Below are 230,686 nucleotides of genomic sequence, written 5' to 3' on the forward strand. Positions count from 1 at the left end.
TGGTGGTGTGCGCCAACGGAATCGGGACGCCCAGACTGCTGTTGCTGTCGGCCGACGAGTCGCATCCCGACGGTCTGGCCAACTCTTCCGGGCAGGTGGGCCGCAACCTGATGCTGCACCCCAATTGTGGCTCGATGGGTTTCTACGACGAGAACTTGGAAAGCTGGCGGGGTCCGGCCGGCCAGCTGATCCATTCGATGCAGTTCTACGACACCGATCTGTCGCGTGGCTTCGTTCGTGGGGCGAAGCTGCACGCGTTGCCGACACCTGGGCCGCTCAATGCGATCGTCGAACATCGTGGGCTCGACTTCGACGAGGTGTGGGGGCCGGCGATCCATGATGTGGCCCGCGCCGCCAACAACGGGATCCTGTGGGCGGCGAACGTGGAAGACCTACCCGAAGAACACAATCGGGTGACTCTGTCGACCGACCTGATCGACAGCGATGGGTTGCCTGCGCCGAAGATCGAGTACCGGGTCAGCGAAAACACCCGCAAGATCCTCCAATTCACCGTCGACCGGATGGTGGAGCTGCACCAGGCCGCCGGGGCCCGGCGGATCTTCACCAAGGAGTTGTGGATCGACCAGCCGGGTCATCTGCTCGGCACCGCCCGCATGGGTAGCGATCCGGCGACATCGGTCGTCGATTCCTATGGCCGGGCCCACGACGTCGGCAATCTCTACATTGCCGACGGCAGCATCTTCGTCACTTCCGGTTCGGCGAATCCCACCTGCACGATCACGGCTCTCGCGTTGCGGGTGGGCAAACAGCTCGTCGAGGACCTCAATGCTGGAAAGGCCGCACGATGACCAATATCTCGCCGCTCGAGTCGCTGCGGTCGAATACGCCGCGGCCGTCGGTACCGCCGCGCCGCCTGCTCCCGCCGCGCCCGCTGGATCCGCAGCAGTGGGAGGGGCTGCTGCGCATCGCGGACTGCCTGATTCCCGCCGTCGGTCCGAATCCGGTTGCCAGTGAGGCGGAGGACTACGGCCGATACCTGGAACTCGCCTTGGCCGCGCGGGCGGATGCCTTCGACACGATCGTTCGAGTCATCGACGAGCTGGCCGGGGTGGCGGACGAGGAGTTGCGCGCGGCGTTGAAACAGCTGTGGGCACAGGACAGCGCTGCCTTCGATCCGGTGTCGAATGTCGTGGCCGGCGCCTATTTCATGACGCCGCAGGTGAAGGCGCTGATCGGTTATCCGGGGCAGCACCGTGATCCGGCGGGCCTGGAAGAAGCGGCCGACGAGTTGGAGTCCGGGATTCTCGACCCAGTGCTGGAACGCGGCCATTTCTACGTGCCGACGGACGGTGGCTAGTAGGGCGCACGGTTTTTGCTCTATTGTCGACAACAGAACCTTCGACAGGTAGCGGCGTGCGATCGGCCACGGCGGGCACGCCGCCGAAGTCAGGCGTCAGAAAGGACAGCACATGACTGTCGCCCCGAACCGTACGCAGCGGGCAAGTTCCGCCGCGGACGACGAGGTCACATTCGGCAAAATCGAGCAGCGAACCACTCCCGGCGCGGTCGCGGATGTGCTGCGCAGCGCGATCCTCGCTGGCAAACTCGCGCCGGGCAGCCAACTCCGAGAGGCGCATCTGGCAGCGGATCTAGGTGTCAGTCGGGCGCCGTTGCGCGAGGCCTTCGCCATCCTGACCGATGAAGGCTTGGTGGAAAAGGTCGCCTATCGTGGCGCCTTCGTGGCGCAGGTGAGCCCCCGCGAGGTCGAGGAGATGGCCAACATCCGGCGGCGGCTCGAGCCGTACGCGGTCGAACTGGCGCTGCCCAAACTCCACGGGCCGGGCCGATCGAAGGCGTTGCGCGCGCTACAGGAGATGGCCCGCGCCGCCGACAACGGTGATCTCAGTGAGAGCGTGCGCGCGCATATGCGCTTTCACCGGGTGTTCTACGAACTGTCGGGCAACGGACTGTTGCTCGATCTGTGGCGCGGCTGGGAAGCGCAACTGCAGATGTTCCTGTCGGTGGACCACCGGTCCTTCGCTGATCTGCACGATGTCGTCGCCGAGCACGAACGGCTGATGTCGATCATCGACACCGGAGACCTGGCGGCCATCACCCGGGAGATCGATCGCCATGTGCACGGTGTGATATCCGATGCCGACGCCGGGCGTACTGGTACGGCGGATGCGTGAGTACAGCGACTTCCTCGGCGGCCAGTCGCCTTACGACAATCTGGAGGCTCACGACCTGCAGATGCTGGCCCGCCTGGTGGATGTCCAGTACTTCACCGCGGGCTCGGTGATCGTCGAGGCCGGCGGTGCCGCTCTCGACCGTTTCTATGTGGTCCGGACCGGCGAGGTCGAGGTGATGGACCGTGGCCGGGTGATCGATGTGCTCGGCCCCGGGGAAACCTTCGGCCATATTTCGGTGCTGTCCGGGCTCGCTCCGCCGCTATCGGTACGTGCCTCGGAAGATACGCTGTGTTATCGGCTTCCCGATCCGCGGCCGACGTTGCAGCATCCCGATCGGCTGCGGTTCCGCCACTACGGCACCGTCGTCACGCGCGAGCGCCTGGCGCGCTCGGGTCTGGTCGATCAGTCGGTCCGGGCGGCGCGGGAACAGATGCGCCCGGTCGTATGGCTGCCCATCGATGCGACGATCGCGGAGGCCGCCGACATCATCACTGCGGCCGGACAGTCCTGTGCCCTGCTTCGGCGTGGCGGCGAGTACGGCATCGTCACCGACAACGACTTCCGAAACGCTTGGGGGAGTGGAGGTCTCGACGCGCACACGCCGGTCGAGAAGATCACCTCCTTCCCCGCCACCACCGTCGGCGCGGACACGCTGGTGGCGGACGCTTTCCTGACGATGGTGGAGTCGGGACTGCATCATTTGGTGGTGGCCGGTCAGGGGGAGCGGCCGATCGGAATTCTGCGGGTGGTGGACCTGGCCTCCGCCGAGGTGCGCAATCCCCTGGTGATCCGTCGTGCCATCGATTCCGCGACCACCATCGATGAACTCGCCGCCGCGGCGGCGCTGCTGAAACCGACTTGGGTGGAGTTGTGCGATACCGGTGTATCGGTGATGCATGTGGCAGGGCTGCTGTCGGCGGTGATCGATGCCCTATTGCAGAAGATCATCGCGCTCACCGAGATCGGCGACGATCTCGTGCCCCACGCGACGTCTTGGCTGGTGCTGGGATCGGTGGCGCGGCGCGAGCCGTTGCCGCTCTCGGATGTCGATACCGGGCTGGTCTGGGAAGACCTGCCCGATCAGCCGTCACCGTTCGGCCGGTTGCATCACTGGGCCGACAACATCCTGAGCAATATGGAGCGCTGTGGTCTGGCGCGTTGCGCGGACGGCGCCAACGCGACCAACCCCGCGTTCGCGAAGTCGCTGCCGGACTGGGTCAGCACCGCCACCTCATGGATCACGACCCCCACCCAGGAGAACGCGCTGCTGCTGTCGTCCATGATCGCCGACAGCAGGCCGTTGACCAATCTTTCTGTGGGACGGGCGGTTTCGGACGCGATGCTCGGCACCGCGCGCGGCCGCGACTATCTGGCGGCGCTGCTGCGATACACGATCGCGCGCCGGCCACCGGTGGGTTTCGTGCGCAACTTCGTCGTCGAGCACTCCGGAGCGAATCGCGGCCACCTGGATCTGAAGGCCGGTGGGCTGACGCCGATCGCGTCGCTGGGGCGGTGGATCGCCATCGTCACCGGTGACGATCGCGGATCGACGGTCACCCGCCTGCGCCGGGGCGCCGACGCCAATCTGCTGACCGCCGACGAATGCGAAACTCTCGTACGCGCATTCGAATACCTCTACGAACTCATTTTGCGCAACGAGATCGAGGCCATCCGCCAGGGCATTCGCCCGACGACGTGGGTGGCGCCCGGCCACCTCGATACCCTGACCCGCCGCTACCTGCGGGAGGCATTCCGGTCGGTGGCGGAGGTGCAGAACCGCCTCGACAGCGAATGGGTCTCGCGACTGTCATGATCGGTTCGTTCGGCCGCCGTCGCGCCGATCCGCTCGCCTGTTCGGTCGATGCGGCGGAGTACCTGGTCATCGACCTCGAGACCACCGGCCCCCACCCCGCCCTCGACAGCATCGTCTCCTACGGTGTGGTCCCCATCCGCGAGGGCGTAGTCCTGTCGTCGCAGGGGGAATACGGCCTCGTCCGTCCCGGCACCGCGATGGCAGCTCCGTCCATCGCCATCCATACGCTTCGGCCCTGCGATCTGCTGGCCGCGCCACCCGAAGGTGAAGCCGTGCACCGGCTGGATCGGCTGCTCTCGGGGCGCGTGCTGGTCGCCCACTCAGCGTGGTTCGAATGCGACCTGCTGAAGCCGGCCTTCCGGCGCAGCGGGCTCGCGTTCGCGCCCCCGGTCATCGATACCGCCGCTATGGCGCGTGCCGCCGGACTGGCTCCCGCCGGACACCACGGTGAGCCCGGTCTGGAGTGGCTGTGTGATTCGCTGGGAGTTCCGGTTACCGACCGGCACCACGCACTCGGTGATGCGGTGACCGCCGCGCAACTGTTCGTTGTCTTGGCAGCCCGGCTGACCGGACTCGGATATACGACCGCGCGGTCGCTGGTCGAGCTCACTGCCGCGGAGCGGCATCTCGGCCTCCGATGACCGGAAATTAACTTTGCCGAAACACATTGTGATCGCAGACACGGCGAGTTAGTATTATTGTCGACAAACGACAGTAGACTAACTCCGATCACGGACCGACGTCGCTGTTATCTTCCAGCCGCGTTCGCGGCTACATATCGGTAACCCGGCCCAGCGAGCCGAGGAACCACGCTAAATCAGGCAAGCGAGGCCGTACATGTCAACAATTCCTGAGCAACCCGATCTGTCGACCGATTCGCCGGACCGGACCGGGAGCTTCGATCGGGGTGCGGTCGATGCCGATACGGCACACCTGGAGAAGCTCGGCTACAAGCAGGAACTCAATCGCACGCTGGGACTGTTCTCGTCGTTCGGGGTGCAGTTCACCTCGATCGCGATCGCGTCCAGCGTCTTCACCACACTGATCGTCGGATTCGGATTCTTCGGACCAGCGTCGTTCTGGTCGTTTCTGGTCGGCGGCGGGCTGCAGGTTCTCACGGTGGGGCTGGCGGTGGCGCAACTGGTCTCCGCGTATCCGCTTGCCGGTGGCGTCTATCAGATCACCGGACGAATCACCGGCAAGCCGTGGCTGGCCTGGCAGACCGGGTGGTGGTTACTCATCGCCCATACCGTCGCCGTGACGGCGGTCGCGGTGAGTATCGCCCCCTTCGTCGCGGGTTGGTTCGGCGTGTCCTTCACCGAGCAGAGCGACGCGCTGCCTTGGGCGATCGGGTTGATCGTGCTCGGCACGCTCATCAATCTTGCCGGGGTCAAGGTCGCCGCCATCTGCAACAACGTCGGCGTCGCAGCCGAGGTGCTGTGCGTGGTGGCTCTGATCGTCGTACTGCTGGTGGTCAAACACCCGACCCAGCCGTTGTCGTTCCTCAGCGACTCCGGCGGGACGGTGAACTCCGGACACTGGTTCGTACCGTTCCTGTTCGCCATGATCCTTCCCGCTTACCTGATTTCCTCGTTCGATGCCACCGGCAACGCCTCCGAGGAGACCAAGGGCGCGGCGCTCAAGGCCCCGATGGCATCGGTGCTGGCGAACATCTCCTCCTACATCGTCGGAATTTTCATGATCGCGTTGATCGTGCTGGCGATTCAGGATCTGCCCGCCGTGATGGCCAGTGATACGCCGGTCAAGCTGATCCTCGACACTGCCGTGGGTACGGCATTCGCGAACGTCTTCGAGGCCGTCGCTATCGTCGCGCTCTTCGCCGCTCTGGTCATGTTGCAGCTCACCGGCATTCGGGTGCTGTGGGCGCAGGCCCGTGACGGCCAGATTCCCGGTGCGCACTGGCTGCGCAAGGTAAGTGCACAGCGCATTCCGTTCAATGCGGCGCTCACCATTCTCGCGCTTTCGGTGGTCTTCGCCCTGTGGTCGTCGCTGCTGTCCGTGCTCACCGCGATGACGGCGCTGGCCTGGGGTCTGGCCTACGGCGTCGTCGTGACCGTCGGCGCCTACGCGGTACTGCGCCGCAAGCTGCCGCAACACCCCTGGCACTACGGGCGGGTGAGTCCGATCATCTTCATCCTGTCCATCGCATGGTCGGTGGTGCTGTGCGCGCTGCTGATCAAGTCCGATCCGGTCCATGTCGGCCTGGGAATGCTGGCGGTAATCGTCGCGGGCGGCGTCATCTATCGCGCCATCCCCGCGAACAGGCGGGGCAAGTCCATCGACACCAACCAAGGACATCTGTGAGGACGATCCTCACCTCATCGAAGGGAAATTCCGACTCATGGCAGTGACTACGCCTCCGCGCGAAATCAACAACCTGATCGGCGGTGTGCTGGTGCCCGGATCGGGCGAGGCGATTCGTGAGGTACGTGATCCGTCGACCGGCACCGTCGTAGCGCATTTCACCGAGTCGACCCGCGAGGACGCGTACCAGGCGGTCGCCGCAGCGCACGCGGCGTTCGCCGGATGGGCGGCGCACTCGCCGGGCGCTCGATCTCGCCTCCTGCTGCAACTGGCGGATCTCGTCGAGGGCAACCTCGAGGAGTTCGCCCAGCTGGAATGCCTCGACGCCGGTAAACCCATCAGCGCGGTGCGGGACGACGAGCTGCCGGGCATTGTGAACGCACTGCGGCATTTCGCCGGCGCCGGCCGGGCGCTGTCGTCGATGGCGGCCGCTGAATACAACCCCGGCAATACCAGTTTCGTGCGCCGGGAACCGCTCGGCGTCGTGGTGGGCATCACGCCATGGAACTTCCCCCTGTGGCAGGCCGTGTGGAAGTTGGCGCCCGCACTGGTCGCGGGAAATACGGTGGTACTCAAGCCCGCCGAGCTGACACCACTGGCGACAGCTCGCTTCGTGGAACTGGCGCAAACGGTATTGCCGGCCGGTGTGCTCAACATGATCAACGGCCAGGGGAGTGTGGTCGGCGATGCCCTGGTGCGTCATCCACACGTGGCGTTGGTGTCGTTCACCGGATCCACGCCTGCGGGCCGCAGCATTGCCGCCGCTGCCGGAGCAGCGCCGAAACGCCTGGTGCTGGAACTCGGTGGCAATGCGCCGGTCATCGTGCACGACGACGTCGACCTCGACACGGCGCTGCCGATCCTCACCAACGGCATCCTGTTCAACGCCGGCCAGGAATGCATGGCGTCGACCCGGCTGCTGGTCGCGGAGACCATCCACGATCGGTTCACCGAGGCACTCGCGGCGAGCCTGGCCTCGACGAAGGTGGGCAACGCCCACGACGAGTCCACCGTGCTGGGACCGCTGATATCCGAACAGCAGCGGAACCGGGTCGCCCACTTGGTCGACAACCGCCCACCGCATGCTCGGGTGCTCACCGGCGGGAACATCATCGACGGTCCCGGCTATTTCTTCGAGCCGACGCTGATCATCGGCCTGCGGCAGGGCGACGAACTGGTGCAGGAGGAGATCTTCGGTCCGGTGGCGACCGTGCAGACCTTCACCGACGACGCCGACGCGCTGCGCAAAGCCAACGGGGTCGAACAGGGGCTGGCCGCTTCGGTGTGGACCCGCGACATCGGACGTGCGCTGCGCAATGTCAACGCCATCGAATCGGGTGTGGTCTGGGTGAACAACCACATGGTCGTCGGTCCGGAGGGACCGCTGGGCGGATTCAAGGGGTCCGGATACGGCAAGGAAGGCGGGACCTCCGGGCTTGCCGAGTTCACCCGCGAGAAGCACGTCATCGTCAACCTCGGATGAAGCTCATGACCGCCCATGTCCGGTGAGATCGTCCGCCATATCCAGGTCGGCGGATGGATCCGGCGGATCGACCCGGGGTCGGGCCGGATGTCGCCCTGGGGTCGGATCACGATGGCCATCCCGTCCCGGCACGGCCCGTGCTGGCTGGTCGACCTCTACAACGGCAGCTTGGAGGTTTGGCGGATCCATGACCTCACCGTGCGATACGAGCTGCTGCCGGACCTGATGAAAGGAGAACACCGTGGCCGTCCTGGCGATTGATCAAGGCACCTCGGGGACCAAGGCATTGGTCGTCGCGGATGACGGCCGACTACTGTCCGTCGCCGAAACGCCGCTTCGTCCGGACTATCTCGACGACGGCGGAGTCGAGCAGGACCCCGCGGCATTGCTGGCCTCGGTCCTGGAGACCGGCCGCCGGGCGATCGAACAGGCAGGCACGTCCGTGTCCGCGGTCTCCCTGGCCAACCAGGGTGAATCGGTATTGGCCTGGGACCGCGACAGCGGGCGGCCGCTGAGCCCTGTCATTGTGTGGCAGGACCGCCGAGCCGACCCACAGTGCCACTCGCGTGCGCCTGATCGGCGTCGTATCGAACAGCGCACCGGTCTGGTACTCGACCCGTATTTCTCCGCGCCGAAAATGAGTTGGCTGCGGGACAACATCACCCGGCGCGGCGTCGTAACCACCACTGACAGCTGGATTGTGCACCAGCTCACCGGAGCCTTCGTCACCGACCGCACGACAGCGAGCCGATCGCTGCTCGCCGATCTGGACGACGGCGGCTGGGATGCTGAACTGCTGGAACTCTTCGGACTCGGGGACGAGGATATGCCGGAGATCCTCGACAACGACACGATCGTCGGAGCCACCGATGCCTTCGGCGCGCCGATGGCTGTCGGCGGTCTCATCGTAGATCAACAGGCATCGCTGTTGGCCCAGCATTGTCTGGTGGCCGGCACCGCCAAATGTACGTTCGGCACAGGCGTTTTCCTGCTCGCTCATACCGGCTCGGTGCCGGTGCGGTCCGGCGTCGGTCTGACATCCTCGGTCGCCTCGGCCATCCGGAATACCACCGGGTACTGCTTGGACGGACAGGTCTATACGGCGGCTTCGGCTGTCCGCTGGCTCCAGGATCTCGGATTGATCTCCGCCCCAAGGGAACTGGACTCCGCGGCGGCCGGAGAATCCGCCGGTGCGAAATGTGTTCCCGCCTTCGCCGGGTTGGCGGCACCCTGGTGGCGAAGTGATGCGATGGCCTCGTTCACCGGGCTCACGCTGTCCACTGGGCGCGGGCACCTGATCGCGGCGGTGTTGGAGGGGATCGCGGCCCAGACCGCCGAGCTGGTCGATTCCACCGCCTTCGATCTGGGCCGCCCGTTGTCGAGTCTGCGGGTCGACGGCGGTCTGACGTCGTCGGAGCGGCTGATGCAGGCCACCGCCGATCTGACCCAGTTGCCGGTGGAGGTCTATCCGAACGTGCACGCCACCGCCCTGGGCGCTGCGGCGTGCGCGCGAATGGCATGGGACCAGTCGATTTCGGTCGAGGACGCCATCGGTCCACGGGCGCCCACCCGAACCTACGAACCGCGCTGGTCACGTGGCCGCGCTACCGAGTTCCGCCAGCAGTGGAGGGCCGCCGCCGAGGCGACCCTTCCGAGAGGAGTGCACTGATGTCCGTTCCTACCCCAGGAGCCGATTACGACATCGCGGTAGTTGGGGCCGGGATCGTGGGGTCCGCCATCGCGCGGGCACTGGCCGGATACGACCGGAGGGTCGCCCTGGTCGAAGCACGCGGCGATGTCGGTGACGGCACCAGCAAAGCGAACACCGCGCTCCTGCACACCGGCTTCGACGCCAAACCAGGAACCTTGGAATCGCGGCTGGTCCGGCGCGGATACGAATTGCTGTCGGACTATGCCGGCCGCACCGGCATCCCGATCGAACGCACCGGAGCCCTGCTGGTCGCCTGGACCGACGAAGAGTTGGCCGCCTTGCCGGAACTGCGTGACAAGGCCGTCCGCAATGATTACCACGCCTGCGAAATCATCGATGCCGCAGCTGTTTACGACGCGGTGCCCGCCCTGGGACCCGGTGCGCTCGGTGGCCTCACAGTGCCCGATGAGTCGATCATCTGCACGTGGACGACCAATCTCGCGCTGGCCACCGACGCCGTTCGACGCGGGGTGAGCTTGCATACGAGTAGCCGGGTCGAGGCCGTCACTGTCGATGACTCCCGTTCCGTTCTGCATACCTCCGCCGGCCCGATCAGCACCCGCTGGGTCGTCAACGCCGCCGGACTGGGCGCCGACCACCTCGACAACGCGTTCGGATTCGACCGTTTCCACGTCACCCCGCGCCGCGGTGAGCTGTTCGTCTTCGACAAGCTCGCGCGCCCGCTGGTGGACCGCATCGTTCTTCCGGTGCCGACCGCGCTGGGCAAGGGTGTGTTGGTCAGCCCGACCATTTACGGCAATGTCATGCTCGGCCCGACGGCCGAGGACCTGACCGATCGCGATGCCACTGGTACGTCTGACAATGGCGTGGAATTCCTGCTCGGCAAGGGCGCCAAGCTCATGCCCGCGCTTATGCGCGAAGAGGTCACGGCCATGTACGCGGGGTTGCGGGCGGCCATCGATCATCCGGACTACCTGATCGGGCTGGACGCGGACCAGCACTACGTGGTCGTCGGTGGCATCCGGTCCACCGGACTGACCTCCGGGATGGCGGTCGCCGAATACGTCGAGAATGCGCTGACCGATATCGGCGCCCTGGGGCCACGACGGACCGAACTTCCCGAACCGCCCCGCATGCCGAATCTCGGCGAAGCGTTTCCGCGGCCCTACCTGGACAGTGAACTGATCGCCCGGGACAGCCAGTACGGCAAAATCGTCTGCTTTTGCGAACGGGTGAGCGCTGGCGAGATCCGCGATGCCTACGACTCGACTATTCCACCGACTGATCTGGACGGGCTACGCCGCCGCACACGCGCGATGAACGGCCGCTGCCAAGGGTTCTTCTGCGGTGCGGAAGTCACCGCGATCGTCGAACAGCACCCGTGCGCCGGATCGACGGACGTCACCCAGACTATTAAGGAGTCCGTACGTTGACCGCCACCGCTTCCACCCGCACCGTCATCGCTACCGACGTCGCCATCATCGGAGCGGGCCCGGCCGGATTGACGGCTGCGAAACAGTTGTGTGACAACCACTCTCGGCAGGTGCTGGTACTCGACCGGGAAGTCCGGGCCGGTGGCGTGCCACGCCATTGCGCCCACCCGGGGTACGGGATTCGCGACAGGCACACCTTCACCAGCGGGCCGGCCTACGCGGAAAGGCTTGCCGCGGAAGCGGAGTCCGCCGGAGCGGACATACTGACCGAAGCCACGGTGACGATGATCAACGACGACCGGTCGCTCGACGTCACGACGCCCCGCGGGTTGCTGCGGATAGCGGCCCGCGCCGTAATCTTCGCGACCGGTGCGCGGGAACGGGCCCGACCGGCGCGCCTCGTCCCCGGAGACCGCCCTGCAGGTGTGTACACCACCGGCCAACTACAGCAGATGGTGCACTTGCAGCATCGCCGGGTCGGTCGCCGCGCCGTCATCGTCGGTGCCGAACTGGTGAGCTGGTCGGCGGTGCTCACCCTGCGCCACGCCGGATGCCGACCGGTTCTCATGACCAGCCAGTACTCCTCGCCGGAGTCCTACGGCGCGTTCAATTTGGCCGGACGTTCTTTCCTGCGGGTTCCGGTCGCCACCCGTACCCGGGTTGTGCGAGTCATAGGGCGAGGCATCGTCGAAGGCGTCGAGATCGAAGACCTCGATACCGGAGACCGACGTGTGATCGCCTGCGACACCGTGGTTTTCACCGGAGACTGGATCCCCGATCACGAATTGGCCCGATCAGCCGGAATCGCACTCGACCCGGCTACCAATGGGCCATTGGTGGATACCGGTCTGCGTACCAGCCAATCCGGCGTCTTCGCCGCGGGCAACGTTCTGCATCCTGTCGATACCGCTGATATCGCCGCGCTGGACGGGTCGTTCGTCGCGGACCGGGTGGCGGAGTACCTCGACGGCGCACCGTTCCCGGCGCATGGCGACGGTGCGCTCCGGATTCTGGCCGCGGCGCCGTTTCGCTGGGCCGCACCGGGTCTGGTCCGCCCTACGGACCCGGCCCCGCCGCGCCACCGCCTGCTGCTGTGGACAGACGGGTTCGTGAGATTTCCGACGGTGACCTTGGAGCAGCAAGGATCGATCGTCGCCGCGCGGCGGGTGCCCTGGCCGGCTTCGCCCGGCCGGGTATTCCGGGTGCCCTGGTCGATCATGGACCGGATTGATCTGTCGCGAGGGCCGGTCACGGTCGGTTTGGCGGAGGCTTCGGAAGTTGCGGTGCCCGGGCCGCGCGACAGTTCGGGCGCGCTGACCGGGCGGGGTGGCGGCCGATGAACGAGCTGGATCCGGATCTGTCGAATCCGGTTACACGTCCACCGAATTCGTTGAAAGCGGGCCGCGGACCACGAGATCGGCGGCGCGCGGGTTCCGTCTCGGGATGGCGTGCGGCGGTGGAGCGTGGATTGGCCGCGCTTCTCCTCGGTCAGATCACGCTGGATCCCACCCGATACCGCTGACCGGACCGCCGTTCAGCCACGACTGTGGCCGATTCGATCGATGAGGGGATCGAATCGGCCACTTCCATTCAGTCGACCGTCCGCTTGTCGACAATATGCAAAAGTGTTAATGTCGGATCAGCGAGCATCTCCACGCTCGATTTGGTGGCCTGGCAGCTTGCGGCCGATTCCATCGTCAACAGAGAGAAATCCATGACCAAGAAGCTGGGTGGCATTCTTGCCGCCGTATCGACACCATTCGCCGCGGACGGATCGGTCGATGAGGGGGCATTGCGCAACCACGTCGATTTCCTGATCGAAAACGGCCTGCACGGCTTGGTTCCCGGCGGAAGCACCGGCGAATTCGCGGCACTGACCCTCGCTGAGCGCAAGCGCGTCAACGAGGTCGTCATCGATCAGGCGGCCGGGCGGGTGCCCGTCGCACCGCAGACCGGTTCTACTTCGACCGCCGAAGCGGTGGAGCTGTCCAAGCACGCGGCCGATGCGGGCGCGGCCGCTGTGCTGGTGGTCCAGCCGTTTTATGAGCCCCCGACGCGGCCTGAGATCATCGAGTATTTCGCGACCGTCGGCGCGGCCGCGGGCGTGCCCGTGATCGCCTACAACCTGCCGGGCATCACCGGTGTGAATCTCGACCGCGCTTTTTACCGTGAGCTGTTGGGCCGGACCGACGCGGTCAAGTATGTGAAGGACACGTCGGGATCCATCGAGCAGGCCTTCGACCTGATCTTCAATCTCGGTGACGCGATCGAGACCTTCGTCGGCTGGGACACGATCGTGCTGCCCGCCTTCGCCGCGGGCGCCGCGGGATCAATTTGGGGCGCGCCGAATTTCGCGCCGAAGGAGTGCGTGGCGATCTACGAACTGGCGAAACAGGGACGGCACGCCGAGGCGCTCGAGATCTTCAAGCGGTTGTGGAACGTCCTGGACTTCCTCGGTAAGGAAGGCTATGCGGTGTCGACCAAGGCGGCTGCCAGTGCGGTCGGCATCGATCTCGGCGTACCGCGAGCGCCCTACGGTGAGCTGCCTGCCGAGAAGAAGGACGAACTGACCAAGCTCATCGCCGAAAGCGGTCTGAACTACGCGGCGAACTGAGCCCCGGTAACGCCCGGCCGTGTCGAGCTGCCGGGAGTCCATGAGCTGCACGGGTCTGTGCGGTAGTTCCTGAGAGCAGATCCGTGCTGAGGCCGGCGGGTTCATCGTCCCCGCCGGCCTCATCCATTTCCCTCGGCGCACCCGGCGACATCGAGCCGATGCCCGTGCAGCATCGTCATGGCACCGCACGTCCGTGACAAGCAAACTCAGCAACGGAGGAATTCAATGCGTTGGAGCCGGGTCATCAATGTCGTCAAATGCCATGTCGGGGGCGAGATCAACAATGTGGTCACCGGCGGCATCGGGGACGTACCCGGAGCAACGGTCTTCGACAAGATGCGCTACTTCCGGGACCACCGTGACAACCTCCGGCAGTTGCTGCTGCACGAGCCGCGAGGCGCGGTGACGCATTGCGTCAACTTCATCGTCCCGGCTACCCATCCGGATGCGCAGTTGGGGTATGTCATCGCCGAATCAGCCGAGTACCCGGTCATGTCCGGCAGCAATACGATGTGCGTGGCGACGGCGTTGCTGGAGACCGGGATGATCGAGATGGTAGAGCCGATCACCGATCTGGTGCTCGAGTCGCCGGCCGGACTGATCAAGATTCGATGCAGCTGCGAGGACGGCAAGGTGACCGGCGTCGAATTCGAGAATCAGCCTGCTTTCGCCTACCACCTCGATGTGCCGTTGGAGCTTTCCGGCTACGGCACGATCACCGTCGACGTCGCCTGGGGTGGAATGGCCTATGCGCTGGCCGACGCCCGACAGTTGGGGCTGGCACTCACCCCCGATGAGGCTCGTGACATCTGCGGTCTCGGCCAAAAGCTGAAAACCGCAGCAGCTGAACAGATACCGGTCGTACATCCGGAGAACCCGGAGTTCGCCGGTATCACCCAGACCGAGTTCACGGGACCGCTGTCCCGGGTCGACGGTGTGCTGACCGCGCGCAACGCGGTGGTCGTATCCCCTGGCCGACTGGACCGATCACCGTGCGGGACAGGCACTTCCGCCCGTTTGGCGGTGCTGTCGGCCAGGGGCGAGATCGCGGTAGGCGAGCAGTTCGTGCACGAGTCCATAATCGGCAGCCAATTCACCAGCTCGATCGTCCGCGACACGACGGTGGGTGCCTACCCGGCCGTCGTGCCGCGGGTGACCGGGCAGGCCTACATCACCGAACTGAGTCAGGTCGGCCTGGACCCCGCCGACCCCTTCCCGACCGGATACACCCTGTCCGATACCTGGCCGAATTGAAACCCCGACACGGCCCATCGACTCGCAATATGAAAATCGAGAGCGGTATGAGACGAATCTTCCGTGCCTGTCCTTACAGCAATTCCGATCCGGAGATCGTGCACGAACGTTTCCTACGGTGCAACGAGGTTGCCGCGACGATCGTGAGATCCGGCCACGCCGTGTTCAGTCAGGTCTCGATGTCGCATCCAATCAATGAGGCACTGGGGGAGGAGGCTGCGGTGGTCGGCAAGCTCTGGGCTCCGATCGATGCGGTATTCATGGAGATGATGGACGAGTTGGTTGTCGTGGATATTGCTGGGTGGGAACAGAGTTCGGGCATCAAACGCGAAATCGAGTTCTTCCGGTCCCGAAGTCGCGCCGTATCCATGTGGTCCGAAATCCGTAGTGATTTCGAGGAACTGGCGTAACCAGGCGCTCGACCGGTCAGGGTTCGGCGAGTTGGGCCGCGGCGGGCGCCATGCCTTCTATCCATCAGGCGGGGTATCGCTCCGCTTCGTTCAAGATCAACCGGTGCGCCACCGCCAACCCTGGAGGTTGAAACTCGAACTCGGGCATGTTTCGCACACGGTGAGGGCGGGCCGGTGGCGCGCCCTCATGGGCCAGGATGTTCCTGCGCTGTTCGCATTCATGCTGTCGCCGGTCCTCTTACCGGCTGCGGTTGAGGTTGTCGGGCGCGTTCGGGATATTCGAAAAGCGAATTCGCGCAATGCGGTAGGCGCAAGAGAACCGGTCGAATCCACTTCTGAAAAGTGACCTCAACTCGAAGCCGGCTCAAAGGTGAACCGCTACGACAAGTCACGCAGCAGACCACGAGGCTGGATCGTCCTGGTCCGGCAGGCCTGCTCGATGCGCTGGTCGACCAGGTGCGGGTGAGTCGGATCAGTCGGCATTTGCGTGGCAGAATCCGGGGCTGCGGCGCGGTCGCGACTGAGCCTTCCCAGAACCAGGGCGGGAATTCAGGCGGCGGTGTCGTTTTGCGGCGGTGCGCCGAGGGACGGCAGCGGGCGCCGGCAGATTTCGTGCGCTTCGTCGGCGGACAGTCCGAACATGCGCAAGAGGTCCTCGGTGACCTGGTCTGCGGCTTCGGCATCATCGCGTTCGGGGTCGTTGTGCAGCAGTTGGCCGAGGCAGAGGGCCGCGCCGGCGACGATGGTCATGGCCAGTTCCGGGTCGCGGATCTGGAAGCGCCCCGCACGGACGGCGGACTCGATATCGCGGCGGGCCCGAGGGGCGAGGCCCTTGTCGGAGCCGACGAGGGTGAGTCCATTGCTGAGCAGGACTTTGCTGAGGGTGGGGTTGCGCCGGTGTAAGCGGCCGGTGAGGCGGAAGCTTTGCGCGAATACGTGGGCCGGATCGTCCATGGACTCGCACAGCAGATCGAGGACGCTGCCGTGCTGGTCGAGCGCTTCTTCGATGGCAGCCTGGAACAGTTCCTCCCGGCTTTGGAAGTGGTTGTAGAACGATCCCATGCCGACGTCAGCGGCCTGGGTGATTTCCAAGATCGGGACATTCAGTTTTCCGTCGGCGATGAGAGCCTGTGCCGCGCTCACCAGTGCGGCGCGGGTGCGCGCCTTGCGGCGCTCCAGGCGGTTGGGTTCCGAACCGGTCGGCAGGGCCATCGCTATCCACCTCTCACTGGTATCACTGGGCGCCATCCTAACCTCCCGGGTCAATATTGACGAATTCCTCAGAACGCCTTGACTGACTATACGTTCTTGAGTGACGATATCGTCATCATTTGGAAGGGAGCGGTCGATGAGCGGCCATCACGACGTGCACACCGGCCTGCACTGCGAGCACGGCGCGCTTGCGGGCGAGCATCCCGGCAGGGCGGGTAACCCGGTGGTGAAGGTGCTCGACCTGGCGTGGCTGGAGTTCGAGAAACCGGACCTGGAGCGGGCCGAAATCTTCGCGAACGCGTTCGGCTTCACGACGGCGGCGCGCACCGCCGACGAGTTGCAATTACGAGGAACCGATGCGGGCGCGCCGTGTGTACTCATCCGGCGCGGCGCGAGGTCCCGGTTCGTCGGCCCGGCCTTCCACGCTGCCGACGCCGCGGATCTGCTGCGATTGGCGGAGGTGACCGGAACCCGGCCCGTGTCGTTGCCGGAGTCACTCGGCGGGATGACCGTCGATCTCGTCGATCCGAGTGGCCTGCGTGTCCGGGTGGTCGCAGACATCCATGAGCTGCCCGCACTGCCGCCGCAGCAGCCGCATGTGTTCAACCTCGGATACTCGGTGGACCGAATCAATGCCACGCAGCGACCACCCCGGGAGCCCGCGCGGGTCCAGCGGCTCGGGCATGCCGTCGTGCAAAGCACCAAGTACCGCGCGACGCTGGACTGGTACCTGCAGAACCTGGGGATGATCGTCAGCGACTTCCTCTTCTATCCGGGGCAGCGCGAGCGCGGACCGGTAATGAGTTTCATCCGCTGCGACCGCGGGGGCACCCCGGCCGATCACCATACGCTGGCGCTGACGCTCGGCCCGTCCAACCGGTACGTGCACTCGGCGTACCAGGTCGCTGATTTGGACGCGCTGGCGGCGGGTGGTGAGTACCTGCTCGACCACGGTTATCGCCGCTCGTGGGGGATCGGCCGGCACATCCAGGGCAGTCAGATCTTCGATTACTGGCGTGATCCCGATGGGTTCATGGTCGAGCATTTCAGCGACGGCGACATGTTCGACTGCACCCTCGAGCCGGGCTGGGCGCCGATGAGTGCCTCCGGGCTGGCGCAGTGGGGTCCGCCCGCAACGAAAGACTTCCTCGGCATCACCCCCGGTCGCGAATCGCTGCACGAACTACGTGCGATTGTCGGCGCGCTGCGCGAGGACAACGAATTCGATCTCCGCCGCCTGCGCGGCCTGTTGAAAGTAGCCAGTTCATGACCATTTCCGTCCTTCGTACCGCCGATGCCTGGTGGGTGCAGACACCTACCGGTGCTGCGCACATCGATACCGCCGCTACCACGACCCGCGAGCTGCTGGCTGATCGAGCGGCCATCGCTTCGGCGGTAGCGAGCTCGGATACCGTTGCGGTCGACAGTCTTTCGTTGATCTCACCGGTGACGGCACCGTGCCGGGTGGTGGCGCAGATGACGAATTTCGCCTCCCATGTGAAGGATTCGGGCGGAGATCCGGAAACTGTGCCGCTGACCTTCTTCCGCAAGACCTCCGGATCGATCAGCGGCCCGAACGACGATGTGATCCGGCCCCCGCATGTGCGACTACTGGACTACGAGGTCGAGATCGGTCTCGTCTTCGGCCGGGAGATGCCGGTCGGTTCGGAGGTCACCGCGGATAACCTCGCCGACTACATCGTGGGCCTGGTGGTGACCAACGATGTCTCCGCTCGCGACGTGCAGCTGCCGAAAACGCAGTTCTACGAGGCGAAGTCGTATCCGACGTTTACTCCGGTCGGACCGGCACTGGTCCTGTTGGAGGCAGACGAGTTGAAGAGGTTCGTAGATCTGCGGCTGCGTCTGTGGGTCAACGGTGCAATACGTCAGGACATGACTGTCGCGGACATGATCTACCGACCTGTCGAAACCCTGCGGGCGCTCACGAAGTTCCAACGGATGGATGCGGGGGATCTGCTGCTCACCGGTACGCCGGTCGGCACGGCGATCAGCGCCCCGCCCAAGCCGGTCGAGATCATCGCCTCGCTGCTGCCGCCGAAGGTGAAGTGGCAGCTGTTTTTCAAGGGCCAAGCCAAGAATCCGAAGTATCTGCAAGACGGCGATGTCATGGAGGTTGCTATCAGTACCGACGACGGGACCATCGATCTGGGCCGGCAGCGCACGGTCGTGAGGTGCGCCCGGTGACCGACAACCTGATGGCCACGCAGTCGACGACCGAAGATCTGCTGTGGCCGGGTTACGCGAACCCGAGCGATCTGCCCGAGATCGAATCTGTCCCCTTGACCGAACGGGGTCTACCCGAATCGACCTACGCGCTGCTCGTGCGAGCGGCGACACGCTGGCCGGACCGTACCGCCATCACGGTGCTTCCTGAGGCCGCGCGCTGGCGGGAACCGTTGCAGTGCAGCTACTCTCAGCTGCTGGCCGATGTGCATCGGTACGCGAACCTGCTCCATGAACTCGGGGTGCGCCGCGGTGACGCGGTCGCGTTGATCTCGCCCAACTGCGCTGAGCTGATCCCCGCCACCCTCGCCGCGCAGCTGGCCGGCATCGCCGCACCGATCAACGGTGGTCTGTCCAGGCAGCACACCGCCGAACTGCTGCGCCGATCAGGTGCCCGTGTCCTCATCGCGGCAGGCCCCGAACTCGCCGCCGATACCTGGGTTTCGGCGCACGAATTGGCGGCACAGGGATTGCTGGACGCACTGCTGGTGCTACGGCCGACCGCTGCGGCAGGTACGGCGCCGCCGTTGGCACAGATCGACAATGTCCGCATCGGCTACCTCGAGGACCTTGCAGCCGAACAGGATTCGTTCGACTATGCCGGGCAGCCGCCTGCAGCATCGGATTTGGCGGCGCTGTTCCACACCGGCGGCACTACCGGTATCCCGAAGCTGGCCTCACATCGGCACTCCGGTGAGGTCGCCAATGCCTGGATGATCGCGGCCAATTCCATGCTCGACGAGGACTCCGTGGTGTTCGCGGCACTGCCGCTGTTCCATGTCAACGCCCTCGTTGTCACCTTGCTCGCACCAATGTTCAAGGGCCAGCAGGTGGTGTGGGCCGGACCGCTCGGCTACCGGGACTTCGCCCTCTACGCGGAGTTCTGGAATATCGTGGCGCACTATGGGATTGCCGCGATGAGTGCCGTGCCGACCGTGTACGCGGTCTTGGCGCAGTCCCCGATCGCCGCCGATATCTCCAGTCTGCGTTTCGCGATGGTGGGTGCCTCTCCGCTGCCGCCCGCGGTGCGTGAGAGCTTTCAAGCCCATACCGGTGTCACTTTGGTCGAGGGGTACGGACTCACCGAGGCGACGTGCGCGACGGCCCGTAGCTTTCCGGACCTGCCGCGACCGGGCGCGGTCGGACAGCGCATGCCCTATCAGCAGGTAAAGGTCGTTCGTCTCACGGAGGGCTCAGGGTGGGAGGAGTTGCCCACCGGTGCGACGGGTGTGCTGGTCATCAGTGGGCCAACGGTTTTCGGTGGATACGTGACCGGTCGTGATGAGCGTGGTGGTCATGTTCTCGATGGGCTCGGCACTTTGGTCGACGGCTGGTTGAACACCGGCGACCTGGCCCATATCGACGACGACGGTTTCATCCACCTGCATGGCCGCGCGAAGGATCTGATAATCCGAGGCGGGCACAATATCGACCCGGCGATGATCGAAGATGCGCTGCTGGCCCACCCTGCGGTCACGGCGGCGGGTGCGGTCGGCCGCCCGGACGTCCATGCGGGTGAGGTTCCCGTCGCCTATGTGGCAGTCGCACCTGGTGCCGATGTGACCGAGGCAGAACTGCTCGCCTGGGCGAGCGAACATGTGCCCGAACGCGCCGCCGCGCCCAAGACGGTCACCGTCCTGGAGGCGTTGCCGGTCACCGATGTCGGCAAGCCCTACAAACTCGGCCTGCGCGCCGACGCCACCCGCTGCGAATTGCTCGACGCTCTCGGCGAGGTCTCCGCGGTACGCGATATCACCGCCACAGTCGAGGACGGCACGATCGCCGCGGTCGTGGAGCTCGACCCCTCGGCGGACGAACGGGCGGTCGCGGCGATTCTCGGCCGCTATGCGATCTCCTGGAAAGTTGCGGTGTGCCAATGAAAGTCGTCTCGATGGTGCTCGCGGGAGTGCTGGCGGCGGAGTTCGTGTCCTTCGGGACGGCGAAGCTCGCGGCGGTCGCATCGATGCGTAAACGCGCCGCGCACTTCGGTTACTCCACCGCCGCATACCGGGGCATCGGTGCACTCGAAATTGCCGCGGCGGGTGGGGTATTGATCGGTCTGACCCATCCGCCGATCGGTGTGGCAGCGGGAATCGGACTGGCGCTGTTGATGGCCGGGGCAGTGGCCGCGCATGTGCGAAACGGCGACGGCGTTCCGGAATTCGCGCCCGCGGCCGGCACCGGGCTCGTCGCCCTCGGATATCTCGCCACGCTGTCATGAGTGCGCAGGTGCTTCCGGTTGTGATCGTCGGGGCGGGCCCGGCCGGGCTCACCGCGGCGACGCTGCTCGCCCGGCACGGCATCGAGTGCCTGATTCTGGAACGGTGGGAGGGTGTCTATCCGCAACCGCGAGCGGTCCACCTGGACGGTGAAATCCGGCGGATCATGCAACGCCTCGGCGTCGGCGATGACTTCGACGCCATCTCCCGCCCGGCGCTCGGTCTGCGTCTGATCGACCGCGATATGCGGGTCCTCGCGCAATTCGACCGCGACCCGGCAGGCGGTCGCAACGGGTATCCGGAGGCGAACCTGTTCGACCAACCGGAACTGGAAGCTATCCTGCGCGCCAACCTGAAACGATATCCGGCGGCCTGCCTGCGCGGGAACGCCGAAGTCGAGGCAGTGGTCGAGGAAACCGGTTGCGTGCGAATTGATTTCACCGACCGATCGACCGGCGGCACCCAGACCGTGCGCGCGCGATACGTTCTGGGCTGCGATGGCGCCAACAGCCTCGTCCGCGGCGCGGTCGGCGCGCACATGCGCGATCTCCGGTTCGAGCAGCGGTGGCTGGTCGTGGACCTCGCCACAACCGTCGAGCTGGACCATTGGGAAGGCGTGCACCAGATCTGCGATACGACGCGCGCGGCCACCTATATGCGCATCGGAAAGACCCGGTACCGCTGGGAATTTCGGCTTCGCCCCGGCGAAACCGCGGACGACTACCCCGATATCGTCCGGCTCCGGCCGCTGATCTCCCCGTGGATCGGGGCGATCGCGGTCGAAGACCTCGAGCTGGTGCGGGTCGCCGAATACACCTTCCGTGCCCAAATCGCGGATCGCTGGCGCGAAGGTCGGCTGTTCCTGCTCGGCGACGCTGCCCACCTCACGCCGCCGTTCATCGGCCAGGGCATGGGCGCGGGTGTGCGCGACGCCGTGAACCTCACCTGGAAGCTGGCCGGTGTTCTGCGGGGCGAGCTACCCGACAGCGTGCTCGACACCTATGAGGCCGAGCGAAAACCGCACGCGCGGACCATGATCCGGCTGGCCAAGCTCACCGGCATGACTATGACCAATGGCGGCGAAATCGGCAATCGGCTGCGCGGCCTCATCGCACCGCATCTGCGTCGGGTGCCCGGTCCGACCCGGATGATCACCAGCGGCGAATCTCCGGCCCTGCACCGCTGCGACCTCGTGGTTGCACCTCGACTGCGCCGCGGTCTGGCCGGACGACTGATCCCGAACGATTCTCTGGTCGATGGCCGCCGCGTCGATGACATCATCGGCGGCAGATTCGCGATCATCACCGCGATCGACCCGACGGCACAGGACCGAATGCTGGTCGAACAGCGCGGCGGCGTCATCGTCGCGGCCCTGCCGGGCACAGACCTGCACCACTGGCTGCGCCGCGGCCGCGCGCACGCGGTCCTGGTCCGACCGGACGGCACGGTACAGCGCCGAGGAGAAAGCGTGTCGGACCTGTACGCGGCGCTGCCGCGGTTCACGTCGGGCGACTGACCTGACGCGCCGACTGTCTATTCGTGGTCGGATCCGGCGGCAAGACGACCGATAACTTCACCGTTTCCGGCACCGAGTCACAGGACGTCGTTTCGTTGCTGCAGCAACGAATGTCGACCTTCAGCGGTGCTCAGATGCAGGTGGTGTTCGCCACTCCCGGCATGGCCAAGGTGACCGACGCCCAGCCGAGCGCGCAGATCGAGCAGGTGCTGGCCGAGTTGAAGGGGCTGCCTCGGTCCCGGCGTCCATACCTGGCGAATCAACTGCCCGGCAGCACGATCGGTTTGATCGAGCCGCGGTCGTCCCGGCCGCTGGTCAATGCCGCGGCCACCTGATCGAGGCCGAAGCGGCCGGTGACCAGGCGGTCGAGATCGACTCGTCCGGTGGCGGCGAGGTCGATCGCGGTCGGCCAGGTGTTCGCGTAGCGGAATGTTCCGGTCAGCTCCAGTTCGTGTTCCTGCAGGTAGGGCAAGGGGAGCGGAATATCGTCGCCGCCCATGCCGACGAGCACCACCCGCCCGGCCCTCGCAACCGTGCGCACCGCGTCGCCGATTGCCGTGGGATGTCCGGAGCATTCCAGGAGGACATTCGGTTCGAATCCGATGTCGCGCAGTGGAGTACGGCCGACATCCACCGCTTGTGTGCAGCCCAGTTCGATGGCCAGTGCCAGCCGGTGTGGATTCACATCGGTGATCACGACCTCGGACGCACCGAAAGCCAGCGCGGCCTGCGCGGTGACGAGCCCGACCGGACCCGCGCCGTTCACCAGCACGCGGTCGCCCGCACCAACCCGTCCTTTACGGCACGCCCATACGCCGACCGATAACGGTTCGAGCAGCGCGGCCGCCTCGTCGGTCAGCGAATCCGGCACCGGATGCGCGAATTCCTGGTCCAGCACCACGTATTCGCAGAATGCGCCATCGATCGGGGGTGTGCCGAAAAACCGCATGTCCGGGCACAGGTTGTATCGGCCCGCTCGGCATTGACGGCAGGTGAAGTCCGGCACCCCTGGCTCGAGCGAGACTCGTTGCCCTAGGTGATGGTGGCGCGCGCCGGCGCCGAATCCGACCACCACACCTGAGGCTTCGTGGCCGAGCACCAACGGTTGGTCGACGACGTGGTCGCCGATCCGGCCGTGCTCGAAATAGTGCACGTCGGAGCCGCAGACACCGACCGCGCTGACTTCGATGAGTACCTCGGCCGGACCAGGTTCGGGTACGGCACGTTCTACGATCGCGATCTTCCCGACCGCTTCCAAGACCGCTGAGCGCATAGGTGTCACTGCCTTTCGTCGCGTGCCAACTCGGCCACCGTCGCCTCGGCGCCACGAGCATGTAGTGAACGCAGTGCCGTGACATAGGCGTCGACGAATCGGGTTTGGTCGATCAGATCGCCGAATACTGTTCTGTCGCTGAGGAATGCGGTGGGGTCGTCGCGCTGGCGGCGGGCCAGCGCTTTCAGTTGGTCGCGGAGCCGGTCGATCACATCGATCGGCTCGCCGTGCTCGTCGAAGCCTTCGGCATAGCGCGCCCATGCGGCAACAATTGTTGCGGCACAGTCGATCTCGCCGGAGCCTTGGCGACCACCGAGCTGCTGACGGATGACCGGTAGCAGCCATTTCGGGATGCGGTCCGACGATTCGGCGCACAGTCTGGCAATGGTGTCGCCGATCGCAGGGTTGGAGAACCGTTCGATGAGGGTGTGTTTGTAGCGGTCCAGGTCGACGCCGGGCACCGGACGCAGGGTGGGTGTTGCCTCACGGTCCATGTAGCGCAACAGGAATCGGCGGAAGTCCGGATCCTGGGCCGCCTCGTGCACGAGACGGTAGCCGCTCAGATATCCCAGATAGGCCAGTGCCTGGTGGCTCGCGTTGAGCAAGCGCAGTTTCATCAGCTCATACGGTGCGACATCCGCGACGAGCTGCACCCCGACGTCATCCAAGTCGGGACGGCCGAGGGTGAACGAATCCTCCAGCACCCATTGGGTGAACGGCTCGGTCACCACCGGCCACCGATCCTCCAGGCCATAGCGGCGCGAGAGCTCGGCGGAGGCCTCGGCGGGTGTCACGGGCGTGATGCGGTCGACCATCGAGTTGGGAAACCGCACCGCGCTTTCGACCCAATCACCGAGCTCGCGATCACGCAGCCGCGCGAACGCTGCGAAGGTTGCCCGCGCGATGTGTCCGTTGCCTTCGATGTTGTCGCACGACATGACGGTGAACGGTGCGATGCCCCGTGCCCGGCGGCGCACCAGCGCCTCGGTCACGAGCCCGAATACGGTGCGGGGCAGACGGTCCGGCGCTAGATCGGCCCGAATCGCCGGAGCAGCAGCGTCGAATTCGCCGGTGGTCGCGGAGAAGTTGTATCCACCCTCGGTGATGGTGAGTGAGACGATCCGGGTTGCCGGATCGGCCAGCTTCTCGATCACCGCCTCCGGATCGTCTGGTGCGTAAAGGTATTCGATGATCGAGCCGATCACGCGGGTCCGCCAGGTGCCGTCCGGCTCGGTGACCGACAGGGTGTACAGACCGTCCTGCGCCGCGAGCACATCGCGCATGCGCCGATCGGCGGGTAGCACTCCGACTCCGCAGATACCCCAGTCGGTCGCGCCGCCCTGCTCCAGTAGCCGATCGATGTACATCGCCTGATGGGCGCGATGGAACCCGCCGACACCGAAATGCACTATCCCGGTGCGGACCCGACTGCGGTCGTAGGTCGGCACCGAAACTTCCGGGGCGAGCCCGTCGATCGTGTCGGCACGTAGCGCCGTGGTTGTGGCCCCGTTCATAACGACCCTTCGACTGTTGTGTGCGTCACACTCCGATGGTAGCCTCCTGAACAATAGCTCACCTACTGAGCAGATGATCACGCATCAACGAGGAGCGCAGTGGCGACCGAAGCGTCCCGGCCGGGCAATCCGGACGATGTCCGGTTGGCATTGCGGGCTGCGCAGCTCTATCACCTCGAAGGCGCCACCCAGGCGGAAATCGCCGCCAAGCTGGGTGTTTCACGCCCAACCGCGGGGCGGCTCATCGCCCGCGCCCGGGCTCAGGGGCTGGTTCGCATCGAGATCAATGTCCCGGACGAGCTGCGTTCGGCCGTGCACGCCGATGTCGAGAGCGAGCTCGAAGCGAGGTTCGGGCTTACCGAAGCGGTGGTGCTCGGTGAGGTACCCGATCGATCCCAGGCAAGCCTGCTCCCGTTCGGGCGCGCCGCGGTCGGCGTCCTGAACCGTCGACTGCGGCCGGCGGACACCCTCGGATTCACCTGGGGCCCGGACACCATCGCGGTCGCGCATGAACTGTGGACGAAGTCGGCGCGGTGCGCGACCGTTGTCCAGCTGGACGGTTCGATGACCTCAGGTGACTACCAGACCGGCGTGGACTACACCCTCGGCCGCTGCGCCACGCAGTTGCAGGCCACTCCCGTTCGGTTGCACGCACCGCTCTACGCGGATCCGGCGACTGTGACCGCGCTGGAACAGGATTCGTTGGTCGGCCGTGCCATGTCATTGGGGCGCGATGCCGACGTCATGATGTTCGGCGTCGGACCGGTCTCTACGGCCACCACTCTGTTCGAGGGCAGCTATCTCGACACCGCGATCCTCGACGAACTGCGTGAACTGGGCGCAGTCGGCGAAATCGGCGGCCGATTCTTCCGCGTCGACGGCAGCGGTGTCACGGGATCCCTTGCCGCACGCACGGTTTCGATTGGCCTCGACGCCATCCGAGCCTGCCCGACCTCGCTGCTGATTTCCGGCGGAGAGGCCAAGCGCGAAGCCGTCCTCGGTGCGCTGCGGGGCGGACTGGCCACCATTCTCGTCACCGATATCGAGTGCGCGCGGTGGCTGCTGGAAAAGAAGGAGAGTTCTGGCCGATGAACAGACACCATGCGAAAGCCGCTGCGGCACTGGCTGCCGCCGCCGTGATGGGGGTGGGCGGCTGCGCGGGCGCCGGATCGTTCACCTCCAGCGGCGACACCGTCACCATCGCGATGGTTTCGAACTCACAGATGCAGGACGCCATCGCGCTGTCTGGTGAATTCGAACGCGAAAATCCCGGGATCAAACTCAAATTCGTCTCGCTGTCGGAGAATCAGGCCCGCGCCAAGATCACTGCCTCGGTCGCCACCCACGGTGGCGAATTCGATGTGGTGATGATCAGCAACTACGAGACCCCACAGTGGGCCAAGAACGGCTGGCTGGTCGACCTGTCGAATTACGAGCGCGAGACCCCCGGCTACGACGCCGAGGATTTCATCCCGTCGCTGCAGAAATCCCTGTCCTACCAGGGTGATATGTATTCCGTGCCGTTCTACGGCGAATCCTCGTTCCTGATGTACCGCAAGGATCTGTTCGAACAGGCGGGCCTGACCATGCCCGCCGAACCGACCTGGGATCAAATCGCCCAGGCCGCCGCGAAACTCGACGATCCCGCTGGTGGTCGCTCCGGTATCTGCCTGCGCGGTAAGCCCGGCTGGGGTGAATCGCTCGCACCGCTGAATACCGTGATCAACACCTTCGGCGGACGCTGGTTCGATGAGAACTGGCACGCCCAGCTCAACAGTCCCGAAGTGGTTCGTGCCGTCGAGTTCTACATCGACCTGGTGCGCGAACACGGTGAACCCGGCGCGGCCGCCAGCGGATTCAGCGAATGCGCCACGCAGCTGTCCCAGGGCAACACCGCTATGTGGTACGACGCGACCTCGGCGGTCTCGGTGCTGGAAGATCCCGCATCCAGCAAGGTGGTCGGCAAGATCGGGTACGTGCCGGCACCGGTCATGCAGAAGCCGAACTCGGGCTGGCTGTACACCTGGTCGCTGGGGATTCCCAAATCCAGTAAAAAACCCGATGCGGCCTGGAAATTCATCTCGTGGATGACCGGTAAGCCCTATATCAAGATGGTCGGCGAGAAGCTCGGCTGGTCACATGTGCCACCGGGCAGCCGGATGTCGACCTATCAGATTCCCGAATACGCCGCGGCGTCGAAGGCATACGGACCGTTGACGCTCTCGTCGATGCAAGGCGCCGATCCGGAACATCCGACCGTGGCGCCGGTGCCCTATACCGGAATTCAGTTCCTCGCCATCCCGGAGTTCCAAGACCTCGGAACCAGAGTGAGCCAGCAGATCAGCGCCGCCGTCGCGGGTCGGATCAGTGTCCGAGACGCACTCGACCAAGCCCAGCAATACGCCGACGCGGTCGGCCGGTCGTATCGAGAGAACCAGTAGTCATGTCTGAAACCACCACAGCACCAGCGGCTTCCGAGTCGACGACGCAAACACCACGGCCGATCCTCGCGCGGCGCGACCGGCTCGCCCGGGCCGAAGGCTGGCGCAGGCGCGGTCCGCTGTTACCCGCCCTGATCTTCATGGTCGTGGTCACCCAGGTGCCGTTCGTCTTCACGCTGTACTACTCGACGCAATCGTGGAACCTGGTCCGGCCGGGCTCGCGCCATTTCATCGGATTACAAAACTACGCGGATGTCTTCCGCGACAGCCAGTTCCGGCAGGTGGCGCTCAACACCGTCATCATGATCGTCGGGACCGTCATCGTCTCGGTGATCCTCGGACTGCTGCTGGCACTGCTGCTCGATCGCGCGTTCTTCGGTCGCGGCATCGTCCGCACCCTGCTGATCACGCCGTTTCTGGTGACTCCCGTCGCGGCGGCGCTGATCTGGAAGACCACCATGCTGGATCCGGTCTTCGGGCTGGTGAATTTCGTACTGAAACCGTTCGGCGCCGGCCAGATCGACTGGGTGAGCAAGTATCCGCTGCCTGCGGTGATGGCGGATCTGGTCTGGCAGTGGACGCCGTTCATGATGCTGTTGATCCTGGCCGGGCTGCAGTCGATGCCACGCGATATCGTCGAGGCTGCCCGCGTCGACGGGGCGAACTCACTGCAGGTCTTCCGTGAGCTCACGCTGCCGCATCTGCGCCGGTTCATCGAACTGGGGGCCGTGCTGGGGGCGATCTACCTGGTCAACACCTTCGACGCGGTGTACATGATGACCTCGGGTGGGCCGGGCATCGCCAGCTCCAATCTGCCCTTCTATATCTATCAGCGCGCCTTCCTCGGTTTCGATATCGGTCAGGCCGCAGCGATGGGGGTCGTCACCGTCATCGCCACCACCATCGTCGCGACGTTCGCGCTGCGACTGCTTTTCAAGTCCTTCACCGGAAAAGAGGAAGCCGCATGAACGCGCATGCGCTTGCCGATAAACCCACTGCGGCACAGCAGGTTCCGATACGTCGTCGGCGCAACCGTGGCGGCATGCTGTGGGGTGTACTGGCCTGGGTGATCGGCATCGGAATGTTCTTCCCCGTGCTGTGGATGGTGCTGACGGCGTTCAAACAAGAAGGCGACGCATACACCGATCCGCCGAAGCTGTTCTTCACCCCGACGCTGGACCAGTTCTCCGCGGTGCTGGACAGCGGCATCGGCACCACGCTGCTGAACTCCACCTTCGCCACCGGTATGTCGACGATTCTCGTGCTGGCCCTGGGGATTCCGGCGGCGTTCGCGCTATCGCTACGTCCGGTGCGCAACACCCGTGACGCGCTGATGTTCTTCATCGGCACAAAAATGCTGCCGATCGTGGCGGCGATCGTGCCGCTGTATGTGATCGTCGGCAATATCGGTCTGCTGGACAATATTTGGGCGCTGGTCATTCTCTATACCGCGATGAATCTGCCGATCGCGGTGTGGATGATGCGCTCGTTCTTCCTGGAGGTACCCGGCGAACTGCTCGAGGCCGCGAGCATGGATGGCGCGAGCCTGTGGACCGCGGTGCGCGAGGTGATCCTGCCGCTGGTCTCACCCGGCATCGCCGCCACCGCACTGATCTGCGTCATCTTCTCCTGGAACGAATTCTTCTTCGCGGTGAACCTGACCGCCGTACAGGCACAGACGATTCCGGTGTTCCTGGTCGGCTTCATCACCGGCGAGGGCCTTTACTGGGCGCGACTGTCCGCGGCCGCGGTGCTCAGCGCTCTGCCCGTCGTACTCGCCGGCTGGCTCGCACAGAACAAGCTGGTGCGCGGCCTGTCCTTCGGCGCCATCAAGTAAGGAAAAACTCATGGCCACAATCCATTACGACTCCGCATCGTGTGTCTATCCGGGCGCGGAAACGCTCGCGGTCGACTCGCTCGACCTCGATATCGCCGATGGTGAGTTCATCGTCCTGGTCGGGCCGTCGGGCTCGGGTAAATCCACCGCATTGCGTATGCTCGCCGGCCTGGAGGAGATCGACGGCGGCTCCATCCGCATCGACGGTCAGGACATGGTCGGCGTGTCGTCCAAGGACCGCGATATCGCCATGGTGTTCCAGAATTACGCGCTGTACCCGAACAAAACCGTCGGGGAGAATATGGGTTTCGCGTTGAAGATGATGAAAGTGCCGGTAGCCGAACGCAAACGCCGCGTCGCCGAGGCCGCGGAACTGCTCGGTCTCACTCCGTATCTGGACCGCAAACCGGCGAAACTGTCTGGCGGACAACGACAACGGGTGGCGATGGGGCGCGCGATCGTGCGTGAGCCGCGGGTGTTCTGCATGGACGAGCCGCTGAGCAACCTCGACGCCAAGTTGCGCGTGCAGACCCGCACCCAGATCGCCGCGCTGCAGCGGCGGCTGGGCACCACCACCGTCTACGTCACCCACGACCAGGTGGAGGCCATGACTATGGGGGACCGGGTGGCGGTACTGCGCGACGGCCGGTTGCAGCAGTTCAGCACCCCAGCCGAGCTCTACGACCGGCCTACGAACGCGTTCGTGGCCGGATTCATCGGGTCGCCGTCGATGAACCTGTTCCGGGTACCCCTCACCTCCGGTGGCGTCGACATCGCAGGCACCACAATGGAATTGCCGCGCGAGCAGATGACCCGCCTCGCCGAAGTGGGCCTGGACACGGTGACCATCGGCATCCGGCCCGAACAGCTCGAACTGCGCCGCGACGGAACAGGTTTCACCGTCACCGTGGAACTCGTCGAGGAACTCGGCAGCGAATCGTATGTGTACGCGCGCATACCGGGTGCGCCGATCGCCGGCCTCGACGGCGAACCGTTCACCTTCGTGGCCCGCTCGGCAACCCGCGCCGCAGCCAAACTCGCCGAATCGGTCACGCTACAGGTCAGCGACCCCGCCTCGGTACATCTGTTCCATCCCGTGAACGGAACGCGCATCGCGGGCTAGCTCGAGTTCTGCCCCGGCGGCGGTCTGGTGCTCCGGTTGATCTTGAATGAAGCGCTTGGCTGCTGATTCCTCAAATGCCTACGCCGGCAGCCCGGCCCGGCGCCGAGCCACGGCGGCGACGGCGGCCCAGTCCTTATCGCCATCGCCGTGGGCGAGGGCGTCGAGGAAGGCGTCGCGCAGCACGCTGCCGAAGGGCAGCGGGACGTTTGCCGCGGCGCCGCCGGTGAGTGCGAGGTTGACGTCTTTGAGGCCGAGTGGCAGCCGGAAGCCGGCTGGTTCGTAGCGACGTTCGGCGACCATTGCGCCGTAGCCCGAGTAGATCGGCCCAGGAAACAGTGTGCCGCTGAGCATTTCGACCAGGTCGGTGGGCCGGACACCGTGGGACTCCGCCAAACTGCACGCCTCGGCCATGGACTCGATCGCGCAGGCGATCAGGAAGTTGGCGCTGATCTTTGCGGCGTTGGCGTGGCTGGGGCGGGTGCCGAAATGCCAGGTGTGCCCGCCCATCGCGGACAGTAGCGGTGCTACCTTCGCCAGCGCCGTCTCGTCGCCGGCGGCGAGAATGTTCAGTTCGCCGGCGGCAGCTACTTGGGGCCGGCCCAGGACGGGCGCGGCGACGTACCCGATGCCGTGCTCGCTGTGCAGGGCTTCGGCCCGCTCGGCGAGTGCGATCGATACCGTCGCCATGTTGAGGTGCACGGCTGCCTTCGCGTCGGCCAGCAGCGCCGGGTCCAGCAACTGCTCCACGGCATGGTCGTCGGCCAACATGGAGACGACCGTCTCGGCGGCGAACACGTCAGCGAGGCGCCCGGCCGCGTCGGCGCCCTGTGCGACCATGGCGGCGACCGGCTCGGGGGAGCGGTTCCAGACCAGGAGCCGATGGCCTGCCCGAAGCAGGCTGGCGCCCATGCCCTGCCCCATCGCGCCGAGCCCGACGAAACCAACTGTCATTCCCGTCATCGCACACTCCTCGTTGTCGTCCTCGGCCGACCGACTGAACGGCGGCCATTTTCTCGAAGGCCCGTGCAACTGGGCCGGTACGGACCGAGTCTGATTCATCGTCCACCCTTGCCGGACATCGCCGCGTGCGCGGAGCTGGTCGGCAGGCTATGTCTCGTCGTAGGTTCGCACCGTCGGCGGGGTTTATCGCAGAACTGTCCGGCTGCGTCGCCGTGCTGCGTGCCCCGATGGCCTACTAGAGAGCCGTCGATTAATAGCTACTTGGCATTACCGGTTGGTGTTCCGTCGAGGCTGAGTTGACGACAGGATCGCGCCGACAGGGCTCTATCCAGGCATTTCGGCATGCTAGTCAAATTGAAATCAGTTCAGTATGCTGGCGTCGAAACCGACCGAGGAGACGTCGCCATGACGCAGACCACAAGCCGTTCCGAGACACCCGATCGAGACCTGGGCGGATGCCCCGTCATGCATCGCGACTTCGCACCCCCGCAGGCGGCCGGCCGACATTGGGAGCTGGCGGACGAACTGCGCGAGACGAGCCCGGTCTTCTTCAACACCTTCGCCCAGGGCTACTGGGTGTTCACCCGTCATGACGCGGTACGCGACATCTACAAACTGCCGGAGGTGTTCTCGAGCGAGTCGATCACACCGTGGGAGCCGGATCCGATCTACCGCTTCGTCCCGACGCAGATCGACGCGCCCGACCACATCAAGTACCGCAAGATCGTCAACGCGTGGTTCTCGCCGCACGCGATCGACGAGGCGGAACAGACGATGCGCGATCGGTGCCGCAGACTCGTCGAGGAGGTGGCCCCAACGGGCGGGTCCAACTTCGTCGGCGAGTTCGCCCTGCGTTTTCCCACCGAGGCGTTCCTCAGCGTGATCGGTATCGATCCGTCCGACGCAGACCTCTTCGTGCCGTGGGTCGAGGACTTCTTCGGCGGGTTCAGCGGTGACCCCGCCGGTCTGGAGCCGATGGGGAAGGCGCTCGAGGGTATCCGCGAGTACTGGGTCGCCGCCCTCGCGCAGCGACGGGCCGATCCGGTGCCTCGTCAAGGCGATCTTGCCACGCACCTGCTGCATTCGACCTACGACGATCGTCCGCTCACCGACGCCGAGATGCTCGACATGCTCACGGTGCTCGTGCTGGCCGGGCTCGACACGACCCGCGGCACCCTCGGCTACCTGTTCCGCCACCTCGCTACGCACCCCGAACATCGCAGGCAGCTGATCGAACAGCCGGAGCTGATCCCGTCCGCGGTGGAGGAGGTGCTGCGCTTGTACACCATCGTTTTCGGCGACGGCCGAAAGGTGACTCGCGACATCGAGTTTCACGGTGTTCAGCTGAAGCAGGGCGATATGGTCTACGCGCTCGTCTCCGGCGCGAACCGAGATCCGCGCGCGTACGACCAGGCCGATCAGTTCGTCATCGATCGCCAGCGCAATCAACACCTGGGCTTCGCGAACGGCCCGCACCGGTGCCTCGGCTCCCATCTCGCGCGGCGCGAGCTGCGGATCGCGGTCGAGGAGTGGTTGCGGGTGATCCCGGACTTCCACATCGCGGGCGAGGAAGAGCTGACCGAGCGCGGCGGCGGCGCGATGATGACGCTGACCCGGCTTCCGCTGGCGTGGGCGGTGTAGTCGTGAGAATCACGGTCGACGGCGCGAGCTGCACCGGGCACGGCCGCTGCTATTCGATGGCTCCGGACTTGCTCACCTGCGATGACGAGGGCTTCGTCGCGATGCGGGATCAGCCGATCGAGGTGCCCGACGATCAGGCCGAGGCTGCGGCCGACGCGGCCGGGACCTGCCCCGAAGGGGCTATCACCTTGGGCGCCTAGTGACTTGTCGCTACCCGAATGCCCACACGCTCATCGAGGAGACGCAAAAATGGCAAGACGCATAGTGGTGGTCGGCGGAGGCTCCGGCGGTTGTGTCATCGCCGCCCGGCTGTCCGAGGACGAAGACAATGACGTTGTGCTCGTCGAGGCCGGGCCGGACTATCCGACGCTCGACGACCTGCACGAGCATGTGCGGGATGCCTTTACCTTCGGGTTCACCTCACACGACTGGGGCTATGTCTCGGAGGACCACATCCCCGGTTCTGCCAATGCGCCCACCTTCGCCATTGTCGAGCAGGGCGTACTTCCAGTGCTGCGCGGCAAAGTGATGGGTGGATCGTCCTCGGTCAACGCGACGAACGCGCTGCGCCCGACCCCGCGCGATTTCGAACAGTGGGTCGGGCTCGGCTTGGACAAATGGTCCTGGGACGAGGTCCTGCCGTATCTGAGGCGACTCGAGCGCGATCCGGTCGGCGGTCCACTGCACGGCATCGACGGACCCGTCCCGATAAAACGATGGAGCGAAGGCGACGGTCTGCGGCCGTTCATGGCGGCCTTTGTCGAATCGGCTGCCAGCCTGGGCTACCGGGTGGTCGACGATCTCAACGGTGAAAGCCAGCTCGGCGTCGGCCCGGTCCCGATGAACCAGCAAGATGGAATCAGGCAGAGCACCGCGGTGACGTATCTTGCGACCGCCCGTGGCCGTATGAATCTCATGATTCGTGGCGGCGCCGATGTCGACCGGCTCGAGATCGTGGACGGCCGACCTCGTGCGGTCGTGCTCGCCGACGGCGAACGCATCGACGCGGATCTGGTGGTGCTGTGCGCGGGATCGATCGGTACACCGTCGATCCTGATGCGATCCGGAATCGGACCCGCGGAAGTGCTCGAGCAGTTGGACATCCCGGTTGAAGTGCCACTGGAAGGCGTTGGGCGCAATCTCCGCGATCATCCCCTGGTGTACATGACCTATACCGGCGATGCGGAGGCCATCGGTGAACTCCTGCCACCGCTGCAGGTCGTGCTCACGACCAGCGCGGCTGGGCCGGGTGGTTCGGCGGAGATCGACCTGCACATGATCCCGTTCACCCTCGAGCCCGGCTCGATTCTGGTCGCGGTCGGTCTTGTTCGGCCGTACTCGATCGGTTCCACCGAGATCAGATCCGCTGATCCCGGCACCGATCCGCGCATCCTGCTGAATCTCCTGCATCATCCCGACGATCTGCGCCGCCTGGTGCGCGGCATCGAACTCACGCGGCAGGTGATGAAGTCCGGACCGCTCGCGAAATACGTCGGCGAAGAGTTGTGGCCCGGGCCGTCGGCGGTCACGACCGGTCAACTCACCCAGGCGGTCCTGGAAGCCAAGAACACCTACGCGCATGCGGTGGGCACCGCGGCCATGGGCGAAGCGGGCAGCCCGTGGGCGGTGGTCGGACAGGACTGCAAGGTGCACGGTCTCGATGCGCTGTACATCGCCGACGCGTCGGTGATGCCGACCATCGTCGGTGTGCCGACCAACACCACCACGATGATGATCGCCGAAAGGTGCGCGGACTTCATCAAGGACATATTCGGGTAGATCAAGACATTTCGAGTCGTACTGATCAGGCGATAGGTAGGTATATGGCGATCGACTTGGCGTACTCGGCTGAGATCGCGGCGTTGGTCGAACGGACCCGAGCGTTCACTCGCGAGGTCGTCGTGCCGATCGAAGACCGGCACGGCGGCGATATTACCGCCGCTGGTGGCGATATCGTGCGCAAGGATCTACAGGCGGCCGCCCGGCACGCGGGCATATTCGCCCCGCATGCGCCGGTCGAGTACGGCGGGCTGGGATTGTCGATGTCGGATCGGGCGCCGGTCTTCGAGGAGGCCGGGTATTCACTTTTCGGTCCTATGGCGTTGAACATCGCGGCACCCGACGAAGGAAACGTCCACCTGCTCGCGCATGTCGCGAGCCCGGACCAGAAGTCGCAATACCTTGCGCCCTTGGCGACTGGTGAGATCAGGTCGGCGTTCGCGATGACCGAGCCCGCACCGGGCGCGGGCTCGGATCCATCGGCGCTGACGACCCGGGCCGAGCGGACACCGGCCGGGTGGCGCATCAACGGACGCAAATGGTTCATCACCGGAGCCGACGGCGCCGGGTTCTTCATCATCATGGCGCGTACGTCGGGTCAGCCGGGGGAGCGTGGCGGCGCAACGATGTTCCTGGCTCCAGCCGATACACCAGGACTGCACGTCGGGCGCCACATCCCGACAGCGGACCGCTCGATGCTCGGTGGTCACTGTGAGGTCACCTTCGAGGATCTGGTGGTGCCCGATTCCGCGGTGCTCGGTGCAGTCGATAGAGGCTTCGAATACGCGCAAGTTCGGCTCGGACCGGCCCGGATGACGCACGTCATGCGATGGCTCGGAGCCGCGCGCCGCGGCCACGATATCGCTGTGCACCATGTGGCGCGGCGCGCGGCATTCGGTGCGAAACTCGGTGATCTCGGCATGATTCAGAAAATGGTTGCCGACAACGAGATAGATATCGCGGCAACCCGGTCGCTGCTCGTCCGGGCGTGCTGGGAACTCGACTGCGGCGGTGCCGCGTCCAATGCCACATCGATCGCGAAAACCTTTGCCGCGGAGGCGATATTCCGAATCGTCGACCGCTCGGCGCAGATGTGCGGTGGCCTCGGCGTGGCCGAGGATCTGCCGCTGGCGCGGTTGGCTCGTGAGGTGCGGCCGTTTCGGGTGTACGACGGTCCCTCCGAGGTCCATCGCTGGGCTATCGCCAAACGGAGCGTCGGTGCGGCGAAACGCGCGATTCGTGCGGATTCCGCATGACGCTGCCGGGTATGGATGCCGAAGCGCTGCACCGGTTCCTGGTGGACAGCGGGGTCGAGGTACGTGGCGAGCTGATTATCGAACCGATCAGCGGCGGCCGCTCGAACCTGACTTACCAGGTTCGCGACGACGAGTCGACGTGGGTGGTCCGTCGCCCGCCGGTCAGCGGGCTGACACCATCCGCACACGATATGGCCCGCGAGTACACCGTTGCGCACGCCCTGCAGGGCACCCGGGTGCCGATCGCCGCAACCGTGGCGTTCGATGCGGCGGGCACCGCACTCGGCGTACCCATGACCGTCGTGGAATTCGTTGCGGGCCAAGTGGTGCGGGATCGACACGATCTCGCCGGCCTGACCGACGCACAGGTGGAGATGAGCACCTCGGCGTTGGTGGCGGCGCTGGTCGAACTCCACGCTGTCGACTACCGCGCCGTCGGACTCGAATCGTTCGGTCGGCCCGACGGATTCCTCACCCGTCAAGTGACGTTGTGGGCAAGTCAATGGGAACGGGTGAAGACACGCGAACTCGGTGACGCGATGACTCTGTTTCAGGCCCTCGCGGAACATGTCCCGAAGGCGTCGAGTGCCGCAATTGTGCACGGCGACTTCAGGATCGACAACACCATTCTCGATCTGGCTGGACCGGATATCGTCCGCGCCGTGGTGGACTGGGAGCTCTCGACGATCGGCGATCCGCTCACCGATGTCGCGCTCATGTGTGTCTACCGGTCTCCGGCATTCGATCACGTCCTCGGAGCCGAAGCCGCGTGGACGAGCCCGCGGTTTCCTCCTGCGGATGCACTGGCGCAGCGGTATGCCGATGCATCCGGGAGAGACTTGGGCGAGTGGAACTTCTATCTCGCCCTCGCCAACTTCAAGCTCGCGGTCATCGGTGAGGGAATCACCCACCGGGCTCGAGAAGGTGCCGACGCCGGGAACGGCGCGGCCGCCGCGGCCGAGGCGACACCGGAGTTCATGGCCGCAGGCTTACGGGCACTACGTCGGAGGTGAACCACGGCGGTCAGCCAGCCGCGACGGCACGGTCGGCCGCCGCCCGGTCGGCCGCGGCAAGTCCGAATACAAGAGCGGCGGCGATTCCGCCGGTGTACGCGCGGTCGTAGAGACCGCCGATATCGGCGCCCGCCGCGAAGAGTCCATCGATGGTTCCCCCGCTTGTGGCAAGGACCCGGCCGTACCGGTCGATGCGAATGCCGTGAAATGGAAATGTCAGGGCGGGGCACACCTCGATGACGTAATACGGGCCGTGGTCGAGCGCTCGCGCGTCGTAGGTGCGCGGGGGCTGCGCGGCTGCGCCCGCTGCGTTGACAGCCCGGATCTGCGCGGCGATGTCGACGCCGTCGTAGCCCCATTCGGCGGGCAGATATGCGAAGTCGTCGAGGCTTTCGGCGATGCCACAACGGCCGCCGCGGCGTTGTGCCAGATCGAACTTGTCGAGCGCCTGCGCGCCTTCGACGTAACTTCCGGTGATCCAGTCGCGGTAGACCCGTCCGTCGGCGACGAGCAATCCTCGGGACTCGGGTTGGTCCAGCAGTTCCATGGTGGTCAGGTGATCGCCGACGGTTTCATCGGTAAACCGGCGGTTGTCGAGGTTGAACAGCAGGGCGTGCTCGCTGTAGTACAACGACAGCGCGACAAAGTCGGACGGATCGCGGAACTCTACCCCGGCGGGAATGAGGTGGCCGTAGAAACCGGAGCGTTCCGTGCCCGTCGCGGCCCCGACACACTCGGCAAGCCGATGTCCGTCGCCGATGCTGGTCGGGTTGGACCGCAACTGCATCGCGCTCGCAGCGGGATGGATGTACTTGTCGACCAGCTCCGGATTCGCCTGGAACCCGCCGGTCGCGAGTATCGTTGCGGCAGCACGAATCTCGCGTTCGGTTCCATCCGGAAGTCGCACACGAGCGCCGATGACGGAACCGTCCTCGGTGAGCAGGGCTCGAGTGTCGGTCTCGGTGAGCAACTCGCCCTCGGCACGGATCCGGCGGCGGCATTCGTCGATGTACCGGTTGGTGTCGAATTGATGGCCGGAACCGTAGCGCAGGACGGTGACCGCATCCGCGCATTCGACGCCGAGCGACCGGATCCAAGCGATACCGGGGCCGAATCCGTCGACAAGTGCGCGGCGCAGCTCGATATCGCCGCGCGGGTTGACCTGGTCCATGATCGCGTGGGAAGGGGCGGTCCAGGCATATCCCGCGAATTGTGCGGATCCGCCTACTGCGGCGGCCTTTTCGACGACGATCACCGAATTGCCTCGATGCAGCGATCGAGCAGCCGCGGTTAGCCCCGCCATCCCGCCGCCGATGACGAGTACGTCGGTGTGGACCTCTGCCATTCGATGCTCCTCACGCGTCGCGGTGCTGCCCACCGTAACTCTGAAACTGAAGTCAGTTCAAGTATCGATTTGCTTGTGAAGTGGATCACGGTGCATGTACGGTGAGACCCGAACCGAGTTCAACTCAGTTTGGTTCGGCGACAGCGCGCCGACGAATGGAACCTTGCCTTCGAGAGGAGCTTCGCGTGATCGATCGCGAATTCACTGGATTCTTTATCGGGGGATCTTGGCGAAAGACGTCCTCCGACGACCGATTCGAGGTGATTTCGCCGGCGAGCGGCAAGCCGATCGGTTCGGTGTCCGCGGCCACCGGAGCGGATATCGACGCGGCCGTTGCCGCCGCCCGAGAGGCTTTCGACGGGTCCGACTGGCCGAAACTTACTCCAGCGCAGCGCGGTGAGTACCTCGTTCGCCTGGCCGCGGCGATCGCCGCACACGGGGAAGAACTCGCCGAGCTCATCACCGACGAACTGGGCTGCAGCCATCTGCTCTCCCAGGTGTACCAGGCCGTCGCGCCGGTAATGAGCCTGAATTACGTCGCCGAAGTAGCGAAGTCGCTGCAGACCAGTGAGCTCCGTGTCAGCGACCTGTCCGCGTTCGCGGGGTCGGGAGATGCGGTCGGCGTCATCCCGATGGCGGGCAAGAGCCTGGTCGTCAAGGAGCCGGTGGGGGTTGTCGCGGTATTTCCCGCCTACAACTTCGCTCTTCCGGCCGTGGCGCAAAAGATCGGTCCCGCGTTGGTTGCCGGATGCACGGTTGTTGTCAAGGCGACGGAGCCGAACCCGCTGGCGATCTTCAACCTGGGAAATCTGTTGCAGGAGATAGGGTTTCCCGCCGGAGTCATCAATATCGTCGCCGCGCGAGCAGGTGAGTCCGAGTATCTCGTCGGACATCCCGGTGTCGATATGGTGAGCTTCACCGGATCCACCGAAGTGGGCAAGAAGATCGGTGCGGCATGCGGCGAACTGATTCGACCGGTGGTGCTGGAACTCGGCGGAAAGTCGGCGGCGATAGTCCTGTCGGATGCCGATCCCGAGATCGTTGTTCCCACTCTCGTGGGAGCAAGTGTCGCAACCAATTCCGGCCAGAGCTGCGTCGCTCAGACTCGATTCCTGGTCCCCGAGGAACAGTACGAGTTCTACGCCGACGCATTCACGCGGGCGTTCGAGGCATTGAAGGTGGGCGATCCGCGCGACGCCGACACCGTAGTGGGTCCGGTGGTCACTCGGTCGCATCTCGAGCGCATCGAAGCGCACCTGGCCAGGGCCGTCGAGCAAGGAGCGACGATACGCACCGGCGGCCGACGACCCGTGCATCTATCCGAAGGCTGGTACATCGAACCGACGTTGGTCACCGGCGTCACGAACGATATGGACATCGCGCAGAACGAGATATTCGGGCCGGTGGCAGTTTTGATCGCGCACAACGGTGAAGACGATGCCGTCCGGATCGCCAATCAGAGTCGCTACGGTCTTGCCGGATCGGTCTTCACGGCCGACTCCGCACATGGTTTCGAGGTCGCACGCAGAATTCGAACGGGAACATTCTCGGTGAACACATTCGCCGCAGATCTCGGATCTCCTTTCGGAGGTTACAAAGAGTCCGGACTCGGGCGTGAGCACGGCGTCGGCGCGGTACAGGAGTACCTGCTGCAGAAGACCATCTCTATCGACCCCAGCCTCGACCTCCCCGAAGAAGTCGTGTCCGGCGTACCGGTCGGACACGGTCCGGGCATTACCGCCTGATTCCAGAATCAGTAGTAATGCCAACTTGTTTCGACACATGAAGAACCGATGAGGATTCAAGCAATGAAATTCAAGAAGTTCGCGGTAACGGCTGCGCTGATGACCACCGGACTCGGTATCAGCGCTGGGACCGCCCATGCCGCGCCCACCTCCGGCCACGGCGACGTCGATTTCACCGCTTCGGCGACCGACCGGTCCACGATCATCACGACCGGCGCGGGATCGATGGTTGTCGAGGATGGTGTATTCAAGATCAAGGCTGCCGATGGGGCCACCCTGGCCGGTACCGAATTGCGGTTCCGTGTCGATGATTTCGAGTTCCCGATCGCGGCGGAGATCAACGACCGCACGGCGACCCTGAGCCCCCAATTCGATATGGCACACGCGACTTACAAGCCGGTCGCGTTGCCGTATGAGGATCAGGCGCCGTGGAAGACTCAGTATGACCGCGAGCAGGCCGCCTGGACACGCCTGACCAGCACCATCACCACGGGTGCCACGGTCGGCACGCTGGTCGGCGGTCTGGCCGGCGGTGCGGCAGGCTGTGTACTCGGCGGCATCGCTGGAGCCACGGTCGCCGCGGCCACCATTGTCGGCTTGTTCGGTCCGTTCATTCCGGCCGCCGCCATCGGTTGCCTGGGCGGCATCGTCGCCGTCGGCGCGCTCGGCACCCTAGCCGGTCAGATCCTGGTGACCGCGCCGGTCGCGATCGGTGCGGCGATCCAGTACTTCACCACCATCAACCAGCCGATGCCCGCCCCGAAGTAGTTCGCCGAGTGCGACAGTAAGCAACAGTCAAGCTCACGCCCCGCTCGGATCCCGCGCCGAGCGGGGCGTGAGTAGGTATACGGGCTAACCCGATCGGACAGTCGTGTCCGTGATCGCCTGTGCCGCAGCGTATCCCTCCGCCACCGCGTGCGAGACACGGCGTGGCACGACGGCATCTCCGATCACCTGCACTCGTGCTCGCGGAAGGGCCTGCTCGATGTCCTGCCAGTCGGAGGCGATTCTTTCTCCGACGGCAACAGCGCGGTCGCACGCAAGCTCGAATGTCCTGCCCGACAGGAGATGTCGGCAACACGCTATGGTGCCTGCGCTGTTCGTTCGCATCTCCGTCACGGCCGCGCCGACGATGAACTCCACTGGGCTCCCGGCGAGCCGTTTCATCAGTTGGACCCGGCTCTCCGGTGGGATGGTGGCCGCAAATGCGGGTCCCGGGACCACCACGGTCACCTGTGCGGCTCCTGCTGCCAGCGCGGCTTCCAGCGCGCCGACGGTAAGCCATGAGCCGAAGCCGTCGTCGGCGATGACCACCCCATCTCCCGGTGATATCGCATGCCGATCGGCGATGAGACCTGTCGAGGACAGCGCACCGGGCGTGCGGAGTTCAGTAGCGCCGGAAGCGACGATGACCTCATCGAAATCGCCTAGTTCATGCGGCGTTACGCGGTGTCCGAGTCGCACATCGGCATTCCCGAGATTGTCTGTGTAGAACCGCAGTAACTTCGACCAGCCCGCTCGGTTCGGCGCCTGCGCCGCCACGGCCAGCTGCCCACCGATTTGCTCATGCGCCTCGAACAGCGTCACCTCGTGCGTCGCGGTGAGTTGGAGCGTGGCCTCCAGACCTGCGGGTCCGGCGCCCACTATTGCCACTCGCCGCGATGCTGCCGGTGGCAGGCCGAACTGGAGCGGCGATGCCGGGCGGGCGTGGTGGCCGGGTGGGGCCAAGGTTGGATTCACCGAGCACAGCAGGACCGGAGTGAATGTGCGGCAGTCCTCATTGCACGATACGCACGGACGGATCTGAGAGTCATTGCCCCGCAGTAACTTCTTCGGCAGGTGTGGATCGGCGATGAGCGGCCGAGCCAGTCCGATCAGATCGGCTCCGGCCGCCAGTGCGGATTCGATGTCCTGGCTGGAGCGAAACGCCTGCGACACCAGCAACGGCCGCGCCGTTGCCGCGCGCAGCCTCCGCACGTGCGTAAGCAGCGGCGGCTCGGAGGTCGCCATATCGCGCACATATGTCGTCCGCACCCCTGCGGTCACATTCACATAGTCGAATATGTCGAGCCATGGCATCAGCTCGCACAGTCCGTCCAGGTCTAGACCGGCCTCCTCCGCACCATCGATCGAAACGCGCACCCCGAGCACCACTTCCGGACAAGACGCCGTGATCTCGGCATGCAGCCGGTACAGAACCTGCGCCCGCCCCGCAACCGTGCCGGACTCGGTCCGGACGTTGGAAGAGGGCGAAAGGAACTGGGCCAGCAAATAGCCGTGGGCCGCATGTAGTTCGATCGCGGGGAATCCCGCTTCGACAGCGTGGCGGGAACCGACGACAAAGCTCGCGATCATTCGATCGACATCGGCGTCGGTCATTGCCCTGGCGCGCACCGGCTCTCGCGGCGATCTGATGCTCGACGGCGCGATCGGATGCTCCCAGATCTCGGCACCGAGTGTTTCGCGTCCGAGGTGCACGAGCTGACATACCGGAACGGCACCTTCGCTACTGATCGCGGTCGCCCGCGCCCGCAGCCCGCTGATCGCCTCAGGTCGCCATGCCTCGGTGATATTGCCGATTCGATTCGCCGATTCCGGACTCACCACCGTGCCGCCCGCGATCACCATCGCCGCACCCCCGGCGGCGCAGCGCCGCCAGTACTCCGCGTCGCCGGGCTGTGCCAGGCCGCCGACGACCACCCCGGATCCGTGCGCGGTGGCGACCAGACGATTCCGCAGCCGTACTGCACCGATCCGCAGCGGTCGGGATGCCTCAGATGGCGATACAAGATCTTCTTGAACTGGATTCACTTCATGAGTTTGCCTCTATGTGATTGACACCACAAGGGCCTGCGGATAGATTCTCAAACTGAGGTCAGTTCAGTTTCGGAGGTTCGATGGACTTCTTGCTGGTGCACGGAGCCTGCCCGGCGAGCTGGCCGCTCTTCTCGATCAGGTAAGGAAACAGATTCCGTCATGAAATCGCTGACCAAGGCGGTCGCGACTCTCGCGATTGTCGCCTCGACATTCGGTCTGGCCGCATGCGGTGGGAATTCGTCCGCCTCGAAGCCCGTCGAAGGGAGCTGGGAGGACGTTGTCGCCGCGGCCAACGAGGAGGGCGCCGTGATGCTCTACTCGAGCCAGAAACCGGCCAACCTCGAAGCCCTGAAGACCGCGTTCCAGGCAAAGTATCCGCGGATCAAGCTGGACTTCGTGCGCGGTACCGACGCCGACATCAACCCGCGGGTGGAGACAGAGAAGAAGACCGGGAAGGGCACCGCCGATGTGCACATGCTGACCGATGCGGCGTGGATTACCAATGCCGCGAAGTCGGGGGCGTACTCCACCGAGTTGGTCGGGCCGGACCTGAAGGCGCCCGAGTATCAGCCGGACAAGAGTGTGCTCAACAACCGGTTCTTCCTGTCGAGCGCGGCGGTTTTCGCACTGGGCTGGAACACCGGTGCGGTCCCGAACGGCCTGAAGTCTCCTCAGGACATAGTGAATCCCGCCTATCGGGGCAAGATCGGAATCGTCAATCCGTCCGGTATCGCCTCGTATGTCGATCTGTACCGGTACTACGCGCGCACCTATGGCGAGGACTACTGGAAGCAACTCGCCGCCCTGAAGCCGCGGATCTACCCGAGCGCTCTGGGTGTCGCCCAGGCGCTGACCTCCGGTGAAATTGTCGTGACGCCCTCGGTTCAGCCCTTGGTGACCGAAGTGGCCGCAGGGGCGCCGGTCAATTGGGCTCTGCCGCCGTCGCCGTGGGGCACCCCCTGGTACAGCCAGGTGACGAGTGTGGCGCCACATCCCAATGCCGCTCAGGTACTGGCGAATTTCATGGTCACCCGTGAAGGACAGGTAGCGCTCAACGGGGGATACGCGGCGGCGTTGGCCGATATCCCCGGCGCGGTAGCCCGGGCTCAGGACATCGCCGCACCGGACACCAGTGATCTGACGCCCGAGAAGATCGAGAAGTACTCCCAAGAGTGGTCACAACTTTTCCAGAGCTGACAGTGGACAGGAGTACTGCATTGCGCGGAGTCAACGTATTGGTCACCGGCGCGTCCGGCGGAATCGGCGGCGCGACCGCCGAACTGTTCGCCAGCAAGGGCGCGACGGTTTACCTCACCGACCTCGACGATGCGGCGGGGGAGCGCCGCGCACACGAACTGGGGCCGACCGCGCACTACCGCCGGCTCGACGTGACGGCCGAATCCGATTGGCAGGCGGTCACTTCCGATATGGATCGCGCGGGACACCCCCTTCATGTGCTGGTGAACAGCGCCGGGGCGGCGATGAAAGCGCCGCTGACGCAAACCACGCTGCAGCAGTTCCGCAGGATGATCGACCTCAATCTGGTCGGCACATTCCTCGGACTGCAGGCGGCCGCTGCGGCGATGGTTGCCGGCGGGGCGGTCATCAACATCTCGTCGCTGCGGGGTGTGCTCGCGACCGCCGAACTCGGCGCCTACGGCGCGTCGAAGTTCGGTGTCCGCGCCCTGAGCAAGGTCGCGGCACTGGAATTGGCCGATCGCGGCATCCGCGTCAACACCGTGTGTCCGGGCAGCATCGACACCGAGATCACCGCGATTCCCGACTTCGCCGCCGACGATGTCGAAGCCTACGTGCGATCCATCCCCATGCAGCGGCGCGGCAGCCCCATGGAGGTAGCGAAGGCGATCTTGTTCCTTGCCGGTGACGACAGCAGTTACGTCACCGGGATCGACTTGCTGGTCGATGGCGGCATCGCCGCCGGCGTCCGCACACCCAAGAAGCAGACCCAGAAGGCATGAGATGAGCTCGCAGTTCACAGTTTCCGGTCTCACCAAGACCTATGGATCGAATGTCGTCGTCGACCGGCTCGACCTCGCGATCGAGGAAGGCGAACTCCTCGTACTACTCGGCCCGAGTGGCTGCGGCAAGACAACCACCTTGCGCTGCCTCGCCGGATTGGAGACGCCCCAGGATGGTTCGATCACCTTCAAGGACCGGCGCGTCTTCGACGCCGAGGCGAAGCTGAATGTGCCTGTCCACAAACGGAATATCGGAATGGTGTTCCAGTCGTACGCGCTGTGGCCACATATGACCGTGCGCAAGAACATTCGATATCCGCTGCAGGTTCGCAAATTGCGGAAGGAGATTTCCGGCGGCGCCGTCGAAACTGCCGCTGCCATGGTCGATTGCACAGAGCTGCTCGACCGGTACCCGGCGCAGCTCAGCGGTGGACAGCAACAGCGCGTCGCGGTGGCCCGTGGCCTGGTGGCCCGGCCCGATCTGGTGCTCTTCGATGAACCGTTGAGCAATCTGGATGCCAGATTGCGGGATCAGGTTCGTACGCAAATCCATCAGCTGCATCGAAGTCTCGGATTCACAGCGGTTTTCGTCACCCATGACCAGGCCGAGGCATTCGCCCTCGGCGACCGGGTCGCCATTATGAAGGCGGGCAAGATCGAACAGTACGATGCGCCCGAGCAGGTTTTCGAGCATCCGGTGTCGGAGTACGTGGCCGCGTTCATCGGTATGGCCAACCGGCTGGAACTGCGCCGCGGTCCCGGTGGTTGGGTGACCTCGGCCGGTGATGGTATCGACCTGACGCGTGCGGTGGTGCGCGGACGAGCCGACGAAGGTACGTCCGCAGTCGCGCGGCTACGTCCCGACGATGTCGTCGTGCATTCGTCGATCGACGAAGTGCCGCAGGGCGATGTGGCACTGCATGCCGAGTTGGTGACCTACGAATACGGCGGCCGCCACTTCGATGTGACCGTCCGCTCGGGTGGCGAACAGCTCGCGGTGCGGGTCGGTGCGGCCACCCATGGCGCCACATTGCGCCGAAGCCGCCCGGGAGATCCCATGGTCGTCAGTTTCTCGCCGGCGAGCTTGCGGGTATTCGCACTGCCGGATGGCGCGGGCGCGGATGTGCCGGAGCTGGCGACCGCGGGTGCGGGCGGGCAGTCGTGATGGCCACGCTCACCGCCACGAACACTCGGTCTATTGCCATACCCGCGCAGTTGCGGGCCAGAATCGGATATCTGGCCTTGCTGGCGGTTCTCGCCTATCTGGTCGTACTGCCGATGATCCGGCTGCAATCGCTGGCGTTCGAAAACGGCGCGCAGGGTTATCGAAATCAATACGGGCGCTTCGATATCGCGGAGACGATCGGGACGACCATCGCGCTGGCCCTCGGATCGCTCGTGATCGCGATGGTGCTCGGCACGGTGCTGGCGTTCGCGGCGAGTCGACTGCCGGACCGCCTCGGGTTCCTGCGGATCATTCCGATCCTGCCGATCGTCATGCCCGCGGTCGCCAACGTCGTCGGTTGGGCCTTTCTACTGTCGCCAGGGCCCGGCTACTTGAACCTGGTGCTCAGGAAGTTGCCGTGGTGGAGCGGATCGGATACCGGACCGATCGACGTCTACACCGTTCCGTGGATCATCATCCTCACCGCCTTCGGGCTGACGTCGTTCGTCTACCTTTTCGTCAGCGCGGGCATGCAGAACGTCAGCTCCGAACATCTCGAGGCCGCACAGGTGAGCGGGTCGTCCACGCTCGGAGTGTTCTTCCGGGTGGTGCTGCCATTGCTGCGCCCGTCGTTGATCTACGGCGGCGGAATTGCGTTGCTGCTCGGCCTCGGCCAGTTCACCGGTCCGCTGCTGCTCGGCCAGAACAGTGGCGTCAAGGTGCTCACCACCGAGATGTACCGTCGAGTGTCGGAATCACCATCCGACTTCGCCGCCGCCGCGGCGGCCGGCTCGCCACTGGTGATCTTCGGGCTCGTCCTGGTACTGATCCAGAAGGCCTTGCTGGGCAACCAGACTCGCTTCGTCACCCACGGCGGCAAGGCGTTCGCGCCGTCCACCGGCCGCGCCGCCTGGGCTGTGGTGACGATCATCGGCTACGCGTTGTTCGCCCTCGTCATCCCGTTGGTCGGGTTGATCATCGTGGCCTCGACGCGGTACTGGTCGGGGTCGCTGTCGTGGAACCTGTTCACGCTCGACAATTTCCGAGAGTTGGCGGCCACCGACGCGATCGTCGAATCTGTAGTCACGAGTGTGCTGACATCGCTCGGCGCGGTGGCGATCTGCGTACCCATCGGCTACGTGATGGCCAACCTGCTGGTACGAGGCCGACGCCACAAAATAATGGCGCTCATCGGTGATTTCATCACGGCATTGCCGCTCGGCATCCCGGCGGTGATCTTCGGCGTCGGCTTCTTGCTCACCTACACCGAGCCGCCATTGATTCTGTACGGCACGCGAACAGTGATCATTCTCGTCTACGTCGTCCTGATGTTGCCCTTCGCGACGCGCATGCAGATGACCGCGATGCTGTCGCTAGGCAACACCTACACCGAGGCCTCGGCGACCAGCGGAGCATCACCATTCGTGACGAACGCGCGGATCATGCTGCCTTTGATGCGTCCCACCATCCTCAGTGCGGTCGCGTTGATGTTCATCCTGCTGACGCACGAATTCGCCGCCTCGCTGCTGGTGCGCGCGTCGACCACCCAGGTGATGGGGACCCTGCTGTTCGACATGTGGCAGAACGGTTCCTACCCGCTGGTCGCGGCGATGGCTCTGCTCATGACGGCGGTGACCACGATCGGCGTCGCACTCGCCATGCTGGTCGGCGGCCGCAACGTACTCAGCAAGCTCTGACCGTCGAAGCCCAGCTCCGACTTCGAAAGGACTGCACAGCAATGACTCTCGGTGTTTCCAGGCTCGATGGCAAGGTCGTGTTGGTGACCGGTTCGACTGGGGGAATCGGCGTCGAAATCGTGCGCCGCCTGGCCGAGGAGGGGGCCTCGGTTGTGGTGACCGACGTCGACGTCGAGGCGTGCGAGAAGCTGAGCGCCGGCCTGGAACACGGTGCGCGGCATCAGGTTCTGGGATTGGACATCACCCAAGAGTCGCAGTGGCAGCAGGCGGTGTCCGCGGTGTCCGAACGCTTCCCGAGTCTGGATGCCGTCGTCAATAACGGTGCCATCGGCAGCCTGGCGTCGGTGGTGGACGAGGATCTGAATCGGTACAACCGGGTGATCGAGGTGAGTCAGACCGGCACGTGGCTGGGGATGAAGCACGCGGGTGCGCTGATCGAGCAGACCGGCGGCGGATCGATCGTCAATATCTGCTCGATCCTCGGCACCGTCGGCGGTCTCGGCAACAGCGTGGCCTACGCCGCGGCGAAGGGTGCCGTGCGCAGCATGACGAAGAACGCCGCATTGCATTGGGCGACAAGGGGAGTGCGGGTCAACTCGATCCACCCGGGATTCATCGAAACGCCACAGCTGCTCGAACGCTACGAGGGCACCGAGCGACACCAGGCGATGGTCGCGAACACCCCGATGGGCAGACTCGGCCGCGCCGAAGAGGTCGCGGCCGCCGTCGCTTTCCTGGCGGGCGACGATTCGACCTTCATCACCGGTACCGAACTCTATGTGGACGGCGGCTGGACCTGCGCCTGACCGGCGAAGCCTGTGGCCTCGCCGGTCGAGAGCGTGGCAGTCATCTCTTGATGATCGTTTTAGCCCATCATTCGTCCAGCCACTGCTCTATCTGGTCGAGCGTTGCGGCCGAATGAATCGGCTCGCGGTCCTCGGCATCCAACAGCCACCACTTGTACGACGAGTCGGGAACGCCTACCAGCCGATACCCTGCCCGCCCGGCCCGCTCCGTGAGATCCCGTACCCGCTTCGCCATCGGGTTTGTCACGGGCCACAGATGCCTTTCGCTCATATCGTTCCCTGTGAATGCTTCTGGGGTGAAAGGAATTCCGACCAATAGTCGTGCCGTATCGCGTCCCACAAACGCGAGAGTTTCGGGAATTGCTCGCGCATCTGCGCAAGGTCTGGCGCGGAGGTCGGGGCGGTGACCGACATCAGCGGCGACGATTCGAACACATTGCGTACCAGCATTATTCGAATGCCGTGGTGCTCGAGCCGCCAGATCGCCTGCCAGTCGTCCACCTCAGTGTGATGCTCACTGATCTCTGGCCCGGATCGTCATCCGTGGCCGTCGCTGTTCGTGCCGTGCCGCCGGTGGCTGGTAGCGCCAGATTTGAGAGCTTGTCCAGTACTTCGCGCAAGGTTTGAAGTGTCGGGCCGCCATCTGTGGGTGGTTCGTTGTCCAGCGGCGGGAATTCGATGTCGCGCGCAGCGGCGCGTTCGCGCGGGGTCGAAGTCTGTGGCGCGAGTCGGCCCGCAGCTACGAGCGTCTGGTATGCCGCCGCCTTCCACACACAGCGATTCACCCGACAGTCACGGTGCCTGCGCATCTGCTCGTGCGCCAATTCGACATCGGCGTACTCGCACATCTTCGGCGGTGTCACGATCATCTCCGCCGCACGGTGTACACATGCTGGTAGCCCAACGCGTGGGCGTGCTGGACAACTGCGACTGCGTGGCGCGGCGCGTGCGGCCCGGACACATCACCGCGCACGAATCCGACAGCTTTCGGCCGATCATCTCTGCCGAGGGTGGATGGTGCCGCATCCGGTTCTGCTACTTGCATATTCGTCATCGCGGCGAACCTTCGTTCGATGTAGTGGCTGGTTCGAGGCGTCGTTGTCCGGTCCGATCACTGCTCGTCAACGCCTGGTCGGACGTTGCGTCGCCTAGTTTTTCGGTGACGAAGTCGAGGGCCAAGGCAAGTGCCGTGTCATGTCCGTCGGCGGCAAGTGGTAGCCACGGCAGCGTCAGTTCGCGCAGGACGGCCTCGACGTGATGGTCTGCGAGAGTTCGGAACTGGTGGTTGCCGTCTCTGACCTTGTTGGTTCCCAATGGGATGTGCGGGTCGATTTGAGTCCGGAAGATCAGGTTGTAGCAGTCACTGTGGGAGCGGGCCAGCGTTTCCAGATACGCCGATCCATCGGGGTCGGCCGTCTCGCCCCGATACTCCAGGGCAGCGCGGTAGTAGCCGAGAGCGTCGGGTACCGCGCGGTCTACCAGGACGATATCGGCGTGCAGCCATGCCTCGAGTTCATTGCTGATTCCGCGCGTCATGATCCATAGCGTGGATACCCATGTGTGGTTCCACAGGATCGGCAGCCCCATCCGCTGTGCCTGCTCGCCGAGGTCGGCCACTGTCGCGACTTCGAGGCCGGCCCTGCGCAGTTCGTGGGCCAGCCGCGCGAGGAACGTGCTCTTGCCGGTGGAATGGGTGCCGACTACCGCGATGGTGACCGGCCGCTCGATCGCGCTCACCACAAACCACCTTCCGGTTCCGGTGTCGGCCGGAACTCGGCCAGGCCCGCTGCCTCGACCAGGTCGGGCCACTCCAAGCCGCCGTCCTCGATCAGCGCGCACAACAATTGCCAAGCCGCCCATGTGTCGTACCTGGCGCGGTGGTAACCCTGTCCGGCCGCGGCGGTGTCCAACCGTCCCCGCTCGATGAGCTTGTCCGGAACAACGGCGAGCCGCTCCGACTGGTATTGGCGGCGTTGAGGATTCGTCGCTCCAGCATTTCAGGGAACACCTTGCGCCTAACGCCCTCCGCGTACGGTTCCGGCAGGCCGTGAGCGCGGTAGTAGTCGCGGATCTGATCCTTGAAGAACAGACCGGTGAACACCGTTGCATGGGCATGGTGGCTCAGTTCGAGACCCCGCCGCAGATGGGACTCCGAGTCGTTGAGACCTGGAACAATCGGCCGCCAATACAACACCACCCGATACCGACTCGCATACTTGAACGCCGTCTCCAGAGAGCGGGCCGCGATAGCAGAGTCGACGGGCTCGATGCGGGGGTCCTCGATGCCCGAATGCGTCACCAACACAGTGACTTTCAGATTTGTGATCGAGTTCAGTACCACACAGTCCTCGGGCTCGATCCGCCACCGGGTAATCACCAGAACATGGTTGGTCAGACCCAGCCCGTCCAGCAGCTTCAGCATCTCGAAGGTATGCGGCTTAACTCTCGGCAACATCGGGTCGGTGGCTCGGTTGAGCAATTGAATCGGCGTGATATGCGGTCGGAACCAGCGGTGCCCGGTCAGCATCTCAGCCGCCACCTCATCGCTCATCAGCGCCCGCGGCACCTTCATCTCGAAATTGTCGAACAAGTGCCGCACGCAGTACCCACAATCCAGCGGGCACCCCACGATCCAATTCAGACTCAGCCCGGACTTGCGGTAATCGACCACATCCAGCAATTCCGGCCGCATCGCCGCTCGCTGCGGGGCTTCGATGAACAATCCGGTCGCCGAACCCGATCGGCAAACAGCGACCGTTGCCGACCAATTGGCGCACGAAATCAAGCGATTGAGACTCGATGCGGGTCTGAGCCAGCGCGCCCTCGCCACCAAGATCGGCTATTCACGTCAGTACGTCTCCATGACCGAATGGGAGGACACCAATCTCCCCTCGCAGGAGTTGATAGCCGCCATCGACGCCGCACTCGACGCGAACGGCACACTGAACGCGCTGCGCACCGAGGCTAAAATCGATCATCAACTGCAGGTGCCGCTCGACCCGCGCGTCGTCGACGTGACGAAAACCGACCCTGCCGGACATCCCCATGACCTGACTGCGGTCAGCGCGCTCTATCCGTGCCAGGCCGACGCGGCGGATGATGTCCGCACACTGGCGAAAGAGGCTGGGTCCGTTGATGTCATGGCCGTTCGGGGACTGGGAATCCTTGGCCTGAACGACTCGCTGCTGCGCAAAACCATCCCGGCCGCGACGCAGTTGCGTGTGCTACTGCTGAACCCTGACTCGGCAGCGGTCGCTCGCCGTGCCGACGAGATCGGAGAATCAACCGAATCGTTCGCGGCAGGAATCCGGCTCGCGATCGCGCGCGTCAAGGAACTAGCTGCTGCTGGAAGCCCAGTTGAGGTCTACATCTACGATCAGATCCCGGTGTGGCGGATCATCAGGATTGATGATGTTTTGTTCGTTTCTGCGTTCACCATCCAGCATGAAGGACATGCGTCCCCGATCCATCGGATCGAACCCAGCGTGCGAGGTGTCTTGCACCACGCATTTGTCCGGACGCTGGAGCAAACCTTTTCTCATGCGGATCGGGTTGTCTGAAGTGGAGTCGAGAGTGATCGAAGCCGAATACAAGGCCCGCCTTGCCGACGCTGGTGCTGTACGGGAGAAGTTGACAGCCCGTGCGGAGGTCGACGTCGTTTCCTACCACGACACGTATTTCGATGACCCCAGCGAGTCCTTGAGCGCGGCCGGCCGCGAGTTCCGGTTGCGGACGGTTCGCAATGCCGAGGGTTCCACGCGCCACCTTCTCACGTTCAAAGACGCGGCAGTCGACCAGGAAACCGGGTCCAAACCCGAGTACGAGACGGACGTGGATCAGCGGGATGCGATGGAGCAGATCATCCGGCGACTGGGCTATCGGCCGAAGATCTCCTTCACCAAGCAGTGCGAGAACCACGGATTCACCGCCGCTGGGCGCGAGATGCTCGCGACGGTCGTCACGATTCCGGAGATCGACGGAACGTTCTTGGAACTGGAGACCCTCGTCGAGGCCGAAGACGACCTCGGCAACGCACTCGCCGATCTCCGTACGGTGCTGGCAGCCCTTGGCGTCTCGCCTGATCAGCTCACCACCGAGCTGTACACCGATGCCGTGACCGCAAGTCGCCACACAGGATGAGCAGTATGAGCGCGGATGCGCGAACGGGTCGGCAGACGTCTTGGGACAGGCGTGGGTGACGAGGCTATTTTGCCGTCGGGTGTTCCCATGCTCGTCCATCTCCTCGCTCGAAGTGCTGCACGCCGTCCGAATCCTTCGCGGACAACACATTTCGGGCGACCAGGACGTCGAGATGCGCCATCGTCTCGCACGTCGCAACCATCTGATTGAAGTCGTCGAGGGTGCTGAACGCGCGGTCGCGTCGCGTCCATGTCAACGCTCGGGCCACCGCCACGCCGGTGCACGGACCAAGATCGCCGACGACGGTGACGATTTGCTCGAACCGGTGGTCGTGATGGGCGAGAAGTTCACGAGCGCGTTGCCCGACGCTGCCTCCGGTGGGCCCGTGCGCGGGCAACATCTTCTGGCCGTCATCGTCCTGCAGCAGCACCAATGAGCGGAGGAAGTTGTCCAATGGTAGTTCCCACGGGCCCAATTCGAATCCGATCGATGGGGTGATCGTGGGCAGCACGTGGTCTCCGGTGAAGACGAGCCCCTTCTCGCGATCCTGAAAGATCATGTGGCCCTTGGTATGTCCGGGTGTCGCTACCGCATGGAGATCGAGCCCGGTGATGGCCAGTGCGCCGGGGCGCAGCCAGTGGTCGGGCTGTTCCCAATCGTCGGGTTCGAACGGTTCGGCGATGCCTGCCGCATGAGCTCGTCGCGCGATATCTTCTGCGCCGGCACGACGCAGTTCTCGTAGCGAACTGTCGGGGACGTTGTTGTTCAATGCGTGGATGGCGCTGAGTCCGCCGGCTTCATCGGCGCCGAGATGAACTCGACAGCCGTGCCGACGCCGCAGTTCGATGGCGAAAGTGTAGTGATCGCGGTGGATATGGGTGACGAAGACATCGTGGATTTCGGCTGCCGACCGACCGATCCGGGCCAGCGCGTCGGAGAGCTCCCGGTGGGTGTTCGGCCGGTGCCAGCCGCCGTCGATGAGTACGAGGCCGTCATCGGTTTCCAGGACGTACACGTTGACCGCGCGCAGGCCGTCCTGCGGCATCTGCAGCGGGATGCGGTGAATCCCTTCGGTTATCGGATAACACCCGGGTTCGGCCCATTCGGCGCTCATTCGACCGCCGGGGCGAGTGGCACCATCGTCTGCTCCTCGCCGTACCAGATCATGCGACGTCCCCGCATGGTGCCCACGTTCTCGACGGCGGCCTTCCATTCCAGGCTCGCCAATGCGGCATCGAGTGCTTCGCGGGATTCGAAACTCAGAATCGACAGACCGTCCCAGCCGGACGACTTCTCGTCGAAGGATTCGAGGAGTTCGGTGTGCTGCCAGCGCAGCAGGCCGGGCAGCGGGTAGGTCACCTCCGCGTGTTCACCCCGCCACCATTCGATGAACTGCTCGTGGGTCCAATCATTCGGACGCGATGCGAGAACGATCAGGTTGTACATGCGACTCCTAACTGAATTCTGTTCAGTTTTGGCGAGCGTAGAGATCCCACGGTGTGGGAGGTGGGATCTCAGTTACGCACGATCCGTACTGCTGCTTCGGTGACCGACTCGGTGATCTGGTCGAGGGTGACGCTGCCCTTCGGCCGGTACCAGCGCCAGACGCTGATCACCAGGCCGAGGACCATTCGACCGAGCATGCGGGGGTCGCCCGGAGCGAAGACGCCGGCCTCGATTCCGTCCGAAATCAGCCCGGTCCAATTCTGCTCGATCTGTCGCACGAGCTCGCGCGACCGCAGGCGTTCGGCCTCTTCTTTGGCCGACTGACGCGGGGCGGCAAGCAAATCCATATGGTTCTGCAGGATGCGGCGCTGCAGGGCATCGGTCGGCGAGGCCGTCAGCGCCGCGGCGATGGCGGCGCGCAGCGCTTGCTCCGGGTCGGCCTGATCGGCGACCGCGGCGTTGAAGCGTTCGGCCGAATCGGCCAGTTCAAGTCGCATGATCGTCAGCAGGCAGTGGGCCTTCGACTCGAAATAGTGGTACAGCGCGGTTTGACCGATACCCACCTCGTCGGCGATCGAGGCCCATTTGGTGTGCTCGTAGCCGACTTTCCCGAACTGTTCGATGGCGGCGGTGAGAATTCCGCTGCGCTTCGAGCGCGCGCTTTCGCGGCGGACCTCGGAGTCGATGGTCATCAGCTCTTATACCCCCGCATTCGATGGTGTGGATTCGACATGACTCTACCGGAACTGAGGTGAACTCGGGTCAACTGCGGTGGCCAGCTGTGTCGCCAACCGCACCGCTTCGGGCCGGGACAACTTTCCGACGGTGTTCTGCGGCAGGTCTTGCACTGTGAACAGGTACTCAGGCCACTTCGACTTGGGAAAGTCCGCCGCCGCGAGTTGATCGGTGACGGTGGCCAATGTCAGTGGTTCGCCGTCGGTGACAACCAGCGCTGCCGCTCGTTCGCCGAGCATGGCATCGGGCACCGGGACCACACACACCTGCACGATGCCCGCCACATCGGCGATGGCCGATTCGAGCTCGTTGATATCGATATTGCGCCCGCCGCGGATGATGATCTGCTTCTGGCGCCCCGTCACCCGGATCGAGCCATCGATTGCCACCTCGACCAGATCGCCGGTCGGGAGGAAACCGTCCGCGGTGAGCGTCGGCGGAATCGCGACGCCGCCCCGGGCGTAACCGACGAACAAGGACGGCCCCTGTACCTGCGCATCGCCGATCTCACCGGCGGCCACGACGTTTCCAGTGGGGTCGACCGCCCGTACGACGGTGCCATGGAACGGTCGCCCGTCCCGGCCGAGCCTGATGGCGGGCGGGTCGTCGAGTTGTGGCGTGGTGTGTCCGAGACATTCGGACATACCGAAAACCCGCAGGAACGTGGTGCCGAGCTTTTCTTCGGCCGCATGCAGTGCGCGTTCGTTCATCGGACCACCGCCGACGGTCATCGCCCGCAGGGCGGACAACATGCCTTCCGAGCCGTCGGCCACCGACAGTTGCAGGGCCATGGTCGGAACCAGCATCGTCCAGGCAACGTGGTGCTCCGCCATAGCCGCCAGGGCGGCGGCGGGTTCCCATTTGCCGATCGACACCATCGTCCCGCCGAGATAGGCAGGTAGGTACATGCCGAAACAGAAGGCGGCCACCGAAGACAGTGGCACGAACGCTCCCACTGCCTCATCCGGCTCGAGTCGAACCGTGTCGATGGTGCACTGGCAGGCGTAACGGATGGCTTCCTCGGATTGCACAACACATTTGGGACGCCCGGTAGAACCGGAGGTCATCGCAATGGCCGTGCCTGCGTGCCATCGGTCCACAGAGTCGAACGGACCTGTGCGCGAGCGCAGTACGCGTGCGTCGAAGGCGGTCGCCCGAATCGGGAAGCGATCCTCCCGCACACCCCAGCGCCGTAGCGCGTCCGGTGCCGCGACCACCAGATCCGGGGCAATATCCTCGACAGCCAGCGCGAACTCGGATTCGGTGGCATGCGCGCCGAATACCGCGACGACACCACCACGCAGACCGACCGCCACCGCCGCCGCCACGGTGTGCCAGGTGTTATCGGCCTGGATGAGGGCGGTGGGCGGGGCCGGATCGATGGACTCGATCCGCTCGGCCAGCGCTCGGGCCGCCGCGACGATCTTTCCGAGGGTGTGGCGACCGAATTCGTCTACGACCGCGATCTGCTCCGGCGCGCGCTGTGCCCGCTCGATCATTTCCTGCGCAAGTGTCTTCATCGCCTCACTTCTCTCGCGACGCTCGATATCTGTCTACTCGCTTCCACGCGCCGTGTGCGGCCGGTCAACGGTGGTGGCACGAGTACCGCGCGTCCGGTCACGGTCCCGGCCCGAAGGCGCTGGTAGATGTCGACCGCGTCCGCGAGGGGATACGTAGTGGCCTCGACGTGGAGTGTCCCGCCCATAGCCATCTCGACCACGGCCGCCAGATCCGATCGGGCACCCCAGAACGGTGCGTCAACCTGCCACCCGGCGGCGAGGCCGACACGTTTGCCCACGCCCAGGCAGCCGCCGGCACTGCCGACGACCGCGAGTCGGCCCCCTGGCGCGAGCGCTCGCGCGGCCGACTCCATCGTGTCGGACGTGCCGACGAAATCCAGGATCAGATCGGCACCTTCGTCGAGCTCCGGGATCGCCGAGGCGAGATCGGCAAATGCCGCATCGCTGCCCAGTCGCAATGCGGCGGAAAGTGTTTCCGGCCGGTTGTCGATGGCGAGGACCCGTCCGGCACCGAAGTGACGAAGGATCTGAATCGCCAGGTGACCGAGTCCGCCGACACCGATCACGACACAGATCGCGGATTCGTCGATGACATCGGCATGCCGGCGCACGGCATGGTAGGCGGTCAACCCGGCATCCGCGAGGGGCGCGGCGATGGCGGGTTCCAGATCGCCGGTCCGAACAAGGAATCGGGCCGAGGGAACAACCATGGCCTGTGCCAGACCACCGTGATAGCCGAGGCCATTGCCGATCGGAGCCAGTCTGCCGTCGGCCCGCGGCCGCAGTGTCAGACAGTAGTTCTCCCGTCCACGCGCACAATTGCGGCAGCGGCCACAGCCCCAGATGCCATGGACCACAACGGCTTCGCCGAGCCAGGACTGATCCGCACCGGCACCGGCATCGATCACCGTGCCCGCGACTTCATGGCCGAGAGTGAGCGGCAGCGGATATTCGAAACTCGATTCGGCGGCATCCATGACGTGCAGATCGGAGCGACACAGTCCCGCCGCGGTGACCTGCAGCAGGAGCTCTTCTCCACGCGGCTCCGGAACCGCAACTTCACGCAATCGTGGTTCCGTACCCCACTCGGTCAGTTGGACGGCCAGCATCAGCGCGCCGTCCAGCCGCCGTCGACAATGAGCGTCTGCCCGGTCATATAGGACGACGCGTCGGAGGCGAGAAACAGGACCGCACCGTCGATTTCACCGGCATTGCCGCCACGGCCGAGCATGGTGTTGCGGCGCACCCACCCCGCCGACTTCTCGTTGTCGAACAGACCATCGGTCATCTCGGTGTCGAACCAGCCCGGCACAACGGCATTCACCCGGATCCCTTTGCGCCCCCACTGGCCGGCGAGTTCCCTGGTCAGTCCGAGTACCCCGGCCTTGGATGCGGCGTAGCTCGCGCCGCCGATCGGTGCGGTCGAGACCAGCCCGATCACCGACGAAATATTGATATACGACGCGTGCGCACCTTCGGGGAGTCGCGTCGCGGCATAGGTGGCGAGGTGGAATCCGGCCACCAGGTTGACCTCGAGGATCGAGGCGAACCCGGCTACCGTTTCTTCTTCGGCATGTGGGGGACCGGGTTTGCCCGCGTTGTTGACCAGCACATCGAGCCGTCCGGACTGCTCATAGCAGCGGTCGACCAGCATTCGGCGGTCCTCGTCGGATGTCACATCACAACGAACCGGAACGAGCCGGGGGTTATCCGCGGCCAGCGCCGCCAACCGGTCGAGCCTGCGGGCCGCCGCGTACACGGTGGCACCGGCACCGGCGAGAGCGTTCGCGAAGCCCATCCCGAGACCGGACGACGCGCCGGTGACGACGGCGACTCGGCCGGACAACCCGAACAGGTCGTCCAGCGTCGTTCCGGTGGCACTCATATCGTTTCGCATGTCAGTACACCGCGGTCCGGCCGCCGTCGACCGGGATGATCGCACCGGTGGTGTAACCGGCGGCAGCGCTCGCCAAATGGGTTACCAGACCGGCGATTTCCTCCGGCCGCCCCAGCCGGCCCGCGGGCAGGCGATCGATGATCTTCCCGACGAACTCCTCATCCCAGTTCTCGGCCATATCCGTCGCGAATCCACCCGGCATCACGCAATTGACGCGCACAGTTGGCGCGTATTCCTGTGCGAATGCCATGGTCAAAGCGTTGAGTCCGTTCTTGGCCGCCGCGTACATCGCCTCGGGCGGACTCGGCCGGACGGCCCCGATACTCGAGATATTGATGATCGACCCGCCACCGGCGGCCGCCATCCGGGCACCGGCAACCGCCATCAGGCGAAATGGGCCCTTCAGGTTCACCTCGATGGTCTTGTCCCACAATGCTTCCGACACCGACAGCAGATTGTCGGCCAGCGGTGCGATACCCGCGTTGTTCACGACGATATCGAGACTGCCGAAATCGGCGATGATCCGATCCACGGCCGGTTCGATCGAATCCCACTTGCCGACATGCAATTCGAACGGGTGCGCGCTGCCCGGCCCATTGCCGTCGCCGAGCGCGGCAACGGCCTGCTCGCACGCGTCACGTTTGCGGCTGGACACGATCACCGTGCAGCCCGCGTCCCGCAGTCCGCGCGCGATCGCCAGTCCGAGGCCGCGGCTGGCGCCGGTGACCAGGGCGACCTTTCCGGTCAATTCCGTTGTGCTCATTTGTGCTTCTTCAATTCGAGGCGGGCGATGGTACGCAGGTGTACTTCGTTGGGACCGTCGGCGATCTGCAGTGCCCGGGTGATGGCGTACAGGCGGGCCAGGACGGTGTCGTCGCTGACGCCGGCGGCACCGTAGGTCTGCACCGCGCGGTCGACGACGGTGTGCGCCACCTCCATCGCCGCGACCTTGATGGCGGCGACCTCGGATCGAGCGGCCGCGTTGCCGTAGTTGTCGATGAGCCAGGCCGACTTGAGGACGAGCAGGCGGATCTGGTCGATCTCGATGCGGCTGCGGGCAATCCACTCGCGGACGACGCCGCGATCGGCCAGTGGACCGCCGAATGCGATGCGCTCCAGGGAGCGTTGGCACATCATGTCGAGCGCACGCTCGGCCATGCCGATGGCGCGCATCGCGTAGTGCATCCGGCCCGGTCCCAACCGGCCCTGGGCGATGGCGAAACCGTCACCTTCGGCGCCGAGCATATTCTCGGCCGGAACGCGGACATCGGTGAACTGGACTTCGCCGTGGCCGAGACGGTCACGGAAGCCGAACATCGGAAGATCGCGCAGCACTTCGATTCCCGGGGCGTCACGGGGGACCAGAATCATGCTCTGCTGGCGATATGTCGGTGCCTGCGGATCCGATTTGCCCATGAAGATGATGAGCTTGCAGTCCGGGTCGAGAATGCCGGAGGTATACCACTTACGGCCGTTGAGGACGTACTCGTCGCCGTCGCGAACGATGGTGGAGGTGATGTTGGTGGCATCGGAGCTGGCCACCGCGGGTTCGGTCATCGCGAATGCGGAGCGAATAGTGCAGTCCAACAACGGTTTCAGCCATTGCTGTTGCTGTTTTTCGCTCCCGTACATGGCCAGGATTTCCATATTGCCGGTGTCGGGAGCCGAGCAGTTGATGGCTTCGTTGCCGATAATGGATCGACCGACCACTTCGGCCAGTGGCGCGTACTCCAGATTGGTGAGTCCGGCGCCGAGGCCGTCGTGGGTCATGAACAGGTTCCACAGACCCGATTCGCGGGCCTTGACCTGCATATCTCGCATGACTTGCGGCTGCTCATGGGGGTTGTCGTTCGCCGCGATCTGAGCGTCGAATACCTGCTCCGCGGGATAGACGTACTCGTCCATGAAGGATTCGAGTTTGCCGAGCAGATCCCGCGTGCGGGGGGAGTAGGAGAAATCCACGGTGCGGCTCCTGAACTGGTGCGGTCGATATCAACCGGCGAGTAGCGCGGTTCCGGTCTCGATCAGGCGGTTGATGGTGGCGGGCAGCTTTTCCTGGTCAGGGTCGTAGTGCCGGCCTTCGCGGTGGCGGCGCAGGTTATGGCCCATGATCGCGGCCATCTTGAGGCGGCCCAGCGCGTCGAACCACGTCATATCGGTGAGCGTCGGTCCGTCGCCGACGTACAGGTCGACCAGCTCTTGCGCCGAAGGCAGTCCGCGCACCTCCCGGCCGACACCGGGAAAGTTGCTGCCGTCGGCGAAGACGAGGAACCAGCCCAATTCGACCCGAGGGTCCCCCGCGCTCCAGATCTCCCAATCGATCAACGCGACCGGTTCGACGCCGTCGCAGATGATGTTTCCGAGGCGGTAATCACCGTGCACCAGTGTCGGTGTAATCGGTTCGGGTGTGGTCCGGCCGAGTAGCTCGAGCAGCCGGTCGCCACCGGCGACGAGGTCGGGTGGGACCGCGCCGAGAGTGCGTGCCCAGCGTGCGAGTTCGGCGTCCGGCGTGAGTGGTGCCTGTACGCCGGGCGCGGTATTCGGATCTATCGCGTGCAGGCGCGGCAGAATTTCCGCGGCACGCCGCATCCGCGCCGCGGCCAAACCGGTTTCGACGGCCGGATCGTCCAGTACCGGTTCCAACGCCGCCCCGGCCACGAATTCCATGGCGAACCAGGCGGGTTCGATGTCGTCGACCGCGACGATGCCCGGTACGGGAACAGATGTGTGCGCCAATGCCTGCATGATCCGGGCCTGGCGCAGCATGTCGTGTCGGCCGATGGCCTGCTGTCCCTCGGGTACGGCCTTGACCACGACGTCACCGCCGGTCGTCCGCACCCGGTACGTCAAGCCGGAATGTCCGCCGAGCAGCGGTTCGAATGCGGTGACCAGGACGTCGAGGTCCGCCTGCAACCGGGTACGGACGCGTTGTTCGATGTCGTGCCCACCCGTCGCCCGACCGCCCGCGGAATCGCTATCTGAACTCATGGGCGTGGCTCCCTCGGTAGTCCGAGAACTCGCTCGGCGATGATGTTGTGCTGAACCTCGTCGGTCCCCCCGGCGATCCGATAGCCGGGCGCGCCGAGAATGTGCTCGGCCCACGCGAAGGTTCCCCAATGACCGGAGTCCACGGTGAGGTCTCGCCCGAGTAGCAGGCGCACTACCTCGGAGGTGCGAGCCATCGTGTCGGTCGCCAGTAGTTTTCCGATCGAGGCTTCCGGTCCCGGGTCTTTGCCCGCGACAACGGCACCTGCCACCCGCATATTGCCAATTCGCTGTAGATAGCTGCGTATTACGAGGTCGGCGACCTTATCGCGTTCGATCTCGGTCAGCTCCCGTCCGAGATGTTGTGCCAGCGCTACCGCCTGATCCGCATTGGCCAGACCGAGGTTGCCGCCGTCGAGGCGTTCGGCGGCCAATACGGTGAGCGCTACCGGCCAGCCCTGCCCCACCGGTCCGAGCCGGTAGCTGTCGTCGAGTCGGACACCGTCGAGGAAGACCTCGTTGAACGAACTGCCACCGGTCATCTGCCGGATCGGGCGAACGGTCACCCCGGGACTGGTCATCGGCACCAAGAAGACAGTGAGCCCGGCGTGTTTCGCTGCCGAGCTATCGGTTCGGCATACGGCGACGCCGATATCGGACACCCGCGCGCCCGAGGTCCACACCTTGTGGCCGTCGAGCGTCCACATGCCATCGGCGGATCGGGTGGCGCGTGTCCGCACCGCTGCCAGATCGGAACCGGCCTCGGTCTCCGAGAACAATTGGCAGGCAATGATATCCGTGCGCAGCATGGCCCGGACATAGCGTGACCGCTGCTCGTCGGTACCCCATTGCTCAATAGTGGGAGCGACGAGTTGCTGTGTCACCGAGAACATTTCGGTGCGCCGTGGCACATCGAAATCCGCTTCGGCGCGCCGGAAGGCAAGGACATACGACAGCGGCAGACCGCGGCCGCCGTAGGTCTCGGGCCAGTTCAGTGCGCCCCAGCCCGCGTCGAATTTGGCGCGCTCGTACTCGCGGATCCGGTCGGTATGCGCGCGTTCCTGCTCGGCGCTCCAACTCTCGAAAACGGCTACCGAATCCGAACCCGAACCCCAGACCGATTCCGCTCGGGGGGCTGCCACACTGCTCAACCAGGTGACCGCCTCATCGGTGAAGCGGACGAGGTCGGGAAGTGTTTGTGTGGTCACTGATTCACCTCGAAAAGTGTTGTCGTCTCACACCGAAAGCACGGTGCAGGCGCTGATTCCGGGCGCCCCGTACACGTGCGTGAAGCCGACCTGCGGCGCTCCGGGTACCTGTCGATCCCCGGCTTCGCCGCGCAGCTGGGTGACTATCTCGTGCACTTGGCGGAGACCGGATGCGCCGATGGGTTCGCCGTTGGCGATGCACCCACCGTCGGTATTGACCGGCAGTCGCCCGCCGATCTCGGTGTCGCCTGCCGCGATCATCGACTCCTGTTCGCCGTGCTCGCAGAAGCCGCATTCGGCCATATGCATGATTTCGGCACCGCTCTCGGTGTCCTGTAATTGCGCGACATCGACATCGGCGGGGGAGATACCCGCCTGTTCGAAGGCCGCCGCGGCCGCGTCGGCGCTCACGCTGGTCGGTTCGCCCCCGCCTTGCACGGCCGGGCTGAATACTTCGAAAGAGCCGAATCGGCGGGTGCGGTGACTGATCGCGCGCAACCGGACCGGGCGCCCGCCGAGTCGCCGGACCGCGGCCTCGGTGGCGACGATGATGGCGGCTCCGCCCTCGCCCGGGGAGCAGAACATGTATCGCGTCAACGGGTCGTTCACCAAATCGGCGGCGGCGATCTCGTCGGCCGAAATCGCTTGACGTCGCCAGGCATTCGGGTTCAAACTGCCGTTTCGGTACGCCTTTTCGGCAACCTTCGCCAAGGTCGTGCCGGATATACCGTATTCGCGCATGTATCGGCCGATCTTGGCGCCGAAGAATTGCGTGGTGACCATGAGCCCGGCAGTGCCGTATCCCTCGGGCAGTCCCCATTCGGCGGGTGTCGGATCGAAGGCTCCGCGTGGGTGTTTATCGAATCCGACCGCCAGCGCGATTTCGGCGGTTCCCGAACGGACCGCGTTGACCGCCGAGAACAATGCACTGCCACCGGTGGCGCAGCCATTCTTCACATTGCTGAAAGGTATTCCGGTGAAACCGAGTTCGGCGACGAGGGTGTCGGCGAGCCCCGAACCGTCGCTACCGCCGAAGGCGACCTCGATGTCGGGCCAGGTCACCCCGGCATCGTCGAGCGCGGCGACGATCGCGCTGACCGCCATCTGACGGCCGGTGATGCCGGGCTGCCTGCCGAACTTGGACAGCCCGGCTCCGATGATCGAAACTGTTTGTGTCACTGTGCTTCTCTTTGCTGTGGAACGACCCCGAACCGGGGCACCGGTGCGGTGCCGACGAGGTGCACCGGTGCCCGCTCCAACTCGGTGAAGTCCTCGCATTCCAGGATTGCTTGAATGCGAATACCTTCCGGAAGCTCGACATAACCCACCGCGAATGGGGAAAAGCCTTCGGCGGGCGGGATATACGGTGGCGACTTGGGCGGGAACCGTTGCACGGTGTAGGCCCACACCACTCCCCGCGTGCTCAACTCCATTGCGACGGCTGTCGGCTGGACGCATCGTGCGCACATGGTGGTTGCCGGATATGCGACCGTATCGCAGGCCGTGCACCGGCTACCTTCTAGCACCGACGTTGCGTGCTCGCCCATGTCGATCTCCTCTTCGAGTCGAATGCCGGCGGCCTTGGTCAGCGACCGACCCACTTCGGTTCGCGCTTCTCGAGGAATGCGTTCACGCCCTCGCGTGCGTCCTCGGACTGCAGGGCATTGCCCACCGCGAGATGCTCCATCACCATGAGCGATTGGATGTCCGCATCCAGACCGCGGTCGATGGTCATCTTCGTGAGCTTCATGGTGAACGGGCTCTTGTCGACGATCGGTGCGATGAACTCGGCGACCAGGTCGTCGAGCTTGTCCGCGGGCGCGGCGGCGTTGATCAGATCGAAGTCCACGGCTTGCTTGCCGGACAGCAGCTTTCCGGTCAGCATCAGTTCCTTGGTCTTGCGGATACCGATCATGCGGGGCAACCGGTAGATCGGACCCGCGCCACCGAAAAGCGCACGGCGAATGTGGAAGTCACCGATCAGCGCGTCCTCGGATGCGACAGCGAAGTCGCAGGAGATCATCAGCTCGAATCCGCCGGCCGTCACATGCCCCTCGAGGACCGCCAGGGACGGCGTATTCATCGAGTACAGGCGGTCGCACACCTTGGCCGAGAGCACCGCGACATCCATCGCGTTGGTGCTGCCGACGTAGTTGGCGAGCAGTTCGTCCAGGTCGAAGCCCGAGCAGAACGTATTGCCGCGGCCACGGAGCACGAGGATCTTGAGCTCCGGGTCCTTATCGACCTCGACGATGATTTCGTCGAGTCGGTGCAGAAGTTCGACGGTGACGGCGTTCTTCTTGTGCGGGCGGTTGAGCCACACGCGTGCGACGTCACCGTCCTTCTCCAACACGATGTGGTCGGTGTCCACCATCTCGAACCTCTTTCTTGAACATGAACTGGATTCAATTCAGTTTTACCTAGCCAACCGCTCCGCGTCAACAGGGGCGCCGGCGCCGTTCGCTGCTTCAGATACCGATGAGGGTGGCGATCCGCGCTCGGTGCGCACGTGAATCACCCTGTAGCGCTTCGTTTCCCATTGCCCTGCGGAAGTAGGAGTGAGCGGGGTGTTCCCAGGTGAAACCGACGCCACCGTGCAACTGGATCGCTTCTGCTGCCGCGTGCACTGCCGCATCGGTACATACGGCGCCAGCGACCGCCACGGCCAACGAGGCCGATCCCGGGTCCTGTGCATAAATCGCCGCCGCATAGCGGGAGGCCGATCGAGCACGTTCGAGAGTGACCAGCAGATCGGCCAGTCGATGTTTGACGGCCTGGAACGAGCCGATGGGGCGACCGAACTGGTGTCGAGTCCGCGCGTACTCCACGGTCATCTCGAGCAGGCGGTCGACAATGCCGGTGTTCTCGCATGCCAGCGCCAGCGTTGCCAGCTCGCCCAGCCGCGCGGCGGTCGCCGCGGTGGCATCGACGTCGGTGAGCGCGTTCGCCGGACTCCGATCGAAGGTGAGATCTGCGCGACGGCGCGTGGGGTCGAGTACTCGACGCTCGGTCCGGGCGAGCGGTGCGCCCGGTTGAGTGGCGAATAGGCGGCGGCCGTCCGGGCATTGCGCCGAAACGACGGCCACATCGGCGTTGCCGCCGCCTACCAGGTGGGTCGCCGTACCGTGCAACAGCCACCCTGCCCGCGTCGGCTCCGCATGCACGTGGTCGGTGCCGGCAGACAAGGCGCTGACCGTCGCAAGCAGGCTTCCGTCCAGAACTCCGGCGAGCACGTCCCCGTCCTGGCTGGGATCCGCCGACAGCAGTGCGTGGACACCGAGGACTGCCGAGGTGTACACCGGCTCGCATGCGAGCGCGCGACCGCATTCCTCGAGCATGATCCCCAGCTCGACCATGCTGTAGCCGAGGCCGCCACGGTCTTCGGGGACCGTCAATGTGGTCACCGACATGTCATCGACGAGCGTTTTCCACAGCTGTGGCGAATAGCCGAGGCCGGCGGAGACGGTTCGCACCTGCTCGATACCGCTGTGTTCGGCGAGTAAGCCGCGGATGGCCGCGCGCAGATCCGACTGCTCCGGTCCGGGTGTCAGTGCAGGTGGGTCCGTGCGGGGCCATGGCACTTCTGTCGCGAGTGAGGACATCTAACCTACCTAAATTGAGTTCAGTTTGATGGTTTGAGAGTATCGCGCCGAAGTCTGGACAAGAAGAGAGATACTGAACTAAGTTCATTTCATGAGTTTGGCCATCGAGGGCTACTACGCAACCTTGGACAGCGGGCGATTGGACGACGCGGTGGCGTTACTCGCTGAAGACGTCCAGTTCGCGATGCTGTTGCCCACCGGAGTGAACCTCGGCCACGGCCGCGCGGCCATGCTCGATTACCTGCAGGGCCGGCCGAAGGTGAATCGCAAGCACCGGCTGTTGCGGGTGGCCGCCGACAATGGTGTGGAGTTCGCGTACGGCGCCGTCACCGAGAACGGCGTGACGACAACCGGTTACTTCGTCGGCGCGACGCATATCGATGCCGACGGGCTGATCGATCGCTACCAGGTGTCATTCAGCGCCGAATTCGCGCTGATACCAACATATTTCGATGTCGATGGAGTGGTCGGATGACGATTGCGGCGCCACCGGTGCTGGCCCGGTGGTTCGAATACATGGATTCGGACGACCCCGACCGCGTGCTGGGCATGATCTCGGGCGACTTCGCGATGTCGGTGCAGTTCTCCAAAGGTGCCGGGCTGTCCGCCGAATTCGTGGGGGACCGCGAGGGGTTGGTCGGCTATTTGGCGCAGCGCGAGAAGAGCACGCTGGTCCATCACATCGACACCGGTGCGGTGGTGGGTGATTACGAGTTGGTACTCGGTCGGACAACCCGAGGCGGCGCGTTCGAGGCTTCCTTCAACGCCACCGCACAGCTCGATGCGGACGGCAAGGTGCGGCGCCTTCTCATCGCTCGTACCCCCGAACTGTCCTTTGCGCGCTGAGTTCGTCCCGGAACGGTGAACCGCCAAGTCGCTTCGTCGCGGTGATGCGAAGGAATGCCCGCGCCCCGGAACCCGAGGTCGAATCGTCTGCTCGGTTTCTGCTGCGGCGCCGTGCGCCGGCTCTCCCATCGGCCACCGTGTCTTTGCCGACGGTCCGGCCAATGTCATATGACCAGGTCAGGCCGATCGGCGTGCGGTGACCAAGAGGTACTCCCATTCCATCCGCCCGTTGCCCAGGTCGTGTTGGGAAGCGAGATCCGCGAGTTCCCGGTCCAACCGCGCGATCCGGTCGGGTTCCGCGGCAATGGCCTTGTACACGGCGACCGTCGGTCCGTAGTAGGCCTTGAAGAAGTCGCGGAACTCGGCGCCGTCGGCGAAACGATCGATGACCGCGTTTTCGCGTCGCAGCTCCAGGTCGGCGACGCGATCGCCCAAGAGCGACCGGATATGCGTCTCGTCGCCCCACATCGGTGGCGGCAGCGCACCGGGCGGGGGCGGCGGAGCGAACGGTTTCATCGTGGCGAACATCTGCCCGATGAATCCGGTGGGTGTCCAGTTGATCAGCCCGATCGTGCCGCCCGGTTTGGTGACGCGCGTCAATTCGTCAGCGGCCGCCCGGTGGAACGGCGCGAACATGACGCCCACGCACGAGATCACGGCGTCGAACTCGGCATCGGCGTAGGGCAATGCCTCGGCGTCGGCTTCCTGCCACTGCAGGTCGACGCCCCGAGCGGCGGCGATACGGCGGCCCGCGTCGAACAGTTCCGGCGTGAGGTCGCTCGCAACGACGTCCGCACCGGTCTCCGCGGCCGGGATCGCTGCATTTCCGGATCCGGCCGCAATGTCCAGCACGCGCTGACCCGGGCCGATACGGCAGACCTCGACGAGACGCCGACCCAGCCCAGGGATGACTTCGGTGGCGACGGCCGGGTAGTCGCCCAGTGCCCACATTGCGCGCTGCCGCATCTTGAGATCAGCGGGGCCGGATTCGGTCATCTGATGCTCCCTCTGTAGTCGGGCCGGCGGACGCTGCCGAACCTGATCGATTCAGGACGAGTCGCGAAGTGAAATGTTGTGCAGGACAAGTGCGGCCGAACGGTGGGCGTGGTGCGCCCGGAACGCCACCATGGGCGTGGCTGCCGCGGGCTGACACGACCGCCATTTCGGCCTGTGCAGGCCCGGCGCCGCGCTGCCGTGCAGCGGGTTCTGCTCATGCTCTTTCGATGCGGTACCGCAATCGCCAGTCGCCGAGGTCCTCGGGCTCGATAGGGTCAGCACCCGGTCCGATCGAACCCAACCATTCTGTCGGCGAGCCGGTGAAAACGCGCCGCTACGGTCGCAGCTTGTCGTCGGGATCGAATGTGTCCATCTCGATACCGGTGAACTCCATCGCGATATCATTCTCCACGAATCGCGCATCTTCGCGAAGAATTCGGTTTGTCGTTCTTTTCTTGCTGTTCGACTCCCGTCGCCTACTCGCCCTTCCGTCTTCCCGGAATACGACTGCGCCCTACCGCACGCTCTGCCCCGCACTGGCGGTAGCTGGTGGATCTATGTCGAAAGGCCGAGACTGGTTACTGTCCGCCCGCGCCATTACGGCACGCGACTACACGGGTCGCGCCCACCTCGGAACCCGCCGGATCGGGCGAGGTGCGTGGGTCTCCGCCCATCGACATGAAGGAGGCTGGAAATGAATCACTCAGACATGGACCCGACCTTCTATCGGAGCGCAGCGGAGGCGGCGGCCGCGCCACCGGAGCGGCTCGCATACGTCGTTGCGTTCGACCGCGCGGCAGAGAAGCCGGATGCGCTGTCAGTAGTCGATGTGGATCCGGGCTCGGCCACCTACGGCCGGGTGGTGGGCTGGACCGAGGTGCCCCACCTGGGCAACGAGCTGCACCATTTCGGCTGGAACGCCTGCAGCAGCGCGCTGAAGCACGAGGGCCACCACATTGAGGGGCTGGCTCGGCGGTACCTGATCGTGCCGGGTCTGCGCTCGTCGCGTCTGTATGTGTTCGATACCCAGCCCGACCCACACCAGCCCACCCTGTCCAAGATCGTGGACAGCTCCGAGCTCGCGGCCAGGGCCGGCTACTCCCGTCCGCACACGCTGCACTGCGGGCCGGACGGTGTGTTCATGACCTGCCTTGGCGGGGCAGACGGATCGGACGGACCGGGCGGGATCGCGCTGCTCGATCACGGCACGTTCGATGTGCTGCGGCAATGGGAGACCGACCGTGGGCCGCAATACCTTGCGTATGACGCCTGGTGGCATCTCAACCAGAACACGCTGATCAGCAGCGAGTGGGGCACCCCGTCCATGATCGAGGACGGGCTGAAGCCGGAGCTGCTGCTGGCCAACAAGTACGGCCACGCGATCCACTTCTGGGACCTCACCGCCGGTCGGCACCAGCAGCGGATCGATCTCGGCGAGCAGTACCAGATGCCACTCGAGCTGCGCCCTTCGCACGATCCGGACGCCGCTTGGGGGTTCGTCGGCGTGGTGATCTCGACCGAGGATTTGTCGGCCTCCGTGTGGCGTTGGCACCGCGATGGTGGGGTGTGGGCGGTCGACAAGGTGATCACCATCCCGGCCGAGCCGGCTGATCCCGACCTGCTGCCGCCGGCACTGAAACCGTTCGGCGCGGTGCCGCCGCTGGTCAGCGACATCGACCTGTCGGTCGACGACGCATACCTCTACGTCTCGTGCTGGGGTACCGGGGAGCTGAAGCAGTTCGACGTGCGCGATCCGGTGAACCCGAAACAGACCGGGTCGGTCCGGCTCGGCGGGATCGTGGGCCGCACCGCCCACCCGGCCGCGCCGAACCAGCCGCTCGCCGGCGGCCCCCAGATGGTCGAGATCAGCCGTAACGGTCGGCGGGTCTATCTCACCAACTCGCTCTATAGCACGTGGGACGACCAGTTCTACCCGGATGGGGTTGGCGCCTGGATGGCGGTGATGAACACCGATCCCGACGGCGGAATGACCATCGAGGAGTCGTTCTTCCCACACGACGAGGACTTTCGAGGTCTGCGGGTGCACCAGGTGCGCCTACAGGGCGGCGACGCCTCCTCCGACTCCTACTGCTACCGGTAGTCGGGTCGAGTGGGGACCACTGGATCTCGACCGCGTACGCGCGGTCGGCGAAGAGTCGGTATACGTCCGGAAACTGATCGCCGACGTATCACACGAACGGTCGTGGCCGAAGTCGACCCACGACCGCCCGTGGTCGTTGTCCGGAGGAGGAACTGATCACCGCCCGGTTCACTACGAACATGGCTGATAGGTGCGGCCGGCCTGCGGTACGGCGGTTGTTTCGATCGGGGTTATGCGGCGTCGCGATGTGGACGTTCGAGTGTGTTCCGCGCGCGTTCCAGCACCTGTCGCGGCTCGAAGTGGTCGGCCTGCCACGAGTCGGTGCCGATGCCCACCTTGCCGCGCCAGGCCCGCACGATCTTGGCGTGCACCGGCCATCGCACGAATCGGCGCATGTCCTGTTCCGATTCCCACACCGTGATGGATCCGCCGCGTTGCTCGGTGGGCCTGCCCCACAGCCACAGACCCACCGCGCCCTGCATGACCGGCCAGGTGTTCCCCAGCTCGAGCCCGATCTCGTAGATGCTGCGGACTTCCTCCTCGGACCGGGCCAGGAAGTCGGTCACGCTGACGAACACACGCCCGGAAACGTCCTGGCGCGGACCGGGTTTCCACGGCATGAGCACGATGCTGTCCATGAACGGCTGTTCGGGAATCTCAATAGTACGCACCTGCATATAGTACGCATACGCGTACGAATATTGGAAGAGTGTGGTTCGAACTCGGCTGATCCGCGCAGAAGAGTGGAATCAAGGCAGCGCCCGATCCGTGTACGGGAAGCCGGCTCGGGCGGGCCGGGGCTGATGTCGCCCTGACTGGTCCGATTCGGGTGACCGATCCCAATCGAGCCGAGCCTGAGCGCAAATGATCGAAAGCCGTTGCGGTGCAACGGTCTTTGCAAGCGACGATCGACTATGGAGCCATCGGGAAACGTCCAGTTGACGGCAGGGGCCCGCCCCCCGGCCGAATAGGCTGGGAAGCGCCCTGGGCTTTTCCAGCGTGCGGGCGCTTCCCGGTATTTCCTGGCGGCGGGTCAGAGATCCATGAGATCAGCTGCGAGACTGGACAATTCGTTCTTGTAGGTCGTGGCAAGTCCGACCAGTGAGTGGGCTTGGGCCTCCTGTGCTTTGACCATGGTTTCGAGAACCATCACCCTTCGTCGAAGTTTCGCGATGATCCTCGCCTGATCGCTGATGATCGCTGCATGATCGCTGATTCTCGCCGCTGCACCCTCACCGGCGGAAGCCGGTTTCTCGGTGGCCAGGACGACTGAACTCGAATAGGTCACCAGGTCCTCTGCTCCGACCGCCACCAACCCCACTTCCTCTTCGGACTCGACGCCTGTCTCGTCGTCGATCGCTGCCGCATCTTCGGCTACGTCACTCTCTATGGGACTGCCCTCGTCCTCAAGGTCTTGCTCGACCTCACTAGCGGTTTCGCCCTCGGCTACCTCCTCACGTTCCGTAACCGCGGCTTCTGCTTCGGTCTCCGGGTTTGTTGTGTCGGTAACCGCGGCTTCTGCTTCGGCTTCCGGGTTTGTTGTATCCGCAACCGCGATCTCTGCCTCGGCCTCCGGGTCTGCTGTGTCCGCAACAACCGCGACCTCCGGTCCGGCCTCCGGCTCTGCTGTCTCCGCAACCGCAGGCACTTCCTCGGCTACCGCATGTACTTCGGCAGCCACTTCCACCTCGGGGGACTGGGCCACGCCCTCTTCTTCAGCTACCTCGATGTCACCCACCTCGGCCACCGTCTCGTCCTCAGTTGGCGCCTCGATTTCAGCAGCTACCACCTCGGCGGAGGCTTCGGTCTCGACATCCTCCTCATCGTCAGCCGCTGCGTATTCCTCGTCCGCTTCGACACCCACCGCGGCAGATTCCGCCGCGGCTTCGGCCTCCGCTGGTGGCTCACCCTCGATTACGACCTGTCCCTGTTCAACCGGTTCGAAGACCCCCGCACCCTCGGCAACGGGTGGCTCCGCCGCAGCTCCCTCGGCCGCCAGCTCTGTCACGCCGGACGCTTCCGCCTCGGGGGCGGTGGCCGCATGTTCTTCGTCGACTGCTTCGCCCACAACGGCTTCAGCCTCAGCCACCTCCTCGCCGTGTGCGGGTGACTCGCTTTCAGTGGCCACCTCGTCCGCAGCGACCTGCTCCGCTTCGGCCTCCGCCTCCTCCGCAACGGTCGGTTCAGCCTCGGCGACTACCGCATCGCCGTCTTCTGCGGCGACGTCCACCTCGGCCGGTGTTTCGGTCCTGACGTCCGCACCGCCTTCAGCTACCGCTACCTCACCCGAGGCACTGACCATCTCCTCCTCGGCCACCGTCACCCCACTTTCGCCGGTGTCGGCGTCCTCCGTGATCTCGACTGTGGCTTCGGCCTCCACTGCCGGTTCGGCTTCCGGCACTTCACCTTCGGCGACTGCTTCGGCCTCAGTCGCAGCAACGGCAGCGGTCTCCGCCACCGACTCCGCACCTTCGGCCGATCCTTCAGCGTCAGGTTGGGTCTCGCCAGCTTCGCTTTCGGCAGCAATTTCGTCTTCGGCGTCCACCTCGTCCGGTTCCTCGGCCGCATCCGCGACTTCGACTTGTGGCACTTCGTTTTCGCCTGCTGTTTCGGCTTCGGTCTCGGCGGCTACAGCATCGGCCTCCGCGACCGGCGCCGCCGCTGCGGCCTCAGCGTCAGGTCGAGCCTCGGCGGTGGCTTCGGCAGCGGTCGCCTCCGTCTCCTCGACCGTGTCGGCAACCCCGGCTCCGGCCTCGACTGTCGAGTCGGATTGCGGCACTTCATCTTCGGCTGTGGGCGCGTCTTCGGCGGCTGCCTCCCCCTCGACTGCCGCAGCTTCGGCGACCGCCTCACCCTCAGCAACCGGATCGCTCTCGGCGGCGGAGGATTCACTGGCGTCGGGTGCCTCAGCTACGTGTTCGGCCTGAGCGTCGGCGACGGCCTCACCCTCGGCCACCACCACTTCACTCTCAGCAAAAGCGGATTCGGCCTGCGGCGCTTCGATACCCTCTGTTGCCGCTGCGGGCTCCCACTCGGTCGCCACATCGTGCTCAGCCACCGATACCGTAATCTCCTGGGCTGCTTCAGCTTCAGCAACCGCCGTTTCGCTCTCAGCGAGCGCGGTTTCGCCCGCTGCGGCCGGCACTTCGACCTCGGCCGCGGTGGCCGTCTCCGGCTCGGTCACCGCCACCTCGCCGTCGGTAGCTGTCGTCTCCTCCTCGGCGGCGGCCGCGTTGTCGGTGGTCTGCGCCAGGTCGTTGGTAGTTGTCATAATTGTCTGCCCTTTCGAACACTGCGATAGTTCCCCGGCTCGAGCCTCCGGGGGCCTACAGCGTCGCACGGGATCGAGGTTGCTGCGTCCGAATCCGGCGGTGCTGGTTTGCAATTCAGCAGAAGTACGCAGTTGACACCGATCTGTAACCCGAAATGCCGGTGACGTCGTGCCGGCTTGTTCCGAGCGGCTGCACCCTGTGACGCGACTACATACGCACGACTCAGGTAAACCGATGATGCTGACATGTTGCTGTGGCAGGGCGAAATTCGGTCGGCGCGAACTGCCGCACCCGGTCGTGGTCAACCCTGCAAGCCGCGAGCAGCAGCGCCGTCGCTCGGCCCATTCCGCTGCCGGCGACTCCGGGAATGTATTGGGGGGACTCATGTTCACAGGACGCACACTGTCTAATCAGGGTGATCCATCCCGCCAAGGGTGTGCTCCTGGCATGGGCGGGTATGGACAGCGCGAACAATCTGAACGCGCGCTACATCGGCGTCAACGTCCCGCCCGGTGGGGCAACCTTCAGCGATCGGCTCATCGGCGCCCGAACCTGTTCACCCGCGGCGGCCGCTACGTGGCGGGCCGAGGCGGCAGCGGATAGCCGCTTGTCCTTTCGCCGCCTCAGCCGTTGCCGTAGACGCGATCCGGGACGACGAGAACGACTGCGCGGCGCTCGGCAGCCATGACCCGGTCATATTCGTCCCAGTCGTCGTGCGTGCCACCCGCCGCTGTGAAAACCTCACGCAGCAACTGCCGCAACCGTTCGGCGTCGATGTCCGGCACCGGGTCGTCGGGACCCACGATCCACACCGATCCCTCAACGGCCGCCCACGCCCACCCGACACGGACGACAACCGTCATCCGCGCCCGAACACGGAGATTGTCCAATTTGCGCGTACCACCGCGGACCACCATGCCCACCACGGGCTCGCCGGTCTGCGGGTGCGCCAACACACCTGCGTTGACGAGCGAGGACTGAACAGTGCCATCGGCCCGCGAGGTCGAGACGACACAAAGGCCATGATCGCCGGCGATCAGCCGAGCAAAGTCCGCGATATCACCCACGGCCGAAGTCTACGGACCGCGGGCGGCCATGCGGGCCTGATGCCGAATCCGTGCAACCCCATTACGTCTTCCAGGTCTATCGCCGGGCTGGGCAAAAGCTACCGGGCAGGTCTCCGACCGCCGCCGGGGCGGTACCGCCAGCCGATCCAGCGGGACGAGTTCGTCGCATCGCGCCGGGATCATTGCCGGACGTGGCGAAGTCGGAATTACGCGAGGACACTGAAGGCGTAGCGCCGAATTCGACTCCAGGAGCAATGTGATGGCATCCGAAAGGCCTTTTGGGATCGATCCGGAAGAATTCGAACGCGCGTTGCGGGAGGCGGGGATCGAATTCCGTGATCTGCTCGGAAAAGCCGGTGAGTACATCGATCGCACAACCGTGAGTACGCTGGCGTCGTTGCTGGGTCAGTTTGTTCAGCCGGAGCGCACGCGGCCACCGAAACCGGAGGGCGAGACCACCGGCGAGACCGGCAGTGGAGTGTGGGTCATCTACAGCATCGATGATGCCGGCGAGGCCAGGGTCGAGCAGGTTTTTCCGAGCGAGCTCGAGGCCTTGCGTGCGCATCGCGACAATACCGACGAACGCCGTCGCGTGCGGTTCCTGCCTTACGGTGTCCCCGCAACCGCGCTGGGTACCTAAGTGCGGAGCCCTGATTGGATGGCAGCGCAATAGGCGAGCAGCCGTGTCAGCGACGCCATGTACTTCGCCGGCGGATATCGCGGTAGTTAGGACCATAAGCCCGGCAGGCTCGCACGGACGTTGCTCCAGTGGGGAATTCAGGCCTCGGCGCTTGGCTGGATGAGGACCGCGAGAGCGGCTTGCTGAAAGAGACCGCTCACGTACATGGATTCGGCGGACCGGTCCGCCATGACTCGATCGCGGACCGGTCCGCCATGACTCGATCGCGGACCGGACGCGGCCAACCCCGCAGGCGGTCGGGGCGGCAGGTGCCGCCCGGACGCACAGCGCGGAGAGCTATCTCGTTGGCGGGCAAACGGAATCGTCAGAATTCACCAGCCGCAGCTACTCGACACGGCGAATGAACGGTTTGATTCTGGCAAATTCACTGCAATGGCGCGCGCTCGCCGATGTTCAGCGTAGCGGCACAAAAGAAATCCAGCCCCGAGAGGCGATACGGACGAAGTGGTGATCTACCGAGACCGAGTCAGGAGGCGGGCTTGGGCTGGGTCAGGTCCCGGACACCGGTGATCGAATCGATGATGTTGAGGATCGCGGAGGTGCCGCCGTCGAGGGCCGAGCTGCCGGAGTCGAGCATGGCGGAGCCGGAGGACGATCCGGCCGAACCCGAGGAAGAGCCGCCGTCGGCCGAACCCGAGCCCGCGGAGCCGGTGGCGGCGGAGTTGGCGACGGGGGTAGCGGCGGGGTTTGCGGCGGAGGCCACTGCGACCGGGCCGAAGAACAGGGCGGCGGCAGAGACGGTGGCGGCGGCGGCGAAGACCTTGCGAGAGACCATGTACAGAGCTTCCTTTCACAGATGGATAACGACGCCATCACGTCGCACACCACAAATGTTATGAAGAAGAGATCTGCAAATCCACTTTTCTTATTGTGCGAATAATCACGGTTAACAATTGGCAAACAGTATATTTTGCCGAGGTGACGCAATTTGATCTTAATCCCGCACTTGAATTCGATGATCAAATTCTGTTGATTCTTCGACGGTGCCGCGTATTGGCGTGCGGCGGACCCGATCTCGTAGCGGACCTTCGATCCCGGCACCGCGCGACCTCGAGCCGAAGACGCGCTCGGGGCCCGCTCGTATGACGGCGTTACCAGGCGAGGTGTCGCGCTGCGCGACGGCGCGACACACTCGGGACCAGGTCCGTCCTGGCAGTTTCTCCCATGCCGTGCTATAGGACTGCCGGCGTCGGCGGCCCGGCACGCTCGCCCGCACGACCACACCGAAGCGCTTCACTGCGCCGTCGCGCTGGCACTGGGTTGTTGCGCCGGTGCCCGGTTTGACACGGCATCTGGCTGCGACGGTGAGCAGAATGCCATGCTGCGGCACATTCGCGCGCTGTCCGATCCGGCCCCACCGACACCAGGGGCTCAGTGTCGACTTCGCCCAGCGCCACGGGCACCATTACGGCGCGATCCTGATCGATATCCAGACCTGGCGGCTGGTCGACGTGCTCGCTGACCGAATCGCCGAGACACTGGCCGACCGGCTGGCGAACCCACCCTGAGTGGAGATCGGCGATCAGTGGACACCTCGACTGAGCAGACGCGACATCGACGCGCACGCCACGTTCGCCGTCGCGATCGGCGACTCCGGCGCGGTCGTGGAATCGTCAGCGCTGGTTCTGCCGCGAGCTGCCGGACAGGGTGCGTTGGAATGCTTGCAGGTCATCCTCGAGTTTTCGGTGCAGCCAATAGTTGCCGATGAAGCCGAAGACGCCTGCGATGGCGAGCCAGCGGATCGAATCGGTGACCAGGGCGGCCTCTTCCGGTTTCAGGAACATCAGACCGTGGATAACGCCGATCAATGGAATCGATGCGGCGACTGCGAGGTAGCGGGTGCTGCGGCGGCTGAGGGCGCGGAGGTTGTCGTGGTCCTCGGGTGTGGTGCCGTGGAGGAGAAGGCGGGGGTAGATGACGCGGACGACGAACAGGGTGACAAGAAAGAACGGGTAGGCGACGGCGATGGCGCCGCAGACGAGCAGTGAGGCGGACAAGTGCACCACCTGGCCGAGGGGCAGGTCGGTGTCGCTGTGCAGTGCCAGCGCGGTCACGATCGCGCCGACGCTCCATCCGGCGAATGCGACCCAGGCGACTCGGTCACCGACCGACAGGGTGTCTCTTCGTGCCAGCGCCAGCATCTCAGGGGTGAACATCCGGCCTTTTCTCAGTCCGCGCCACACCACCAGAAAAACCCTGCGGCACAGATAGTTCGTCACGATGAGGACCAGCAGGGGGATGATCAGCTCGAGCACCGGGTTGATGGCCCGCAAGGACTGTCGCTGGTCGTCCGGAATCCACGCCTCGATCAAGGCTCTGTTGTGCACGTTTCCGTACAGCACGCCGAGGAAGCCTCCGGTCGTGCTGGCCAGGGTGACGATCGCCCCCAGCGACCAGGGGCCGACTTTCGAACGCAGACTGCTTCCTTGCGGGTCCACGAGATCGCGGGCGCGACGGTCCAGGCACAGCTCGAACTGCTGTGCCAACTCGGCGCCGCTCGACCAGCGGTTGTCCCGCTGTGGCGCAAGGCATTTCAACAACACCCGGCGCAGGGTCGGCGGGCAGTCCGGCGGCAGCTCGGACAGGTACCGTGGTTCGATGTCTTGCTGCCGCAGCTCCAGCATGCGCGCCAGCGAGGTTTCGGATTCACCTGCCAGTGGTTCGTCGTCGAAGGGCCTGCGGCCGGTCAGCAGTTCCCACAGCATGACGCCGAGCGCGTAGATATCGCTGCGCAGATCCAGATCTTCGGCGGTGGTCGGCAGCTCCGGATGGCAGGCGGCGAGTTGTTCGGGGGACATGTAGGCCAGCGACCCACCGAAGTACGCCATCGGATTGGCCCCGGCCACGTGGTTGCTGAAGCTGACATTGAAGTCGGCGAGCTTCGGAATGCCTTCCGCGGTCAGCAGCACATTGGCGGGTTTGATATCGCGATGCAACACCCCGCTGCGCGCGGCGTAGTCGAGTGCTTCGGCGAGCCGGCTGCCGAGCCACGCCACCGTTTCCGGCCAGGAATATCCGGTGATATCGCCGCGGATACCGGTCTCACTCGGGACGATGCCGCCCCGATCCTGAATGGCCTGATCGACGGCGTCGAGCAGCAGGGCGCCGCTGCGGAGGTCCGGTGATCGGGCACGCACCAGATTCAGCACCCCGAGCAGCGTGCCGCCAGGAAGGTACTGCATGTACATCAATTTGAGCTCGCCGTTCTCGATCAGCCGATGATCGAAGACCCGCACGATGTACTCGTGATCCAGCTGCGCCAGCGTCTCCGGCTCGGTGCCGCGGTTGTACGAGATCTTTACCGCGACCAGCCGTTGCATCGACCGTTGCCGCGCCAGGAATACCCGCGCGAAGGCGCCGCTGCCCAGTCCGACGAGCAGGTCGAAATCGTCCACACTCGCACCGGCGCTGATCCCGTTGAGCGCTTCCAGAGACCGTGGCGGGGCGATCAGCGTGCTGCGGTAGTTGATATCGGACAAGGTCGACGCAGTGGTAGCCACTTCGGTCGGCTGCGTGCCGGGATCCTGGTCGCGGCCGGACCGGCGCCGCACATGGAATTCCTCGTAGGCCAGATCGGGTGGCGTCGGCCCGGTGCTCAGTTCGGCGTATTCGGCGCAGTACTGGGCGAGCCGCTTCGGATGGTCGTAGCGCAGCCACCGGTACTCCAGATCGACCTTGATCAGCTCGATCAGGCACATCCGCCGCAATCCGGGCGCATCCGGCAGATACTCCGCGAGGTCCGGCGGCGCACCGGTCTCATCCCAGGTGTCGGCGAACCGCCTGACAACCGATGCCAGCAAGGTGCGAGTTCGATGGACAGTATCCGACTCATTCGTCGTCGGTTCCAACTCCGCTCCGATCCTCCGATCATTCCCAGAAGGCATCTCCAAGATGCAGTCTGTCATGGCGGCGAGGCCGCGAACAGGGATTTCCTGCCGAATCAGAGCACGCGGCGGGTCTGGACAGCCGGGACGCCGGGCGGTATGTGTCGCGCCCGGCGCCCATGCCGACGGCCGCTTGAAAGATGGTCACTGCGGCAAGGGCGATCGAGGCCCGTCTCTGCGCAGTTCGCCGGGCGGCATCAGGTCGCGGGCGTTGAGTATGCCGACGTGCATGCCGAGTTCCGTTACAGCGGTGGTGATTTCGGTTCTTCGGCTGCAGCGACTACTGATCGTGGAGTGATGTCGGTCTTGTACCCGGACTAGGTCCGGTCCCCGGAATCGGATCTCGCTTCGGAGGGTTGGCCGTTCCTCACCGGTTTACGACGCTTTTGGCGCCCACCATGCCTACCAAGCTGAGGATCGGGAGCCCGATCACCAAATGTTCGATCGCGGTGGAGATACCCACCCAGAGGTGGCTCGATAGTGCGAGCGGAATGATCACCGCCGCGGCGGTGAGGATTCCTACGATCCAGTTGAAGAACAACTCCGGTGACGGAGTGCCCAGGCGCAGCAGATACCAGAGCACGCCGGCCAGCAGTGTGCAGATGAAGGCCACGGCCCCGAACCAGTACGCGTCCTGGGCCATCGGGTTCCACACCCCGAAACTGCTGTTCTCGGTCACCCGGGTGGCGATGATCTCGATAATCCAGGCGCACAGCCAAGCCGCGAGCGTGGTCACCACCGCCGCCGCGAACACGCCACCAACGAACATACCGATGTTGACGTCCGGCCCCTGCTGTGGTCGAGACCGCCGGTCCGGATAATCGGACTGCTGATACGTGCTGTATCCGTGGTCTTGGCTGTATCCGTGATCCTGGCTATACGCGGGGTCACGGTAGTTCCCCGGGTGATAACCGGCTTCGTAATGTGCGGTGTGTTGGTCGCGCGGATCCCTGGGGTTCAACCGCCGATCACCTCCGTCGAGAGCATCCATAGTGCGTCGAGTGTAGGGCGGCCGGGAACAGGCTGCTGCCCGCTTGTCTATTCCGGCGCTCCGTTTGCGTAATTTGACCCGATCGGAACACAAACGGGCGCTTGCTGATTCTTCATGTCGCTGATGTCCTGATCTTGGGCTGATGGCCGTCCGGTCCCTGCACCTGGATGGTCTGCGGATCGAGAGTGCGCATCCGGCTGGCCCACGGTGCGGATCGAGACCGGGGCCCACCCAGTGCGAGACGCAGGGTTTCGAATCGGGAGCGACGAGCGTCGGTGCCTAGCAATTCGATTCGCTGAAACGGCCGTCGGAATTCGCGGTCCCTTTCAAATGCGGTCGGACTGCGCCTGACGTCGCCCAACGCTGAAACCCCTTGTCCGCGCGTGGACAAGGGGTTTCAGTTCATGCGCGCTCGCGCGGGTCGAGCACGACCTGCGTGCCCGGGGTGGTTGCGACCTGCAGCGTGCGCAGCCGCAGCAGTGTCGGGTGTTCCTCGAGCAGTCGCGCGGTATTGGCCAATGACCGTAGTGCTGCCGCTTCGGCGCGCGCTCGTTCGAGCTCGGCCCGGCCGCGTTCCTTGGCGAGCACGGTTTCCAGTGCGGCCTTGCGGAGTTCGCCGGGCAGCATCAGGTCGCGGGCGTTGAGTGCGTCGATGCGCATGCCGAGTCCTGCTACTGCCGTGGTGATTTCGGTGAAGTCCCCGACGAGCAGCGTGCGGTCGGTGACGAGTTCGTCGAGGGAATGGCTTGCCACGGCCCGGCGGGCGGCATCTTGCACCGCCGCGTACAGCATGCTTTCCGGGTACTGCGCACCGGTGGTGAATGCCTCCGGATCGGTGACCTGCCAGGTCAGTGCATAGCTGACCCGCAGCGACAGTCCGTCGCTGGTGAGCAGTTCCTGGCCGCTGACGTTCAGCAGCCGGGGCCGCATGTCGACGACGATCAGCGTGCAGCGCTTGGCGTCGTAGCGGTGGCGTCCTGGCTCGAGTACTCGCTCGAGTGTGCCATCGCGGTACAGCAGTGTTCGCTGCCACTCCATAACCGTCGTGTACATGTTTCACTCCTCCCATGCCGTGTGTCGTTGGCTGCCTTGTTATTTCGGATGTCACCCGGTTCCGGTCACGGGTTCGCGGCGGGGGCGTCCCGCGGACGTAGCCGCGGCGCCCGCAGAGCCGTTTGCCGTATCCGATCGGAACCGGGTGGCATCGCAGTGGGAATCGAACCCATCCAGGCTTGGAGCCCTTCGCCAGGTGCGAGACCGAGCCCGACACGGGGAACGCGGTGCGGAGATTCCGCTGCGCCCCTTGACTCGACCTGGAACAACCATAGGGTTCGCGGCGGGGGAGGGCGAATGATTTATCGCCGCTTCGGTTTCACGCCGGGTTTGGGTGCGGCATTCGCCAGGGTCGCGGCGACACGCTTTGCCTCGGCAGCTGTTTCGGCATCGAGGCGGCGGTAGACGAAATGCTGTTGTGCGAGCGTCCAGGCATTGTTCGTGACGAAGTACAGCAGGATCGCCACCGGCAGCAATGCGCCGCCGAGAATCGCGGCCGCCGGGAAGACCCACAGGCTGAGCGTGCGCATGAAGGGCAACTGCGTCGCCCCGGTCTGCCGATTCATTGACACGCGCGCAGTGAAATGCGTTGCGACAGAGGCGATCAGCATGAGCGGAAAGGCCACGAGCGCCATGGTCGACAGCAGTTCGCCCGCACCGGCGAGTGTTGCCGACAGCGGTGCGCCGAACAGATGGGCATGCAGGAACGACTGCACATCACCCGGGCCGAAGAGATAATTCGCGGTCGCGGCATTCTGTTCGGCCGTCATTGTCGCGGTGCGCCCGAAAGGTAGATAGTCGAAGGTCCCGGTGCGGTCGAACGAACGCAGCACATGGAATAGGCCGATGAATACGAAGACCTGGGCGATCATCGGAATCAGACTCGCGAGGAGATTGACGCCGTTGTCCTTGTACAACTGCTGGATTTCGGTATTCCTGCGGACCGGATCGTCTTTGTATTTCTGCTGAATGGCTTTGACGCGTGGTTGCAGCCGCTGCACAGCGGCCTGGGTGCGCGCTTGTTTCAGGAATGGCAGGAATAGTGCGGCGCGGAGGGTGATCACGAGAAATATAACCGCGAGTACCCACGCGAGTCCGCTTACGGGACCCAGGACGGTGGCGAAGGCGGTGTGCCACAACCAGAGAATGGCGGACACCGGGTAATAGATGAAGTCGAGCATGAGAGCACCTGACTGTGGGAACGTGCGTATGCGCACGTCGATGGGAATGGTCAGCCGAATCGCCTGGGGACCAGGCGGCGAGTGATCGCTAAGCGGTGACCGAACCAGGTGCTCGCGGGCGCGGACGTCCAGCGGTATCCGGATTGCTTTGACGCAGGAAGGAACCCCGGCGGCGACGCTGCGCCGAGGGCGGCGGACCCGAGTGGGCTAGCGCCATCGGGATACGTCGGGTGCTCTGCAGGGCGAGCAGCGTCAAGGTCAGCGACGCGGCGATGACACCGAAGACGGCCAGTGCCGCCGATTCATTCGACGGTGCCGCGGCCAGGGCGAGCGCGGGTACGACGAGTGCGAAGACCGCAAACGCCATGAGGTGTACCCGCGAGAACATGCCAAGAGCTTACCGACTACATTGCACAGCCGCCGGCCGGTGTGAACGGGTAGACGAACTGGTCGACATAGCCGGTCGGGTAGTCGGGTTTCGCCGCCATACCGAGATCGTCGGTGCCGAAGCGTCGTGCCGGATCGTAGGAGTAGGTGCGGAACAGGTGATCCCAGATCAGGGTGAACAGGCCGAAATTGACGTCGCCGATACCAGCGAACTTCAGATGATGGAAGCGATGGCCCTCGTTCAACGCCAGCAGATATTTGGCGGGTCCGATCCGGTAGTCGGCATCGGAGTGTTGCAGCAGCAGCTGGATGGCGACCGAGAGAGCAAGGGCGGCAGCGACATTCGATGGCAGGCCGATCAGGATGAGCGGGGCGACACCGGCGGCCATCTCCACGGTCTGGTGCAGTGGATGTTTCATCAAACCATTGAGGCCGTAGAAGCGTTTGACGCTGTGGTGCACGGCGTGGAAGCGCCACAGAAGTCCGATTTTGTGACTGGCCAGATGCACCGTGGTGATGCCGAGATCGGCGACCAGGATGGCGAGGAGAACCTGGCACAGGAACGGCCACGAGGTCGGCCAGCTGTCCGGCGCAGGCACGATGGCCGCCAGCAGTGGAATCGCCGCGACGCTCAGCAGGATGAGCATTTCGTTGACGAAGGCGTGGATGCGATCGCGCAGGGTGTCATCGAGATCGTGATTCCAGTCGGCCTCGTACGGAATCAGCCGCTCCACCAGAAATGAGGTGACGATCGCGACCACCAGTACGAGCAACAGCCAAAACTTCGGCGCACCAAAGGAACTAAGCGTGATACCGACGCCGTTGAGGCCGATCAGCATGAAGGGCACATAACCGTAGCGTGCGAGACGCTGTGCGGGCGTGCGGGTAATGGTGGTCATAGGGGCAAGCCTGGTCGGCTGTGCCCGGAATGACTTGAACGATTCGGCTGAACCTAGGGGGCGTCGCCGAGATCCCAATCGACGCGTCGGTTCAGGGCCGAGGGCGGCAGTCCGAAGGTGCGGCGGCAGGTGCGGGTCAGGTGGGAGCTATCGGCGAAACCAGCGGCGTGGGCGGCGGCGGTGAGATCGTCGCCGGAGCGGACACGGGTGATCGCCACATGTAGTCGGAGCCAGAGAATGTAGGGCCGCAGTGGAATTCCGACTTGTTCGGTGAACAGATGGGTGAGTCGGGTTGCGGAAATGCCGACCCGCCGCGCGACATCCGCGCCGCGGATCGGTCCGTCGCCGACGATGGAAGGCAGCAGTCGCAGCACCTCGGTCACTGCCTCGTGGCGCTCCGCCTCGATGCTGTGCGAATTGTCGCGTTCGAGATCATCGACGACTTCGGCGACCAGTTCGGCGAGTGTTTCCCGCTCCGGATCGATGGGCAGGGAGTGTTCACAATCGGCCCACCCGTGGGTGTGGGCTCTGCGGTCGGCGGCCGCGCCCGCGACGGACTCCGGATCGAGATAGATCGCGGTGCCGCGCTCGGCCCCGGTGGCGATGCGATGCGGTGCGTCGGCGGGCACGATGACATGTGTGCCGCGATGCCGAATGCCGCTCGCGTCCACCACGACCACCGGCGTACATGCGGCGACCACTTGGACGGCGTGATGGGCGTGCAATGCGGTGGGGCCGATGCTGCCGCCGAAGGCGAGCACGCCGGCGCGCAGCAATGCGGTACCCTCCCAACGCAATTCACCGGGCGGCCCGGAGACATAGTGCACGGATCGGGGCGAGGTGGATGCCCCGTCGGTAACCAGAGCCTTCATCATCGGATGCTCCCGGGTGACTGCGAATCCCGAATCGGATCCCTCACGGAGACTATCCGGCCGCACGGCTGCTGTCAGGGTAACGGCGACGCGATCGAGGAACTCGGTGATCAAGGGGCGGGCGATCGGGGCGTCCGGGAATCGGGTGCGCAGCGCGAAACCGTCGATGCACCTGGAATTCATGTCAAGTCAACGACAGGGCGGCACTACCGGCAATCCGCAAGCTGCGGCGGGTGGTGTTTGTCAGAGTGCCCGAACTCAGGGAGCGAAGGCAGCGGATTCGAGGCGGCGGGCCAGTCGGGCCGCGGATAGGGTCATGGCGTCGGCGGGGCGGTGCGGGTCGAGGCCGGTGAGTTCATGCACGCGGGACAGGCGGTAGGTGACCGTATTCCGGTGCACGCTGAGCTGACGCGCCGTCGCCAACTGGTTGAAACTGCTGTCGACGAATACTTCGAGGGTTTCCGCCAGCATCGGCTGGGTGTCGAGTGGTGCAAGCACCGACGCCAGCCCGGGCCGTGCCGCATCACTGACCGCCACTGTGTATTCGAACTGCAAATCCGTTCTACGGCAGAGTATTTCGCGACGTGTCAGGCACCGTCCCAGTTCGGCCAGCACCCGCGCCTCGGCAAAGATCGTCGGGATCTCCGCCCTGCTCGCCGCCGCACCGACACCGACCCAGTAGGGCGGCGCTTGATCGGGCTGATGTGCAGGTAGTCGCGCAGTGAGACCGGTGATCGCGGCGGTGCCGTCATCACCGGGTTGCACTGGGATCAACGCGGTCCACCCGCCCGTGTCCAGCCGCAGGAAGACGCCCGGAATCGCCTCGACCCGGTGCCGCAGCGCCGAAGCGTGCGCGCCGCGGGTGCCGCAGAGGCGGAATACCGCGACGAGGAAGTCGTCCGCGACCGGAATGACCGGATCATTGGCCCACTCCACCGGATCGCGCCCGGTGAGCAGGGCGTCGGCGATACCTCGGCGACGCTCCAACAGTTCCCAGCGCGGATCGTGCGAGCGCTGTGTGGCCGCGCCCGCGATGCGTGTCATGACCAGCGTGATGTACTTCAGCAGCACCAGCGAGGCGTCGAGCAGCAGTTCCTGCTCGGCGGGGTTGGCCGCTTCGCGCAGCCGGTCCCAGATGAAGGCCGAGCCGAGCCGATATCGGTCCAGCACCTCGGTTAGTGGCGTGCCGTCGCGGAGCCGGTCCATGGCCAGCTCGACGAGCTCCCTGGTGTCCTCCTCGGAGGGGTCGGTGCCGCGACGCAGATAATCGAAGAACAAGTCGACATTGAGTTTCGTGCCGCGCGCGAAATCGCGCTCGACCAGTGACTGCGGTATCCGCGGGTACGGTGGCAGGCTCCCGTAGAACCCGTCGACCAGCGATGCGGCTCTTCGGTGCAGATCGTCGACGACCCGGGTCCGCGTTGGCGTCATTGAACTTCTCCGTCCCGCACTACGAGTACAAGCTCTCGATCGTGTCGGTGTAGCGGGCGGCTATCGGGGTGCGCTTGAGTTTGCCGGTCGCCGTCAGAACATCGCTTCCGGGCTGCCACACCTCGGGTAGCACGATGTACTTCTTGATCTGCTCCACCCGGGAGAGTTTGCCATTGGCGGCGGCCACACCTTGCTCGATTGCGGCCAAGACCTCCGGATTCTCCGCCAATTCGGCGACGGTGGTCGCGGTGAGCCGGTTGCGCTGGGCGAAAGCCAGCGCCAAGTCGGGGTCGAGGCAGATCAGCGCGGTGTTGTAGGGCCGCTGCTCACCGATCACCACTACGGTGCCCGCGAGTGGGCAGTTCTCGGTGATCGTGTTCTCGATATTGGCCGGGGACATATTCTTCCCGGCCGCATTGATGATGAGTTCCTTCTTCCGGTCGATGATCGAGAGGTAGCCGTCGGCATCGATCGACCCGATATCGCCGGTGTGCAGCCAGCCGTCGGCATCGATGGTCTCCGCGGTTTTCTCCGGATCGTTGCGGTAGCCGCGCATGACCATTTTGCCGCGGATCAGTACTTCGCCGTCGTGGCCGAGCTTCACCTCCGCCCCTGGTAGTGGTGTGCCGACGGTACCGATTCTGACGCGCCCCGGACCGTTGAGCGTCGCGCCCGCAGTGCATTCGGTCATGCCGTACCCCTCGCACAACGGCAGACCGAGCCCGAGGAAGAATTCGTGCACCTCGGGCGGGATGGCCACCGAACCGGTGACCGCGGCTCGCACCTGATCCAGGCCGAGCCGGGTGCGAATCGATGCGAGCACCAGACGATCGGCCAGGGCGTACCGGAATTTGTCCAGCGGGCCGAACGCTCGGCCGTCGGAGCCGGCTCGGGCGCGGGCGCGGCCGGTGCGCACCGCTGATCGGACCAGGGCGCGCTTGATCGGATTCGGTTCGGTGGCGAAGCGTTCCTCCATCGCGCCCTTCACTTTCACCCAGATCCGGGGAACACCGAGGAAGACGGTCGGATGCACTTCGGCCAGCGCCTCGGCGACCTTCTTCAGATCCGCGACGGTGGTGATCTCACCACCCTCCAACATGGTGAGATAGTGCGCGAACCAGCGGTTGGCGGTATGTGCGTCCGGCAGGTACGAAATCACTCGATCGTGGCCGCTGCCACCGCCGAATGTCTCGATGACGCGGGCGTTTTCGATGAAGTTGGTGTGAGTGAGTTCTACGCCCTTCGGCGGTCCGGTGGTACCGGAGGTGTAGACGATGGTCAGCAGGTCCTCGGATTTCACACTGCGCCAGGTGGTTTCGAAATCGAAGTCTTCCGCCTCGGCCGCTTCCACTGTCGACAGTGCGATCGTACCCGCCGGTGCTTCATCGACGCAGATAACGTGCTCGACGTGATTACCTTGGGCCGCCGCCTTTTTCATGGCCTCGAGGATCTGCGGCGCAAACTGGCGCTCGCAGATAACGATCTTGTTGCCCGCATTGCCGAACTGGTAGGCGAGCAGATCGGCGGGGTTGGTGTTGTAGACCGAGAACGGGGTGCCGCCCGCGTGCAGCACGGCTGTATCGCAGAGGTGGAATTCGGGTCGGTTGGTCATCATCAACGCCACCGTGTCGCCGGGGCGCAGACCGACGGCGGCCAGGCCGGTCGCGATGGCGCGCACCCGGTCGGCGTACTCCCGCCAGGTGATCGCCACCGCGCCGCCCATTGTGCGCAGCGCGACCATGTCCGGATACTTCGCGGCGTTCGCTTGAAAAGCCGCACACAGCGTGTCCGGACGGGCTGGGCCCGCCGGGACTGTCGATGAAACCAAGACCCAACCTTCTACTCGATGGTGTCGAGGTCACACCGCTGCGCAGGCGACCTCGTCGTCACCTATCAGCACAACGCATCGACGAACCGTGGCGCTAGCGACAAACGAGCAGACTGTAAGGCCTCACCTTGTGCACATGACCAAAGATCGCGGGCCGGTAGGTCGATAACGCCACGGGCTGACGCGCTGGATCACGTCAGCTATGACAAATCGACACGCCATCCTTTCGAATAGCGCCGCTCAGGCGCAGCTCGGCGACAGGGAGGTGACCGGTATTTGCGGAGCGGTGAGGGTGGCTTTTCGGGTCCGCCGTTGATGTCGAAGTCGTATCGTGAGACTCGGCGAGCAGGCCGTGACCCCAATGGGCGGTCCGGTCGTCAGGGACGGTCGCCTCGCCATCCGCGGATAGACCTGCGCCGCGAAAGCGAGGAGCAAGCCGTGCTGGACGAGCGAGCAGCCTTGACTGCCACCACCGACGGAATTCTGGAGTACATCTGCGCCGCGGAAGTCGAATACGTCGATATTCGATTCTGCGATGTTCCCGGTGTGCAGCAACACTTTTCGATACCGGCCGTCGCGTTCGGCGCGGATCTGGTCGACAACGGGATCGCCTTCGACGGCTCGTCGGTGCGCGGATTCCAGTCGATCCACGAATCGGATATGTTGCTGCTTCCGGATCTGCGCACCGCGCAATTGGACCCCTTCCGTGCCGCGAAGACCCTGAATTTGAACTGTTTCGTGCACGATCCGCATACGCACGAGGCCTATAGCCGCGATCCGCGCAATGTCGCGCGCAAGGCCGAGGAGTATCTGAAGAGCACCGGCATCGCCGATACCGCCTACTTCGGACCGGAGGCGGAGTTCTACATCTTCGACGCCGTGCGCTACGACACCAAGATGAACGGCGCCTTCTACGAGGTGGATTCGTCCTCCGCCGACTGGAACACCGGTGTCAAATACAATCCGGACGGCACGATCAACCGCGGGTACAAGGTGCGTGCGAAGGGTGGCTATTTCCCGGTGGCGCCGTACGACGCCGATGTCGATGTGCGCGATCGGATGTGCACGAATCTGCAGAACGCCGGCTTCGAATTGGAGAAGGGGCACCACGAGGTCGGTACGGCGGGCCAAGCCGAGATCAACTACAAGTTCAATACGCTGCTGGCCGCAGCCGATGACCTGCAGCTGTACAAGTACATAATCAAGAACACCGCATGGGCCGAGGGCAAGACCGTCACCTTCATGCCCAAACCACTGTTCGGCGATAACGGTTCCGGTATGCACGTGCACCAATCCCTGTGGTTGAACGGCACACCGCTGTTCTACGACGAAGCCGGATATGCGGGCCTGTCCGATCTGGCCCGGCACTATATCGGCGGACTGTTACTGCACGCGTCATCGTTGCTGGCATTCACCAATCCGACCGTGAACTCGTACAAGCGCCTTGTGCCCGGGTTCGAGGCACCGGTGAATCTGGTCTACAGTCAGCGCAATCGCTCAGCGGCCGTGCGCATTCCGGTCACCGGCGCCAATCCGAAGGCCAAGCGTCTGGAATTCCGCTGCCCCGACTCCTCGGGTAATCCGTACCTGGCCTTCGCCGCCATGATGATGGCCGGTCTGGACGGCATCCGCCGCAAGATCGAACCCCCCGTCCCGATCGACAAGGACCTCTACGAGCTCACCCCGGAGGAGTCCGCCGAGGTCACCCAAACTCCACCCAGCCTCGAAAGCGTGATCGACCGACTGGAAGCCGATAACGACTACCTGACCGAAGGCAATGTCTTCACCGACGACCTGCTCGAAACCTGGATCCGAATCAAGCGCGATACCGAGATCTCCGAAATCAATGTCCGCCCGCACCCCTACGAATTCGATCTCTACTTCGACGTATAGGTCAGTCGATGTGGAGCTCGCCATTGATGGTGAGGAAGGCGGTGGGGGTGAGGCCGAACATGGCGCGGAAGGTATCGCTGAAATGCGAAGGGGAGGCGAAGCCCGCGTCGACGGCGGCGCGGGTGAGGTCGTGGCCTGCGGCATAGGCCCGGCCGACGCGCAACATCCGCGCCCACTGCACGTAACGGCGGAAACTGGTGCCGGTCTGTTCGGCGAAGGTGCGCAGGAAGTAAGAGGTGGATAGTCCTGTAGCACTTGCCTTTTCGGCTGCGCGCTGCTGCTGGGTGGGGTCGGCGCGGATGGCCGTGGCGACGGCGGCGATGCGGGGATCGCGGATGGTGGGGACCGGGATGCTGGCCAGCTCGAGCAGACGGTCGATATCCGGTGCCGGGTCGGCGCACAGCTCGATCAGTTCGGCCTCGTTCCGATGGTCGGCGCTGTATCCGCCGACGGTGCGGCGCATACCGCCGAGGCAACGGGCCATATTTTCCGAGGTCGGGTCGAAGAAGCAGAAGAGCTTGGGCACGTCGGTGTCGAGGATGTGGTGCGTGACGCGGGCCCGGAACAGGAAACTGCGGGCGGTGATGTCCGGAGCGTCCGCGACCCGGACCCGGAACGGGGCGTCGAGTCCGACCCCGAGACCGGCGATCGCGGTGGAGTGCGCGCCCAGGGCCATCCCGGGCCCGATGTAGATCGCGTGTCCGAGTCGCAGCCAGAGCCGGGCGGAGGTGACCGCCGTTTCGGGAGCGCACGTTTCTGGAAGTGCCGACCGCGCCATATCCGCGACGATACAGAAAGTCGCAGGACAGACAGGAGAACAGGGATGAAGCTGGATGGGCAGGCGGAATCGACCTTCGAGCTGCGGGAGGTGACGGTCGACGGCGCGCGGCTGCGTTATGTCGATGTCGGGCAGGGTGATCCGCTGGTGCTGTTGCACGGCTGGCCGGAGAGCCATGCCGCATGGCGGCACCAGATAGGGCCGCTCGCGTTATCGCGGCGGGTCATCGCACCGGACTGGCTCGGGTGGGGTGCTTCCGATCGGGATACGGCGCTGAGTTGTGACTACGACAGCGAAGTCGAGCGGATCGGGCGCATGCTGGACGCGCTCGGCCTGGACCGAGTCGATCTGGCCTGTCACGACTACGGCGGGTTCCTCGGATTGGGCTTTCTGCAGCGTTATCCGGAACGGGTGCGCCGCTTCGCGATTCTGAATTCGCGGGCGCAGGGCACTTTCACGCCGCCGTACTATGTGCTGTTCGGCTTGCTGACCGTGCTGGCACGGACCGCACTGCTGCGGCCGCTCGTCACCGCACGGGCCATCCAATGGGTGCATCGCGTGGGTCTCGCACCGTACGTGCGCAATGGATCTTTCGACAGCGAACAGCTGCGCCGATATCTCGCTGTTCTGGAAACTGCGGTCGGTCGCCGCTGGAACGCCCACTTCTGGTCCGGCTATCGCGTCCGGATCCGCCCGGAACTGGCTGCCGGACTGGGTGCGATCAGCTGCCCGACGACCGTCATTTGGGGCGACCGCGACCCGGCCATCCCGTTCCGCACCGCCGGCGAACTTGCCGAAGCAATCCCCTACGCCACGCTGGTCCGCATCGACGGCGGCAACCACTTCATTATGGAGGAACGCCCCGACGAGGTCACCGAGGCCCTGCGCGCCTGGCTTCTGCGCCCGGCCACTTAGACCGTGGCCAGCGGGTAGGGCGGGGTGCCGATACCGACGATGCGGAGGTTGCCCCAGGGGTCGCGCTCCTGGAGGCGACCAGCGGTCGGCACGCCACCGGGCAGGGTAAGCAGTACCTCGGCACGCCCGGGATCGGGCAGCTCGTGGCCGTCGCTCGGGGCGACGCGCCCGTACCAGTGGTAGCGGCCGTCGATCGGATCCGGATGCCCGCCAAGGGTGACCTCGACCGGTACTTCGACGCCCGGGGCATCGAGCAGCGCCGGCCCCGAATACTCGTGTGCCGGTTCCCGATCCGCTGGCACGGTCAGGTCGTAGTGGCCGGGGTCCGGTCGGCGCATGGTGCGCCAGTAGGAGACGCTGGAACCCGGCCAGGCGGCCCGATTCACCCCGTGCTCGTCCAGGTACCAGCTCCGGCAGCCGCCCGAATTCCACACGGTGCCAGCCAGTTTCGACTGCACCCGCCGATTGAATTCGTGTTGGGTCGCGGCGCGGACCTCGATCCGACTGTTGGAGGTTTTGCTCAGCAGTTCCAGGCATTGGCGGATATAGCGGGCCTGCGCCTCGATCATGAAGACGATCGACTGATTTCCGCCGCCGGAATTCGGGCCCATGATGAGGAACAGGTTCGGGAAACCATGCACGGCGACGCCGAGGAACCCTGCCATCCCAGTGCGCCAAGCTTTTTGGAGAGTGAGCCCATTCGCGCCGACGATGTGCTGATCGGCGAACCGGTCGGAGATCTTGAACCCGGTCCCGTACACGATGGCGTCGAATTCCTGCTCGATACCATTGGCGGTGACGATCCCGGTCTCGGTGATCGACGCGATAGGTGAGGTCACCAGCGCGACATTCTCCCGCTGCAGCGCCGGATAGTAGTTGTTGGAAACCAAGATTCGTTTACATCCGAGCCGATCGTCCGGCGTGAGGTTGCGCCGCAGCTCCGGGTCGGCCACTCGACGACGCAGATGCGCCCGCGCCACCACTTCCGCGCGACGCATGAGCTCCGGATTCATGAACGCCGGGGTCAACGACTCGTAGCCCCGATAGATCGCCCAGCGGTAGAGCCGTTGCGCCCCTGGCAGATACCGGAACATCCGATGCTCCACCGGCGACAGCAACCGATCCGGCTTCGGTATGATCCAGTGCGGTGTCCGCTGGAATACCGCCACCTGCTCGGCCTGCTTCGCGATCTGCGGAACGAACTGCACAGCGCTGGCACCGGTTCCGATGACGGCAATCCGCTTGCCGGTCACCTCGAAATCGTGATCCCACAGCGCCGAGTGAAAACTACGTCCCCGGAAAACATCCCGGCCCGGAAAGTCCGGCACGCTCGGTTCGTGCAGCGGTCCCGGTGCCATCACCACCGCGCGGGGTTGGAAATGCCGCCCGTCCGCGGTCCGTACGTGCCAGCGGTCCGTCTCGTCATCGAAGTCGAGTGCGACGACTTCGGACCGGAGCCGAATATGCCTGCGAATATCGAACTTGTTCTCCCGCCAGGTTCCGCCGATCTCCTCGGCCTTCTCCAGCACGACGAAGTCGTCGAAACCGGACTTGCGCAGCTCGATGGCCATGCCGATACCACCGAAACCGGCCCCGACAATGACGATTCCGGGTTCGGTCATGCGTAGAGCCCCCGCCAACGCCAGATTCGCTTGCCCAACGGACCGATCAAGCCCTGCTTGTCCAGGAATGCACCGAGATTCGCGGCGCCGGTACCGAGCGCCTTCTTCGCATACGGGTTATTCGTCGCGATCCGGCGCGCCGCTCGACCGTCCAGCCCGGCCCGGTCGTACATGTGCCGATTGGTCATCAGGTAGACGAACAGCGGTGCGGCCACCGCGACACATAAACGGGTGTAGGCCAATTCGGCCTGCGACATGGTCGGCACCCGACGCGCAAGTGCGTCGCGTGCGAATCCGATGTGGCGCGCCTCCTCGGTGACGTGGATCCGCATCGCCCGAGAAACCAAGGGCTGCAACTCCGGATCGTCGAGGGTGCGCCGCTGCATTGCGTCGAAAATCTCCTCGCCGACGAGTGCACCCACCCAGGTCATCGACCCGCGCAGGAACAGTGGCAGGGCCCCGATGGCGAGCCGGCCGGGCAGCCGCGGCCAGTACGGACGCGCCTCGATCCGGTCTATGAGCTTGCCGAACATCATCATGTGCCGGCATTCGTCACCCATTTCGGTGAGGGTGTAGTGCGAATGCCGGGTGGTCGGATCATCGCGCATCAGTTCCCGCAGCAGCAGGCGGTTGAGCAGATTCTCGAACCAAATACCGACGGACAGTACATTGGCCAGTTCCTGGCGGGAAAGTTCCCGGCGCTCCTGCGGGGTCATCGATTCCCACAGCGCGGTGCCGTAGAGCGAAACCACCTCCGGCGGCAGGAAAAGTTTGTCGGGATCGAGCGGCGCGTCCCAGTCCAAATCGACGGCAGGTTCGTACGACTTCTTCACCGAACCGGTCAGCAGGCGCTGTGCGAAGGATTCCTGTGGGATGACTGCGGCCTCGTTGCCCATGTCGGCTCCAACTCTCGAATACCTGATACAAGCTGTCACACTCAGGTTAGTGAGACAGACTGTCACGGTCAATAGCCGTTCCAGGTATCGTGAGCTGGTGAGCAGTACCCCCGGAAAGCACGATCCCGCCGCGTCGGACGGTCGCAGCACCCGATGGCACGGCCACAAGGCCCGCCGTCGCGCGGACGTCATCGATGCGGCGATCACGGTGATCGAAGAGCAGGGTGTCGAAGTGTCCGTGCAGGCGATCGCGGACCGGCTGCATCTGCCGCGCCCGGTGGTGTACCGGCATTTCGACGGACGCGCCGATCTCGATGAGCAGATTCGTCGGGAGATCCTGAATTCACTGCTCACCGCACTGATGCCGACCCTGCAGCCCGACGGCACCCTGCGGGATGCTGTGCGGGGCGCGATCGGTACCTATATCGGCTGGGTCGAGCGTCATCCGAATCTGCACCGATTCCTGGGTGATGCCGCACCGCAAGGGGATTCGTCACAGGCGCTGGCCGGTGCGCGCAATCGCATCGGTGGTCGGCTCGCCGATATGTTTGCAATATCGTTGGCGCGCTTCGGAATCGATCCGAATCGCGCCCGCCCGATGGCCTTCGGCATCATCGGTTTCGTCGACGCTTTCGTGAACAACTGGCGCTCCGATGCCGCGACCACACTGACTTCCGATCAAGTCGAAGGCATCCTGACCGAATCGGTGCTCGCGCTGTTCGAGGGCAATGCGCGCAGTCTCGGAGTTCCGCTGGAGCGCGACACTATCGTCAAAGACCTGCTGAGCCGCGCGGAACCCGTACGGTCCCAATAGAATCTGTCACGGTGAACTCGCCGCCGACCTGGATATCGAGTACGCGACCGATCTGATCTTCGGACCGTTCTGGTACCGCCTGCTCGTCGGACACGCACCGCTGCGACCGGAGCAGGCGCCGATCGATATCGCGCGACTGCTCACCGGATTGCGTACGCCCCTCGGCTGATCAGCCCCGGTGGAATTCGATTGCGAGGGCGAGCAATTCGGCCATGTAATCGCCGTCGGTGCGCGACAGGCGCATTGCCTCCTCGGGCGCGAAGGCGCGGACCTCGAGAATATTCTCCGCATCCTCGGGATTGGTCGGCGCGGATTCGACAACCACATCTGCCGTGCACCACAGCCACGCCTTGTGCGGGTGTGGCTGCCAAGGATAGTGCGGTGCAGGGCGGTCGGTGGTCGTGTGGTGAGCGCCGAACGGCCGCACCGGTCCTACCGGGCGGGCGCCGGCCTCCTCCATGAGTTCGCGTCGCACGCAGGCATCGACAGTTTCGTCCGCCTCCCTGGTGCCGCCGGGCACGATCCAGATATCGCGATCGTCGTGACACAGCACGATGTCGGCGCCGACGAAGCAGACGACGTGGATATTGGTGACCAGTTCGTCGGGTGGCAACTCGGTGGAGAACCGCACATCCAGACCACCCCATTCCCAGCGGGTTGGCGTGTGCAGCAACGGATATCGGTCGGCGAGCGTCACACCGACGACGCTAGTCCACCTACTCGGTCCCGGACTTGCCGATCTGGAAGTGGATGTGATCGATATGGGCCGCGCGACCGGACGTGGCCGGGAGCGGATGGTCGTCCGGATGGTCGGGATGCAGGATGAAACTCGGATCGCCGATGCCGGAGATGGCAGTCGCGGGATCGGGACTGTCCGAACAGTCCTGCCATTCACCCGCCGCGAAATCGTAGACGCTGCGGAAGAAGTCGGCGACGAACAGATCGCCGTCCGGATCGCCGAGCGGACTCGCATCGGGTTCGTCGAGTCGGTAGCGCACCCGGGATCCAGTGCCGCGCGGCCACGTGCCGCCGGGTGTCACGGCGGTCTCGACGGTGCCCCAATGCGCTGCCACGGTGATTCTGCGCGATACGTCCCCGACCGGCATGGTGACACCGGCGAAATCCACGGCGCGGCCCTGGCCGTGGCAGTCGTCGGAATGCGTTCCGCGGCCGTCTGCTCCGAGGGTGTGCACCTCGGTCACGCCGAAGTTGGCGGCGAGGAATCGGCAGAATCGCACCAGTGCCAACGCATTTCGAGAATCGAGGTGCTGTGGTGCCACCGGCGTGTTGCCGCGGCGGATGACCACTCCGGCGAGACTGCCCGGTAGCGGCCGGCTGGACGGCGGGTCGAAACCTGCGAATCCGACCGAGGCCGGTGAGGCAGGCCCGTCGAAGCGGATCAGGTCATCGTTCGCGAGACGTTCGAGTTCGGCGAACGCGTGGTCCTTACTCATTGCTCGGGCCGGTTCCGACATGACGCACCTCCTGTGCATCTGAAATCGATACGTCGACGCAGTTCGGTGACGTCGCGTCAGCATCCGGCGCCGACGCGAAAAGAACACGAGTAGTCCGCTACTCATGTTCTCCTCGGCCACATCCGGTCGCATTTGCACCGATTTCGGGTGTTGAACTGCGGCGATGTATGCGACGCGGCGGCGACTCAGTGTTCGCGGGCCAGCGTGCGGTAGCTGAGATTCCACACCCACTCGACCGGACCGCGCTCGAACCGGCGCAACCACAGGTGCGCGATGGTCACGATGATCAGCGCGACCAGCAGGTAGATACCCGCGGTGAACGGCACCCGAGCGTCAGGGGAGACACGCGCGGCAAGCCCGAAACCCCACCCGTAGCACAACACCGAAGCGACCAGATTCTGCAGGATGTAGCAGCTCAGGGCCATCCGCCCGACCTCGGTGAGCCGCCTGCCGACGAATCCGACCCGCGGACGACGCAGGTAGAACTCCGCGACCAGCGCGAGCAGGCCGAAGGCGACGAACGGGGCGGTGCCGTACCTGGTCAGCAAGACCAGATCGCCGCCGAGCACACCGACCGCCAGATCGATCGGCGCGGCAACAGCGAATCCGATGATCATGAGCCGCCTACGTATCCGCGCACCCTCCGGTCGGAACACTCTGGCCCGGAACAACTGCGCACCGGCGAGGAACAGCGCGATCGACATCGGGAAGACGAAGATCGGCTCGAACCGGAACATGCCCGCGTTCTCCAATCGGAACAGCACCAGATCCCAGAACGACCCGTCCGCATAGGGATTCGGATCCAGCGGCTCGCGCGACGTCGAATCCTGTTGGTCCGCAACGGCCATCGCGATGCCGATGAGCGTCAGCATGGCGATGTGGAATCCGGCTGCGATGGTCAGCCAACGACGTTGCGCGCGTTCACTTGTCGCGAGAATGAAGGCGACGACCAAACCGGTGACCGCATAACCCATCAGCACATCGAATTCCGCGACGAACAGAAAATTCAGCACACCGTCGAGGAACAGCAACCCGGCCCGCCACGGATAGCCGCCCGGCCACCGTCGACCGGCCCGCACCGCCGAGCCCTGCTGGATGGCCAGGCCGATGCCGAACATGATGGTCAGCAGCCCCAGGAACTTGCCCTGTGCCAGCTGCTGCAGCACTCGCTCCGACCACATCCAGCCGGTCGCCGGGCTGCCCAATTCGTTGATGTACCCGACGATGCCCTCGGGATGGGTGAGGATCCAGATATTAGTGCCGAGCGTGCCGAGGATCGCGATGCCGCGCAATACGTCCAGGGCGACCAACCGCGCGGGATTCTTCGGCTGGGTGACGCTCGGTTCATCCGACTTGCGGTGGCGCCCCGTGATTTCGGCGATCGAATCGGTCATATTCCGAATATCCCGGCCGCCGCGGCCTGCCCGTATCCTCCGGAAGTACCACCATCGGTATGACATCGAGGTCACCCGAGATCGCCGATGCCGCCGGTCGCGACCGGCGGCAGGCAGGCGTCGCCTAGGCTCGACGGTATGCAGCGCATCATCGGTATCGAGGTCGAATACGGCATCTCCACACCCACCGAGCCGTCGGCGAACCCGATTCTCACCTCTACCCAAGCGGTTCTCGCCTATGCCGCCGCGGAGGGGGTGCCGCGCGCGAAGCGTACGCGCTGGGATTACGAGGTGGAATCGCCGTTGCGCGACGCCCGCGGCTTCGACCTGAGCCGGATGAACGGTCCGGCCCCTGTGATCGACGCCGACGAGGTCGGCGCGGCCAATATGATCCTCACCAACGGCGCCCGACTCTACGTCGACCACGCCCATCCGGAGTATTCCGCGCCCGAGGTCACCGATCCGCTGGATGCGGTCATCTGGGACAAAGCCGGTGAACGGGTCATGGAGGCGGCCGCGCGGCACGCGTCGAGCGTGCCGGGTGCGCCGCGGCTGCAGCTGTACAAGAACAATGTCGACGGCAAGGGCGCCTCCTACGGCACCCATGAGAACTACCTGATGAGCCGCGACACCCCGTTCAACCAGATCATCGTCGGGCTCACCCCGTTCTTCGTCTCGCGCCAGGTGATCTGCGGTTCCGGCCGGGTCGGCATCGGCCAGTCCGGTGATCACGCCGGATTTCAGCTGTCCCAGCGCGCCGACTACATCGAGGTCGAGGTCGGTCTGGAGACCACGCTCAAGCGCGGCATCATCAACACCCGCGACGAACCGCACGCCGATGCGGACAAATACCGCCGCCTGCACGTCATCGTCGGCGATGCCAACCTCGCCGAAATGTCCACCTACCTCAAGGTCGGCACCACCGCGCTGGTGCTGGACCTGATCGAGGCGGGCGAGGATCTGTCGGATCTGCAGCTGGCCCGTCCGGTCACCGCCGTCCACCAGATCAGCCATGATCCGACCCTGCGCGCCACCGTCGCGCTCACCGATGGTCGCGAACTCACCGGGCTGGCGCTGCAGCGCATCTACCTGGACCGGGTAGAGAAGTTCGTGGCCCGCAGTGGCAACGACGACGAGCGCGTCAAGGACATCCTGGAGAACTGGGCCAATGTGCTGGATCTGCTGGAACGTGATCCGATGGAATGCGCGAATCTGCTCGACTGGCCCGCCAAGCTGCGCCTGCTCGAGGGGATGCGCAAGCGCGAGGGCCTGAGCTGGGCCGCGCCCAAACTGCACCTGATGGACCTGCAGTACTCCGACGTCCGCCTGGACAAGGGCCTCTACAACCGCCTGGTCGCCCGCGGCTCGATGAAACGCCTGGTCAACGAGCAGCAAGTGCTCGACGCGATGACCAAGCCGCCGACCGACACCCGTGCCTACTTCCGCGGCGAATGTCTGCGTCGATTCGGTGCCGATATCGCAGCGGCCAGCTGGGATTCTGTGATCTTCGACCTGGGCGGCGATTCACTCGTGCGCATCCCGACCCTGGAACCGCGCCGCGGCACCAGGGCTCACGTCGGCAAGCTGCTCGACGGCGTGAATACCGCCGCCGAGTTGGTGGAACAGCTGACCAACTAGCAAGTCGCGCGAATAAGCCCAGGTAGCAACGATTATCGCGATCGCAACCAGGACGGAGCGAGTCTTACGAGCGGCCCGTTCGCGGCCCGTCTCGCGTCCGAGTCGTCGAAGCGCATGCGCCGTAGGCGCGAGTCTCGACGGCTCGGACGCGAGACAGAAGGGGCCGCGAACACGCCGCGCCCGCGCGGCCAATAACTCAGCACGTTGTCAGGGCGGCTGGGTAGTGTTGATGTACGGGCACGGACATTGCTCATGATCAGGGTCGTGCTCAGAATGGAGCCCTGGTCATGATGAGGACAGAGGAGGTCGGCTGCCATGGCACAAGAGCAGACCAAGCGCGCCGGGGGCGGCGACGAGGACGAGGGTCCGGAGGGCGTTGACGCCGCCGGTCAGGAGCGCCGCGAAAAACTGGCGGAGGACACCGACGACCTGCTCGACGAGATCGATGATGTGCTCGAGGAGAACGCGGAAGACTTCGTCCGCGCGTATGTGCAGAAGGGCGGCCAGTGACAGCAGGTGACCCCTTGCGTCTCCACCCGGGGCACGCCCTCTCGTCATTCACCGAGCACCTGCGCATGCACGCACCGGAACTGTTGCCTGGCAACCGATTCGGCGCGATCGAAGGTGCCACCGGAATCTCCGGTGGCACCTCCGCGAAGGAGCTGGCTCCGCACGGAACCACCATCGTGGCGGTCTCGTTCCGCGGTGGTGTGCTGATCGCCGGTGACCGGCGGGCCACCCAGGGAAACCTGTTGGCCAGCAGGGATATCGAGAAGGTGTACATCACCGACACCTATTCGGCGGCCGGTATCGCGGGTACCGCAGGCATGGCCATCGAGATGGTGCGATTGTTCGCCGTCGAGCTGGAGTACTACGAGAAAATCGAGGGTGTCTCGCTCACCTTCGACGGCAAGGCCAACAAGCTGTCGAAGATGGTGCGCGACAACCTCCCTGCCGCGCTGCAGGGTCTGGCGGTGGTTCCGGTGCTAGTTGGCTACGACCAGCACGCCACCGATCCGGACAAGGCCGGTCGCATCGTGTCCTACGACGTGGTCGGCGGGCGCAGTGAGGAGCGGTTCGGTTACACCGCGGTCGGGTCGGGTTCGATGTTCGCGAAGTCGTCGTTGAAAAAGCTGTACGCCAAGGGAATCGGTGAGGATCGCGCATTGCAGATCGCCGTCGAATCGCTCTTCGACGCGGCCGACGACGACACCGCCACCGGCGGACCGGATCTGGTGCGCGGCATCTACCCGACGGCAATCATCATCAACGACGAGGGCGCCGACGAGGTGACCGAATCGCGGTTGGAGGAGATCACGCGGGCGATCGTCGCCGATCGCGAGGCCGCGGAAGAGGGGAGTGCCTCAGCATGACACTGCCGTATTACGCGTCGGCCGAACAGATCATGCGCGACAAGACCGAGCTCGCGCGCAAGGGCATCGCTCGCGGTCGCAGTGTGATCGTGCTGACCTACGACAAGGGTGTGCTGTTCGTCGCGGAGAATCCCTCCGCGACATTGCACAAGGTGAGCGAGCTGTACGACCGCGTCGGGTTCGCGGCGGTCGGCAAGTACAACGAATTCGAGGCACTGCGCCGCGGCGGCATCCTGCAGGCCGACCTGAAGGGCTACCAGTACGACCGGCGCGATGTCACCGGTCGTGGCCTGGCCAATGCATACGCGCAGACCCTGGGCACGATCTTCACCGATCAGCTCAAGCCCTACGAGGTGGAGATCTGCGTGGCCGAGGTCGGCTACCCGGAACAGTCACCGGAATCAGTGCTGTACCGGATCACCTTCGACGGCTCGATAGTGGATGAGCGCGAATACGTGGTGATGGGCGGCACGACCGAGCCCATCATGACCGCGTTGAAGACCTCCTACCAGCCCGGACTCGATCTGGCCGGTGCCGTCGGCGTGGCCGTGAAGGCGCTGAAGGCCGGTGTGCCCGAGGGCGCCGCGGACAAGGACAAGCGGGTGCTCGGGGTGGGTTCGCTCGAGGTCGCCACCCTCGAACAGGCGCGACCGCGGCGGGCATTCCGCCGGGTCGCGGGCGTGGCCCTGGACGAGTTGCTGAACGGCGGTAACTCGGCGAGCAACGCCGAGGCGGCGCCCGCCGAGGCGAAGTCCGAGGACGCTCCCGAATCGGAGTAGTCCACCACGATCGTTCGACTGCGAAGGCCCTCCCGATGCATCGGGAGGGCCTTCGTTTCGACCGGTGGTTTCCGCCGAACATTTCGCTCACGTGCGAAATCGTTGTGAAGACGTATGCACCGGGGTTGTCCGCAGCCCCACGCGACTACATGACATGGCTGTAATGTCGATAGTGTGCAGCGACGAATCATGGGGATCGAGACCGAATTCGGTGTGACGTGCACCTTCCACGGACACCGTCGGCTCAGCCCCGACGAGGTGGCCCGGTATCTTTTCCGCCGGGTAGTTTCCTGGGGCCGTAGCTCTAACGTGTTCCTCCGCAACGGTGCTCGGCTCTACCTCGATGTCGGGTCGCATCCGGAGTACGCCACCGCAGAGTGCGACAACTTGGCGCAGCTGGTCACTCACGACCGGGCTGGTGAGCGCGTGCTGGAGGAGTTGCTGATCGACGCCGAACAGCGCCTCGCGGAGGAAGGCATCGGCGGCGACATCTACCTGTTCAAGAACAACACCGACTCCGCGGGCAACTCCTACGGCTGCCACGAGAACTTCCTCGTCGTGCGGGCCGGCGAGTTCTCCCGGATCTCGGACGTGCTGTTGCCGTTCCTGGTCACGCGCCAGCTGATCTGCGGTGCGGGCAAGGTGCTGCAGACGCCGAAAGCGGCCACGTTCTGCCTGTCCCAGCGTGCCGAGCACATCTGGGAGGGCGTCTCCTCGGCGACCACCCGCTCGCGCCCGATCATCAACACCCGCGACGAGCCGCACGCCGACGCGGAGAAGTACCGGCGCCTGCACGTGATCGTCGGCGACTCGAATATGTCCGAGACCACCACCATGCTGAAGGTCGGCACGGCGGCGCTGGTGCTGGAGATGATCGAGGCGGGCGTCTCGTTCCGCGATTTCGCCCTGGACAACCCGATCCGCGCCATCCGCGAGGTCAGCCACGACCTGACCGGTCGCCGTCCGGTCCGGCTCGCCGGCGGACGCCAGGCCAGCGCACTCGACATCCAGCGTGAGTACTACGCCCGCGCCGTCGAGCACCTGCGCAACCGCGACCGTGACCCCAATATCGACCAGGTCGTCGATCTGTGGGGCCGCACCCTGGACGCGGTCGAGGCACAGGACTTCGCCAAGGTCGACACGGAGGTCGACTGGGTGATCAAGCGCAAGCTCTTCCAGCGCTACCAGGACCGCTACGGCATGGAACTGTCCGATCCCAAGATCGCCCAGCTCGACCTGGCCTACCACGACATCAAGCGCGGCCGCGGCGTCTTCGACCTGCTGCAGCGCAAAGGTCTGGCCAAGCGCGTCACCGAGGACGAGGCCGTCGACGCCGCCGTGGACACCCCGCCGCAGACCACCCGCGCCAAACTGCGTGGCGATTTCATCACCGCCGCCCAGGAAGCGGGCCGTGACTTCACCGTCGACTGGGTGCATCTCAAGCTCAACGACCAGGCCCAGCGCACGGTCTTGTGCAAGGACCCGTTCCGCTCGGTGGACGAGCGGGTCGATCGGCTGATCGCCTCGATGTAGCCGCTTCCGCCGCCCAGCCCGTCCGAGGGGCAGCGTGCCGCAGTCGGTGGATTAGGCCGCGTCTGTGTCCTCGCAGACCTACCCGGTGCCTCGCACATGTTGTGACTTCTGCGAGGAGGCCGATGGGTGTGCGAGGACGAAGGTGAGCGTGGGCTTGCGGCTAGTTCTCGGCGAGGTAGCGCTCGATGGTCTCGACCTTGGCGGACATCGCGTCGGTCACGCCCGGGCGGATGTCGGCTTTCAGGACCAAGCTGCAACGGGGTGCGACCGCGAGTATGGCATCCGTGGCGTCCTTGACCACGGCCATGACCTCGTCCCATTCGCCTTCGATCGTGGTGAACATGGCATCGGTGCGATTGGGCAGACCGCTGGCGCGCACGATGCGGACGGCTTCGGCGACGGCTCGGCCGACGTCGACGCCCTCGCCGAGCGGTGTGACTGAGAACGCGATGATCATGGTTCCATGATGGCCGCGCGCGAAGCGGAATGCGGTGAATCGCGCGCCGACGCGCGGTCGCGGCGGGTGGCCGATTACCCTGTGTCGAGTGGCGATATCCAAGGTCGAGCGGCTGATGAATCTGGTCATCGCGCTGCTGTCGACCCGGCAATTCCTGACCGCGGAGCGGATTCGGGACAGCGTCGCGGGGTACGAGGATTCGGCCAGCGACGAGGCGTTCAGTCGAATGTTCGAGCGCGATAAGAACGAGCTGCGTGACCTGGGGATTCCCTTGGAGGTCGGGCAGGTCAGCCGATATTCGACGGTGGAGGGCTATCGGATCAACCGTGACGCCTACGAACTACCCGATATCGATCTGACCAGCGAGGAAGCGGCGGCAGTCGCGGTCGCGGTGCAGATGTGGGAGTCGCCGGAGCTGGCGGCCGCGGCCGAGGGCGCGCTGTTGAAATTACGTGCGGCCGGGATCCACGTCGAGACCGATGCCGCGGTGGCCTCGGTGCCCGCGGTCCCCGCGCGCACCCGTGGCTCGGATGCGGTGCTCGGCAAGCTGCTGGCCGCGGTCGATGCTGGTCAGGCGGTGCGGTTCGAACATCGGGGTGCGATCAACGAGCCGTATGTCATGCGTGATGTGGAGCCGTGGGGCGTAGTCACCCACAACGGCCGCTGGTATCTGGTCGGGCACGATCGGAACCGGGATGCGGTCCGCAGCTTCCGGCTATCGCGCATCGGCGACGATGTGACCGCCTACGGCCCACCCAATTCGGTCGGCAAGCCCGAGGGCGTGGATCTGCGTGAGATCGTCGGCACCGTCACCGGCAGCGCCCCGGTGACCGGCACCGCGACGGTGTGGGTGGCCGACGGTCGCGGCCGCGAGATCCGTCGACTCGGACCCGTGCTGGAAGAGCGCACCATCGGCGAACGCCACGGCGTGGTCGTCGAATTGCCCATCCGATCCCGAGATTGGTTGGCGCGCTTGATCACCGGACTCGGTCCAGATGCCGTAGTGCTCGCACCGGAGGAACTGCGCGCGGACGTGGTGGCGCGATTGCGTTCGGTCTTCGACCACACGGAGGTCACCGCATGAGCGAGCGTAGCGAGCGTCGGACAGGCACAGCCGAGCATCGCTCGGTCATGACGGCTAGCGAGGTGCAGTCATGAGCGAGCGGACGACAGGCACAACCGAGCGCAGTCGACTTTCGGTTCGGCTCTCACGGCTGCTCAATATGATTCCCTACTTCATCGCCAATCCAGGGATCAGTGCCGCAGAGGCCGCCGCCGATCTCGGCGTGACCACCAAGCAGCTGATGAGCGATCTCAACCAGCTGTGGATGTGCGGCCTACCTGGTTACGGACCGGGCGATCTGATCGACCTGTCGTTCTCCGAGGAGAGCATCGAGGTTACCTTCTCGGCGGGCATCGACCGGCCGCTGCGGCTGACCTCTACCGAGGCGACCGCATTGCTGGTGGCGCTGCGCTCGATCGTGGATATGCCGGGCATGGTCGATCCGACCGCGGCGCATGCGGCGATCGCCAAACTGGAATCGGCCATCGTCGGCGGCAAGACCGTCGATGAGGCCCGTGAGCACCTGCCGACCGAGGCGCCTGCAGTCTCGACGGTGCGGTCCGCGCTGGCCCGCCAGCGCGCGCTGCGCCTGGTCTACTACTCGGCGAGTCGCGATGTCGTATCCGAGCGTGTCGTCGATCCCATTCGTATTGTCCTGGTGGACAACAACAGTTACCTGCAGGCCTGGTGCCGCGAAGCCGAGGGTGTGCGACTGTTCCGCTTCGATCGGATCGAGGCGGCCACCGAACTCGACGAGCCCGCCCGGCCGCCGAGCCATGCGACCGAGGCGGCCGCCGCGCTCGACCTGTTCCAGGACGATCCCGCGGTTCCGCTGGCGCGCTTGCGCATTCGTGGCGATTACGGTTGGGTGCTCGATCAATACCCGATGCATCGGATGGCGGTGCACCCGGACGGCAGCATAGAGACAACCATGCGCTTCGCCACCATGGACTGGATGGCGCGGCTGCTGCTCGGCTTCGGTTCCGGCGTCACGGTGCTCGGCCCACCCGAATTGATCACCGCGGTGCGCGAACGCTCGAACGCCGCGCTGGCCGCCTACGAATCGGCCGGTTTCCTGGAGACCAGATGAATCGCACGCAGGCTGGAACGGCGTGAGCGAGGTGGTAGCACCCGCTCGGGTGCTGGTCCTGGGCGCCGGAAGTATCGGGTCCTTTGTCGGTGGAAAGCTGGCGGCGGCCGGCGCCGATGTCACATTCGTCGGCCGGCAGCGGGTGCTGGACGAGATCAGCGCATCCGGGCTGCGGCTCACCGACCTCGACGGCGGTGATGTCGCGGTGGCGGGGGATGCAGTGCGGGTGTCGACCACGCCGGAGGATGTCGGGTCCGCCGATCTGGTGCTGGTCACGGTGAAGTCGGCGGCGACCGCGACGGCCGTGCGCGATCTCGACGGCAAGATCCGCCCCGGCACCGTGGTGCTCAGCCTGCAGAACGGGATCGGCAACGATGCGGTGATCCGCGAGATCCTGCCCACCTGTGTGGTGCTGGCCGGCATGGTGATGTTCAACGTCGTGCACCATCCCGACGGCCGGTTCCATCGCGGCACCGAGGGCGGGCTGGCGGTGCAGGACGATCCGGCGCTCGCACAGTTCACCGACGTATTCGCGCGTGCTGGTCTAGCACTGCGGCGGTCTCCGGACCTGCTGCCGGTGCAATGGGCGAAGCTGCTGCTGAACCTCAATAACCCGATCAATGCGCTGTCCGGCAGGCCGCTGCGCGAGGAACTGTCCGACCGCGACTTCCGGCGCTGCCTGGCCCTCACCCAGCGCGAAGCGCTGGCCGCGATGCACAGGGCGCGAATTCGCCCTGCCCGGCTGACGCCGCTGCCGCCGGAGTGGATGGCCCGGCTGCTGACCGTTCCGGACGGGATCTTCCGCCGGGTCGCCGCGACGGTACTGGCCATCGATCCGGAGGCGCGCTCGTCCATGGCCGATGACCTCGAACTCGGTCGCAAGACCGAAATCTCTTGGTTGTGCGGGGAGATCGTGGGCCTCGGCGCGATGGTGGGGCTGCCGACACCGGTCAATCAGCGACTCATCGAACTGATCGTGGCCGCCGAACACGGCGACCGCCGCGACTGGACCGGACCGGAACTGTTGGAGGAACTGCGATCGGCGGCTGGCACAAAGAACCACTGATTTCGTGAGTACATGGGTAACTCCATGTACTCGCACCGAACTAGGGTGCGATGGGTGTCGTTGTCAAGAGTTGGCAGCGTTGGGTGTCGTTGGTTCAGAGAGCCTCTGAGCTGCGGATACATTGAAATTCTGCCCAGTTCTGGCTGTGATGTCGATTACTAGCGTTGGCGTGCGTGGGTTTCGTTGGTTGACGTCAGCCATTAAATGGCGGGTTTGATGACAAGCCGCGACGGCTGGCCAGCAACCATGCCGGACATGAGCGACCGGACGAGAGTGCAGTTTTGCCATCGCATGGGCGTCGATCCCTTCAGTTGCCCCTGTCGTAGGTTCGCGCCCTGGGCAGGGCACACAAAACATGGGCAACCGGAAAACGCCTGGTCATCGTGGGTGTTTATCCGATTTGACGTTCGGACGGATATGCCGTGTTGCAACTCCTGGACGCTATCCGGAGTTGCTGAACCCGCAGATCGCTGGAACGGTGATAGCGCTTGAGGAGAATCCTCAGACTTGCTCGCCGAAATTCCCAGGCGGAGCAGGGTTTGAGGCTATCAGGTTGGGCGGTGTAGCGGGACGATTATGTTGTCTGTAGGGATGCTGGGCCGGGCTGCTTCTAGGGTGGTGAGTAGCGCGACGATGGTGATCGCTTCGCCGCAGTGGGGGCAGTGAACCGCCCTGGGTTTGGTAGCAATGCTGATGTTCCCCGGGTTTCGTGGAGTCGGAATACTGGACTTAGGCCACGGGTTGGATGGATGACTGCATCATCTCGTACTCGATCGGGGATCGCATTCCGAGGGCCGAATGACGGCGTCGACGGTTGTGGAAGATCTCCAGGTATTCGAAGATCGCGTTGGCCAGCTCGATTCTGGTTCTCCATCGTTGCCGGTTCAGTAGCTCGGTTTGCATTCTGCCCCAAAAGGATTCGATGACTGCGTTGTCGTAGCAGTCGCCGATCGAGCCCATCGACGGGACCAGCCCCGACTGGCGGGCCCTGTCGGTGAAGGCCCAGGGCGTGAATTGCACCCCGTGGCCGGAATGAATGATCGTCCCGGCCCGCGGTGAACGGTTGGCGATGGCCATTCCCAGCGCGTTGGTCACCAGCGCGGCGGTCTGGGTCGAGTCGATCGACCAGCCGACGACTCGGCGGGAGAACGTGTCGAGCACGACCGCGCAGTACACCTTGCCTTCCCGGGGGTGATGCTCGGTAATGTCGGTGACCCACAACTGATTTGGCCGCGATCGCGTGAACGACCGGCTGACCAGATCGCCAGGCAACAGTCGCCGCCGCCTCTTGGTCCGCCCGGTCGCCACCAGCACCTCATCGACCGGATCCGGACCCACAACCCTCGTCAGCACACCCAGACCGATCCGATCAGTCAGCTGACCGGCCGCCTCCAACTCCGCCGCGAACCGGCACCATAGTCCGAAACCAACTGCTGCACAGCCGATCTCACATGCGGACCGAATCAGCACCAGTCCACGGCGTTGACCTGAGCAAACCTCCAAAGTTAACGGCATTGCTACCAAACCCAGGGCGGTTCACCGACACCGAATGGGATCGGCTCGAATCGCCTGCAACACACCGGCGATCTTGCTGAGATCACGTCATTGTGACACCGTCTGTCCCGTCTATATCTGTCTATTGTGAATGGTGGTGAGTCGTGCCAGAGTTCAACGGGCACAACGGCGCCGGGCAGCTCAGTCTGAGCACAGCGGCCGCGCGCAAGCTGTCGTCGACGACCAAGTCCGTACCGCAGATGCAGGGCATCACCCCGCGCTGGCTGCTTGACCAGTTGCCTTGGGTGGAGGCCAGGGGTGGTGCGTACCGGGTCAACCGGCGGCTGAACTACACGCTGGGCGACGGGCGACTGAACTTCCACGCCACCGGCAATGCGGTACAGGTCATTCCGGCCGAGCTGACCGAACTCCCATGGCTGCGGAATTTCGCCGATACCGACGCGTTGCAAGCCCTTGCCGACAGATTCACCCAACATGAATACGAACCGGGGGAAGTGTTGGTAGCGGCAGGCACTCAAGCCGACCAGCTCCATCTGCTCGTACACGGACGGCTCACCAAACTCAGCGAAGGCGAGTTCGGGGAAGAGTCGATCCTGGAAATCATCGCCGACGGTGACTATTTCGGCAACGAAGCATTGATCGGCCCCGAGAGTGCCTGGAATTACTCGATCAAGGCCACCACAGCCTGCACGGTGATGTCACTGCCAAAGTCGGCCTTCCAGGAGCTGCTCGAACAGTCCGAGGCACTGCGCGACCAGCTGGAGCGCTATCAAGCGACCAGAGGAAAATCGCAGAACGCTCATGGCGAGGCCGGTGTGGACGTCATGTCCGGTCATCGCGGTGAGGTTCCCATCGCAGGCACATTCGTCGACTATGAACTCGAGCCACGCGAATACGAGCTGAACATCGCGCAGACCATCCTTCGAGTGCACACCCGGGTCTCCGACCTCTACAACGAACCGATCGACCAGCTCGAGCAGCAACTGCGACTGACCATCGAAGCGGTGCGGGAGCGTCAGGAGTACGAGCTGGTCAACAACAAGGAATTCGGCCTGCTGCACAATGCGGACTTCAGCCAACGGATCTACACCCGTAGCGGCCCGCCCACTCCGCACGACATGGATCAGTTGCTTAACACCGTCTGGAAGAACCCCAGTTTCATTCTCGCCCATCCGGATGCCATTGCCGCCTTCCGCGACGAGTGCACCCGACAGGGCGTTTCCCCGGAAACCATCCACGTCCCCGGCGGTCGACTGTCCGCATGGCGCGGTGTGCCCATCTATCCCTGCTGGAAAATCCCGATCAGCGATCGGCGCACCACGTCGATCATGGTGGTGCGCACCGGCGAAGCGGAACGGGGCGTCATCGGTCTGCGCAAGACCGGCCTGGTCGACGAGTACGAGCCCGGCCTGAGCGTGCGGTTCATGAGCATCGACGAGAAGGCGATCGTCAACTACCTGATCACCTGCTACTACTCGGTGGCCGTGCTGGTGCCGGACGCCCTGGGCGTGCTGGAGAACGTTCAGCTCGGGAGCGCCCATGGCCCCCACCGCTGATGCGGACCCCTTCGCGCGCGCCCGTGAGCTGATCACCCCCGGCCTACAGGCAGCGGTGGACCAGATGAACCCAGCGACGCGCCAGGTCATCGGCTACCACTTCGGCTGGTGGGACGAACAGGGCCGTCCCCAGGCAGAAGGTGCGGGCAAGGCGGTGCGGCCCACTTTGGCGATGCTCGCGGCGCGGGCCGTCGGCGGCACCGCCGAACGCGCGACCAACGCGGCCATCGCGGTCGAGCTGGCGCACAACTCCTCATTGCTGCATGACGACGTCATAGACTCCGACCGCACCCGGCGCCACCGCCCCACCGCGTGGACGGTCTACGGCATACCTGCAGCCATCCTCGCCGGTGACGCCCTGGTAACACTGGCTACTGAGGCTCTCATCGCCGACAGGCCGCCGCTGGCCACCGAGGGGGTGCCTCGACTCAATGCGGCACTGCTGCGGGTGGTTGACGGCCAAGTCGCCGACATGGCGTTCGAAGGCCGGTCTGACGTGCGGCTCGACGAGTGCATCGAGATGGCCGGCAACAAGACCAGCTCATTGTTCGCCGCCGCGTGCGAGCTCGGCGCGATTGCCGCCGGAGCCACGCCACAACGAGTCCGGCAGCTACGCCAGTTCGGCGAGCACCTCGGCCTCGCATTCCAACTCGTCGACGATCTCCTCGGCATCTGGGGCGATCCGGCCACCACCGGCAAGCCCGTACTGTCCGACCTACGTACCCGCAAGAAGTCACTGCCAGTGGTGGCCGCCCTGGTCACTGGCAACAGCGCCGCCAGGCGGTTGGCCCAGCTGTACTATCGCGCCGATCCGTTGGACGATGCCGATCTGCGGACCTGCGCCGAGCTCATCGAGCAGGCGGGGGGACACTCTTGGGCACGTGCGGAAGCGCAGCGCCAACGCGATGCGGCCCTGAAGTGTCTACGGGCGGCGAATCCGGAGTCGAAAGCCGCAGCGGAACTAATGTCCATCGCGCAACGGCTCAGCGCTGTGCCCAACACGACTGGGCCCAACACGACGGCACTGGATATCACCGACATCACTGGGGCGATCCCCGTGCGCCCCAACGGTTTCGGCACCGCCACCGCACGGCAAGCTGTTGGCAGGCGCGCGACGGTGACTACCTCTGCTCTGTAGTTCGGCGTGGGTTTCGTTGATCGGGCCGATATCCGCTCACGCGCGACCCCCATCGCGCTCGACGATATGGAAGGAATACAGATGGCTCCGAGTGTTGCGGTCATCGGCTCCGGTGTGTCCGGTATGACTGCAGCCTACTTGCTGCGCAACAAGTTCGAGGTCACCGTGTTCGAGGCAGACTCCCGCCTGGGCGGTCACGTCGACACCCGGCATCCCGAACCCGGCTGGCCTGCGGAGATGGCGTTCGCGATTGCCAGCACCATCCACTACCCGAACTTCACCCGGCTAGTGAAGGACCTCGGAGTGGCGACTAAGCCAGTGGACGTGTCCACGGAGGTGTCGTGCTCCGACTGTGGATTCGCCCACCGCAGCGACGATCCCATGGAGCTGGCCAGCCTCCCGTGCCGCCCACCTGGCGTCAGCGAACACGTCTGGCACCGATGCGTCGAGGACTCCAAGCGATTCGTGTCGCACCTGCGAGAGGCCATTCACGCCGAGCCGGACACCACCCTCGAGCAGTTTCTGCTCAAGGAAGAGTTTTCCACTTACTTCGCTGAGCACTTCGTCTACCCCCGGTTGCGGGTATGGCTCCTGACGGACCTCAGGTACACCCCCATCGGGTATCTGACCAACGTGCTGGACCGCTACGGGCTCCTCGGCGGTGCCGAGGCATTCCGATCCTGGTACGTGCTGTCCGAAGGTAGTGCGGCCTACATCAAGCGCATCGCCGCTACCGTGACCTCGATCAAAACCTCGACACCGGTACGCGCGGTCAGCCGTACCGGCGACGGAGTCGCCATCCGGGACGCCGCCGGGAACATCCACCACTTCGACAAGGCCGTGCTGGCCTTGCACGCCCCGCAGGCGCTCGCCTTGCTCACCGAACCCACCGCCGAGCAACGGTCCGTGCTCAACGCGTTCGACTACACGCCGCTCGAGGCGGTGCTGCACACGGACGAGAGCATGCTGCCCACCGGATCAGGCAGCGCCGGTGTCGCGATCCAACTGTCCTGTACTAACCCACATCTGCCGCCGCTCACTGCCCACGCAAACATGAATCGAATGCGCGGTGAGACATCGTCCACGACGTACTGGGTGACCTACGACCCCTTCACTCCGGTGAATCCGGCCAGTGTGCTGGCCCGTGAGGTCTTCCGCCACCCGACCATGACCCTGCGGTCCGCCGCGGCCCAACGCCGCCTGCCCGCGCTGTCCGATCACGTCCTCGCCTTCGCGGGCTCTTACCATGGCGACGGCTTCCACGAATCCGGCTGCGCCTCGGGGGTCGCGGCGGCGGAGGCACTCACCGGCAAGGATGCCGAGACCCTGTTCACGGAAGCAGCGTTCAAGGAAGCAGCATCCCCGAGCGTGCACACCGCGAATCGAACCCCGGACCGGTCCCGGCCCAAGCCACGGGGCCGCGCGGTACGCCTCCCGTCGACAAGCCGCCCTCCGATCAGGCACCTTCGACCGCCCGGCCTTGACGTCCTTCACTTCTCCGGGCGCCGCGCCCTTGCCGCCGTCCCCGACGCCGGCCACCGCGCGATGGTCGCCAGCGTCCTGGCCTCCGGCCTGGTCGACGAAATGATCGCCCGCACCGCGGGCTTCGACCCGCCCATCAACCTCGCGCAGGTCCGCGCCAACGTCAACATGCTCACCACCGAGTTCGAGGCCTTTGGCGTCACCGTTCCCGCTGCCACCACCAGGGACCTCACGCAGATGCGCGCCCTGCTGGTGCCCGTCGCCGACGACGCGCTCGCCCTTGCCCTCGACCGCCTCTGGGTATTCACCCTCAACGTCGACGATGTGTGCTGCCACGATCCCGTGGAAGCCGAAGCCATCATGCGGGACGGCATGCTGGCTGGGCAGTCCGCATCATCGTCGTACACCGAATACATCCAGCACATGTTCACCGAAGTCGCGCGGTTCTGTGATCCGACATTCCTAGCCGTCTACAAGACCTTCTTCTACAACGCGATTACCGGCGTCCTCATGGAGGCAGAGTTCACGCCGGAAGCGTCCGACGAGATCGACAGTGACTTCGTCCGCACTTTCAACGGCTACGGCCAGTTCTGGTTCACCTCACTTCAGTTCATCGACCCCTGCTTGAGCGCCCACCGCAATCGGGCATTCTGGTCGGCGGCGCTGAGCTCCGGTGAGGCGTTTCTCAGCGACATGAATGACGTCCTGTCCTTCTACAAGGAGGCGGTGCATGGTGAGGACTTCCTCGTCAGCAGGATCTATCGCCGCTCGGTACAGGAGAACATTCCTTACCTCGCCGCCTACCGCAGGAGCCTCGACGGCGGCCGGGCCGCCTACCGCCGAATCCTGGATCTCGCCACTGACGAGCAACGCCCGCACCTAGACCGCTTCTTGACCGGCTACGTGTACTGGCACTTCCACTGCCGTCGCTGCCGCTGGCAGGACATCTACCCTGGCCTGCCCCCGATCGACATCTAATATGTCGGCGGTGTGGAAGGAGAACGCATTGCCACCGCCCAGGCGAAGGCGCTTGCCGCACTGTTGAAATGGCAAGCGGACCATTGCGACGTCGACCGGTGCTGAATTTAGCGCGCTGACGACTTGGTTCCTGGTCTCGTGCTGCTAGAGGTTTGTACCAGGGTAGCCGTTTGACCTGTGCGTCTTCAGTGTGCGCGAAATCGCGTATGAACGACGAATAGTGCCTTTGAGGAATCGAACCTGCGACGCCAAAAGTCGCCTTAGCCTGCGGAAACACTGTCGCAGGTAAGTGCTCTCGGCAGGACACGCAAAACATGGGCAACTGAAAAACGCCTGGTCATCGTGGGTACGTATCCCGTCTGAGGGGTCGCGATGCCCTGCGGGTGTTGGTCAATCGGCCCCAACTTTATGGTGCCCGGGGCGCGGCGCGTCGAACACGGGAACGCGGACGACTTCGGGCTCGGCGGGATTGCTCGTGTCGAAACATGGGGATTGACGCGGCCGTGTGACCGCGACCCGCGCTGTGTGCGCTCGAATCCGTAAACGTTGGGGCCACTTACGATCAGGGGTATGGCAGTCGAATCTTCGGACGCCCTGGTGGTCGGCGTGCTGGATCTCTTTGTCGACACGTCGACTTGGCTGGACCTGGCCAAGCGTCGCGACGGCCAGCGGTTGATCCGACCACTACAAACGTTCGTGGAGGAGGGCCACGTCCAGTTGTTGGTGCCCCAGGTAGTCGTGGACGAGTTCGAGCGGAATCGCGAGAACGTCCAAAAAGATGATGACCACGAGTCTGACCGAACGTTTCAAGGCCATCCGGCAAGAACTTGCCGCCTATGGGGACATGGACTACCGCAACGAGGAACTCAGACTGTTCGACAAGTGGGCGCATCAGGTGACACTCAGCGGTGCCTTGACCACTCGGAACTTCGACGATATTCGCGCACTGCTGGGGGCGGGCAAGCGAATCGAGCCTTCTATCGGCGACCAGGAGCGGGTGGTAGCGACAGCAGGTGATCCGCTGGGAGAACATGTTCCAGATTCGTTATGCCGACCGATCATGGCGACGGCAAACTGAACGTCCCGAAATGCCGAATTGAGGACGTTTCGGGTTCGCATGAAGGACGGCTCGTCGTGAGATGCGTCCGGAGCGTCGTGTCGCCCGCGCCCGTCGAGGACCCACCGGTCGATCAGAATCGGCGGGCCAGGGCCGGCGACCGTCGCGGAGGACCGCGATATGGGTGACGCGGAACCGACCGCCTGCCGGTGGCACGACCTCGGCCTCGTGGGCGCTGACTAGGAACGGTTCGGATCGACCGATGTGCAACATGGACATGTTGAGCTCGTTCCCTCCTAGGCAATGACGAAAAGCACAGTGTGCGTGCGGTATCGGGTGGACCTGTGATGCCGGAGGTCAGGAGGGGGCCATCTCTTCTCGGCGGGCTGTGATGGCCTGGTGCACGGTGAGGAAGAACAGCGCGAATCCGATCGTCAGCAGGATGTGACCGCCGCCGGCCAGGTGCGACAGCGGCTTGTATTCGCCGTACCCGAGGACGGTCCGGGCACCGATGATGGTCATGCACGCCACCATCCAGAGGACACCTGCGTTGTAGAGGGCGAAGAACCAGCGATAGGCGCGGGTGTTCGACAGGGCGAGTTGGTGTTCGAGCACCAGGACGATCAGGAAGAACAGTGTTCCCAACGCCAGCAGGTGGGTGTGGACCACGGCGAGTTCGGTCTTGCCGGTGAACTGGTGGGTTTTGGTGAGTTCGCGGTAGAACAGGCCTGACGGCAGTCCCAGTGCGGTGTAGCCGACGGCGGCCCAGTAGAGCTGTTTCATCGAGTCCTCGTTCGTGAAATATGGTGCGGTCGTTCGGGGCGTGCAGAGGTCAGGCGGGCTGCGCGGCGGGCGCCGGGGCGGCGACCTGCTGGGCCTTGGGCGCCTTGCTGGTTTCGCGGAGGATCAGCAGGCCCGTGACGGCGATCAGCGCCGAGGTCAGGCCGTGGACGCCGAACGCGGTGGCCGTGGAGCCGTGGTGGGCCAGGACGTTGATCATGTCGCCGACCGGGGCGACGGCCGTCATCAGCAGGACCCAGCCCAGGGCGTGGCGCTGGCCCGTCACCAGCAGGATGCCCGTGCCCAGGCCCATCGCGAGTTCGCGGCTGCCCTTCACGATGAGGAAGCCGCCGCCGTCGCCGGCGGGCACGTTCGGCAGGCCGAAGCCCTGGGCGGCGGTCCCGGGGGTCAGGACGAACGAGATCGCGAGGTAGAAGGTGAACAGAACGACGGCGGTGGCCAGGACGGTGTTGAGGGTCTTGCGCGACATGATTGTTCTCCAGTGACGTTGTAACGGTGAGCTGTTGTCCGACAAGGCATTCGGCCCTGCCGAGGGGTAATGCCCGGCCGCCTGCGCTCGCGTGCGAGTCGGCCGGGCGTCGAATCTTCGAGTCAGCGTTCGGCGGTCACTGGGACAGCATGTCGCCGGGTGCCAGTTCGAGGGTGAGGTGGTAGATCATCGGCCGTGCGGTGAGGTCGAGGCCGTCCTGGATCCGCAGCGTCAACTCACGCCATTCCGGAGTGCCGAGGGCGTTGCGCAGGGCGGTGCCGCTGTCCCAGTCCCCGACGTTGACGAACACCACCTCGTCCGCCTCACCGGCCGCCTGGAACATCCGGGTTCGGCGGAAACCGGACGCGGCCGCCATGTACTGGGCACTGTCGCGCCAGCGCTGCAGGAACAGGTCCCGCTGTGCCGCGGGGACCGACATCGTGTTGATCACTGTGACCGGGGCGTCGGTGTCAGGGACGGTCGGGGTGGTGGGAACGGCGGGGTTGGTTGGAATCGGCATATTGTCACCGTAAGAGACAATATTCTTAGATGTCAATACTGTTATGTGGCAATCCTGTTGAGTTGCTAATGTGAGGTCATGGTGAACCAGCCGCTGGACTCGCGCGCAGTCTTCTTGTTGTCGCAGATCGGTCATCACGTGGCGTACCGGTTCACCGAGCAGCTGGCGCGATTGGATCTGGATCCGGCCCACTTCGCGGTCCTGGGCAACCTGGCGGTTGCGGATGGGCGCAGTCAGCAGGAACTCGCTGATCTGCTGCGGGTGCACCGCAACGCGATGGTCGGATTGGTCGACGAGCTAGAGGAGCGCGCACTGGTGACCCGGCGCCCGCACCCGGTCGACCGTCGCGCACACGCGGTCCACCTCACCGATCACGCGCGCGAGGTACTCGGGACAGTCCAGGCCGAGGCCGATGCACTGGAATCGGAAATCCTCGCACCACTCGAGGACACCGAGCGAACCCTTTTCCTTCCGCTGCTTCATCGCATCGCCGCGCACGCCGACCTCCCCGCCGGTATACACCCCGGCCTGCAACGACGGCGCCGCGCACGCCGAGAATCACGGTGAGCTCAGCCCGCGAAGCTTCCCCTGCGCACCGGACCCTCCTCAGCGCCGGCCCCCGGGCCCGAAACGCCGCGCATCATCGACACCGCCGGGACGATGCGTCATGCGCTGGTCGTCGGGGAGTTAATGCACGACGGCACCAGCGCGGTGGCCGGCACCAGCGGCTACTACATCGACCCGATCGCCCCGCTGGGCTGACTTCAGTAAGGTTGAGTGAGCGATAATGCCGCATATCGGTCGTTCGGGAACGAAGCGTTCGCCAATCGACAGCGCAATAACCTATTCCACTTCTGTTCCGAAGTCGGTGGTCCCACGACTGGCAACGCGGTGGTCCCACAACAGGGGTGGCAAACGACAGAACGCGCCGCACAGCCGGACCCATCCTCCGTCTTCCCCTGCACCCCGCCGTCTTCGCTGGCCTCGGCCCGACCGGGCGAGACCAACACACCACGTCATTCAGCACCGCCCTACACACGTCGGCCGAATTCTTGACGACTAGATGGCAATTGGCCACAGAACGCACGGTACGGTCGGCACCATGACCAGCGGCGATACGTTTAGAGAGCACACTGGTAACTCGTCGGGTACGCCCAGAAATGAGCACACTGGCCGACCGTCGGCCCGGTATGAAACCGTCGACGTACTTACGTCCGGCAAAAGGCTCGGGGAGGCGGGGGAGCGCACCGACGCGGGCGTTCTCGCATGTCATAGTCCGGTAGCATCGGAGCTACCACATTCTTTGGAGGTTTAATTATGGGCAGTCTGAGCATCTGGCACTGGCTGATCATCGCCGCGGTCTTCGTGATGTTCTTCGGCGCGAAGCGTATGCCCGATGCCGCCCGCAGCCTGGGCCGCTCACTGCGCATCTTCAAGAGCGAAGTCAGCCAGATGCAGAACGAGAGCAGCAGCGCACAGGCAAGTGCAGCACCGGTGCAGCAACCGGCCGCCGAACTGCCGCAGGCCTCGGCCGTCCAGCCGACTGTCGCGCAGCCGCAGGCCGAGCCCCAGGCCCAGCCGAAGTCGCTCTGAGCCCAGCCTTGCCGCCGGGGTGAGTAGCGAACTCGCTCCGGGCCTAGTGCTGTTGCCCGCCGACCGCTGCGGGCACCTTCGACCCCAGGGGCCAACACACCACCATGCGAATCCCGTTCGATCCCCGGCGCAGTAAGCGCAGGACGAATCCCGACGGCACCATGTCGTTGGTCGAGCATCTGCAGGAGCTGCGCCGTCGGCTGCTGGTCTCGATCGCCGCGGTCGTCGTCACCACGCTGTTCGGCTTCTTCTGGTACGCGCACACGATCTTCGGCATCGAAAGCCTGGGATCGCTGCTGACCGGACCCTACTGTTCCCTGCCCGCCTCGTCGCGAGCCGTACTCACCACCGACGGCGCCTGCCGTCTGCTGGCGACCGCGCCCTTCGAGCAGTTCATGCTGCGGTTGAAGGTCGGTATGACGGCGGGCGTGGTGTTGGCCGCTCCGGTGTGGCTGTATCAGATCTGGGGCTTCATCACTCCCGGTCTGTACGCGAAGGAACGCAAGTACGCGGTCGGATTCGTCACCTCCGGTAGTGCGCTGTTCGTGACCGGCGCCGTACTCGCGTATTGGGTTGTCGCACACGCGTTGAGCTTCCTGCTGAATATCGGCAACAACGCGCAGATCACCGCCCTGAGCGGTACGCAATACTTCAGCTTCATCATCCAACTGCTCGTCATTTTCGGTGTCAGCTTCGAAATCCCGCTGCTGGTAGTCGGATTGAATCTGGTCGGCGTGCTGCACTACGACAAGCTCGCCAAGTGGCGACGCGGAATCGTCTTCGGGCTCTTCGTCTTCGCTGCGATCGTGACCCCACAGGATCCGTTCTCCATGCTGGCACTGGCGCTGGCCCTGACCGTGCTGTTCGAGGTCGCCATCCAGTTCTCCCGGATCAATGACAGGCGGCGCGCACGTCGGGAGGCCGACGCATTGGCGGCACTTTCGGATGAGGAAGCCTCCACGGTCTCCGGTCCCGAGCCGATCAACTCCGCCGATTCGATCATGGAACCCCCGGAGAAATCGGCGCGACCCGTGTCGGACTACTCCGATACCCTCTGACCGTGACGTATCACCAGTCGCAGGCGGGCGAGCTGGCAAAGTTCTCCGCCGAGCTGACTTTCGGGTTGGACCCCTTCCAGCGCAATGCCTGTAAAGCCCTCGAGGGCGGGCACAGCGTGCTGGTCTGTGCCCCGACCGGCGCGGGTAAGACCGTCGTCGGCGAATTCGCGGTGCACCTCGCGTTGGCAGCGGGCGGAAAGTGTTTCTACACCACACCGATCAAAGCGCTGTCGAACCAGAAGTTCGCCGACCTGACCGATCGCCACGGGCGCGACCAGGTCGGACTGCTCACCGGTGACCAATCGATCAACCCGGGTGCGCCGGTGGTCGTGATGACCACCGAGGTGCTGCGCAATATGCTCTACGCCTCCTCGGACGCGCTGCGCGGACTGTCCTATGTGGTGATGGACGAGGTGCACTACCTCGCCGACCGCTTCCGCGGCGCGGTCTGGGAGGAGGTCATCCTGCATCTGCCGCCGGATGTGCGGCTGGTCAGCCTGTCCGCGACGGTCAGCAATGCCGAGGAATTCGGCGCGTGGATGGAAACCGTGCGTGGCGATACCGCAGTGGTCGTCGACGAGACCCGCCCGGTGCCGCTGTGGCAGCACGTCATGGTCGGTCGGCGGATGTTCGATCTGTTCGATACCAACTCCAGCGAGCAGAAGGTCCTGGTCGACGAGGATCTGGTGCGCTATATCCGCCACCGTGAGGCGGCGGACCGGATGAACGGCTGGGGTGGACCGCGCGGTCGTGGTGGCAACCGCAACTTCCGGCCGTTGCCGCGACCGGAGGTGCTCGCCAAGCTCGATGAGGAAGGGCTGCTGCCCGCGATCACCTTCATCTTCAGTCGGGCCGGATGTGATGGAGCGCTTGCCCAGTGCCTGCGTTCGCGACTGGATCTCAGCCGTGACGACGAAGCCGGAGAGATCGACGCGATCATCGAGAAGCACACCGGGGATCTGCCCAAGGGCGATCTGGAGGTGCTCGGCTACTGGGAGTGGCGCGAGGCGCTGCATCGCGGCCTGGCCGCGCATCACGCGGGCATGTTGCCCGCCTTCCGGCATACCGTCGAGGAATTGTTCGTGCGTGGTCTGGTGCGGGCCGTATTCGCCACGGAGACACTGGCTTTGGGCATCAATATGCCCGCGCGGACGGTGGTGCTCGAGCGGCTGGTCAAGTACAACGGCGAGTCGCACGCCGAGCTGACGCCCGGGGAGTACACGCAGCTCACGGGTCGGGCCGGGCGGCGCGGGATCGATGTCGAGGGCCATGCGGTGGTGCTGTGGCAGCCCGAGGTCGATACCAGTGCGGTCGCCGGTCTCGCATCCACCCGGACCTATCCGCTGCGCAGTTCGTTCCGACCGGGCTACAACATGTCGATCAATCTGATCGATCGGATGGGCGCGGACGAGTCGCGGGCACTACTGGAGCGGTCTTTCGCGCAGTTCCAGGCCGACCGGTCGGTGGTGGGGCTGGTGCGCGGGATCGAGCGCAATGAGGGTCAGTTGCGCAAGTTGCGCGATCAGCTCGGCGGCGAGGACGGCGGCTTCCTGGAATACATTTCCCTGCGCGAGCGGATCAAGCAGCGTGAACGTCAGATCGCGCAGCAGAGTCGGGCCGATCGGCGCGGGGCCGCGGTCGACGCGCTGGTGTCCCTGCGGCGCGGCGATGTGGTGGCCATTCCGTCCGGGCGGCGAGCCGGGCTCGCGGTGATTCTGGAGCCGGATGCCACGCCGGGGGATCCGCGTCCGCTGGTACTGACCGAAGACAAGTGGGCGGGTCGGGTATCGGTCGCCGATTTCCCGGTGCCCGCGAAGACGCTGGGGCATATGCGGCTGCCACGCAAGATCGATCACCGCACGGCACGGACTCGGCGCGACCTGGCGTCGGCGTTGCGCAGCACCGGGATCTCGGCGCCGGGCCGGCCGCGGCGCGCTGACCGTTCGCAGGCGGGCGAGGACCGCGAGCTATCGACATTGCGGCGCAGTCTGCGTTCGCATCCGGCGCATACGCGGCCCGATCGCGAGCAGATGAGCCGGGTCGGCGAGCGCTACAACCGGCTGCTGCGCGAGACCGAAACGATGCGCCAAAAGGTTGCCGCGACCACCAATTCGCTGGCACGCACCTTCGACCGGATCCTCGGCCTGCTCGAGGAGCGCGGGTTCGTGGACGCGGGCGAAGTAACCGCCGACGGACGTCGGCTGGCCAGGATCTACGCCGAAAGCGATCTGCTGGTCGCCGAATGTCTGCGGCAGGGGCTGTGGCGCGGGCTCGGTCCGGCCGAATTGGCGGCGGTGGTTTCCATTCTGGTGTACGAATCCCGCCAGGAGGGCGGCTATCTCGGTGCCAGCGGGCCGACCGAACCGATTCGCCGGGCCGTCGGCGCGACCGTCGGCGTGTGGAGCGAGTTGCGCTCCGATGAGGCACGGCACAAGCTGTCGCCCACCCGTGAACCGGATCTCGGTTTCGTGACAGGTGTTTACAAATGGGCGCGCGGCGATGGGTTGGCCGAGTCGTTGCTGGCCAGCGGTGATCAGAACACGCCGCTGTCCGCGGGCGATTTCGTGCGGTGGTGCCGACAGGTCATCGATCTGCTCGATCAGATCCACGGAACCGCCGACGATGTGGAGGTCGCCGGGACCGCGGCCAAGGCCGTCCGCGCGATCCGACGGGGTGTCGTGGCCGTGGACGCCGCGTAGCCGATTCGATTGTGATTTGATTTCTTTCGCGTACCGACCGTGGCGGAGGAGTCGGACAGGATCGCGCCTCATATCGGACTGGTCCTGTTGTGCGACGAGTCTCACGCGGGGGGCTACCGTGTGTATAACGATGCGAGTGGAGGCAACCAGATGAGCGGCCCGTACGGACCGAACGACGCCCCTGGTCCCGGGGAGGGACGCAATGATCCCACCCAACAGTGGGGTGGACAGCAGGCGCCCGGTGCAGCCGGGCCGACCCAGCAGTGGGGTGGCACCCCACAGGCGCAGCCGACCCAGCAGTGGGGCGATCCGAACGCGCAGCAGCCGCAGTGGGGTCAGCCGAATCCGCCGAGCCAGCCGAGTCAGCCGCAGTGGGGTCAGCCGAACCCGCAGAGCCAGCCCAGCCAGCCGCAGTGGGGCCAGCCTCAGCCCAGCCAGCCGAGTCAGCCGCAGTGGGGGCAGCAGCCGACCCAGCAGGACTGGTCGGCGCAGCAGGGACAACAGCCCTGGCAGCAGGGCCAGCAGCAGCCGTGGCAGCAGCAGACCCCGCAGCCGAGCAGCGGCGGTAAGAGCAAGGGCCTGTTCATCGGCCTAGGTGTGCTCGCGCTCGCCGTCATCGGCGCCATCGTGGTGCTGGTGCTCGTGCTGACCAGCAAGGACGAACTCGACCAGGCCGCCGTTCAGGACGGCGTCAAGAAGGTGCTCTCGGATTCCTACGGAATCCAAGACGTCGCTGATGTCTCCTGCCCCTCGGGCCAGCAGGTCGAGGTCGACGCGACCTTCACCTGTGACCTGAAGGTCAGCGGCGAGCAGAAGAAGGTCACCGTCAAGATCACCAAGGACGACGGAACCTACGAGGTCGGCCGCCCGAACTGACGGTTCTTCGGTCGGCAGGTCGGCGAGCGGGCGTCGGTGGGGCGGCCCCGCTGCGCGGGCTTGGTGGGCGAGCGCGGGTACCTCGGCGCGGCGACCAGCTTCTGCCCGGGTAGCTCCAACTACTGAGTCGAGTACGGCGTGTCGGGTCCCTGGTTCCCGGCTCTTGTCGATCGGGCGGTCGGCGGTGTCGCGACGGGCAGGTGCGAAGCACGCTTTCTGCTTCCCCGGCCTGGAGCCGTACTACGAAGCCGCCGCTCAGGATTCGTGGCGGCGCACGGTTGTGGCGCAGAGGTAGTGACGGCCTCGCAGATGCTGCGACCTATGCGAGGTCGTTACTGGGTATGCGAGGCCTCGTGCTTGTGCGGTAACGATCGGTGCCGTCACGCCGAGTGTGCCGCGGTCAGTGCCGCGATCAGGCGGGTGATGGGGCTTTCCGCGTTGTAGGCGGTGGCCAGTTCGCGGAGACGGTCCGGGTCGGCGGGGGTCGTGGGGAGGGTGTCGGGGCAGGAGAGCTCCACATCGGCGTCGCAGACCACGCGGGTGACCGGGGCGGCAGCCTTCAGGTAGGTCTCGGCGGCGCGGAGTTTGGCGCGGATGCCCTGGGCCATATCGGCTGCGGGGTCGTCCACGGCTGCGGTGAGCGCGTCGAGGGAGCCGAAGCGGGAGATGAGCATCGCGGCGGACTTCTCGCCGATGCCTGCGACGCCGGGCAAGCCGTCGGAGGAGTCGCCGCGCAGGGTCGCCATGTCCGCATAGGCAGGTCCCGCATTCTCCAGTGGCACACCGTATTTCGCGGACACCTCAGCGGGGCCGAACAATTCGGCCTTGGCCAATCCGCGACCGGCGTAGAGCACGCGCACCGGCGGTGCCGGATCGTCGCGGACGAGTTGGAGCAGGTCACGGTCGCCGCTGACGACCACCACCGGATCGGTGCGCTCGCGGGTGGCCAGGGTGCCGAGCACATCGTCGGCCTCGAGTCCGATCGCGCCGCCGGTGGCGATGCCGGCCGCTGCGAGCACGTCGAGGATCATCTCGACCTGCGGGGGCAGGGTGTCCGGGACGTCCTCGGCGCCGGGTGCCGCATCGGCGGTGGTGTCGAGGCGGTGGGTCTTGTAGGTCGGCACCAGCGCCACCCGGAATGCGGGGCGCCATTCCAGGTCCAGGCAGACGACCACCCGGCTCGGCTTGTGCTTGGTGATGAGCGAGGCAACCATATCGGTGAAGCCGCGCAGGGCGTTCACCGATCGACCGTCGGATGCGGTGATCTTCTCCGGAATCGCGTGGAACGCACGGAACCACAGGCTCGCGCCATCGAGCAACAGCAGGGGCCCACCGGAAGTCGCAGTGTTCACGCCGCTGAGGCTACCTGTCCGCAACGACAACCTCGGGTGATCGGTATTCGCATTCGTGTTGATGTCGCTGACGGGTAACGTCGGACGGTATGAGCTCGCACACGGAGTCCCGATTCGCGGCGGATGTCTATGGTGATCGACTCGAGCGGGCGGTGCAGTTGATGCGCGCCGCTCATCTGGACGCACTATTGATCACGCCGGGGCCGGATCTGCGCTATCTCATCGGATCGGCGGCGGAGTCTTTCGAGCGACTGACGTGTCTGGTGATCACGGCCGATGGCGCGACGCCGTCGGTGGTGATTCCGAAGTTGGAATTGGCGTCGCTGGAGGGTTCGGCGGCGGGTGAACTCGGTTTGCAGGTGCTGGACTGGGTCGACGGTGTCGATCCGTATCAGCTGGTGAAGTCGTCGTTGCACGTCGGCTCCCGGGTCGCGGTCACCGATGTCATGCCGGCATTGCATCTGCTGCCGCTGGCCGAATCCGTCAGTGGACTGCCCACTTCGGCCACGCCGGTGCTGCGGGAACTGCGAATGATCAAGGACCAGGCCGAAATCGAGGCTTTGCGTCGTGCCGGTGCGGCGATCGATCGGGTGCATGCGCGGATGGGTGAATTCCTGCGCGTCGGGCGGACCGAGGCCGAGGTCGGCGCGGATATTTCGGCGGCGATCGTCGAGGAGGGGCACACCGAGGCGGCGTTCGTCATCGTCGGCAGCGGTCCGCACGGTGCCGACCCCCACCACGGCGTCTCCGATCGTCGCATCGACGCCGGAGATGTGGTGGTTATCGATATCGGCGGCCCGGTCGACCCCGGCTACTACTCGGACTCGACCCGCACCTACGTCCTCGGCGAGCCCAAGCCCACCGTGGCCACGCAGTTCGGGGAACTCGAGCGCGCCCAAGCCGCCGCCGCCGCGGCCGTCCGCCCCGGTGTCACCGCCGAATCCGTCGACGCTGCAGCGCGAAACCTGTTGACCGAAGCCGGTTTCGGCCCCGCCTTCGTCCACCGCACCGGCCACGGCATCGGCCTGTCGGTCCACGAGGAGCCCTACATCGTCGAAGGCAACAGCCTGGTCCTGGAACCCGGCATGGCCTTCAGCATCGAACCCGGCATCTACTTCCGCGGCGATTGGGGCGCACGCATCGAGGACATCGTCGTGGTCACCGAAGACGGCTGCGAGTCGATGAACCAGCGGCCGCATGGGTTGACGGTGCTCTGAGCACGGCGAAATACCCTGGGGTGCAATGACTTCCAGGTGAGGTCTGCGTTCGGTTCAGGATGGGGTGTGGGCGAGGGTGCTGCTGGAGAGTACGCGCTGGACTTGGATGGCGATGACCACGCGGGTCGGGTTCTCGCGGGGGACTCGGTAGCGGCCCGCGTATCGGTCGACCGCTTCTGCGACGTTGTCCGGATCGTCGAGCACCGCGGCCGGGCCTTCCAGGGTGATCCAGCGGATTCCGTCCACCTGGCTCACTGCCGCGTAGCCGGAGCGCCGCACATTGCGCACCTTCACCGAGCCGTCGTTGGTGATCACTCGTGCGATCCCGGCTTCCGGATCCCAGGTGAAACCCACCGCGACCACATGCGGCGTGCCGTCGGCGCGCAGGGTGGTCAAGGTCGCGAGGTGCCGCTCGGCGACGAATTCGAGTGCGGCAGTGGACAGCTGTGCGGTGCTGGTCGGCATCCCCTGACCGTAGCGGTATCCGGGCCGCCTGGCTGCGGCACGTACCGAGTCGGCGCTTCCTGTACGGACTGGTCAGTTCGGTGTTTGGTGCGTGCTCGGATATTCTGAGCGCCGAGATCGACAATCGAGGGGTTCAGGGATGCAGAGCACGGATGTCCAGTTGGCCGCTCGATGGTGGCAGTGGGCGATGTCGATTCCGATAGCCAAGAATCCGGTCTGCGACGAGACCGGAGCCTGCGCGGCCGAAGGTCAGCCCGATGGTGTCTGGTTTCTCGCCGGAACGTTCGGCGGCAAGGTCAGCCGAAGCTGCACCGTGCCCTACGGTCGCCCGATCTTCTTTCCCGCCTTCAATACCTTCCAGAAGGTCGAAAGGTCGTTTTTCCAATTCGGCAGCCGACCTCCGGTGGTGCCGACGGCGAGCGGCCACGCCGAGCTGAACGGCGTCGGATTGCCGCTGCTGGAAGTGACCAACCGCGCGGCATTCCCCATCAACGCGGCAGCCGGCGGCCCGTTCCCGGTGACCGGCCGTTTCAAGGCGACGGCCTGGGGGCTCTGGTGCAGGCTGGACGACCCGCTCCGGGGCGACTACATCCTTACCTTCGGCGGTGAGTACGAGCCGGGAGGCTTCTGGGTCGAGGCCTCCTATCAGCTCGAGATCGTCTGACCTGGCGGATCGGCATAGCGGGGTGGGGTGAAAGACTGGCGGCATGGGATCGCGTGGAATTGCCGAGGGGCCGGTGCTGGTACTCGGGGGCCGCAGTGAGATCGGGTTCGAGGTGGCGCGGCGGCTGGCGCCGGGGCGTGTGGTGATCCTCGCGGCACGGCGCAGCTCAGAGTTGACGCAAGAGAGTGCGGCGGTTGCGGCAGCCGGGGCGACGGCAGTGCATACCGTCGAATTCGATGCGGACGATACGGCGAGTCATCCCGCGCTGTTGGAGAAGATCGCGGCCGAGTACGGGGGGATCGGGGTCGCGGTGGTCGCATTCGGAGTGCTCGGGGATCAGGCGCGGGCCGAACGTGATCCGGCACATGCGATCGCGGTCGTGCACACCGATTACGTCGCGCAGATCAGCGTGCTCACCATCCTGGCGAATCTGCTGCGCGCACAGGGCAGCGGGCAGCTTGTTGTATTCAGCTCGTTCGCGGGCGCGCGGGTGCGGCGAGCGAATTACGTCTACGGTTCGGCAAAGGCGGGTCTCGACGGATTCGCCAGCGGTCTCGCGGATGCGTTGCACGGCAGCGGTGTGCACCTGCTGCTGCTGCGTTGCGGGTTCGTGATCGGCCGGATGACCGAGGGCATGGACCCCGCCCCGATGTCCAGCACCCCCGACCAGGTGGCGGATGCGGTTGTGCGGGGTCTGCGACGTCGTGCCGGTCGGGTGTGGATCCCCGGCATCCTGCGTCCGGTCATCTTCGCGATCCGCCTACTGCCCCAACCCATCTGGCGTCGGTTGCCGCGGTGAACGGCAGTGCGGAGTGGAGTGGGCCGCCGATTGCTGTCGTCGGTATCGGTGCCGACGGGTGGAGTGGGCTCGGCGAGGCTGCGCGCGAAGCGGTCTCGGATGCCGAAGTGGTATTCGGATCGGCGCGGCAGCTCGAGCTGATTCCGCAGGACGTTGCGGTGGCGCGGCGGGAGTGGCCGTCGCCGTTGGTCCCTGCACTGCCCGGTTTGTTCGCCGACCACACCGGTCAGCAGATAGGCGTGCTGGCCAGCGGGGATCCGATGTTCTACGGCATCGGGGTGACGTTGGCACGGCTCCTCGGTGCGGATCACCTGCGGGTATTTCCGCAGGCATCATCGGCATCGCTGGCATGCGCACGGCTGGGTTGGGCGTTGGCGGAAACTCCGGTGGTGAGCGCGGTGGGGCGGCCGGTGGAGACGGTGTTGCCCGAGTTGGCGGACCGGCGGCGGGTGCTGGTGCTGAGCGCGGACGAGCACACACCGGGACGGTTGGTGGAACTGTTGCGGGACAATGGTTTCGGTGAGTCGATGTTGACCGTGCTCGAGCAGTTGGGCGGCCCGCGCGAACGGGTCGTACGCGAGCGCGCGGCGGGGTGGGAACTCGCGGCGGGGGACCCGCTCAATATCGTCGCGATCGACTGCGTCGCCGACCCGAAGCACCTGCGGGCGACGCGTGTGCCCGGACTGGCGGATGAGCTCTTCGGCGGTGACGGTCAACTCACCAAATCCGAAGTCAGGGCAATGACACTGGCCGCGCTGGCACCCGCGCCCGGGGAATTGCTGTGGGATATCGGCGGGGGTTCAGGCAGTGTCGCGATCGAATGGTGCCGCACGCATCCGAGCTGTCGGGCGGTCACCTTCGAGCGACTCGAACACCGGCGGCGGCAGATCGCCGACAACGCCGCCGCCCTTGGTGTTCCACATCTCGGTGTGCGTGGAGAGATACTCACCGATATCGAAAAATCTACCGAATCAGCGCCTCCGGACGCAATATTTATCGGTGGCGGGCTCACTCAAGATGGCGTACTCGAGACATGCTGGTCGCATCTACGCCAGGGTGGCCGTTTGGTGGCGAATGCGGTGACGGCGGAATCCGAAGCACTGCTACTGAGTTGGGCCGCCGCGCACGGCGGTGAACTGCGGAAGTTTCAAATTTACCGGGCCGAAGCCCTCGGCAAGTTCACGACCTGGCGGCCGCAATTGCCGGTCGCCCAGTGGGCAGTTGTGAAAGGCGGCTCGGTCTGAAAACCCCGCTGCACGGGTTTAACGGACTGTAGGGTCGGTGCCCGAGATCCGGACGTTATCGCCGGATCCGCGTCCTATTGGGGAGATTTATGAAGTACAAGAAGTTTGCCGCCACCGCGATTATGGCCGTTGCCGCCACCGGTGTTGCGGCGGGTACGTCCGGCGCCGCTCCGGCGGCACCCGCGCCGGCCGTGCAGAACCAGGCCGCGCCAGCCGTGCAGGGCGAGGACCACGGTGTGAACTACGCGGTGCAACTCGTCGACAAGTCGATCGTCGCGGCGGTCACCGGCGGCGCGTTCAGTCTGGACGCCGACAAGAAGTACGTCACGGTGAAGAACACCGAAGGTGCGGTCGTCACCTCGATTCCGCTGAAGGCGCAGGTCGGGGACCAGCTGATCCCGATCGCGGCCACCATCGACCCTGCAGGCCAGAAGCTGACGCTCACCCCGGAGGTCACGCCGACCGCCGCGGTCAGCGCCGAGGCGATCTCCTCGCAGGAGTGGTTCTTCAGCGAGCTGCAGCGCGCCTCGCTCGGTGCGGTGATCGGCGGCATCATCGGATTCTTCTTCTTCGGCATCGGTCTGCCGGTGGGTGCGTTGATCGGTCTGCTCATCGCGGGTGGTCCGAACCTGATCAATGCGGGCATCGCCTACTTCAGCGGGCAGCCCTGAAAACTCTGATTCTGGGCGGCACCCGGGAAGCCAGGGAAATCGCCCACATCGCTTCCGGCGAGCGAGGATTCGATATCGTCTCCTCGCTCGCCGGTCGTGTTCGCGACCCGCTGCTGCCGGAGGGGCCGGTGCGGATCGGCGGCTTCGGTGGTGTCGAGGGTCTACGGAAGTGGTTGGCGAACAACGAGATCGCGGTCGTCATTGATGCGACACATCCGTTCGCAGGCACGATCAGTGCGAATGCGGCCGGTGCCGCAACGGATCTCGGTTTACCGCTACTACATGTGCGGCGGCCGGGATGGTCCCAACAGCCCGGTGATCGGTGGATCCGGGTGCCGGATCTCGACGCTGCCGCACAGGCGATTTCGGAGTTGGGGGAGCGCATCTTCCTGACTATCGGTCGCCAAGGTGTCGCCGCCTTCGCGGGCCTGACGGACCGTTGGTTCTTGATCCGTGCCATCGATCCGCCCACCGGCGCGCTGCCGCCGCATCACGAATTGCTGCTCGCGCGTGGGCCTTTCTCGCCCGCGGATGAGCAGCGTCTGCTGACGCAACACCGGATCGACGCGCTGGTCACCAAGGACAGTGGCGGCGATCAGACCGCTGCCAAACTGGATGCCGCTCGCTCGGCGGGCCTTCCCGTGGTCGTCGTAGACCGCCCCGAGCTGCCGCCCGGCGCGGTGGTCGTGGAATCCGTCGATGCGGCGTGGAAGTGGTTGCGGGAGATCGTATCCCGCTGATTCAGCGGCCGAGCAATTCCGGCAGGCGGTCGAACCAGGCAAGTACGGTGCGCTCGTAGCCGATGCCGAATTCGAGGGTGGCGCGTTGATACGCGGACATGTCGGTGTGGTCGTCGGTGCGGTAGCGGTCGAGGCGCTGCTGGTGAATTTCCTTGTTGGCGGCGATGATTCGATCGAGATGGTCGGGATCGACGTGCTTACCGAAGGATAGGGTCAGCAGCAGCGGCACCCGAATGGTCTCCGCGCCGGGGTCACGGGCGATCCATTCGAGGAATGCTTCGCGACCGGCGTCGGTGATCTGATATGGCGTGCGTTCGCGCGCCCCGATCTCACCTTTTTCGACGAACCCGGCCGCGTCCATGGCGGCCAGTTCCCGGTAGACCTGGCTCTGGGTAATGGTCCAGAAATCGCCGATCCGGTCCTGGGCCTCGGTCACCAGATCCCAGCCCGACATCGGACCGTCGTGCAGAAATCCGAGCAGCGACGCCGCCGTGGAATTCAGCGATTTGCGTTGTGTCGAGGTGTTCGCCAATGTACTGCTCCTCTCAATCTCAACGTTCCATAGTGGAATGTTATACGACTCTTGCCCGCCGCCCCTGTCGGGCCGCTAGAGCGTGTCGCTAAGATGCAACTTGTGTCTAAGATGTATTCATCCACCGAAGTCGCTTATCGCGAGGTCAAGGAACGCATCCTGACCGGCGCGTTGCCGGGTGGTGAGCTGATCAGCGAGGGCGAGATCGCCACCGACCTCGGTATGTCGCGGACCCCGGTGCGGGAAGCATTCCTGCGACTCGAAGTGGAGGGGTGGATGCGGCTGTACCCCAAGCGCGGCGCGCTGGTGGTGCCGATTCCGCCCGCCGAAGCCGAACATGTCGTACATGCCCGCTATGTCGTGGAGACCGGAGCGGTGCGCGCGGTGGTCGCGCACGAGCGGTCCGCGCTGATCGCCGAACTTCATGTCTCGCTGGACCAGCAGCGCGAACTGGCCGCCGCCGCGGACTTCGACCGATTCGCGGTGGCGGACACCGACTTTCACCGCGCCTATGTGGTCGCTGCGGGCAATCCGCTGCTCACCGGGTTCTACGACTCGCTGCGGGAGCGGCAGCGTCGCATGAACAGCGCTGCCCTGCACCGCGGTTCGACCGATACCGCCCGCATCATCGAGCAGCACACGCGTCTGGCCCACCTGATCGAAATCGGCGACACGGCAGGGTTCGCCACCGCACTCGTCGACCATATGTCCGGCGTGCACCAGCTGGAAATGAGAGGCCTGTAATGGCAACGCTGCTCGCCGTCGACACCCGGTCGGCGGAACCACGGCAGAGTTCGCGGCATTGGTGGGGTGTCGCGGCCGCGATGTTCGCGATCGCCTGGGGCGGAAACGAATTCACGCCGCTGCTGGTGATGTACAAGGGCAACGGGCTGCCGGTCACCACGGTGGACCTGCTGCTGTTCGACTATGTGCTCGGCATCGTGCCCGCCTTGCTGATCGGCGGACCGCTCTCGGACCGCTACGGCCGTCGCACGCTGCTTCGCCCGGCGCCGTTGATCGGCGCAGCCGGTTCGCTGCTGCTGGCCTTCGGATCGGCATCGGTGCCGCTGTTATCGGCCGGACGGGTGCTCTGCGGTGTGGCGCTCGGGCTGGCGATGGCGGTGGGAAGTAGTTGGCTGAAGGAACTTTCGCAGTCGCCGGTCGGGCCGGAGCTACCTGCGGGGACCGGGGCGCGACGCTCGGCGATGAGTCTGACCGGTGGGTTCGCTGTCGGCGCCGGTGTGGCGGGTGCGCTCGCGCAGTGGGCTCCGCTGCCGAATACGTTGGCGTATCTGATCAATGTGATGCTGTGTCTGGTCGTGGCGGTGTGGGTGGCTCGGGTGCCGGAAACGTTATCGCCGCGGCGGAATTCAGGGCGGCTGATCGATGATCTGAAGGTTCCGGCGGCCGCGCATCGCAGGTTCCGATGTGTTGCGCTGCCGGTCGCGCTGTGGTTGTTCACCTCTGCCGCAACGGCTTACGCGGTGCTGCCTACTCTGATGGCGCCGCAGGTGCGCGGTGCGCCGGTCGCGTTCTCGGCGTTGATCACGGTGATCACACTGGGCTGTGGTTTCGCGATCCAATCGCTGGCGCGAAGGATCGATCGACCGGGCACCGCCCGTGCCGCAGTTGTCGCGCTGGCGTTGGTCGTGTGTGGAATGGCCTCGGCCGCATGGGCTTGCGGCGCATTGGCCTTGATGCTCACAATCGTCACCGCTGCTGTGCTCGGTGCCGGATATGGGATCGGGCTGGTCGCCGGGCTGCAGGAGATCGAGCGGATTGCTCGTCCTGACGATCTCGCCGGTCTCACTGCGGTGTTCTACTCGGTCAGCTACCTCGGCTTCGGTATCCCCGCGCTGCTGGCATTCCTGCACCAGTCTTTCGGCCTGGGATACCCGACAATGTTCGCGGCCGCCGCTGTGGGTGCGGCCGGATGCTTGGCGCTCATCGTTGGGAATTACCGCGCCTGAGAACTGCCGGGGATGCCGATCGGCATCCCCGACGAGGTCGCGGTCAGGCGCTCTTCGGCCGGTAGTGCAGCTCGGTCACCCCGCACTCGAATCCGGTGGCGGAGACGAGATCGAGCCGGGTGGTGCCACGGAAGACCGGCAGGCCCGCGCCGATCGCGGTCGGGCTGACGAACAGGTGCAGGTCGTCGATGAGGCCCTCGGCGATCAGATTCGCGACGAGGGTGCCGCCGCCGTAGACGATGATGTTGCCCCCCGGCTGGGCCTTGAGGTTGTTGATGGTCTCGGCGAGGTCGCCGCCCGCGACGACGGTGTTCTCCCAGGGCGATTCGGTGAGGCTGTTGGAGATCACGACTTTGGGCGTGTTGTTCATCTTGTCAATGGCCGCCTGGGGCTCGTGTTCAGGCTTGGAGGCCCAATGCGGGATGAAGCCTTCGGCGAGTTTGCGGCCGAGCACGATGGTGTCGAATTCGTCGGTGATGGCGGTGACGCGGGCGGCGAGGTCATCGGACCACTGGAATGTCATCCAGTCCATCTCGCCGTTCGGGCCGGACATGTAGCCGTCGATGGTGGTCTGGACCTGGAGTTCGAGCTTGCGCATCTGGTTGCCTTTCCGGAATCAACGCTGGTAGCGGCGCGAAGTGTAGACCCTGGTGCCCTGCTCGGACTCGATTACTGCGGTGGTGGAGGCACCGATGATCAGCAGCGTGCGCATATCGACCTCGGCCGGATCCAGCTCGGCGAGGGTGACCACACGGACGGATTCGGTGGGTCCGCCGACATCGCGACCGAGCACCACCGGGGTATCGGGCTTGCGATGCTCGAGCAGCACGTCACGCATCGCCGCGACCTGCCAGGTGCGCTGACTGGAGGCTGGATTGTAGATCGCGATCGCCATATCGGCTGCGGCGACCGCCGAAAGTCGTTGCGCGACAACCTCCCACGGCTTGAGTCGATCCGAGAGCGAAATCATCGCGTAGTCGTGGCCGAGCGGCGCGCCGACCCGGCTGGCGACCGCATTGGCCGCCGTGAGCCCGGGCAGCACCCGCACCGGCACCCCTTGCCACTGCGGATCGGCGGATTCCTCGAGTACCGCAGCCGCCATCGCGAAAACCCCGGGATCGCCCGAGGACACGACAACTACTTTGGCCCCCTGTTTCGCGAGATCCAATGCCATGGCGGCACGTTCGGATTCCACCCGGTTATCGCTGGCATGCCTGCGCTGCCCGGGACGCGACGGCACCCGATTGATGTAGGTCGTGTAGCCGACCAGATCGGTGGCCTCGGCGAGTGCGCGTTCGGCTTCGGGTGTGGTCCAGTCGGGTGAGCCCGGGCCGAGCCCGACCACCACGACTTCACCGATGGCGTCGCTGAAACGGCTCGCGGTTGGCTCGACTCGAGAGCTGTCGAAAGGAACTGTCTGCGTGGTGCGGGATTCGCTGCCCGCAGCCTCGGGCGAAACAGCCGCGGTCCTGGAGATGTCGGTAGCACCCTGCGCGCCGATCGTCTGCGACTGCCCTTGCCCCGGATTCGCAAGGGGCAGTGAGGTTGTCGGCTGCGGGCCGGGAACGAGGGTGATGGCGAAGTACGGTACATCCGCATCGTCGACGTCGTCGGCGGCGAGTACACGTTGGCGGGTGCTGCTCGCGCGTTCGATGTAGTACGCGTCGGCGAGGCGGCCGGAGTCCGAGAGGGCTTGGCGTACACCGGGATAGGTGCGACCGAGTTTCATGATGGCGGCGGCGTCGGTATCGCGGAGGCGGCGGGTGAGCTCGTCGGTGGGCATGGTGCCGGGCAGGACGGTCAGTACCTGCTCACCCTCGACGAGCGGGGTGCCGAGGGCAGCCGAGGCCGCGCTCACGGAGGTGATGCCGGGGATGATCTCGGCCTCGAACCGGTCGGCCAACCGGCGGTGCATATGCATGTACGAGCTGTAGAACAGCGGATCGCCTGCGGCGAGCAGTGCGACGGACCGGCCCGCCGCCAGATGGGTTGCCAGGCGTTCGGCGGCCTGTTCGTAGAATTCGTCGATGGCGCCCTGATAGCCGCCGGGGTGGTCGGTCGTCTCGGTGGTCACCGGGTAGATCAGGTGTTCCTCGAGTTGACCCGCGTGCATGTACGGCGCGGCGATACCACGCGAGATGCTGCGACCGTGGCGTGCGCTGTGGAAGGCGATGACATCGGCCTCGGCGATTACCCGCGCCGCTTTCACCGTCACCAGCTCCGGATCACCGGGGCCGAGTCCGACACCCCACAACTTGCCGTTGCTCATTCCTGTTCGCTCGCAATCGCATTCAGTGCCGAAGCGGTAATGGCGCTGCCACCGCGCCGCCCACGCACCGTCAGATATTCGACCCCGCCGTATTCGATCAGCGCGTCTTTGGATTCGGCAGCGCCGACGAAGCCGACCGGTATACCGAGGATGGCGGCGGGCCGTGGCGCACCCGCATCGATCATGTCGAGCAGATGGAACAGGGCGGTCGGCGCGTTGCCAATGGCGACCACCGCGCCCTCGAGGCGATCGCGCCACAACTCCAGCGCGGCGGCCGACCGTGTATTGCCCATCGCCGCAGCCAGTTCCGGCACCCGCGGATCGGCGAGGGTGCAGATCACGTCATTGTCGGCGGGCAACCGCTTGCGCGTCACGCCGGACGCAACCATCTGCGCATCACAGAGAATAGGAGCCCCCGACCGCAGCGCGCCCCGCGCCGCCGCCACCACACCGGGCGAAAACGCAACGTCCCCGGCCAGATCCACCTGCCCGCAACCATGGATCATCCGCACCACAACCTGCGCCACATCCTGTGGAAACCCACTCAGATCCGTCTCTGCCCGAATCATCGCGAACGACCGCCGATAGATCTCGGCCCCATCACTGACATAACGAACATCGGACATGCCCCCACCATATGAGCCCTCCCTCCCCATGCCCGCCGCGGGTCGAGAATGTACTGGCGGCGGCAAACGTCGAGGCCGCCTGCATGAATGCATTCTCGGCGGATCAGGTGCGGGGGCGTTCGAGGATTCGGGACATGACTATGGAGCTGCGGGTGCGGCCTACTCGGGTGTTTTCGCGGATTCGTTCGACGGTGGATTCGATTTCGGCCATGTCTGTTGCCATGACGTGGACGAGGGCGTCGGCTTCGCCTGCGATGGTCCAAACCCCGACTACCTGGGGGATCGGTTCGAGGCTGCGGCGGAGTTCGGCGGGGGTGATGTTGTCGCGGTAGTAGACCTCGACGTAGGCCTCGGTGGTCCAGCCGAGTGCGTCGGGATTCACCAGTGCAGTGAAGCCGGTGATCTGGCGGCTGGCGACCATCTTGTCGACGCGGCGCTTGACCGCAGGTGCGGACAGTCCGACCTTCGCGCCGATTTCTTGGAACGAGGCGCGCGCCGATTTGAGCAGATGCGCCAGAATCTGCCGGTCGATGTCGTCCACACCACACCTACTCCCGATCGGCGCAATGATTCGCCGAATTTACTCGATCATGCACAATGAATCGTTGTTTCTGACGCAATACTAGGCGAATTACCTTCGTGTCAGTGGATTGATCCGCGCCTACCTCCGGGAGACACGTTGACCTCTGTAACCACCCTCCGTATCGAGCCCGCGCGGCAGCCCTCCGCTGGCGACTGCTCGCAGGTCGCTCGAAAGGGTCAGCCACGTCAGTTCGTGATGTGCCGTCCGGATCACTTCGACGTCTGCTACTCGATCAACCCGTGGATGAATCCGCAGGAACCTGTCGATCGCGCGCTCGCGCTATCGCAGTGGGAGACGCTGCGCGCGACATTCGAGCACTACGGCCATCGCATCGACGTGGTGCCGGGGGAGCCGGGTCTGCCCGATATGGTTTTCGCCGCGAATAGTGGCCTGATCGTGGGTGATCGGGCGATGTCGGCGCGGTTCACCCATGCCGAGCGGGCCGCGGAAGGTCCGGCGTATCACGGCTGGTTCGCGCAGTTGGGTCTAGTGGAGCTGGTCGGGGCGCAGGAAACCAATGAGGGCGAAGGCGATTTCCTGCTCGTCGGTGAGCGCATGCTGGCTGCGACCGGATTCCGGAGTTCGACTGCCGCGCACCGTGAGGTCGAGCGGTACTTCGATCTGCCGGTGGTTTCGCTCGAACTGGTCGATCCGCGTTTCTATCACCTGGATACGGCGCTGATGGCCCTCGATGACACGAACGTCGCGTATTTCGCGCCTGCCTTCAGTGCCGCGAGTCAGGCGATACTTGCCGAGCTCTATCCGGACGCCATCCTCGCCACCGACGCCGATGCGGTGGTTCTGGGGCTGAACGGTGTCTCCGATGGGCTGAATGTCTTCATCAGCAGTCGCGCCGACAACCTGGCTTCGGAGTTGCGTGCGCAGGGGTACAACCCGGTGGGCGTCGATCTGTCGGAGTTGTTGAAGGCCGGTGGTGGCGTGAAGTGCTGCACCTTGGAGATTCACGAGGATCCGCGGAGTGCGCCGACCGCGGTTGCTTCCTAGGGCGCGAGCACCGCTGTCAGAACGGGAGTTCGGTCAGCTGACCTCACCGTGCCACGGGCCGTGCCGAAGAATCAGATGATGTGGTGCCTCGTTGGTTGTTTGCTGGGCGGATGTCAGCCGATGCGGTAACCGTTTTCGGTGGCGACGATATCGGTGACCGGGCCGCGCGGGCGGCCGCAACGGCGGTCGCAGCCGGACCAGTGTTGGCGGCCTGCGACCGTGACCTCGTCGGCGCTGTGGACTTCGATGGTTGCGCCGAGATCGTCGACGCCGCTGGAATTGCTCTCTGCGGCGGACTGGTTGGTGGGGGGCAGTACGCGACCGGATTCGACGGCGGCTGTGGCATCTGCGCGGACATCGGTGAGCGCTTTTGCGCAGCCAGGTTGGCCTGCGCAGGCGCTGACCTGGAGCCAAGGGGAGTTGGCGTCGAAGATCAGGCCCATGGGGGCCAGTACCCGGACGACCTGTTCGGCGGGCAATTCCGCTAGATCGGTGATCACCAGGCTGCGCCACGGGGTGATGAAGATGGGGCGTTCGATGGCGGCGATGAATTCGGCAATGCGGGCGGGCAGGGAGCCGAGGCGAACGGCCGCGCCGAGGCTGACCAGGCCGTTGTCCTGGTCGAGCCAGCCGATCGGAATGTCATGGGCGGCACCGAATTCCAGTCGTTCGGGGCCGCGGGACAGGCCGAGGATATCGATCACTCCCCGCACACCGTCATCGACTTCGTGCAGCCGCCATTGACCCGAGCCGAGATCGAGGAAGGCGTGTGCGGCGGCCAGCATCACCTGGACCGCGTCGGCCGCGGATACTCGGATGCCGGAGTCACCACCAGCCAGCACGAGCGCGAATTCGTCTGCGTCCGTCGCGTGTACGCCGATATCGCCACCAAGGCCGCTGATATCGCCGCGGCCATCGTCGAGGGTGAACAGCACACGGCCGGGCAGTTCGGCCAACCGCCGTGCGGCGCGCAAACCTGTGTCGAGCGCCGGAACGAGCGCATGTACATCCGCCCAGCCCCCGATCCGCCCCGACAGCGGTGACGCGACAATATTGCGCACCCGTTCGTGCGTATCGCTCGGCAACAGCCCGGCACTCGCCAACCGTTCACCCAGCGCAGCCGCATCACGCACCTGCCGCAACTGCACATTGCCCCGCGAGGTCAGCTCGATATTCCCATCGCCGAGTTCGGCGGCCGCCTCGGCCAACACCTGCAACTGCCCCGGCTCCAGCCGCCCACCGGGCAGCCGAATTCGAGCCAACGGACCATCGGCCGCCTGATGCAGCCGCAGTACACCGGGGCAGGAATCGGGATTCGTACGCGTCATGACCCATCCAGCCTACGACCCCACCGCTGCGCAACCAGCGACGGCCGCGACGCCCGACTGCTGCTTACGGCGCCTGGTCGCGAATCCGGTGACGGTTGCGACGGGGTGGATCGCCTCGTCGTTGCTCGGTAGTGGCAGTGCAGGCCATAACGCTCGGCCAGAAGCGATTTGCGGCCCGTCTCTTCACACATGCACTAGAGGACGGCCGAGCCTGACAACGCACAGCCATGACGGCCACCGATCTCCCGCGCGTCGCACTAACGCCCGGTCGATACCGACCGACTAGTCGGCGTCCACCCCTGCCCGCATTAAGGTTGGCCGCATGAGTGAAATCTCCACCGTTGCCGACCGACTCGCGATCATCGACGTTGTCACCAGGATGTTCGTTTACACCGATCAGAAGCGCTGGGATGACCTTCTCGGGGAGGTATTCACGCCGAAGGTCGACTTCGATGGTGGCTTCGGCGGCGAGGTGGCGGTGCGGCCCGCAGCCGATATCGTCGGCGATTGGCGGACGGGTCTCGCCGACCTCGACGGCGTCCATCACCAGTCGGGCAACTACCTGGTCGACCTGCAGGGCGACCACGCCGTGATCCACGCCGACGCCATCGCGGTGCACGTGAAGAACGATGCGTCCCACGGCAAGACGCGCACGTTCGTCGGCAGCTACAGCATCGGCGCCGAACGTACCGCCGCGGGCTGGCGTGTCGACAAATTCCACTACCACCTGAAGGTGATCGACGGAAACGCCGACCTGACCTGAGCGCCGAGTGGATGACCGTCGACGGGCGGCGCGGAGCGGCGGGTTAGCATCTGGATTGCTCGGCGGGCGATGAGGAAACCGGTGGAACTCCGGTGCGGTCGCGCCACTGTCGAAAGCCAGACCCTCTCCGGCGAGCACCGTAACCGATGGGCGCGTCACCCGAGGAAGGCTGCCACCTGTGATTTTGCTGCTGTCGACGTCCGATACCGATCTGTTGAGCGCGCGTGCGAGCGGTGCGGAATATCGGTGGGGGAATCCGGCTCGGCTGTTGGTCGAGGACCTGCCCGCGCTGCTCGACGGCGTCGATCTGGTGATCGTGCGGATCCTCGGCGGCAAGCGCGCCTGGGAGGACGGGCTCGCAGCCGTGCGCGCGAGCGGGGTGCCGATGGTGGCGCTCGGCGGTGAGATCGCACCCGACGCCGAGCTGATGGAATGCTCGACGGTGCCCGGTGGTGTGGCCGCCGACGCGCACAACTACCTCGCCGCCGGTGGTGCGGAAAATCTCCGTCAGCTGCACAACTTCCTCTCGGATACGGTGCTGCTCACCGGCCACGGCTTCGAACCGCCGGTGCATCTGCCGAGTTGGGGCGAGTTGGAGCGCACGCCGGGCACTGATCCGAGCACAACTGCCGAGCACCCGCCGACATTGGCCGTAATCTATTACCGCGCACAGCATCTCGCCGGAAACACCGCCTACATCGATGCCCTCTGCGCGGCAATCGAAAACGCGGGCGCGAAGGCCCTGCCGCTGTACTGCGCCTCCTTGCGCACCGCCGAGCCGGAACTCCTCGACACCTTGCGCAGCGCAGACGCACTGGTGGTAACCGTGCTCGCGGCGGGCGGCACCAAGCCCGCCAACGCAGCGGCCGGCGGCGACGACGAGGCCTGGGATGTCGCCGCCCTCGCCGAACTCGATGTGCCCATCCTGCAGGGCCTGTGTCTCACCAGCGGCCGCGCCCAATGGGAGGCGAACGACGACGGACTCTCCCCGCTGGACGTCGCCACCCAGGTGGCCGTCCCGGAATTCGATGGACGCATCATCACGGTTCCGTTCTCGTTCAAGGAATTCGACGCCGACGGACTGTCCACCTACGTGCCCGATCCCGAACGCGCGGCCCGGGTCGCCGGTATCGCGGTCCGGCACGCGCGGCTGCGCCACATCCCGGCCGAACGGCGACGCATCGCCATCATGATGTCGGCCTACCCGACGAAGCATGCGCGCATCGGCAACGCCGTCGGCCTGGACACTCCCGCCAGCGCGATCCGGCTCCTCACCGAGATGTGCGCGGCCGGTTACGATCTCGGCGACGAGACCGAGGTGCCGGGACTCGCGGAACGCGATGGAGACGCGCTGATCCACGCGCTGATCGCGGCGGGCGGTCAGGATCCGGACTGGCTCACCGCCGAACAGCTCGAAGGCAACCCGATCCGCATCAGCGCCGATCAGTACACCAGCTGGTTCGACACTCTGCCCGATGACCTGCGCGCAGCCGTGATCGAGGCGTGGGGACCGCCACCCGGTGAACTCTACCTCGACCGCTCCGCCGACCCCAAGGGCGAAATCGTCATCGCCGCATTGCGTTTCGGCAATATCGTGTTGATGGTGCAGCCGCCGCGCGGCTTCGGCGAGAACCCGGTCGCCATCTACCACGACCCGGATCTGCCGCCCAGCCACCACTACCTCGCCGCGTATCGATGGATCGCCGCGCCGGAAGGTTTCGCCGCCGACGCCATGGTGCACCTCGGCAAGCACGGCAATCTGGAATGGCTGCCCGGCAAGACCCTCGGCATGTCCGCCTCCTGCGGCACCGACGCCGCGCTCGGTGAGCTGCCGCTGATCTATCCGTTCCTGGTCAACGACCCGGGTGAGGGGACCCAGGCCAAGCGCCGCGCCCACGCGACCCTGGTCGACCACCTCATTCCGCCCATGGCCCGCGCCGAAAGCTATGGCGATATCTCGCGTTTGGAACAGCTGCTCGACGAACACGCCAATATCTCCACCCTCGATCCGGCCAAACTGCCCGCGATCCGCCAGCAGATCTGGACGCTCATGCGCGCGGCCAAAATGGACCACGACCTCGGCCTGGCCGAGCGTCCAGACGAGGATGTCTTCGACGATATGCTGCTGCACGTCGACGGCTGGCTGTGCGAGATCAAGGATGTGCAGATCCGCGACGGTTTGCACGTCCTCGGGCAGGCGCCGGCGGGGGAGACCGAACTCGACCTGGTCCTCGCCATGCTCCGCGCGCGCCAGCTTTGGGGTGGCGAACGGAATGTGCCGGGTCTGCGGGAGGCCTTGGGGCTGAACGAATCCGGTACCGAGGTGCGCGAACGGGTCGACGCGGTGGAGACCCAAGCGCGTGAGCTGCTGGCCGCACTGCAAGCTGCCGAGTGGTCCGTAGACGCCGTCGACGGACTTGTCGACTCACTGGACGCACCCGCCCCGACGTGTGCCGCGGTGCGAACCGTGCTGCGCTTCGCCGCGACCGAAGTCGTGCCCCGCCTGCGGCAGACCGGCATCGAAATCGACCGAATCCTGCACGCGCTCAACGGCGGTTTCATCCCCGCCGGGCCCAGCGGATCCCCATTGCGCGGCCTGATCAATGTGCTGCCGACCGGTCGGAATTTCTACTCGGTCGACCCGAAGGCGGTCCCGTCCCGACTGGCCTGGGAGACCGGGCAGGCCATGGCGGATTCCCTGCTCGATCGATACAAGGCCGATCACGGTGAGTATCCGCGCTCGGTCGGGCTGTCGGTGTGGGGCACCTCCGCCATGCGCACCTCCGGCGACGATATCGCGGAAGTCCTTGCGCTGCTGGGCGTCCGCCCGGTCTGGGATGAGGCGAGCCGCCGCGTCACCACCCTGGAGGTTATATCGCTCGCGGAACTGGGCCGTCCGCGCATCGACGTCACCGTCCGCATCAGCGGCTTCTTCCGTGATGCGTTCCCGCATGTGCTCGCGCTGCTCGATGACGCAGTACGTCTGGTCGCCGACCTCGACGAACCCGCCGAGTCGAATTACGTTCGCGCCCACGCCCAGAACGATCTCGCCGAACACGGCGACAAGCGCCGCGCCACCACCCGCATCTTCGGCTCCAAACCCGGCACCTACGGCGCAGGCCTGCTGCAACTGATCGACTCCAAGAGTTGGCGCACCGACGACGACCTCGCGCAGGTGTACACCGCATGGGGCGGCTTCGCCTACGGTCGCGACCTCGACGGCGCACCCGCCGCCGACGATATGCGCACCGCTTACCGGCGGATTACCGTGGCCGCCAAGAACACCGACACCCGCGAACACGATATCGCCGACTCCGACGACTACTTCCAGTACCACGGCGGCATGGTCGCCACCGTGCGCGCGCTGACCGGCAAGAATCCCGAGGCCTACATCGGCGACAGCACCCGACCCGACGCCGTGCGCACCCGCACGCTCTCGGAGGAGACCTCGCGCGTCTTCCGTGCCCGAGTGGTGAATCCGCGCTGGCTCGAGGCGATGCGCCGCCACGGTTATAAGGGCGCCTTCGAAATGGCGGCCACCGTCGACTACCTCTTCGGCTACGACGCCACCACCAATGTCGTGGCCGACTGGATGTACGAAAAGCTCGCGGAGAGTTACGTTTTCGATGACGTGAACCGCAAGTTCATGGAGCAATCCAACCCATGGGCGCTGCACGGCATTGCCGAGCGTCTGCTGGAGGCGGCGCAACGAGAGTTGTGGGAGCATCCGGAGCAGGCAACACTGGACCGATTGCGGCAGATCTACTTGGAGACCGAAGGTGAACTGGAATAGTTCGAAAAGCAATACCCCAGTTCCTTGGGTATTTCGAATTATTTGATCTTGCAACGTAATTCGATTTTCCTGATTCCGACGACGCCGAGTGTGTCGAGAGCGCATGATGATTGATGTCCGATGTCCGTTTCTCGGATTCATCGATCGAATCGGCTGGATGATTGGAAATCAAAATGAAGATCAAAAAGTTGGTAGCGGCAACGGTTTTGACCGTTGCCGCGACAGGCATCACCGCGGCCACCGCCTACGGCTCGCCCGAAGTGTCGTCGGAAACAGTTGTCAACGGCGTGGATCACGGCGTCCAATACACCGCGGCGGTGGCGGCGGACCGCTCCGATGCCACCATCACACTGGCCTCGGGCAAGTTCGTCCTGACGCCCGATGCCGGCATCACGGTGCTCGCACCCGACGGCTCCGTGGTCGCCACCGTGCCGACCACGCTGCAGACGGTGGCGGGGCAGCAGGTGCAGGTCACGCCCGAAGTTGATACCGCGGCAACGACATTGACGTTGACGCCGGTCAACGCACCGGCACCGCAATCGGGTCCGGTGCAGTTCATCGGTGACGCGGGAACCACGGTCGCGGGTGTATTGATCGGATGCGCTGTCGGCGCGCTGATCGGGCTCCTGTTCTTTATCGTCGGATTCCTTCCCGGTTGTGTCATCGGAGGAATCATCGGCGGTATCGCAGGCGCCAATCAGTGATCAGGTAAATCGAGCTGTTTGATTAAGTCTCGAACGGGTACTCCCGGCCGGGCCTTCCGAAGAATTCGCCCGACCGGGTTGCCGCTCACCGGAATTAAGGACACATCGCTTTCAATTGTCGCCCGCGGCTTTCCGAAACCGTTCGGCGGTTGCGCGCAGGTGCGCGGATAGCTCCGGCGCGTCCAGGACTTCGAAATCGGCATCGAGCAGTCCGAGATACAACGTCAACGTATGTGGAGTGTCCGAACCGACCTGGATCACGCAGTGGTTCGGACCATCGGGTTCGACCGTGACGGCGGCGGGCAACCGTGTACGCACGGCGGTAGCCGGGGCCGCCACCCGCACGCGGGCCCGGTAGCGCCATGTTGCCGCACCGACGCCGCGCTGTATCCGTTCGGCCACTTCGGTTTCGGGAACACTGCGCGGGGTGAAGCGCGCACCGTTCGGTGTCCGCGGCGTCATCCGGTCGACACGAAAGGTGCGCCAGTCCACGCGCCCGATATCCCACGCCACCAGATACCAGCGGCCGTTCCAATGCGCGAGCCGATGCGGTTCCACCTCGCGCCGCGACGGTGGTCGTTGCTCGATTGCGTCCGAATGGGCTTCGTAATCGAACCGCAGCCGCTCGCTCGCCCGGATCGCCGCGGCGACGGCGGTGAGCACGCCCGCGTCCACATTCGACTGACCCGGATGCGGCACATGCACGGTGGCGGCGGTCAGCGCACGCACACGATGTCGCAGTCGCGACGGCAGCACCTGTTCGAGCTTGGCCAGCGCCCGCACCGAGGTCTCCTCGATCCCGGTCACCGCCCCATTGGCCGCGGTCGCCAACCCCACCGCCACCGCAACGGCCTCCTCATCATCCAAAAGCAATGGCGGCAGCGAAGATCCGGCGCCCAGCCGATACCCACCCGCAACCCCTGGCGTCGCATCCACCGGATACCCGAGCCTGCGCAACCGCTCGATATCCGTACGAATAGTCCGCGTCGAAACCCCGAGCCGCTCAGCCAACGCCGGCCCGGTCCAATCCCGATGTATCTGCAGCAACGACAACAACCGCAACAACCGTGCCGAAGTCTCCAACATCTCTCGATGATCCCAGCAATCGCGGAACAAAGCCTTCCGCATTCGGCAATGTCGCAACAAAAGTGCGTCGGCCACGGGTACCGGGCATGCGTCATGACGAATGCGGCGAATATCAGCGCCAGCCGGTAGTGGTCTGAAGTGCCAGGCTGGTCACGGCCAGGATGACGGCGATTGCTCCGCCGAAAAGGAGCGGGCGCGGTCCGGCGATGCGGACATGTTGCCAGGTAAGGGCAGTCCCGATGGCGGCGAGTACGGCGGCGATGAGCCACGCGCTGAGGTGTCCGAGCGGTGCCGACCAGGATGCGGGCACCGCACCGAGCCCGGCGATCAGCGATGCGATCAGGAAGAGGGCGACGAACAGCGGGAAGGTCCGCCACAGTGGGGTTTTCATAGTTTCGCCCGCCTTTCGGCGAGCCAGCTGTAGGCCGAGACACATCGGAACGATCATCAGGCTGCGGACGAGTTTGACGATCACCGCGAAATGCGCTGCCGCAGGGCCGAATATCACGCCTGCCGCGAGCACCGAGGAGGTGTCGTTGATGGCGGTGCCGGCCCAGAGTCCGAATGCCTCCTGGGATAGGCCGAGCAGGTGTCCCAGCGGTGGATACAGCAGTACGGCAACGACATTGAACACGAATATCGTGCCGAGGGCGTAGGCGACCCGGTCCTTATCCGGCTTGATGACCGCGGTGGCGGCGGCGATGGCGGAGGCACCGCAGATCGTCGTCCCGACCGCGACCAGGATCGCCGATTCCTGTTCCAGCGCAAGCATTCTGCCGATGATGACCGCGGCCACCGCGCCGACGACGATGGTTCCGATCAGCACCACCGCTGTCTGCCGTCCAACTGTCAGTACCGAGCCGAAGGGCAGCCCGAGGCCGAGCAACACGATCGCGGCGCCGAGCAGGCGTTTGCGGGTGAGTGCCAGGCCGGGCGCGAATATCCCTGCCTCCTCGACCGATCGGCGCGCCAGCGCGCCGATCGCCGCGCCACCGAGTAGTGCGATGACAGGTGCGCCCACCATTGGCAGCGCGTTGCCGAGGATGGTCGCCGCAGTGGCGACAACGGCCGCGAGCAGGATCCCGGGAAGATTTCGGCGTAGCGACGTCACGCCTTCACGATCGTGAGCGAGCTGCTTCGCCGGTAGCCGTCGGTGCGGGTGGAGCTCATCAGCAGCGCTGATGAGCGGCCGGATGCGCTGGCGGCAGCGAATCGCTCCGAATGCCGCATGCGGCGCGCCCGCCCATAATCGGACCTCATGACCCTGCCGCCCGGAACGCCCGATCTGGACGTACTCGATTTGCTGGTTTCCGTCGCGGAGCTCGGCAGCCTCGGCGCGGCCGCACGTCGGCACGGCATTACCCAACCCGCCGCGAGTATGCGGATCAGCGCGCTCGAGCGCAGGCTGCGATTGTGTCTGCTGGAGCGCGGCCCGACCGGCTCGGAACTGACCGACGCGGGGCGGGTCGTGGTCGGCCACGCGCTGCCGGTACTCGAGGCCGCACGTTCATTCGTCGATGGGGTGATCGCATTACATGCCGCCGACGTGTCCCGGCTGCGAGTCGCCGCCTCGAAAACCATCGCCGACCATCGGATGCCGCAGTGGCTGGATGCCTTACGAGCTACCTGCCCGGATGTGGCCGTTTCCCTTGCGGTGGACAACACCCGGCAGGTAGAGGCGATGGTCCGTAGTGCCGAAGCCGATCTGGGGTTCGTCGAGGGTCCGCATCAACCGCGTGACCTCGGCAGCCGGGTGCTCGGCGCGGATGAATTGGTGGTGGTCGTCGGGCCGACGCATGCGTGGGCGACCCGTCGCAAACCGGTCGCTCTACGGGAGCTTGCGACAACTGCCTTGCTGTGGCGTGAATCGGGATCGGGCACCAGGGAAGCCGTCTGGGAAATCCTGAGCGCCGAATGCCAGCCGGCGCTGCCCGCCGCCGAACTCGGTTCCGCGGTGGCGATCATCGCGGCCGCATGCAGCGGTGTGGCGCCCGCGGTGGTGAGCAAGCTGATCGCCGCATCCGCCCTGGCGGCGGGCGCCCTCATCGAGGTGCGCTTGTCGACTCCGGTGGCCTTGACCAGAAAGTTTCGGGCCATCTGGCGGCACCAACTGCCACCGTCGGGCCCCGCCGAGATTTTGGTGAAATATGCGGCGGAGCTGGAAGCCCATCGCGCATCCAACTGGTAATACTCCGGCCGTCATGGGTATTTACCCAGGTCGCGGCCCTGCGCCGGTGCCGATAACTGGCGTAACCATTCGGTAATTGCGGGAAGCGTCGCATGTAACGAACGGTTCGCAGCATTTGCCGCATGACAGGCAGAACGCATTCGGGAAATCCGGCAAGAGCGGGCGCCCCGGATCCGAGCACCGGTAGGCGCTCGGCGCCGGCTCGCCGGATCCGGGACATCCTGCGGGCACGTATCCGCAGTGGTATCTACGGCAATCGGCCACTGCCGTCGGAGGCGCAATTGGCCGCCGACTTCGATACCAGCCGCAATATCGTGCGTGATGCGCTGGCATTGCTGCGCGATGAGGGTCTGGTCGACCGGGTTCCCGGGGCGGGCACCTTCGTCGTATCCGATAAGGCGGTGCAGGGGCTGGACCGGCTGCGTGGTCTTGCCGAGACCTTCGAGACCGGCACGGATCGGGTCGTCAACCGGGTGCTGTTGGCGGAGGTCGTCCCCGCGACACCCATCGTGGCCGAGCGGCTCGAGCTCGAACCGGCGACACCGGTGGTCGCGTTGGAGCGAATCCGCTACCTCGACGGCACACCGCTGTCGTTGGACGCCAGCTACCTCACCGCCGATATCGGCGCGCCGCTGCTGACGATGGATCTGACCGGCTCCGATGTATTCGGTCTGGTGGAGGCCGAACTCGGCCTACCGCTGGGTTCGGCGGCGGTTTCGATCGAGGCGGTAGCCGCGGATCCGACAGTCGCCGGTCTCCTGGAGGTCCGCGCGGGTTCGCCGCTGCTGTTCCTGGAACGGCTCACCTACACCGACTCCGGTCGGCCCATCGACCTGGAGTACGTCCGCTATCGCGGGGATCGGTTCTCGCTGTCGGGCCGACTGCATCGCATTCCGGTCACACCGAATCGCGGTGTGACCGAACCGAACGAAAGGGGCTGATCTCCGATGCCAATGGATATCCCACCGGCTGCGCAGCGCAGGGAGCTGAGCTGCGATGTACTCGTCGTCGGCGGCGGCACCGCGGGAACGATGGCCGCACTCACCGCGGCCGAGCACGGCGCGAATGTCCTGTTGCTGGAGAAAGCGCATGTGCGGCATTCCGGCGCGCTCGCCATGGGAATGGACGGGGTGAACAACGCCGTCGTTCCCGGCAAGGCGAGCCCCGAGGACTACGTCGCCGATATCACGGTGGCCAATGACGGAATTGTCAACCAGCGCACCGTCTATCAGACCGCGACGCGCGGCTTCGACATGGTGCGGCGGCTGGAGAGCTACGGGGTCAAGTTCGAGAAGGATGAGCACGGCGAATACGCGGTGCGCAAGGTGCACCGGTCCGGCAGTTATGTGCTGCCGATGCCGGAGGGGCGCGATGTGAAGAAGGTGCTCTATCGCACGCTGCGCGCCCGCGATGTCCGAGCGAAAGTGACGATCAACAACCGGGTCATGCCGGTGCGGGTGTTGACCGTCGGTGGACGGGCGGTCGGCGCGGTCGGATTCGATACGCGCACAGGTGAATTCGTGACGATCTCGGCCGGCGCAGTCATCCTGGCCACCGGGGCGTGCGGCCGGCTCGGTCTGCCCGCCAGCGGTTATCTCTACGGTACCTACGAGAATCCGACGAACGCCGGTGACGGCTATGCGATGGCCTACCACGCGGGCGCGGAACTGTCGGGTATCGAATGTTTCCAGATCAACCCGCTGATCAAGGATTACAACGGTCCGGCCTGCGCCTATGTCGCCAATCCGTTCGGCGGCTACCAGGTCAACGCCGATGGCAACCGGTTCGTCGACTGCGACTACTGGTCCGGGCAGATGATGGCGGAGGTCAAGCGGGAACTCGACAGCGCTCGAGGGCCGATCTATCTGAAGCTCAGCCATCTGCCGGATGCGACGATCGAGCAGATCGAGGGGATCCTGCACACCACCGAGCGGCCGACCCGCGGCACCTTCCACGCCGGACGCGGTACCGACTATCGGACGCGGGATATCGAAATGCACATCTCCGAAATCGGCTTGTGCAGTGGGCATTCCGCATCCGGGGTCTGGGTCGACGAATATGCCGCGACCACCGTGCCCGGACTGTACGCGGCAGGCGATATGGCGCTGGTCCCGCACAACTACATGATCGGCGCGTTCGTCTACGGCGATATCGCCGGTCGCAGCGCAAGTGACTATGCCAGCGGCTCGGCACATCCCGAACTGCCCGAGGATCAGATCTCGGCCGCGCGCGCACTGATCTATCGGCCGCTGACCAACCCGGACGGTCCGCCGCAGCAGCAGGTGGAATACAAACTGCGCCGCTTCGTGAACGACTATCTGCAACCACCGAAAACGCAGCGCTACCTGACGCTCGGGCTGGAGGCATTCGAGCGGATGCACGCCGATATCGAGCGGATGGGCGCGCACACCCCGCATGAGCTGATGCGTTGTGCGGAGGTGACATTCATCCGGGATTGCGCCGAGATGGCTGCGCGTGCGTCACTGCGGCGCACCGAGAGCCGCTGGGGGCTCTACCATCAGCGCTCCGATCGGCCGGAGCGCGACGATGCCGAATGGTTCTGTCACCTCAACCTGTTCCGCGGTGAATCTGGGGCGATGGAGTTCACTACGCGGCCGGTCGCCCCGTACATCGTGCCGGTACCCGGATTCGTCCGGCCCGACGGTGTGCCTGATGTGGCAGCACCGGAGTTGGTCGGCGCATGGAGTGCCCGATGAGTGTCCGATTGCTCCAGTTGATGGATCTGGCCGATGAGTGTCCCGAGCTCACTGAACTTCGACCATTTCTGGTCGATCCGGATCCGGAGGTCCGCCGCACGGCGCTGTCGGTGCTCAGCGAGACCACCGAGGAGTGGGCGGCGGCCACGCCGATGATCGCGGCGGGTCTGGCCGATGTCGATGTCACCGTGCGGCACGCCGCCATCGGTCTGCTCACCGAACTGCTCGAGGTGCTGGTTCCCGGCGTGGAATTCGATGCGACACTGCGAAGCTGCGTATCGGCGGCCGAACCCGCCGTGCGCTCCGCGGCGATCGGCGCACTGTGGCGACACCGTCGGGTCGACGCCGCCGAACTGTTCGGCTTGCTCGCCGATCCGAATGCCGAGGTGCGCCGTACGGTGGTCAGCGGGCTCACGTCGGTGGATGCACTGGCCGAACTCGACGCAGCGGCCGCCGACCCCGATCCGCTCGTGCGCATCGCGGTCGCCAAAGGCGTTGCCGCGGTAGGCGATCCACGGGGATCGGCGACGCTCGTCGGACTGGCCGCTGACGACGACCCGCTCGTGCGGGCCGCCGCGCTGTCCGGGCTGGCCGAAACCGGATGCAGTGCGGAGGCGGCAGCGGTCGCCGCGACCGCGATCACCGATCCGGCCTGGCAGGTCCGCCAGGGTGCGGCGAACGCACTGGCGGTTGTCGACGCCGATTACGCCGCACCTCACCTGATTTCGGCGGTCGCCGACGACAACCTCGATGTCCGCAAAGCGGCTGTGCGTGCACTCGCCGAACGGATCGCCGAACGCCCCGAGGTCACCGCCGCCCTGCAATCCGCATTGGAGGACCCGGATGCCGATGTCCGCGCCTTCGCTCGCATCGGCATCGCCAACTCTCGGAAGGAAATCTGATGGCCCTGGTCAACTCCCGAATCGACGTTCCGGTCACCGTCGATGAACAGAAATGCATCGACGGCTGCACCCTGTGCGTCGATATGTGCCCACTGGATTCGCTCGCGATCCACCCGGATTCCGGCAAGGCGTATATGCACGTCGACGAGTGCTGGTACTGCGGCCCGTGCGCGGCCCGCTGTCCGGTCGGTGCCGTGACCGTCAACATCCCCTACTTGCTGCGCTGATCGCGGGCGAAGGAACACCACGATGAGGACACCACGCACGACCTTTCGAGGCCGGCTCGCGCTGCTGCTCGGCGCCGCGACGGCAGCAACCGTCGTCGTCGGCTGCGGCTACGGCAGCGACGGCAAAACGATCACCGTCGATATCGGCTATCAATCCAAGACCATCAATACCGTCACCGCGGGCACGCTGTTGCGTGATCGCGGCACGTTCGAGGCGAAGCTGGCCGAACTCGGCAAGTCGAAAGGTGTGACGTACAAGGTCGAATGGAAGGACTTCGCCGCTGGGCCCCCGCTGACCGCGCAGATGCTGGCGGGCCAGGTCGATATCGGGTCGATGGGCGATGCCCCGATCCTGGTCAACGGGTCGAAGACGCGCGATCACGCGGACGTGAAGTCAGAATTGATCGCGGTCACCGGCTACAACCTGCGTGGATCACTGAATCAGGTAGTGGTTCCGTTGGATTCATCTGCGGCGACCCTGGCGGATCTGCGCGGCAAGGTCGTTTCGACCAGCGTCGGCTCCGCCGCACACGGCATGCTCGCCACCGGCCTGTCCGGCATCGGGCTCACCCTGGACGATGTGAAACTGCTCGGCCAGGACCCGGCCGTCGGGGCGTCGGCACTGCAGGGCGATCAGGTGTCGGCGCTGGCGCAGTTCGTGCCGTGGCCGCAGAAGCTCGTCTTCGACGGTAAGGCCAGATTGCTCTATGACGGTGGTAGCGCCAACATTCCGACCTTCCACGCGGTGGTGGCGAATAAGCGATTCGACGAGGCGAACCCGGATATCGTCGCGGCATTCCTCGCCGCGCAACGCGAGACCACCGATTATCTGAACCAGAATCCGCTGGCCGCCGCGACGCGGGTCGCCGAGATCACCGGAATACCGGCAGAAGTCGTGTACTTGTACAACGGCCCCAATGGTCTGGTGAGTTTCGATCCGACCATCAAGCCCCAGCAGGTCGATGCGCTCGGCAAATTGCTGCCCTTCTTGAAGGGGCTGGGTGCGCTGGCTGATCTGGATCTCGGCGAGTTCGTCAACGACAAATACGTTCGGGCGCTGTATGGATCCGACTACGAGACCCAGCGCGCCTCGACGAGCGCCCCGAGCAGATTGACCGGTACCGACTCGGTCTGTGGGGGCGCCGTCGACAATGCGGCAACTGCTTCCGAGGTGTGGTTCGAAGGTGCCGACACCACCTCGGTGGCCAAGACCCCGACCTGCTTGCTTCGCCTGATCGCCCAGCACGGCGGCTCGGCCCGGGTCGGCTATGTCCCGGATACCGCGTCGGGGATGCGGATCTTCGCGGCCACCGCCACCTGGGTGAGTGATCCCGCGGCCGCACCGGACGAGCGGCTGAAACCGTTCGCGGTCAAGGCCGACGCCCAGGCCTATGCGGGCGGCCATCCGGGCGCAGCCGTAATCGACTACGCAGCGGCATTACTGGCCCGCTAGACATCCGACATGAGATCAGGAGGTTCGATATGACGGTATCCGCCGAACCGGTTGCCGCAATCCCGGCAACGTCTGCCGAAACGGGGGCGACCACCCACCGATCGACCGGACGGCCCGTCCGGGTAGTGCTACCGGGCCGACTGCGCACGGCACTGCTCACTGCGGTACCGCTGGGCGCGCTGGTTTTGCTGTGGTATCTGCTCACGGCGAACCAGGTGGTGTTCTGGCTGCGCTTCGACAAGATCCCCACGCCCGCAGAGGTTCTGGACTCGTTCCGAACTCAGCTGGGCACCCATTCCTACTACAGCAATATCGTCTCCAGCATCCGCCGAATTCTGGTCGGCTTCGGGCTGGCGACGGTGGGCGGTGTGCTCGTCGGTATGGCGATCGGTCGCTCATACATGGTCAGCGCGCTGGTGCGACCGATACTGGAGGTATTCCGGCCGATACCGGCAATCGCGTTGGTGCCCTTGGCTATTCTGCTGTTCCCGACGGGGGAGCAGGGCATCGTCTTCATCACCTTCTTCGCGGCATTCTTCCCGGTAGCGGTCAGCACCATCCATGCCATGCACGCCCTGCCGAAGGTGTGGGAAGAAGCCGCTCGCACGCTCGGCGCGCGACGTTGGGTGATCCTGTTCCAGATCGCCTTGCCCGGTGCGCTACCCGGCATCTTCTCGGGGCTTTCGGTGGCGATGGGCGTCGCGTGGATCTGCGTGATCAGTGCCGAAATGATTTCCGGACAGTTCGGTATCGGTTATTTCACCTGGCAGTCCTACGGCCTGCTCGACTATCCGGGGGTCGTGGTCGGAATGCTGTCGATCGGAGTGCTGGGCTGGGCTACCGCCTGGCTCGTCGAAGTGGTCGGTCGGCGGGTCAACCGTTGGTTGCCGAGGGCAGTGCGATGAGCGCGGGAGCGGCCGTCCGGATGCGCCGGCTGCGCATAGCATACGGCGAAAGCCTCGCTGCCGAAGTGGATCTCGATGTCGACCCAGGCGAGATCGTGGTACTGCTCGGTCCGTCGGGATGCGGTAAATCAACCATCCTGCGTGCCATGGCCGGATTGCTGACACCGATCGGTGGCACCGCCGAAGTGGACGGCGGTGCAGTGGGTACCGGCGCACAATGCGCGATGGTCTTTCAGGAAGACGCGCTGTTGCCATGGCGCACCGCTCGTAAGAATGTCGAATTCGCGTTGCGGCTACGTGGGGTGCCGCGTGGTCGGCGTCGACCGGAGGCATTGGAATTGTTGAATCAGGTGGGGCTCAACGACTTCGGTGACCACCTGCCCGGCGCCCTGTCCGGTGGTATGCGCCAGCGCGTGCAGCTGGCCCGCACCTTGGCCGCACAACCGCGCGTACTGCTCATGGACGAACCGTTCGGTGCGTTGGATGCGCAGACCCGTGCCGATATGCAACGGTTGCTGATCTCGGTGTGGCAGCGTCACAAGACGACTGTCCTGTTCGTCACCCACGACGTCGACGAGGCTTTGCTGCTCGCGGATCGGATCGTCCTGCTGACCACTCGTCCCGCCCGGATCCAGCGCATCATCACGATCGATAATCCCCGCGCGCCGGGCGCTCGGTTCGAACCCGAATTCGCGCGGCGCCGCTACGAAATCCTGGCCGCACTCGGTGAAGACACTGAGCTCGCGGCCGCATCGGCTGAGGAGGCGCCATGACCTTCGTAATCGGCGCCGCCTGCGTGGACGTCATGGATCGGGCCTGTGTGGAGGAGTGCCCGGTCGACTGCATCTACACCGGCGGTCGGATGGCCTATATCCATCCGACCGAATGTGTGGATTGCGGTGCCTGCGAACCAGTATGCCCGGTCGAGGCCATCTACCTCGATGACGATATCCCTGCCGGGCAACAGCAGTTCGTGGCCGAGAACGAGCGATTTTTCACCGAACCGCTGCCGGGGCGCGATATCGCGCTCGGATCGCCGGGCAGTGCGGCGAAATTGGGTGCGGTCGGGGCGGATACGGCATTCGTGGAGGCATATCAGTCATGAGTGTGCCGAAATACCCACTGCGCGTGGCGATCGTGGGCGCGGGACCGGCCGGTATCTACGCCGCCGACGCGTTGATGAAGTCCGATGCCGAGGTGAGCATCGACCTGTACGAGCGCATGCCCGCGCCGTTCGGGTTGATCCGCTACGGCGTCGCGCCGGACCATCCGCGCATCAAGGGCATCATCACCGCTCTGCACAAGGTGCTGGACAAGCCGCAGGTCCGCCTGCTCGGCAATATCGACTACGGCACCGACATCACCCTCGACGATCTGCGCACGTTCTATGACGCGGTGATCTTCTCCACCGGCGCCAACGCCGACCGCGCGCTGCCCATCCCCGGCATCGACCTGGACGGCAGCTACGGCGCCGCGGACTTCGTCTCCTGGTACGACGGTCATCCGGACGTGCCGCGCACCTGGCCGCTGGAGGCGGAGAAGGTCGCGGTCCTCGGTGTCGGCAATGTCGCACTCGACGTGGCACGCGTGCTGGCCAAGACCGGCGACGAACTGCTGCCGACCGAGATCCCGCCGAACGTCTACAACGGCCTGAAGGCCAATAAGGCGATCGAGGTGCACGTCTTCGGCCGCCGCGGCCCGGCGCAGGCCAAGTTCACCCCGCTCGAGCTGCGCGAACTCGACCATTCGCCGACCATCGAGGTCATCGTCGATCCCGAGGACATCGACTACGACGAGGGTTCCGAGGCCGCGCGCCGGCACTCCAAGCAGGTCGACATGATCTCCAACACCCTGGAGCAGTGGGCCATCCGCGACGTCGGCAACCGCCCGCACAAGCTTTTCCTGCACTTCTTCGAGTCCCCGGCTGAGATCCTCGGCGAGGACGGCAAGGTCGCCGGCCTGCGCACCGAGCGCACCCAGCTCGACGGCACCGGCAATGTCAAGGGCACCGGTGCCTTTCGGGACTGGCCGGTTGGCGCGGTGTATCGGGCAGTCGGCTATCTGTCGCAGAGCGTCGCGAAGCTGCCGTTCGACGATCACGCGGGTGTGGTCCCGAACGAGGCGGGCCGGGTGCTGGTCGACGAAGGCGCAGACGGCGCCGCGCGTTTCATGCCCGGTGTTTATGTCACCGGATGGATCAAGCGCGGTCCGGTGGGACTGATCGGTCACACCAAGGGCGACGCCAACGAGACCGTGGCCTGCCTGCTCGATGACCGCGAGAGGCTCTCGGGCGCAAAGGATCCCGCGCCGGGGGCGGTCATCGAGTTCTTGACGGGCAAGGGCATCCCCTTCACCACCTGGCAGGGCTGGCACCGCCTGGACGCGCACGAGCGCGCCCTCGGCGAGCCGGAGGGCCGCGAGCGCGTCAAGGTCGTCGAACGCGCGGACATGCTGCGCGCCAGCTTCGCCTGATCTCATCTTCTCGAGAAAGCCGGGTCATCCATGTCGATTACTGCCACACAACCGTTGACGGAAGAGCGGATTCGGCAGGCATTGAGCCTCGTCGAGGATCCCGAAATCCACCGCCCGATCACCGAACTGGATATGGTCGCATCGATCGCTATCGACGCCGCGAATCACGTCAGTGTCGGAATTCTGCTCACCGTGGCGGCCTGTCCACTGCGCGAGCGTATCGTCCGAGATATTCGGGAGGCGGTGCTCGAGATTCCTGGAACCAGTTCCGTGACAGTCGAATTCGGTGTCATGACCGACGAACAGCGCACTGCGCTGCGCCGGCGGATTCGCGGTGGTGACGAGCCGGTGATCCCCTTTGCACAGCCCGGCTCGCTCACGCGTGTCTACTGCGTCGTATCGGGTAAGGGCGGTGTCGGAAAATCCAGTGTCACTGTGAATCTCGCCGCTGCCATGGCGGCAGGTGGGTTGCGCGTCGGTATTCTCGACGCCGATATCCACGGCCATTCGATTCCCGCCATGATGGGTGTCGATGCGCGCCCCACGGCAGTGGACCGAATGTTGATGCCACCCGCCGTACACGGCATCAAGGTCATTTCGATCGGTATGTTCGTCGAGGGCAACGAGCCGGTTGTCTGGCGCGGTCCGATGCTGCACCGCGCGTTGCGGCAGTTCCTCGTCGATGTCTATTGGGGTGATCTCGACGTCCTGCTGGTCGACCTGCCGCCTGGCACCGGCGATATCGCGATCTCGCTGGCCCAGATGCTGCCGACGGCAGACTTGCTCGTCGTCACGACACCCCAGCAGACAGCGGCCCGTATCGCGGAACGGGCTGGTGCCGTCGCGGCCCAAACGAAACAGCGGGTGGCCGGTGTGGTCGAGAACATGTCCTGGTTCGATGGGCCCGACGGTTCTCGGCAGGCGCTCTTCGGCTCCGGTGGCGGCGCGCTGGTCAGCGAGCAGCTCACCGCGATCCTCCGTGTGAATTGTCCGCTACTCGGCCAGATCCCGTTCGACCTCGACGTATGCGCCGCGGGAGATCAGGGCATACCGATGGTGATCACCGATCCGGAATCGACCACTGCGGCAGCGTTCCGCGCCATCGCGACCGCATTGACCGACAGGCCTCGCGGCATCGCCGGGATGAGCCTGGCGGTGTATCCGACCGGCTGATTTCGCTATCCCTGCCGACCACCCGTAGCACGCGGTGGCCGTGCTCCCGAGACGCGGTCGTATGATCAAGTTCGTAACCAGCTCTACCCATCGACAGCAGCATATTTGCCACGCCGAACAAGAGGGCTCCCGCTTCCTCGCTCGAGCGTAGTCCCGGATTCCGACTTGTCAGCCATGGCAATCAGGACACTTCGAGGGGACAGCATTATGCGTAGCGAAGGCGATACCTGGGACATTGTGAGCGGCGTCGGCATGACCGCGCTCGGCGTCGCGGCCGCACGGGCTATCGAGACGAAACGGCCCGATGCCCTCGTCCATGACGAGTACGCCGCCCAGTTCGTGGTGGCATCCGGCGATTCGGATATGAACCGACTGATCAACGATCCGACGCTGTGGGCGCAGATCCCGTTCACCTCTGGATTCATCGGATATCGAAGTAGGTTCTTCGACGAATTCTTCCTGTCCATGGCGGCGGACGCAGTAACCCAGGCAGTGATTCTGGCTGCCGGGCTGGATGCCAGGGCCTACCGGCTGGATTGGCCGGCAGGCGCGGTTGTATTCGAGATCGACCAGCCCAAAGTGCTGGAGTTCAAACGTCAGGTGCTCACCGAATCCGGCGCCGTGCCCCGATCGGATCGGCGCGAGGTGGCCGTCGATCTGCGAGGCGACTGGCCCGCGGCGCTAGTCGAGGCGGGCTTCGATCCGACCTCGCCCACCGCATGGTCGGCGGAGGGGCTGCTGCCATACCTGCCAGGCGCCGCACAGGATGCCTTGTTCGCACGGATTAGTCAGCTTTCGGTGCCCGGTAGCACGGTGGCGGCGGAGACTGTCGGCAAAGGTATCGATATCGCCCGCATCGCCGAGCAGGAGTCGGAACACTTGAAAGACACTCCGCTCGGCAAGGTCGACCTCGCGTCACTGTTCTACACCGACGAACGCACCGATCCGGCTGAATTGCTCGCCGCCCACGGCTGGACTACCTCGTCCCTGCGCCTGCAGGAACTGGCCGAACGCTACAACCGTCCCATGGCACCGGTCGCGGAGCCACTGGCGGAAATGTTCGACAGCACGCGATATCTGACAGCTGTCAAGCCGTGATGATTCGGCGGTGCCCGCATCTGTGAATTCGGCCGGTTACGAAGCGGCAGTTCGCATTTGAGCTATGCGATCTACACGATCGCTACCGTCGAAGGGCCGACGGCCGGAAGTTTACCGAGCGGGTCTACGAGACCCGATATCCCGCCCCGGAGTGTCATTTTCGGCGCATCCGGCTCTTTCCGCATCGCGTCGCTGTAGATTTGCCGACGGTGAGATTTGGATTCAGCCTGGCTTGTCGACTCATACCGCGAACAATCCGTGGAGGTCAAGGTCGTGACTCGTCCGTTTCATCTTCGTTTACTCGGCAACAGGTGCAGCCGTTGGGCCGCTGTTCTCGGTACATTCGGCGTTGCACTCGCGCTGATGCTGGCGACGACGGCCACTGCGGAACCGCTGTATCCGCAGCCCGATCCCGACCCGTTCTACGCCGCCCCGGCGGATCTGGGCGCGCACCAACCCGGTGACGTCCTCGATGTGCGGGCAATGCCGCCGGTGCCCCTCTTCCCGGGCGCCACCGTCACATTGGTCAAATTCCGGTCGACCGACTCGCACGGTGGGCCGATCGCGGCGACAACCACGATCCTTACCCCCCTCGGCCATCAGCCCGACGGGCCGTTGCTGTCGTATCAGCATTTCATCAACTCGCTGGGCACCCGCTGCGCGGTATCGCACATGCTGTACAGCGGTGATGTGAATCTGTCGACGACGGCGTCGATGTTGAACGTCATGCTGCAGGAGGGGTGGAGTATCGCGATGCCGGATCATCTCGGACCGCAGTTCGCTCTCGGAGCGGCGCATTTGGGTGGCCACATCGTGTTGGACGGCATCCGGGCGGCGAAACGTCTGCCCGGACTCGCTCTGCAGCACAGCCCTGTCGCGATGGCGGGCTACTCCGGTGGCGGCCTGGCCACTTCATGGGCGGCAGTGCTGCAGCCGTCGTACGCGGCTGAGCTGCAGCTCGCGGGCGCGGCCATCGGTGGTGTTCCGGTGAATTTGGTGACGATGGCGCAGGCGGTGGGCCTCGAGCCGCACCCGGCCTTCGGCCTGGCCATGGCGACGGCAATCGGTCTGGAGCGGGAGTATCCGGACGAAATGCCGATCAGCTTGTATCTGAACCCGCGTGGTATGGCGCTCCGTGACGCCATGGCCAATCGCTGCACCAATGAGATCCTCGCCATCGGAGTAAACGGTAGTGCGCGTGAGTTCGTCACCAACACTTCGGTCTTCGACAGGCCCGAAGCCCGGTCGGTGATAGAGGACAACAGTCTGGAGATCTACCCCGGGGTGCCGGAAATTCCCATGTTCGAATGGCATTCGCCGAGCGACCCGCTGATTCCGGTCGATGCCATCAATATAACCAATCGCCGCTGGTGCAATGCCGGGGTGCGACTGCAGACGCAGCTGGTGTCGGTGCCCGAGCATTTGTCCGCGGCGGTAGCGGGTGCCCCTGAGGTACTGCGGTGGCTCGACGGCCGCGTTCGCGGAGAGCCTGCGCCTGTCGCCTGTTGATATCCCCAGCAGATCCGGACGGGCCTCGATATCGAGGTGTTCATCCCGATCTTCGTGATGAGTCGCAGCACACCGGCGTGAGGTCGCGTGGATTGCCTTGATGGTCTCGGCGATCATCGATGATCCAGGGGATGGCCGAGGCGAGGCTTCCTCGGGCCTGGGTGCCCCGGATACGAGATTACTGAGCGCTTGCCGGGCCTCGTCCCGGGTCGGTGTCCTGGGTGCGGGGGTTGTATTACTTGCGTGCAACGCCCGCGTAGGCGGACACTTGCGCGTCCATTTTCGTCGGGGGTGCGACACCGTCGGGGTGCCAGCGGTGCGGCACCTCTATACCCGGATCGACCAGCTCTAGTCCCTCGAAGAACCGCATGAATTCGTGTCGGCTTCGAACTTGGCATGGCAGGCCGCTGCGGCGGTAGATATCGACCACGGTAGCTATCGCCGTCGGATCGAAGTCTGGCGTGACGTGTGTCATCACTAGATACGAGCCAGGAACGAGCCTGTCCATCAGAGCATCGACGATTCCGTAGGGATCCTGCTCGTCGGGGACGAAATGCATAAGGGCGTTGAGACTGAGCGCGACCGGTTGGGTCAGGTCCAGTGTCTCGAGCAATCCCGGGGAGTTGAGAATCTTTTCGGGTGTCGTGACGTCGGCGGAGACGTAGTTGGTACGCCCCTCATGTGAGCTGACCATCAATGCCCTGGCGTGGACGAGCACTATCGGATCGTTGTCGATGTAGACGACTCGCGCGTCAGGCGCGACCTGTTGGGCTACCTGATGCAGATTTGGCTCGGTCGGGATACCGGTTCCGATATCGAGGAATTGACGAATGCCCGCGTTTACGAGGAATCGTGTCACGCGGTGTATGAAGGCCCTGTTCTGCTGCGCGGCCGCCCGCACTCCTGGCCAGATGGCCACGACCTGTTCAGCCGCTTCCTCGTCCGCGCTGTAATGGTCCTTGCCGCCGAGGTAGTAGTCATACATTCGGGCGGTGTGGGGCTGATTCTGCCGCAGGTCGACAGGAGAGCCGGGTTCCACGTCGGAGTCCTTTCGTAGTCGAGGCAACGTCAAAGTAGCGAGCGGGCGGTATGTGGGCGTGTCGATTCAATCTCGTTGGGGGGTGCATCTTGCGGCCCACTACTAGCGTGTGAACGCGCCGAGCACTTGTCGGCGCCGACGTTGGGTCGGCGAACAGGACTGATCCCATGCTAGCCACGCTAGCCTATTCGGCGCCTTTGATCTGGCCGCCGGTCCGCCCTACCGCCGGATCCGAGATCGCAAGCGTTGGACCGAGTTTCGAGCCCTCCCGCAGTCATTTGCGCCAGCGCTGGCGATCCTGCCCGATGGTCATCGATTGGGAGTATGACGGAAAGGGTTTCGAAAATACTTCAATGTCGTTGCACTTCGCACCCTGGGACCGATTGGATAGCACAGTGATTGCTGCGCAGAGCTGGACCGAGGCAACGGTGGATTGAGGCTGCGAGCGAGTGGTCGCTCCACAGTCATCGCTCAGGTGTTGACTATTTACTCTCTATTTTCATCCGAATACGACCGAAATCGATTGAACGTCAACGCATCCCAGGTTCTCACCGTCTTGGAGCATTCGTGCTGCCGAACCAGTGAAATCGAATGCAGCCGAATCCGCTCGAATCGGCTGGACAGTTGTAGCCATCGATCGTCGGCATAACAGGTACCTGCGCGCGCGGCAACTGTGTCGGATCGGCGACTCCGGTGACAGGGGCAGCGGGTGTCAGATCTACTAAGGCTCTGGGGATGTGAAGTCGCAATTGGCCATCGGCGCCTGCTCATTCGGCGGTGCCCGCAGGATTCGACTGGTCGCCAGCCAAGCACCTGGCCGCTTGGAACTCAGGGCCCGGTCCTGCCCGACGTGAGGTCCGGTGCCGATGACGCGACGATCGGAGCGGTCCCACTCAATGGTAGAACTTCTGCTTCTGCCCCAACAGGATTCGGCTGTCTGCGATCATCTTCAGTTACATACTGCTACCAGCATGAATAGCCCGTGGCTATCTTCTATCGGATCATGCCGTGCCGCATCGGATTCGGCTGAAAATATGGGGTAAATCGCGCTGCAAACCCTCCTGGACCGCACCGACTGCTTCCGGCTCGCCGCCGATCCCACTGCCGCCCAATGGATTCCGAGTATCTTTGTGCGCCGCCACCAGCGCCTAGCGCTCGCCGCGAGCTAAGGTCCGTACCCCTGTGTCACGCATGGGCCGTCTTACCCCCATCGATCACCAGTTGCGCACCGGTGAGGTACGGGTGCTCGTCGGACGCGAGAGTCAGTGCGAACGAGGCGATCTCCTGCGGGGTGGCGAGTCGTTCGAGACCGGGGATATTGGATTTGGCCCACTGCTTCATGAAGACCTGCCATGCGTCGTCGGGAATGGCTTCCATGCCGGCGGCGCGGCGGATCAGCTCGGTATCGGTGGTGCCGGGGATGAGGGTGTTCACGCGGATGCCGTCGGCGGCATAGTCGAGCGCCACCGACTGCACGAGTCCGGCCAGGCCGCGCTTGCTCGCGGTATACGCACCACGGCCCGCGTCAGTGGCGATGGCATTGCTCGACGAGGTGACCACGATCGTCCCGCCACCAGCCTGAATGAGGTGCGGCACTTCGTATTTGATGGCCAGGAAGGTGCCACGCAGATTGGTGTGCACGACCCGGTCGAACTCTTCGGCGGAGTACTCGTGCAACTTCTTCTGAATGGTGATCCCGGCATTGTTGAACGCGACATTCAATCCACCGTAGGTCCGCACCGCGGCATCGACGAACCCGCGCACCTCATCCTCGATCAGCACATCGGCTCGAAAGTAGGTCGCCTCGCCACCGGCCGCCCGAATCTCCTGTTCCACAGCTTGCCCGCGATCAACTCGCCGGCCGCAGAACGCGACTCGTCCACCCTCGGCCGCGAATAATCGCGCCGCAGCCGCCCCGATCCCGGAAGTCGCCCCGGTGATCAACACCACCTTGTTCTCGAACCGCCGCAATCCGATGGGCTGAAACCGCGGCGGATTCGAATCCGCCCCCAGTGCAATGCCTCCGGCCAATCCGGCGGTCGCGCCGATCGCCAGCCCGGAGGCGGCCGCGATCCCAAGGATTCGGCGTCGGCTGGGGGCCGGTTTGTCGGGCCCAGGTTCGATCTCATCGTGCTTCATGGCTCTACCGTCGCTGTTACCGGATTTAGCCGAATCCGCCTGGAGGCCCACAATGCGGCCGCCGGGAGGATTGCCATCCACCACGGGATGGAGCCGGTCGGGGAGTTGGCTCGCACGCGGGCACCTTGAACCATGCGTGGACAAATGATCGCCAGGATTCCGCGGTACCGCTGTTCGGGTGGCCTGTGCGACCTTCGCCGCCGACCTGGATTCGGTGATCGTTCCGGTGCTCAGCGTGGGTGCCATCCTGGGCTCCGAGGTCACCTACCGGTTGCCAACCGAGAATCGAAGCCAGGATGCAGTTCGTATCGCAGCGGTAGACCTGGCCTGAGGGAGGATGCTCTCCTCCAGGAGGAGGAGTCACGGCGAGTGGTTGCGGGGCATCATGGTTTGCGTGGCGGAATCGGCAGGTGTGACCAGGGGCATGGATTGGCTGCTCGATGTGCGCGCCTTGCCGGTTCGGATCGGTGTGCTGTTGGCGGCGGCAGTCGGCTGCCTGCTTTTGCTCTCGGATGCGCCGGAGCCCGTGGATTGGGTGATCGGCCTGCTTGCGGTAGTCGCGACGGCGGGCGGCGTTAGATGGCCGTTCGCTATATCGCTGCTGGTGACCGGGCTGCTGGTGCTCGGCTTCGAGATCGGCGGTACCGGACCGCTGGTGCCCAAAGTGGGTGCGGCCATTGCGCTTATCGAACTCGCGGCGCGCTGTCGTGGATGGCAGCCGTGGGTGGCGGCGGGCGCATTGGGCGGGGCGTACCTGCTGCACCCGGCGGGGGAGGCCGCCGCGACCGGCTACCGGGCGCTTGTGATGGCGGGCGCGCCGATGCTGATCGGGAGCCTGCTGCGTGCGGCGCGTGCGGGTGCGGATCGAGCCAGGCGGGAGGCGGGGGAGATCTCGCAACGGCGTGAGGCCGATATCGCGACCGCGCGGGCGTTGGAGCGGACCGCCATCGCCAGGGAGTTGCACGATCTGATCGCCCATCACGTCTCATCGACGGTGCTGCGCGTCGGGGTGGCCCGGCACGCGGTGCCGGATGCGCCGCCAGTGGTGCGCGAAGTACTCGACGACATTCATGCCAGCGGCACCGAAACCCTCGCCGATCTGCGGTTGCTCGTATCGGTGCTGCGGGATCCGGCGATGGCGGGCGAATCCTTCATCGCACCGACGGATATGCCCGCCGCGGTCACTGCCGTGGCGGAACGAGCGCGGCAGCTGGGTTGCTCCGTGGAGGTGAAGATCGAGGATGCTGTCACCGACATAGACGCGTTGCGGGCGTTGACATTGCTGCGATTGGCCCAGGAGGGCGTCGCGAATGTCGTGCAGCACGCGGGTTCGGGCGCGGCGGCGTGGCTGACCATCACGGCACGTAAGGATCGGACCGTCGATTTTATGTTGTGCGATAACGGAATACGGTCCGCAACCGGATCCGGACATGGCCTCGGGCTGATCGGATTGCGTGAACGGGTCGAGCTGCTCGGCGGTGAGTTCGTCGCCGGACCAGGCGATTCCGGATGGCGGCTCGACGCGTCCCTGCCGCCCGCGATTCGAGTGGCCTCGTGATAATCCGAGAAGGCGTGCGGCCATGACCATTCGCGTGCTGATCGTCGACGACCAGCAACTGGTCCGTGCGGGCCTGCGCATGCTCTGCGAAACCGATGCCGAACTCGAAGTGGTAGGGCAGGCAGCCAACGGCGGCGAGGCCGTGCGGCTTGCCGAACGGACAACTCCCGATGTCGTGCTGATGGATCTGCGCATGCCGGGCATGGACGGAATCCGTGCCACCGAACGGATTCTCGCGACCAGGCCGTCGATCCGCGTCGTCGTACTGACCACCTTCGACGATGACGACCACCTGTACCCGGCGCTCGCCGCGGGCGCATGTGGGTTCCTCGTCAAGGACGCTTCGCCCACCGATCTGCTCGACGGCATCCGCCGTGCCGCCGCAGGAGAGTCACCCTTCACACAGAGCGTGCTGCGGCGATTGGTGGATTCAGCGGTGTCCGCACAGAAGAGCGCAACGACCGAGCGCGTTGTGCCGCAAGGACTTACCCAACGTGAAGCCGAAGTGCTTGCGCTGGTCGCGGCGGGCCTGTCGAACGCGGAGATCGCCGACCGTCTGCACCTCGGCGTCACCACCGTCAAAACCCACATCGGCAATCTGATGACGAAAACCGGTGCCACCAACAGGGTTCGACTCGCCGTCCTCGGCGCGACGAACGGGCATTGAAGCCGACTCAGTGCGGATACTGCGCCGCAGGTATCACAACGTTGGGTGCCGTTGTTTGCAGCCTGCAGAGGTCGATCAGGAACCTTCCCGCATCCGACGTCGCCATTCGGCGAGGTTGCTGCGGGTGGTGAGGGTGTCGGGGTGGTCGGGTCCGAGGACCCGCAACACATCGGTGAGGAGCTGCTCGAATTCGGTGATCGCTCCGGCGATGTCACCACTTTTGCCGCGCAAGTGGGCGAGGTTGCTGCGGGTGGTGAGGGTGTCGGGGTGGTCGGGTCCGAGGATCCGCAACTGGTCGGTGAGGAGCGGCTCGAATTCGGCGGTCGCTCCGGCGATGTCACCACTCTCGCCGAGCCAGTAGGCGAGATTGCTGCGGGTGGTGAGGGTGTCGCGGTGGTCGGGTCCCAGCGTTTGGTTGATCAGGGGGAGCCAGGATGCCCACACGTCGCGGTTGTCTGCTGCGCGCGGTGTCACCAAGGTGGCGAGCAGTTTGATGGCGGTGTCGGGTTCGCCGCAGGCTAGGTAGTGGCGTACGCCGGACCGGCGGGCGTAATCGGCGCTGCGGTCACCGGTGACGGTTTCGAATGCTGTGGTGATCGCTCGGTGTGCATCGATCGGTGGTGTGCCGAGTCGGTCTGCTTCGGTGCCGGTCGGGTGGAGGAATTCTTCGTGCGCGAGTCCGAGTAGTTCCTGTGAGGTTCCGGGGTTGCCTCGGCTGACCAACATCCCTACAGCGACGACGCTGTCGCGCAGAGCTCCAGCGGTCACCGTGTGGCCGAGTGCGGCAAGTGCGGCGTGAAGGAGTTCGACCGGTAACACCGGGCCGGATCCCGCCGCGGCGAGTACCGCTAGTAGGGCGGGAATCGGTCGGGATGTTGTGGGATCGGTGGTATGGAGGGTTTGGTGGATGCGTTTGTCGACCAGCCCGGCCACGGTGATGCTGCCACGGATTTGGAGTGCGTCGTGGCTGTCGAGTTCGGTCAGCAACCGTGCCAGCAGCCATCCGCCCACAGTCGTCTGCCCCTGCAGGCGGGTGATCCACCGCTGCCAGTCGATGGCGGCGGTGTCGGGGAGGTCTCGAGTCGCGGCCATGTGGGCTGAGTCCACAACCTTCGCGATCTCTTCCGGTGTTGGGGGTGGGATCTGCACGCGGTGCATCCGGGCGAACAGCGGCTGGTCCTCGATGCCGGTGCCCTCCCGGATTCCCACGACCAGCTTCACATGCTCGAAATCATCGCTCTCGACCAGATTCGCGAGCGCGGCCAGGATCAGGTCGCGGGTACCGGATTCGGCCTGATCGAGACCGTCGACAACGATATTGATCGGCTGCCACCGAGTCGCTATCCGCGCCAACGGTTCCAGAACCATCGACTCGAAAACATCGACCTCTGAATCATCCATGCCACGTGTCGCGGCGATCGAGGCCGCGTCGGCGAACCCGTCGACGCGGCGGTGCAGCTGCTCCGACAACTCGACAGCCAGTGACTCCAGCGACGTAGCGGCCGAGACGAACGCGGCCGCGGCCACATAATCGGGACTGAACCAGGCCTTCCCAAGCAATCCCGGACGGATCAACAGTGATATCAGCGTTGATTTGCCGCAGCCTGCCGGGCCGATCACCATGCGCAGGCGACTACTGGTGTCACCGACTACTTCGAAGATTCGCTGCCGTAACGAGTCGGTGAGGACAACGCCATCGGTGAGTTGATCCACCAACCCCGCCGTCGACCGCCCACGCACGGCGTCGTCGCGTCGAGCCAGGTTGGGAACCAGCCACAAACCCGGATCTCCACCATGGGCCACACCCCAGTGCCCGGGCACCTGACGCGGGCAACCCGAGTTCAACGGATCCAACAGGTCCACCGGCAGCAGGTTCTCTCCACGGGCGGGTAGTCCGTGTTCGAACACAGACAGCGTGGTGCGGGTGAAGCAGCCGTCATAGGCGCTGTCGTGACCGGTGGCGACCAGCAGCTCGATTCGCTTGGCTGCCAATGCGGTTCGGTCGGTCAGCCGTTGCGAAGCACCGGTGAGGCCTTCCTGGGTTTCGCAGGCGTCGATCATGACGATCAGCCCATCCACCGGGTGGCGGTCCATCTGCTCGCTGAGGACCTGCACTAGGTGCAGTGCGGTATCGGACTCCGGTAGGGCTGGCGAATCACGTGCCAGCAGAAAGAAGTTCCCGTCGCCGGTCACCACACCATGACCGATGAAACTGATCAGCAACGCCGCCTGCTGCTCCGACGCCGCTGTGAACGCGGCTTTGACCGACGAAACCAGTTCCCTGGTTGTCGGATTCAGCAGCGCGCCACCCGAAGTCCCGGCTGATTCCCAACCGCCCAACGCACTCAACCGGTCAGAAAGCTCGCTCGCCAACCGGTCCGCAAACCCCAACCGACGCAACGCCGCACACTCCGACCCCACCACAAGCGCAAGCCTGCCTCCCACCCCGCGAACATACCCCTCCCACAGGCATTCTCGAGCGCATGACCCACGAGGTGGCTTGCCGGCGCGGATGCGTCGCGATTAGCTAGATAGGTATTTATATATGCGCATCTAGATATGTGAGTCAATCACCTAGGTCAAGGCGCTATGCGCCCGCGGCGAGTCTAGAACTTGCTGAGGAACGCGAGATGGCGCGTGAGGGGTGCGTGGTCACTTGCCGTCAACAGCCAATGGGGGTGCGAAGACTGTTTCTCGTCTGCTGGAGGTCCATATTTACTCCATATTTTCAGCAGAATCTGACCGAATGCTGATTGGTATGAACGAACCGGACATGGGATAGCGACCTACTATTAATGCTGGTAGGGCGGCAGAAACGAATCTCAACAAATCTGGAAGAAACTCCGTAATGCGGAAGCAGGTCTTCCGCAATGGGGTCGAGAGTGGTTCTCATGACGAAGACAGAGCCTATCCGCCCCTTCCGGATCGACATTCCGCAGGCCGAGCTCGACGAGTTACGCGCGCGGCTCGCGAGCGCGCGGTTGCCCCATTCGGTGCCCGGCACGGAATCCGATTGGGGGCGTGGCATTGCGCCCGATTACCTGCGGGAGCTGGCCGAGTATTGGCGGGACGGGTTCGATTGGCGGGCGCAGGAGGCGAAGCTCAATGCCTATGACCAGTTCGCGACCGAGATCGATGGGCAGACCATACATTTCTTCCATGTGCGTTCGCCCGAGCCGGACGCGGTGCCGCTGCTGATCACGCACGGGTACCCGAGTTCGGTCGTCGAGTTCCTCGAGCTGATCGGGCCGTTGACCGATCCGCGTGCGCATGGTGGGGATCCGGCGGACGCGTTCCATGTCGTAATACCGTCGCTGCCGGGTTTCGGGTTCTCCACGCCGCTCGCATCGACCGGATGGGAATTGGCGCGCACCACCGAGGCTTTCGCCGAACTCATGGCTCGGCTCGGCTACGAGAAGTTCGTCGCTCAGGGCGGTGATATCGGTGCGGGTGTAACCGGGCGTCTCGCCGCCACGCATCCGGAGCGGGTCATCGCGACGCATGTGAACAGTGACCGGGGCTCACTCGGTCTGGTGGGCGAGCAGCTGCCGATGCCCGACGGTTTGACCGAGGACGAACTCGCCGCCATCGAGGCCGCGCGGGCTCGGTGGAGTCAGCAGAAGGGGTACCTGGTCCTGCAGACTACCCAGCCCAATGCCATTGCCGCCGCGCTGACCGATTCGCCGATCGCGCAACTGGCGTGGATCGCGGAGAAGTTCCAGGTCTGGACCGATCCGTCCCGCGCAATCGGCGAGGCGGTGGACCGCGACCTGCTGCTGACCAATGTCAGCGTCTACTGGTTCACCCGCAGTGGCGCTTCGGCCGCGCAATTCCTCTGGGAGACAGCGCATTCCGGTATGGACTGGGTGGCATCGTCGGGTGTGCCGCAGGGGTGGGTGGTATTCAATACCGATCCACTGATGCGTCGGGTGATGAATCCGGACGGGTATATCGAGCACTTCAGCGAATACGCCGAGGGCGGTCATTTCGCTGCGCTGGAGCAGCCGCAACTCCTCGTGGATGACATCCGTACGTTCTTCCGTGCCTATCGCGGCTGATCAGGTGTAATGGGGCGGGCGTCGGCTCGCCCCATTACGTCATCAGGCGTACGCGCGAGTCTGTCCGCATACGGATGTCGCGGCCGTCGCCCCGGCCTACCGTTTCAGGTATGACTTGGAACGAAGTGAGCACGAGCAGTTTCGCCCGGCTGACCACCTACAAGAAGGACGGCACGCCGGTCGGCGCCCCCGTATGGGTGGCTCCGGACGGCGAGCGGATCGTGGTGTGGACCAATTCGAAGACCTGGAAGGTCAAGCGGATTCGCCGCAATCCGGCGGTGACCCTGCAGATATGCGACGGTCGTGGCCGCCCGAAGAGCGAGGAGAAGGTCGCGGGCAAGGCCGAGTTATTGGATGCCGCGGGAACACAGCGGGTGCGCGATCTCGTCTCGCGCAAATACGGGATCATCGGCACCGTGCTGATCCGTCTGCACAAGCTGTTCAAGGGCGCGGACGGATCCATCGGGATCGCGATTACACCGGCGTAGGTCAGGCCGATTCCGCGAGCCCCGCCGAGCGCCAGGTATCGGCGAGGTCCTGCAGCGGAATCTCCAGGGCCGCCGCCAGCGATACGATCGTGCCGAATGCGGGCGTCGGCAGCCGTCCTGTCTCGATCTTGCGCAGCGTCTCCGGTGAAATTCCGGCGGCCTGGGCGATCCGAGCCGGGTCGCGGTCGGCGCGTGCGGCCCGCAGCCGGGCTCCGAGACGGCGACCGGCCTCGACTTGTGCGGGAGTCAGCGGAAGTCGGACCATGCGTCCAGACTATGGACGGTATTTAAATACCGCAAGCTCAACCGTTGTACTTCACCCGGAACGGTCCGCCGACACTGTTGAACAGCAGATCCCCATTCGGAAAGAACTGGACCAGCGCGTAGGCGCCGTTGCCGAGATTGCTTTGCCCGAAGATGGTGCGGTGCACCGTCTTTCCGGATTTCCAGTCCAGGCCGGTCACCTCCCATCCGTTGGTCTTGGTGTAGCCGTTGACGAAAACCACGCCGGATTTGGTGCTCTCGGTGGGCACCATGCTTGTCGAGACGACATCGGCGCGCGACCATACCGATGACCAGCTGTGGTTGGCCGGATCCCATTGGAACCGCTCGATACCCGACGGCGGCGCGAAAACCGGACCGCCCGCGAGCACATCGACGAGCCGGTCCGGTGCGCCCTGCGGCCGGGCATTGTTGACCACGAATGCACCGTAGCCGTCCACTGCGACCGACTGCTCGCTCTGGATGAATTCGGGCTGCGGAGTCAGGCCGACCGTCACCTGGATCTGGTCGGCGATCCGATTGGATTTGGTGCCCGGCTTTGGTTGAAACCCGTCGGGAATGGCGTCGCGCCAGAATGCGACCAGTTTCATCCTGTCGGCGCCGTCGGTGAGCACCACGAGCCGGTCGTCCTTGCCGTATCCCATCAGCGTGGGTGTCGAGCCGGTGCCGATGCCGAACTTCACTGCGGGCGGCTGCCGTCCGAAATCGTAGGGTGATGCCCATGCGCCGTCGTCGGCGGCGGTCGAGAGTTTGGATCCGGTCCAGACGACCTTGCGCATGATCTTGTCTGAGGCGGCGTAGATCCCGCCCTTGTCATCCACGGCCATCGCATTGGAGACCATCTCGTCGGCGCCGAAATGGACCTGCCGCGGTTCGCCCTGCAGGCTGCGGTCGATGATCGACAGCCCGCGGGTGCTGAGCACGGCCAACTTGCCGTCATAGGTCATATTCAGACCGACGATCGACTCGGGTTGACCGCCCAGGCCAGGGCCGCTGCCGAGCCAGGGTTTGAAGTCGAGGGTGCGCAGAACCCGTACGCCCGCTTCGGGATTGTTCGCATTCGTCAAGCCGAACACGACGATCTGCGCGTTCTGCGTGACGTAGTAGACCCGATTGTCCTTGTCCACCAGGCTGTAGACGCCATTGGCGATGCGCGTCCAATCGACGCCCCAGTCGTTGTGCACCGCGGCCTCCACCTGACCCGGGTCGGTGAGGTTCTGGTCGAGCACCTGGTCCAACGCTTGCGACGGTACCGGTGTCACGCCCGGTGCGTCCGCGCGCGCGATCTCGTGGAACATGCCATTGCCGACCTGGACATAGACCACGCCCTGGGTGGAGGAGACCCACATGTGGTCGGGATCGGTGGCGGCGAGCGTCATGATGTTGACCGGTCCCGAGGTGATGCGTTGCTGCTGCTTCGGGTCGATATGGAACTCGCCCTGCGGCGTTTGGTAGGGGAAGGTATCGGACTGGCCGGGATCGATATGGGTGAGCCCATAGGTCGCGGCAGCGAGGTAGGGATTGCGGGCGGGGCCTGCGGCGGTGCCCGACAGGTTCTCGTTCTTCGCCGAATCGCCGCCGCAGGCGGAGGTGGCCAGGGTCACGGCCAGCGCGACGGCGACGACGAGTGCCTTGCGGCCGGGGCTCATCGCTTGCTCCTCTACGTTCGCTATCGGGGCGATCGGGCGGAACGCATGCCGCTCTGAGCGGCGAACAACCAAACAAACCAGTGCTCTTTCGTGTTCGCGAACATAACACATCGCCTGGTCACGCCGGGTGATTGGTATTTTTATACCGGTAGTCGCTATGCTCGGTATTAAAATACCGAGATGGAGGTTTGAGCATGGTGGAGTTGAAGTCGCCGGGAGAGATCGAACGCATGCGGGTGGCGGGGCGCTTCGTCGCCGAGATCCTGGCGGAACTGCGGACGCTGGCCCGGGTCGGGGTGAATCTTCTGGAGCTGGAAGAGCGTGTGCGGCAACGGATTCGGGAGCGCGGCGCGGTGTCATGCTACTGGGACTATGCGCCGTCGTTCGGGCGTGGTCCGTTCCGCAATACGGTCTGCCTCTCGGTGAACGATGCTGTCCTGCACGGACTTCCGTTCGATTATGCGCTGCGCGACGGTGATGTCTTGAGCATGGATCTAGCGTTGGGCATCGACGGGTGGGTCGCCGATTCGGCCACCAGCGTGATCGTCGGTGCCGCCGATGCGGAGGATCTACGGCTGATCAGGGCCACCGAGGACGCGCTGGCGGCTGCGATCGCGGTTGCGTTGCCCGGCAACCGGATCGGCGATATCTCCGCCGCCATCGCTGAGGTCGCGCGGGCGAACGGCTACCCGGTGAATGCCGAATTTGGCGGGCACGGACTCGGGCGGACGATGCACGAGGATCCGCATGTGCCGAATGCGGGACGCGCTGGTCGCGGATATCCGCTGCGACCAGGCTTGACCATTGCGATCGAGCCGTGGTTCGCACGCACTACCGACCGGATCTATACGGATCCGGATGGTTGGACGATCCGCTCGGCGGATGGTTCGCGGACCGCGCACTCCGAACATACGGTCGCGATCACCGCGGATGGGCCGCAGGTGTTGACCGCCGCCGCATAGCCTGTCTCAATCCGTTTCGGAGAGCCAATCCGCGAGATCGGTGCCGGCGCGCAACTCGGCCGCGACGCCCGCGCGTTCGGCTTTCGAAAGTGGGATGCCCCTGAGTTCGGCGCGCACCTTCTCGGCTCGCTCGGAATCGCCGGTCGCGACGGCCAATTCGGTCAGTGCCGCAAGTGCCCGAGCCTTATCGACGGCCGATGCTTCCGCGCCGTAGCGACGGAGACCGACCTCGAGCACCCGGATCGCGGTCGCATCGTCATTCTTGAAATCGCGCAGGATGCGGGCATTGTCCAAAACCCGTGCCAGGCCGTCGAGTTCGCGGGAGCCGCCGTAATCGACGTCCTCGGGCTCGTCGCGCTGGATGTAGATGATGGTATTGCCCACGGGGTCGACCACGCTGAATCGGCTTTGGCCGGGCCGGAATCGGGTGATGCGTGGGCAACCCTTCGCGGGGACCTTCCCGTAGCGCTTGCGCAGCGCCGCGGTGAATGCGCCGTGTCGCTCGGCGACGTCGTCGAGCATGATCAGGCAGCCGACCTGTTCGGTGGGGAGTTCGGTGCCCGGCGGCGCGGCGGCGAAATGGACAGCACAGCCATTGGCCTCGATCGCGCCGTAGGCGTATGGCCTGGTCTGCTCGTGGGTCACCGTGTAGCCCAGCGCTCGGTAGAAGTCGAGGGTGTCCTTCAGATCGCCGCTCCACAACACCGGAACCGCCGTATCGCTTGTCATCGCCCCGCCTCGCTCCTGGTAATCAATTTTGACTACCAGAGGCTAGGGCGGTGAAATGTCGGAAGTCAAATTTGAGTAGTATGGCTGTTTCGAGAGAAGGGAAGTCCGGATGTCGGCTGTGCGCTTGCTCGTCCTCGGCGTGATGCGGTTCCGTCAGCCCACCTACGGCTACGCCGTGCGTCGCGAACTGCTGTCCTGGCGTGCCGAAACCTGGACGAATGTGAAGCCGGGGTCGATCTATCACGCGCTGAAACAGTTGACGCAAGAAGGGAAATTGAGCGCGTTCGGCACACAGGGGAGTACCCAGGGGCCGGGGCGGACCCTGTTCGAACTGACCGAGGCGGGGGAGGCCGAGTTCCGCAAGCTCATGGACGAGGCGCTGGTGAGTGTCGATATGGAAGAACTCGGCGCGGGTATCGCGTTCATGGATGCGTTGCCGCGCGCGCACGTCATCGAGAAGTTGCGCGAACAACGCCGCAATGCCGCAGCGGTTCGTGACGATCTGATCGCCATGATCCCGACCTTCCCCGGCCGGTACGAACCGCCGCATGCGACCGATCTACTCGAGCTGTGGAGCGGCGTGTTCGACAACCTGTCGAACTGGACCGGCGGCGTTCTCGAGCGCCTGGAGGCGGGTGAATACCGGATGGCGGACTGATGGCAGGGCGCGCCCGCCGGTCCGATGGCGGATAGGCTGCCCGCATGACGAACACGCTGGGTGCGGTCGGCAAGGCCGACTACGTGCTGCTGACGACCTTCCGCAAGGACGGCACACCGGTCGGCACCGCCGTCTGGGCCGCCGAGGACGACGGCAAGCTGTATGTGTGGACCGAAACCGACAGCTGGAAGGTCAAGCGGCTGCGCAACAATCCCGCCGTCACCCTGCAGCCGTGCAATCCGTCGGGTAAGCCGCGCGGTGACGTCATCGAAGGCACCGGCCGGGTGCTCGATGCCGCCGACACCGAACGGGTGCGCAAGCTGATCAAGAAGAAGTACTGGCTCCTCGGCCCGATTCTGGTGACCGCGAGCAGTATTCGCCGCGGCAAGTCCGGCACCATCGGCCTCGAGATTACCCCGGCCGGGTAGTCTGCGGGGCTCCCGCGACGGGAGCCCCGCCACCTGTCAGGTCGCTTGACTCACCGAGGACATGTGGAAGTCCGGAATTCGCAAGGGCGGCATGGCGGTTCGGGTAAACCAGTCCTTCCATTCGCGGGGCAGCGTGGTCTCGGTGGCACCGGCTTCGGTGGTGCGGCGCAGCAGGTCGATGGGGCTTTCGTTGAAGCGGAAGTTATTGACCGCCGCGGTGACTTCGCCGTTTTCGACCAGATAGACGCCGTCACGGGTGAGACCGGTGAGCAGCAAGGTCGCGGGATCGACCTCGCGGATGTACCAGAGCGTGGTCAGCAGTAGGCCGCGCTCGGTGTTCGCGATCATCGCGTCGATACTCGCGCCCGATCCGCCGGTCAGCAGCAGGTTGTCACCGGGAACCGTGGTGGGAGCGTCGAATTCGGTGGCGGTGGCACGCGGGTAGACCAGCGATTCGATGACCCCATCGCGCAGCCAGTCCACGCGTCGGGCCGGAAGACCGTTGTCGAAGACCGACAGCGATTCCGAGGACGACGAAGTCGCCACGAACGGACGATATTCGAGTCCGCTCGCGCTCGGATCGGAGTAGAGCGTCAGTGGAATATCGCTGAGCCGCTCACCGATTCGGGTGCCGCCCGCCTTTGCGAAGGCACTGTGCCCTTCGTGCGCGCCCCGGCCCTCCATGGACCAGGCCAGGTAGATCATCAGGTCCGCGACCGCGGAGGGCGGCAGCAGGGTTTCGTAGCGCCCTGCGGGCAGCTCGACCCGGCGCTTGGACCAATCCAGCCGCCGCGACAATTCGGTGAGCAGTCCGGGTACGTCGACGTCGGTGAAGTCCGCGGTGCCGACACCGACCCACGCACTCGCGAGATCCGCACCTTCGCCGCGCTTTCCATTGATCTCCACCGAACCGGTGGGCTGCACGAAGCGGCGGCGAATACCGGTGGAGGTGCCCAGCCAAGTCGTATGCATCTGGTGGTAGGCGAAACCGTAGAGCCGATCCGTGCCGTCGAATCCGCCCGCCAAGTCGCGTGCGAGGTCGGTGAAGACCTCGATCCCCGTGCTGCCCGGTGCCGACGCCCAGTCGCTTCCGGCGTCCGGCAGACCATCCGAATCCGGAGTCAGCAGCGGCATCGCATCCTTCGCCGGTTCGGCGGTGCGGGCCGCCGCCTCGCTGGCGCGGACCACCGCCTCGATCTCGGCCGGATCGACGCTGGTGGAGCTGAGGCTGCCGACGCGCGCGGAGTTCGGGCCGTCGCGGAAGATCGAAATGACCGCCCAGTCCCGGGAAAACGAGGAGCCATTGGTAGTCATCGAGTTGCCCGCCCAGCGCAGCGACGCCTCGTGCGCATCGGTGACGATGACCACCGCCTCGTCCGCATGCGAGAGCGCCAGCGCCTGCTCGACGACCGCACCCGCGGGCATCATCACCTCGATCACTGACCTGCCTCCGTCCGGGTGTTGAGAATGTTGATGCCGCGCACCAGGATCGACGGGCAGCCGTGGCTGACCGCGGCGACCTGGCCGGGTTGCGCCTTACCGCAGTTGAACGCGCCGCCGAGGCGCCAGGTGGACGGTCCGCCGACCGCCTCCATGGCACCCCAGAAGTCGGTGGTGGTGGCCTGGTAGGCGACATCGCGCAGCTGGCCGTCGAGCTGGCCGTCGCGAATGCGGAAGAACCGCTGGCCGGTGAACTGGAAGTTGTAGCGCTGCATATCGATCGACCACGACTTGTCGCCGACGATGTAGATGCCGTTCTCGACCCGGGCGATGAGTTCGGCGGTACTGGTGTCGTTTTCGCGATCCGGTTGCAGCGAGACATTGGCCATGCGCTGGATCGGCACATGATGCGGTGAGTCCGCGTAGGAGCAGCCGTTGGAGCGTTCCAGCCCCAGGCGCGGGGCGAAGACCCGGTCGAGTTGATAGCCGACCAGAACGCCGTCGCGCACCAGATCCCAGCGCTGTCCGGCGACGCCCTCGTCGTCGTAGCCGACCGAAGCCAGCCCGTGCACCTCGGTGCGGTCACCGGTGACGTGCATGATCGGCGTTCCGTACTTCAGCGTGCCGAGCTTGTCCGGGGTTGCGAACGAGGTACCCGCATAGGCGGATTCGTAGCCGATGGCGCGGTCGTATTCGGTGGCGTGACCGATGGATTCGTGGATGGTCAGCCACAGGTTGGTCGGGTCGATCACCAGGTCGGTGGGTCCCGTGTCGACGCTGGGCGCCTTCACCTTCTCGGCCAGCCATCCCGGGATCTGCGTGAGTTCCTCGCTCCAGTCCCAAATTCCGTCCGCGCCGGTGACGTACTCCCAGCCGCGGCCGGCCGGTGCGGCGAGGGTGCGCATGGTCTCGAAGACACCGGCCGCCGCGTCCACGGTGATCGCCTCCAGCTGCGGGTGCAGGCGCACGCGCTGCTGAGTGATCGCGGAGCCCGCGGTGTCGGCGTAGAAGGTCTGCTCCTTGACCTGCAGCACTGAGGCGGTGACGTGATCGACGCCGTCGGCGGCGGACAGCCGGCCCGAATAGTCCTGTAGCACAGCGACCTTGTCGGCGGTCGGCACCGTGAACGGGTCCAGGTCGTAGGCCGAAACCCAATGCACATTGTCGTATCGCGGCTCGTCGGCGAGTTCGACGCGCTCACGATTGAGCGCGCGCAGGGTTGTCGCCACCGTGACCGCCCGCCGCGCCACCTCGGCCGCGGTCTCGGGAGTGAGTGCGGCATGCGAGGCGAAACCCCAGGTGCCGTCGACGATCACGCGCACGGCGAAGCCGAGATCGGTGGCGTTGCTGATCGCCTCGACCCGGCCGTCACGCAGCCGGATCGACTGGGTGACCAACCGATGCACCCGCAGATCGGCATGCTGCGCGCCCGCCGCCCGTGCCGCCGACAGTGCGGCGTCGGCGAGCGCGTGCAGTGGTAACGCAAGGAACTCGGCGTCCACATCTTTGGAAGTCGCGATGCTCACCCGACCCAACGTAGTCGGTCGGGCCGGCGAGCGCCGCTTCCGCTGCGCTCACGCAGACCTGGTAGACATGCATCGACTGCAATGCCGCACGAAATGCCCAGCGGCGCAGTTCTAGACCATGGCCGCAGGGGTGGCGGCGACGAGACCGCCGTCGATGAGCAGGTCTTGGCCGTTGATGTAGGACGCCTCGTCGGAGGCGAGAAAGGCGACCGCGGCGGCGACATCCTCCGAGGTGCCGATGCGTCCCGCGGCCACGGTGCCGACGGCGGCGGCCTGCACTTCCGGCGATGCTTCGGCATAGAACGCGGGCGTCCCGGTGTAACCCGGGCTCACCGAGTTGACCCGGATTCGCCTAGGTGCCAGTTCGGCCGCCAGCGTGCGTGCCAGGTTGTGTACCGCCGCCTTGGTCGCCGAATAGAGTGCTGCGCCGGGCCCACCGCGATGCAGTGCGAATGATGCGTTGATCACGATCACGCCGCCATCGGCCAACAGCGGGAGGGTCTGCTGGATGGTGAAGAACGCGGCCTTGAAGTTGATATCGACCACCCGGTAGAACTCGGCCTCGGTGACATCGCCGACCGCCTGGAACGCGCCGACGCCCGCATTGGCGAAAACCACGTCGAGACGTCCATAGCGGTCCCGGATCGCGGCCGTCAACGCGTCCAGGTCGGCGAGATTCGCTGCGTCACCGGGGATGCCGAGGACACGATCGCCGCCGTTCAGCTCTTCGATCGCGGCGTCCAGACGGGACTTGTCACGCCCGGTGATGACAACCCGCCCACCCTCGTCGAGCAACCTGCGCGCGACGGCCAAACCCATACCGCTGGTTCCGCCGGTGATCAGTGCGATCTTGTCGTCGAATCGGGAATTGCTCGCCATGGCACGACCTCTCATACAGTTGGATAGTTCAAGAACATATGAACAGTACGACTGTATGTCAACAATCGAGCTATTCTGGTCGGTGTGATGACGGCACATCCCGAGCGGGACCGGATCGAGTTGGCGAACGTGTTCGCCGCGCTGGGAAATCCATTGCGCCTGCAGATCGTTCGCGTGCTCGCGAATGGGGCGGAGCACACCTGCGGTTCGATCGTGGACGGTGTGCCCAAATCCAATCTGACGCACCACTATCGAGTGCTGCGCGATGCGGGGATCATTTGGCAGCGTCCGTCCGGCCGGGAAACCTTGCAGTCGTTGCGCCGGGACGATCTCGACGCCCGTTTCCCGGGTTTGCTGGATTCGGTGATCGACGCGGCTCACCGGGAGCAGTCGCACGCGACCCGAATTTGATCACGGTTTGGCGGCATGGCGCGCGCGAAAGTCGTGGTTACCGTACCCAAGTCGGGTTATGCCGTACTGTGCCCGCGTGCCGCCATCCGCCCTCCGCGATCGCAAGCGAGAACGTACCCGCCGTGCCCTCCTCGAGGCAGCCGTCGAGCTTTTCGAGAACAGAGGCTATGAGGAGACCACAGTGGCCGATATCGCCGCCGCGGCCGAAGTCGGCACCCGGACCTTCTTCAACTACTTTGCCAGCAAGGAAGAGTTGCTCTTCCCGGAGCAGGACGAGCGGGTGCGCGCCGCGGTGGCTGCCATCGCGAGTCGTCGGCCCGGCGAGCGGCCCGTGGAAGTGCTGCTGCGGGCCTTGCGAGCGGCGGGCGACAATCCGGGCGAACACCTCGTCGATGATCTGAGTGCGCGCATTGCCGCACTGCGCGCAAAGGTTTCGCGCACCGTGCCCGCGGTGAGCGGGCGGGCCGCGCATGCGCAGTTGGTCGCGCAACGCGAGATCGCGCGACAGTTGCATATGGCGTTTCCCGCCGAATTGGACGATGTCGGCGCAGCCGCATTGGTCGGTGCCGTGGTCGGCGCGGTTTCCGGTGCGTTGACGGTGCTGTTCCAGAGTCCGGTGGCCGGAGTGGACGGCGAGCGGTTGCACCGCCAGATCCACGAAACGACCTCACGGGTGCTGCAGCCCTGGCTCGCCTCGAATGCCAAGATGCATGCCGGACCCGTGCACTGATCGCCTCAGCCGAATTGCTGCCAGCCCAAACGGATCACCATGCCGATGACGACGACCAGCAGTACGACGCGCACGAACTCCGCGCCCTTGCGTAATGCCATGTGCGAGCCGATGATCGCGCCTGCCACATTGCCGACCGCCATGGCCGCGCCCAGCGCGAACATGATGTGGCCGGTGACACCGAAGTAGATCAGCGCACCGAAATTGGATCCGCAGTTGATCACCTTCGCCATCGCGGCGGCGCGCACGAATTCGGTACCGAGCAGGGTGGCGAAGGTAATGATCAGGAAGGTGCCCGTGCCGGGGCCGAGTAGTCCGTCATAGAAGCCGATCAATCCGGCGGCCAGGGCGATCACGAGCACGAACTTGCGCCGAGTCGGTGGGTGCGTGGCCAGGGTGATGCCGATCGATGGGCGCAGCGTGACGAAGATGGCGACGCCGACCAGCACGACCATCACGATCGGGATGAACAGGTCGCGATCGATGAGGGAAACCGCCGCCGCACCGGTCGCCGCGGTGACCGCCGCGATCGCCGCCGCGGGCAGCAGCGTGCGCCACTGCATGGGAACTTTGCGCGCGAACGTCATGACCGACGCGCTGGTGCCCGCGACCGCGGCGAGCTTATTGGTGCCGAGTGCGGTCTGTGGCACGATGCCCGGCGCGACGAGGAACAGTGTCGGCAGGATGATCAATCCGCCGCCGCCGACCACCGCATCCACCCAGCCCGCGGCGGTTGCGGCTGTTAGTAAGGCCGCCCAGTCTGCAAAATCCACCCAGCCAGCCAACCAGATGGTTGGATCGGGCCCGCCCCCACCTAGGCTGATATTCGTGCGCCGGTTCAGTCTGTGGCTTCGCGGCAAGCCCCTCATCTCGGATTCGATGCTGGCCGCCGTCCTGATGCTGCTCGAGATTCTCGGGGTCAGCAATTCCGACAGCAAGCTGGCATACCTGGGAATCGGTGTGCTGTTGCCGGTACCGGTCGCATTTCGGCGGCTGTATCCACGGGCGATGGCGGCCGCGATGCTCGGACTCTCGATCGCCTCGACGCTGGTGAGCTACGCGTCCGAGGACAAGGCCGACCATATCGCGCTGTTCGGGCTCGGCATCATGCTGTACACGCTGGTCGCGTATGTCGGTCGCCTGGAAGGAATTTGGTACGCGCTCGGCCTTAGCGCCGACTGCACCAGCTCATTTCTGTTGCTGCACAAGCCAGCCGGTTCGGATCTGATCTTCACCGCGATGTTCTATGCGCTGTGCTGGACGCTGGCCGAGTTCATCGGCGCGCGCCACGCCTACGACCAAGAGGTGGCGGCGCGGCTCGCGGTCGCCGACTACGACCGGGAGCGCCGTGCGCACGATGCCGTCTCCGCCGAACGCACCCGCATCGCCCGTGAACTACACGACGTCGTCGCCCACGCGGTGAGCGTGATCATCGTGCAGGCCGACGGCGCGAAGTACGCGCTGCGGCGCGATCCGGACGCGGCCGAGCGGGCATTGACCACGATCGCGAGCACCGGTCGCGAGGCCTTACGGGAATTGCGCCGAACCGTGGCGCTGCTGCGCATCGAGCACGCCCCGGATCAGTTGCCGCAGCACGGAACCGCGGGTCTGGCGAAGGTGGTCGAGATGATGCGCGATACCGGGCTCGCGGTGGAACTCGAAATGACCGGGGGACTCGACGATATCGCCCCCGAGGTGAGTCTCGGCATGCACCGCATCGTGACGGAATCGCTGACCAACACGCTCCGGCACGCGGGTTCGCACCCGAAGGCGTGGGTGCGGGTGCAGCGCCGGGCAGCCGATGTGGTCATCGAAGTCACCGATACCGGCGGAGTTCCGGTGCAGGAGCAGGCCGCGAGCCCGATCGTCGGCGGCGGTATGGGACTGGTCGGCATGCGCGAACGCATCGCCGTACTCAGTGGCACGCTGGAAGCGGGCCGCACCTCCGATGGCGCCTGGCGGGTATACGCGACCATCCCACTGGTGCGCGGCAACGAAAGCGGTTAGCCGCAGGCTTCTTTCGAGGCCGCGCGCACGGTGGGAAAAACACGCTGGACGGGGCCGATAGATTGGGGACGTGCCGATTACCGTTCTCGTTGTCGATGATCAGGAACTCATGCGCATGGGTTTGAAGATGGTGCTCGGTGCGCACCCGGACATCGAGGTGATCGGAGAGGCCGAGAACGGGGCCGCCGCGATATCCCGGGCCAAGGAGTTGCGGCCGGATGTGGTGCTGATGGATGTGCGGATGCCGGTCGTCGACGGGGTATCCGCCACGCAACGCATCGTCGAGACCGGTGACGGCTGCAAGGTGCTGGTGATGACGACCTTCGACCTCGACGAACATGCGTTGGGCGCGCTGCGAGCGGGTGCGAGCGGGTTCCTGTTGAAGGACACGCCGCCTGAGGATCTGGTCTCGGCGATCCGGAGTGTGGCGGGCGGTGATGCGGTGGTGTCGCCGAAGGTGACCAAGCGACTGCTGGACCGGCTCATCGCCGACGACCCGGGTGGTATGCGGGATCCGGCGGTACTCGAGGTGCTGACCGCGCGTGAGCGTGAGGTGCTCGAGCAGATCGCGGCGGGGCGGTCCAATGCCGAGATCGCCGAGCAGTTGTATCTGTCCGAGGCCACCGTCAAGACGCATGTCGGGCGGGTGCTGACGAAACTCGGTCTGCGCGACCGGGTTCAAGCGGTCGTGCTGGCCTACGAGACCGGGTTGGTGCGACCCGGCGGGTGAGATCTCAGCCAGCTATCAGGCTGGATCGGGAGAAAAATCGGATCGTGCGACGTTGAACCGGGTAGATCGTCCGAAAGGATCGCCATGCCCGCCGTACTGTTCGTGCTCTACGTCATCGTCGAGATCGCCGCGCTGATCGGCGTCGGCCAGCTCATCGGTGTGATGCCGACCATCCTGTTGCTCATCGCCGGGTCCGCCGCGGGCATGCTGCTCATCGGCTCCCAAGGTCGTCGCGTCTTCGAACAATTCCGGCGCGCCGGACGCGGGGAGATCAACCCGGGCATCGCGGTCGCGGACGGCGCGCTCGTCGCCGCGGGCGGGTTCCTGATGTTCATCCCGGGCCTGGTCACCTCGTTCTTCGGGCTGCTCCTACTGCTGCCGCCGACCCGCTTCCTGGTCCGTCCGCTGGTCGCCGCGGTCGCCGCGCGCCGCTTCAACCGTCTGGCCGCGGCGATGCCGTATCGCGGCGTGATCATCGACGGTGACGATGTGGTCGACGGCGCGGTTGTCAGCGAGTGGTACGACGACCCACGCCCCTCGACTCGCCCGGCTCTTCCGTAGCGACTGCTTTGCAGGTCGCTCGAAAGTGTCAGCCGGCTGATCGGGTTCACGCCTGGTCTCTTACATAAACCGTGCCAACAATCACCCTCGTGCCCATTTCGTGAGACGGATCGAAGGACTAGGGTGGCCGGATGGCGACCGAAGAGCTCACCGTCACGGTGAGTGAGGAGCTGGCAGCGGCGGTGCGGCAGGCCGCGGCGGCTGCGGGACAGTCGATTTCCGGATTCACGGCTGCGGCACTGCGGCTGGAACTGATCGCGGTGGAGGCGGGTATGCGAGCCGCACCCGGCGGCGCGCCGCCGGAATACGCGGAGGTCATGGCGGTGCTCGCACAACCAGCGGACGTTTCGCCGCCGACCATTTCGAGCGAGCTGTAAGCAGTCGCTACGGAGCGTAGGCTGTCCGACTCGGCGGACTGAAACACCCATACGGCAGACTGGTCTCTCGTGAGTACCCAGTTGCTGATCGGCGGTCGTTTCTACAGTTCGAGTTCACCCGACGCGACGGCAATGGCCGTGACCGATGGCACTGTGGTGTGGCTGGGCGCCGAGCAACCGGGACGCGCGCTGCATCCGGATGCGGAGATCATCGACCTCGATGGTGCTTTCGTGGCACCGGCATTCGTCGATCCGCACGTGCACGTGACGGCGCTGGGCTTGAAACTGACCGGCCTCGATCTGTCGGTGGCGCGTTCACTCGAACACTGCCTGGAACTGCTGCGCGCGTTCGCTGCGTCGCATCCCGACGGTGCGATTCTCGGCGACGGCTGGGACGAGACCGGATGGCCGGAAGGTCGACCGCCGACGGTCGAGGAGATCGACGCGGTGGTGCAGCCGGGGCGGCAGGTCTATCTGTCGCGGGTGGACGCGCATTCGGCGGTGGTGTCGTCGGTTTTGTTGACTGCGGCAGTCACCGCCGCGGCGGGTTTCACCCGCGGTGCGCCACTGCGTGCCGACGCGCACCATCTGGTGCGCGCCGCAGTTCTCTCGGGATTGGATCGCGCACAACGGGATCGGGCGCGCAAGGCCGCACTGGATACGGCGGCGGCGCACGGTGTCGTGGCGGCACACGAATGCGGGGGACCGGAGATCGCCGGGCGCACCGATATTCGTGAGTTGCTGGACTTCGAGCACGGTGTGGAAGTCCGGGCCTATTGGGGTGAGGCGGTGCGCACCGCGGACGAGGCGCGGGCGCTGGTCGCCGAACTCGGGGTGCATGCGCTCGGCGGCGATCTGTTCGTGGACGGTTCGATCGGCTCGCACAGCGCTCGGTTGCGCGTGCCCTATGCCGATGATGCCGGAACCGGTCTCGGCTACCTCGACGCCGACACAATCGCCACGCATGTGCGCGCCTGCACCGAGGCGGGCATTCAGGCCGGATTCCATGTCATCGGTGATGCCGCGATGGACGCTGTCGTCGCCGGATTCGGACAGGTGGTCGACGAACTCGGCGGCCCGGCCGTCGCATCTCGCGCGCACCGCGTCGAGCATGCGGAGATGATCGACGCCGATCAGATCGTGAAACTGGCCGCCTGGGGCGTAATCGCCAGTGTCCAACCGGGTTTCGACGCGACCTGGGGCGGCCCGGACGGCATGTACGCCACCCGCCTCAGCTCCGAACGTGCCGCCACGCTGAATCCCTTCGCGGCCATGGCCGCGGCGGGCATCGCCCTCGCCATCGGCTCGGACGCACCGGTTACCGCACTCGATCCCTGGTCGGCGGTCCGCGCCGCGGTCAACCACCGCACCCCCGGCCACGGTCTCTCACCTCGTGCCGCCTTTGCCGCTGCCACCCGGGGGGCCTGGCGCGCAGGCGGCGTCCGCGACGGCGTCGCGGGCACCTTGGTCCCGGGAGCTCCCGCCTCCTACGCGATCTGGGACGCCGCCGACCTGGTCGTCGCAGCAGCCGCCGACACCGTCCAGCGCTGGTCCACCGATCCGCGGTCCCGAGTCCCCGGCCTACCCCCGCTCGACCCCGACGCGTCCCTGCCCACCTGCCTGCGCACCGTTCACCGCGGAGTCACCATCCATGAAGCCTGAAACACCCGGCGCGGCTCTGCGCCGCGTGGCGGTCGCACTCGGGCGGTATCCGGTGCTGAGTCGGTCGGTCGCGGCGGTGGTGTCGGGGCTGTTGATTTTCGGGAGTTTTCCGCCGAGGCCGTTCTGGTTTCTTGCGCCTATCGGGATCGTGGTGCTGACGCTGACCATACGCGGCGCCGCGCGGATGCGTGGGGGGTTCGGGTACGGGTTCCTGGCGGGGCTGGCGTTCTTCGTGCCGCTGTTGCCGTGGACCGGGATCTACGTGGGGCCGGTGCCGTGGCTCGCGTTGTCGACGGTGTGTTCCTTATATATAGGACTATTCGGGCTATTGGCACGGTTGTTGTTCTCGCTGCCGGGGTGGCCGGTGTGGGTGGCGTTGACGTGGACGGCCACCGAGTGGCTGCGATCGAGCTTTCCGTTCGGCGGATTTCCGTGGGGGCGCTTGGCGTTCGGTCAGGCCGATGGGTGGTACCTATCGCTGGCCATGGTCGGGGGCGCGCCGCTCATCGGATTCGCGGTGGCGCTCACCGGAACCGCGGCGGCGGCAGTGCTGGTGTACATGTGGACTCGCGTGACGGCCGTGCCGACGGACGATCAGTCGCCCGCCGAGTCGCGTCATCCCACCACGATTCGCATCGGAATTATCGCCGCGGCGGCGACTTTGGTTGCCATCCCGGTCACCGGAGCGATCCTCCGGACTGCGCTGCCCGGCCCGGAGGAGGGCGACCGGACAATCACGGTCGCCGCCATCCAGGGCAGCGTGCCGCGGCTCGGGCTGGACTTCAATGCCCAGCGACGCGCTGTACTCGACAACCATGTCCGGCGCACCGAGGAATTGGCTCGAGCAGTCGCACAGGGGCAGGCGCGTAAGCCGGACGTGGTGATCTGGCCGGAGAACTCATCGGATATCGATCCGCTGCGCAATGCCGACGCGGCCGCGGAGATCACCGAGGCGTCCGAGCAGATCGGCGCGCCGATACTCGTCGGCGCCGTACTGGTGAACGGCGATCGGACGACGACGAACTCGGTCATCGTCTGGAACGGTGCGGCCGGTCCGGGGGAGCGGCACGACAAGAAGATCATCCAGCCGTTCGGTGAATACCTGCCGATGCGCAGCTTCTTCCGCCTGTTCTCCGAGTACGCCGACCGCGCCGGATTCTTCGTCCCGGGCAACGGCGACGGCACCGTCCGCGCGGACCCTTTCGAGCGACCTGCAGGTAGCCGCTACGGCGACGGCATCGATATCGGCGTCGCGACCTGCTACGAGGTCGCCTTCGACCGCGCCTTCCGCGATTCCATGCACGCGGGCGCGCAATTGCTGACCGTGCCCACCAATAACGCCACCTTCGGCGACAGCGAGATGACCTATCAGCAGCTGGCGATGTCCCGGGTCCGCGCCGTCGAACACGGCCGTGCCCTCGTGGTCGCCGCCACCTCCGGTGTCAGTGCCATCATCACCGCGGACGGCACAGTCCAGCAGCAGACACCCAAGTTCGTACCCGCCGCGCTGGTCGCCGAACTGCCGTTGCGGAGCGACACGACACTCGCGACCCGATTCGGCGCCGAACCGGAACTTCTCTCGGTTATTCTGTCCGCTGCTGCCGTCGTGGTGGCAGTTATCCGGCGGCGAAAGACCCGCGGTAAGTACGCGAACAACCAGGCCACCACGGACCAGCCGGTCGGCTGAGCTCGCGAGATCGGTTGAGCGCGATGAGTAGGGCTTTTCCCTAACCAAACAATCGGTATGTTTCGGGGCTACGAAACCATCTTTCGGTCTGTCCCGAGCGTTAGCGTGCAGTTCGCCAGCTTTGCAATAAGGGCTGGTGTAGGTCGTCGTTTTCCGGTGTTTATGCCGCTCAAACCGCAAATTTGGAGAGTTTGCGGGAATGTAGCTTGTGAAAGTGCCTTGCTGCCAATGTCGTTCGAAGTGAAACAAATCCGCAACGCTGGCCATCCGTTGCATTCGATGCTCCGAATCTATGGGCGTGGATCACGTCCTACGGCTGGCGCGTGCGCGCCTGCGGTGGCGGTGCTCGGGGAGTTGTGCATGAACAGCGGCAGAAGGAGTGATTGATGAAGTCATTGGCCACGGATCGCGTCGACCAATGCTCTTCCGGTGAATTCTCGGCACAACCATTCGCACTGTCGCCGGCGCAAACAGCCCTCTGGTACGCCCAACGTATCCGCCCGGATGTCCCGCTGACCATTGCGCAGTATGTCGAGATCCACGGAGACTTGGACGTCGGACGCCTGCTGTACTCGATCGAACGGTTCGGTGTAGAAACGCAGGTCGGACATGTGCGTCTGATCGAGATCGACGGTGTCCCGCATCAGGTGATCGACCACACCCGCCGCCCCGGCTGGGGCCGGATCGATCTGCGTGACGAGCCTGATCCGCACGCTGCCGCGCTGCGCTGGATGAACGAGCACGCCAGTTCGCCGATCGACTTCGAGCGGGATCCACTCACTACGAACATTGTGTTGCGGACCGGCGAATCCGACTACATCTGGTATGCACGCGGCCATCACATCGTGATCGACGGCTACGGCGCGATGAACGCGCTCACCCGCACCGCGGAGATCTATACGGCGGTGGAGAACCGCACCGAACCGGAGGCATCCCGAGCCACACCACTGGCCAAAATCTATGCGGACGAATCCACATACCGCGACTCCAGCCGGTTCCGCAACGATCGCGACTATTGGCTCGAGCAATTAGCGGGCGCGGGTGGACCGATGACTCTGTCCAACGTGAACGGCCTCACCGCCGCCCCCGACGCGGGGCGGCGGCGTGCTTGCGCGGTCCTCGACGAACGCGCCGAGGCCGCCATGAACGCGGCCACGGCCGAACTCGAGACCCACAGCTCGACCATGTTCGTCGCCGCACTGGCCGCCTACGCGCGCTCGGTGACCGGCAATCCCGACGTGGTGCTGAGCCTGCCGGTATCGGCACGGACCACGGTCGCGCTGCGTCGCTCCGCCGGCGTGGTCTCGAATGTGGTGCCGATTCGGGTGCGCTTCGATGCCGATACCACCGTTCGCGATGTGGTGCGCGCCGCCGAATTGCAGATCACCGGAGCGCTGCGGCACCAGCGCTACCGGCACGACGACATCCGCCGTGATTGCGGCTACTCCCGCGATGCGCGCGGGTTCTTCGGCCCGATGGTCAACATCATGCTGTTCCACGACGAGCTGAAGTTCGGCAGTCTGCTCGGCTCGCTGCATGTGCTGGCCACCGGCCCGGTCGAGGACCTGTCCATCAATCTGTACAACGGCGAGGGCGGTCGCATCCATATCGACTTCGAGGCCAATCCGCGGCTCTACGCGGAGTTCGAGGTCACGGCGCACCACGGCCGGTTCCTGGACTTCCTGACCCGATTCCTCGCCGCCGATCCCGATACGCACGCCGAGAGTCTCATCGCCATCACCGATGACGAGCGCGAGCGCGTGCTGCACACCTGGAACGCCACCGAGACCGCGCCGCAGCAGGGGACCCTGTCCGGCCTGTTCGCCGATCGCGCGATGATCTGCCCGGATGCGGTCGCGCTCGAATTCGGTAACGACACACTGACTTACCGCGAACTCGATGAGCGTGCCAACCAATTGGCCCGACTGCTGATCGCGCGCGGCGCGGGCCCCGAGAAGGTGGTCGGCCTGTACCTGCGGCGCAGCATCGAACTCGTCGTGGGCATGTACGCGATCATCAAGGCAGGCGCGGCGTACCTGCCGCTGGATTCGGATCATCCGGTCGAGCGGATCGAACAGATCCTCGAACAGGCCGATCCGGTCTGTGTATTGACCACCCGAGACGAGCTCGCGCTGCCGGCGGGCGCGGCCACGGTCGCGATCGATACCGTCGACCTCACGGATTTCGACGCCCACCCGATAACCGACACCGACCGTCTCTCCCCACTGCGTTCCGATCATCTCGCGTACGTGATCTTCACCTCGGGATCGACCGGAAAACCCAAGGGCGTCGGTGTAACTCACGCTGCGATCGTCAACCGGCTGCGCTGGATGCAGCACGAATATCCGCTGGACGGCACCGACGCGGTGCTGCAGAAGACTCCGGACACCTTCGACGTCTCGGTCTGGGAATTCTTCTGGCCCTTGCAGATCGGCGCGCGACTCGTCGTCGCGACGCCCGACGGACATCGCGATCCCGGCTACCTGGCCCGGACGATCGCCGAAAAGTCCATCACCGTAGCCCATTTCGTGCCGTCTATGCTTTCGGTGTTCGTCACCGATACCGATGTGCGCGGCTGCACCACGCTGCGCCGGGTGTTCTGCAGCGGTGAAGCGTTGCCCGCGGCCACCGTCCGTGACTTCCACGCCGCCCTGCACGGGCCGGAACTGCACAATCTGTACGGGCCGACCGAGGCTGCCGTCGATGTCACCTACTGGCCGTGCCCGGCCGACCCGGATAGCGTGCCGATCGGCTCGCCGGTATGGAATACCCAGACCTACATCCTGGACGCGCGTCTGCGGCCGGTGCCGCCGGGGATCGTCGGCGAGCTGTATCTCGCGGGTGTCCAACTGGCGCGCGGTTACCTCGGCCAATCTCGGTTGACCGCTGATCGTTTCGTGGCCAACCCGTTCACCCCGGGCGCCCGGATGTATCGCACCGGCGATCTGGCGCGCTGGCAGGGCGATCCGGATCTCGGTGGCCACCGAGGGGATTCGGGTCGGGGTGTCCTCGAATACCTGGGCCGCAGCGACTTCCAGGTGAAGATCCGCGGTCTGCGCATAGAACTCGGCGAGATCGAGGCGGCACTGCTTGCCGACGAACGGGTCGCTCGCGCGGTCTGCGTCGCCCACCACGGCCGTACCGGCGACGAACTCGTCGCCTATGTCGTTGCTACCCCGGCCTTTTCGGACCACTTGGACAGCGCCGCGCTGCTGAATGCCTTGCGTCGCACGTTGCCCAGCTACATGGTGCCTTCGGTGCTGATGGTGCTCGGCGAACTACCGTTGAGCGCGAACGGCAAGATCGACCGCAAGGCGCTGCCAGAACCCATCGCTGCCCGACCGTCCGGCCATCTCACCGCCGAGCCCCGCACCGAGGTGGAGCGGGTCCTCGCCGGTATCTTCAGTGAAGTTCTCGGCATCGACGGCATCGGTGTCGAGGACGGCTTTTTCGATCTCGGCGGCAATTCGCTGATCGCCGCCCGCGCGGTCGCGCGGATCAATGCCGCCCTTGGCGCCGGACTCACTATCCGCGACCTGTTCGAGGCCTCGACCATCGCCGCGTTGATCGAGCGCTTCGCCGCCCACAACCCGGACGCGTCCTCCCCGAAGCTGGTACCGGCCGAACGGCCGCAACGGATTCCGCTGTCGCTGGCTCAGCAGCGGCTGTGGATCCTCAATCGCTTCGCCGAACATGCCGCCGCCTACAACATGCCGCTTGCCGTCGAGATCGATGGACCCGTCGATCTGGTCGCGCTGCGTGCCGGACTCGTCGATGTGATCGAACGGCACGAATCCCTGCGCACCACCTTCCCGGATGCGCCGGAAGGTCCGTACCAGCTCGTGCATCCGGCCAGCGATATCCCGCTCACCCTGGACCCGATCGACGCGACCGGCGCCGATGTGCAGGAACTCGCCGAGGAGTTCGCCGGATACGGCTTCGATCTGCGCAGTCAGGCCCCGATCCGGGTGGCGCTGTGGACCACCGGACCGGAGCGGCACGTATTCCTCATCGTGCTGCACCACATCTGCGGTGACGGCTGGTCGATCGCACCCCTCGCCAGGGATCTGATGGCTGCGGTAGCCATGCGTGCGAAGGGCATCACACCGCAGTGGACCCCGCTGCCGGTGCAGTACGCCGATTTCGCCCTGTGGCAGCGCGAACTGCTCGGCGACGAAGCCGATCCGGCGAGTGCGCTGAGCCGTCAGCTCGCCTACTGGCGCGCGGCCCTCACTGGTCTGCCGGATCAGCTCGACCTGCCGCTGGATCGTCCGCGCCCGCTGCGTCGCTCGACCGACGGCGGGCGGGTGGAGTTCACCATCGCCCCCGAGATCCGCCGCGCCGCAGGCGAACTCGCGGCCAGCCGGGGTGTCAGCATGTTCATGGTGCTGCACGCCGTACTGGCCACGCTGCTCGCGCGGCTGTGCGCGAGCACCGATATCGCCATCGGCACCCCGATCGCGGGCCGCTCGGATCCGGCGCTCGACGATCTGGTCGGCATGTTCGTCAACACGCTGGTGTTGCGGACCGAGGTCGATCCGGCCGCCGGATTCGACCAGATGCTCGATGTGGTCCGCGAAACCGATCTCAATGCCTTCGCCAATGCGGATGTGCCGTTCGAGCGGCTGGTCGAACTCGTCAACCCGGAGCGCTCCGCCGCCAGGCATCCGCTGTTCCAGGTGATGCTGTCCTATGACCGCGCACCGGATCTGAGCATCGATCTGCCCGGTGTGCAGGCGCAGGTGCTGCCGATTGCCGCCGATATCGCCAAATTCGATCTGCAGCTGGAACTGCACGACGGTATCGCCGACGGCCCGCTGCACGCCGAATTCGGCTATGCCACCGATATTTTCGACAAGCGCACGGTCGAATCGTTCGCTCGCCGGTTCATCGCCGTGCTCAGTGCCGTCGTCGCCGAGCCGAACCGACCGGTCGGCGATCTGGAGATCCTGGACCGGCTCGAGGCCGCGAAGCTCGCGCCGATTGCCGGTGCTCCGGGCGAGCCGTCGATCACCTTGGCGCAGCTGTTCACCGACATCGCCGAGCGGCTGCCGGACGCGACCGCCGTGCGCTACGAGGGCGTCGACACCAGCTACCGCGAACTCGACGAGATGTCGAACCGCCTGGCGCGCACGCTGATCGAACACGGCGCCGGACCCGAGGTCGTCGTGGCGATCGCTTTGCCGCGCAGCCTCGATTCCATCGCGGCCATCTGGGCCGTGGCGAAAACCGGTGCGGCATATGTGCCGATCGATCCGAGCTACCCGGCCGAGCGGATCGGCCATATGATCGCCGATTCCGGTGCCATGCTCGGGCTGACCGTGCCGGAATCCCTGGCCACCATGCCCGCCTGGCCCGCCGCAGGCGGTAAGCACCGCAAGCACTATGTCGATTGGCTGGTCCTCGGCTCGGATGAACTGGCCACCGAATCCACCCAATACTCAACCGATCCCGTCACCGATGCGGACCGTCACTACCCGCTGCGCATCGGATATCCGGCCTACCTGATCTACACCTCGGGTTCCACCGGAAAGCCCAAGGCCGTCGTCGTCACCCACGCCGGTATCGCATCGCTGGCACAGGAGCAGATGCATCTGTTCGGTGTCACGGATTCGGCACGCACGCTGCACTTCTCCTCGCCCAGCTTCGACGCCTCGGTGCTGGAGATCCTGCTCGGGTTCGCGGCGGGCGCCACCATCGTGATCGCACCCGCGGGCATGTACGGCGGTACGGAACTCGCCGATCTGCTGCGCACGGAGCGGGTCACCCATGCCTTCATCACGCCGGCCGCGCTGGCCACCGTGCCGGAGGAGGGGCTCGACGAGCTCGAGGCAGTCATTGTCGGCGGTGAGGCGTGCTCGGAGGAACTGGTCGAACGGTGGTCGGCCGGGCACCGCATCCACAATATGTACGGGCCTTCCGAGGCGACCGTCGCCGCCACCGCCAGCGGTCCGATGCAGGCGGGCCGTCCGGTGCCGCTCGGCATGCCGGTGCGCGGTATGCGACTGTTCGTGCTGGACGGTCGACTGCATCCGGTGCCACCGGGCACCCCGGGCGAGCTCTACCTGTCCGGTCCGGGGCTGGCCCGCGGCTACCTGGGCCGATACGGCCTTACCGCACAGGGCTTCCCGGCGAACCCGCACGGTAGGCGTGGTGAACGGATGTACCGTACCGGCGATCTCGTGGTCTCGGATCCGACCGGCCGGCTGCGCTTCCTCGGCCGTGCCGACGATCAGATCAAGATCCGCGGCTTCCGCATCGAACTGCGCGAAATCGACCATGTGCTGCGTGCCCATCCGGGTGTGAGCGCCGCGCTCACCGTCGTGCACACCGACGAACACGGCCAGTCCCGCCTGGTCGCCTATGTGACCGCGGACGAACCGATCGAGGCCGCGGCTATCGCCGAGACCGCGCGTCAGCGGCTGCCCGGCTACATGGTGCCTGCCTCGATTGCCGTACTCGACGAGATGCCGGTCACCCAGGCCGGCAAGCTGGACCGAAAGGCTCTGCCCGCACCGGTTTTCGCGGCCGCGGGTACCTCGCGTGCGCCGAGCACGCTGCTGGAGCAGCGCGTCGCCGCCGCGTTCGGCGAAATCCTCGGCCACCCGATGACGGGCGCGGAGGACAGCTTCTTCGAGGTGGGCGGCAACTCGCTGCTCGCCACCCGCCTCGCCGCCGCACTGCACGCGGAATTCGGCGTCGACCTGCCGGTGCGGCTGATCTTCGAGGCGCCGACGGTGGCCGGTATCGCGGAACGGATAACGGAAGCGCCCCGGACGCAACGGGCGGCGCTGGCTGTGCATACCCCACGTCCGGGACGCATTCCATTGTCGCTGCCCCAGCAGCGACTGTGGTTCCTTAATCGATTTTCACCCGAATCGAGCGCCTATAACATCGCATTCGTCATTCGGATCGACGGCGATCTGGATGCGGCGGCACTGCGGGCGGCGCTGACCGATCTGGTCGAGCGGCACGAGGTGTTGCGCACGGTCTTCCCGGAGGACAATCTCGGTGCCCAGCAGTCGGTGCTGCCGACCGCCAAGGCCATGCCGGTGGTCGAGCCGGTGGCGACCGACGATAGCGCCGCCGAGCAGATACTGCGGGCCATGGCCCGCACCGGATTCGATCTCACCAAGGACATCCCGCTGCGGATCACCCTGCTGCGCACCGAATCTCGGCGTCATCTGCTCGGCATCGTGGTACACCACATCGCCGCCGACGGTTGGTCGCTCGGCCCGCTGACCCGGGATCTGGCCGCCGCCTATACGGCAAGGCGCGAGGGTGGCGCACCGGAATGGACGCCACTTCCGGTGCAGTACGCCGATTTCGGGCTGTGGCAGCGTGCCTACCTCGGTGACGAGGCGGATCCGGACAGCCTCGCGGGCGAGCAACTCGCGTACTGGCGCACTGCACTGGCGGATCTGCCGGACGAACTGCCGCTGCCCTACGATCGGCTGCGGCCGGCCACGCCGACGCAGGAGGCGGGTTCGGTGCGCTTCACCGTGCCCGAGCCGGTGCAGCAGGCGCTGGCCGAACTCGCGCGAGAGCAGGGTGTCAGCATGTTCATGGTGCTGCGCTCGGCCCTCGCGGTCATGCTGCGGTTCATTACCGGCGGTCGGGATATCGTGATCGGCACGCCGGTCGCGGGGCGCACCGATACCAAGCTCGACGAGCTGGTCGGCATGTTCGTCAACACGTTGGTGCTGCGCTCGGACGTCGACCCGGATATTCCGTTCGCGACGCTGCTGCGCGTGGATCGGGACAACGAGCTGGCCGCCATGGCGCATGCGGACATTCCGTTCGAGCGCATCGTCAAGGAGTTGGGGCGCGATGCGCGCGGCCTCAGTCGTCATCCGCTGTTCCAGGTGGCGCTGACGGTGCAGGACGGGCCGGTTCCCGCACTCGAACTGCCCGACCTCGCGCTGCGTGCCGAGGAACTGGATATCGCGCTGGCCAAATTCGAGCTGGAGCTGCGGGTCGATGTCGGCGCCCGCGACGCCGGACCGCGCGCGTCGCAGCGTGGCTTCGAATTTGTCTACGCCGCAGAGCTTTTCGATGCGTCGACCGTCAAGACGATGGCCGACCGCTTCCTGGCGGTCTTGGCGGCAATCACCGCCGCGCCGCAGGCGCTGGTCCGCGATATCGACGTGCGCACCGAATTCGAGCGACGCCGGCTCACCCCGGCCACCGGTGGCGCGACCACGCCGCAGTGCACACTGGCCGCGTATTTCACCGCGACCGCGCATATGTATCCGCAGCGCACGGCAATTCGCGCGGGCGGCACCTCGCTGACCTACACCGAGGTCGACGGGCTCTCGAATCGGTTGGCACGAACACTGATCGAGCGCGGGCTCGGCCCGGGGGACCGAGTGGCGCTCGGCCTGACCCGCTCGGTCGACTCGGTTATCACCATGCTCGCGGTCGCCAAGTCCGGCGCCGCATTCGTGCCGGTGGATCCGAACTATCCGGCCGACCGCGTGCGGCACATGCTGGTCGACTCCGGGTGCAAGGTGGGTGTCACGCTGGCCGAGCACGCCGATCGGCTGCCCGCGACCGCGGACACCGACTGGCTGCTGCTCGATGCTCCCGAATTCATCGAGGAACTGGACGAATTCGACGACTGCATGGTCGACGACTACGAACGCCATCGTCCCGTCGAGATCACCGATCTGGCCTATGTGATCTACACCTCGGGCTCGACCGGCAAGCCCAAGGGCGTGGCCGTCACGCACAGCGGTCTGTCGAACTTCGGCGACGAGGTCCGCGAGCGGATGCGGATCGACAAGGATTCGCACACACTGCACTTCTCCTCCCCGAGCTTCGACGCGGCCATTTTCGATCTGCTGCTCGCGATCGGATCCGGTGCGACCATGGTGATCGTCCCGCCGGATATCTACGGCGGCGACGAACTCGCCGCACTGATCGAGCGCGAACGCGTCACCCACACGTTCATCACTCCGGCCGCGCTGGCCACCATTGATCGGGAACGGTGGTCGTTGCCGAGCCTGCGCGCGGTCATGGTGGGCGGCGAGGCCTTTGGTCCAGATCTGGTGGCCCGCTGGGCCCCGGGACGGCAGATGTTCAACGGATACGGGCCGACCGAAACCACGGTGGTCATCACGATCTCCGATCCGATGGCGATCGGCGAACCGATCACCATCGGCACCCCGGTGCGCGGTGCGCGGGCGCTGGTGCTCGACGAGCGGCTGCGTCCGGTGCCGGTCGGCGTGCCCGGCGACCTGTACCTCGGCGGGTTCGGTGTCACACGTGGGTATCTCGACCGGTTCGAGCTCACCGCGACGCGATTCGTCGCCGACCCCTTCGGACCGCCGGGGTCACGGATGTACCGCAGCGGTGACGTGGTGCGCTGGAATGCCGCGGGCGCGATCGTCTACCTCGGTCGCAGCGACCATCAGGTGAAGGTGCGCGGCTTCCGCATCGAACTCAACGAGATCACCAATGCGCTCGCCGCACATGAACACGTGCGGTTCGCACACACCGAGGTGCGCCATATCGCGGGTGCGGATCGGATCGTCTCGTTCATCCAGCCCGTCGAGGACACCACACCGGATGTCGACGCGGTGCGCGCCCGTGTCGCCGAACAGCTTCCCGCACATATGGTTCCGGTGAGTATCACGGTGCTGGACGGGATTCCGCTGACCCCGACCGGCAAGTTGGACGTCGCCGCATTGCCGGAACCGCAGCTGACGGTGCGCACGGCGCAGCGCGCACCCGTGACGGACGCCGAGCGGCTGGTCGCCGAGGTGATGGGTGAGTTGGTCGGTGTCGAGGGCGTGAGCGCCGAAGACAGCTTCTTCGATATCGGCGGAAATTCGCTGCTGGCAACCCAACTCGTGGCCCGGCTGGCCGCGGCGACCAATACCCGGCTCGAGGTGCGCACAGTCTTCACCATGCCGACGGTCGCCGAACTCGCGACGCTGCTCGATTCCGGATCCGGTGCCGACGCCCAGCTGGAGCTGGTGCGTCGCGATCGGCCGGCGCGGATTCCGTTGTCGGCGGCGCAGTATCGACTGTGGTTCCTGAACCGGTTCAACCAGATCGGCAACAGCGCGGGTCATGCCACCGGGGCCTACAACATCCCCGTGGTGCTGCGGTTGCGCGGTGAGCTGAATGTCGATGCCTTGGTGCGGGCATTGCATGCGGTGCAGTGGCGGCACGAGACGCTGCGGACGGTGTTCCCGGAGATCGATGGGGTACCCGCGCAGCAGATTCTCGACCCGGCCGAAGCGGCCGTCGCGCTGTTCGCCGCGACGATGCCGCTCTCGGAAATACCCGGCGCCGTAAAGGATTTCGCGACTCCGGGATTCGATCTCGCGTCGACCGTGCCGATACGCGCCGCGCTCATCACGATCGGCCCGGACGGATCCACCGAAACGACACCGGGGGAGTCGACCGAGCATGTACTGGTGCTGGTCGTCCACCACATTGCGATGGACGGTTGGTCGCTGGCTCCGCTGGCCGCCGATGTGGCCGCCGCCTATGCGGCCGCATGCGAGGAGAAGACACCGGACTGGCCGGAAACGGAGATCCAGTACGCGGATTACACGCTCTGGCAGCAGGACACGCTCGGCACCGAGGACGATCCCCGTTCGGTAGTGCACCGCCAGCTCGACTACTGGCGGCGCACCCTGGACGGAATTCCGGAGCTGCTGAACCTGCCCACGGACCGGCCGCGCCCGCCCGCGCCGACCTATCGCGGCGGCATCGTCGAGTGCCCGATCGACGCATTGACCCATCGGGAACTGCGGACGATTGCCACCAGCAATAACGTCAGTATGTTCATGTTGCTGCACGCCGCCCTCGCGGTACTGCTGCACCGGATGACCGCGACCGACGACATCACCGTCGGCACGCCGATCGCCGGCCGCGGCGGCCACCCCGAGCTGGATCGGATGGTCGGCATGTTCGTCAACACGTTGGTGCTGCGCACCCGGATCGATCCGGACGCCAGGTTCACCGACCTGCTGCACGCCGTGCGCGATATCGATCTGGATGCGTTCGCGCATGCGGACCTGCCGTTCGAGCGGCTCGTCGAGGTGCTGAATCCGGCCCGGTCGCAGGCACATCACCCGATGTTCCAGGTGATGCTCTCGGTGCAGAACCACCCGGTGCGGGTTCTCGATCTGCCCGGGCTGCGCATCGAGTCGGAGGATGTCGACACCGGGATCGCGAAGTTCGATTTGCAGTTCACGCTGACCGAATCACACACCGGTACAAGGGAACCCGGTGGCATCAACCTGTCGGTCAACTACGCGAGCGATCTGTTCGACGAGCAGACCGCACAGCGGCTCGGCAGGCGATTGGTCCGGCTGCTCACCGGCGTCGCCGCGAATCCGACGACCGCCGTGGGTGATTTGGAGCTGCTCGATCCCGCCGAATGGTCCGGGCTCGCTCCGGTGCGCGGGGCGGAGGCGGACCGGCCGGTCACCTTCCCTGAGATGTTCGAGAACGCGGCGAATGTCGATCGCAAGGCCATCGCGCTGCGCTCGGGCGACACCCAGGTGAGCTACGACGCGCTCGACCGGTGGACAAACCGGCTGGCGCGGGTGCTCATCGAACGCGGGGTCGGCCCGGAAACGCTGGTGGCGCTGGGGATTCCGCGCTCGGTCGAATCGGTGGCGACGATGCTCGCGGTGGCCAAGGCGGGGGCGGCATTCGTGCCGGTCGACCCGCTGTATCCGGCGCAGCGGATCTCCCATATGCTCACCGATTCCGGTGCGGCACTGGGCATCACGCTGGCCGCGCACCGCGACCAGATGCCGGGCGACGCCGAGTGGATCGTGCTCGACGATGCCGAATTCCGTGGGCGGGTGCTGGATACGTCCGACGTGCCGATCAGGGTAGGCGAGCGGACCCGCGCGCTGCGGGTGGACAATCCGGCATACGTCATCTACACCTCCGGCTCGACCGGCACACCGAAGGGCGTCGTGGTCACCCACGGTGGCCTGTCGAACTTCGCCGCGGAGACCGCGGAGCGGTTCGAGGTGCACCCCGGTTGCCGGGTCCTGCATTTCGCGACGCCGAGCTTCGACGCCGCCATGCTCGACCTGCTGTTAGCGCTGGGTGGTGCGGCGACGCTGGTGATCACGCCGCCGGGTGTGGTCGGCGGTGCCGAACTGGGCAGGGTATTCATCGACGAGGGGATCACGCACGCGTTCATCACCACGTCGGCACTGGGCACGGTCGATCCGACCGGTGTCACCGAACTGGCGCATGTGCTGGTGGGCGGCGAGGCGCTGCCGTCGGAGCTGGTCACGCGCTGGGCGCCCGGCCGCAATCTGTACAACGCGTACGGACCGACCGAGACCACTATTGTCACGGTGATTTCCCAGCCCATGACCCCGGGCGGGCCGATCACGATCGGCGAGCCGATCCGCGGCGTCAACGCGACCATCCTCGATGGGCGGCTGCATCCCGCGCCGGTCGGGGTGACCGGTGAACTGCATTTGGCGGGTAGTGCGCTGGCACGGGGCTATATGAATCGTCCGGGGCTGACCGCGCAGCGGTTCATCGCGAATCCCTACGGCAAGCCAGGTGAAAGGATGTATCGCACCGGCGATCTCGTGCGCTGGTTCGGGCACAGCTCCGACTCGGCCCGCGAAATCGAATACCTCGGCCGCACCGACCATCAGGTGAAGATCCGCGGCTTCCGCATCGAACTCGGCGAGATCGACGCCGCGCTCGCACGCCACGACGCGGTCGAGTTCGCCACGACCATCGGCTATCGGACCCCGGCCGGCGCGACGGCATTGGTTTCGTATGTGAAGCCGTGCGATGGAACAACGCCGAGCACGGCCGAGCTCACCGAACATCTCGCCGAGCGGGTGCCGAATTACATGGTGCCGCAATCGATCATGCTGATCGACGAGGTTCCGCTCAGCCCGGTCGGCAAGCTCGACCGAAAGGCGTTGCCGGAACCGGTCTTCGGCGCGAGCGAAGGCTATCGGGCGCCGACCACCCCGACCGAGGTGCAGCTGTGCGCCGCCTTCGCGACGGTGCTCGGTGTCGAAACGGTGGGTGTCGACGACGGATTCTTCGAACTCGGCGGCAACTCACTGCTGGCCACGAAGGTCGTGGCAGAGCTGCGCGCCAACGGGATCGATCTCCCGGTGCAGCTGATGTTCGGCGACTCAACCCCGGCTGCCATCGCGGCCCGGCTGGACGGATCTGGTCACCCTCGCGCGGCCATTGCCGCGACGCTGGAGCCGGTACTGCCGATCCGGGCCCGCACCACAGCGAGCCGGGCCCCGCTGTGGTGCATCCATCCCGCGATCGGACTGTCCTGGTGCTATTCGGGCCTGCTCGCGCATCTGGCTGCGGACCGGCCGGTGTACGGATTGCAGGCACCGCATGTCGCTGGCGAGGACGGGTTCGATTCGATCGGCGAGACCGCGGAAAACTATGTGGCGCATATCAAGTCGATCCAGCCCGAAGGGCCCTACCACCTGCTCGGCTGGTCGTTGGGCGGCCTGATCGCGCACGAGGTGGCGGTCCAGTTGCAGGAGGCCGGTGAGCAGGTCGCGCTGCTGTCGATGATGGACAGCTACCAGCTCACCGACGAATGGCTCGAGCATGCGATCCCCACGGTGGCCGAGATCATCGGCGAATTCGGCAATGACGCCGATGACGTCGAACTCGACCCGCGCATGACCCTGCGCGACGCCGCCGAACTGCTGAGCTCACGTCCCGGCCCGTTCGCCGCCTTGACCGTCGAACACCTGGAGCGCCTCTACGCGGGCTACACCAATGGCACTGTCCTGGCCCACGGATTCCGCCCCAGGACCTTCGACGGTGATCTGCTTTTCTTCACCGCGGCCGATGACGAGATCAACCGCACCGACCCGACCCGCTGCGCGGCGGCGTGGGTGCCCTTCGTCACCGGCACCATTCACAACCATGACTTGCCCTGCAAACACTCGGCCATGGCGACACCGGAATCACTCGCCGTCATCGGTCCGGTGCTCAACGAGCACCTGGAAGGCGCACCGGGGCAGGAGGCACGGTCGTGAGAGAGCGTTTCGAACAGTCCATCGACACAGCACCCGAACGCATCGACGAAACCTGGTGTTACCGAGGCGGATTCGCGCGAGATATCGCCGACGACCGCGCGGGCCGGGACGCCGGTGCCGAGGGGCGGAACAGGAGCGAATCGTGAGCGAGCGTCAGCGAGTGAACCATCAGTACAGCCGAGCATCGCTCGGTCACGGCGGAGCCGAGCGTCAGCGAGGTGGAGTCGTGAGCGAGCGTCAGCGAGTGAACTATCAGCACAGTGGGCCTTCGCGCACGACGGAGCCAGTCGTGAGCGAATGCGGTGCATCGACAGGCCGTGAGCAATCGGTAGTAGGCCCGGCGAGAGTGCGGGCGCCGGGGGCGAGGGCTCGGCAGGTTGTGTCGTGAGTCTGGCGGTAGAGGTGCGCGGCCTGGTCAAGACTTACGGCCGGGTGCGGGTGCTGGACGAGGTCGACCTACAGATTCCGGCGGGCACGGTGATGGCGCTGCTCGGGCCCAACGGCGCGGGTAAGACGACGGCGGTGCGCATCGTCACCACCCTGCTGCGGCCCTGTGCCGGATCGGTGCGGGTGGCGGGCATCGACGTCTTGCGCGATCCGGCGACCGCGCGGCGGCGCATCGGGCTGTCCGGTCAGTACGCGGCGGTCGATGCCAACCTGACCGGATACGAGAATCTGCGCATGGTGGCGCGGCTGTACGGAATGTCGCATCGGCAGGCCACCTCTCGTGCGGCGGAATTGCTGAGCACCTTCGGCCTGGACCATGCGGCGCACCGTCGCGCCGGTACCTATTCCGGCGGTATGGCGCGGCGGCTCGACCTCGCCGGTGCTTTGGTGGCGCGGCCCGCGGTGGTGGTGCTCGACGAGCCGACCACCGGCCTGGATCCGCGGGGCCGTCTCGATATGTGGCGCGTCATCGGCGATCTCGTCGACGACGGCACCACGGTGCTGCTCACCACCCAGTATCTTCAAGAGGCCGACCAGCTCGCCGACCGCATCACGGTCATCGATCGCGGGCGGGTTATCGCCAAGGGTTCGGCCGATGAGCTGAAGACCTCCATCGGCGGCGACCGGCTCACCGTCACGCTGGCTCCGGGCCAGGACGTGCTGCCGGCGCTGACGATCCTCGCGCAGGTCGGTATCGGTGAGCCGACCCACGATCTGGGCGCGGACGAAGTCTCCATCGTGGTCGCCGACGGCTCCCGCACCATGGTCGAAGCGCTGCGCAGGCTCGACGACGCCGGGGTGTGCGTGATCGACGCCGGCGTGCACCGGCCCAGTCTCGACGACGTATTCATGTCCCTCACCGGGACCGCCGCGCACGAACTCGAGCCGGAAATCGACGATGTACAAGAGGAGATCTTGTCTTGATGAGCACCGCAGTCGCGCGCGCCGAAGCGGAATCGACCGCGAAAACCGAATCCCCACCGGAGATTAGGCAACCACACGCCCGGATCATCCGGGACAGCGCCATCGTGGCGTACCGGAATCTGCTAACCATCCTGCGGGTCCCGACCCTGCTGGTGACCGCGACGATCCAGCCGCTGATGTTCGTCTTCCTGTTCGCCTACATCTTCGGCGCGTCACTCGGCGGCGGCCAGTATCGCGAATTCCTGCTCGCCGGAATCTTCACCCAGACAGTCGCTTTCAACGCCGCCTTCACCACGGTCGGCCTGGCGGGTGATCTGGAGAAGGGCATCATCGACCGCATGCGGACGCTGCCGATGTCGCGGCTGGCAGTGCTGATGGGGCGCACACTCTCGGATCTGGCGGTGAATATCCTGAGCCTGGTCGTCATGGTCGGTTGCGGGTATATCGTCGGCTGGCGCATCAACGGCGGGATCGTCGATGCCGTGTTGGCATTCGCGATAATTCTGCTGTTCGCGTTCGCTATGTCCTGGGTCGGGGCTATCACCGGTCTGTTTTCACCCACCGTCGAAGTCGCCCAGAGCGCGGGCCTGATCTGGCTGTTCCCGTTGACGTTCATCTCCTCGGCCTTCATCTCGGCGGAATCGCTGCCCGGTCCGCTGCGCACCGTCGCCGAATGGAACCCCATCACCGCCGTTTCCGCCGCCGGGCGGAAGCTCTTCGACAACGGCGCACCCCCGAGCTTCGGCACCCCATCCGGTTGGCCCGCCGACCACTGCATCGTCTACGCGGTGGCGTGTTCTCTCGCCATCCTGGTGGTGGTCGTGCCGTTGGCATTGCTGCGCTACCGCAAGGTCGCCAGTAAGTAGTGCGGGCGTGGCGGTTCGCCGACGTCAGCGTAGATCGAGGACTGCCTTGCCGTGCAGGCGGCGGGAGAGGAGCGCGTCGATCGCATCGGCTGCCTGTGTCCAGTCGCCGCGCCAGGAGATGTTGGGGTCCAGGTTTCCCGCGGCGACTTGGGTGGCGAGCCATTTCAGGTCCGGGCTGAGGTTCGGGCACGACAGCAGGAAGAAGGTGACGATCGAGCGGTTGTCGCGGCCTTGATCGCCGAAGAGTGCACCGAATGGGAAAGTCTCCTCCTGACCCGCGGAGTGGCCGAGCGCGACCAGCGTGCCGCCTTCGGACATGCGCTGATAGGCGTCGACCAACTGGCGACCGCCGACCATATCCACCACTCCGTCAACCGGAGTCCGCAGTGCCGCGGGCTCGGCGATGACTTCGCCCGCCCCCAGTGCCTCCAGGCTCGCACCATGGGCGGCTGGATTTCCGGTAGCCGCGATGACGTGCGCGCCGCCCATCCGCGCGAGCTGGACCGCATACCGTCCGACCCCGCCCGCAGCACCGGTGACCAGCACGCGCCGACCCAGAATCGGTCCGAGCCGATGCAACGCCCGCAATGCGCTCGCACCCGCTACCGGAATGGTGCTGATCGCACCCGGGTCCGCGTGGGCGGGGACGGTGCTGATCAGGTCGGTATCGACCGCGCGCAGTTCCGCCCATGCCCCGTCCGCACCGAGCGTCACCACCAGCGTGCCGACCGCCGGACCCGATCCATCGGCGGCGGCGCGTTCCACGATTCCGGCCGCATCCCATCCGAGAACCGCGCCGTCGGGGGCATCGGCCAGCCCGAACCGGACCTCCCCGTAGTTGAGTGAGGTTGCCGTCACTCGGATCAACGCCTGATTCGGGGTTGGTCGCGGGTCGGGAACCCGATCGATCCGCAGACCGGACGGAGCGGAATGGTCGACAACCAATGCGCGCATGGCACAACGCCTTTCGAGCAGAGAACGGGTTAGTGGGTCACCGCGTTGGGCGACGAACCATAATCTGCCACTGAGTGGCAAAAGGTGTCAAATGGCAATAGCCGCTAACCGGCAATCGTTCGGTAGGCTGGCGACCATGGCTGATGCTGTGACCGACCGGCTGCCGCTGCGCGAGCGCAAAAAACTGCGGACCAGGCAGGCGCTGATCGACACCGCACTCGACCTGTTCACCGAACGCGGATTCGACAACACCACCCTCGACGAACTCTGCGATGCCGTCGACGTCTCCAAGCGCACGTTCTTCCGCACTTTCACCAGCAAAGAAGACGTCGCCATGGCACCGCTGCAGGACCTATGGGGGGCTTTCCTCACCGGCCTGTCCACCCGCCGGCCCGGCGGTGGCACCCTGCTGCACGTCTTGCAGGAAGCCTTGTTCGTGGCACTGGACCAGATGCCGAGCGACGGCTGGGCCGACCGCGCCATCCGCAGCCATCGACTCGCCCAGAGCACTCCCTCGATGGCCGCACACAATCTGCAATTCTGCGACCGAACCGTCCGCGAAGCCCTCGCCCTACTGACCGTCCGCTTCGCCCTCGACCCCGCCGATCAGCGCCCCCGACTGGTCCTCGACATCCTCATCGCCGCATTCCATCGTGCCCTCGACGCCTGGAGCTCCCGCTCCGACCCCATCGACACCCCCACCCTCACAACAGATCTCCGCGCTGCCTTCGCAGCCATCCCCAGCGCCCTCACCCTGACCCCGAAACCCCTGCGTTCTCTCTGAATCTTCGCGCTGCGGAAATCCGTTGCCCGCCACGGGCACTCGGGCACAAGAAAGGCCGCTTGCACCAGTTGGTGCAAGCGGCCTTCTGTTGTCTTCAGAGACCCTGCCGGAACTAAACCCGACGCCGCGTCTTGAGCAGATCCAGCCGCTCCTTCAGCAGCTCCTCCAGCTCTTCCTTGCTGCGACGCTCCAGCAGCATGTCCCAGTGGGTGCGCGGCGGCTTGACCTTCTTGGTCTCCTGGGTGGTGCCCTCCATGAGGGTGCCCTCCTGGCCGTTGCGGCAGAGCCAGGTCGGGGGGATCTCGGCGTCGTCGGCGAAGGGGACGTCGAACTCCTCGCCGTTATCGGTCCGGTACCGAGCAATCCGTCGCGGGGCCAGGTCGTGGTCGCGATCGGTTTCGTAGCTCACCGCTCCGAGCCGACTGCCCCGGAGTACGCGATCTGCCATGGTGTGCCTCTCCCTGTGTGCTCGAGTCTTGTTGCGCCGCGACCGCGTCCTTCATCGGTCACTACCGGATGAACGCGTGACGCTCGCTGGACCTTAGATGTAACGATCGTGCCTGCGCCAATAGTTCCCCATCGGCGTACTGGCGAACCGTTCTATTGTAGTCGGTGTGCTGGCCACCCTCCGCCACGCCCACGCCGCGCCGATAAACCAGGGTCGCGAGTCTCATTCGGTCGGCACAACCATTAGGGTTCTGCGTCATGTCGCGCCGCTTGCTGTCCTGCTGCCTGTGGTGTGGGCGGGAGATAGTCGAATCGGAGGCCGGACGTCGTCGCCGGTACTGCCGTCAGTCCTGTCGCCAACGCGCCTACGAACACCGCAACAGCTTGAAGGGAACCGGAATTCCGGCGGATTCGGTGGTACTGAGCGCCCAGGAGGCGGCCGATCTGGCCGATCGCTGGTTCGCCGCCCGCTGCGCCGCCGAGGACGTCGCCACCGCCATCGGTGAGGGCGCCGACACCGAAGAGCTGAAGGCGTTGAGCGCCACACTGTTGACCCTCACCCGCGAGGCAGAACGGCTGCGGTGAGCTTCGACCGCTAGCCGAGCCTGCGCTCTTCGACCGACGTGCTCAGGTTCGTGCCGTTGAGATCCAGGTACAGCAGTCGCTCGGTAATCGATACCGTGACCGTGTTGCGGCGTCCGATCGGGGCTACCGCGGAAGCGATGAAGTCGCGACCGAAGCTGTACAGCGGAATCGCTTCGGCACGGTGGATCCGCTTACCGGTGAGCTGTGCGAGCACCTTGGCCGGGTCGCGATGGGTGTAGATGGCAACGCGCTCAGCCGATTTGCTCCCGCGGTGCACGCGATCGGCATCGGGTGCACCGACCTCGATCCAGGCGGTGAGCCGTCCGGTGAGATCGCGCACCAGCACCGCGGGCTCGCTGGTGGACGACACACCGCCGTCGCTGAAGGCGATGCCTTCCTCGTACTCGAGGCAGTAGGCGAGCAGTCGCGTCAGCATGAACTCGGCGGTTTCGGACGGGTGGCGCGCAACCCGCAACTCCAACTCCTGGTAGACACCACGGTCGACATCGGCGAGTTGGACGGCGAAGTTGTGCAGTGTTGCGCTTATGGCCATAGCAGCAGGAGCTTAGTGAACGCCGCTACTACCCGCGGGTGTGCGTGCCCGCAGCGAACAGTCGCACGGCACTCGGGGCGTTGCGGCCGTGGGCGCGCGCCCGCCAGTAGACGCCGAGGGTCAGTAGAGCAACCGCCCAGATCAACACACCGAAGGCGAACAGCGTCCGACCGTCCGGATGCACCAGCGACTGGGCCCGCATCGCTTGCCAGAACACGATCGCCAGCAGCCCGGCATAGCCCGATGCGAGCACACCGATCAACGCGGCGCGTGTGCGTTCGGCCCGCAGCCACGGGTAGCGCGGCGCCAGCCAGGCCAGTGCGACAGCGGCGAGCAGCAAGACCTGAATGGCGTGCAGGCCGAGGAAATGCGGAATCCGCAGATCGCCGCCGATGGTGCTCCAGTGCGTGATCGGCATGCCGCCGACACCGTCACGCGCGTCCAGCGACGGATTGTCCAGGACGGTATGTCCGGCCACCAACTCGACCACATTGCCGTCGGCGTCGCGTACCAACTGTTTCCCGGTGAACCCCATCAGGTACCCGAGCGCCATCCCGACGACGGCGAGACCGAGTCCGGCGTGAATAGCCCGAGCGGTCGGCCGGTCGACCAGCCGCTGCAACGAAAGGATCAGCACGATAACGAGATTCGCGAAGAACAAGCCGGGCACGCCGGACGCGAACACCATCTGACCGATCGAATTCACCGCATCGGCCTCGCTGTTGAAATGGCTGTAGGTCCCACGCGCGGCCTGCACCACAATGAACCCGACGTCGACGAATCCGGTGATCGCGAACACCGTCCCCATCCACCAGGTGACCCGACGCCCCTTGTGCGGCAACGACAGCAGCCATGCCAGCGTGATCCCATAGAGCACGAATGCGAGCCCGAACTTGAACGGTTTGAGCCACACGGATTCGTCGAGCAGCATCCGGTCGTCGAACACCATGCCACCGGCCGAGGACAGGACGAGCGCACCCATGGTGGCCACCATCCACAACAGCGGGCGATGCAGGCGAGTGCCGCCCGGCAGGTCCGCTACGACGGCGGTGCGGCGGTGACGCGCGGAATCGCCAGGGGCGGAAAGGGTATCGATCGTCGGCATGGATCCGACGGTAGGAATCGACGACGCCCGGCCACGTCCCGCTGCAGCGCCATTCGCGGGTAATACCGAGGTACTAGAAATCGACCACCGGATGCACTCGTAATCCCCTCATCGAATCGCGAATGCGCCGGTGGCCGAATCGAATGCGGAGCGGCGGGCGGGCCCGCTTACTCCGGGGCGAAGCCGACCGCGATACCGCGCGCGCCGAGCCAGGGCATCGGATCGATCGGTGCGCCGTCGCCCGAGTGGATTTCGTAGTGCAGGTGCGGACCGGTGGAGAAGCCACGGTTGCCGACGGTGGCGATGACATCGCCCGCGCGCACCTGCTGACCGACGGTGGCGAGAATGTCGTTCACGTGGCCGTAGATGCCGATGGTGCCGTCATCTTGCTGCACCCGCACCCACAGGCCGAAGCCGGAGGCCGGACCCGCCTCGATCACGGTGCCGTCGGTGACCGCGGCGATCGGGGTCCCGATGGTGTCGGCGAAATCGAGGCCGGCGTGCAGCGTGCCCCAGCGCATGCCGAAGTTCGATGTCAGCAGGCCCTCGATAGGACGAACGGTGCGCGGCCGGGCCGCCTCGGTGGCGATGCGGTTCTGCTCCCAGATCACGGCCTCGGGAACGGTTTGCGGAATCTGGGCCTCGCGCGGGGTGAACGCGGTGAAGGCGATGGCGCCATTGGTCCGGTCGGCCGACTGGTCCGTCTTCCCGGCCAGTGCGTCGGGTTCCACGGCGGCCATGACGCCGAGCGAGGCGCTGACGACGGCGGCCGCGGCAACCACCCGGGTTGCGGCGCGGTTGCGGCGTGAGCGGGTCGCGCCGAGACGATAAGATAACGGTACGGTCACGGGCATGGCTAGAACGTACGGTACGGCCATGTGGGTGCCGTAATCCTGTGCCAACCGTCACAGATCAGCAAAAGCCCAGTTGATTGGTTACAACTCAATAACGACATGGTGTGTATGCATTGCCGACCTGGCGTGATGCCGTACTGCGCGGAGTTGACTGGCAAGATGCCAGTCGATCACACTGTTTCAGTGGCGACTAATGGAGTTCAGGCCATCGAGGCGCTCGCGGACCCGACCCGCCGGGCCATTTTCGAGGCATTGCCGACCGCGCCGCTGTCGGTCGGCGATCTCGCGAAACTCGTCGGCGTCACCAGCTCGGCGGCCTCCCAGCATCTACGTGTACTGCGCGAGGCCCGGCTGGTGATGATGCGTCCGGACGGCAATCGGCGGCTGTACTTCCTGGATCCGCGTGGACTGGGCGATGCGCGCGACTATCTGGAGCAGTTCTGGCCCAGCGCACTGGCGGCCTATGCCGCGGCTTTGAGCAACGCTCGCGCCGAGGGCACCTCTTGAACGCTCGTGGTCAACCCACGCGGCGATACGCCGTTCGCGCGCGATTATTGCCGTTGGCAGGCCACGCCCGCTTGGCGAGTTGCTTGTCGACCGCGCTGATCACCTCGGTGACGCCGATTCGTAGCAATCCGGGGTCGGGCGTATCGGCCATCGGATCGCCGAGCTGACCGGCCCACAGCACCGCATGCCTGCCGAGGAGATGCGGTGGCGGCCCTCCCCAGCGCGGCGGTGTCGGTCCGAACAGCAATACGGTGCGGGTTCCGAAGGCGATGGCCAGATGCGCGACGCCGGTATCGCCGGAGATCACGAGCGCGGCCTCGGCGACGGTGGCGGCGAGTTCGATGAGGTTCTGCTCGCCGGCGAGCACCCGGCCAATGGGTAGGCCCGCGCGGGCGGCGATATTCAGCGCGATATCGCGCTCGGACTCGTCACCGGTGAGCACCACCTCGCGACCGAGCACCAGTAGATGACGCACCACCGCGGCGAACCGGTCCGGCGGCCAGCGGCGGGCCGGTGCGCCCGCTCCCACGTGCACCACGACGCAATCGCGGCGACTGGTGGTCGCGACCGGCGGGACGAGTCCGAGATTGCGGCGATCGGCCACGATGCCGTCGGATTCGAGCAGGTGGCACCAGCGCTCGACGTGATGCATATCCGTTTGCCATTCCGGGCCCTCCAGCTCCGGAAAGGCGGAATTTCGGTAGGAGAGGATGCGTCCGGGATCGGTCTTGGTGAGTGCGACGATGCTCTCGGCGCTCCGGCCGTGCAGATTGACCGCCAGTGCGGGTTCGGGAGCGTCCCAGCGCAGGTCGCTGAGGTCGGAGGTGGGGATCATGGAGTCGACGGAGGCGATGAGGTCGACGATCGGCTTCAGGCGATGCGGAGCGGCGAGGACGATCTGATCGTGCGGTTTCGCCCGTCGCAGCGCGCGCAACGCGGGAACCGCGGTGAGCAGATCACCGAGGCCACGTGCCTGCAGCACGAGAACAACCGCCACCCTCTTCTCCTAGCCACCCGAGACTCGCGAACTCGACCCACCCGCTTCACCCCATGGATGCACACGACGAGAGCCACTTAGGGATGACTACCCGAGCCCCCTCGGCGATAAACGTGAGCGAGTAGCTCGTTATCGAGCCCACTGTCCGAGTCGGAGGACTAACCTCGGCGATGGCGGCCAACTACCACCAAGGAGCGTTCCTATGACCTCCCGACTCAACCCGTACATCAGTTTTTCCGACTCGGCGCGCACCGCGTTGGAGTTCTATCGAGATGTGTTCGACGGCACGCTGACCATGCAGACCTTCGGGGATATGGGGGATAAGGACGCGCCCGGCGCGGATCTGATCATGCACGGCATGCTGGAAACGCCGAGCGGATTCACGCTGATGGCTTCGGATACCCCGCCAGGTATGGAATACAAACCAGGAAGCAGCATTTCGATCAGTCTCAGCGGTGACGACGCCGATGAACTGCGCGGCTACTGGGACAAGCTGTGTGCCGGTGGCACCGTGACCGTGCCGTTGGAGAAGCAGATGTGGGGCGATGAATTCGGCATGTGCCTGGACCGCTTCGGCATCGCGTGGATGGTCAATATCGCGGCACCCGCTTAGACCGGCAGCCGCTCGAAGTGTTCATCGAGCAAATGTCCAGAAAACCGCTGACGCAAGGCATAGCATCATGCTATGACGACAAACAGCGTGCTAGAGGGTCCTCTGCAGTCGCTTGCGCGCAGTGCGTGGCAAATGGTTCTGGTCACCGGCATCCTGTCGGTGATCCTCGGTGTGATGATCCTGGCCTGGCCCGATGTGACACTGGTGGCCGCCGGCATCATCTTCGGCATCTATCTGGTGGTGAGTGGCTTCCTCCAGTTGGTGGCCGCATTCGGCACGCACACCAGCACCGGAATCCGGGTGCTCGCATTCGTCAGCGGTGGGTTGTCGATCATTATCGGTATCTTCTGCTTCCGTGACGAGTTGGCCTCGATTCTGTTGCTCGGTCTGTGGATCGGCATCGGCTGGCTGTTCCGCGGTGTCGCGCTGCTGATGGCGGCGATCTCCGAGCCCGCGCTGCCGGGTCGGGGCTGGGAGGGTTTCTTCGGGATCATCACCGCGATCGGTGGTGTGGTGCTGATCGTGTGGCCGGTCGCGTCGGTGGCGACGCTGGCATTGGTCGCCGGGTGGTGGCTGATCATCCTGGGCATCATGGAAATCGTCACCTCGTTCGGTGTCCGCAAGGATGCGAAGAAGCTCGCCGAGATCTGAGATCTCCGATTCCTGCGGCCGTCGCTTACCGCGGCGGCCGCAGGCGTATTTCCAATGGGGGACTGATGCTTTCGTCGTGGCGGCGCGGCTCGGGCCTTTCGATTTATGCCACGATATAGGGATGCCTAAGACGCTGCCCGCGCTGGATGTGTCCGCGCCGATCTGCTGCGCGCCGGTGGCGGCGGCCCCGGTCGACGATCGGGTCGCGCTGGAAGTGGCGTTGCGGTTGAAGGCGCTGGCGGATCCGGTGCGGGTGAAGTTGATGTCGCTATTGCTGGCCGAGCGGGACGGCACGGTCAATACTCGAGAGCTGGCCGCCGCGGTCGCGCTCGCAGAGTCGACGGTGAGCCATCATCTGGGCCAACTGCGCGCCGCCGGTCTGGTGGAGTCGGTGCGTCAGGGGATGACTGTGCAGCATGCGGCACGCCGGGATGCGTTGTCCGCCTTGTGTTTCGTACTCGACCCGGAGTGCTGCCGCTAGCAGGAATCGGTCGAAGTGGTTGGCCTGTCGCGGTCTGCGGGGCACACTCTAGATAGCGATGTTCGGTGCTCTGATCGAACGCGGGGGTGAGGACCGGATGCGGATTCGACCGAGGCAACAGCTGGCGTGGTCAGGGTCGGGTTCCTGATAGCCAGTAGTCGGACGAAAGCAGGCCTGCGGTGGGGTGTGCATTGCGGCAGGCATGGAGGCGTCGATCGGTCCGACGTCCCCGTCGCACGGCGGTGCAGGTATTGAGGCCGAAGGCGTCGCACAGTTGGTGGTCTTGTCATCGATGAGCCGCGCGGCCTCGGCGATCGAAATTCTCTGCGGCCATGATTCGGCGCTGCCCACACCGACGCCTTCGCTCTCGGCGTGATCGACGGCGAGTTCGACGATCTTGCCGCAGACTTGCGGGAAACCGACCTCGTTACGGCATGAGTTCTGAATCACGCTGTGCTGCATTGCGATTCAGTAGTTCCTATCTGCTCTCGATTCCCGCGTGGTCGAAGCAACCGCCGCACCGCGCGCTCACCGAAGTCGACCAGCGCCTGACCGGCGCGGCGGCGCGCCCGGTCATCGCGCCGGAGACGATCGTGGTCGATCACGGCAAAGCGTTTCAGTCCCAAGCACTCCGATCGGAGTGCCGGTCGCTGGGCATCAGCCTGCAGCCCTCACTCCGGGCCGCAGTGTGAGGTCACGCAGGAGGGTTCACTCCTTGCACGTGCAGCCATACTTGGTGGCCGAACTCGTTGCCCAGCCACACACCCTTGTCCGGTCCTCCTGTCGTCAGGATAAAAGCTCGTGCATCGTCGCCTGTTGCGTGGAGAACCACCCGGACATGATCGAGCTGGTACGCGTCGTCGTCGCTATCACCGACGCCTTTCGCTTGTTTGCGGAGGTAGACCTGTTGCACGCTGTCCAGATCGATGTTCAGAAATGCAGGGTCGCAGCGTCCGCCGGGCTCAGAGTACTTCGGCCGACGCCAACCCGGCAGCGTCGCCGGCACCGTCCCGAGGACGTAGGTGACATCCGTACGGGGCTCGAAATCATCGCCCGGCGCGTCTAGTGGAAATTCGCGACCGCCGTCGGATCCATAGACACCAACGTAGATATGGTCATCGGTACCCGAGCCCGGATTGTAATGGGTAAGCAATTCGACTTTCATTCCCCGAATGTGTGACATAGCTCGTGCTCCTTTCTAGAAATATCCTCGATCCGTCTGGGTTTCGGGTGATCGACCGAATTAAGTGGGTGCCAACCGGCCCCGGCGCAGGTTTCGGTGGTCGGGGGCGGATCGGACTTCGGGTTCCGCTGGATCCGAGCGGTCCCGCCAGAACGGCATGCAGGTGAATCTGGGCTCCCAGCTGTAGATTTCGGCGCGTAGCTTTCGGTATTCGGTGGCGGAGTTGTCGACCAGTTCGAGATAGTCGGTGTGGTGGTCGTTCATCAGTGCGTTGGTGGCTGCGGTCGCGGTACGCAGGGCGAAGGTCACTCCGCCCGAGGACAGTGGGTCGACTGCGAGGGCGGCGTCTCCGACCGCGACCCAGCCGGGCCCTGCACAGGGTCGTAATTGGTGGCTGGCCGCGGAGATAACGCGGACCTCACCGATGGGGCATCGGTCGGTGAGGTGTCGAATGTGGCGAGTGGCGGCTACAGCGGCGGCCCAGCCGCTCGGTGTCCTCAACCTGTCCTGCGCGGCGTTGCGTGCGTCGGTGAAGCAGGCGACTATGCGGTGACCGCCGGGCAGCGGGGATGCATACCACCAGCCGGAGGCGACGGCCTCCAGGAAGGTGTCACCAAGCGGCTCGCTCGGCCGGGTGAGGAATACCCGTGCCGCGCACACCAGCCGGTCGAGCTGAGCTCGTTTCCCGCCGAGCCCGCGCCCGAACCGGGCCGCCCGCCCGGATGCCTCGACCAGCATCGACGCATGCACAGGTTCGGACGCCTCGATCTCGAATCCGCCCGAGCTGCGCTCGATATGGCGGGCCCGCACTCCACGCAATACCCTGACCCCGGCGTCGGCCGCGGCTTGGGCCAGCATGGCGTCGAAGCGAGCCCGATCGACGTGCCAGCCGTTGCCGTGGGGGCTGAACAGGAAAGACCGCTGTGACACGAGGCTGGCCCCCCACGCGCTGGCCGTCTGGTACGAGGGCAGTGAGCCGAGCGCGGTGAACTGTTCCCACACGCCCAGCTCACGCAGCAGTGGGTTGACCGACGGTGGCAGGGTCTCTCCCATCCGCAGTTGGTCGTAGTCCGAGCTCTCGTAGAGCGCTACGCGAGCGCCGACGCGGGCCAGTCCCAGTGCTGTCGCCGATCCCGCCGGACCACCACCGACTACGACGACATCGACGGTCTTCACTACACGCTCCGCGTCCGGTGGAGCGGGGACACTGCCGTAGCCGTATTGGAGGATTTGCGAACTTGTACGGCTCGATCCCTGGGTTGCGCCGTTGCTTGCCCACGGCGCTGTCGCCGACAGAGTGTGAGCAGAAGGCAGCGCAGCGCAGCGCACACGCCGCGGTGGGGCTCCTGCGGCCTGCCGCACCCGTCATCACGACTACCACACGTTGGCCGGTCGCCGCCGGGCCAAACACCGGCCGAAAGCGTGCGCTCCCTGGTGAACAGCAACCCACGGCGGGTGTCGCCGGTCGCCCGCACACGGATGCGGTAATCACCAGCCGTCGTCGCCGCGACCGAGGCGACGAACCGGTCGCCGTCCGTAGCCAGTGCGATGTCGGTCGTGGTGCCGTCGGGCCTTGTGACCTCGGCCCAGACATAAAGCTTGGCGGTGATCGGGACACCGGCCCCGGTCACGGTGGCGGTCACGGTGATCTTCGCGCCAGGTTGAAAACTGTTCTGGTCGACAGATGCTGACAGCGCGACGTCCGACCAGGCGTGCACCATCACCGAGTACCGTTCGGCCCGCAACGCCGCTGCGGCCCCGCCGACCGTGTCGTCGCGGATTTCGGGTGTATCGCCACTACCGCCGACGTAGTCGGTGTACGCGAGTACCGCGTTCCAGGTGCCGGCATGGCTCGGGCGGCCCGGGGCCACGAGTAGCGGGAGCGGGATCTGGTAGTAGGAGACCTGTTCGGTTTCCACGAACTCGCCGCCGTGTGCCCGCGCGGTCGTTGGATCGACGAGCTGGCCGTAGGGAGTTTCCAGCAGGAACTGTAGGTATTTGCGGTTCTCGGCGAGCAGGATCACCTCTGCGAGGTTGTCCTCGTCGCAGACCACGAATGGGATCCGCTGGACCTGACCGACACTGATCATGCCGACGGGATCGAGCAGCACCTCGGCATTGCTGATCCCGCTGAGGATCTGTAGGAAATACTTCTTCAGTAGGAACGGGTTGTCCCCACCCATTGCCGAACCGGTGATCAGAAGGTAGCCGCCGTGGTTGCCGGAGATGGTCTGCAGCGCCGCCGTGCTGGTGTTCGCCGCGGTACCCACGCCGATCGAGTAGGTGTACTCGTTGATCTGTCCTGCCACGTCGGAGATCCAGCGGACCCGGTTCTCGTTGCCGTCGGTGAGCACGACGAGCGACTGAACCTGCCCGGTCGCTCCTGATAGCGTCGCGCGGCCCTCGAAGATGCCGTCGCCGATCGAGGTGTTGCCGCCCGGGTCCAGCCCCGCGCCGTTGATTGCGGCCCGGATACCGGCGCGCGGTGTCGAACGGATCGCTCGGGTCACCTAGAACGGTGAGAGCCTCGACCATGGCGGCATTGTCATCGAACGCAGTGAGGGAGAGCGCGTCACCAGCCAGCATGACGTCGGCGAAGGTATTGGCCGCATCACGCACGCTCTGCGACTTGGTGCCCACCCCGTCCCCGCGATCCTCGGCCATGCTGCCCGACTTGTCCAATACCAGCGCCACTGCGGCGGTCTTACGGGGTACCGCGTTGGCGGTGACGGGAATCAACCAGCTCTGGCTCGTCTGCGGACAGGTCACGGTGACGCTGTCGGTGACGCTGTGCGAGGGGTTGGGGGCGGCGTAGATGATCCACAGTCGCACGGTGGCCACAGCACCACCGGTCGAGGGAACCGAGTAGGGCGGTGGAATGGACCAGGTCAGGCTCGGATCGGTCGGGGCGGTGAAATCCAGGGTGGCCGGGGTGGACGACCGGACCTCGAAGACGACCGCACGTGCCGCCTTGCGGGTGGTTCCCATCGGCCCCTGCGTTACGTCGTGGAAGGTGATGGCGGCGGTGACCAGGCTGACCCAGGTGTCGGCCGTATCGCAGCGGTCTGTCTCCACCAGGTCGCTCCCTTGGCGGGTGACGAAACCCACCTTGTTCCACTTGCCCGCGACGAACGCGTCCCGGTTGCCGGTGGAGCGGTCCCACTGCTGGGGCACGGCGACGCCGGGGACCTTGACGCTGTTGGGCCGCGGTACCGGCCACCAGTACGTGGAGCATGCCAAGAAGTCGGACTGCCAGGGCACAGCCATGCTTGCGGTGACCTCGCCGGGCTGCACCTTGGCGTGGTCCAGCCGGAACGACGGCTGCCCGTTGATCAGCACGACCGGTCGGTACTTGCTGGCGTTACGCAGGAACTGACCAGCCTCGATGCCGGGAAATAGGGCGCCGCCGACGCAATTCTCCAAGGCCGCCTTATCCATACCGTCGGGGGTGACGTCCGAATCCGGCGGTGGCGCATGGCCCCAGGCGCTGTTCCAGTCGTTGACGACCGTGCCCGCGGCCCATTTCTGGACCAGCGCGATCTGGGTATCGGTGAGTCTGAGGCTCCGCGTCCCATCGTTGGCCTCGGATTCCAGCCGGGGCATGTGGATGCTGCCGGCCGGTGCGGTCAGGTAGGTGTGAACCTGTGTACTGCTCGGCATCGGATGACTGAAATTGTGATGCCCGATGGCGTCGGAGTTCACCGCTTTGGTGTCGGCGGCCGCCTGCAGGATCGGATAGATGTCATTGGCATACGACGGGGTGCCCGGCACCTGAAGCTGTCCGTCCTGCACGAACAGGTCGAACATCATGTCCCAGAGCCGGAAGACGTTATCGATCGGCGGGGCGAACTTGGGCGGAGCGACGATAATCCAGGATCCGACCGCGGTGAAGGTCTGGGCACCGATCCGCACCGTCGCGGTAACCGGTCCATCGGCCATGTCGTCGTACCATTCGTCACTGTCGGCGAAACCGTCGAGCGTATGATTCGACGGCGATCCGGAGTTGCCGAAGCCGCCGAGCACCAACAACCGGCCGTCGTTGTCGGTACGTATCTCGCCGAGCGGCACGGTCTCAGCTGGCTGCCCTTTGACCGTGAAGGTGCCGGTGTCGAACAGCTTCCGCTGAGCGGCCCCGCTAACCGTCCGGGGACCCGGGTCGATCACCAGCCTGTCCCGGTCAGTGCCCAAGTACCCGCTGTTGCGCGGAGAACCACTGGGAAACCCCGGCGCCACCGCCTTGCGGTTGACCAGATGCACCGTCCACTCGATCACGGTGTTGGCCGAGGTCAGCTCGGTCGGCACACCGTTGTCGTAGCCGAATACCCGGAACCTGGCGGCTTGCCGCTTGATCCGGCACTGGCCGTCCTTGTAACCGCCCGCCGGTGCCGACCGGTCCCACCGCTTCTCCGGCCCGATGAAGAACTCCGAGTCACTGTTGCCCACCCGCGCGACGCCGATCGCTGGGTGGATCCGAACTTCGGTGATGGCCATGACGGTACCTCCGGGACTGGTGCGAAGGCGGCTTCGAGCCGGTCAGCAGCGCTGTGAATGTAGATGCAGCGTGACCGTGTCTTCGCACTTGCAGCGTATGAAAGCGTCGCCTTCCGAACACGAGTAGAGACCTACTCGAAAATCCCGTTCTTCAACATGAGTGTCTCGGAGTCCTATCTGAAAGCCGCGGCCATTGCCTGCGCCGCAAGACGTGAAACGGCGGACTCGCGAGCATTGTGAACATGTCGCAGATGCCCGCGGTGACGGTCGAGCAATACATCGCTGCCGGCGCTGACCACCCTGGGTAAGCAGCGTTTGGACGCGACCCGTGCCACCCGCCGTCAAGCGGTGCACGAACGACTGTCGAGTTGGGCCGAAAACGATCTCGCGACGCTCGCCGAACTCCTGCACCGCCTCGACGCCGAATTCGGCGACTGAGGCCGGATGGTGGCGGTGGTCGTGGGTGCGCGGCTGCCAGCGATCAGCGGGCGGTTCGTTTCGGGGGCTCGTTCGCGACGATCGATGACATGTGCAGTGCCGCAATCGATTCGGGGGACAGCCCGAGCCGATCCTGCAGCACGGATTCGGTGTGTTCGCCGAGCCGTGGGGCGGGGCGGGCCGGGATGTGCTCACCGTTCACCGAGATCGGGGAACCGGGCGCGAGGTATTCGCCGATCTCGGGTTGACGTAGCAGGGTGAACAGCGGATTCGCGGTGACGCGCGGGTCGGTCGCGAGTTCGTCGAAACTGCGGTAGCGCTCCCAGAGCACCGATGTTTTCGCCAGGGCGGTGCCGATCTCCTCGGCGGGGCGGTCGCGGAACCACGGGGTGAACAGTCCGGTCAGCACGTCGCGATGACGGTAGCGCGTGCCCTCGTCGGTGAAGTCCGCCGCCAGCGCGATAGCCAGCGCGTCGACCGCGCCGGTACTGCCGGTCAGCTCGGTGAGATCACGAAAGTGCCTGGGGGTCAGGGCGACCACCATGAAGGAGACGCCGTCGGCGCTGGTGAAGTGCTGACCGTACTGGCCGTAGATGGCATTGCCCAAGCGGGGGCGCTGCCGCCCGCATAGTGCCGCCTCCGCGAGGAAGCCGAGGTTGCCCACCGTGGCCAGCGCGACATCCTCCAGCGGCAAGGTGATCCGGCTGCCTTGTCCGGTCGCGTCGCGGTGGCGCACCGCGGCGGTGATCGCCAGTGCCGCATACACTCCGCAGAGCAGATCCCATGCCGGCAGCACATGATTGATCGGACCCTCGTGGTCGGCGGGGCCGGTGACGAGCGGAAATCCGGTGGCGGCATTGACGGTGTAGTCGACTGCGGCCGAACCGTCGGCGCGGCCCAGTATTTCCAGCTGGATCAGGTCGGGTCGCGTGGCGGTGAGCGTCTCGTAGTCGAGCCAATCCCGTCCGGCGGTGTTGGTCAGCAGGATGCCGCCGCTGGGGCCGCCGCCGGTTATCAGGCGTGTAACGAGCAGTTGCCCCGCCGGTGCGCGCAAATCGGCTGTGACGGAGCGCTTTCCCTTGTTGAGTCCGGTCCAATAGATGCTCTCGCCGTCGTCGGTAAGCGGCCATCGACGGTAATCGGCAGCACCGCCGACCGGGTCGACACGGATGACCTCCGCGCCGAGCTGCGCCAGCGTCATACCCGCCAGCGGCGCGGCGACGAAGCTGGAGATCTCCACGATGCGCACACCGGCCAGCGGCTGCGCCGGGGAGGTCGCGGGATTCGGCATCTACATCATCCTCTCGCCGGCTACAGCGGAGTCATACCGCTGACGAGCCAGTGGTCGTCGTGCTTTTCGACGGTGACGGTCACCCGGCTGGAACTGGTGGTCGGTGCGGGCACGGCGGTACTGATTGTCACCTGGTCGATGAACATCAGCACCGTCACACGGTCGGTGGAAGCCGACAGTACGCCCGCGGATACCACCCGCGCTCTGGTGCTCACGCCCTTCTCCTTGGCCACCGGCACGATCGTCTTGTTCACCAGATTGCGGTAGTCGTCCTGGAACGAGCCGGTGAGTCCGGCAACGGCCGCGAGATCCTTGCCGACGGTGGCCGAGGTGTAACTGAGCATTGCCGCGACTGTTTCGCGGGCGGCGGTCGGTGCATCCCGGCGTGCCGCGGCCGTGGCGGCATCGTGCTGGTTATCTCGCACGAGTAGCACCGCGGCTACGGTCAGTGCCACAATTGCGGCGCTCAGCAGCGGAATCATGCTGAGCCGCAGAATATTTCGCAGGACGATTACGGATCGATGGTTCACGGCACGAACTCCACGTTGGACACCTTCGGGATGCCATCGACTTCCTTGATCCGTACGCTGAACCGGTAGGAGCGTTGTTCCTGCTGCCGGGTCTGCGTGTTGGTGACCTGCGCGTTCGCGGCGACGATGACGGTGATCGTGCCGTCGTCCGGAACCTCGGCGCCGTCGTCGGCGGCGGTGGCCGCGGCGATGACCTCGCCGGTGGACAGCACGTCGGCATGTCGGATGGCCTGCAGGTAGTTCCCGGACTGGCTGTGCAGGTCGTCGGCGAACGGTGCGGTGGTGATATCGCTGAGCCGGGCGAAGTCCGCGTCGGCGCTGTCACGGCGGATATTGATCAGGGCGGTGACACCGCGCCGGGCGGTGTCGATGATGGCGGCCTGGTGGTTCGCGGTGGCCTCGGTCTGCCGATGCTCGCGCAGCGCCAGTGCTGTCACCGTGGTCGCGGCGACAAGCGCGGCGACCGCGAGCACGACCGCGGCGATGCGAAAACGTCTGCGCCCCAGCTTCGGACGAGCGAGCCGCGGTCGCGGGATGCGGGGAAGTCCGCGGGGTTGCCGGATTGGCCCCTCCGTTGTGGCTGACGATCGTTCGGCCGCGGACGGCGACGTATCGGTGTCCGCCTCGACGTCCGGGTGCTCCGGGGACTCGCTCGGTGGCCCGGTTGGGCGGGTGGCCCTTCGCCGCCGCGGCGGCGGTTCGGTCACCAATGCGGTAGTGGCCGCAGTGTCGGTCGCGGTCAGGGAATCGGAGCGGTCAACAGTGAGGTCCATGACGCTTCCTGGGAGGCTGGTCGGTTCGGTTCCGGTGTGATGTCGATGTGGCGGTAGGGATTTCCGTCCGGTGTGAGATACATGGGGCTGCCGGGCAGATAGTGGGCGACGCCCGTGGGCGCGGGTGAGGGGCTCGATTCGAAAGGCCCGTTGTTGCCAGAGGGCGGTACCACCCCGTTGCGGCACTGCTCGGGGGTGGCGGCGCGGACACCCGGATTCTCCAGGCACGGCAGGTTCCGCGTGCCGCGTACGGCGAACTGCGAATCCTGCGGGACATTGCAGTACAGGTTGGTCGGGGTATCAGGAGTGCTGGTTTCGATGGGGCTGCGTCGTTCGTCGGCGGAGAGATAGCCGGTGGTGCAGGCGGCGGGATCCTGAACCTCCACGGCGAAGACGACATTCGCACCGCCGTCGGCGGCACCGCGTGCGCCCGCGGTGTTCTCGGCGGCGATCAGCGGCGGTAGCAGGACCAGGATCTGCTCGATGGCTGGGTTATAGGTCAGGGCGACCTGTCCGACGGTGGTCAGGTTGGCCAGCAGCAGCGGCAGTGTCGGTGCCAGGTTCTGGAACAGCTGGTTGGCATCGTCGGCCGCGGACGGACCGCGTTCCAGGATATTGCGCACGGCGGGGTCGGCGGTGCGGAGCTGGTCGGTGAGATAGGCCAGATTCGCGGCCCAATCGCGGATTTCGGCGCTGCTGACCACCTGGGTGTTCAGCAGCGGGGTGAGTTGCTGAACGAGGGTGGTGAGGGCGTCGCCATTGGCGGCCATGGCGTCGACGAAGGTGACGGTGGAGTCCAGCAGGCTCGCCAGATCCTTTCCCGCACCGCCGAATCCGCGCGCGGACTCGTCGAGCACCGTGTGCAGGGTGTCGGGTGGGAGCGAGGCGAGGATCGCGCGGGTCTGCTCCAGGATGGGGCCGATCCGGTCGGCGACCCGCACGCGGTCGACGGCGATCATATCGCCATCGCGCAGGAACGGCCCGTGGTCGACCGTGGGTTGCAGATCGACGTACTGTTCGCCGATCGCCGACATGCTGCGGACCCGTGCGGTCAGGTCGGCGGGTACAGCGACCGAGTCGATAAGCGACAGAGTCGCGGTAACTCCGGTGGGTGCCAGGTCGACGGAGGTGACGCGGCCGATCGTATGCCCGTCGTAGGTGACATTCGCATTGCGATAAAGGCCACCGGCCCTTGGCAATTCGACGGTGATGCGATAGCGGCCGATATCGAGCGCCGCCGGAATCCGTAGATAGTAGATGCCGGTGAAAGTCGTCGATACCAGCGCGATGATCGCGAAGACGATCAGCTGGTTGCGGACGAGGCGAGAAGTACGCGTCGAGTCGGTACTCATCGGGCGCCCCCTGTCACCGGTGGGGCGGCAAACGGGGTACCGAACAGCAGACCCTGCTGCAGCCGCGGCAGTGTGAGATCCGCTTCCGCCCACAGATTCATGTAATCGCCGTGGATGCCGTTCGTGATGGCGACCGGCGGGAACGGAAAGGTGCCCAGCTGGTTGATATTGGCGACGAGGTCGTCCCCGGTTGTGGCGATCTGCTGCAGGGTCGGCACGAGGTCGGCCAGGTTCTGCTTCAGGTCTCCGTGGATCTGTCGTACCAGTGCGGTTCCTGCGTCGCCGAATCGAGTCAGTGCAGCGAAGGCGTCGGTGAGGTCGCGCCGCTGCACGTTGAGCACACCGAGAGCGGGGTCGATGGCGGCGACGGCCCGACCGATGGTGTCGTTGTCGGCGGACAGCTGAGCGGCAAACCTGTCGAGATTGTCCAGGGTGGCGGTGATCGCATCCCGCTGTGAATCCAACTCGCCAAGTAGCGTATTCATTCCATCGAGCACATTGCCGATCGAATCATCGTGTCCGGCAATAGCTTTGGTGGCCTCGGTGACTATGGTCTGCAGATGTCCCAGCCCGCCGCCGTTGAGCACCATGGACAGCGCCGCCAGCGTCTGCTCGGTGGTGGGATAGCTGCCCGCTCGCTCCAGCGGGATCACACTGTCCTCGAGCAGCGTGCCGCGCGGGTCGGTGGGTGCGGTGAGTTCGATGTGCGTCGAGCCCAACAGGCTGGTCTGCCCGATTTTGGCGGTTGCATTGGCGGGCAGGACGACGGAACCGTTGAGCGCCACGGTCACTCGCGCGTGCCAGTCCTCGGTGGTGATGGTCGTGATGGTGCCGACTTCCACGTCGTCGACCAGTACGGGTGAGTTCGGGGTGATGGTGGTGACGTCCGGCATTTCGATGACCACGTGGTAGCTCCCGGGGCCGTGGCCCTGCGTCCCGGGCAGTGGCAGTGAATTCAATCCGGTCCACTGGCATCCGGATACCGCGGCGCACAGCGCGATTCCGCACAGCAGCGCCATCGGACGGCGAGCCGTGCTCATCGCGGCTGTCCGGGCAGCAGGACCTGCTGCAATTCCGGTGGGCTGTAGACGAGTTGGCCGGGACCCACGCCGGTGCCGGTGGACGGGTTGATGCTCACCGGCGGGTAGTTCATCCGCAGCGTGTTCAGTAGTGGCCCGAGGTATTGCGCGCACAGCTGGGCTCCTTGCTCGGAGGTGGCGTTCGCGAGGGCGGCGATGCCGCCGCAGATGAAATTGATGGGGTTGCCGAAATTTTGGGGTCCCGGAACGCCGGTCATCGCGCCCTGCCCGGGGTTGTAGGTGTTGTAGTAGTTCGACAGCGCGGTGGGCGCGCGGTGCAGCACGGTTTCCAGCGCATCGCGCTGGGCCACGATCACATCGGTGGCGGCGACGAGCTGGTGCACCTGTGTGGTGAGCCCGTCGCGGTGCTCGGTGACGAATGCCTGGATATCGCCGATGGCGGTGTCCAGGGTGGTCAGCGCGGTCGACAGATCGCTGCGGTTGCCTGCCAGCACCTCGGTGACCGATGCCAGCCGACCCTGGAATACAACTATCTGCTGCTCGCTGGCCGCCAGTGCGGTGGTGAATGCCTGCAGATTGCGGACGGTGCCGAACAGGTCCGTGCTGCCCGCGGACAGCGTCGCCATCGTGGCGGAGAGCTGGTCGAGGCCGGCCCGCAGGGTGTCGCCGTTGCCGTTCATCGCCGCGGCGGCGGATCCTAGAAATCGGGCGCCGGGTCCGGTGGGGTCATCGGGCCGCGGTGCCAGCGCGCTGGTGACCCGCGAGAGTTGCTCCTCCACCTGATCCCATTCAACCGGGACGGCGGTGCGGTCGACCGGAATATCGACCTCACGACCGCCGCTGGGCCCGCTCGTCCAGGCGGGGGTGAGCTGGATGAATCGCGCGGCGACCAAGCTCTGGGCCATGATCACGGCCTTCACGTCGGCCGGTAACCGCAGCGACCGTGGCAGTCGCATGCGCACGGTGAGCTCGGTTCCGTGCGGCTCGATGGCCTCGATGGTGCCCACCTTTACCCCGACCACGCGGACCTCGTCACCGACGTACAGGCCGCTGGTGGAGGTGAAATGCGCGGTGACGGTGTAATAGCGCGACCGCTGAACGATGTCGTATCCGGCGACCACGACGACGATCGCCAGCACGGCGGCGGTGAGTCGGACCAACCATCGTTTGCGGGGTGTGCGGGCACCGGTTCGAATTCGCAAGGCGCCGGCTCGGATTCGGGCGATCATCGGACCTGTGGGATCGGTAGGGGGGCTGGCGGGAGGCCGAGCACCGAATTGATCAGGGGCTGTGTGTAGTCGGCGGGTACGAGGTTCTGCAGATACGCGTAGAAGTAGGGACCGCTGGCGACGGCGTCGCCGAGCGTGCCGATATACATGGACAGGCCCTGGATGCTTTTCGCCACGTTGTCGCGGTTGTTGTTCAGCACCGTCAAGACCTGCCCGAGCTTGTCCAGGGCCGGTGCCAGGTCGGCATCGGTGTCATGCACCAGGCCGGACAGCTGCCGCGACAGCTGGTCGATTCCGGTGATGACCCCGCCCAGCGCTGCGCTGCTGGCCTGCAATTCCGCGAGCAGTGAATTGCCGTCGAGCAGTAGAGAATTCACCTGTGGCCCGCGCTTGGCCAGTGCCGATGTCACCTGTTCGGCACCGGAGAGCAGGCCACGCAATGCGGCGTCGCGCTGGTTGACCGATTCGGCGAGGCGTCGCATCCCGTCCAGGGCGGGCCGCACCTGCGGGGCCGCCGCCGAAAGAACGTCGGAGGCGCTGTCGAGCGCGCGGGTCAACTGGTCGAGGTCGATATCGCGGATGGCTGTGGTGGCCTCATTGAGGATGGTCGGCAACGTGTAGCCGGATCGGGTCCGGTCGAGTGGGATGGTGTCGCCGGTGCGCAGACGGCCCACACCGGCGGGCGCCAGTTCGACGGCGCGCCGACCCAGCAGTGATGTGGTCTTGATGGTGGCGGTGATCGCGTCGCCGAGCGCGATCTGCGGGTCGGCGGTGAAGGTGACGCGTGCGTGACCGCGGTCCACGGTGATGTCGGTGACGGTGCCGATTCGCACCCCGGCGGCCGAGACGTCGTCGTCGACGTGCAGACCGCTCGCGTCGTCGAACAGTGCCCCGTACCGCAGTGGCTGGGCGCTGAGCAGCGGGATCTTGTCGAATTGCAGTGAGACCAGGGAGATCGCCGCGGTGAGGACGATGCCGATGAGGCCGATGCGACCGGCTTCGCGCTGAGAGAGTCGATTCATTTCCGTGCGCACCTGCCGGTCTGCTGGTCGGTCATCTCGAGAACCACCGGGTGGCCGTCCGCGCCGGTCAATTTGAACGACAGGCCGCAGAGATAGAAGTTGAAGAAGGACCCGTAGGTGCCCATGCGGATCAGCTTGCGATAGTCGTCCGGGAGCCGGTTCAGTACCTCGTCCAGGGTGTCGATGTGGTTGGTGGTCGGTGTGAGCGCGGCGTTCAACTGGCTGACCGTCGCGGACAGATCGGGGCGCACGTCGGCGAGCAGGCCGGTGAACGCGTCGGCGGCGCCGTCGAGGCTGTCGACCGCGTGCCCGATGATGTCCCGGTCCTGCGCCAGACCCGACACCAGCTGCTGCAGATGGTCGAGCGTGCTGCTGAATTGGCCACCCCGCGAAGCGATTTCGGTGAGGACCGTATTCAGGTTGGTGATCACCCGCCCGATGACCTGATCACGATCGGCCAGCGTGCTGGTCACCGACCCGACCCGGGTCAGCACATCCGCGATGGTTCCCGCGCGACCCTGGAAGATCTTCAGCAATGCCATCGATAGCTCGTTGACCTGTCGCGGGTCCAGCGCTTGTAGCAGAGGATGGAATCCGCCGAGCAGGGCGTCCAGATCGAGTGCGGGCGCGGTGTTCGGCGGTTGGATGGTTCCGCCCACCGGCAGTTGCGTGGTGTCCGGGCCGCGCTGCAGTTCGAGGTAGCGGTTGCCGACAAGGTCCTCGTATCGGATGGCGGCCCGCGTGGATGTGGTCGGCCGGTCGTTGGTGGTGATCGAGAAGTCGACGTGGGCCCGGTGGTCCGCGCCGTAGCGCACCGCGCCGACCGATCCGACCGGGACCCCCGCGATGCGGACCTTCGCGCCGGGACGCATACCGGACGCATCGGTGAACACCGCGTGATAGGTCCGCGAGCCCCCCGCGTCGACCTGTGTGAACACCAGGATCATCGCTCCGTTCACCAAGAGCATGACCAGCACGAAGATGCTCAATTTCAGTGCGCGCGACCGGTTCACCGGCCACCCCCGAGGCCCAGCAGGTAGCTGACGAGGTCCGGGGTCCGCAGTCCGATCGCCTGCCGCGACGGATCGTACGGATTCGCGCCGGTGTCGGTGACCATGTACGGCACATTGACGACCGGGTCGGTGTAGGGCAGACCCATGCAGTTCGGGCCGCCGGTCGCGTTGACCCTGGGCAGATCTTCCGGATAGTGGTACGGCGTCGCGCCCGGTATCAGCCCGGCGAACATCTTGATGCCCGGCTGCCCGGTGTAGGCGGCGGGGTTGGCTTCGTTGCCCGCGGTGATTCCCTTGAAAACGCACGGGATCTCGGGCGAGTACAAGGCCAGCAGTGCGGTGGTGGGCTCCAGCAGCCGCAGCACGTCCGCGAGGCCGGAACCGTTGTGCGCCAACAGGTCCGAGCCGGTATCCGAGACGGCCGTGGTACTGCCGAGCAACGCCGAGAGGTGGCGCTGCTCGTCGACCACCGAGTTGCTCGTCGCGGTGAGGGCGTCCAGCGTGCGCAGCAGATCCGGTGCGATGTCGGCGTAGAGCTCCGCGGTGGGTGCCGCAGTGCGTAGCAGCTCGGCGAATCCGGGATCGGCGGCATTCATTTGAGCGAGCACACCGGCGGCGTGGTCGATTGCCGCGCCGAGCCGGTCACCGCGGCCCTGCAGTGCCGTCGCCAGCGCGCCGAGGGTCTCCTCGAGTTGGGCGGGGTCGACCACGCGCAGCAGGTTGGTGAGTTGCTCGAAGACGGTATTGATTTCGACGGTGACGCGCGAGATATCGATCTCCGCGCCGGGTGCCAGCCGTTCGGCGGCGGCCGGTCGAGGCGCGTCGAGGCTGACGAACTTCGCGCCGAAGACGGTATTGGAGGTGATCTCGGCGACGACGTCGGCCGGAATCGACGCCAGAGCGGAGCGATGCAGGCGCAGGGTCACCCGGGCCTGATCGGAGCCGTACTCGATCGCCGTCACTTCGCCGACCTCGACGCCGGTCATGGTGACCTTCGCGCCGCGGTCCATGACCAGTCCGGCGCGATCGGCGATCACCGTCACCGTCACCCAGTCGGCGAAGCGTTGCTGGTAGCTGCCCAGCACCAGCCAGCCGACGCCCACCGTCGCGACGACCAGTGCCAGTACCACCAATTTCAGCATCGCTTGCTGCACCATTGCATCCACGTCCTAACCGGAAAGGTGGAAATTGCCGGTGCCGCCGTACAACGCGAGTGACACCAGGAGCACGACGAGGACCACCATGATCAGCGACATCCGCACCGCGCGCCCGACCGCCGCGCCCACTCCCGCCGGACCCCCGACGGCGGTGAATCCGTAATGGGTGTGGATCAGCATCACCAGCATCGCGATCGCGACTGCCTGCACGAACGACCACGCCACGTCGAGCGGATTGAGAAAGGTCGAGAAGTAGTGGTCGTACAGCCCGGGTGACTGCCCGAAAATCACCACTGTGGTGAACCGGCCCGCCAGGAACGACGCCGCCAAAGCCAGCGAGTACAGCGGAATGATCGTGATCATGCCCGCCGCGACCCGGGTGCTCACGACATAGGGCACCGGCCGGATGGCCATGGACTCGAGTGCGTCGATCTCCTCGGCGATCCGCATGGCCCCGATCTGCGCCGTCGCCCCGGCTCCGAGCGTCGCCGACAAGGCGATTCCGGCGATCACCGGCACCGCGATCCGCACATTGATGAAGGCCGACAGGAATCCGGACAGTGCCTCGATGCCGATATTGCCCAAAGAGCTGAAACCCTGGATGGCGATGGTGCTGCCGGTCGCCAGCGTCATGAATCCGACGATCGCCGCGGTTCCGCCGATCATCGCGAGAGCGCCACTGCCCATACTGATTTCGGCCACCAAGCGCAGGGTTTCGCCCGGATGTCTGGCTACCGCGCCGGGAGTTTGCAGAATTGCCTTGCCATAGAAGACGATTCGCGCACCAACGGCGTCGATTTCGCGGTTCCAACGGCCCAGCCGCTGCCGGGTGCGGACGAATTTGCCGGTTTCGGCGACATCCATCGATTTCACCTCCCCGAGAATCGGATTCCGGCCGCGGTCACCACGGTGTTCACCACGAAGAGGGCGATGAACGCATAGACGACGGTTTCGTTGACCGCTTGCCCGACGCTTTTCGGGCCACCGGAGACCGACAGGCCGCGATAGCACGCCACCAGTCCGGCGATCAGCCCGAACAGCATGGCCTTGACTGCGGAGATAGCCAGCTCGGTCGAGCCGGTCAGCAATGTGACACCGGCGGCGAACGTCCCCGGATTCACGCCCTGTAGCAATACCGAGAACACGAATCCTCCGGTGATTCCGATGGCGCACACCAGGCCGTTGAGCAGAACCGCGATCATCGTCGAGGCCACCACCCGCGGTATCACCAGCCGTTGAATGGGATCGATGCCGAGCACCTCCATGGCCGCGATCTCCTCGCGGATGACTCGCGACCCCAGGTCCGCGCACATCGCCGTCGCCCCCGCCCCGGCGACGATCAGCACGGTCACCATCGGGCCGACCTGGGTGACCGCGCCGAATGCCGCACCCGCTCCGCTCATGGTGGCCGCGCCGATCTCGCGCAACAGGATATTGAGGGTGAAGCTCACCAGCACGGTGAACGGCACTGCCACCAGAATGGTCGGCAGCAGCGACACCCGCGCCAGCATCCAACTCTGCTCGACGAATTCGCCGAACCGGAACCGCGTCGTCACCAGGCCTCGGCCGACTTCGGCGATCATGGCGAAGAACTGACCGACTTCCCGAACCGGCGCGTGCAGCCGTTCTAGTTCCATCGATCCTCCAGCGGACCACTCGGCGCTGTGGACGATGCCGACACCGGCTGGTCGAATGTCTAACTATTGCTCTTACAGTGTGACCGACGATACATCATGGCAAGAGTCTTGCCCAGAAGTTTGCGATGAATCGTGTCCAGGTGTTTGCGCGGAATTACGACAGGCGAAAGCGCAGTGTCTGCGGATGTTCGGATCGACGACAGGTCGCGGCGACAGGAGATGTCGACGTGTGCTGGTCGAGCCGTGTGAGATGCCGTCGGTGAAACGGCCGGAAATCGCCGAGTTCCGAAGGTGGGTGACTACTTCGCCGCGGCGGCCTTGGTCGGTCGGCGCGCGGCGGGCGACTTCGCCGTCGCGGCCTTCTTGGCGGGTGCCTTTTTGGCAGGTGCTTTCTTCGCCTTCGCGCCCGATCCCGACTCGAGCAACCGGCTCGCCTGTTCGAGAATGCAGTCGAGGCCGTACTCGAAATTCCGATCGTCCGGCGCCCCGCTGTGCAGGCCCTTCGAACCCGCCTCGGCCAGTAGCGGTGTGGTGTCGGGCGAGATGGTGAGGCTGTCGTAGTACGCGCCCGCCCCGGACTCCGATTCCTCGTTCTTGTCGGAGAGGCGTTGCAGTACAACCGATCCGCGCACATGCAGCTGAACAGCGGAGTACGTCGCGACGGCGTCGTCGAGCGACAGCCCGGCCTCGACCAGATTGGCGATGACCGACTCGGTCTGCCGCGCGCCCAACTGCGCGGCCTCCGGGCTCAGCGCCGACCTGATGAGTATCAGATCACAGAGAATGGGATTGCTGTTGAACGTCTCCCGCATGGTGCGGGCGTGATTGCGCAGCGATTCGCGCCAGTCACTCGCGTCGACGAAAGGCGTGACGAAGGTGGCGTACTGGCGCAGCGCGCGGTCGGTCATGGCGTTGAGCAGTTCGTCCTTCTTACGGAAGTACCAGTAGATGCTCGTGACGCCGACGTCGAGGTGTTTGGCCAGCATCGGCATGCTCAGGTTGTCCAGCGATACCTGATCCGCGAGCTCGAACGCACCGTCGAGGATGTCCCCGGGATTGAGGGATCCGCGCTCACGCCGCGGCCGTTTCTCCGCGGCTGCCCGCTTCGCCATATGTGCGCCCACCTCCGTGAAGTCCGCTCCGACGCAATCGTTTCCCGGTCTCGGAAAACCGACAGCAACAGCCATCGTACCTATAACCGTAAATCCTACTGCGATGCCTTCTATCGGCGCGTCGCGGCCCACTGAGCCGGTGCGGGCCCGGATATCGCCTTGGGCGGGCGACGCACAGGCCATACTGATATAGATACAGTATGTTCATCTATAAGCTCGGTGTGGAGGCGGTAGCGCGATGGATTTGGGATTGACCGACGCGGCAGCGGTGGTGGTGGGCGGTAGCCGCGGCATGGGCCTGGCGACTGCTCGCTGCCTGGCCGACGAAGGAGCTCGGGTGGCGGTGCTCGGTCGCTCCCGCCCCGACCTGGACGACGCGGTCGAAGACCTGACCCACCGCGGTAGCCCGGACGCCATCGGCCTGGTCGCGGACGTGCGCGATGCCGATGAGATCGCTGCTGCATTCGCCGAACTGGGGCAGCGCTGGCACGGCGAACTCAATGTGCTGGTCAATACGGTCGGGCCGACCGTGCAGGGCCGCTTCGACATCCTCACCGACGACCAGTGGCTCGCGGCCGTCGAGGACGGCGTGCTGTCCATGGTGCGCAGCGTCCGTGGGGCGCTGCCGCTGCTGCGCAAGGCCGAATGGGCGCGGATAGTGAACTTTTCGGCGCATTCGACGCAGCGGCAGAGCATTCCGCTGGCGGCCTACACCGCCGCGAAGGCGATGGTGACGAGTGCGTCCAAGAATCTGTCACTTTTGCTGGCGGAGGACGAGATTCTGGTGAATGTGGTCTCGCCCGGCACCTTCGTCACCCCGGCGCTGGTCGATTGGGCCCATTCGGTCGGCGTCGAGAGCGACGATCCCTATCGGCTGATGGCCGAGATCTCCAAGCATTATGGGCATCCGGCGCAGCTGCCCCGGGCGGGGCGGCCCGAGGAGATCGGTCCAGTTGTCGCCTTTCTCGCCTCGCGCCGCAATTCGTATATGACCGGTGCGAATGTCAATGTCGACGGCGGCTCGGATTTCACCTGAGCCCGCGTCAGGCTCGCTTACCGTCGACGAGTGCGGCCAGCACCGCGAAGCTGTCGTGTGCGGCGGCACCGGCGACGGCTCGTTCGACGCCGACCCGTGATACCTCGAACGGCTGCATCCGCTCCCCGGCCTCGGCCGTGCATACGGCCGCGAGAAAGAGTTCGGTGATACCGGCGCGATACAGCGTCCACAGGCGCTCGAGGTCGACTGCGATCCCGGCGGCGGTGAGCCGGGCCGCATACCGCTCGACGAGTTCTCGTTCGATAGAGCGGAGCAGGTCCGGCTCGACGGACGCGTTCGCGAAGTATGCGACATCGCGGATGCCGACCCCGGCCGTGGCGATCTGCCAGTCCAGGAAGCCGGGCCCGGCGTCGGTGAAGAAAAGGTTGCCCAGGTGCGGGTCGCCGTGGATCAGAGTCTGCGGCTGCGCGGCCCAGAAGGCATCGATATCCGCGCTGCGCTGATAGAAGATCCGGCAGTGGCGCTTCATCGCTTCGGGTATCAGATCTTTGGTATGCCCGGTGATGTCGTGCAGGAATCGGCGGCGGATGAGATCGCCGAGGCGGATGTCCGCTGTTGTGCGCGCGGTGAGCGGCCGGAGGTCGTTCGTGAACCGGTCGCTACTCCAGAACGCCAGATGGAGATCGGCCATGGCGTCGATGACGGCCTGCGCCTCGGCTCGCGTGACCTTTTCGACGACGGTGCGGAATTGCGCGGTTCCCGACAGATCCTCGAGCACGAGGACACTGCGGCGTCGGAGCCGATCACAGTGCGCGACATAGCATCTCGGCACACGGATCGGCGGATTCGCGCCCAGTGCGCGATAGGCGAGGATCTCGCGGGTCCCGAGGCGGAAGACGTTCATCAGGACGTGCTGTAAGTAGTTGCGCGGCGGCAATTTCACGAACAGGTGCTCGGGAATCTCGCCGCTGTCGGATTTCACGGCGATACGAGCGCGCGCCGCCGTGCCGTAATGCGCGTCGAGCACACGCACCGAGGTGATCGCGTCCGGCCGCAGCCCGAGTGCCGCGCTGAGCCACTGTTCGGTCACCTCGTGGATGCGCAGTGGAATCGCGGCCCGGCCGGGCACGGCTCGATCGAGTCCGGCACGGACCGCTTCTCGCGCGGCCATGCCGAGGCCGAGCGCGGTATCG

The 230,686-nt window shown here is 65.3% G+C and carries 210 protein-coding genes and 4 pseudogenes (2 of these 214 only partly in view); 122 read left to right on the plus strand and 92 right to left on the minus strand.

The window, feature by feature from the left end:
• The 15 genes from OIE68_RS06810 to OIE68_RS06880 all read left to right on the plus strand — a co-directional run.
• On the plus strand, window positions 1-809 hold the 3' end of the coding sequence (locus OIE68_RS06810; RefSeq protein ID WP_327098523.1) for a GMC family oxidoreductase. It extends 841 nt beyond the left edge of the window; only the last 809 of its 1,650 coding nucleotides appear in the window; the start codon falls outside the window, past its left edge; it ends in the stop codon at window positions 807-809.
• Window positions 806-1,318, plus strand: a complete 513-nt coding sequence (locus OIE68_RS06815; RefSeq protein ID WP_327098524.1) for a hypothetical protein — start codon at window positions 806-808, stop codon at window positions 1,316-1,318. Before OIE68_RS06810 ends, OIE68_RS06815 begins: the two co-directional genes overlap by 4 nt.
• Window positions 1,319-1,430: 112 nt before the next feature.
• Window positions 1,431-2,153: a GntR family transcriptional regulator gene (locus OIE68_RS06820; protein ID WP_327098525.1), complete on the plus strand. Its 723-nt coding sequence runs from the start codon at window positions 1,431-1,433 to the stop codon at window positions 2,151-2,153.
• The gene (locus tag OIE68_RS06825; RefSeq protein ID WP_327098526.1) at window positions 2,146-3,966 is read left to right on the plus strand and encodes a putative nucleotidyltransferase substrate binding domain-containing protein; all 1,821 of its coding nucleotides are present in this window, start codon (window positions 2,146-2,148) and stop codon (window positions 3,964-3,966) included. Before OIE68_RS06820 ends, OIE68_RS06825 begins: the two co-directional genes overlap by 8 nt.
• The gene (locus OIE68_RS06830; RefSeq protein WP_327098527.1) at window positions 3,963-4,607 is read left to right on the plus strand and encodes a 3'-5' exonuclease; all 645 of its coding nucleotides are present in this window, start codon (window positions 3,963-3,965) and stop codon (window positions 4,605-4,607) included. The genes OIE68_RS06825 and OIE68_RS06830 overlap by 4 nt, the downstream gene beginning before the upstream one ends.
• A 196-nt stretch (window positions 4,608-4,803) precedes the next feature.
• Window positions 4,804-6,291: an APC family permease gene (locus OIE68_RS06835; protein ID WP_327098528.1), complete on the plus strand. Its 1,488-nt coding sequence runs from the start codon at window positions 4,804-4,806 to the stop codon at window positions 6,289-6,291.
• Window positions 6,292-6,328: 37 nt separating this feature from the next.
• A complete protein-coding gene (locus OIE68_RS06840; protein WP_419150685.1) occupies window positions 6,329-7,774 on the plus strand; it encodes an aldehyde dehydrogenase family protein in 1,446 nt (481 codons plus the stop codon).
• Window positions 7,775-7,789: 15 nt separating this feature from the next.
• Window positions 7,790-8,035, plus strand: a complete 246-nt coding sequence (locus tag OIE68_RS06845; RefSeq protein ID WP_327098530.1) for a hypothetical protein — start codon at window positions 7,790-7,792, stop codon at window positions 8,033-8,035.
• Window positions 8,016-9,443, plus strand: a complete 1,428-nt coding sequence (locus OIE68_RS06850; protein ID WP_327098531.1) for an FGGY family carbohydrate kinase — start codon at window positions 8,016-8,018, stop codon at window positions 9,441-9,443. Before OIE68_RS06845 ends, OIE68_RS06850 begins: the two co-directional genes overlap by 20 nt.
• Entirely contained in the window at window positions 9,443-10,879 is a 1,437-nt protein-coding gene (locus OIE68_RS06855) for an NAD(P)/FAD-dependent oxidoreductase (protein WP_327098532.1), read from the plus strand. Before OIE68_RS06850 ends, OIE68_RS06855 begins: the two co-directional genes overlap by 1 nt.
• The gene (locus tag OIE68_RS06860) at window positions 10,876-12,219 is read left to right on the plus strand and encodes an NAD(P)/FAD-dependent oxidoreductase (RefSeq protein WP_327098533.1); all 1,344 of its coding nucleotides are present in this window, start codon (window positions 10,876-10,878) and stop codon (window positions 12,217-12,219) included. The genes OIE68_RS06855 and OIE68_RS06860 overlap by 4 nt, the downstream gene beginning before the upstream one ends.
• The gene (locus tag OIE68_RS06865; protein WP_327098534.1) at window positions 12,216-12,401 is read left to right on the plus strand and encodes a hypothetical protein; all 186 of its coding nucleotides are present in this window, start codon (window positions 12,216-12,218) and stop codon (window positions 12,399-12,401) included. Before OIE68_RS06860 ends, OIE68_RS06865 begins: the two co-directional genes overlap by 4 nt.
• Before the next feature lie 192 nt (window positions 12,402-12,593).
• Window positions 12,594-13,493 carry a dihydrodipicolinate synthase family protein gene (locus OIE68_RS06870; protein ID WP_327098535.1) on the plus strand — a complete coding sequence of 300 codons (900 nt, stop codon included), beginning with the start codon at window positions 12,594-12,596 and terminating at the stop codon, window positions 13,491-13,493.
• Window positions 13,494-13,718: 225 nt separating this feature from the next.
• A complete protein-coding gene (locus OIE68_RS06875; RefSeq protein ID WP_327098536.1) occupies window positions 13,719-14,747 on the plus strand; it encodes a proline racemase family protein in 1,029 nt (342 codons plus the stop codon).
• Between the two features lie 29 nt (window positions 14,748-14,776).
• Entirely contained in the window at window positions 14,777-15,157 is a 381-nt protein-coding gene (locus tag OIE68_RS06880) for a DUF1937 family protein (protein WP_327098537.1), read from the plus strand.
• A gap of 549 nt (window positions 15,158-15,706) precedes the next feature.
• Here the strand turns inward: OIE68_RS06880 and OIE68_RS06885 are convergent.
• Entirely contained in the window at window positions 15,707-16,369 is a 663-nt protein-coding gene (locus OIE68_RS06885; protein WP_327098538.1) for a TetR/AcrR family transcriptional regulator, read from the minus strand.
• 136 nt (window positions 16,370-16,505) lie between these two features.
• Here OIE68_RS06885 and OIE68_RS06890 point away from each other — a divergent pair, with 136 nt between their 5' ends.
• Genes OIE68_RS06890 through OIE68_RS06915 form a run of 6 tightly spaced genes read left to right on the plus strand, consistent with a single transcriptional unit; the run spans window position 16,506 to window position 22,683 of the window.
• The gene (locus tag OIE68_RS06890; protein WP_327098539.1) at window positions 16,506-17,639 is read left to right on the plus strand and encodes a VOC family protein; all 1,134 of its coding nucleotides are present in this window, start codon (window positions 16,506-16,508) and stop codon (window positions 17,637-17,639) included.
• The gene (locus OIE68_RS06895) at window positions 17,636-18,574 is read left to right on the plus strand and encodes a fumarylacetoacetate hydrolase family protein (RefSeq protein ID WP_327098540.1); all 939 of its coding nucleotides are present in this window, start codon (window positions 17,636-17,638) and stop codon (window positions 18,572-18,574) included. Before OIE68_RS06890 ends, OIE68_RS06895 begins: the two co-directional genes overlap by 4 nt.
• Before the next feature lie 11 nt (window positions 18,575-18,585).
• On the plus strand, window positions 18,586-20,493 hold the full coding sequence (locus tag OIE68_RS06900; protein ID WP_327101600.1) for an acyl-CoA synthetase: 1,908 nt from the start codon (window positions 18,586-18,588) through the stop codon (window positions 20,491-20,493).
• Window positions 20,490-20,834 carry a DoxX family protein gene (locus OIE68_RS06905; protein ID WP_327098541.1) on the plus strand — a complete coding sequence of 115 codons (345 nt, stop codon included), beginning with the start codon at window positions 20,490-20,492 and terminating at the stop codon, window positions 20,832-20,834. Before OIE68_RS06900 ends, OIE68_RS06905 begins: the two co-directional genes overlap by 4 nt.
• The gene (locus OIE68_RS06910) at window positions 20,831-22,348 is read left to right on the plus strand and encodes a bifunctional 3-(3-hydroxy-phenyl)propionate/3-hydroxycinnamic acid hydroxylase (RefSeq protein ID WP_327098542.1); all 1,518 of its coding nucleotides are present in this window, start codon (window positions 20,831-20,833) and stop codon (window positions 22,346-22,348) included. Before OIE68_RS06905 ends, OIE68_RS06910 begins: the two co-directional genes overlap by 4 nt.
• A 23-nt stretch (window positions 22,349-22,371) precedes the next feature.
• The gene (locus OIE68_RS06915) at window positions 22,372-22,683 is read left to right on the plus strand and encodes a hypothetical protein (protein ID WP_327098543.1); all 312 of its coding nucleotides are present in this window, start codon (window positions 22,372-22,374) and stop codon (window positions 22,681-22,683) included.
• Here the strand turns inward: OIE68_RS06915 and OIE68_RS06920 are convergent.
• Window positions 22,608-23,621 carry an NAD(P)-dependent alcohol dehydrogenase gene (locus tag OIE68_RS06920; RefSeq protein ID WP_327098544.1) on the minus strand — a complete coding sequence of 338 codons (1,014 nt, stop codon included), beginning with the start codon at window positions 23,619-23,621 and terminating at the stop codon, window positions 22,608-22,610. The two genes, OIE68_RS06915 and OIE68_RS06920, sit on opposite strands and share 76 nt — an antisense overlap.
• A 5-nt stretch (window positions 23,622-23,626) precedes the next feature.
• On the minus strand, window positions 23,627-25,135 hold the full coding sequence (locus OIE68_RS06925) for a mannitol dehydrogenase family protein (protein ID WP_327098545.1): 1,509 nt from the start codon (window positions 25,133-25,135) through the stop codon (window positions 23,627-23,629).
• 99 nt (window positions 25,136-25,234) lie between these two features.
• Between OIE68_RS06925 and OIE68_RS06930 the strand changes: the two genes are divergently transcribed.
• The 5 genes from OIE68_RS06930 to OIE68_RS06950 all read left to right on the plus strand — a co-directional run bounded on the left by OIE68_RS06930 (window position 25,235) and on the right by OIE68_RS06950 (window position 30,536).
• Window positions 25,235-26,227 carry a sugar-binding transcriptional regulator gene (locus tag OIE68_RS06930; RefSeq protein ID WP_327098546.1) on the plus strand — a complete coding sequence of 331 codons (993 nt, stop codon included), beginning with the start codon at window positions 25,235-25,237 and terminating at the stop codon, window positions 26,225-26,227.
• Window positions 26,224-27,576 (plus strand): sugar ABC transporter substrate-binding protein, encoded by a 1,353-nt coding sequence (locus tag OIE68_RS06935; protein ID WP_327098547.1) that lies wholly within the window; start codon window positions 26,224-26,226, stop codon window positions 27,574-27,576. Before OIE68_RS06930 ends, OIE68_RS06935 begins: the two co-directional genes overlap by 4 nt.
• A gap of 2 nt (window positions 27,577-27,578) precedes the next feature.
• A complete protein-coding gene (locus tag OIE68_RS06940) occupies window positions 27,579-28,544 on the plus strand; it encodes a sugar ABC transporter permease (RefSeq protein ID WP_327098548.1) in 966 nt (321 codons plus the stop codon).
• Window positions 28,545-28,618: 74 nt separating this feature from the next.
• Window positions 28,619-29,413 carry a carbohydrate ABC transporter permease gene (locus OIE68_RS06945; RefSeq protein ID WP_245567124.1) on the plus strand — a complete coding sequence of 265 codons (795 nt, stop codon included), beginning with the start codon at window positions 28,619-28,621 and terminating at the stop codon, window positions 29,411-29,413.
• Window positions 29,414-29,423: 10 nt separating this feature from the next.
• On the plus strand, window positions 29,424-30,536 hold the full coding sequence (locus OIE68_RS06950; RefSeq protein ID WP_327098549.1) for an ABC transporter ATP-binding protein: 1,113 nt from the start codon (window positions 29,424-29,426) through the stop codon (window positions 30,534-30,536).
• Window positions 30,537-30,614: 78 nt separating this feature from the next.
• Here the strand turns inward: OIE68_RS06950 and OIE68_RS06955 are convergent, their stop codons facing one another.
• On the minus strand, window positions 30,615-31,595 hold the full coding sequence (locus tag OIE68_RS06955; RefSeq protein ID WP_327098550.1) for an NAD(P)-dependent oxidoreductase: 981 nt from the start codon (window positions 31,593-31,595) through the stop codon (window positions 30,615-30,617).
• 306 nt (window positions 31,596-31,901) lie between these two features.
• Here OIE68_RS06955 and OIE68_RS06960 point away from each other — a divergent pair, with 306 nt between their 5' ends.
• Genes OIE68_RS06960 through OIE68_RS06980 form a run of 5 tightly spaced genes read left to right on the plus strand, consistent with a single transcriptional unit; the run spans window position 31,902 to window position 37,185 of the window.
• The gene (locus OIE68_RS06960) at window positions 31,902-33,137 is read left to right on the plus strand and encodes a cytochrome P450 (protein ID WP_327098551.1); all 1,236 of its coding nucleotides are present in this window, start codon (window positions 31,902-31,904) and stop codon (window positions 33,135-33,137) included.
• A gap of 2 nt (window positions 33,138-33,139) precedes the next feature.
• Entirely contained in the window at window positions 33,140-33,337 is a 198-nt protein-coding gene (locus OIE68_RS06965; protein ID WP_327098552.1) for a ferredoxin, read from the plus strand.
• A gap of 49 nt (window positions 33,338-33,386) precedes the next feature.
• Window positions 33,387-34,916: a GMC family oxidoreductase gene (locus OIE68_RS06970; protein WP_327098553.1), complete on the plus strand. Its 1,530-nt coding sequence runs from the start codon at window positions 33,387-33,389 to the stop codon at window positions 34,914-34,916.
• A gap of 44 nt (window positions 34,917-34,960) precedes the next feature.
• Complete coding sequence (locus OIE68_RS06975; RefSeq protein ID WP_327098554.1) at window positions 34,961-36,172, plus strand: acyl-CoA dehydrogenase family protein; 1,212 nt, start codon at window positions 34,961-34,963, stop codon at window positions 36,170-36,172.
• On the plus strand, window positions 36,169-37,185 hold the full coding sequence (locus OIE68_RS06980) for a phosphotransferase family protein (protein WP_327098555.1): 1,017 nt from the start codon (window positions 36,169-36,171) through the stop codon (window positions 37,183-37,185). Before OIE68_RS06975 ends, OIE68_RS06980 begins: the two co-directional genes overlap by 4 nt.
• Before the next feature lie 10 nt (window positions 37,186-37,195).
• Here the strand turns inward: OIE68_RS06980 and OIE68_RS06985 are convergent, their stop codons facing one another.
• Window positions 37,196-38,530: an FAD-binding protein gene (locus tag OIE68_RS06985; protein WP_327098556.1), complete on the minus strand. Its 1,335-nt coding sequence runs from the start codon at window positions 38,528-38,530 to the stop codon at window positions 37,196-37,198.
• A gap of 185 nt (window positions 38,531-38,715) precedes the next feature.
• Between OIE68_RS06985 and OIE68_RS06990 the strand changes: the two genes are divergently transcribed.
• Window positions 38,716-40,275: an aldehyde dehydrogenase family protein gene (locus tag OIE68_RS06990; protein WP_327098558.1), complete on the plus strand. Its 1,560-nt coding sequence runs from the start codon at window positions 38,716-38,718 to the stop codon at window positions 40,273-40,275.
• Between the two features lie 63 nt (window positions 40,276-40,338).
• Window positions 40,339-41,043, plus strand: a complete 705-nt coding sequence (locus tag OIE68_RS06995) for a hypothetical protein (RefSeq protein WP_327098559.1) — start codon at window positions 40,339-40,341, stop codon at window positions 41,041-41,043.
• An 84-nt stretch (window positions 41,044-41,127) separates the two neighbouring features.
• On the opposite strand, the gene OIE68_RS07000 is transcribed toward OIE68_RS06995, so the two are convergent.
• Window positions 41,128-43,086, minus strand: a complete 1,959-nt coding sequence (locus OIE68_RS07000) for an FAD-dependent oxidoreductase (RefSeq protein ID WP_327098560.1) — start codon at window positions 43,084-43,086, stop codon at window positions 41,128-41,130.
• A 165-nt stretch (window positions 43,087-43,251) separates the two neighbouring features.
• On the opposite strand from OIE68_RS07000, the gene OIE68_RS07005 reads away from it, so the two are divergent.
• Genes OIE68_RS07005 through OIE68_RS07025 form a run of 5 tightly spaced genes read left to right on the plus strand, consistent with a single transcriptional unit; the run spans window position 43,252 to window position 48,739 of the window.
• Window positions 43,252-44,289, plus strand: a complete 1,038-nt coding sequence (locus tag OIE68_RS07005; protein WP_327098561.1) for a substrate-binding domain-containing protein — start codon at window positions 43,252-43,254, stop codon at window positions 44,287-44,289.
• A 20-nt stretch (window positions 44,290-44,309) separates the two neighbouring features.
• Window positions 44,310-45,071 (plus strand): SDR family NAD(P)-dependent oxidoreductase, encoded by a 762-nt coding sequence (locus OIE68_RS07010; protein WP_327098562.1) that lies wholly within the window; start codon window positions 44,310-44,312, stop codon window positions 45,069-45,071.
• Window position 45,072: 1 nt separating this feature from the next.
• Window positions 45,073-46,236, plus strand: a complete 1,164-nt coding sequence (locus OIE68_RS07015; protein WP_327098563.1) for an ABC transporter ATP-binding protein — start codon at window positions 45,073-45,075, stop codon at window positions 46,234-46,236.
• The gene (locus tag OIE68_RS07020) at window positions 46,236-47,933 is read left to right on the plus strand and encodes an ABC transporter permease (protein WP_327098564.1); all 1,698 of its coding nucleotides are present in this window, start codon (window positions 46,236-46,238) and stop codon (window positions 47,931-47,933) included. The genes OIE68_RS07015 and OIE68_RS07020 overlap by 1 nt, the downstream gene beginning before the upstream one ends.
• Window positions 47,934-47,974: 41 nt before the next feature.
• Window positions 47,975-48,739, plus strand: coding sequence for an SDR family NAD(P)-dependent oxidoreductase (locus OIE68_RS07025; protein ID WP_327098565.1), 765 nt, complete (start codon window positions 47,975-47,977; stop codon window positions 48,737-48,739).
• A gap of 67 nt (window positions 48,740-48,806) precedes the next feature.
• Here OIE68_RS07025 and OIE68_RS07030 read toward each other — a convergent pair whose 3' ends face one another.
• From OIE68_RS07030 to OIE68_RS07045, 4 genes are all read right to left on the minus strand, one after another.
• Window positions 48,807-49,010, minus strand: a complete 204-nt coding sequence (locus tag OIE68_RS07030; RefSeq protein WP_327098566.1) for a hypothetical protein — start codon at window positions 49,008-49,010, stop codon at window positions 48,807-48,809.
• On the minus strand, window positions 49,007-49,240 hold the full coding sequence (locus OIE68_RS07035) for a hypothetical protein (RefSeq protein WP_327098567.1): 234 nt from the start codon (window positions 49,238-49,240) through the stop codon (window positions 49,007-49,009). The genes OIE68_RS07030 and OIE68_RS07035 overlap by 4 nt, the downstream gene beginning before the upstream one ends.
• A gap of 549 nt (window positions 49,241-49,789) precedes the next feature.
• Window positions 49,790-50,476 carry an AAA family ATPase gene (locus OIE68_RS07040; protein ID WP_327098568.1) on the minus strand — a complete coding sequence of 229 codons (687 nt, stop codon included), beginning with the start codon at window positions 50,474-50,476 and terminating at the stop codon, window positions 49,790-49,792.
• Window positions 50,477-50,567: 91 nt separating this feature from the next.
• Window positions 50,568-51,305 carry a hypothetical protein gene (locus tag OIE68_RS07045; RefSeq protein ID WP_327098569.1) on the minus strand — a complete coding sequence of 246 codons (738 nt, stop codon included), beginning with the start codon at window positions 51,303-51,305 and terminating at the stop codon, window positions 50,568-50,570.
• Window positions 51,306-51,453: 148 nt separating this feature from the next.
• On the opposite strand from OIE68_RS07045, the gene OIE68_RS07050 reads away from it, so the two are divergent.
• Together OIE68_RS07050 and cyaB are read left to right on the plus strand one after the other, a co-directional pair.
• Window positions 51,454-52,299, plus strand: a complete 846-nt coding sequence (locus OIE68_RS07050) for a helix-turn-helix transcriptional regulator (RefSeq protein ID WP_327098570.1) — start codon at window positions 51,454-51,456, stop codon at window positions 52,297-52,299.
• Window positions 52,300-52,312: 13 nt separating this feature from the next.
• Window positions 52,313-52,879, plus strand: a complete 567-nt coding sequence (cyaB, locus tag OIE68_RS07055; RefSeq protein ID WP_327098571.1) for a class IV adenylate cyclase — start codon at window positions 52,313-52,315, stop codon at window positions 52,877-52,879.
• Between the two features lie 64 nt (window positions 52,880-52,943).
• Here the strand turns inward: cyaB and OIE68_RS07060 are convergent, their stop codons facing one another.
• The 14 genes from OIE68_RS07060 to OIE68_RS07125 all read right to left on the minus strand — a co-directional run bounded on the left by OIE68_RS07060 (window position 52,944) and on the right by OIE68_RS07125 (window position 66,272).
• On the minus strand, window positions 52,944-53,993 hold the full coding sequence (locus OIE68_RS07060) for an MBL fold metallo-hydrolase (protein WP_327098572.1): 1,050 nt from the start codon (window positions 53,991-53,993) through the stop codon (window positions 52,944-52,946).
• Window positions 53,990-54,325 (minus strand): EthD domain-containing protein, encoded by a 336-nt coding sequence (locus OIE68_RS07065; protein ID WP_327098573.1) that lies wholly within the window; start codon window positions 54,323-54,325, stop codon window positions 53,990-53,992. Before OIE68_RS07065 ends, OIE68_RS07060 begins: the two co-directional genes overlap by 4 nt.
• Window positions 54,326-54,393: 68 nt before the next feature.
• On the minus strand, window positions 54,394-55,017 hold the full coding sequence (locus tag OIE68_RS07070; protein WP_327098574.1) for a TetR/AcrR family transcriptional regulator: 624 nt from the start codon (window positions 55,015-55,017) through the stop codon (window positions 54,394-54,396).
• 45 nt (window positions 55,018-55,062) lie between these two features.
• Entirely contained in the window at window positions 55,063-56,580 is a 1,518-nt protein-coding gene (locus OIE68_RS07075) for a class I adenylate-forming enzyme family protein (RefSeq protein WP_327098575.1), read from the minus strand.
• Entirely contained in the window at window positions 56,577-57,689 is a 1,113-nt protein-coding gene (locus tag OIE68_RS07080; protein WP_327098576.1) for an NAD(P)-dependent alcohol dehydrogenase, read from the minus strand. Before OIE68_RS07080 ends, OIE68_RS07075 begins: the two co-directional genes overlap by 4 nt.
• Entirely contained in the window at window positions 57,689-58,477 is a 789-nt protein-coding gene (locus OIE68_RS07085; RefSeq protein ID WP_327098577.1) for an SDR family NAD(P)-dependent oxidoreductase, read from the minus strand. Before OIE68_RS07085 ends, OIE68_RS07080 begins: the two co-directional genes overlap by 1 nt.
• 1 nt (window position 58,478) lies before the next feature.
• On the minus strand, window positions 58,479-59,240 hold the full coding sequence (locus OIE68_RS07090) for a glucose 1-dehydrogenase (RefSeq protein ID WP_327098578.1): 762 nt from the start codon (window positions 59,238-59,240) through the stop codon (window positions 58,479-58,481).
• Window positions 59,237-60,439 (minus strand): acyl-CoA dehydrogenase family protein, encoded by a 1,203-nt coding sequence (locus OIE68_RS07095; RefSeq protein WP_327098579.1) that lies wholly within the window; start codon window positions 60,437-60,439, stop codon window positions 59,237-59,239. The genes OIE68_RS07090 and OIE68_RS07095 overlap by 4 nt, the downstream gene beginning before the upstream one ends.
• 30 nt (window positions 60,440-60,469) lie before the next feature.
• On the minus strand, window positions 60,470-61,465 hold the full coding sequence (locus tag OIE68_RS07100) for a phosphotransferase family protein (RefSeq protein WP_327098580.1): 996 nt from the start codon (window positions 61,463-61,465) through the stop codon (window positions 60,470-60,472).
• The gene (locus OIE68_RS07105) at window positions 61,462-62,670 is read right to left on the minus strand and encodes an acyl-CoA dehydrogenase family protein (protein WP_327098581.1); all 1,209 of its coding nucleotides are present in this window, start codon (window positions 62,668-62,670) and stop codon (window positions 61,462-61,464) included. Before OIE68_RS07105 ends, OIE68_RS07100 begins: the two co-directional genes overlap by 4 nt.
• A 27-nt stretch (window positions 62,671-62,697) precedes the next feature.
• The gene (locus tag OIE68_RS07110; RefSeq protein ID WP_327098582.1) at window positions 62,698-63,849 is read right to left on the minus strand and encodes a thiolase family protein; all 1,152 of its coding nucleotides are present in this window, start codon (window positions 63,847-63,849) and stop codon (window positions 62,698-62,700) included.
• On the minus strand, window positions 63,846-64,217 hold the full coding sequence (locus OIE68_RS07115; protein ID WP_327098583.1) for a Zn-ribbon domain-containing OB-fold protein: 372 nt from the start codon (window positions 64,215-64,217) through the stop codon (window positions 63,846-63,848). Before OIE68_RS07115 ends, OIE68_RS07110 begins: the two co-directional genes overlap by 4 nt.
• A 38-nt stretch (window positions 64,218-64,255) precedes the next feature.
• On the minus strand, window positions 64,256-65,044 hold the full coding sequence (locus OIE68_RS07120; protein ID WP_040689486.1) for an enoyl-CoA hydratase/isomerase family protein: 789 nt from the start codon (window positions 65,042-65,044) through the stop codon (window positions 64,256-64,258).
• A 94-nt stretch (window positions 65,045-65,138) separates the two neighbouring features.
• Entirely contained in the window at window positions 65,139-66,272 is a 1,134-nt protein-coding gene (locus OIE68_RS07125; protein WP_327098584.1) for an acyl-CoA dehydrogenase family protein, read from the minus strand.
• A 91-nt stretch (window positions 66,273-66,363) separates the two neighbouring features.
• On the opposite strand from OIE68_RS07125, the gene OIE68_RS07130 reads away from it, so the two are divergent.
• Together OIE68_RS07130 and OIE68_RS07135 are read left to right on the plus strand one after the other, a co-directional pair.
• Window positions 66,364-66,747 (plus strand): nuclear transport factor 2 family protein, encoded by a 384-nt coding sequence (locus tag OIE68_RS07130; protein ID WP_327098585.1) that lies wholly within the window; start codon window positions 66,364-66,366, stop codon window positions 66,745-66,747.
• Window positions 66,744-67,118 carry a hypothetical protein gene (locus OIE68_RS07135; RefSeq protein WP_327098586.1) on the plus strand — a complete coding sequence of 125 codons (375 nt, stop codon included), beginning with the start codon at window positions 66,744-66,746 and terminating at the stop codon, window positions 67,116-67,118. Before OIE68_RS07130 ends, OIE68_RS07135 begins: the two co-directional genes overlap by 4 nt.
• A gap of 177 nt (window positions 67,119-67,295) precedes the next feature.
• Here the strand turns inward: OIE68_RS07135 and OIE68_RS07140 are convergent, their stop codons facing one another.
• Window positions 67,296-68,114 carry a class I SAM-dependent methyltransferase gene (locus OIE68_RS07140; RefSeq protein WP_327098587.1) on the minus strand — a complete coding sequence of 273 codons (819 nt, stop codon included), beginning with the start codon at window positions 68,112-68,114 and terminating at the stop codon, window positions 67,296-67,298.
• 694 nt (window positions 68,115-68,808) lie between these two features.
• Here OIE68_RS07140 and OIE68_RS07145 point away from each other — a divergent pair.
• Window positions 68,809-70,215: a selenium-binding protein SBP56-related protein gene (locus OIE68_RS07145; protein WP_327098588.1), complete on the plus strand. Its 1,407-nt coding sequence runs from the start codon at window positions 68,809-68,811 to the stop codon at window positions 70,213-70,215.
• 230 nt (window positions 70,216-70,445) lie between these two features.
• Here OIE68_RS07145 and OIE68_RS07150 read toward each other — a convergent pair whose 3' ends face one another.
• The 3 genes from OIE68_RS07150 to OIE68_RS07160 form a co-directional block, all read right to left on the minus strand.
• Window positions 70,446-70,886, minus strand: a complete 441-nt coding sequence (locus OIE68_RS07150; RefSeq protein ID WP_327098589.1) for a hypothetical protein — start codon at window positions 70,884-70,886, stop codon at window positions 70,446-70,448.
• Between the two features lie 362 nt (window positions 70,887-71,248).
• Window positions 71,249-73,486, minus strand: a complete 2,238-nt coding sequence (locus tag OIE68_RS07155; RefSeq protein ID WP_327098590.1) for a hypothetical protein — start codon at window positions 73,484-73,486, stop codon at window positions 71,249-71,251.
• Between the two features lie 624 nt (window positions 73,487-74,110).
• The gene (locus OIE68_RS07160; protein ID WP_051183095.1) at window positions 74,111-74,554 is read right to left on the minus strand and encodes a pyridoxamine 5'-phosphate oxidase; all 444 of its coding nucleotides are present in this window, start codon (window positions 74,552-74,554) and stop codon (window positions 74,111-74,113) included.
• A 259-nt stretch (window positions 74,555-74,813) separates the two neighbouring features.
• On the opposite strand from OIE68_RS07160, the gene OIE68_RS07165 reads away from it, so the two are divergent.
• Window positions 74,814-75,194, plus strand: a complete 381-nt coding sequence (locus OIE68_RS07165) for a hypothetical protein (protein WP_327098591.1) — start codon at window positions 74,814-74,816, stop codon at window positions 75,192-75,194.
• 526 nt (window positions 75,195-75,720) lie between these two features.
• On the opposite strand, the gene OIE68_RS07170 is transcribed toward OIE68_RS07165, so the two are convergent.
• Window positions 75,721-76,029: a hypothetical protein gene (locus tag OIE68_RS07170; protein ID WP_327098592.1), complete on the minus strand. Its 309-nt coding sequence runs from the start codon at window positions 76,027-76,029 to the stop codon at window positions 75,721-75,723.
• A gap of 529 nt (window positions 76,030-76,558) precedes the next feature.
• Here OIE68_RS07170 and OIE68_RS07175 point away from each other — a divergent pair.
• Entirely contained in the window at window positions 76,559-76,762 is a 204-nt protein-coding gene (locus OIE68_RS07175; RefSeq protein WP_327098593.1) for a hypothetical protein, read from the plus strand.
• Between the two features lie 105 nt (window positions 76,763-76,867).
• Here the strand turns inward: OIE68_RS07175 and OIE68_RS07180 are convergent, their stop codons facing one another.
• From OIE68_RS07180 to OIE68_RS07220, 9 genes are all read right to left on the minus strand, one after another.
• On the minus strand, window positions 76,868-79,138 hold the full coding sequence (locus tag OIE68_RS07180; protein ID WP_419150686.1) for a serine/threonine-protein kinase: 2,271 nt from the start codon (window positions 79,136-79,138) through the stop codon (window positions 76,868-76,870).
• A gap of 367 nt (window positions 79,139-79,505) precedes the next feature.
• Window positions 79,506-80,099: a hypothetical protein gene (locus OIE68_RS07185; protein ID WP_327098595.1), complete on the minus strand. Its 594-nt coding sequence runs from the start codon at window positions 80,097-80,099 to the stop codon at window positions 79,506-79,508.
• Window positions 80,100-80,531: 432 nt separating this feature from the next.
• A complete protein-coding gene (locus OIE68_RS07190) occupies window positions 80,532-81,182 on the minus strand; it encodes a slipin family protein (protein ID WP_327098596.1) in 651 nt (216 codons plus the stop codon).
• 302 nt (window positions 81,183-81,484) lie between these two features.
• Window positions 81,485-82,363, minus strand: coding sequence for a membrane protein insertase YidC (gene yidC / locus OIE68_RS07195; RefSeq protein WP_327098597.1), 879 nt, complete (start codon window positions 82,361-82,363; stop codon window positions 81,485-81,487).
• An 88-nt stretch (window positions 82,364-82,451) separates the two neighbouring features.
• A complete protein-coding gene (locus tag OIE68_RS07200; protein ID WP_327098598.1) occupies window positions 82,452-82,751 on the minus strand; it encodes a DUF6412 domain-containing protein in 300 nt (99 codons plus the stop codon).
• A 16-nt stretch (window positions 82,752-82,767) separates the two neighbouring features.
• Window positions 82,768-83,649, minus strand: coding sequence for a sterol desaturase family protein (locus tag OIE68_RS07205; RefSeq protein WP_327098599.1), 882 nt, complete (start codon window positions 83,647-83,649; stop codon window positions 82,768-82,770).
• A 53-nt stretch (window positions 83,650-83,702) separates the two neighbouring features.
• Entirely contained in the window at window positions 83,703-84,704 is a 1,002-nt protein-coding gene (locus OIE68_RS07210) for a helix-turn-helix domain-containing protein (protein ID WP_327098600.1), read from the minus strand.
• Window positions 84,705-84,779: 75 nt separating this feature from the next.
• Window positions 84,780-85,952: a helix-turn-helix domain-containing protein gene (locus OIE68_RS07215; protein ID WP_327098601.1), complete on the minus strand. Its 1,173-nt coding sequence runs from the start codon at window positions 85,950-85,952 to the stop codon at window positions 84,780-84,782.
• Window positions 85,953-85,971: 19 nt separating this feature from the next.
• Window positions 85,972-87,780 carry a long-chain fatty acid--CoA ligase gene (locus OIE68_RS07220; protein ID WP_327098602.1) on the minus strand — a complete coding sequence of 603 codons (1,809 nt, stop codon included), beginning with the start codon at window positions 87,778-87,780 and terminating at the stop codon, window positions 85,972-85,974.
• A gap of 459 nt (window positions 87,781-88,239) precedes the next feature.
• On the opposite strand from OIE68_RS07220, the gene glnA reads away from it, so the two are divergent.
• Window positions 88,240-89,673 (plus strand): type I glutamate--ammonia ligase, encoded by a 1,434-nt coding sequence (glnA, locus tag OIE68_RS07225; protein WP_327101601.1) that lies wholly within the window; start codon window positions 88,240-88,242, stop codon window positions 89,671-89,673.
• A 1-nt stretch (window position 89,674) separates the two neighbouring features.
• Here the strand turns inward: glnA and OIE68_RS07230 are convergent, their stop codons facing one another.
• Window positions 89,675-90,451 carry a helix-turn-helix domain-containing protein gene (locus OIE68_RS07230; protein ID WP_327098603.1) on the minus strand — a complete coding sequence of 259 codons (777 nt, stop codon included), beginning with the start codon at window positions 90,449-90,451 and terminating at the stop codon, window positions 89,675-89,677.
• Window positions 90,452-90,496: 45 nt separating this feature from the next.
• Here OIE68_RS07230 and OIE68_RS07235 point away from each other — a divergent pair, with 45 nt between their 5' ends.
• Window positions 90,497-91,366 (plus strand): alpha/beta hydrolase, encoded by an 870-nt coding sequence (locus OIE68_RS07235; RefSeq protein WP_327098604.1) that lies wholly within the window; start codon window positions 90,497-90,499, stop codon window positions 91,364-91,366.
• Here the strand turns inward: OIE68_RS07235 and OIE68_RS07240 are convergent.
• Together OIE68_RS07240 and OIE68_RS07245 are read right to left on the minus strand one after the other, a co-directional pair.
• Entirely contained in the window at window positions 91,363-92,988 is a 1,626-nt protein-coding gene (locus OIE68_RS07240; RefSeq protein WP_327098605.1) for a DUF4873 domain-containing protein, read from the minus strand. The two genes, OIE68_RS07235 and OIE68_RS07240, sit on opposite strands and share 4 nt — an antisense overlap.
• Window positions 92,985-93,884, minus strand: a complete 900-nt coding sequence (locus OIE68_RS07245) for a diiron oxygenase (RefSeq protein WP_327098606.1) — start codon at window positions 93,882-93,884, stop codon at window positions 92,985-92,987. The genes OIE68_RS07240 and OIE68_RS07245 overlap by 4 nt, the downstream gene beginning before the upstream one ends.
• Before the next feature lie 97 nt (window positions 93,885-93,981).
• On the opposite strand from OIE68_RS07245, the gene OIE68_RS07250 reads away from it, so the two are divergent.
• Window positions 93,982-94,698, plus strand: coding sequence for a TetR/AcrR family transcriptional regulator (locus OIE68_RS07250; RefSeq protein ID WP_327098607.1), 717 nt, complete (start codon window positions 93,982-93,984; stop codon window positions 94,696-94,698).
• 1 nt (window position 94,699) lies between these two features.
• Window positions 94,700-94,867 carry a TetR-like C-terminal domain-containing protein gene (locus OIE68_RS07255; RefSeq protein ID WP_327101602.1) on the plus strand — a complete coding sequence of 56 codons (168 nt, stop codon included), beginning with the start codon at window positions 94,700-94,702 and terminating at the stop codon, window positions 94,865-94,867.
• On the opposite strand, the gene OIE68_RS07260 is transcribed toward OIE68_RS07255, so the two are convergent.
• From OIE68_RS07260 to OIE68_RS07270, 3 genes are all read right to left on the minus strand, one after another.
• Window positions 94,868-95,395, minus strand: a complete 528-nt coding sequence (locus tag OIE68_RS07260) for an NUDIX hydrolase (RefSeq protein ID WP_327098608.1) — start codon at window positions 95,393-95,395, stop codon at window positions 94,868-94,870.
• Window positions 95,396-95,414: 19 nt separating this feature from the next.
• A complete protein-coding gene (locus OIE68_RS07265; RefSeq protein ID WP_327098609.1) occupies window positions 95,415-96,173 on the minus strand; it encodes a hypothetical protein in 759 nt (252 codons plus the stop codon).
• A gap of 185 nt (window positions 96,174-96,358) precedes the next feature.
• Window positions 96,359-97,567: a DUF418 domain-containing protein gene (locus tag OIE68_RS07270; protein WP_327098610.1), complete on the minus strand. Its 1,209-nt coding sequence runs from the start codon at window positions 97,565-97,567 to the stop codon at window positions 96,359-96,361.
• A 138-nt stretch (window positions 97,568-97,705) separates the two neighbouring features.
• On the opposite strand from OIE68_RS07270, the gene dop reads away from it, so the two are divergent.
• The 5 genes from dop (at window position 97,706) to pafA (ending at window position 102,890) form a co-directional block, all read left to right on the plus strand.
• Window positions 97,706-99,205 (plus strand): depupylase/deamidase Dop, encoded by a 1,500-nt coding sequence (dop, locus tag OIE68_RS07275; RefSeq protein ID WP_327098611.1) that lies wholly within the window; start codon window positions 97,706-97,708, stop codon window positions 99,203-99,205.
• A 315-nt stretch (window positions 99,206-99,520) separates the two neighbouring features.
• A complete protein-coding gene (locus OIE68_RS07280) occupies window positions 99,521-99,715 on the plus strand; it encodes a ubiquitin-like protein Pup (RefSeq protein WP_014351559.1) in 195 nt (64 codons plus the stop codon).
• Entirely contained in the window at window positions 99,712-100,578 is an 867-nt protein-coding gene (gene prcB, locus OIE68_RS07285) for a proteasome subunit beta (protein WP_327098612.1), read from the plus strand. The genes OIE68_RS07280 and prcB overlap by 4 nt, the downstream gene beginning before the upstream one ends.
• Entirely contained in the window at window positions 100,575-101,357 is a 783-nt protein-coding gene (prcA, locus tag OIE68_RS07290; protein ID WP_327098613.1) for a proteasome subunit alpha, read from the plus strand. Before prcB ends, prcA begins: the two co-directional genes overlap by 4 nt.
• A gap of 174 nt (window positions 101,358-101,531) precedes the next feature.
• Entirely contained in the window at window positions 101,532-102,890 is a 1,359-nt protein-coding gene (pafA, locus tag OIE68_RS07295; RefSeq protein ID WP_218007602.1) for a Pup--protein ligase, read from the plus strand.
• Window positions 102,891-103,050: 160 nt separating this feature from the next.
• Here pafA and OIE68_RS07300 read toward each other — a convergent pair whose 3' ends face one another.
• Entirely contained in the window at window positions 103,051-103,347 is a 297-nt protein-coding gene (locus tag OIE68_RS07300) for an MTH1187 family thiamine-binding protein (protein ID WP_327098614.1), read from the minus strand.
• Between the two features lie 88 nt (window positions 103,348-103,435).
• Between OIE68_RS07300 and OIE68_RS07305 the strand changes: the two genes are divergently transcribed.
• The 3 genes from OIE68_RS07305 (at window position 103,436) to OIE68_RS07315 (ending at window position 106,566) form a co-directional block, all read left to right on the plus strand.
• The gene (locus OIE68_RS07305; protein WP_327098615.1) at window positions 103,436-104,431 is read left to right on the plus strand and encodes a YafY family protein; all 996 of its coding nucleotides are present in this window, start codon (window positions 103,436-103,438) and stop codon (window positions 104,429-104,431) included.
• A gap of 70 nt (window positions 104,432-104,501) precedes the next feature.
• Complete coding sequence (locus tag OIE68_RS07310; RefSeq protein WP_327098616.1) at window positions 104,502-105,500, plus strand: YafY family protein; 999 nt, start codon at window positions 104,502-104,504, stop codon at window positions 105,498-105,500.
• A gap of 22 nt (window positions 105,501-105,522) precedes the next feature.
• On the plus strand, window positions 105,523-106,566 hold the full coding sequence (locus OIE68_RS07315; RefSeq protein ID WP_327098617.1) for a 2-dehydropantoate 2-reductase: 1,044 nt from the start codon (window positions 105,523-105,525) through the stop codon (window positions 106,564-106,566).
• 729 nt (window positions 106,567-107,295) lie between these two features.
• Here OIE68_RS07315 and OIE68_RS07320 read toward each other — a convergent pair.
• Complete coding sequence (locus OIE68_RS07320; RefSeq protein ID WP_327098618.1) at window positions 107,296-108,081, minus strand: IS3 family transposase; 786 nt, start codon at window positions 108,079-108,081, stop codon at window positions 107,296-107,298.
• 143 nt (window positions 108,082-108,224) lie between these two features.
• On the opposite strand from OIE68_RS07320, the gene OIE68_RS07325 reads away from it, so the two are divergent.
• The 5 genes and pseudogenes from OIE68_RS07325 to OIE68_RS07340 all read left to right on the plus strand — a co-directional run bounded on the left by OIE68_RS07325 (window position 108,225) and on the right by OIE68_RS07340 (window position 114,313).
• Complete coding sequence (locus tag OIE68_RS07325) at window positions 108,225-109,637, plus strand: family 2B encapsulin nanocompartment shell protein (RefSeq protein WP_327098619.1); 1,413 nt, start codon at window positions 108,225-108,227, stop codon at window positions 109,635-109,637.
• A complete protein-coding gene (locus OIE68_RS07330; protein WP_327098620.1) occupies window positions 109,621-110,775 on the plus strand; it encodes a polyprenyl synthetase family protein in 1,155 nt (384 codons plus the stop codon). Before OIE68_RS07325 ends, OIE68_RS07330 begins: the two co-directional genes overlap by 17 nt.
• Window positions 110,776-110,856: 81 nt before the next feature.
• Window positions 110,857-113,235 (plus strand): FAD-dependent oxidoreductase, encoded by a 2,379-nt coding sequence (locus OIE68_RS07335; protein ID WP_327098621.1) that lies wholly within the window; start codon window positions 110,857-110,859, stop codon window positions 113,233-113,235.
• 570 nt (window positions 113,236-113,805) lie between these two features.
• A pseudogene (locus tag OIE68_RS46990) lies at window positions 113,806-113,958 on the plus strand (hypothetical protein); the annotation flags it as partial.
• A 58-nt stretch (window positions 113,959-114,016) separates the two neighbouring features.
• Entirely contained in the window at window positions 114,017-114,313 is a 297-nt protein-coding gene (locus OIE68_RS07340) for a hypothetical protein (protein ID WP_327098622.1), read from the plus strand.
• Window positions 114,314-114,649: 336 nt separating this feature from the next.
• On the opposite strand, the gene OIE68_RS07345 is transcribed toward OIE68_RS07340, so the two are convergent.
• From OIE68_RS07345 to OIE68_RS07355, 3 genes are all read right to left on the minus strand, one after another.
• Entirely contained in the window at window positions 114,650-115,075 is a 426-nt protein-coding gene (locus OIE68_RS07345; RefSeq protein WP_327098623.1) for a DUF2871 domain-containing protein, read from the minus strand.
• Window positions 115,076-115,124: 49 nt separating this feature from the next.
• Complete coding sequence (locus OIE68_RS07350; protein ID WP_327098624.1) at window positions 115,125-115,562, minus strand: DUF4267 domain-containing protein; 438 nt, start codon at window positions 115,560-115,562, stop codon at window positions 115,125-115,127.
• Window positions 115,563-115,698: 136 nt separating this feature from the next.
• A complete protein-coding gene (locus OIE68_RS07355; RefSeq protein WP_327098625.1) occupies window positions 115,699-116,082 on the minus strand; it encodes an antibiotic biosynthesis monooxygenase family protein in 384 nt (127 codons plus the stop codon).
• A gap of 78 nt (window positions 116,083-116,160) precedes the next feature.
• Here OIE68_RS07355 and OIE68_RS07360 point away from each other — a divergent pair, with 78 nt between their 5' ends.
• From OIE68_RS07360 to OIE68_RS07380, 5 genes are all read left to right on the plus strand, one after another.
• A complete protein-coding gene (locus OIE68_RS07360; RefSeq protein ID WP_327098626.1) occupies window positions 116,161-116,649 on the plus strand; it encodes a MarR family transcriptional regulator in 489 nt (162 codons plus the stop codon).
• A 750-nt stretch (window positions 116,650-117,399) separates the two neighbouring features.
• Window positions 117,400-117,675 carry a Sec-independent protein translocase subunit TatA gene (gene tatA, locus OIE68_RS07365; RefSeq protein WP_040691476.1) on the plus strand — a complete coding sequence of 92 codons (276 nt, stop codon included), beginning with the start codon at window positions 117,400-117,402 and terminating at the stop codon, window positions 117,673-117,675.
• A 104-nt stretch (window positions 117,676-117,779) separates the two neighbouring features.
• Window positions 117,780-118,733 carry a twin-arginine translocase subunit TatC gene (gene tatC, locus OIE68_RS07370; RefSeq protein WP_327098627.1) on the plus strand — a complete coding sequence of 318 codons (954 nt, stop codon included), beginning with the start codon at window positions 117,780-117,782 and terminating at the stop codon, window positions 118,731-118,733.
• Window positions 118,730-121,432 (plus strand): DEAD/DEAH box helicase, encoded by a 2,703-nt coding sequence (locus tag OIE68_RS07375; protein ID WP_419150748.1) that lies wholly within the window; start codon window positions 118,730-118,732, stop codon window positions 121,430-121,432. The genes tatC and OIE68_RS07375 overlap by 4 nt, the downstream gene beginning before the upstream one ends.
• A 150-nt stretch (window positions 121,433-121,582) precedes the next feature.
• The gene (locus OIE68_RS07380) at window positions 121,583-122,308 is read left to right on the plus strand and encodes a DUF4333 domain-containing protein (protein ID WP_327098629.1); all 726 of its coding nucleotides are present in this window, start codon (window positions 121,583-121,585) and stop codon (window positions 122,306-122,308) included.
• A 380-nt stretch (window positions 122,309-122,688) separates the two neighbouring features.
• Here the strand turns inward: OIE68_RS07380 and OIE68_RS07385 are convergent, their stop codons facing one another.
• Window positions 122,689-123,660, minus strand: coding sequence for a 5'-3' exonuclease (locus OIE68_RS07385; protein ID WP_327098630.1), 972 nt, complete (start codon window positions 123,658-123,660; stop codon window positions 122,689-122,691).
• Window positions 123,661-123,749: 89 nt separating this feature from the next.
• Between OIE68_RS07385 and OIE68_RS07390 the strand changes: the two genes are divergently transcribed.
• Window positions 123,750-124,877 (plus strand): Xaa-Pro peptidase family protein, encoded by a 1,128-nt coding sequence (locus OIE68_RS07390; protein ID WP_327098631.1) that lies wholly within the window; start codon window positions 123,750-123,752, stop codon window positions 124,875-124,877.
• 54 nt (window positions 124,878-124,931) lie between these two features.
• On the opposite strand, the gene OIE68_RS07395 is transcribed toward OIE68_RS07390, so the two are convergent.
• Window positions 124,932-125,342, minus strand: a complete 411-nt coding sequence (locus tag OIE68_RS07395) for a PPOX class F420-dependent oxidoreductase (RefSeq protein ID WP_327098632.1) — start codon at window positions 125,340-125,342, stop codon at window positions 124,932-124,934.
• Between the two features lie 139 nt (window positions 125,343-125,481).
• Here OIE68_RS07395 and OIE68_RS07400 point away from each other — a divergent pair, with 139 nt between their 5' ends.
• From OIE68_RS07400 to OIE68_RS07420, 5 genes are all read left to right on the plus strand, one after another.
• Complete coding sequence (locus OIE68_RS07400; protein WP_327098633.1) at window positions 125,482-126,006, plus strand: hypothetical protein; 525 nt, start codon at window positions 125,482-125,484, stop codon at window positions 126,004-126,006.
• 43 nt (window positions 126,007-126,049) lie between these two features.
• Window positions 126,050-126,805, plus strand: a complete 756-nt coding sequence (locus tag OIE68_RS07405; protein WP_327098634.1) for an SDR family NAD(P)-dependent oxidoreductase — start codon at window positions 126,050-126,052, stop codon at window positions 126,803-126,805.
• The gene (gene cbiE / locus OIE68_RS07410; RefSeq protein ID WP_419150749.1) at window positions 126,784-128,049 is read left to right on the plus strand and encodes a precorrin-6y C5,15-methyltransferase (decarboxylating) subunit CbiE; all 1,266 of its coding nucleotides are present in this window, start codon (window positions 126,784-126,786) and stop codon (window positions 128,047-128,049) included. The genes OIE68_RS07405 and cbiE overlap by 22 nt, the downstream gene beginning before the upstream one ends.
• Window positions 128,050-128,138: 89 nt before the next feature.
• A complete protein-coding gene (locus OIE68_RS07415; protein ID WP_327098636.1) occupies window positions 128,139-128,720 on the plus strand; it encodes a hypothetical protein in 582 nt (193 codons plus the stop codon).
• Complete coding sequence (locus tag OIE68_RS07420; RefSeq protein WP_327101603.1) at window positions 128,717-129,460, plus strand: cobalt-precorrin-6A reductase; 744 nt, start codon at window positions 128,717-128,719, stop codon at window positions 129,458-129,460. Before OIE68_RS07415 ends, OIE68_RS07420 begins: the two co-directional genes overlap by 4 nt.
• A gap of 1 nt (window position 129,461) precedes the next feature.
• Here the strand turns inward: OIE68_RS07420 and OIE68_RS07425 are convergent, their stop codons facing one another.
• Entirely contained in the window at window positions 129,462-129,992 is a 531-nt protein-coding gene (locus OIE68_RS07425; protein ID WP_327098637.1) for a PadR family transcriptional regulator, read from the minus strand.
• Between the two features lie 111 nt (window positions 129,993-130,103).
• Between OIE68_RS07425 and OIE68_RS07430 the strand changes: the two genes are divergently transcribed.
• Window positions 130,104-130,736 (plus strand): GntR family transcriptional regulator, encoded by a 633-nt coding sequence (locus OIE68_RS07430; RefSeq protein WP_419150750.1) that lies wholly within the window; start codon window positions 130,104-130,106, stop codon window positions 130,734-130,736.
• Entirely contained in the window at window positions 130,736-131,962 is a 1,227-nt protein-coding gene (locus tag OIE68_RS07435) for an MFS transporter (protein WP_327098639.1), read from the plus strand. Before OIE68_RS07430 ends, OIE68_RS07435 begins: the two co-directional genes overlap by 1 nt.
• Before the next feature lie 43 nt (window positions 131,963-132,005).
• Here OIE68_RS07435 and OIE68_RS07440 read toward each other — a convergent pair whose 3' ends face one another.
• The 4 genes from OIE68_RS07440 to OIE68_RS07455 form a co-directional block, all read right to left on the minus strand.
• A complete protein-coding gene (locus OIE68_RS07440; protein WP_327098640.1) occupies window positions 132,006-132,560 on the minus strand; it encodes a dihydrofolate reductase family protein in 555 nt (184 codons plus the stop codon).
• A gap of 18 nt (window positions 132,561-132,578) precedes the next feature.
• Window positions 132,579-134,231: a precorrin-3B C(17)-methyltransferase gene (gene cobJ / locus OIE68_RS07445; protein WP_327098641.1), complete on the minus strand. Its 1,653-nt coding sequence runs from the start codon at window positions 134,229-134,231 to the stop codon at window positions 132,579-132,581.
• Window positions 134,228-134,857 (minus strand): precorrin-8X methylmutase, encoded by a 630-nt coding sequence (locus tag OIE68_RS07450; protein WP_327098642.1) that lies wholly within the window; start codon window positions 134,855-134,857, stop codon window positions 134,228-134,230. Before OIE68_RS07450 ends, cobJ begins: the two co-directional genes overlap by 4 nt.
• A gap of 103 nt (window positions 134,858-134,960) precedes the next feature.
• The gene (locus tag OIE68_RS07455; RefSeq protein ID WP_327098643.1) at window positions 134,961-135,398 is read right to left on the minus strand and encodes an Lrp/AsnC family transcriptional regulator; all 438 of its coding nucleotides are present in this window, start codon (window positions 135,396-135,398) and stop codon (window positions 134,961-134,963) included.
• Between the two features lie 138 nt (window positions 135,399-135,536).
• Between OIE68_RS07455 and ddaH the strand changes: the two genes are divergently transcribed.
• On the plus strand, window positions 135,537-136,445 hold the full coding sequence (gene ddaH, locus OIE68_RS07460; protein ID WP_327098644.1) for a dimethylargininase: 909 nt from the start codon (window positions 135,537-135,539) through the stop codon (window positions 136,443-136,445).
• 113 nt (window positions 136,446-136,558) lie between these two features.
• Here the strand turns inward: ddaH and cobG are convergent, their stop codons facing one another.
• Entirely contained in the window at window positions 136,559-137,773 is a 1,215-nt protein-coding gene (cobG, locus tag OIE68_RS07465) for a precorrin-3B synthase (RefSeq protein ID WP_327098645.1), read from the minus strand.
• A 322-nt stretch (window positions 137,774-138,095) separates the two neighbouring features.
• Here cobG and OIE68_RS07470 point away from each other — a divergent pair, with 322 nt between their 5' ends.
• The 3 genes from OIE68_RS07470 (at window position 138,096) to OIE68_RS07480 (ending at window position 143,033) form a co-directional block, all read left to right on the plus strand.
• Window positions 138,096-138,536 (plus strand): nuclear transport factor 2 family protein, encoded by a 441-nt coding sequence (locus OIE68_RS07470; RefSeq protein WP_327098646.1) that lies wholly within the window; start codon window positions 138,096-138,098, stop codon window positions 138,534-138,536.
• A 178-nt stretch (window positions 138,537-138,714) separates the two neighbouring features.
• Window positions 138,715-142,329: a cobaltochelatase subunit CobN gene (gene cobN / locus OIE68_RS07475; RefSeq protein ID WP_327098647.1), complete on the plus strand. Its 3,615-nt coding sequence runs from the start codon at window positions 138,715-138,717 to the stop codon at window positions 142,327-142,329.
• A 173-nt stretch (window positions 142,330-142,502) separates the two neighbouring features.
• Complete coding sequence (locus OIE68_RS07480; protein ID WP_327098648.1) at window positions 142,503-143,033, plus strand: hypothetical protein; 531 nt, start codon at window positions 142,503-142,505, stop codon at window positions 143,031-143,033.
• 111 nt (window positions 143,034-143,144) lie between these two features.
• Here the strand turns inward: OIE68_RS07480 and OIE68_RS07485 are convergent, their stop codons facing one another.
• Window positions 143,145-144,119: a YafY family protein gene (locus OIE68_RS07485; protein ID WP_327098649.1), complete on the minus strand. Its 975-nt coding sequence runs from the start codon at window positions 144,117-144,119 to the stop codon at window positions 143,145-143,147.
• A 112-nt stretch (window positions 144,120-144,231) separates the two neighbouring features.
• On the minus strand, window positions 144,232-145,230 hold the full coding sequence (locus tag OIE68_RS07490; protein ID WP_327098650.1) for a YeiH family protein: 999 nt from the start codon (window positions 145,228-145,230) through the stop codon (window positions 144,232-144,234).
• 147 nt (window positions 145,231-145,377) lie between these two features.
• Here OIE68_RS07490 and OIE68_RS07495 point away from each other — a divergent pair, with 147 nt between their 5' ends.
• The 12 genes and pseudogenes from OIE68_RS07495 to OIE68_RS07550 all read left to right on the plus strand — a co-directional run bounded on the left by OIE68_RS07495 (window position 145,378) and on the right by OIE68_RS07550 (window position 158,763).
• Window positions 145,378-146,307 carry a LysR substrate-binding domain-containing protein gene (locus OIE68_RS07495; RefSeq protein ID WP_327098651.1) on the plus strand — a complete coding sequence of 310 codons (930 nt, stop codon included), beginning with the start codon at window positions 145,378-145,380 and terminating at the stop codon, window positions 146,305-146,307.
• Window positions 146,308-146,429: 122 nt separating this feature from the next.
• Window positions 146,430-147,248: a GntR family transcriptional regulator gene (locus tag OIE68_RS07500; RefSeq protein ID WP_327098652.1), complete on the plus strand. Its 819-nt coding sequence runs from the start codon at window positions 146,430-146,432 to the stop codon at window positions 147,246-147,248.
• A gap of 12 nt (window positions 147,249-147,260) precedes the next feature.
• Window positions 147,261-149,926, plus strand: a pseudogene (locus OIE68_RS07505) (fumarate reductase/succinate dehydrogenase flavoprotein subunit).
• Entirely contained in the window at window positions 149,926-150,153 is a 228-nt protein-coding gene (locus OIE68_RS07510; protein WP_327098653.1) for a 4Fe-4S dicluster domain-containing protein, read from the plus strand. The pseudogene OIE68_RS07505 and the gene OIE68_RS07510 overlap by 1 nt, the downstream one beginning before the upstream one ends.
• A gap of 22 nt (window positions 150,154-150,175) precedes the next feature.
• A complete protein-coding gene (locus OIE68_RS07515) occupies window positions 150,176-151,606 on the plus strand; it encodes an ABC transporter substrate-binding protein (RefSeq protein WP_327098654.1) in 1,431 nt (476 codons plus the stop codon).
• Between the two features lie 29 nt (window positions 151,607-151,635).
• Window positions 151,636-152,511 carry an ABC transporter permease gene (locus OIE68_RS07520; RefSeq protein WP_327098655.1) on the plus strand — a complete coding sequence of 292 codons (876 nt, stop codon included), beginning with the start codon at window positions 151,636-151,638 and terminating at the stop codon, window positions 152,509-152,511.
• Window positions 152,508-153,284, plus strand: a complete 777-nt coding sequence (locus OIE68_RS07525; RefSeq protein ID WP_327098656.1) for an ABC transporter ATP-binding protein — start codon at window positions 152,508-152,510, stop codon at window positions 153,282-153,284. Before OIE68_RS07520 ends, OIE68_RS07525 begins: the two co-directional genes overlap by 4 nt.
• Entirely contained in the window at window positions 153,281-153,616 is a 336-nt protein-coding gene (gene fdxA, locus OIE68_RS07530; protein WP_327098657.1) for a ferredoxin, read from the plus strand. The genes OIE68_RS07525 and fdxA overlap by 4 nt, the downstream gene beginning before the upstream one ends.
• Window positions 153,613-154,983, plus strand: a complete 1,371-nt coding sequence (locus OIE68_RS07535) for an FAD-dependent oxidoreductase (protein WP_327098658.1) — start codon at window positions 153,613-153,615, stop codon at window positions 154,981-154,983. Before fdxA ends, OIE68_RS07535 begins: the two co-directional genes overlap by 4 nt.
• A gap of 30 nt (window positions 154,984-155,013) precedes the next feature.
• Window positions 155,014-156,156 carry an Mrp/NBP35 family ATP-binding protein gene (locus tag OIE68_RS07540; protein WP_327098659.1) on the plus strand — a complete coding sequence of 381 codons (1,143 nt, stop codon included), beginning with the start codon at window positions 155,014-155,016 and terminating at the stop codon, window positions 156,154-156,156.
• A gap of 207 nt (window positions 156,157-156,363) precedes the next feature.
• On the plus strand, window positions 156,364-157,254 hold the full coding sequence (locus OIE68_RS07545; RefSeq protein ID WP_327098660.1) for a class I SAM-dependent methyltransferase: 891 nt from the start codon (window positions 156,364-156,366) through the stop codon (window positions 157,252-157,254).
• 363 nt (window positions 157,255-157,617) lie between these two features.
• Entirely contained in the window at window positions 157,618-158,763 is a 1,146-nt protein-coding gene (locus OIE68_RS07550) for a lipase family protein (RefSeq protein ID WP_327098661.1), read from the plus strand.
• Window positions 158,764-158,998: 235 nt separating this feature from the next.
• On the opposite strand, the gene OIE68_RS07555 is transcribed toward OIE68_RS07550, so the two are convergent.
• Both OIE68_RS07555 and OIE68_RS07560 read right to left on the minus strand, forming a co-directional pair.
• The gene (locus tag OIE68_RS07555; protein WP_327098662.1) at window positions 158,999-159,802 is read right to left on the minus strand and encodes an SAM-dependent methyltransferase; all 804 of its coding nucleotides are present in this window, start codon (window positions 159,800-159,802) and stop codon (window positions 158,999-159,001) included.
• Window positions 159,803-160,987: 1,185 nt separating this feature from the next.
• On the minus strand, window positions 160,988-161,941 hold the full coding sequence (locus OIE68_RS07560; RefSeq protein WP_327098663.1) for an SDR family NAD(P)-dependent oxidoreductase: 954 nt from the start codon (window positions 161,939-161,941) through the stop codon (window positions 160,988-160,990).
• A gap of 178 nt (window positions 161,942-162,119) precedes the next feature.
• Between OIE68_RS07560 and OIE68_RS07565 the strand changes: the two genes are divergently transcribed.
• The 3 genes from OIE68_RS07565 to OIE68_RS07575 all read left to right on the plus strand — a co-directional run bounded on the left by OIE68_RS07565 (window position 162,120) and on the right by OIE68_RS07575 (window position 164,166).
• Window positions 162,120-162,272: a hypothetical protein gene (locus tag OIE68_RS07565; RefSeq protein WP_327098664.1), complete on the plus strand. Its 153-nt coding sequence runs from the start codon at window positions 162,120-162,122 to the stop codon at window positions 162,270-162,272.
• A 63-nt stretch (window positions 162,273-162,335) separates the two neighbouring features.
• The gene (locus tag OIE68_RS07570) at window positions 162,336-163,499 is read left to right on the plus strand and encodes a sensor histidine kinase (protein ID WP_327098665.1); all 1,164 of its coding nucleotides are present in this window, start codon (window positions 162,336-162,338) and stop codon (window positions 163,497-163,499) included.
• 22 nt (window positions 163,500-163,521) lie between these two features.
• Window positions 163,522-164,166, plus strand: a complete 645-nt coding sequence (locus OIE68_RS07575) for a response regulator transcription factor (RefSeq protein WP_327098666.1) — start codon at window positions 163,522-163,524, stop codon at window positions 164,164-164,166.
• Between the two features lie 75 nt (window positions 164,167-164,241).
• On the opposite strand, the gene OIE68_RS07580 is transcribed toward OIE68_RS07575, so the two are convergent.
• A complete protein-coding gene (locus tag OIE68_RS07580) occupies window positions 164,242-166,515 on the minus strand; it encodes a tetratricopeptide repeat protein (RefSeq protein ID WP_327098667.1) in 2,274 nt (757 codons plus the stop codon).
• 542 nt (window positions 166,516-167,057) lie between these two features.
• Here OIE68_RS07580 and OIE68_RS07585 point away from each other — a divergent pair.
• Entirely contained in the window at window positions 167,058-168,224 is a 1,167-nt protein-coding gene (locus tag OIE68_RS07585; RefSeq protein WP_327098668.1) for an epoxide hydrolase family protein, read from the plus strand.
• A 110-nt stretch (window positions 168,225-168,334) separates the two neighbouring features.
• Window positions 168,335-168,712, plus strand: a complete 378-nt coding sequence (locus tag OIE68_RS07590; RefSeq protein ID WP_327098669.1) for a PPOX class F420-dependent oxidoreductase — start codon at window positions 168,335-168,337, stop codon at window positions 168,710-168,712.
• Window position 168,713: 1 nt separating this feature from the next.
• Here the strand turns inward: OIE68_RS07590 and OIE68_RS07595 are convergent, their stop codons facing one another.
• Both OIE68_RS07595 and OIE68_RS07600 read right to left on the minus strand, forming a co-directional pair.
• A complete protein-coding gene (locus OIE68_RS07595; RefSeq protein ID WP_327098670.1) occupies window positions 168,714-168,977 on the minus strand; it encodes a helix-turn-helix transcriptional regulator in 264 nt (87 codons plus the stop codon).
• Window positions 168,978-169,014: 37 nt separating this feature from the next.
• On the minus strand, window positions 169,015-170,643 hold the full coding sequence (locus OIE68_RS07600) for a hypothetical protein (protein WP_327098671.1): 1,629 nt from the start codon (window positions 170,641-170,643) through the stop codon (window positions 169,015-169,017).
• A 194-nt stretch (window positions 170,644-170,837) separates the two neighbouring features.
• Here OIE68_RS07600 and map point away from each other — a divergent pair, with 194 nt between their 5' ends.
• Complete coding sequence (gene map, locus OIE68_RS07605) at window positions 170,838-171,605, plus strand: type I methionyl aminopeptidase (protein WP_327098672.1); 768 nt, start codon at window positions 170,838-170,840, stop codon at window positions 171,603-171,605.
• Between the two features lie 6 nt (window positions 171,606-171,611).
• Here the strand turns inward: map and OIE68_RS07610 are convergent, their stop codons facing one another.
• Entirely contained in the window at window positions 171,612-172,334 is a 723-nt protein-coding gene (locus OIE68_RS07610) for a glyoxalase (RefSeq protein WP_327098673.1), read from the minus strand.
• Window positions 172,335-172,443: 109 nt separating this feature from the next.
• On the opposite strand from OIE68_RS07610, the gene OIE68_RS07615 reads away from it, so the two are divergent.
• Both OIE68_RS07615 and OIE68_RS07620 read left to right on the plus strand, forming a co-directional pair.
• Window positions 172,444-172,992, plus strand: a complete 549-nt coding sequence (locus OIE68_RS07615; protein WP_327098674.1) for a PadR family transcriptional regulator — start codon at window positions 172,444-172,446, stop codon at window positions 172,990-172,992.
• A gap of 44 nt (window positions 172,993-173,036) precedes the next feature.
• Window positions 173,037-173,420, plus strand: coding sequence for a PPOX class F420-dependent oxidoreductase (locus OIE68_RS07620; protein WP_327098675.1), 384 nt, complete (start codon window positions 173,037-173,039; stop codon window positions 173,418-173,420).
• 36 nt (window positions 173,421-173,456) lie between these two features.
• Here OIE68_RS07620 and OIE68_RS07625 read toward each other — a convergent pair whose 3' ends face one another.
• The 3 genes from OIE68_RS07625 to OIE68_RS07635 all read right to left on the minus strand — a co-directional run bounded on the left by OIE68_RS07625 (window position 173,457) and on the right by OIE68_RS07635 (window position 177,265).
• Entirely contained in the window at window positions 173,457-174,848 is a 1,392-nt protein-coding gene (locus OIE68_RS07625) for a metallopeptidase TldD-related protein (RefSeq protein WP_327101604.1), read from the minus strand.
• A gap of 8 nt (window positions 174,849-174,856) precedes the next feature.
• Complete coding sequence (locus OIE68_RS07630; protein ID WP_327098676.1) at window positions 174,857-176,386, minus strand: TldD/PmbA family protein; 1,530 nt, start codon at window positions 176,384-176,386, stop codon at window positions 174,857-174,859.
• Window positions 176,387-176,497: 111 nt separating this feature from the next.
• Window positions 176,498-177,265 (minus strand): glucose 1-dehydrogenase, encoded by a 768-nt coding sequence (locus OIE68_RS07635; RefSeq protein WP_327098677.1) that lies wholly within the window; start codon window positions 177,263-177,265, stop codon window positions 176,498-176,500.
• 87 nt (window positions 177,266-177,352) lie between these two features.
• Here OIE68_RS07635 and OIE68_RS07640 point away from each other — a divergent pair, with 87 nt between their 5' ends.
• Both OIE68_RS07640 and OIE68_RS07645 read left to right on the plus strand, forming a co-directional pair.
• Window positions 177,353-177,676, plus strand: a complete 324-nt coding sequence (locus OIE68_RS07640) for an ArsR/SmtB family transcription factor (RefSeq protein WP_327098678.1) — start codon at window positions 177,353-177,355, stop codon at window positions 177,674-177,676.
• 76 nt (window positions 177,677-177,752) lie between these two features.
• Window positions 177,753-178,406 (plus strand): helix-turn-helix domain-containing protein, encoded by a 654-nt coding sequence (locus OIE68_RS07645; RefSeq protein WP_327098679.1) that lies wholly within the window; start codon window positions 177,753-177,755, stop codon window positions 178,404-178,406.
• A 5-nt stretch (window positions 178,407-178,411) separates the two neighbouring features.
• Here the strand turns inward: OIE68_RS07645 and OIE68_RS07650 are convergent, their stop codons facing one another.
• Entirely contained in the window at window positions 178,412-179,179 is a 768-nt protein-coding gene (locus OIE68_RS07650; RefSeq protein ID WP_327098680.1) for a TSUP family transporter, read from the minus strand.
• Between the two features lie 55 nt (window positions 179,180-179,234).
• Between OIE68_RS07650 and OIE68_RS07655 the strand changes: the two genes are divergently transcribed.
• The 10 genes from OIE68_RS07655 to OIE68_RS07700 all read left to right on the plus strand — a co-directional run bounded on the left by OIE68_RS07655 (window position 179,235) and on the right by OIE68_RS07700 (window position 201,697).
• A complete protein-coding gene (locus OIE68_RS07655) occupies window positions 179,235-180,413 on the plus strand; it encodes a sensor histidine kinase (RefSeq protein ID WP_327098681.1) in 1,179 nt (392 codons plus the stop codon).
• Between the two features lie 70 nt (window positions 180,414-180,483).
• Window positions 180,484-181,143, plus strand: coding sequence for a response regulator transcription factor (locus tag OIE68_RS07660; RefSeq protein WP_327098682.1), 660 nt, complete (start codon window positions 180,484-180,486; stop codon window positions 181,141-181,143).
• A gap of 84 nt (window positions 181,144-181,227) precedes the next feature.
• On the plus strand, window positions 181,228-181,704 hold the full coding sequence (locus OIE68_RS07665) for an FxsA family protein (protein ID WP_327098683.1): 477 nt from the start codon (window positions 181,228-181,230) through the stop codon (window positions 181,702-181,704).
• Between the two features lie 131 nt (window positions 181,705-181,835).
• Window positions 181,836-182,081 (plus strand): hypothetical protein, encoded by a 246-nt coding sequence (locus OIE68_RS07670; protein WP_327098684.1) that lies wholly within the window; start codon window positions 181,836-181,838, stop codon window positions 182,079-182,081.
• Window positions 182,082-182,150: 69 nt separating this feature from the next.
• A complete protein-coding gene (locus tag OIE68_RS07675; protein WP_327098685.1) occupies window positions 182,151-183,743 on the plus strand; it encodes an amidohydrolase in 1,593 nt (530 codons plus the stop codon).
• On the plus strand, window positions 183,733-185,430 hold the full coding sequence (gene lnt / locus OIE68_RS07680; RefSeq protein WP_327098686.1) for an apolipoprotein N-acyltransferase: 1,698 nt from the start codon (window positions 183,733-183,735) through the stop codon (window positions 185,428-185,430). Before OIE68_RS07675 ends, lnt begins: the two co-directional genes overlap by 11 nt.
• A gap of 386 nt (window positions 185,431-185,816) precedes the next feature.
• Window positions 185,817-199,460 (plus strand): non-ribosomal peptide synthetase, encoded by a 13,644-nt coding sequence (locus OIE68_RS07685; protein ID WP_327098687.1) that lies wholly within the window; start codon window positions 185,817-185,819, stop codon window positions 199,458-199,460.
• The gene (locus OIE68_RS07690) at window positions 199,457-199,606 is read left to right on the plus strand and encodes a hypothetical protein (RefSeq protein WP_327098688.1); all 150 of its coding nucleotides are present in this window, start codon (window positions 199,457-199,459) and stop codon (window positions 199,604-199,606) included. Before OIE68_RS07685 ends, OIE68_RS07690 begins: the two co-directional genes overlap by 4 nt.
• 238 nt (window positions 199,607-199,844) lie before the next feature.
• On the plus strand, window positions 199,845-200,831 hold the full coding sequence (locus OIE68_RS07695; protein ID WP_327098689.1) for an ATP-binding cassette domain-containing protein: 987 nt from the start codon (window positions 199,845-199,847) through the stop codon (window positions 200,829-200,831).
• Between the two features lie 83 nt (window positions 200,832-200,914).
• Window positions 200,915-201,697, plus strand: a complete 783-nt coding sequence (locus OIE68_RS07700; RefSeq protein ID WP_327101605.1) for an ABC transporter permease — start codon at window positions 200,915-200,917, stop codon at window positions 201,695-201,697.
• A gap of 24 nt (window positions 201,698-201,721) precedes the next feature.
• Here the strand turns inward: OIE68_RS07700 and OIE68_RS07705 are convergent, their stop codons facing one another.
• Entirely contained in the window at window positions 201,722-202,651 is a 930-nt protein-coding gene (locus tag OIE68_RS07705; protein ID WP_327098690.1) for a zinc-binding dehydrogenase, read from the minus strand.
• A 136-nt stretch (window positions 202,652-202,787) separates the two neighbouring features.
• Between OIE68_RS07705 and OIE68_RS07710 the strand changes: the two genes are divergently transcribed.
• Window positions 202,788-203,435 carry a TetR family transcriptional regulator gene (locus OIE68_RS07710; protein WP_327098691.1) on the plus strand — a complete coding sequence of 216 codons (648 nt, stop codon included), beginning with the start codon at window positions 202,788-202,790 and terminating at the stop codon, window positions 203,433-203,435.
• Window positions 203,436-203,547: 112 nt separating this feature from the next.
• On the opposite strand, the gene OIE68_RS07715 is transcribed toward OIE68_RS07710, so the two are convergent.
• Window positions 203,548-203,883, minus strand: coding sequence for an RNA polymerase-binding protein RbpA (locus tag OIE68_RS07715; RefSeq protein WP_040691372.1), 336 nt, complete (start codon window positions 203,881-203,883; stop codon window positions 203,548-203,550).
• Between the two features lie 257 nt (window positions 203,884-204,140).
• Between OIE68_RS07715 and OIE68_RS07720 the strand changes: the two genes are divergently transcribed.
• Window positions 204,141-204,467: a hypothetical protein gene (locus OIE68_RS07720; protein ID WP_062990969.1), complete on the plus strand. Its 327-nt coding sequence runs from the start codon at window positions 204,141-204,143 to the stop codon at window positions 204,465-204,467.
• 10 nt (window positions 204,468-204,477) lie between these two features.
• Here the strand turns inward: OIE68_RS07720 and OIE68_RS07725 are convergent, their stop codons facing one another.
• The 3 genes from OIE68_RS07725 to OIE68_RS07735 all read right to left on the minus strand — a co-directional run bounded on the left by OIE68_RS07725 (window position 204,478) and on the right by OIE68_RS07735 (window position 206,979).
• Window positions 204,478-205,020: a YaeQ family protein gene (locus tag OIE68_RS07725; RefSeq protein WP_327098692.1), complete on the minus strand. Its 543-nt coding sequence runs from the start codon at window positions 205,018-205,020 to the stop codon at window positions 204,478-204,480.
• 28 nt (window positions 205,021-205,048) lie between these two features.
• A complete protein-coding gene (locus tag OIE68_RS07730) occupies window positions 205,049-206,125 on the minus strand; it encodes a hypothetical protein (protein ID WP_327098693.1) in 1,077 nt (358 codons plus the stop codon).
• A 167-nt stretch (window positions 206,126-206,292) separates the two neighbouring features.
• Window positions 206,293-206,979, minus strand: a complete 687-nt coding sequence (locus OIE68_RS07735; RefSeq protein WP_327098694.1) for a M23 family metallopeptidase — start codon at window positions 206,977-206,979, stop codon at window positions 206,293-206,295.
• A 183-nt stretch (window positions 206,980-207,162) separates the two neighbouring features.
• On the opposite strand from OIE68_RS07735, the gene OIE68_RS07740 reads away from it, so the two are divergent.
• Window positions 207,163-207,486 (plus strand): metalloregulator ArsR/SmtB family transcription factor, encoded by a 324-nt coding sequence (locus tag OIE68_RS07740; RefSeq protein WP_327098695.1) that lies wholly within the window; start codon window positions 207,163-207,165, stop codon window positions 207,484-207,486.
• A gap of 10 nt (window positions 207,487-207,496) precedes the next feature.
• Here OIE68_RS07740 and OIE68_RS07745 read toward each other — a convergent pair whose 3' ends face one another.
• Window positions 207,497-208,483 (minus strand): glycosyltransferase family 9 protein, encoded by a 987-nt coding sequence (locus OIE68_RS07745; RefSeq protein ID WP_327098696.1) that lies wholly within the window; start codon window positions 208,481-208,483, stop codon window positions 207,497-207,499.
• 202 nt (window positions 208,484-208,685) lie between these two features.
• Between OIE68_RS07745 and OIE68_RS07750 the strand changes: the two genes are divergently transcribed.
• The 5 genes and pseudogenes from OIE68_RS07750 to OIE68_RS07770 all read left to right on the plus strand — a co-directional run.
• Window positions 208,686-209,096, plus strand: a complete 411-nt coding sequence (locus tag OIE68_RS07750) for a VOC family protein (protein WP_327098697.1) — start codon at window positions 208,686-208,688, stop codon at window positions 209,094-209,096.
• A 72-nt stretch (window positions 209,097-209,168) separates the two neighbouring features.
• On the plus strand, window positions 209,169-209,747 hold the full coding sequence (locus OIE68_RS07755; RefSeq protein ID WP_327098698.1) for an HdeD family acid-resistance protein: 579 nt from the start codon (window positions 209,169-209,171) through the stop codon (window positions 209,745-209,747).
• Window positions 209,748-209,868: 121 nt separating this feature from the next.
• Window positions 209,869-210,228: an Rv2640c family ArsR-like transcriptional regulator gene (locus OIE68_RS07760; RefSeq protein ID WP_327098699.1), complete on the plus strand. Its 360-nt coding sequence runs from the start codon at window positions 209,869-209,871 to the stop codon at window positions 210,226-210,228.
• A 202-nt stretch (window positions 210,229-210,430) separates the two neighbouring features.
• Window positions 210,431-210,604 (plus strand): hypothetical protein, encoded by a 174-nt coding sequence (locus tag OIE68_RS07765; protein ID WP_327098700.1) that lies wholly within the window; start codon window positions 210,431-210,433, stop codon window positions 210,602-210,604.
• 82 nt (window positions 210,605-210,686) lie between these two features.
• Window positions 210,687-210,902 (plus strand): annotated as a pseudogene (locus tag OIE68_RS07770) (hypothetical protein); the annotation flags it as partial.
• A gap of 20 nt (window positions 210,903-210,922) precedes the next feature.
• On the opposite strand, the gene OIE68_RS07775 reads toward OIE68_RS07770, so the two are convergent.
• The 3 genes from OIE68_RS07775 to OIE68_RS07785 all read right to left on the minus strand — a co-directional run bounded on the left by OIE68_RS07775 (window position 210,923) and on the right by OIE68_RS07785 (window position 213,921).
• On the minus strand, window positions 210,923-211,393 hold the full coding sequence (locus OIE68_RS07775) for a hypothetical protein (RefSeq protein ID WP_327098701.1): 471 nt from the start codon (window positions 211,391-211,393) through the stop codon (window positions 210,923-210,925).
• A 78-nt stretch (window positions 211,394-211,471) separates the two neighbouring features.
• Complete coding sequence (locus OIE68_RS07780) at window positions 211,472-212,587, minus strand: NAD(P)/FAD-dependent oxidoreductase (protein ID WP_327098702.1); 1,116 nt, start codon at window positions 212,585-212,587, stop codon at window positions 211,472-211,474.
• Window positions 212,587-213,921 (minus strand): vWA domain-containing protein, encoded by a 1,335-nt coding sequence (locus tag OIE68_RS07785; protein WP_327098703.1) that lies wholly within the window; start codon window positions 213,919-213,921, stop codon window positions 212,587-212,589. The genes OIE68_RS07780 and OIE68_RS07785 overlap by 1 nt, the downstream gene beginning before the upstream one ends.
• A 74-nt stretch (window positions 213,922-213,995) precedes the next feature.
• Here OIE68_RS07785 and OIE68_RS07790 point away from each other — a divergent pair, with 74 nt between their 5' ends.
• A complete protein-coding gene (locus OIE68_RS07790; RefSeq protein ID WP_327098704.1) occupies window positions 213,996-214,226 on the plus strand; it encodes a hypothetical protein in 231 nt (76 codons plus the stop codon).
• Window positions 214,227-214,666: 440 nt separating this feature from the next.
• On the opposite strand, the pseudogene OIE68_RS46995 reads toward OIE68_RS07790, so the two are convergent.
• A pseudogene (locus OIE68_RS46995) lies at window positions 214,667-215,902 on the minus strand (LodA/GoxA family CTQ-dependent oxidase); the annotation flags it as partial.
• A 315-nt stretch (window positions 215,903-216,217) separates the two neighbouring features.
• Here OIE68_RS46995 and OIE68_RS07800 point away from each other — a divergent pair.
• On the plus strand, window positions 216,218-216,340 hold the full coding sequence (locus tag OIE68_RS07800; protein ID WP_327098706.1) for a hypothetical protein: 123 nt from the start codon (window positions 216,218-216,220) through the stop codon (window positions 216,338-216,340).
• Between the two features lie 43 nt (window positions 216,341-216,383).
• Here OIE68_RS07800 and OIE68_RS07805 read toward each other — a convergent pair whose 3' ends face one another.
• The 12 genes from OIE68_RS07805 to OIE68_RS07860 form a co-directional block, all read right to left on the minus strand.
• Window positions 216,384-217,631 carry a CoA transferase gene (locus tag OIE68_RS07805; protein ID WP_327098707.1) on the minus strand — a complete coding sequence of 416 codons (1,248 nt, stop codon included), beginning with the start codon at window positions 217,629-217,631 and terminating at the stop codon, window positions 216,384-216,386.
• 20 nt (window positions 217,632-217,651) lie between these two features.
• Window positions 217,652-218,161: a hypothetical protein gene (locus OIE68_RS07810; protein ID WP_327098708.1), complete on the minus strand. Its 510-nt coding sequence runs from the start codon at window positions 218,159-218,161 to the stop codon at window positions 217,652-217,654.
• Window positions 218,158-218,934, minus strand: a complete 777-nt coding sequence (locus OIE68_RS07815; RefSeq protein WP_327098709.1) for a hypothetical protein — start codon at window positions 218,932-218,934, stop codon at window positions 218,158-218,160. Before OIE68_RS07815 ends, OIE68_RS07810 begins: the two co-directional genes overlap by 4 nt.
• Entirely contained in the window at window positions 218,901-220,286 is a 1,386-nt protein-coding gene (locus OIE68_RS07820) for an MlaD family protein (RefSeq protein WP_327098710.1), read from the minus strand. Before OIE68_RS07820 ends, OIE68_RS07815 begins: the two co-directional genes overlap by 34 nt.
• A complete protein-coding gene (locus OIE68_RS07825; RefSeq protein WP_327098711.1) occupies window positions 220,283-221,326 on the minus strand; it encodes an MCE family protein in 1,044 nt (347 codons plus the stop codon). Before OIE68_RS07825 ends, OIE68_RS07820 begins: the two co-directional genes overlap by 4 nt.
• Window positions 221,323-222,528 carry an MCE family protein gene (locus tag OIE68_RS07830; RefSeq protein WP_327098712.1) on the minus strand — a complete coding sequence of 402 codons (1,206 nt, stop codon included), beginning with the start codon at window positions 222,526-222,528 and terminating at the stop codon, window positions 221,323-221,325. The genes OIE68_RS07825 and OIE68_RS07830 overlap by 4 nt, the downstream gene beginning before the upstream one ends.
• Window positions 222,529-222,551: 23 nt before the next feature.
• Window positions 222,552-223,577 carry an MCE family protein gene (locus OIE68_RS07835; protein WP_327098713.1) on the minus strand — a complete coding sequence of 342 codons (1,026 nt, stop codon included), beginning with the start codon at window positions 223,575-223,577 and terminating at the stop codon, window positions 222,552-222,554.
• The gene (locus tag OIE68_RS07840) at window positions 223,574-224,590 is read right to left on the minus strand and encodes an MCE family protein (protein ID WP_327098714.1); all 1,017 of its coding nucleotides are present in this window, start codon (window positions 224,588-224,590) and stop codon (window positions 223,574-223,576) included. The genes OIE68_RS07835 and OIE68_RS07840 overlap by 4 nt, the downstream gene beginning before the upstream one ends.
• Complete coding sequence (locus tag OIE68_RS07845) at window positions 224,587-225,747, minus strand: MCE family protein (RefSeq protein WP_327098715.1); 1,161 nt, start codon at window positions 225,745-225,747, stop codon at window positions 224,587-224,589. The genes OIE68_RS07840 and OIE68_RS07845 overlap by 4 nt, the downstream gene beginning before the upstream one ends.
• 12 nt (window positions 225,748-225,759) lie before the next feature.
• Window positions 225,760-226,611, minus strand: a complete 852-nt coding sequence (locus OIE68_RS07850; RefSeq protein WP_327098716.1) for an ABC transporter permease — start codon at window positions 226,609-226,611, stop codon at window positions 225,760-225,762.
• 5 nt (window positions 226,612-226,616) lie between these two features.
• Complete coding sequence (locus tag OIE68_RS07855; RefSeq protein ID WP_327098717.1) at window positions 226,617-227,384, minus strand: ABC transporter permease; 768 nt, start codon at window positions 227,382-227,384, stop codon at window positions 226,617-226,619.
• 299 nt (window positions 227,385-227,683) lie between these two features.
• Complete coding sequence (locus OIE68_RS07860; protein ID WP_327098718.1) at window positions 227,684-228,496, minus strand: TetR/AcrR family transcriptional regulator; 813 nt, start codon at window positions 228,494-228,496, stop codon at window positions 227,684-227,686.
• A gap of 238 nt (window positions 228,497-228,734) precedes the next feature.
• On the opposite strand from OIE68_RS07860, the gene OIE68_RS07865 reads away from it, so the two are divergent.
• Window positions 228,735-229,532 carry an SDR family NAD(P)-dependent oxidoreductase gene (locus OIE68_RS07865; protein ID WP_327098719.1) on the plus strand — a complete coding sequence of 266 codons (798 nt, stop codon included), beginning with the start codon at window positions 228,735-228,737 and terminating at the stop codon, window positions 229,530-229,532.
• A gap of 7 nt (window positions 229,533-229,539) precedes the next feature.
• Here OIE68_RS07865 and OIE68_RS07870 read toward each other — a convergent pair whose 3' ends face one another.
• Window positions 229,540-230,686, minus strand: the 3' portion of a protein-coding gene (locus tag OIE68_RS07870) for a phosphotransferase family protein (protein ID WP_327098720.1). It continues 11 nt past the right edge of the window; only the last 1,147 of its 1,158 coding nucleotides appear in the window; its start codon lies beyond the right edge, outside the window — the gene reads right to left on this strand; the stop codon is at window positions 229,540-229,542.

Source organism: Nocardia vinacea (assembly GCF_035920345.1).
GTDB lineage: Bacteria > Actinomycetota > Actinomycetes > Mycobacteriales > Mycobacteriaceae > Nocardia > Nocardia vinacea_A.

Bases quoted from the DNA above. Each gene is read 5' to 3' on its own strand.
- OIE68_RS07310 (WP_327098616.1), top strand. From the start codon at position 104,502: ATGAGCGAGCGGACGACAGGCACAACCGAGCGCAGTCGACTTTCGGTT.
- OIE68_RS06945 (WP_245567124.1), top strand. From the start codon at position 28,619: ATGCTGTGGGGTGTACTGGCCTGGGTGATCGGCATCGGAATGTTCTTC.
- OIE68_RS07730 (WP_327098693.1), bottom strand. From the start codon at position 206,125: ATGCCGACGATCGATACCCTTTCCGCCCCTGGCGATTCCGCGCGTCAC.
- OIE68_RS07535 (WP_327098658.1), top strand. From the start codon at position 153,613: ATGAGTGTGCCGAAATACCCACTGCGCGTGGCGATCGTGGGCGCGGGA.
- OIE68_RS07100 (WP_327098580.1), bottom strand. From the start codon at position 61,465: ATGAGTTCAGATAGCGATTCCGCGGGCGGTCGGGCGACGGGTGGGCAC.
- OIE68_RS07270 (WP_327098610.1), bottom strand. From the start codon at position 97,567: ATGACCGATTCGATCGCCGAAATCACGGGGCGCCACCGCAAGTCGGAT.
- OIE68_RS07380 (WP_327098629.1), top strand. From the start codon at position 121,583: ATGAGCGGCCCGTACGGACCGAACGACGCCCCTGGTCCCGGGGAGGGA.
- OIE68_RS07050 (WP_327098570.1), top strand. From the start codon at position 51,454: ATGAACAATCCGGTCGCCGAACCCGATCGGCAAACAGCGACCGTTGCC.
- OIE68_RS07805 (WP_327098707.1), bottom strand. From the start codon at position 217,631: ATGCCGAATCCCGCGACCTCCCCGGCGCAGCCGCTGGCCGGTGTGCGC.
- OIE68_RS07435 (WP_327098639.1), top strand. From the start codon at position 130,736: ATGGCAACGCTGCTCGCCGTCGACACCCGGTCGGCGGAACCACGGCAG.
- OIE68_RS07390 (WP_327098631.1), top strand. From the start codon at position 123,750: ATGAGCTCGCACACGGAGTCCCGATTCGCGGCGGATGTCTATGGTGAT.
- OIE68_RS07550 (WP_327098661.1), top strand. From the start codon at position 157,618: ATGCTGGCGACGACGGCCACTGCGGAACCGCTGTATCCGCAGCCCGAT.
- OIE68_RS07735 (WP_327098694.1), bottom strand. From the start codon at position 206,979: ATGCCCGTGACCGTACCGTTATCTTATCGTCTCGGCGCGACCCGCTCA.
- OIE68_RS07835 (WP_327098713.1), bottom strand. From the start codon at position 223,577: ATGAATCGACTCTCTCAGCGCGAAGCCGGTCGCATCGGCCTCATCGGC.
- OIE68_RS07125 (WP_327098584.1), bottom strand. From the start codon at position 66,272: ATGTCCTCACTCGCGACAGAAGTGCCATGGCCCCGCACGGACCCACCT.
- cobG (WP_327098645.1), bottom strand. From the start codon at position 137,773: ATGACGCGTACGAATCCCGATTCCTGCCCCGGTGTACTGCGGCTGCAT.
- OIE68_RS07750 (WP_327098697.1), top strand. From the start codon at position 208,686: ATGACCTCCCGACTCAACCCGTACATCAGTTTTTCCGACTCGGCGCGC.
- OIE68_RS07140 (WP_327098587.1), bottom strand. From the start codon at position 68,114: ATGACCGAATCCGGCCCCGCTGATCTCAAGATGCGGCAGCGCGCAATG.
- OIE68_RS06920 (WP_327098544.1), bottom strand. From the start codon at position 23,621: ATGCGCTCAGCGGTCTTGGAAGCGGTCGGGAAGATCGCGATCGTAGAA.
- dop (WP_327098611.1), top strand. From the start codon at position 97,706: ATGCAGCGCATCATCGGTATCGAGGTCGAATACGGCATCTCCACACCC.
- OIE68_RS07500 (WP_327098652.1), top strand. From the start codon at position 146,430: ATGACAGGCAGAACGCATTCGGGAAATCCGGCAAGAGCGGGCGCCCCG.
- yidC (WP_327098597.1), bottom strand. From the start codon at position 82,363: ATGCTCGACTTCATCTATTACCCGGTGTCCGCCATTCTCTGGTTGTGG.
- OIE68_RS07115 (WP_327098583.1), bottom strand. From the start codon at position 64,217: ATGGGCGAGCACGCAACGTCGGTGCTAGAAGGTAGCCGGTGCACGGCC.
- OIE68_RS07815 (WP_327098709.1), bottom strand. From the start codon at position 218,934: ATGGACCTCACTGTTGACCGCTCCGATTCCCTGACCGCGACCGACACT.
- OIE68_RS07300 (WP_327098614.1), bottom strand. From the start codon at position 103,347: ATGATCATCGCGTTCTCAGTCACACCGCTCGGCGAGGGCGTCGACGTC.
- OIE68_RS07085 (WP_327098577.1), bottom strand. From the start codon at position 58,477: ATGCGAAACGATATGAGTGCCACCGGAACGACGCTGGACGACCTGTTC.
- OIE68_RS06935 (WP_327098547.1), top strand. From the start codon at position 26,224: ATGAACAGACACCATGCGAAAGCCGCTGCGGCACTGGCTGCCGCCGCC.
- OIE68_RS07615 (WP_327098674.1), top strand. From the start codon at position 172,444: ATGTCGGCTGTGCGCTTGCTCGTCCTCGGCGTGATGCGGTTCCGTCAG.
- OIE68_RS06845 (WP_327098530.1), top strand. From the start codon at position 7,790: ATGTCCGGTGAGATCGTCCGCCATATCCAGGTCGGCGGATGGATCCGG.
- OIE68_RS07170 (WP_327098592.1), bottom strand. From the start codon at position 76,029: ATGGTCTCTCGCAAGGTCTTCGCCGCCGCCGCCACCGTCTCTGCCGCC.
- OIE68_RS06980 (WP_327098555.1), top strand. From the start codon at position 36,169: ATGACGCTGCCGGGTATGGATGCCGAAGCGCTGCACCGGTTCCTGGTG.
- OIE68_RS07330 (WP_327098620.1), top strand. From the start codon at position 109,621: ATGGCCCCCACCGCTGATGCGGACCCCTTCGCGCGCGCCCGTGAGCTG.
- OIE68_RS07030 (WP_327098566.1), bottom strand. From the start codon at position 49,010: ATGAGCGAAAGGCATCTGTGGCCCGTGACAAACCCGATGGCGAAGCGG.
- OIE68_RS07155 (WP_327098590.1), bottom strand. From the start codon at position 73,486: ATGACAACTACCAACGACCTGGCGCAGACCACCGACAACGCGGCCGCC.
- OIE68_RS07280 (WP_014351559.1), top strand. From the start codon at position 99,521: ATGGCACAAGAGCAGACCAAGCGCGCCGGGGGCGGCGACGAGGACGAG.
- fdxA (WP_327098657.1), top strand. From the start codon at position 153,281: ATGACCTTCGTAATCGGCGCCGCCTGCGTGGACGTCATGGATCGGGCC.
- OIE68_RS07205 (WP_327098599.1), bottom strand. From the start codon at position 83,649: ATGACCACCATTACCCGCACGCCCGCACAGCGTCTCGCACGCTACGGT.
- OIE68_RS07715 (WP_040691372.1), bottom strand. From the start codon at position 203,883: ATGGCAGATCGCGTACTCCGGGGCAGTCGGCTCGGAGCGGTGAGCTAC.
- OIE68_RS06830 (WP_327098527.1), top strand. From the start codon at position 3,963: ATGATCGGTTCGTTCGGCCGCCGTCGCGCCGATCCGCTCGCCTGTTCG.
- OIE68_RS06975 (WP_327098554.1), top strand. From the start codon at position 34,961: ATGGCGATCGACTTGGCGTACTCGGCTGAGATCGCGGCGTTGGTCGAA.
- OIE68_RS07190 (WP_327098596.1), bottom strand. From the start codon at position 81,182: ATGTACACGACGGTTATGGAGTGGCAGCGAACACTGCTGTACCGCGAT.
- OIE68_RS06910 (WP_327098542.1), top strand. From the start codon at position 20,831: ATGAGTGCGCAGGTGCTTCCGGTTGTGATCGTCGGGGCGGGCCCGGCC.
- OIE68_RS06880 (WP_327098537.1), top strand. From the start codon at position 14,777: ATGAAAATCGAGAGCGGTATGAGACGAATCTTCCGTGCCTGTCCTTAC.
- OIE68_RS07015 (WP_327098563.1), top strand. From the start codon at position 45,073: ATGAGCTCGCAGTTCACAGTTTCCGGTCTCACCAAGACCTATGGATCG.
- OIE68_RS07725 (WP_327098692.1), bottom strand. From the start codon at position 205,020: ATGGCCATAAGCGCAACACTGCACAACTTCGCCGTCCAACTCGCCGAT.
- OIE68_RS07020 (WP_327098564.1), top strand. From the start codon at position 46,236: ATGGCCACGCTCACCGCCACGAACACTCGGTCTATTGCCATACCCGCG.
- OIE68_RS07400 (WP_327098633.1), top strand. From the start codon at position 125,482: ATGCAGAGCACGGATGTCCAGTTGGCCGCTCGATGGTGGCAGTGGGCG.
- OIE68_RS06960 (WP_327098551.1), top strand. From the start codon at position 31,902: ATGACGCAGACCACAAGCCGTTCCGAGACACCCGATCGAGACCTGGGC.
- OIE68_RS07760 (WP_327098699.1), top strand. From the start codon at position 209,869: ATGCCTAAGACGCTGCCCGCGCTGGATGTGTCCGCGCCGATCTGCTGC.
- OIE68_RS06895 (WP_327098540.1), top strand. From the start codon at position 17,636: ATGACCATTTCCGTCCTTCGTACCGCCGATGCCTGGTGGGTGCAGACA.
- OIE68_RS06890 (WP_327098539.1), top strand. From the start codon at position 16,506: ATGAGCGGCCATCACGACGTGCACACCGGCCTGCACTGCGAGCACGGC.
- OIE68_RS06940 (WP_327098548.1), top strand. From the start codon at position 27,579: ATGTCTGAAACCACCACAGCACCAGCGGCTTCCGAGTCGACGACGCAA.
- OIE68_RS06985 (WP_327098556.1), bottom strand. From the start codon at position 38,530: ATGGCAGAGGTCCACACCGACGTACTCGTCATCGGCGGCGGGATGGCG.
- OIE68_RS06950 (WP_327098549.1), top strand. From the start codon at position 29,424: ATGGCCACAATCCATTACGACTCCGCATCGTGTGTCTATCCGGGCGCG.
- OIE68_RS07335 (WP_327098621.1), top strand. From the start codon at position 110,857: ATGGCTCCGAGTGTTGCGGTCATCGGCTCCGGTGTGTCCGGTATGACT.
- OIE68_RS07240 (WP_327098605.1), bottom strand. From the start codon at position 92,988: ATGACCGAACCCGGAATCGTCATTGTCGGGGCCGGTTTCGGTGGTATC.
- OIE68_RS07635 (WP_327098677.1), bottom strand. From the start codon at position 177,265: ATGGCGAGCAATTCCCGATTCGACGACAAGATCGCACTGATCACCGGC.
- OIE68_RS07070 (WP_327098574.1), bottom strand. From the start codon at position 55,017: ATGACCATCGACTCCGAGGTCCGCCGCGAAAGCGCGCGCTCGAAGCGC.
- OIE68_RS07130 (WP_327098585.1), top strand. From the start codon at position 66,364: ATGAGTTTGGCCATCGAGGGCTACTACGCAACCTTGGACAGCGGGCGA.
- lnt (WP_327098686.1), top strand. From the start codon at position 183,733: ATGAAGCCTGAAACACCCGGCGCGGCTCTGCGCCGCGTGGCGGTCGCA.
- OIE68_RS07405 (WP_327098634.1), top strand. From the start codon at position 126,050: ATGGGATCGCGTGGAATTGCCGAGGGGCCGGTGCTGGTACTCGGGGGC.
- OIE68_RS07865 (WP_327098719.1), top strand. From the start codon at position 228,735: ATGGATTTGGGATTGACCGACGCGGCAGCGGTGGTGGTGGGCGGTAGC.
- OIE68_RS07525 (WP_327098656.1), top strand. From the start codon at position 152,508: ATGAGCGCGGGAGCGGCCGTCCGGATGCGCCGGCTGCGCATAGCATAC.
- OIE68_RS07855 (WP_327098717.1), bottom strand. From the start codon at position 227,384: ATGGAACTAGAACGGCTGCACGCGCCGGTTCGGGAAGTCGGTCAGTTC.
- OIE68_RS06955 (WP_327098550.1), bottom strand. From the start codon at position 31,595: ATGAATCAGACTCGGTCCGTACCGGCCCAGTTGCACGGGCCTTCGAGA.
- OIE68_RS07120 (WP_040689486.1), bottom strand. From the start codon at position 65,044: ATGGTGGACACCGACCACATCGTGTTGGAGAAGGACGGTGACGTCGCA.
- OIE68_RS07705 (WP_327098690.1), bottom strand. From the start codon at position 202,651: ATGCGCGCATTGGTTGTCGACCATTCCGCTCCGTCCGGTCTGCGGATC.
- OIE68_RS07075 (WP_327098575.1), bottom strand. From the start codon at position 56,580: ATGAAGACACTTGCGCAGGAAATGATCGAGCGGGCACAGCGCGCGCCG.
- OIE68_RS06885 (WP_327098538.1), bottom strand. From the start codon at position 16,369: ATGGCCCTGCCGACCGGTTCGGAACCCAACCGCCTGGAGCGCCGCAAG.
- OIE68_RS07520 (WP_327098655.1), top strand. From the start codon at position 151,636: ATGACGGTATCCGCCGAACCGGTTGCCGCAATCCCGGCAACGTCTGCC.
- OIE68_RS07450 (WP_327098642.1), bottom strand. From the start codon at position 134,857: ATGTCCGATGTTCGTTATGTCAGTGATGGGGCCGAGATCTATCGGCGG.
- OIE68_RS06840 (WP_419150685.1), top strand. From the start codon at position 6,329: ATGGCAGTGACTACGCCTCCGCGCGAAATCAACAACCTGATCGGCGGT.
- OIE68_RS07495 (WP_327098651.1), top strand. From the start codon at position 145,378: ATGACCCTGCCGCCCGGAACGCCCGATCTGGACGTACTCGATTTGCTG.
- OIE68_RS07765 (WP_327098700.1), top strand. From the start codon at position 210,431: ATGGAGGCGTCGATCGGTCCGACGTCCCCGTCGCACGGCGGTGCAGGT.
- OIE68_RS07515 (WP_327098654.1), top strand. From the start codon at position 150,176: ATGAGGACACCACGCACGACCTTTCGAGGCCGGCTCGCGCTGCTGCTC.
- OIE68_RS07355 (WP_327098625.1), bottom strand. From the start codon at position 116,082: ATGCCGATTCCAACCAACCCCGCCGTTCCCACCACCCCGACCGTCCCT.
- OIE68_RS07210 (WP_327098600.1), bottom strand. From the start codon at position 84,704: ATGAATTCCAGGTGCATCGACGGTTTCGCGCTGCGCACCCGATTCCCG.
- OIE68_RS07665 (WP_327098683.1), top strand. From the start codon at position 181,228: ATGCCCGCCGTACTGTTCGTGCTCTACGTCATCGTCGAGATCGCCGCG.
- OIE68_RS07340 (WP_327098622.1), top strand. From the start codon at position 114,017: ATGACCACGAGTCTGACCGAACGTTTCAAGGCCATCCGGCAAGAACTT.
- OIE68_RS07025 (WP_327098565.1), top strand. From the start codon at position 47,975: ATGACTCTCGGTGTTTCCAGGCTCGATGGCAAGGTCGTGTTGGTGACC.
- OIE68_RS07215 (WP_327098601.1), bottom strand. From the start codon at position 85,952: ATGACGCCAACGCGGACCCGGGTCGTCGACGATCTGCACCGAAGAGCC.
- OIE68_RS06855 (WP_327098532.1), top strand. From the start codon at position 9,443: ATGTCCGTTCCTACCCCAGGAGCCGATTACGACATCGCGGTAGTTGGG.
- OIE68_RS07005 (WP_327098561.1), top strand. From the start codon at position 43,252: ATGAAATCGCTGACCAAGGCGGTCGCGACTCTCGCGATTGTCGCCTCG.
- OIE68_RS07235 (WP_327098604.1), top strand. From the start codon at position 90,497: ATGAAGCTGGATGGGCAGGCGGAATCGACCTTCGAGCTGCGGGAGGTG.
- OIE68_RS07510 (WP_327098653.1), top strand. From the start codon at position 149,926: ATGGCCCTGGTCAACTCCCGAATCGACGTTCCGGTCACCGTCGATGAA.
- OIE68_RS06905 (WP_327098541.1), top strand. From the start codon at position 20,490: ATGAAAGTCGTCTCGATGGTGCTCGCGGGAGTGCTGGCGGCGGAGTTC.
- OIE68_RS07080 (WP_327098576.1), bottom strand. From the start codon at position 57,689: ATGCTGGCCGTCCAACTGACCGAGTGGGGTACGGAACCACGATTGCGT.
- OIE68_RS07595 (WP_327098670.1), bottom strand. From the start codon at position 168,977: ATGGTCCGACTTCCGCTGACTCCCGCACAAGTCGAGGCCGGTCGCCGT.
- OIE68_RS07065 (WP_327098573.1), bottom strand. From the start codon at position 54,325: ATGTACAACCTGATCGTTCTCGCATCGCGTCCGAATGATTGGACCCAC.
- cobJ (WP_327098641.1), bottom strand. From the start codon at position 134,231: ATGAGCAACGGCAAGTTGTGGGGTGTCGGACTCGGCCCCGGTGATCCG.
- OIE68_RS06995 (WP_327098559.1), top strand. From the start codon at position 40,339: ATGAAATTCAAGAAGTTCGCGGTAACGGCTGCGCTGATGACCACCGGA.
- OIE68_RS07585 (WP_327098668.1), top strand. From the start codon at position 167,058: ATGACGAAGACAGAGCCTATCCGCCCCTTCCGGATCGACATTCCGCAG.
- OIE68_RS07775 (WP_327098701.1), bottom strand. From the start codon at position 211,393: ATGAAAGTCGAATTGCTTACCCATTACAATCCGGGCTCGGGTACCGAT.
- OIE68_RS06820 (WP_327098525.1), top strand. From the start codon at position 1,431: ATGACTGTCGCCCCGAACCGTACGCAGCGGGCAAGTTCCGCCGCGGAC.
- OIE68_RS07360 (WP_327098626.1), top strand. From the start codon at position 116,161: ATGGTGAACCAGCCGCTGGACTCGCGCGCAGTCTTCTTGTTGTCGCAG.
- OIE68_RS07685 (WP_327098687.1), top strand. From the start codon at position 185,817: ATGAAGTCATTGGCCACGGATCGCGTCGACCAATGCTCTTCCGGTGAA.
- OIE68_RS07415 (WP_327098636.1), top strand. From the start codon at position 128,139: ATGAAGTACAAGAAGTTTGCCGCCACCGCGATTATGGCCGTTGCCGCC.
- OIE68_RS07470 (WP_327098646.1), top strand. From the start codon at position 138,096: ATGAGTGAAATCTCCACCGTTGCCGACCGACTCGCGATCATCGACGTT.
- OIE68_RS06970 (WP_327098553.1), top strand. From the start codon at position 33,387: ATGGCAAGACGCATAGTGGTGGTCGGCGGAGGCTCCGGCGGTTGTGTC.
- OIE68_RS07320 (WP_327098618.1), bottom strand. From the start codon at position 108,081: ATGCCGTTAACTTTGGAGGTTTGCTCAGGTCAACGCCGTGGACTGGTG.
- OIE68_RS07485 (WP_327098649.1), bottom strand. From the start codon at position 144,119: ATGTTGGAGACTTCGGCACGGTTGTTGCGGTTGTTGTCGTTGCTGCAG.
- prcA (WP_327098613.1), top strand. From the start codon at position 100,575: ATGACACTGCCGTATTACGCGTCGGCCGAACAGATCATGCGCGACAAG.
- OIE68_RS07710 (WP_327098691.1), top strand. From the start codon at position 202,788: ATGGCTGATGCTGTGACCGACCGGCTGCCGCTGCGCGAGCGCAAAAAA.
- OIE68_RS07850 (WP_327098716.1), bottom strand. From the start codon at position 226,611: ATGGATGTCGCCGAAACCGGCAAATTCGTCCGCACCCGGCAGCGGCTG.
- OIE68_RS07265 (WP_327098609.1), bottom strand. From the start codon at position 96,173: ATGTCGGAACCGGCCCGAGCAATGAGTAAGGACCACGCGTTCGCCGAA.
- OIE68_RS07755 (WP_327098698.1), top strand. From the start codon at position 209,169: ATGACGACAAACAGCGTGCTAGAGGGTCCTCTGCAGTCGCTTGCGCGC.
- OIE68_RS07560 (WP_327098663.1), bottom strand. From the start codon at position 161,941: ATGAAGCACGATGAGATCGAACCTGGGCCCGACAAACCGGCCCCCAGC.
- OIE68_RS07545 (WP_327098660.1), top strand. From the start codon at position 156,364: ATGCGTAGCGAAGGCGATACCTGGGACATTGTGAGCGGCGTCGGCATG.
- OIE68_RS07670 (WP_327098684.1), top strand. From the start codon at position 181,836: ATGGCGACCGAAGAGCTCACCGTCACGGTGAGTGAGGAGCTGGCAGCG.
- OIE68_RS07090 (WP_327098578.1), bottom strand. From the start codon at position 59,240: ATGAGCACAACGGAATTGACCGGAAAGGTCGCCCTGGTCACCGGCGCC.
- map (WP_327098672.1), top strand. From the start codon at position 170,838: ATGGTGGAGTTGAAGTCGCCGGGAGAGATCGAACGCATGCGGGTGGCG.
- OIE68_RS07845 (WP_327098715.1), bottom strand. From the start codon at position 225,747: ATGGTGCAGCAAGCGATGCTGAAATTGGTGGTACTGGCACTGGTCGTC.
- OIE68_RS07825 (WP_327098711.1), bottom strand. From the start codon at position 221,326: ATGAGCACGGCTCGCCGTCCGATGGCGCTGCTGTGCGGAATCGCGCTG.
- OIE68_RS07395 (WP_327098632.1), bottom strand. From the start codon at position 125,342: ATGCCGACCAGCACCGCACAGCTGTCCACTGCCGCACTCGAATTCGTC.
- OIE68_RS07860 (WP_327098718.1), bottom strand. From the start codon at position 228,496: ATGGCGAAGCGGGCAGCCGCGGAGAAACGGCCGCGGCGTGAGCGCGGA.
- OIE68_RS07145 (WP_327098588.1), top strand. From the start codon at position 68,809: ATGAATCACTCAGACATGGACCCGACCTTCTATCGGAGCGCAGCGGAG.
- OIE68_RS07575 (WP_327098666.1), top strand. From the start codon at position 163,522: ATGACCATTCGCGTGCTGATCGTCGACGACCAGCAACTGGTCCGTGCG.
- OIE68_RS07430 (WP_419150750.1), top strand. From the start codon at position 130,104: ATGTATTCATCCACCGAAGTCGCTTATCGCGAGGTCAAGGAACGCATC.
- OIE68_RS07540 (WP_327098659.1), top strand. From the start codon at position 155,014: ATGTCGATTACTGCCACACAACCGTTGACGGAAGAGCGGATTCGGCAG.
- OIE68_RS07440 (WP_327098640.1), bottom strand. From the start codon at position 132,560: ATGCGCAAGCTCGAACTCCAGGTCCAGACCACCATCGACGGCTACATG.
- OIE68_RS07180 (WP_419150686.1), bottom strand. From the start codon at position 79,138: ATGCCTTCTGGGAATGATCGGAGGATCGGAGCGGAGTTGGAACCGACG.
- OIE68_RS07620 (WP_327098675.1), top strand. From the start codon at position 173,037: ATGACGAACACGCTGGGTGCGGTCGGCAAGGCCGACTACGTGCTGCTG.
- OIE68_RS07245 (WP_327098606.1), bottom strand. From the start codon at position 93,884: ATGGGCAACGAGGCCGCAGTCATCCCACAGGAATCCTTCGCACAGCGC.
- OIE68_RS07200 (WP_327098598.1), bottom strand. From the start codon at position 82,751: ATGTTCTCGCGGGTACACCTCATGGCGTTTGCGGTCTTCGCACTCGTC.
- OIE68_RS07600 (WP_327098671.1), bottom strand. From the start codon at position 170,643: ATGAGCCCCGGCCGCAAGGCACTCGTCGTCGCCGTCGCGCTGGCCGTG.
- OIE68_RS07480 (WP_327098648.1), top strand. From the start codon at position 142,503: ATGAAGATCAAAAAGTTGGTAGCGGCAACGGTTTTGACCGTTGCCGCG.
- OIE68_RS07820 (WP_327098710.1), bottom strand. From the start codon at position 220,286: ATGAGTACCGACTCGACGCGTACTTCTCGCCTCGTCCGCAACCAGCTG.
- OIE68_RS06875 (WP_327098536.1), top strand. From the start codon at position 13,719: ATGCGTTGGAGCCGGGTCATCAATGTCGTCAAATGCCATGTCGGGGGC.
- OIE68_RS07625 (WP_327101604.1), bottom strand. From the start codon at position 174,848: ATGATGCCCGCGGGTGCGGTCGTCGAGCAGGCGCTGGCGCTCTCGCAT.
- OIE68_RS06900 (WP_327101600.1), top strand. From the start codon at position 18,586: ATGGCCACGCAGTCGACGACCGAAGATCTGCTGTGGCCGGGTTACGCG.
- OIE68_RS07610 (WP_327098673.1), bottom strand. From the start codon at position 172,334: ATGACAAGCGATACGGCGGTTCCGGTGTTGTGGAGCGGCGATCTGAAG.
- tatC (WP_327098627.1), top strand. From the start codon at position 117,780: ATGCGAATCCCGTTCGATCCCCGGCGCAGTAAGCGCAGGACGAATCCC.
- OIE68_RS06865 (WP_327098534.1), top strand. From the start codon at position 12,216: ATGAACGAGCTGGATCCGGATCTGTCGAATCCGGTTACACGTCCACCG.
- OIE68_RS06870 (WP_327098535.1), top strand. From the start codon at position 12,594: ATGACCAAGAAGCTGGGTGGCATTCTTGCCGCCGTATCGACACCATTC.
- OIE68_RS07060 (WP_327098572.1), bottom strand. From the start codon at position 53,993: ATGAGCGCCGAATGGGCCGAACCCGGGTGTTATCCGATAACCGAAGGG.
- OIE68_RS07230 (WP_327098603.1), bottom strand. From the start codon at position 90,451: ATGGCGCGGTCGGCACTTCCAGAAACGTGCGCTCCCGAAACGGCGGTC.
- OIE68_RS07135 (WP_327098586.1), top strand. From the start codon at position 66,744: ATGACGATTGCGGCGCCACCGGTGCTGGCCCGGTGGTTCGAATACATG.
- OIE68_RS07345 (WP_327098623.1), bottom strand. From the start codon at position 115,075: ATGAAACAGCTCTACTGGGCCGCCGTCGGCTACACCGCACTGGGACTG.
- OIE68_RS07590 (WP_327098669.1), top strand. From the start codon at position 168,335: ATGACTTGGAACGAAGTGAGCACGAGCAGTTTCGCCCGGCTGACCACC.
- OIE68_RS06835 (WP_327098528.1), top strand. From the start codon at position 4,804: ATGTCAACAATTCCTGAGCAACCCGATCTGTCGACCGATTCGCCGGAC.
- OIE68_RS06925 (WP_327098545.1), bottom strand. From the start codon at position 25,135: ATGAACGGGGCCACAACCACGGCGCTACGTGCCGACACGATCGACGGG.
- tatA (WP_040691476.1), top strand. From the start codon at position 117,400: ATGGGCAGTCTGAGCATCTGGCACTGGCTGATCATCGCCGCGGTCTTC.
- OIE68_RS07720 (WP_062990969.1), top strand. From the start codon at position 204,141: ATGTCGCGCCGCTTGCTGTCCTGCTGCCTGTGGTGTGGGCGGGAGATA.
- OIE68_RS06815 (WP_327098524.1), top strand. From the start codon at position 806: ATGACCAATATCTCGCCGCTCGAGTCGCTGCGGTCGAATACGCCGCGG.
- OIE68_RS07790 (WP_327098704.1), top strand. From the start codon at position 213,996: ATGACGTCGGCGAAGGTATTGGCCGCATCACGCACGCTCTGCGACTTG.
- OIE68_RS07640 (WP_327098678.1), top strand. From the start codon at position 177,353: ATGACGGCACATCCCGAGCGGGACCGGATCGAGTTGGCGAACGTGTTC.
- OIE68_RS07350 (WP_327098624.1), bottom strand. From the start codon at position 115,562: ATGTCGCGCAAGACCCTCAACACCGTCCTGGCCACCGCCGTCGTTCTG.
- OIE68_RS07165 (WP_327098591.1), top strand. From the start codon at position 74,814: ATGGCATCCGAAAGGCCTTTTGGGATCGATCCGGAAGAATTCGAACGC.
- OIE68_RS06825 (WP_327098526.1), top strand. From the start codon at position 2,146: ATGCGTGAGTACAGCGACTTCCTCGGCGGCCAGTCGCCTTACGACAAT.